At 64.6% G+C, this 219,967-nt stretch carries 223 protein-coding genes, 6 tRNA genes and 3 rRNA genes (2 of these 232 running past the window's edge); 143 read left to right on the forward strand and 89 right to left on the reverse strand.

What is annotated here, in order from left to right; translation table 11 throughout:
• Both ACZ5YA_RS32315 and ACZ5YA_RS32320 read right to left on the reverse strand, forming a co-directional pair.
• A protein-coding gene (locus ACZ5YA_RS32315; protein WP_054451079.1) for a peroxiredoxin crosses the window boundary here: on the reverse strand, nucleotides 1-161 show its beginning. The gene continues 304 nt to the left of window position 1, outside the view; the window shows 161 of its 465 coding nt (coding positions 1-161); the start codon lies at nucleotides 159-161; its stop codon lies off the left edge, out of view.
• Nucleotides 158-619: an Mth938-like domain-containing protein gene (locus ACZ5YA_RS32320; protein WP_059379176.1), complete on the reverse strand. Its 462-nt coding sequence runs from the start codon at nucleotides 617-619 to the stop codon at nucleotides 158-160. The genes ACZ5YA_RS32315 and ACZ5YA_RS32320 overlap by 4 nt, the downstream gene beginning before the upstream one ends.
• A 444-nt stretch (nucleotides 620-1,063) precedes the next feature.
• Between ACZ5YA_RS32320 and alaC the strand changes: the two genes are divergently transcribed.
• From alaC to ACZ5YA_RS32340, 4 genes are all read left to right on the forward strand, one after another.
• Nucleotides 1,064-2,251 (forward strand): alanine transaminase, encoded by a 1,188-nt coding sequence (alaC, locus tag ACZ5YA_RS32325; RefSeq protein ID WP_054451081.1) that lies wholly within the window; start codon nucleotides 1,064-1,066, stop codon nucleotides 2,249-2,251.
• Between the two features lie 171 nt (nucleotides 2,252-2,422).
• A complete protein-coding gene (locus ACZ5YA_RS32330) occupies nucleotides 2,423-3,727 on the forward strand; it encodes a homoserine dehydrogenase (protein WP_118932195.1) in 1,305 nt (434 codons plus the stop codon).
• Nucleotides 3,724-5,133: a threonine synthase gene (gene thrC / locus ACZ5YA_RS32335; protein WP_464091735.1), complete on the forward strand. Its 1,410-nt coding sequence runs from the start codon at nucleotides 3,724-3,726 to the stop codon at nucleotides 5,131-5,133. The genes ACZ5YA_RS32330 and thrC overlap by 4 nt, the downstream gene beginning before the upstream one ends.
• Before the next feature lie 179 nt (nucleotides 5,134-5,312).
• On the forward strand, nucleotides 5,313-5,534 hold the full coding sequence (locus tag ACZ5YA_RS32340; protein ID WP_059379174.1) for a YgdI/YgdR family lipoprotein: 222 nt from the start codon (nucleotides 5,313-5,315) through the stop codon (nucleotides 5,532-5,534).
• Nucleotides 5,535-5,622: 88 nt separating this feature from the next.
• Here the strand turns inward: ACZ5YA_RS32340 and ACZ5YA_RS32345 are convergent, their stop codons facing one another.
• Both ACZ5YA_RS32345 and pepN read right to left on the reverse strand, forming a co-directional pair.
• Complete coding sequence (locus ACZ5YA_RS32345; RefSeq protein ID WP_059379173.1) at nucleotides 5,623-6,645, reverse strand: class 1 fructose-bisphosphatase; 1,023 nt, start codon at nucleotides 6,643-6,645, stop codon at nucleotides 5,623-5,625.
• Between the two features lie 9 nt (nucleotides 6,646-6,654).
• A complete protein-coding gene (pepN, locus tag ACZ5YA_RS32350; RefSeq protein WP_464091736.1) occupies nucleotides 6,655-9,360 on the reverse strand; it encodes an aminopeptidase N in 2,706 nt (901 codons plus the stop codon).
• 148 nt (nucleotides 9,361-9,508) lie between these two features.
• Here pepN and ACZ5YA_RS32355 point away from each other — a divergent pair, with 148 nt between their 5' ends.
• Nucleotides 9,509-10,147 (forward strand): DUF4136 domain-containing protein, encoded by a 639-nt coding sequence (locus tag ACZ5YA_RS32355; protein WP_118932198.1) that lies wholly within the window; start codon nucleotides 9,509-9,511, stop codon nucleotides 10,145-10,147.
• Between the two features lie 88 nt (nucleotides 10,148-10,235).
• Here the strand turns inward: ACZ5YA_RS32355 and ACZ5YA_RS32360 are convergent, their stop codons facing one another.
• Nucleotides 10,236-10,622, reverse strand: coding sequence for an H-NS histone family protein (locus ACZ5YA_RS32360; RefSeq protein ID WP_118932199.1), 387 nt, complete (start codon nucleotides 10,620-10,622; stop codon nucleotides 10,236-10,238).
• A gap of 786 nt (nucleotides 10,623-11,408) precedes the next feature.
• Between ACZ5YA_RS32360 and tldD the strand changes: the two genes are divergently transcribed.
• The 6 genes from tldD (at nucleotide 11,409) to glcF (ending at nucleotide 19,785) form a co-directional block, all read left to right on the forward strand.
• Nucleotides 11,409-12,869: a metalloprotease TldD gene (tldD, locus tag ACZ5YA_RS32365; RefSeq protein ID WP_013392574.1), complete on the forward strand. Its 1,461-nt coding sequence runs from the start codon at nucleotides 11,409-11,411 to the stop codon at nucleotides 12,867-12,869.
• 252 nt (nucleotides 12,870-13,121) lie between these two features.
• A complete protein-coding gene (gene aroG / locus ACZ5YA_RS32370) occupies nucleotides 13,122-14,195 on the forward strand; it encodes a 3-deoxy-7-phosphoheptulonate synthase AroG (protein ID WP_059379168.1) in 1,074 nt (357 codons plus the stop codon).
• A 107-nt stretch (nucleotides 14,196-14,302) separates the two neighbouring features.
• Nucleotides 14,303-15,712, forward strand: a complete 1,410-nt coding sequence (locus tag ACZ5YA_RS32375; RefSeq protein ID WP_059379166.1) for an FAD-binding oxidoreductase — start codon at nucleotides 14,303-14,305, stop codon at nucleotides 15,710-15,712.
• 204 nt (nucleotides 15,713-15,916) lie between these two features.
• Nucleotides 15,917-17,416: an FAD-linked oxidase C-terminal domain-containing protein gene (locus ACZ5YA_RS32380; protein WP_059379164.1), complete on the forward strand. Its 1,500-nt coding sequence runs from the start codon at nucleotides 15,917-15,919 to the stop codon at nucleotides 17,414-17,416.
• Between the two features lie 11 nt (nucleotides 17,417-17,427).
• On the forward strand, nucleotides 17,428-18,534 hold the full coding sequence (gene glcE / locus ACZ5YA_RS32385; protein WP_118932200.1) for a glycolate oxidase subunit GlcE: 1,107 nt from the start codon (nucleotides 17,428-17,430) through the stop codon (nucleotides 18,532-18,534).
• Nucleotides 18,535-18,540: 6 nt separating this feature from the next.
• Nucleotides 18,541-19,785: a glycolate oxidase subunit GlcF gene (glcF, locus tag ACZ5YA_RS32390; protein WP_059379160.1), complete on the forward strand. Its 1,245-nt coding sequence runs from the start codon at nucleotides 18,541-18,543 to the stop codon at nucleotides 19,783-19,785.
• 36 nt (nucleotides 19,786-19,821) lie between these two features.
• On the opposite strand, the gene ACZ5YA_RS32395 is transcribed toward glcF, so the two are convergent.
• From ACZ5YA_RS32395 to ACZ5YA_RS32415, 5 genes are all read right to left on the reverse strand, one after another.
• Entirely contained in the window at nucleotides 19,822-21,261 is a 1,440-nt protein-coding gene (locus ACZ5YA_RS32395; RefSeq protein ID WP_059379158.1) for an NAD(P)(+) transhydrogenase (Re/Si-specific) subunit beta, read from the reverse strand.
• Nucleotides 21,258-21,575 (reverse strand): NAD(P) transhydrogenase subunit alpha part 2, encoded by a 318-nt coding sequence (locus ACZ5YA_RS32400; RefSeq protein WP_013392581.1) that lies wholly within the window; start codon nucleotides 21,573-21,575, stop codon nucleotides 21,258-21,260. The genes ACZ5YA_RS32395 and ACZ5YA_RS32400 overlap by 4 nt, the downstream gene beginning before the upstream one ends.
• A 4-nt stretch (nucleotides 21,576-21,579) precedes the next feature.
• Complete coding sequence (locus ACZ5YA_RS32405) at nucleotides 21,580-22,698, reverse strand: Re/Si-specific NAD(P)(+) transhydrogenase subunit alpha (protein ID WP_059379156.1); 1,119 nt, start codon at nucleotides 22,696-22,698, stop codon at nucleotides 21,580-21,582.
• A 230-nt stretch (nucleotides 22,699-22,928) separates the two neighbouring features.
• Entirely contained in the window at nucleotides 22,929-23,804 is an 876-nt protein-coding gene (locus ACZ5YA_RS32410) for an N-formylglutamate amidohydrolase (protein WP_118932202.1), read from the reverse strand.
• Nucleotides 23,805-23,872: 68 nt separating this feature from the next.
• Nucleotides 23,873-24,862, reverse strand: a complete 990-nt coding sequence (locus ACZ5YA_RS32415; RefSeq protein ID WP_059379151.1) for a Bug family tripartite tricarboxylate transporter substrate binding protein — start codon at nucleotides 24,860-24,862, stop codon at nucleotides 23,873-23,875.
• 192 nt (nucleotides 24,863-25,054) lie between these two features.
• On the opposite strand from ACZ5YA_RS32415, the gene gcvA reads away from it, so the two are divergent.
• From gcvA to ACZ5YA_RS32430, 3 genes are all read left to right on the forward strand, one after another.
• Nucleotides 25,055-25,981 (forward strand): transcriptional regulator GcvA, encoded by a 927-nt coding sequence (gcvA, locus tag ACZ5YA_RS32420; protein WP_059379149.1) that lies wholly within the window; start codon nucleotides 25,055-25,057, stop codon nucleotides 25,979-25,981.
• A 7-nt stretch (nucleotides 25,982-25,988) separates the two neighbouring features.
• Nucleotides 25,989-27,107, forward strand: a complete 1,119-nt coding sequence (gene mnmA / locus ACZ5YA_RS32425; RefSeq protein ID WP_059379148.1) for a tRNA 2-thiouridine(34) synthase MnmA — start codon at nucleotides 25,989-25,991, stop codon at nucleotides 27,105-27,107.
• A gap of 127 nt (nucleotides 27,108-27,234) precedes the next feature.
• Nucleotides 27,235-28,053, forward strand: coding sequence for a sulfite exporter TauE/SafE family protein (locus ACZ5YA_RS32430; RefSeq protein ID WP_054451099.1), 819 nt, complete (start codon nucleotides 27,235-27,237; stop codon nucleotides 28,051-28,053).
• Nucleotides 28,054-28,259: 206 nt separating this feature from the next.
• Here ACZ5YA_RS32430 and ACZ5YA_RS32435 read toward each other — a convergent pair whose 3' ends face one another.
• Nucleotides 28,260-28,868 (reverse strand): glutathione S-transferase, encoded by a 609-nt coding sequence (locus ACZ5YA_RS32435; protein ID WP_118932204.1) that lies wholly within the window; start codon nucleotides 28,866-28,868, stop codon nucleotides 28,260-28,262.
• A 161-nt stretch (nucleotides 28,869-29,029) separates the two neighbouring features.
• Here ACZ5YA_RS32435 and purB point away from each other — a divergent pair, with 161 nt between their 5' ends.
• From purB to ACZ5YA_RS32450, 3 genes are all read left to right on the forward strand, one after another.
• Nucleotides 29,030-30,406, forward strand: a complete 1,377-nt coding sequence (gene purB / locus ACZ5YA_RS32440) for an adenylosuccinate lyase (protein WP_059378553.1) — start codon at nucleotides 29,030-29,032, stop codon at nucleotides 30,404-30,406.
• Nucleotides 30,407-30,462: 56 nt separating this feature from the next.
• The gene (locus ACZ5YA_RS32445; RefSeq protein ID WP_059378551.1) at nucleotides 30,463-30,921 is read left to right on the forward strand and encodes a c-type cytochrome; all 459 of its coding nucleotides are present in this window, start codon (nucleotides 30,463-30,465) and stop codon (nucleotides 30,919-30,921) included.
• 126 nt (nucleotides 30,922-31,047) lie between these two features.
• On the forward strand, nucleotides 31,048-31,797 hold the full coding sequence (locus ACZ5YA_RS32450) for a class I SAM-dependent methyltransferase (protein ID WP_464091737.1): 750 nt from the start codon (nucleotides 31,048-31,050) through the stop codon (nucleotides 31,795-31,797).
• 36 nt (nucleotides 31,798-31,833) lie between these two features.
• Here the strand turns inward: ACZ5YA_RS32450 and ACZ5YA_RS32455 are convergent, their stop codons facing one another.
• The 3 genes from ACZ5YA_RS32455 to ACZ5YA_RS32465 all read right to left on the reverse strand — a co-directional run bounded on the left by ACZ5YA_RS32455 (nucleotide 31,834) and on the right by ACZ5YA_RS32465 (nucleotide 33,920).
• Complete coding sequence (locus ACZ5YA_RS32455; RefSeq protein ID WP_464091738.1) at nucleotides 31,834-32,526, reverse strand: cytochrome b/b6 domain-containing protein; 693 nt, start codon at nucleotides 32,524-32,526, stop codon at nucleotides 31,834-31,836.
• A gap of 84 nt (nucleotides 32,527-32,610) precedes the next feature.
• Nucleotides 32,611-32,892 (reverse strand): hypothetical protein, encoded by a 282-nt coding sequence (locus ACZ5YA_RS32460; RefSeq protein WP_054451105.1) that lies wholly within the window; start codon nucleotides 32,890-32,892, stop codon nucleotides 32,611-32,613.
• Nucleotides 32,893-33,560: 668 nt separating this feature from the next.
• Nucleotides 33,561-33,920, reverse strand: coding sequence for a hypothetical protein (locus ACZ5YA_RS32465; protein ID WP_118932207.1), 360 nt, complete (start codon nucleotides 33,918-33,920; stop codon nucleotides 33,561-33,563).
• Between the two features lie 91 nt (nucleotides 33,921-34,011).
• Between ACZ5YA_RS32465 and ACZ5YA_RS32470 the strand changes: the two genes are divergently transcribed.
• From ACZ5YA_RS32470 to ACZ5YA_RS32490, 5 genes are all read left to right on the forward strand, one after another.
• On the forward strand, nucleotides 34,012-34,527 hold the full coding sequence (locus ACZ5YA_RS32470; RefSeq protein WP_464091739.1) for a GNAT family N-acetyltransferase: 516 nt from the start codon (nucleotides 34,012-34,014) through the stop codon (nucleotides 34,525-34,527).
• Between the two features lie 155 nt (nucleotides 34,528-34,682).
• The gene (locus ACZ5YA_RS32475; RefSeq protein WP_280014720.1) at nucleotides 34,683-35,396 is read left to right on the forward strand and encodes a DUF3053 family protein; all 714 of its coding nucleotides are present in this window, start codon (nucleotides 34,683-34,685) and stop codon (nucleotides 35,394-35,396) included.
• A 54-nt stretch (nucleotides 35,397-35,450) separates the two neighbouring features.
• Nucleotides 35,451-36,542 (forward strand): AI-2E family transporter, encoded by a 1,092-nt coding sequence (locus ACZ5YA_RS32480; protein WP_059378542.1) that lies wholly within the window; start codon nucleotides 35,451-35,453, stop codon nucleotides 36,540-36,542.
• A 117-nt stretch (nucleotides 36,543-36,659) separates the two neighbouring features.
• Nucleotides 36,660-36,881, forward strand: coding sequence for a hypothetical protein (locus ACZ5YA_RS32485; RefSeq protein WP_118932210.1), 222 nt, complete (start codon nucleotides 36,660-36,662; stop codon nucleotides 36,879-36,881).
• Between the two features lie 243 nt (nucleotides 36,882-37,124).
• Nucleotides 37,125-38,699 (forward strand): GGDEF domain-containing protein, encoded by a 1,575-nt coding sequence (locus ACZ5YA_RS32490; RefSeq protein WP_464091740.1) that lies wholly within the window; start codon nucleotides 37,125-37,127, stop codon nucleotides 38,697-38,699.
• A gap of 11 nt (nucleotides 38,700-38,710) precedes the next feature.
• Here ACZ5YA_RS32490 and ACZ5YA_RS32495 read toward each other — a convergent pair whose 3' ends face one another.
• The gene (locus ACZ5YA_RS32495) at nucleotides 38,711-38,983 is read right to left on the reverse strand and encodes a 6-phosphofructokinase (protein ID WP_251877164.1); all 273 of its coding nucleotides are present in this window, start codon (nucleotides 38,981-38,983) and stop codon (nucleotides 38,711-38,713) included.
• A gap of 149 nt (nucleotides 38,984-39,132) precedes the next feature.
• Between ACZ5YA_RS32495 and yddG the strand changes: the two genes are divergently transcribed.
• The gene (yddG, locus tag ACZ5YA_RS32500; RefSeq protein WP_059378536.1) at nucleotides 39,133-40,041 is read left to right on the forward strand and encodes an aromatic amino acid DMT transporter YddG; all 909 of its coding nucleotides are present in this window, start codon (nucleotides 39,133-39,135) and stop codon (nucleotides 40,039-40,041) included.
• Nucleotides 40,042-40,070: 29 nt separating this feature from the next.
• Here yddG and ACZ5YA_RS32505 read toward each other — a convergent pair whose 3' ends face one another.
• Nucleotides 40,071-40,262: a hypothetical protein gene (locus ACZ5YA_RS32505; protein WP_054451113.1), complete on the reverse strand. Its 192-nt coding sequence runs from the start codon at nucleotides 40,260-40,262 to the stop codon at nucleotides 40,071-40,073.
• Nucleotides 40,263-40,524: 262 nt separating this feature from the next.
• Between ACZ5YA_RS32505 and ACZ5YA_RS32510 the strand changes: the two genes are divergently transcribed.
• From ACZ5YA_RS32510 to ACZ5YA_RS32520, 3 genes are all read left to right on the forward strand, one after another.
• Nucleotides 40,525-40,773: a hypothetical protein gene (locus ACZ5YA_RS32510; protein WP_059378534.1), complete on the forward strand. Its 249-nt coding sequence runs from the start codon at nucleotides 40,525-40,527 to the stop codon at nucleotides 40,771-40,773.
• Between the two features lie 127 nt (nucleotides 40,774-40,900).
• Nucleotides 40,901-41,092 (forward strand): hypothetical protein, encoded by a 192-nt coding sequence (locus tag ACZ5YA_RS32515; RefSeq protein ID WP_118932212.1) that lies wholly within the window; start codon nucleotides 40,901-40,903, stop codon nucleotides 41,090-41,092.
• A gap of 187 nt (nucleotides 41,093-41,279) precedes the next feature.
• Nucleotides 41,280-42,188 carry a hypothetical protein gene (locus tag ACZ5YA_RS32520; RefSeq protein WP_464091741.1) on the forward strand — a complete coding sequence of 303 codons (909 nt, stop codon included), beginning with the start codon at nucleotides 41,280-41,282 and terminating at the stop codon, nucleotides 42,186-42,188.
• 28 nt (nucleotides 42,189-42,216) lie between these two features.
• On the opposite strand, the gene ACZ5YA_RS32525 is transcribed toward ACZ5YA_RS32520, so the two are convergent.
• The 3 genes from ACZ5YA_RS32525 to ACZ5YA_RS32535 all read right to left on the reverse strand — a co-directional run bounded on the left by ACZ5YA_RS32525 (nucleotide 42,217) and on the right by ACZ5YA_RS32535 (nucleotide 43,876).
• Nucleotides 42,217-42,687 carry a methyltransferase domain-containing protein gene (locus tag ACZ5YA_RS32525; protein WP_464091742.1) on the reverse strand — a complete coding sequence of 157 codons (471 nt, stop codon included), beginning with the start codon at nucleotides 42,685-42,687 and terminating at the stop codon, nucleotides 42,217-42,219.
• Nucleotides 42,688-43,199: 512 nt separating this feature from the next.
• Complete coding sequence (locus ACZ5YA_RS32530; protein WP_280014726.1) at nucleotides 43,200-43,490, reverse strand: addiction module antidote protein; 291 nt, start codon at nucleotides 43,488-43,490, stop codon at nucleotides 43,200-43,202.
• Between the two features lie 77 nt (nucleotides 43,491-43,567).
• Nucleotides 43,568-43,876 (reverse strand): type II toxin-antitoxin system RelE/ParE family toxin, encoded by a 309-nt coding sequence (locus tag ACZ5YA_RS32535; RefSeq protein WP_347881381.1) that lies wholly within the window; start codon nucleotides 43,874-43,876, stop codon nucleotides 43,568-43,570.
• A 128-nt stretch (nucleotides 43,877-44,004) separates the two neighbouring features.
• Between ACZ5YA_RS32535 and lysC the strand changes: the two genes are divergently transcribed.
• The gene (lysC, locus tag ACZ5YA_RS32540; RefSeq protein WP_464091743.1) at nucleotides 44,005-44,247 is read left to right on the forward strand and encodes an Rz1-like lysis system protein LysC; all 243 of its coding nucleotides are present in this window, start codon (nucleotides 44,005-44,007) and stop codon (nucleotides 44,245-44,247) included.
• An 8-nt stretch (nucleotides 44,248-44,255) separates the two neighbouring features.
• Here lysC and ACZ5YA_RS32545 read toward each other — a convergent pair whose 3' ends face one another.
• The 8 genes from ACZ5YA_RS32545 to egtD form a co-directional block, all read right to left on the reverse strand.
• Nucleotides 44,256-45,002, reverse strand: a complete 747-nt coding sequence (locus ACZ5YA_RS32545) for a hypothetical protein (RefSeq protein WP_280014729.1) — start codon at nucleotides 45,000-45,002, stop codon at nucleotides 44,256-44,258.
• A gap of 302 nt (nucleotides 45,003-45,304) precedes the next feature.
• Nucleotides 45,305-45,802 carry a hypothetical protein gene (locus tag ACZ5YA_RS32550; RefSeq protein ID WP_280014730.1) on the reverse strand — a complete coding sequence of 166 codons (498 nt, stop codon included), beginning with the start codon at nucleotides 45,800-45,802 and terminating at the stop codon, nucleotides 45,305-45,307.
• 2 nt (nucleotides 45,803-45,804) lie between these two features.
• Entirely contained in the window at nucleotides 45,805-46,257 is a 453-nt protein-coding gene (locus ACZ5YA_RS32555; RefSeq protein WP_280014731.1) for a helix-turn-helix domain-containing protein, read from the reverse strand.
• A 24-nt stretch (nucleotides 46,258-46,281) separates the two neighbouring features.
• Complete coding sequence (locus ACZ5YA_RS32560; RefSeq protein WP_464091744.1) at nucleotides 46,282-46,713, reverse strand: hypothetical protein; 432 nt, start codon at nucleotides 46,711-46,713, stop codon at nucleotides 46,282-46,284.
• A gap of 464 nt (nucleotides 46,714-47,177) precedes the next feature.
• A complete protein-coding gene (locus ACZ5YA_RS32565; protein ID WP_280014733.1) occupies nucleotides 47,178-47,759 on the reverse strand; it encodes a hypothetical protein in 582 nt (193 codons plus the stop codon).
• A 140-nt stretch (nucleotides 47,760-47,899) separates the two neighbouring features.
• Nucleotides 47,900-47,976 (reverse strand) — tRNA-Met (locus tag ACZ5YA_RS32570).
• A 125-nt stretch (nucleotides 47,977-48,101) separates the two neighbouring features.
• Nucleotides 48,102-49,418 carry an ergothioneine biosynthesis protein EgtB gene (egtB, locus tag ACZ5YA_RS32575; protein WP_464091745.1) on the reverse strand — a complete coding sequence of 439 codons (1,317 nt, stop codon included), beginning with the start codon at nucleotides 49,416-49,418 and terminating at the stop codon, nucleotides 48,102-48,104.
• 35 nt (nucleotides 49,419-49,453) lie between these two features.
• Nucleotides 49,454-50,431 carry an L-histidine N(alpha)-methyltransferase gene (egtD, locus tag ACZ5YA_RS32580; protein ID WP_464091746.1) on the reverse strand — a complete coding sequence of 326 codons (978 nt, stop codon included), beginning with the start codon at nucleotides 50,429-50,431 and terminating at the stop codon, nucleotides 49,454-49,456.
• Between the two features lie 423 nt (nucleotides 50,432-50,854).
• Here egtD and ACZ5YA_RS32585 point away from each other — a divergent pair, with 423 nt between their 5' ends.
• Nucleotides 50,855-51,190 (forward strand): ElaB/YgaM/YqjD family protein, encoded by a 336-nt coding sequence (locus ACZ5YA_RS32585; RefSeq protein ID WP_059378525.1) that lies wholly within the window; start codon nucleotides 50,855-50,857, stop codon nucleotides 51,188-51,190.
• 68 nt (nucleotides 51,191-51,258) lie between these two features.
• Nucleotides 51,259-52,662: a phospholipase D-like domain-containing protein gene (locus tag ACZ5YA_RS32590; protein WP_464091747.1), complete on the forward strand. Its 1,404-nt coding sequence runs from the start codon at nucleotides 51,259-51,261 to the stop codon at nucleotides 52,660-52,662.
• Nucleotides 52,663-52,680: 18 nt separating this feature from the next.
• Here ACZ5YA_RS32590 and ACZ5YA_RS32595 read toward each other — a convergent pair whose 3' ends face one another.
• The 5 genes from ACZ5YA_RS32595 to ACZ5YA_RS32615 form a co-directional block, all read right to left on the reverse strand.
• Complete coding sequence (locus ACZ5YA_RS32595; protein WP_464091748.1) at nucleotides 52,681-54,351, reverse strand: FMN-binding glutamate synthase family protein; 1,671 nt, start codon at nucleotides 54,349-54,351, stop codon at nucleotides 52,681-52,683.
• A gap of 84 nt (nucleotides 54,352-54,435) precedes the next feature.
• On the reverse strand, nucleotides 54,436-55,662 hold the full coding sequence (locus ACZ5YA_RS32600) for a YeeE/YedE family protein (RefSeq protein WP_059378521.1): 1,227 nt from the start codon (nucleotides 55,660-55,662) through the stop codon (nucleotides 54,436-54,438).
• Between the two features lie 143 nt (nucleotides 55,663-55,805).
• Nucleotides 55,806-57,086: an arsenic transporter gene (locus ACZ5YA_RS32605; protein ID WP_059378560.1), complete on the reverse strand. Its 1,281-nt coding sequence runs from the start codon at nucleotides 57,084-57,086 to the stop codon at nucleotides 55,806-55,808.
• 12 nt (nucleotides 57,087-57,098) lie between these two features.
• Nucleotides 57,099-58,043, reverse strand: coding sequence for an AEC family transporter (locus ACZ5YA_RS32610; protein ID WP_251877148.1), 945 nt, complete (start codon nucleotides 58,041-58,043; stop codon nucleotides 57,099-57,101).
• Nucleotides 58,044-58,070: 27 nt separating this feature from the next.
• Nucleotides 58,071-58,964, reverse strand: coding sequence for a DMT family transporter (locus tag ACZ5YA_RS32615; protein ID WP_059378557.1), 894 nt, complete (start codon nucleotides 58,962-58,964; stop codon nucleotides 58,071-58,073).
• A 113-nt stretch (nucleotides 58,965-59,077) separates the two neighbouring features.
• On the opposite strand from ACZ5YA_RS32615, the gene ACZ5YA_RS32620 reads away from it, so the two are divergent.
• Nucleotides 59,078-59,527, forward strand: coding sequence for a GNAT family N-acetyltransferase (locus tag ACZ5YA_RS32620; protein WP_373428999.1), 450 nt, complete (start codon nucleotides 59,078-59,080; stop codon nucleotides 59,525-59,527).
• Nucleotides 59,528-59,682: 155 nt separating this feature from the next.
• Here the strand turns inward: ACZ5YA_RS32620 and ACZ5YA_RS32625 are convergent.
• Nucleotides 59,683-59,767, reverse strand: a tRNA-Leu gene (locus ACZ5YA_RS32625).
• A gap of 161 nt (nucleotides 59,768-59,928) precedes the next feature.
• On the opposite strand from ACZ5YA_RS32625, the gene ACZ5YA_RS32630 reads away from it, so the two are divergent.
• Nucleotides 59,929-60,540, forward strand: a complete 612-nt coding sequence (locus ACZ5YA_RS32630; protein WP_464091749.1) for a tRNA-uridine aminocarboxypropyltransferase — start codon at nucleotides 59,929-59,931, stop codon at nucleotides 60,538-60,540.
• Between the two features lie 111 nt (nucleotides 60,541-60,651).
• Here the strand turns inward: ACZ5YA_RS32630 and ACZ5YA_RS32635 are convergent.
• Nucleotides 60,652-60,736 (reverse strand) — tRNA-Leu (locus tag ACZ5YA_RS32635).
• Nucleotides 60,737-60,979: 243 nt separating this feature from the next.
• On the opposite strand from ACZ5YA_RS32635, the gene rnr reads away from it, so the two are divergent.
• From rnr to ACZ5YA_RS32695, 12 genes are all read left to right on the forward strand, one after another.
• On the forward strand, nucleotides 60,980-63,454 hold the full coding sequence (rnr, locus tag ACZ5YA_RS32640) for a ribonuclease R (protein WP_059378517.1): 2,475 nt from the start codon (nucleotides 60,980-60,982) through the stop codon (nucleotides 63,452-63,454).
• A gap of 130 nt (nucleotides 63,455-63,584) precedes the next feature.
• Nucleotides 63,585-64,322 (forward strand): 23S rRNA (guanosine(2251)-2'-O)-methyltransferase RlmB, encoded by a 738-nt coding sequence (rlmB, locus tag ACZ5YA_RS32645; RefSeq protein ID WP_013392619.1) that lies wholly within the window; start codon nucleotides 63,585-63,587, stop codon nucleotides 64,320-64,322.
• 52 nt (nucleotides 64,323-64,374) lie between these two features.
• A complete protein-coding gene (locus ACZ5YA_RS32650) occupies nucleotides 64,375-65,619 on the forward strand; it encodes a cystathionine gamma-synthase family protein (RefSeq protein WP_464091750.1) in 1,245 nt (414 codons plus the stop codon).
• 58 nt (nucleotides 65,620-65,677) lie between these two features.
• Complete coding sequence (locus tag ACZ5YA_RS32655) at nucleotides 65,678-66,358, forward strand: Fe2+-dependent dioxygenase (protein WP_118932220.1); 681 nt, start codon at nucleotides 65,678-65,680, stop codon at nucleotides 66,356-66,358.
• Between the two features lie 350 nt (nucleotides 66,359-66,708).
• Entirely contained in the window at nucleotides 66,709-66,981 is a 273-nt protein-coding gene (locus tag ACZ5YA_RS32660) for an HU family DNA-binding protein (protein WP_003812968.1), read from the forward strand.
• A 155-nt stretch (nucleotides 66,982-67,136) separates the two neighbouring features.
• Nucleotides 67,137-67,212, forward strand: a tRNA-Val gene (locus ACZ5YA_RS32665).
• Between the two features lie 248 nt (nucleotides 67,213-67,460).
• Nucleotides 67,461-68,267 carry an energy transducer TonB gene (locus tag ACZ5YA_RS32670; protein WP_059380458.1) on the forward strand — a complete coding sequence of 269 codons (807 nt, stop codon included), beginning with the start codon at nucleotides 67,461-67,463 and terminating at the stop codon, nucleotides 68,265-68,267.
• Between the two features lies 1 nt (nucleotide 68,268).
• Nucleotides 68,269-69,243 carry a MotA/TolQ/ExbB proton channel family protein gene (locus tag ACZ5YA_RS32675; protein ID WP_464091751.1) on the forward strand — a complete coding sequence of 325 codons (975 nt, stop codon included), beginning with the start codon at nucleotides 68,269-68,271 and terminating at the stop codon, nucleotides 69,241-69,243.
• Nucleotides 69,243-69,725, forward strand: coding sequence for an ExbD/TolR family protein (locus ACZ5YA_RS32680; protein WP_059380456.1), 483 nt, complete (start codon nucleotides 69,243-69,245; stop codon nucleotides 69,723-69,725). The genes ACZ5YA_RS32675 and ACZ5YA_RS32680 overlap by 1 nt, the downstream gene beginning before the upstream one ends.
• 65 nt (nucleotides 69,726-69,790) lie before the next feature.
• Complete coding sequence (locus ACZ5YA_RS32685; protein WP_006218435.1) at nucleotides 69,791-70,462, forward strand: response regulator transcription factor; 672 nt, start codon at nucleotides 69,791-69,793, stop codon at nucleotides 70,460-70,462.
• A 66-nt stretch (nucleotides 70,463-70,528) separates the two neighbouring features.
• The gene (locus ACZ5YA_RS32690) at nucleotides 70,529-71,644 is read left to right on the forward strand and encodes a sensor histidine kinase (protein ID WP_223283347.1); all 1,116 of its coding nucleotides are present in this window, start codon (nucleotides 70,529-70,531) and stop codon (nucleotides 71,642-71,644) included.
• Nucleotides 71,641-73,569 carry a potassium transporter Kup gene (locus ACZ5YA_RS32695; protein ID WP_118932223.1) on the forward strand — a complete coding sequence of 643 codons (1,929 nt, stop codon included), beginning with the start codon at nucleotides 71,641-71,643 and terminating at the stop codon, nucleotides 73,567-73,569. The genes ACZ5YA_RS32690 and ACZ5YA_RS32695 overlap by 4 nt, the downstream gene beginning before the upstream one ends.
• Before the next feature lie 489 nt (nucleotides 73,570-74,058).
• On the opposite strand, the gene argG is transcribed toward ACZ5YA_RS32695, so the two are convergent.
• A complete protein-coding gene (gene argG, locus ACZ5YA_RS32700; protein ID WP_013392627.1) occupies nucleotides 74,059-75,399 on the reverse strand; it encodes an argininosuccinate synthase in 1,341 nt (446 codons plus the stop codon).
• A gap of 82 nt (nucleotides 75,400-75,481) precedes the next feature.
• The gene (locus tag ACZ5YA_RS32705; RefSeq protein ID WP_118932224.1) at nucleotides 75,482-76,408 is read right to left on the reverse strand and encodes a LysR family transcriptional regulator; all 927 of its coding nucleotides are present in this window, start codon (nucleotides 76,406-76,408) and stop codon (nucleotides 75,482-75,484) included.
• A 97-nt stretch (nucleotides 76,409-76,505) separates the two neighbouring features.
• On the opposite strand from ACZ5YA_RS32705, the gene ACZ5YA_RS32710 reads away from it, so the two are divergent.
• The 4 genes from ACZ5YA_RS32710 (at nucleotide 76,506) to ACZ5YA_RS32725 (ending at nucleotide 79,504) form a co-directional block, all read left to right on the forward strand.
• Complete coding sequence (locus tag ACZ5YA_RS32710; RefSeq protein WP_464091752.1) at nucleotides 76,506-77,372, forward strand: amidohydrolase family protein; 867 nt, start codon at nucleotides 76,506-76,508, stop codon at nucleotides 77,370-77,372.
• A 70-nt stretch (nucleotides 77,373-77,442) separates the two neighbouring features.
• The gene (locus ACZ5YA_RS32715) at nucleotides 77,443-78,396 is read left to right on the forward strand and encodes a Bug family tripartite tricarboxylate transporter substrate binding protein (RefSeq protein ID WP_059380453.1); all 954 of its coding nucleotides are present in this window, start codon (nucleotides 77,443-77,445) and stop codon (nucleotides 78,394-78,396) included.
• A gap of 2 nt (nucleotides 78,397-78,398) precedes the next feature.
• A complete protein-coding gene (locus tag ACZ5YA_RS32720; RefSeq protein WP_251877129.1) occupies nucleotides 78,399-78,929 on the forward strand; it encodes a carboxymuconolactone decarboxylase family protein in 531 nt (176 codons plus the stop codon).
• Between the two features lie 11 nt (nucleotides 78,930-78,940).
• Nucleotides 78,941-79,504 (forward strand): DUF4286 family protein, encoded by a 564-nt coding sequence (locus ACZ5YA_RS32725; RefSeq protein ID WP_059380451.1) that lies wholly within the window; start codon nucleotides 78,941-78,943, stop codon nucleotides 79,502-79,504.
• 103 nt (nucleotides 79,505-79,607) lie between these two features.
• On the opposite strand, the gene argF is transcribed toward ACZ5YA_RS32725, so the two are convergent.
• Entirely contained in the window at nucleotides 79,608-80,549 is a 942-nt protein-coding gene (argF, locus tag ACZ5YA_RS32730; RefSeq protein WP_059380465.1) for an ornithine carbamoyltransferase, read from the reverse strand.
• A gap of 58 nt (nucleotides 80,550-80,607) precedes the next feature.
• A complete protein-coding gene (locus ACZ5YA_RS32735) occupies nucleotides 80,608-81,789 on the reverse strand; it encodes an acetylornithine transaminase (protein WP_464091753.1) in 1,182 nt (393 codons plus the stop codon).
• A gap of 219 nt (nucleotides 81,790-82,008) precedes the next feature.
• Between ACZ5YA_RS32735 and ACZ5YA_RS32740 the strand changes: the two genes are divergently transcribed.
• Nucleotides 82,009-82,299, forward strand: a complete 291-nt coding sequence (locus tag ACZ5YA_RS32740) for a DUF3579 domain-containing protein (RefSeq protein WP_013392635.1) — start codon at nucleotides 82,009-82,011, stop codon at nucleotides 82,297-82,299.
• 60 nt (nucleotides 82,300-82,359) lie between these two features.
• Here ACZ5YA_RS32740 and ACZ5YA_RS32745 read toward each other — a convergent pair whose 3' ends face one another.
• A complete protein-coding gene (locus ACZ5YA_RS32745) occupies nucleotides 82,360-83,079 on the reverse strand; it encodes a GntR family transcriptional regulator (protein WP_059380449.1) in 720 nt (239 codons plus the stop codon).
• A 249-nt stretch (nucleotides 83,080-83,328) separates the two neighbouring features.
• Here ACZ5YA_RS32745 and ACZ5YA_RS32750 point away from each other — a divergent pair, with 249 nt between their 5' ends.
• The 8 genes from ACZ5YA_RS32750 (at nucleotide 83,329) to ACZ5YA_RS32785 (ending at nucleotide 92,431) form a co-directional block, all read left to right on the forward strand.
• Entirely contained in the window at nucleotides 83,329-84,084 is a 756-nt protein-coding gene (locus ACZ5YA_RS32750) for an aspartate/glutamate racemase family protein (protein ID WP_251877125.1), read from the forward strand.
• A gap of 74 nt (nucleotides 84,085-84,158) precedes the next feature.
• Entirely contained in the window at nucleotides 84,159-85,736 is a 1,578-nt protein-coding gene (locus ACZ5YA_RS32755; protein ID WP_118932229.1) for an ABC transporter substrate-binding protein, read from the forward strand.
• A gap of 62 nt (nucleotides 85,737-85,798) precedes the next feature.
• The gene (locus tag ACZ5YA_RS32760) at nucleotides 85,799-86,791 is read left to right on the forward strand and encodes an ABC transporter permease (RefSeq protein WP_054451141.1); all 993 of its coding nucleotides are present in this window, start codon (nucleotides 85,799-85,801) and stop codon (nucleotides 86,789-86,791) included.
• On the forward strand, nucleotides 86,781-87,722 hold the full coding sequence (locus ACZ5YA_RS32765) for an ABC transporter permease (RefSeq protein ID WP_059380446.1): 942 nt from the start codon (nucleotides 86,781-86,783) through the stop codon (nucleotides 87,720-87,722). Before ACZ5YA_RS32760 ends, ACZ5YA_RS32765 begins: the two co-directional genes overlap by 11 nt.
• A gap of 24 nt (nucleotides 87,723-87,746) precedes the next feature.
• Nucleotides 87,747-88,940: an amidohydrolase family protein gene (locus ACZ5YA_RS32770; RefSeq protein WP_118932230.1), complete on the forward strand. Its 1,194-nt coding sequence runs from the start codon at nucleotides 87,747-87,749 to the stop codon at nucleotides 88,938-88,940.
• Nucleotides 88,940-90,427 (forward strand): amidohydrolase family protein, encoded by a 1,488-nt coding sequence (locus ACZ5YA_RS32775; RefSeq protein WP_464091754.1) that lies wholly within the window; start codon nucleotides 88,940-88,942, stop codon nucleotides 90,425-90,427. Before ACZ5YA_RS32770 ends, ACZ5YA_RS32775 begins: the two co-directional genes overlap by 1 nt.
• Nucleotides 90,424-91,458 (forward strand): ABC transporter ATP-binding protein, encoded by a 1,035-nt coding sequence (locus ACZ5YA_RS32780; RefSeq protein ID WP_118932232.1) that lies wholly within the window; start codon nucleotides 90,424-90,426, stop codon nucleotides 91,456-91,458. Before ACZ5YA_RS32775 ends, ACZ5YA_RS32780 begins: the two co-directional genes overlap by 4 nt.
• Complete coding sequence (locus ACZ5YA_RS32785; protein WP_059380442.1) at nucleotides 91,448-92,431, forward strand: ABC transporter ATP-binding protein; 984 nt, start codon at nucleotides 91,448-91,450, stop codon at nucleotides 92,429-92,431. Before ACZ5YA_RS32780 ends, ACZ5YA_RS32785 begins: the two co-directional genes overlap by 11 nt.
• Before the next feature lie 901 nt (nucleotides 92,432-93,332).
• Here ACZ5YA_RS32785 and ACZ5YA_RS32790 read toward each other — a convergent pair.
• The 3 genes from ACZ5YA_RS32790 to ACZ5YA_RS32800 form a co-directional block, all read right to left on the reverse strand.
• Nucleotides 93,333-94,610: a TRAP transporter large permease gene (locus ACZ5YA_RS32790; protein WP_118932239.1), complete on the reverse strand. Its 1,278-nt coding sequence runs from the start codon at nucleotides 94,608-94,610 to the stop codon at nucleotides 93,333-93,335.
• Between the two features lie 35 nt (nucleotides 94,611-94,645).
• On the reverse strand, nucleotides 94,646-95,146 hold the full coding sequence (locus ACZ5YA_RS32795) for a TRAP transporter small permease (RefSeq protein WP_464091755.1): 501 nt from the start codon (nucleotides 95,144-95,146) through the stop codon (nucleotides 94,646-94,648).
• A 103-nt stretch (nucleotides 95,147-95,249) separates the two neighbouring features.
• On the reverse strand, nucleotides 95,250-96,224 hold the full coding sequence (locus tag ACZ5YA_RS32800; protein WP_059380438.1) for a TRAP transporter substrate-binding protein: 975 nt from the start codon (nucleotides 96,222-96,224) through the stop codon (nucleotides 95,250-95,252).
• Nucleotides 96,225-96,327: 103 nt separating this feature from the next.
• Here ACZ5YA_RS32800 and ACZ5YA_RS32805 point away from each other — a divergent pair, with 103 nt between their 5' ends.
• From ACZ5YA_RS32805 to ACZ5YA_RS32845, 9 genes are all read left to right on the forward strand, one after another.
• Nucleotides 96,328-98,859, forward strand: a complete 2,532-nt coding sequence (locus ACZ5YA_RS32805; protein WP_118932240.1) for an ABC transporter permease — start codon at nucleotides 96,328-96,330, stop codon at nucleotides 98,857-98,859.
• On the forward strand, nucleotides 98,859-99,281 hold the full coding sequence (locus tag ACZ5YA_RS32810) for a group II truncated hemoglobin (protein WP_059380436.1): 423 nt from the start codon (nucleotides 98,859-98,861) through the stop codon (nucleotides 99,279-99,281). Before ACZ5YA_RS32805 ends, ACZ5YA_RS32810 begins: the two co-directional genes overlap by 1 nt.
• Nucleotides 99,271-100,008, forward strand: a complete 738-nt coding sequence (locus ACZ5YA_RS32815; protein ID WP_118932241.1) for a 3-deoxy-D-manno-octulosonic acid kinase — start codon at nucleotides 99,271-99,273, stop codon at nucleotides 100,006-100,008. The genes ACZ5YA_RS32810 and ACZ5YA_RS32815 overlap by 11 nt, the downstream gene beginning before the upstream one ends.
• A gap of 144 nt (nucleotides 100,009-100,152) precedes the next feature.
• Complete coding sequence (locus tag ACZ5YA_RS32820; RefSeq protein ID WP_059380435.1) at nucleotides 100,153-101,256, forward strand: polyamine ABC transporter substrate-binding protein; 1,104 nt, start codon at nucleotides 100,153-100,155, stop codon at nucleotides 101,254-101,256.
• A gap of 6 nt (nucleotides 101,257-101,262) precedes the next feature.
• Entirely contained in the window at nucleotides 101,263-102,390 is a 1,128-nt protein-coding gene (locus ACZ5YA_RS32825) for an ABC transporter ATP-binding protein (RefSeq protein WP_464091756.1), read from the forward strand.
• Entirely contained in the window at nucleotides 102,387-103,307 is a 921-nt protein-coding gene (locus ACZ5YA_RS32830; protein WP_059380433.1) for an ABC transporter permease subunit, read from the forward strand. The genes ACZ5YA_RS32825 and ACZ5YA_RS32830 overlap by 4 nt, the downstream gene beginning before the upstream one ends.
• Nucleotides 103,304-104,113, forward strand: a complete 810-nt coding sequence (locus ACZ5YA_RS32835; RefSeq protein WP_042792726.1) for an ABC transporter permease subunit — start codon at nucleotides 103,304-103,306, stop codon at nucleotides 104,111-104,113. Before ACZ5YA_RS32830 ends, ACZ5YA_RS32835 begins: the two co-directional genes overlap by 4 nt.
• Nucleotides 104,110-104,466: an arsenate reductase gene (locus ACZ5YA_RS32840; protein WP_059380432.1), complete on the forward strand. Its 357-nt coding sequence runs from the start codon at nucleotides 104,110-104,112 to the stop codon at nucleotides 104,464-104,466. Before ACZ5YA_RS32835 ends, ACZ5YA_RS32840 begins: the two co-directional genes overlap by 4 nt.
• A 13-nt stretch (nucleotides 104,467-104,479) precedes the next feature.
• Nucleotides 104,480-105,193: a DNA-3-methyladenine glycosylase gene (locus ACZ5YA_RS32845; RefSeq protein ID WP_464092885.1), complete on the forward strand. Its 714-nt coding sequence runs from the start codon at nucleotides 104,480-104,482 to the stop codon at nucleotides 105,191-105,193.
• A 40-nt stretch (nucleotides 105,194-105,233) separates the two neighbouring features.
• Here the strand turns inward: ACZ5YA_RS32845 and ACZ5YA_RS32850 are convergent, their stop codons facing one another.
• The gene (locus ACZ5YA_RS32850) at nucleotides 105,234-105,932 is read right to left on the reverse strand and encodes a PhoP regulatory network YrbL family protein (RefSeq protein ID WP_118932242.1); all 699 of its coding nucleotides are present in this window, start codon (nucleotides 105,930-105,932) and stop codon (nucleotides 105,234-105,236) included.
• A gap of 131 nt (nucleotides 105,933-106,063) precedes the next feature.
• Between ACZ5YA_RS32850 and ACZ5YA_RS32855 the strand changes: the two genes are divergently transcribed.
• From ACZ5YA_RS32855 to phoU, 5 genes are all read left to right on the forward strand, one after another.
• Nucleotides 106,064-107,443: a DNA recombination protein RmuC gene (locus ACZ5YA_RS32855; protein WP_059380430.1), complete on the forward strand. Its 1,380-nt coding sequence runs from the start codon at nucleotides 106,064-106,066 to the stop codon at nucleotides 107,441-107,443.
• 106 nt (nucleotides 107,444-107,549) lie between these two features.
• Nucleotides 107,550-109,079 (forward strand): amidase, encoded by a 1,530-nt coding sequence (locus tag ACZ5YA_RS32860; RefSeq protein ID WP_306633440.1) that lies wholly within the window; start codon nucleotides 107,550-107,552, stop codon nucleotides 109,077-109,079.
• Between the two features lie 64 nt (nucleotides 109,080-109,143).
• Nucleotides 109,144-110,805 (forward strand): isovaleryl-CoA dehydrogenase, encoded by a 1,662-nt coding sequence (locus tag ACZ5YA_RS32865; protein WP_464091757.1) that lies wholly within the window; start codon nucleotides 109,144-109,146, stop codon nucleotides 110,803-110,805.
• Between the two features lie 37 nt (nucleotides 110,806-110,842).
• Entirely contained in the window at nucleotides 110,843-111,523 is a 681-nt protein-coding gene (gene rpiA / locus ACZ5YA_RS32870; protein ID WP_059380427.1) for a ribose-5-phosphate isomerase RpiA, read from the forward strand.
• 173 nt (nucleotides 111,524-111,696) lie between these two features.
• Nucleotides 111,697-112,416, forward strand: coding sequence for a phosphate signaling complex protein PhoU (gene phoU, locus ACZ5YA_RS32875; RefSeq protein WP_054451167.1), 720 nt, complete (start codon nucleotides 111,697-111,699; stop codon nucleotides 112,414-112,416).
• Between the two features lie 36 nt (nucleotides 112,417-112,452).
• Here the strand turns inward: phoU and ACZ5YA_RS32880 are convergent, their stop codons facing one another.
• From ACZ5YA_RS32880 to argA, 3 genes are all read right to left on the reverse strand, one after another.
• Nucleotides 112,453-114,393 (reverse strand): phosphocholine-specific phospholipase C, encoded by a 1,941-nt coding sequence (locus ACZ5YA_RS32880; protein WP_464091758.1) that lies wholly within the window; start codon nucleotides 114,391-114,393, stop codon nucleotides 112,453-112,455.
• A gap of 146 nt (nucleotides 114,394-114,539) precedes the next feature.
• Nucleotides 114,540-114,812, reverse strand: a complete 273-nt coding sequence (locus tag ACZ5YA_RS32885) for an oxidative damage protection protein (protein WP_059380425.1) — start codon at nucleotides 114,810-114,812, stop codon at nucleotides 114,540-114,542.
• Between the two features lie 96 nt (nucleotides 114,813-114,908).
• Nucleotides 114,909-116,267 carry an amino-acid N-acetyltransferase gene (gene argA, locus ACZ5YA_RS32890; RefSeq protein ID WP_054451170.1) on the reverse strand — a complete coding sequence of 453 codons (1,359 nt, stop codon included), beginning with the start codon at nucleotides 116,265-116,267 and terminating at the stop codon, nucleotides 114,909-114,911.
• A gap of 216 nt (nucleotides 116,268-116,483) precedes the next feature.
• On the opposite strand from argA, the gene hrpA reads away from it, so the two are divergent.
• The 3 genes from hrpA to ACZ5YA_RS32905 all read left to right on the forward strand — a co-directional run bounded on the left by hrpA (nucleotide 116,484) and on the right by ACZ5YA_RS32905 (nucleotide 123,585).
• Entirely contained in the window at nucleotides 116,484-120,413 is a 3,930-nt protein-coding gene (hrpA, locus tag ACZ5YA_RS32895) for an ATP-dependent RNA helicase HrpA (RefSeq protein ID WP_118932246.1), read from the forward strand.
• A gap of 130 nt (nucleotides 120,414-120,543) precedes the next feature.
• Entirely contained in the window at nucleotides 120,544-122,277 is a 1,734-nt protein-coding gene (locus ACZ5YA_RS32900) for an ABC transporter permease (protein WP_059380423.1), read from the forward strand.
• A 12-nt stretch (nucleotides 122,278-122,289) separates the two neighbouring features.
• A complete protein-coding gene (locus ACZ5YA_RS32905; RefSeq protein WP_464091759.1) occupies nucleotides 122,290-123,585 on the forward strand; it encodes an ABC transporter ATP-binding protein in 1,296 nt (431 codons plus the stop codon).
• A gap of 51 nt (nucleotides 123,586-123,636) precedes the next feature.
• On the opposite strand, the gene lpxO is transcribed toward ACZ5YA_RS32905, so the two are convergent.
• Nucleotides 123,637-124,536 carry a lipid A hydroxylase LpxO gene (lpxO, locus tag ACZ5YA_RS32910; protein ID WP_059380421.1) on the reverse strand — a complete coding sequence of 300 codons (900 nt, stop codon included), beginning with the start codon at nucleotides 124,534-124,536 and terminating at the stop codon, nucleotides 123,637-123,639.
• Between the two features lie 140 nt (nucleotides 124,537-124,676).
• Here lpxO and dnaE point away from each other — a divergent pair, with 140 nt between their 5' ends.
• Genes dnaE through ACZ5YA_RS32945 form a run of 7 tightly spaced genes read left to right on the forward strand, consistent with a single transcriptional unit; the run spans nucleotide 124,677 to nucleotide 133,847 of the window.
• Complete coding sequence (dnaE, locus tag ACZ5YA_RS32915) at nucleotides 124,677-128,171, forward strand: DNA polymerase III subunit alpha (protein WP_059380420.1); 3,495 nt, start codon at nucleotides 124,677-124,679, stop codon at nucleotides 128,169-128,171.
• Nucleotides 128,171-129,274 (forward strand): glycosyltransferase family 4 protein, encoded by a 1,104-nt coding sequence (locus tag ACZ5YA_RS32920; RefSeq protein ID WP_464091760.1) that lies wholly within the window; start codon nucleotides 128,171-128,173, stop codon nucleotides 129,272-129,274. Before dnaE ends, ACZ5YA_RS32920 begins: the two co-directional genes overlap by 1 nt.
• On the forward strand, nucleotides 129,271-130,119 hold the full coding sequence (locus ACZ5YA_RS32925) for a polysaccharide deacetylase family protein (protein ID WP_464091761.1): 849 nt from the start codon (nucleotides 129,271-129,273) through the stop codon (nucleotides 130,117-130,119). Before ACZ5YA_RS32920 ends, ACZ5YA_RS32925 begins: the two co-directional genes overlap by 4 nt.
• Nucleotides 130,116-130,868 carry a glycosyltransferase family 2 protein gene (locus tag ACZ5YA_RS32930; protein WP_464091762.1) on the forward strand — a complete coding sequence of 251 codons (753 nt, stop codon included), beginning with the start codon at nucleotides 130,116-130,118 and terminating at the stop codon, nucleotides 130,866-130,868. Before ACZ5YA_RS32925 ends, ACZ5YA_RS32930 begins: the two co-directional genes overlap by 4 nt.
• Entirely contained in the window at nucleotides 130,865-131,974 is a 1,110-nt protein-coding gene (locus tag ACZ5YA_RS32935) for a glycosyltransferase family 4 protein (protein ID WP_464091763.1), read from the forward strand. Before ACZ5YA_RS32930 ends, ACZ5YA_RS32935 begins: the two co-directional genes overlap by 4 nt.
• A gap of 24 nt (nucleotides 131,975-131,998) precedes the next feature.
• The gene (locus ACZ5YA_RS32940) at nucleotides 131,999-132,724 is read left to right on the forward strand and encodes a polysaccharide deacetylase family protein (RefSeq protein ID WP_464091764.1); all 726 of its coding nucleotides are present in this window, start codon (nucleotides 131,999-132,001) and stop codon (nucleotides 132,722-132,724) included.
• Nucleotides 132,699-133,847: a glycosyltransferase family 4 protein gene (locus tag ACZ5YA_RS32945; RefSeq protein ID WP_251877105.1), complete on the forward strand. Its 1,149-nt coding sequence runs from the start codon at nucleotides 132,699-132,701 to the stop codon at nucleotides 133,845-133,847. The genes ACZ5YA_RS32940 and ACZ5YA_RS32945 overlap by 26 nt, the downstream gene beginning before the upstream one ends.
• Nucleotides 133,848-133,877: 30 nt before the next feature.
• On the opposite strand, the gene ACZ5YA_RS32950 is transcribed toward ACZ5YA_RS32945, so the two are convergent.
• From ACZ5YA_RS32950 to ACZ5YA_RS32960, 3 genes are read right to left on the reverse strand one after another with little or no spacing between them, the layout of a single operon-like run.
• Nucleotides 133,878-134,168, reverse strand: coding sequence for a YkgJ family cysteine cluster protein (locus tag ACZ5YA_RS32950; RefSeq protein WP_059380414.1), 291 nt, complete (start codon nucleotides 134,166-134,168; stop codon nucleotides 133,878-133,880).
• Nucleotides 134,159-134,923: a YdcF family protein gene (locus tag ACZ5YA_RS32955; RefSeq protein WP_059380413.1), complete on the reverse strand. Its 765-nt coding sequence runs from the start codon at nucleotides 134,921-134,923 to the stop codon at nucleotides 134,159-134,161. Before ACZ5YA_RS32955 ends, ACZ5YA_RS32950 begins: the two co-directional genes overlap by 10 nt.
• Before the next feature lie 20 nt (nucleotides 134,924-134,943).
• Nucleotides 134,944-135,912: a glycosyltransferase family 9 protein gene (locus tag ACZ5YA_RS32960; protein ID WP_118932251.1), complete on the reverse strand. Its 969-nt coding sequence runs from the start codon at nucleotides 135,910-135,912 to the stop codon at nucleotides 134,944-134,946.
• Between the two features lie 107 nt (nucleotides 135,913-136,019).
• On the opposite strand from ACZ5YA_RS32960, the gene msbA reads away from it, so the two are divergent.
• The 4 genes from msbA (at nucleotide 136,020) to ACZ5YA_RS32980 (ending at nucleotide 141,751) form a co-directional block, all read left to right on the forward strand.
• Nucleotides 136,020-137,795 (forward strand): lipid A export permease/ATP-binding protein MsbA, encoded by a 1,776-nt coding sequence (msbA, locus tag ACZ5YA_RS32965; protein ID WP_059380411.1) that lies wholly within the window; start codon nucleotides 136,020-136,022, stop codon nucleotides 137,793-137,795.
• Nucleotides 137,796-137,966: 171 nt separating this feature from the next.
• Nucleotides 137,967-139,772, forward strand: coding sequence for a monovalent cation:proton antiporter-2 (CPA2) family protein (locus ACZ5YA_RS32970; protein WP_464091765.1), 1,806 nt, complete (start codon nucleotides 137,967-137,969; stop codon nucleotides 139,770-139,772).
• A gap of 223 nt (nucleotides 139,773-139,995) precedes the next feature.
• Nucleotides 139,996-140,124 carry a hypothetical protein gene (locus tag ACZ5YA_RS32975; protein ID WP_262422092.1) on the forward strand — a complete coding sequence of 43 codons (129 nt, stop codon included), beginning with the start codon at nucleotides 139,996-139,998 and terminating at the stop codon, nucleotides 140,122-140,124.
• A 154-nt stretch (nucleotides 140,125-140,278) separates the two neighbouring features.
• Nucleotides 140,279-141,751: a GGDEF domain-containing protein gene (locus ACZ5YA_RS32980; protein ID WP_165867816.1), complete on the forward strand. Its 1,473-nt coding sequence runs from the start codon at nucleotides 140,279-140,281 to the stop codon at nucleotides 141,749-141,751.
• 67 nt (nucleotides 141,752-141,818) lie between these two features.
• On the opposite strand, the gene ACZ5YA_RS32985 is transcribed toward ACZ5YA_RS32980, so the two are convergent.
• Nucleotides 141,819-142,520 (reverse strand): DUF3053 domain-containing protein, encoded by a 702-nt coding sequence (locus ACZ5YA_RS32985; protein WP_013392682.1) that lies wholly within the window; start codon nucleotides 142,518-142,520, stop codon nucleotides 141,819-141,821.
• Between the two features lie 193 nt (nucleotides 142,521-142,713).
• Entirely contained in the window at nucleotides 142,714-143,607 is an 894-nt protein-coding gene (locus ACZ5YA_RS32990; protein WP_054451187.1) for a LysR family transcriptional regulator, read from the reverse strand.
• Nucleotides 143,608-143,826: 219 nt separating this feature from the next.
• Here ACZ5YA_RS32990 and ACZ5YA_RS32995 point away from each other — a divergent pair, with 219 nt between their 5' ends.
• From ACZ5YA_RS32995 to ACZ5YA_RS33010, 4 genes are read left to right on the forward strand one after another with little or no spacing between them, the layout of a single operon-like run.
• Nucleotides 143,827-144,366, forward strand: coding sequence for a TRAP transporter small permease (locus ACZ5YA_RS32995; protein WP_251877101.1), 540 nt, complete (start codon nucleotides 143,827-143,829; stop codon nucleotides 144,364-144,366).
• Nucleotides 144,363-145,634, forward strand: coding sequence for a TRAP transporter large permease (locus ACZ5YA_RS33000; protein ID WP_118932257.1), 1,272 nt, complete (start codon nucleotides 144,363-144,365; stop codon nucleotides 145,632-145,634). The genes ACZ5YA_RS32995 and ACZ5YA_RS33000 overlap by 4 nt, the downstream gene beginning before the upstream one ends.
• Nucleotides 145,635-145,690: 56 nt before the next feature.
• Nucleotides 145,691-146,683 (forward strand): TRAP transporter substrate-binding protein, encoded by a 993-nt coding sequence (locus tag ACZ5YA_RS33005; RefSeq protein ID WP_464091766.1) that lies wholly within the window; start codon nucleotides 145,691-145,693, stop codon nucleotides 146,681-146,683.
• A 58-nt stretch (nucleotides 146,684-146,741) separates the two neighbouring features.
• Nucleotides 146,742-147,575, forward strand: a complete 834-nt coding sequence (locus ACZ5YA_RS33010) for an NAD-dependent epimerase/dehydratase family protein (protein WP_118932259.1) — start codon at nucleotides 146,742-146,744, stop codon at nucleotides 147,573-147,575.
• A 107-nt stretch (nucleotides 147,576-147,682) separates the two neighbouring features.
• Here ACZ5YA_RS33010 and ACZ5YA_RS33015 read toward each other — a convergent pair whose 3' ends face one another.
• Genes ACZ5YA_RS33015 through ACZ5YA_RS33040 form a run of 6 tightly spaced genes read right to left on the reverse strand, consistent with a single transcriptional unit; the run spans nucleotide 147,683 to nucleotide 151,510 of the window.
• On the reverse strand, nucleotides 147,683-147,937 hold the full coding sequence (locus ACZ5YA_RS33015; protein WP_464091767.1) for a helix-turn-helix transcriptional regulator: 255 nt from the start codon (nucleotides 147,935-147,937) through the stop codon (nucleotides 147,683-147,685).
• Nucleotides 147,937-148,227: an ASCH domain-containing protein gene (locus tag ACZ5YA_RS33020; RefSeq protein ID WP_464091768.1), complete on the reverse strand. Its 291-nt coding sequence runs from the start codon at nucleotides 148,225-148,227 to the stop codon at nucleotides 147,937-147,939. Before ACZ5YA_RS33020 ends, ACZ5YA_RS33015 begins: the two co-directional genes overlap by 1 nt.
• Nucleotides 148,220-148,567: a hypothetical protein gene (locus ACZ5YA_RS33025; protein ID WP_464091769.1), complete on the reverse strand. Its 348-nt coding sequence runs from the start codon at nucleotides 148,565-148,567 to the stop codon at nucleotides 148,220-148,222. Before ACZ5YA_RS33025 ends, ACZ5YA_RS33020 begins: the two co-directional genes overlap by 8 nt.
• Entirely contained in the window at nucleotides 148,557-150,617 is a 2,061-nt protein-coding gene (locus ACZ5YA_RS33030) for a hypothetical protein (RefSeq protein ID WP_464091770.1), read from the reverse strand. Before ACZ5YA_RS33030 ends, ACZ5YA_RS33025 begins: the two co-directional genes overlap by 11 nt.
• Nucleotides 150,618-150,620: 3 nt before the next feature.
• The gene (locus tag ACZ5YA_RS33035; RefSeq protein WP_464091771.1) at nucleotides 150,621-150,845 is read right to left on the reverse strand and encodes a hypothetical protein; all 225 of its coding nucleotides are present in this window, start codon (nucleotides 150,843-150,845) and stop codon (nucleotides 150,621-150,623) included.
• A 5-nt stretch (nucleotides 150,846-150,850) separates the two neighbouring features.
• A complete protein-coding gene (locus ACZ5YA_RS33040) occupies nucleotides 150,851-151,510 on the reverse strand; it encodes a DUF551 domain-containing protein (RefSeq protein WP_464091772.1) in 660 nt (219 codons plus the stop codon).
• Between the two features lie 25 nt (nucleotides 151,511-151,535).
• On the opposite strand from ACZ5YA_RS33040, the gene ACZ5YA_RS33045 reads away from it, so the two are divergent.
• Entirely contained in the window at nucleotides 151,536-151,856 is a 321-nt protein-coding gene (locus ACZ5YA_RS33045; protein ID WP_464091773.1) for a hypothetical protein, read from the forward strand.
• A gap of 5 nt (nucleotides 151,857-151,861) precedes the next feature.
• Here the strand turns inward: ACZ5YA_RS33045 and ACZ5YA_RS33050 are convergent, their stop codons facing one another.
• The 9 genes from ACZ5YA_RS33050 to ACZ5YA_RS33090 form a co-directional block, all read right to left on the reverse strand.
• Nucleotides 151,862-152,353: a hypothetical protein gene (locus ACZ5YA_RS33050; protein ID WP_464091774.1), complete on the reverse strand. Its 492-nt coding sequence runs from the start codon at nucleotides 152,351-152,353 to the stop codon at nucleotides 151,862-151,864.
• Nucleotides 152,354-152,435: 82 nt separating this feature from the next.
• The gene (locus tag ACZ5YA_RS33055) at nucleotides 152,436-152,951 is read right to left on the reverse strand and encodes a hypothetical protein (protein ID WP_464091775.1); all 516 of its coding nucleotides are present in this window, start codon (nucleotides 152,949-152,951) and stop codon (nucleotides 152,436-152,438) included.
• Nucleotides 152,952-152,988: 37 nt separating this feature from the next.
• Entirely contained in the window at nucleotides 152,989-154,599 is a 1,611-nt protein-coding gene (locus ACZ5YA_RS33060; RefSeq protein ID WP_464091776.1) for a YqaJ viral recombinase family protein, read from the reverse strand.
• Entirely contained in the window at nucleotides 154,586-155,665 is a 1,080-nt protein-coding gene (locus ACZ5YA_RS33065) for a hypothetical protein (RefSeq protein ID WP_464091777.1), read from the reverse strand. The genes ACZ5YA_RS33060 and ACZ5YA_RS33065 overlap by 14 nt, the downstream gene beginning before the upstream one ends.
• 21 nt (nucleotides 155,666-155,686) lie before the next feature.
• The gene (locus ACZ5YA_RS33070; protein ID WP_464091778.1) at nucleotides 155,687-155,893 is read right to left on the reverse strand and encodes a hypothetical protein; all 207 of its coding nucleotides are present in this window, start codon (nucleotides 155,891-155,893) and stop codon (nucleotides 155,687-155,689) included.
• Nucleotides 155,890-156,213 carry a hypothetical protein gene (locus tag ACZ5YA_RS33075; RefSeq protein ID WP_464091779.1) on the reverse strand — a complete coding sequence of 108 codons (324 nt, stop codon included), beginning with the start codon at nucleotides 156,211-156,213 and terminating at the stop codon, nucleotides 155,890-155,892. Before ACZ5YA_RS33075 ends, ACZ5YA_RS33070 begins: the two co-directional genes overlap by 4 nt.
• Nucleotides 156,214-156,372: 159 nt before the next feature.
• Nucleotides 156,373-156,741, reverse strand: coding sequence for a hypothetical protein (locus ACZ5YA_RS33080; protein WP_464091780.1), 369 nt, complete (start codon nucleotides 156,739-156,741; stop codon nucleotides 156,373-156,375).
• Between the two features lie 3 nt (nucleotides 156,742-156,744).
• A complete protein-coding gene (locus ACZ5YA_RS33085) occupies nucleotides 156,745-157,122 on the reverse strand; it encodes a hypothetical protein (RefSeq protein ID WP_464091781.1) in 378 nt (125 codons plus the stop codon).
• Nucleotides 157,123-157,160: 38 nt separating this feature from the next.
• Nucleotides 157,161-157,631 carry an HNH endonuclease gene (locus ACZ5YA_RS33090; RefSeq protein WP_464091782.1) on the reverse strand — a complete coding sequence of 157 codons (471 nt, stop codon included), beginning with the start codon at nucleotides 157,629-157,631 and terminating at the stop codon, nucleotides 157,161-157,163.
• 266 nt (nucleotides 157,632-157,897) lie between these two features.
• Here ACZ5YA_RS33090 and ACZ5YA_RS33095 point away from each other — a divergent pair, with 266 nt between their 5' ends.
• A complete protein-coding gene (locus tag ACZ5YA_RS33095) occupies nucleotides 157,898-158,578 on the forward strand; it encodes an OB-fold protein (RefSeq protein ID WP_464091783.1) in 681 nt (226 codons plus the stop codon).
• Here the strand turns inward: ACZ5YA_RS33095 and ACZ5YA_RS33100 are convergent.
• Nucleotides 158,575-159,291: a S24 family peptidase gene (locus ACZ5YA_RS33100; RefSeq protein WP_277757517.1), complete on the reverse strand. Its 717-nt coding sequence runs from the start codon at nucleotides 159,289-159,291 to the stop codon at nucleotides 158,575-158,577. The two genes, ACZ5YA_RS33095 and ACZ5YA_RS33100, sit on opposite strands and share 4 nt — an antisense overlap.
• An 83-nt stretch (nucleotides 159,292-159,374) precedes the next feature.
• On the opposite strand from ACZ5YA_RS33100, the gene ACZ5YA_RS33105 reads away from it, so the two are divergent.
• A complete protein-coding gene (locus ACZ5YA_RS33105; protein WP_464091784.1) occupies nucleotides 159,375-159,605 on the forward strand; it encodes a helix-turn-helix domain-containing protein in 231 nt (76 codons plus the stop codon).
• A gap of 23 nt (nucleotides 159,606-159,628) precedes the next feature.
• On the opposite strand, the gene ACZ5YA_RS33110 is transcribed toward ACZ5YA_RS33105, so the two are convergent.
• Nucleotides 159,629-159,889: a hypothetical protein gene (locus ACZ5YA_RS33110; protein ID WP_464091785.1), complete on the reverse strand. Its 261-nt coding sequence runs from the start codon at nucleotides 159,887-159,889 to the stop codon at nucleotides 159,629-159,631.
• A 243-nt stretch (nucleotides 159,890-160,132) separates the two neighbouring features.
• Nucleotides 160,133-160,306 (reverse strand): hypothetical protein, encoded by a 174-nt coding sequence (locus tag ACZ5YA_RS33115; RefSeq protein WP_464091786.1) that lies wholly within the window; start codon nucleotides 160,304-160,306, stop codon nucleotides 160,133-160,135.
• Nucleotides 160,307-160,371: 65 nt separating this feature from the next.
• On the opposite strand from ACZ5YA_RS33115, the gene ACZ5YA_RS33120 reads away from it, so the two are divergent.
• From ACZ5YA_RS33120 to ACZ5YA_RS33305, 38 genes are all read left to right on the forward strand, one after another.
• Nucleotides 160,372-160,683, forward strand: coding sequence for a DNA-binding protein (locus tag ACZ5YA_RS33120; protein WP_464091787.1), 312 nt, complete (start codon nucleotides 160,372-160,374; stop codon nucleotides 160,681-160,683).
• 1 nt (nucleotide 160,684) lies between these two features.
• The gene (locus ACZ5YA_RS33125; protein ID WP_464091788.1) at nucleotides 160,685-161,140 is read left to right on the forward strand and encodes a recombination protein NinB; all 456 of its coding nucleotides are present in this window, start codon (nucleotides 160,685-160,687) and stop codon (nucleotides 161,138-161,140) included.
• Nucleotides 161,140-161,322 carry a hypothetical protein gene (locus ACZ5YA_RS33130; RefSeq protein ID WP_464091789.1) on the forward strand — a complete coding sequence of 61 codons (183 nt, stop codon included), beginning with the start codon at nucleotides 161,140-161,142 and terminating at the stop codon, nucleotides 161,320-161,322. Before ACZ5YA_RS33125 ends, ACZ5YA_RS33130 begins: the two co-directional genes overlap by 1 nt.
• Complete coding sequence (locus ACZ5YA_RS33135; protein ID WP_464091790.1) at nucleotides 161,322-161,717, forward strand: nuclease domain-containing protein; 396 nt, start codon at nucleotides 161,322-161,324, stop codon at nucleotides 161,715-161,717. The genes ACZ5YA_RS33130 and ACZ5YA_RS33135 overlap by 1 nt, the downstream gene beginning before the upstream one ends.
• The gene (locus ACZ5YA_RS33140) at nucleotides 161,714-162,559 is read left to right on the forward strand and encodes a YdaU family protein (RefSeq protein WP_464091791.1); all 846 of its coding nucleotides are present in this window, start codon (nucleotides 161,714-161,716) and stop codon (nucleotides 162,557-162,559) included. The genes ACZ5YA_RS33135 and ACZ5YA_RS33140 overlap by 4 nt, the downstream gene beginning before the upstream one ends.
• The gene (locus ACZ5YA_RS33145) at nucleotides 162,556-162,927 is read left to right on the forward strand and encodes a hypothetical protein (protein WP_464091792.1); all 372 of its coding nucleotides are present in this window, start codon (nucleotides 162,556-162,558) and stop codon (nucleotides 162,925-162,927) included. Before ACZ5YA_RS33140 ends, ACZ5YA_RS33145 begins: the two co-directional genes overlap by 4 nt.
• Nucleotides 162,924-163,865, forward strand: a complete 942-nt coding sequence (locus tag ACZ5YA_RS33150) for an AAA family ATPase (protein WP_409151179.1) — start codon at nucleotides 162,924-162,926, stop codon at nucleotides 163,863-163,865. The genes ACZ5YA_RS33145 and ACZ5YA_RS33150 overlap by 4 nt, the downstream gene beginning before the upstream one ends.
• Nucleotides 163,862-164,542 (forward strand): RusA family crossover junction endodeoxyribonuclease, encoded by a 681-nt coding sequence (locus ACZ5YA_RS33155; RefSeq protein WP_464091793.1) that lies wholly within the window; start codon nucleotides 163,862-163,864, stop codon nucleotides 164,540-164,542. Before ACZ5YA_RS33150 ends, ACZ5YA_RS33155 begins: the two co-directional genes overlap by 4 nt.
• Nucleotides 164,539-164,925, forward strand: coding sequence for a hypothetical protein (locus ACZ5YA_RS33160; protein ID WP_464091794.1), 387 nt, complete (start codon nucleotides 164,539-164,541; stop codon nucleotides 164,923-164,925). Before ACZ5YA_RS33155 ends, ACZ5YA_RS33160 begins: the two co-directional genes overlap by 4 nt.
• The gene (locus tag ACZ5YA_RS33165; RefSeq protein ID WP_174717502.1) at nucleotides 164,925-165,131 is read left to right on the forward strand and encodes a hypothetical protein; all 207 of its coding nucleotides are present in this window, start codon (nucleotides 164,925-164,927) and stop codon (nucleotides 165,129-165,131) included. Before ACZ5YA_RS33160 ends, ACZ5YA_RS33165 begins: the two co-directional genes overlap by 1 nt.
• Nucleotides 165,128-165,565: a hypothetical protein gene (locus tag ACZ5YA_RS33170; RefSeq protein WP_464091795.1), complete on the forward strand. Its 438-nt coding sequence runs from the start codon at nucleotides 165,128-165,130 to the stop codon at nucleotides 165,563-165,565. The genes ACZ5YA_RS33165 and ACZ5YA_RS33170 overlap by 4 nt, the downstream gene beginning before the upstream one ends.
• A gap of 476 nt (nucleotides 165,566-166,041) precedes the next feature.
• Complete coding sequence (locus ACZ5YA_RS33175; RefSeq protein WP_464091796.1) at nucleotides 166,042-166,695, forward strand: hypothetical protein; 654 nt, start codon at nucleotides 166,042-166,044, stop codon at nucleotides 166,693-166,695.
• Entirely contained in the window at nucleotides 166,695-168,290 is a 1,596-nt protein-coding gene (locus ACZ5YA_RS33180) for a TerL protein (protein ID WP_464091797.1), read from the forward strand. The genes ACZ5YA_RS33175 and ACZ5YA_RS33180 overlap by 1 nt, the downstream gene beginning before the upstream one ends.
• An 8-nt stretch (nucleotides 168,291-168,298) precedes the next feature.
• A complete protein-coding gene (locus ACZ5YA_RS33185; protein WP_464091798.1) occupies nucleotides 168,299-169,750 on the forward strand; it encodes a DUF1073 domain-containing protein in 1,452 nt (483 codons plus the stop codon).
• 43 nt (nucleotides 169,751-169,793) lie between these two features.
• A complete protein-coding gene (locus tag ACZ5YA_RS33190) occupies nucleotides 169,794-170,480 on the forward strand; it encodes a phage head morphogenesis protein (protein WP_464091799.1) in 687 nt (228 codons plus the stop codon).
• Nucleotides 170,435-170,965, forward strand: a complete 531-nt coding sequence (locus ACZ5YA_RS33195; RefSeq protein ID WP_277757501.1) for an HNH endonuclease signature motif containing protein — start codon at nucleotides 170,435-170,437, stop codon at nucleotides 170,963-170,965. The genes ACZ5YA_RS33190 and ACZ5YA_RS33195 overlap by 46 nt, the downstream gene beginning before the upstream one ends.
• A gap of 18 nt (nucleotides 170,966-170,983) precedes the next feature.
• The gene (locus tag ACZ5YA_RS33200; RefSeq protein ID WP_464091800.1) at nucleotides 170,984-172,270 is read left to right on the forward strand and encodes a DUF2213 domain-containing protein; all 1,287 of its coding nucleotides are present in this window, start codon (nucleotides 170,984-170,986) and stop codon (nucleotides 172,268-172,270) included.
• A gap of 12 nt (nucleotides 172,271-172,282) precedes the next feature.
• Nucleotides 172,283-172,768, forward strand: a complete 486-nt coding sequence (locus ACZ5YA_RS33205) for a structural cement protein Gp24 (RefSeq protein WP_464091801.1) — start codon at nucleotides 172,283-172,285, stop codon at nucleotides 172,766-172,768.
• Between the two features lie 61 nt (nucleotides 172,769-172,829).
• The gene (locus ACZ5YA_RS33210; RefSeq protein WP_464091802.1) at nucleotides 172,830-173,852 is read left to right on the forward strand and encodes a DUF2184 domain-containing protein; all 1,023 of its coding nucleotides are present in this window, start codon (nucleotides 172,830-172,832) and stop codon (nucleotides 173,850-173,852) included.
• A gap of 10 nt (nucleotides 173,853-173,862) precedes the next feature.
• The gene (locus tag ACZ5YA_RS33215) at nucleotides 173,863-174,261 is read left to right on the forward strand and encodes an STY1053 family phage-associated protein (RefSeq protein WP_464091803.1); all 399 of its coding nucleotides are present in this window, start codon (nucleotides 173,863-173,865) and stop codon (nucleotides 174,259-174,261) included.
• Between the two features lie 9 nt (nucleotides 174,262-174,270).
• Nucleotides 174,271-174,654: a DUF4054 domain-containing protein gene (locus ACZ5YA_RS33220; protein ID WP_464091804.1), complete on the forward strand. Its 384-nt coding sequence runs from the start codon at nucleotides 174,271-174,273 to the stop codon at nucleotides 174,652-174,654.
• Nucleotides 174,651-175,130, forward strand: coding sequence for a hypothetical protein (locus ACZ5YA_RS33225; RefSeq protein ID WP_464091805.1), 480 nt, complete (start codon nucleotides 174,651-174,653; stop codon nucleotides 175,128-175,130). Before ACZ5YA_RS33220 ends, ACZ5YA_RS33225 begins: the two co-directional genes overlap by 4 nt.
• An 8-nt stretch (nucleotides 175,131-175,138) precedes the next feature.
• Nucleotides 175,139-175,519 carry a hypothetical protein gene (locus ACZ5YA_RS33230; RefSeq protein ID WP_464091806.1) on the forward strand — a complete coding sequence of 127 codons (381 nt, stop codon included), beginning with the start codon at nucleotides 175,139-175,141 and terminating at the stop codon, nucleotides 175,517-175,519.
• Nucleotides 175,512-176,099, forward strand: a complete 588-nt coding sequence (locus ACZ5YA_RS33235) for a phage neck terminator protein (protein ID WP_464091807.1) — start codon at nucleotides 175,512-175,514, stop codon at nucleotides 176,097-176,099. Before ACZ5YA_RS33230 ends, ACZ5YA_RS33235 begins: the two co-directional genes overlap by 8 nt.
• A 62-nt stretch (nucleotides 176,100-176,161) precedes the next feature.
• Nucleotides 176,162-177,643, forward strand: a complete 1,482-nt coding sequence (locus ACZ5YA_RS33240; RefSeq protein ID WP_464091808.1) for a DUF3383 domain-containing protein — start codon at nucleotides 176,162-176,164, stop codon at nucleotides 177,641-177,643.
• A 15-nt stretch (nucleotides 177,644-177,658) separates the two neighbouring features.
• The gene (locus ACZ5YA_RS33245; protein ID WP_464091809.1) at nucleotides 177,659-178,102 is read left to right on the forward strand and encodes a tail tube family protein; all 444 of its coding nucleotides are present in this window, start codon (nucleotides 177,659-177,661) and stop codon (nucleotides 178,100-178,102) included.
• A complete protein-coding gene (locus tag ACZ5YA_RS33250; protein ID WP_464091810.1) occupies nucleotides 178,102-178,500 on the forward strand; it encodes a phage tail assembly chaperone in 399 nt (132 codons plus the stop codon). The genes ACZ5YA_RS33245 and ACZ5YA_RS33250 overlap by 1 nt, the downstream gene beginning before the upstream one ends.
• Before the next feature lie 71 nt (nucleotides 178,501-178,571).
• Nucleotides 178,572-178,694, forward strand: a complete 123-nt coding sequence (locus ACZ5YA_RS33255) for a DUF6889 family protein (RefSeq protein WP_464091811.1) — start codon at nucleotides 178,572-178,574, stop codon at nucleotides 178,692-178,694.
• Between the two features lies 1 nt (nucleotide 178,695).
• Nucleotides 178,696-180,639 (forward strand): hypothetical protein, encoded by a 1,944-nt coding sequence (locus ACZ5YA_RS33260; protein WP_464091812.1) that lies wholly within the window; start codon nucleotides 178,696-178,698, stop codon nucleotides 180,637-180,639.
• Entirely contained in the window at nucleotides 180,636-181,208 is a 573-nt protein-coding gene (locus ACZ5YA_RS33265) for a phage baseplate protein (protein WP_464091813.1), read from the forward strand. The genes ACZ5YA_RS33260 and ACZ5YA_RS33265 overlap by 4 nt, the downstream gene beginning before the upstream one ends.
• Entirely contained in the window at nucleotides 181,205-181,510 is a 306-nt protein-coding gene (locus ACZ5YA_RS33270; RefSeq protein ID WP_464091814.1) for a phage baseplate plug family protein, read from the forward strand. The genes ACZ5YA_RS33265 and ACZ5YA_RS33270 overlap by 4 nt, the downstream gene beginning before the upstream one ends.
• Nucleotides 181,511-181,513: 3 nt before the next feature.
• Nucleotides 181,514-182,437 (forward strand): phage protein, encoded by a 924-nt coding sequence (locus ACZ5YA_RS33275; RefSeq protein WP_464091815.1) that lies wholly within the window; start codon nucleotides 181,514-181,516, stop codon nucleotides 182,435-182,437.
• Entirely contained in the window at nucleotides 182,430-183,173 is a 744-nt protein-coding gene (locus tag ACZ5YA_RS33280; RefSeq protein WP_464091816.1) for a Gp138 family membrane-puncturing spike protein, read from the forward strand. Before ACZ5YA_RS33275 ends, ACZ5YA_RS33280 begins: the two co-directional genes overlap by 8 nt.
• Before the next feature lie 8 nt (nucleotides 183,174-183,181).
• Nucleotides 183,182-183,535 (forward strand): contractile injection system sheath initiator, encoded by a 354-nt coding sequence (locus ACZ5YA_RS33285; RefSeq protein WP_464091817.1) that lies wholly within the window; start codon nucleotides 183,182-183,184, stop codon nucleotides 183,533-183,535.
• On the forward strand, nucleotides 183,532-184,713 hold the full coding sequence (locus tag ACZ5YA_RS33290) for a baseplate J/gp47 family protein (protein WP_464091818.1): 1,182 nt from the start codon (nucleotides 183,532-183,534) through the stop codon (nucleotides 184,711-184,713). The genes ACZ5YA_RS33285 and ACZ5YA_RS33290 overlap by 4 nt, the downstream gene beginning before the upstream one ends.
• Nucleotide 184,714: 1 nt before the next feature.
• On the forward strand, nucleotides 184,715-186,211 hold the full coding sequence (locus ACZ5YA_RS33295; protein WP_464091819.1) for a DUF2612 domain-containing protein: 1,497 nt from the start codon (nucleotides 184,715-184,717) through the stop codon (nucleotides 186,209-186,211).
• 11 nt (nucleotides 186,212-186,222) lie between these two features.
• Nucleotides 186,223-187,185, forward strand: coding sequence for a glycine-rich domain-containing protein (locus ACZ5YA_RS33300; protein ID WP_464091820.1), 963 nt, complete (start codon nucleotides 186,223-186,225; stop codon nucleotides 187,183-187,185).
• Nucleotides 187,185-187,391: a hypothetical protein gene (locus ACZ5YA_RS33305; protein ID WP_464091821.1), complete on the forward strand. Its 207-nt coding sequence runs from the start codon at nucleotides 187,185-187,187 to the stop codon at nucleotides 187,389-187,391. The genes ACZ5YA_RS33300 and ACZ5YA_RS33305 overlap by 1 nt, the downstream gene beginning before the upstream one ends.
• A gap of 17 nt (nucleotides 187,392-187,408) precedes the next feature.
• Here ACZ5YA_RS33305 and ACZ5YA_RS33310 read toward each other — a convergent pair whose 3' ends face one another.
• Nucleotides 187,409-188,332 carry an acyltransferase family protein gene (locus ACZ5YA_RS33310; protein WP_464091822.1) on the reverse strand — a complete coding sequence of 308 codons (924 nt, stop codon included), beginning with the start codon at nucleotides 188,330-188,332 and terminating at the stop codon, nucleotides 187,409-187,411.
• Nucleotides 188,333-188,439: 107 nt separating this feature from the next.
• On the opposite strand from ACZ5YA_RS33310, the gene ACZ5YA_RS33315 reads away from it, so the two are divergent.
• Genes ACZ5YA_RS33315 through ACZ5YA_RS33335 form a run of 5 tightly spaced genes read left to right on the forward strand, consistent with a single transcriptional unit; the run spans nucleotide 188,440 to nucleotide 189,930 of the window.
• Nucleotides 188,440-188,748 (forward strand): hypothetical protein, encoded by a 309-nt coding sequence (locus ACZ5YA_RS33315; RefSeq protein ID WP_464091823.1) that lies wholly within the window; start codon nucleotides 188,440-188,442, stop codon nucleotides 188,746-188,748.
• 1 nt (nucleotide 188,749) lies between these two features.
• Nucleotides 188,750-189,028: a hypothetical protein gene (locus ACZ5YA_RS33320; RefSeq protein ID WP_464091824.1), complete on the forward strand. Its 279-nt coding sequence runs from the start codon at nucleotides 188,750-188,752 to the stop codon at nucleotides 189,026-189,028.
• Nucleotides 189,025-189,432: a M15 family metallopeptidase gene (locus ACZ5YA_RS33325; protein ID WP_464091825.1), complete on the forward strand. Its 408-nt coding sequence runs from the start codon at nucleotides 189,025-189,027 to the stop codon at nucleotides 189,430-189,432. The genes ACZ5YA_RS33320 and ACZ5YA_RS33325 overlap by 4 nt, the downstream gene beginning before the upstream one ends.
• The gene (locus ACZ5YA_RS33330) at nucleotides 189,429-189,830 is read left to right on the forward strand and encodes a hypothetical protein (protein ID WP_464091826.1); all 402 of its coding nucleotides are present in this window, start codon (nucleotides 189,429-189,431) and stop codon (nucleotides 189,828-189,830) included. The genes ACZ5YA_RS33325 and ACZ5YA_RS33330 overlap by 4 nt, the downstream gene beginning before the upstream one ends.
• Entirely contained in the window at nucleotides 189,772-189,930 is a 159-nt protein-coding gene (locus ACZ5YA_RS33335; protein WP_464091827.1) for a hypothetical protein, read from the forward strand. Before ACZ5YA_RS33330 ends, ACZ5YA_RS33335 begins: the two co-directional genes overlap by 59 nt.
• Here the strand turns inward: ACZ5YA_RS33335 and ACZ5YA_RS33340 are convergent.
• From ACZ5YA_RS33340 to rng, 4 genes are all read right to left on the reverse strand, one after another.
• Nucleotides 189,927-190,220, reverse strand: coding sequence for a hypothetical protein (locus ACZ5YA_RS33340; RefSeq protein ID WP_175163409.1), 294 nt, complete (start codon nucleotides 190,218-190,220; stop codon nucleotides 189,927-189,929). The genes ACZ5YA_RS33335 and ACZ5YA_RS33340 overlap by 4 nt on opposite strands.
• Nucleotides 190,221-190,258: 38 nt before the next feature.
• On the reverse strand, nucleotides 190,259-190,933 hold the full coding sequence (locus tag ACZ5YA_RS33345; RefSeq protein ID WP_464091828.1) for an SOS response-associated peptidase: 675 nt from the start codon (nucleotides 190,931-190,933) through the stop codon (nucleotides 190,259-190,261).
• 42 nt (nucleotides 190,934-190,975) lie between these two features.
• Entirely contained in the window at nucleotides 190,976-192,289 is a 1,314-nt protein-coding gene (locus ACZ5YA_RS33350) for a tyrosine-type recombinase/integrase (RefSeq protein ID WP_464091829.1), read from the reverse strand.
• Between the two features lie 158 nt (nucleotides 192,290-192,447).
• Nucleotides 192,448-193,911, reverse strand: a complete 1,464-nt coding sequence (rng, locus tag ACZ5YA_RS33355) for a ribonuclease G (RefSeq protein WP_059378637.1) — start codon at nucleotides 193,909-193,911, stop codon at nucleotides 192,448-192,450.
• An 832-nt stretch (nucleotides 193,912-194,743) separates the two neighbouring features.
• Between rng and ACZ5YA_RS33360 the strand changes: the two genes are divergently transcribed.
• The 5 genes from ACZ5YA_RS33360 to rrf all read left to right on the forward strand — a co-directional run bounded on the left by ACZ5YA_RS33360 (nucleotide 194,744) and on the right by rrf (nucleotide 200,066).
• A 16S ribosomal RNA gene (locus ACZ5YA_RS33360) occupies nucleotides 194,744-196,274 on the forward strand.
• Nucleotides 196,275-196,407: 133 nt separating this feature from the next.
• Nucleotides 196,408-196,484, forward strand: a tRNA-Ile gene (locus tag ACZ5YA_RS33365).
• A 23-nt stretch (nucleotides 196,485-196,507) separates the two neighbouring features.
• Nucleotides 196,508-196,583: transfer RNA gene (locus ACZ5YA_RS33370), tRNA-Ala, on the forward strand.
• 288 nt (nucleotides 196,584-196,871) lie between these two features.
• Nucleotides 196,872-199,754, forward strand: a 23S ribosomal RNA gene (locus ACZ5YA_RS33375).
• A 199-nt stretch (nucleotides 199,755-199,953) separates the two neighbouring features.
• Nucleotides 199,954-200,066, forward strand: a 5S ribosomal RNA gene (rrf, locus tag ACZ5YA_RS33380).
• Together the 16S, 23S and 5S rRNA genes with 2 tRNA genes alongside form the textbook arrangement of a ribosomal RNA operon.
• Nucleotides 200,067-200,214: 148 nt before the next feature.
• On the opposite strand, the gene ACZ5YA_RS33385 is transcribed toward rrf, so the two are convergent.
• Nucleotides 200,215-201,624: a sigma-54-dependent transcriptional regulator gene (locus tag ACZ5YA_RS33385; RefSeq protein WP_280016812.1), complete on the reverse strand. Its 1,410-nt coding sequence runs from the start codon at nucleotides 201,622-201,624 to the stop codon at nucleotides 200,215-200,217.
• Nucleotides 201,608-203,587 (reverse strand): sensor histidine kinase, encoded by a 1,980-nt coding sequence (locus ACZ5YA_RS33390; RefSeq protein ID WP_464091830.1) that lies wholly within the window; start codon nucleotides 203,585-203,587, stop codon nucleotides 201,608-201,610. The genes ACZ5YA_RS33385 and ACZ5YA_RS33390 overlap by 17 nt, the downstream gene beginning before the upstream one ends.
• A 292-nt stretch (nucleotides 203,588-203,879) precedes the next feature.
• Here ACZ5YA_RS33390 and ACZ5YA_RS33395 point away from each other — a divergent pair, with 292 nt between their 5' ends.
• Nucleotides 203,880-205,253, forward strand: a complete 1,374-nt coding sequence (locus ACZ5YA_RS33395; protein WP_251877094.1) for a dicarboxylate/amino acid:cation symporter — start codon at nucleotides 203,880-203,882, stop codon at nucleotides 205,251-205,253.
• Nucleotides 205,254-205,384: 131 nt separating this feature from the next.
• Here ACZ5YA_RS33395 and ACZ5YA_RS33400 read toward each other — a convergent pair whose 3' ends face one another.
• The 7 genes from ACZ5YA_RS33400 to ACZ5YA_RS33430 form a co-directional block, all read right to left on the reverse strand.
• Nucleotides 205,385-205,999: a Maf family protein gene (locus tag ACZ5YA_RS33400; RefSeq protein ID WP_464091831.1), complete on the reverse strand. Its 615-nt coding sequence runs from the start codon at nucleotides 205,997-205,999 to the stop codon at nucleotides 205,385-205,387.
• A 35-nt stretch (nucleotides 206,000-206,034) separates the two neighbouring features.
• Nucleotides 206,035-206,505: a 23S rRNA (pseudouridine(1915)-N(3))-methyltransferase RlmH gene (gene rlmH, locus ACZ5YA_RS33405; RefSeq protein ID WP_059378867.1), complete on the reverse strand. Its 471-nt coding sequence runs from the start codon at nucleotides 206,503-206,505 to the stop codon at nucleotides 206,035-206,037.
• Nucleotides 206,506-206,512: 7 nt separating this feature from the next.
• Nucleotides 206,513-206,914: a ribosome silencing factor gene (gene rsfS, locus ACZ5YA_RS33410; RefSeq protein WP_013392761.1), complete on the reverse strand. Its 402-nt coding sequence runs from the start codon at nucleotides 206,912-206,914 to the stop codon at nucleotides 206,513-206,515.
• A 75-nt stretch (nucleotides 206,915-206,989) separates the two neighbouring features.
• Nucleotides 206,990-207,577, reverse strand: coding sequence for a nicotinate (nicotinamide) nucleotide adenylyltransferase (nadD, locus tag ACZ5YA_RS33415; RefSeq protein WP_118933615.1), 588 nt, complete (start codon nucleotides 207,575-207,577; stop codon nucleotides 206,990-206,992).
• Nucleotides 207,574-208,485, reverse strand: a complete 912-nt coding sequence (gene hemF, locus ACZ5YA_RS33420; protein WP_059378870.1) for an oxygen-dependent coproporphyrinogen oxidase — start codon at nucleotides 208,483-208,485, stop codon at nucleotides 207,574-207,576. The genes nadD and hemF overlap by 4 nt, the downstream gene beginning before the upstream one ends.
• Nucleotides 208,486-208,497: 12 nt before the next feature.
• Nucleotides 208,498-209,805, reverse strand: a complete 1,308-nt coding sequence (purD, locus tag ACZ5YA_RS33425; protein WP_054458757.1) for a phosphoribosylamine--glycine ligase — start codon at nucleotides 209,803-209,805, stop codon at nucleotides 208,498-208,500.
• A 138-nt stretch (nucleotides 209,806-209,943) separates the two neighbouring features.
• Entirely contained in the window at nucleotides 209,944-210,675 is a 732-nt protein-coding gene (locus ACZ5YA_RS33430; protein ID WP_059378872.1) for a YebC/PmpR family DNA-binding transcriptional regulator, read from the reverse strand.
• 161 nt (nucleotides 210,676-210,836) lie between these two features.
• On the opposite strand from ACZ5YA_RS33430, the gene ACZ5YA_RS33435 reads away from it, so the two are divergent.
• From ACZ5YA_RS33435 to ACZ5YA_RS33445, 3 genes are all read left to right on the forward strand, one after another.
• A complete protein-coding gene (locus tag ACZ5YA_RS33435) occupies nucleotides 210,837-212,363 on the forward strand; it encodes a helicase HerA-like C-terminal domain-containing protein (protein ID WP_059379031.1) in 1,527 nt (508 codons plus the stop codon).
• A 152-nt stretch (nucleotides 212,364-212,515) separates the two neighbouring features.
• On the forward strand, nucleotides 212,516-213,583 hold the full coding sequence (locus ACZ5YA_RS33440) for a tartrate dehydrogenase (RefSeq protein ID WP_059379033.1): 1,068 nt from the start codon (nucleotides 212,516-212,518) through the stop codon (nucleotides 213,581-213,583).
• A 33-nt stretch (nucleotides 213,584-213,616) separates the two neighbouring features.
• On the forward strand, nucleotides 213,617-214,576 hold the full coding sequence (locus ACZ5YA_RS33445) for a hypothetical protein (protein ID WP_059378873.1): 960 nt from the start codon (nucleotides 213,617-213,619) through the stop codon (nucleotides 214,574-214,576).
• 55 nt (nucleotides 214,577-214,631) lie between these two features.
• On the opposite strand, the gene ACZ5YA_RS33450 is transcribed toward ACZ5YA_RS33445, so the two are convergent.
• The 5 genes from ACZ5YA_RS33450 to ACZ5YA_RS33470 form a co-directional block, all read right to left on the reverse strand.
• Nucleotides 214,632-216,230 (reverse strand): DHA2 family efflux MFS transporter permease subunit, encoded by a 1,599-nt coding sequence (locus ACZ5YA_RS33450; RefSeq protein ID WP_118933613.1) that lies wholly within the window; start codon nucleotides 216,228-216,230, stop codon nucleotides 214,632-214,634.
• The gene (locus ACZ5YA_RS33455) at nucleotides 216,227-217,420 is read right to left on the reverse strand and encodes an HlyD/EmrA/EmrK family protein (RefSeq protein WP_118933612.1); all 1,194 of its coding nucleotides are present in this window, start codon (nucleotides 217,418-217,420) and stop codon (nucleotides 216,227-216,229) included. The genes ACZ5YA_RS33450 and ACZ5YA_RS33455 overlap by 4 nt, the downstream gene beginning before the upstream one ends.
• 22 nt (nucleotides 217,421-217,442) lie before the next feature.
• Nucleotides 217,443-218,864 (reverse strand): efflux transporter outer membrane subunit, encoded by a 1,422-nt coding sequence (locus ACZ5YA_RS33460; RefSeq protein WP_059378877.1) that lies wholly within the window; start codon nucleotides 218,862-218,864, stop codon nucleotides 217,443-217,445.
• 96 nt (nucleotides 218,865-218,960) lie between these two features.
• The gene (locus ACZ5YA_RS33465; protein ID WP_054458746.1) at nucleotides 218,961-219,467 is read right to left on the reverse strand and encodes a MarR family winged helix-turn-helix transcriptional regulator; all 507 of its coding nucleotides are present in this window, start codon (nucleotides 219,465-219,467) and stop codon (nucleotides 218,961-218,963) included.
• Nucleotides 219,468-219,500: 33 nt separating this feature from the next.
• On the reverse strand, nucleotides 219,501-219,967 hold the 3' portion of the coding sequence (locus tag ACZ5YA_RS33470; protein WP_059378881.1) for a DMT family transporter. Its footprint extends 427 nt past the window's final position; only the last 467 of its 894 coding nucleotides appear in the window; its start codon lies beyond the right edge, outside the window — the gene reads right to left on this strand; it ends in the stop codon at nucleotides 219,501-219,503.

Raw genomic sequence — 219,967 nt, forward strand, 5'->3', positions numbered from 1 at the left:
AGGTCGCGGAAATCCTGGCTTTCGGTGGTGCAGCCAGGCGTGTTGTCCTTGGGATAGAAATACAGGATCACGGCGCGGCCCTGGCATTGCTCCAGGCTGATCGGACCTATGGTGCTTTCGGCGGTGAACAGCGGGGCGGGTTTGCCTATGGTCGGCGTCATTTCTGGGATTCTCCGTTGGGGGGGATGAGGGCCACGACCACGCGCCGGCCCTCCGCCATCAGGATGTTGTAGGTGCGCGAGGCGGCGTGCGTGTCCATGATCTCGACCCCGATGCCGATCGCCAGCAGCGGACGCAGCACGTCGGGACGCAGGAACTGCTGGCGCGCGCCCGTGCCCACCAGCAGCACTTCCGGCGCATTCGCGGGGCGGCTGGGGCTGGCTTCCGGTTCGTCCAGAAAGGCCATGGGGTCGCGGACGGGCTCGGACAATCCGGCCGCCTGGCGCAAGAGGGTGGGGGTGATGTCGGCCGGCGACTCAACGGGCCAGTGGGTCACTTCGCCTTCGGGGCCGAACGCGACCGAGGAGGAAAAACGTACCTGGTTGACCTCGATATAGCCATCACCATAGGCGGTGACGGTATTCAGAGCGGCCGTCGCAGGATCGGTATGCAGCTTCAATAAAAACTCCGGCTATATGGCCCGATAATAGCGCATCGGGATGACGCCATGTTGCAGGGTATCCACGAGAGGAGCCCCCACGCCGCACTCGCTGCGCTCGCTTGCTGCCCCCCGAGGGGGCGCGTTTTGCCTTGGGGCGGCCCAGCGGAAAAACGGACCCCCACGCCGCACTCGCTGCGCTCGCTTGCTGCCCCCGCGGGGGCGCGTTTTGCCTTGGGGCGGCCCAGCGGCAAAACGGGGCTTCCTTGTCACGCGATTTCCCTCGAGAGGACGTGAAATCGGCCCCTTTTTTTCGCCATTTGCCGCACGGGCGTCCTTGCGCTAGATTACAGGGTTTTGCTGCACTGCAATCGCATGCCGGTGCGGCGTTTCGGACCCTTTTCCCCTTCGCGCATTCGCGCCCTGGTTTTTTCGCCCTTTTTATCGCCCCTAAGGATTCCCATCATGAGGAAGTTCTCTCGCATCGAGCGTCTGCCCCCGTACGTTTTCAACATTACCGGCGAGCTCAAGATGGCGGCGCGTAGGCGTGGCGAAGACATCATCGACATGTCGATGGGCAATCCGGACGGCGCGACTCCCAAGCACATCGTCGACAAGATGGTGGAAGCGACGACGCGTCCGACCACGCACGGCTATTCCGTGTCCAAGGGCATCCCGCGCCTGCGCAAGGCGATCTGTGACTGGTACCAGCGCCGCTACGCGGTCGAGTTCGATCCGGATTCCGAAGCCATCGTCACCATCGGTTCCAAGGAAGGCCTGGCGCACCTGATGCTGGCCACGCTGGACCGCGGCGACACCGTGCTGGTGCCGAACCCCAGCTATCCGATCCATATCTACGGCGCGGTCATCGCCGGCGCCAATATCCGTTCCGTGCGCATGACGCCGGGCGTGGACTTCTTCGAGGAACTGGAACGCGCCGTGCGCGAGTCCATTCCCAAACCCAAGATGATGGTGCTGGGCTTTCCCAGCAACCCGACCGCGCAATGCGTGGACCTGTCGTTCTTCGAACGCGTGGTGGCGCTGGCCAAGGAACACGACATCCTGGTGGTGCACGACCTGGCCTACGCCGACATCACCTTCGACGGCTACGTGGCGCCGTCCATCATGCAGGTGCCTGGCGCGCGCGATGTCGCCGTCGAGTTCTTCACGATGAGCAAGAGCTACAACATGGCCGGCTGGCGCATCGGCTACATGGTCGGCAACCGCGAGCTGGTCAACGCGCTGGCGCGCATCAAGAGCTATCACGACTACGGCACGTTCACGCCGATCCAGGTGGCGTCCATCGCCGCCCTGGACGGTCCGCAAGACTGCGTGAACGAAATCGTGGCGCAGTACCAAAGCCGCCGCGACGTGCTCGTGCGCGGCTTGCATGAAGCAGGTTGGAATGTGGAAATTCCCAAGGCGTCCATGTACATCTGGGCGCAGATCCCCGAACCCTACAGGGCGATGGGCTCTTTGGAATTTGCCAAGCGTGTCCTGTCGGATGCGAAGGTGGCCGTGTCCCCCGGGATCGGCTTCGGCGAGTATGGCGACGAATACGTGCGCTTCGCCCTGATCGAAAACGAGCAGCGCACCCGGCAAGCGGTGCGAGGCATTAAAGACATGTTCCGCAAGGACGGATTGCTGCGGTAGGACCACCCCCGAAGCGCTGCGCGCTTCCCCCTCAAGGGGGCGCCGCAGCGGACCGGCAAAGCCGGCTCCGCGCGGCCCCGCGTGGCGCTGCCAAGTGTGGAGTCGCTCGTACAGCAGTTATGGAGAACTGAAATGAATTCCCCTCAACGCCCGCCCGCAGAAGGCGCCGCGATGAAACCCATGAAAGTCGGCCTGCTCGGTCTGGGCGTGGTTGGCGGAGGCACCTGGTCGGTGCTGTCGCGCAACGCGGAAGAAATTGCGCGCCGTGCCGGCCGCCGCATCGAAGTGACCCGCGCCGCGGTGCGCGACGTGGCCAAGGCGCGTGCGCGCGTGGGCGACGCGATCCAGGTCGACACCGATGTGCGCGCGCTGGTGCGCGATCCTGAAATCGACATCGTGGTCGAACTGATCGGCGGCGACACGCTGGCGCGCGAGCTGGTGCTGGAAGCCATCGCCAACGGCAAGCACGTCGTGACCGCCAACAAGGCGCTGCTGGCCAAGCACGGCAACGAGATCTTCGCCGCGGCCCATGAGCGCGGCGTGATGGTGACCTTCGAAGCGGCCGTCGCCGGCGGCATCCCCATCATCAAGGCGATCCGCGAAGGCCTGACCGCCAACCGCATCCAGTGGGTGGCCGGCATCATCAACGGCACCACCAACTTCATCCTGTCGGAAATGCGTACGCGCGGCCTGCCGTTCGCCGACGTGCTGGCCGAGGCGCAGCGCCTGGGCTACGCCGAAGCCGATCCCACGTTCGACGTGGAAGGCGTGGACGCGGCCCACAAGCTGACCCTGCTGGCTTCGCTGGCTTTCGGCGTGCCGGTCCAGTTCGACCGCGCCTACATCGAAGGCATTTCGCAGCTGGCCGCCGAGGACATCGAGCATGCCGAACGCCTGGGCTATCGCATCAAGCTGCTGGGCGTCACCAAGCGCCGCCCGGACGGCATCGAGCTGCGCGTGCATCCGGCGCTGGTGCCGGCCGAACGCCTGCTGGCCAACGTCGAAGGCGCGATGAACGCCGTGCTGGTCAAGGGCGACGCCGTCGGTCCCACGCTGTACTACGGCCAGGGCGCGGGCGAAGAGCCCACCGCCTCGGCCGTGGTGGCCGACCTGGTCGACGTGACCCGCCTGCACACCGCGGATCCGGGCAACCGCGTGCCGCACCTGGCCTTCCAGCCGGATGCCATGTCCGACACGCCGATCCTGCCGATCGAAGAGGTCAGCACCTCGTACTACCTGCGCCTGCGCGTGGACGACCAGCCGGGCGTGCTGGCCGACATCGCCCGCATCCTGGCCGACCGCTCCATCTCCATCGGTTCGATGATCCAGCAGCCGTCGCACATCGGCGGCGCCGACATCATCTTCCTGACGCATGAGGCAGTCGAAGGCAACGTCAATCAGGCGATCGAGCGCATCGAAGCCCTGCCGTTCGTGCGCTCGAAAGTGACGCGCCTGCGCGTGGAAAATTTGCTATGAAATACATCTCCACCCGCGGCGGCATGACGCCGCTGCAATTCTCGGACATCCTGCTGGAAGGCCTGGCGCCGGACGGCGGCCTGGCCGTGCCGGAGCAACTGCCCCAGGTTTCTGCGGAAACGCTGGAGTCCTGGCGCGGCCTGCCGTATGCCGACCTGGCGTTCGAAGTGCTGTCGCTGTTCGCCACCGACATTCCGGCTGATGACCTGCGCCGCCTGACGCGCGCGGCCTACAACCAGCAGACCTTCAACAGCGAGGACATCGTCCCGCTGCGTCCGCTGGACGGCGGCCTGTCGCTGCTGGGCCTGTCCGAAGGGCCGACGCTGGCCTTCAAGGACATGGCCATGCAGTTCCTGGGCCAGGTCTTCGAATACGTGCTGGCCAAGCGCGGCACCACCCTGAACATCGTGGGCGCCACCTCCGGCGACACGGGTTCGGCGGCGGAGTACGCCTTGCGCGGCAAGAAGGGCGTGGCGGTGTTCATGCTGTCGCCCCATGGCCGCATGAGCGCCTTCCAGCGCGCGCAGATGTATTCGCTGCAGGACGAGAACATCCACAACATCGCCGTGCGCGGCGTGTTCGACGAGGCCCAGGACATCGTCAAGGCCCTGGCCGGCGATCTGGAGTTCAAGAGCAAGTACCGTCTGGGCGCGGTCAACTCCATCAACTGGGCGCGCATCGCCGCCCAGGTGGTGTACTACTTCCATGGCTGGCTGCGCGCCACCAGCAGGGCTGGCGAGCAGGTGTCGTTCGCGGTGCCTTCGGGCAATTTCGGCAACATCCTGTCCGGCCACATCGCGCACAGCATGGGCCTGCCCATTCGCCGCCTGGTGCTGGCCACGAACGAGAACAACGTGCTGGAAGAGTTCTTCCGCACGGGCGTCTATCGTCCGCGTCCCGCCGAGCAGACCTACGCCACCTCCAGCCCGTCCATGGACATTTCGCGCGCTTCGAACTTCGAGCGCTTCGTGTTCGACCTGGTCGGCCGCGACGCGGCCCGCGTCAAGGAACTGTGGGCCGGCATGGCGCGCGACGGCTCTTTCGACCTGTCCGCCCTGAAGCCGCAGTTCGAGGAGCGCTATGGCTTCGTGTCGGGCGCAAGCACGCACGAAGACCGCCTGGCGACGATCCGTTCGGTCTACGATGAAACCGGCGTGCTGATCGATCCGCACACCGCCGATGGCGTCAAGGTCGCGCGCGAGTTCGTCGAGCCTGGCGTGCCCATGCTGGTCCTGGAAACCGCCTTGCCGGCGAAGTTCTCGGAAACCATCGAAGAGGCCCTGGGCCGTCCGGCCACGCCCCCGGGCAATCTGGCGGATCTGGAATCCCTGCCGCAACGCGTCGAAATCATGGATTGCGACGCGGCCGCCGTGCGTCGCTTCATCGAGGCGAACGCCAAGGTGTAAAGGCCGCTTGCGTCTTGTATGCGTGTGCAACCCCTCGCAGGCTTGGCCTGCGAGGGGTTTTTTTCATTTTGGCGGGTCAGCAGCTTTACCTTCGCATGCATTTTGACCACAACCCGTCACGAATGCGGGGACAGTGTCAGATACAGTGAATTCACGATTCACTTTCGGAGAACACGCCCATGAAACTGAAGACCATGACGCTCGCCCTGGCCGTGACCGGATTCGGAGTACTGGCGGGATGCTCGTCTCCGTCGGTCATTCAGCAGCGGGACGGCAGCTCGACCGTGACGCCGGATAAGCCCCAGTACGACAAGGATTCGGGCATGTACGAATACGACAAGGACGGCAAGAAGGTCCAGATCAACAAGGACGACGTGAAGTCCATCGAACAGGTGAAGTGATCGCCGTTCCGATATGGCTTGCCCATGAAAAAAGCCCCGGCCGCTCAAGGCGCCGGGGCTTTTTCGTTGGCGCGGGGCGCCTGCAGCGTTACTGCTTGGCTGCTTCTTCGGCGTGGTAGCGGCCGACGCGGTCGACTTCGTTCTTCGAGCCCAGGATCACGCTGACGCGCTGATGCAGCTTGTCGGGCTGGATCTCCATGATGCGCTGCGTGCCGTTGATCGCGGCGCCGCCGGCCTGTTCGACCAGGAAGCTCATGGGATTGGCTTCGTACATCAGGCGCAGTTTGCCGGCCTTGCCGGGTTCGCGGGCGTCCCAGGGATACATGAAGATGCCGCCGCGGGTCAGGATGCGATGCACATCGGCCACCATGGAGGCGATCCAGCGCATGTTGTAGTCCTTGCCCAGCGGGCCGGTCGTGCCGGCCAGGCAGTCGTCGACGTAGCGCTTGACCGGGGCAGCCCAGTGGCGCATGTTCGACATGTTGATGGCGAACTCCTTGGTGTCTTCCGGCACGCGGATGTTCTCGTGCGTCAGCACCCACGAGCCCATTTCGCGGTCCAGCGTGAAGCCCACCACGCCATTGCCGATGGTCAGCACCAGCATGGTCTGCGGACCGTAGACGGCATAGCCGGCCACGACCTGCTTGTCGCCCGGCTGCAGGAAGTCCTGCTCGCACACGGGCGCGCCCGACACGTCATGCGGCGCGTGCAGCACGGAGAAGATGGTGCCGATGGAGACGTTGACGTCGATGTTCGAGGAGCCATCGAGCGGATCGAACAGCAGCAGGTATTCGCCCTTGGGGTAGCGGTTCGGGATCAGATGGATGGTCTCCATTTCTTCCGAGGCCATGGCCGCCAGGTGGCCGCCCCATTCATTGGCTTCGAGCAGGATTTCGTTGGACAGCACGTCCAGCTTCTTCTGCACTTCGCCCTGGACGTTCTCGCTTTCCAGGCTGCCGAGAACGCCGCCGAGCGCACCCTTGCTTACCGCATGGCTGATGGCCTTGCAGGCGCGCGCGACCACCTCGATGAGCAGCCGCACTTCCGGTGCGAGGGCTTGGGCGGAGCGCTGCTGCTCCACCAGGTATTGGGTCAGTGTTTTACGTTTCAAAGGAACCTCCTATGCTGCGAATTCTAAAGCCTTGGATACGATTTCCTGCACATTGCGCGACAGGCCTTCCTGGGCGCGCACCCGCTGCAGGGCGGCCTGCATGGGCGTGCGCAGGGCGGGCACGAAGCGTGCCCAGTTGTCCAGCGCGCGCGCCAGGCGGGCGGCGATCTCGGGGTTGAGGGCGTCCAGCGCCAGCACCTGCTCGGCCCAGAAGGCGTAGCCGGTGCCGTCGGGGTGATGCATGCCGCGGGCGTTGTTCAGGCAGAACTGGAAGATCAGCGAGCGCGCGCGGTTCGGGTTGCGCAGGGTGAATGCGGGGTGCTGCATCAGCTCGCGCGCGGTCTGCACGGTGGTCGAGCGGGCCGCGGCCTGCAGGGCGAACCACTTGTCCACCACCAGGGCGTTGTCGCGCCATTTGTCGTAGAAAGCGGCAAGCGCCTTATGCGGGAAGTCGCCCTGGCCGAAATTGATCAGCGCGGACAGCGCCGCCATGCTGTCGGTCATGTTGCCGGCCTTCTCGTACTGCTGCTCGGCCAGGCGCTGGGCATCGAGTTCGCCCGCCGCCATCAGGTGGCTGAGCGCCAGGTTCTTCAAGGCGCGCTTGCCGGCCGGAACCGGCGCCGGGCTGTATTCGCCCGGCGTCTGGTTGTCGTCGAATGCCAGGCGGAACTCGGCGGCCAACTGGCGTCCCAGTTCGGCACGCAGGAAGTCGCGTGCGACCGCCAGGGCAGGCGGGTCCACCTGCTGCATGCGTTCGGCCAGGGTCTTTTCGGACGGCAGGGCCAGGGCGCGGGCGCGGTAGGCGGCGTCCAGAGCCGGATCGGTCAGCAGCGCGCGCCAGGTCTCGATGAAGGCGGCGTCGGCATGCAGGGTCTTGCCGGCTTGGCGGGCCTCGGCCAGCGCCAGGATCTGGCGGGTGGCGAATTCCTGGCCGGCCTCCCAACGCGCGAAGGGATTGCCGTCGTGCGCCGACAGCAGGGCCAGTTCTTCGTTGGTCCAGTCGTAGTCGACGATGACCGGGGCCGAGAAGTCGCGCAATAGCGACGGCACAGGACGCTCGTCGATATCCTCGAATATCCATTGCTGGCTTTGCTGCGTCAGTTCCAGCAGCGCGGTGTCCAGGACCGCGCCGGCATGGCGCAGCGGCAGTGCGCGGCCGTCGCGGTCCAGCAAGCCGATGGCGAACGGGATGTGGAAGGGGGCCTTCACGTAATCGGCGCCGGCCTTCTTTTCCACGCCGACCGGCGGGCATTCCTGGGTGAGCGTCACGGTGCAACGGCGCGTTGCGGCGTCGTGGTCGAGCTTGACGGTCACGCGCGGCGTGCCGGCCTGGCGGTACCAGCGGCGGAACACGGACAGGTCGCGGTCCGGATGCTGGCGCACGTAGACGGATTCCATGGCGGCCACGAAGTCGTCGCAGGTCACGGCCTGGCCGTCATGGCGGCGGAAGTACTCGTCCATGCCGGCGCGAAAGCCCGCCTCGCCCAGCAGGGTGTGCTGCATGCGGATGACTTCGGCGCCTTTCTCGTACACGGTCGCCGTGTAGAAGTTGCCGATCTCCTGGTAGCTTTCAGGCCGGATCGGATGGGCCATGGGGCCGGCGTCTTCCGGAAACTGGGCGGCGCGCAGCGCCACCACGTCGTCGATGCGCTTGACCGCGCGCGCGCTCGCGGCCTCGGCGGCATCCATGCCGTGGGCCATCATGTCGGCGCTGAATTCCTGGTCGCGGAAGACGGTCAGGCCTTCCTTCAGGCTCAGCTGGAACCAGTCGCGGCAGGTGACGCGGTTGCCGGTCCAGTTGTGGAAGTACTCGTGTCCGATGACGGATTCGATGCCTTCATAGTTGGCGTCCGTGGCCGTATCCGCATCCGCCAGCACGTAGGCGGCGTTGAAGATGTTCAAGCCCTTGTTTTCCATCGCGCCCATGTTGAAGTCATGGACTGCCACGATCATGAAGCGGTCCAGGTCCAACTCCAGGCCGAAGCGGCTTTCGTCCCAGCGCAGCGCGCGCACCAGCGAATCCAGCGCCCATTCGGTCTTGGATTCCGAACCTGGATCGCTGTAGACCTGCAGCAGCACGTCGCGGCCGCTGGACGTCTTGACGGTGGTTTCGCGGTGCGTGAGCTTGCCGGCCACCAGCGCGAACAGGTAGCAGGGCTTGGGGAAGGGATCTTCCCATTCGACCTCGTTGCGGCCGTCGGGCAGTTGGCGCGTGGCCAGCAGGTTGCCGTTGGAAAGCAGCACCGGATACTCCGGCTGGGCGCGCAGGGTCACGCGGTAGCGCGACATCACGTCGGGCCGGTCGGCGAACCACGTGATGCGGCGAAAGCCCTCGGCCTCGCATTGGGTGAAGAAGTTGCCGCCCGAGACGTACAGGCCCATCAGCGTGGAATTGGCCGACGGTTTGCAGCGGCTGACGATTTCCACCGTGGCGCTGGGCGGCAGGCCGTAAAGGGCCAGGCTGTGTTCGGACAGGCGATAGCGGTCGGCGGGCAGGGGCGCGCCATTCACGCCTACCGAGACGAGCTCCAGGTCTTCGCCGTCCAGGATCAGGGCGGCGTCGGCGCTGGCCCCGGCCTTGCGCTGCACTTGCATCGTGCAGCGCACTTCGGTCGCGTCCGGCGCGAGATCGAAGGCGAGGGCGACTTCGGGAATGTCGTAGGGGTAGGGCTGGTAATCCTTGCGATATACGGTTACGGGCGTGTCTGTGCGCATGGGATTGCAGTCCTGTATGAACGAAGGCTCTATTGTAGTGGCTGGGCATGACGCACCGCCCTGGGCCGTTTGGCGTACCGTAAACTTTTTGTAGCGGTCTGAGTCAAAGTCAGTATCATGGCGCCGTCGCGCGCCGCAGAGGTGTCAAATGTCGAGGTTGTCCATGTTCAATATGCGCCGCTGGGCCGGTCTGCTGGCCGTGGCGGGGGCGTTTGCCCTGACGGGTTGTGCCGCTCCCACGGTTTCCGCGAGGGTCACTTCCTTTCAGCAATGGCCCGCGGGCGTGGAGGGGCAGACCTACCAGTTCATCGCTGCCGATGCTTCGCAAAACAACAATCTTGAATATCAGTCCTATCAGGACATGGTGCGGGCCGGCATAGGCGCGACCGGCCTGGTCGAGGCCAAGCCCGGCGCAAAGGGTCGTTTCGACGTGTCGTTCAACTACGGCACCACGCAGACCCAGATAATGGTGCAGCGTCCATACGATCCATATTTCTATGGCGGCTACGGCTATGGCGGTTTCTACGGCCCGCGGCCGTGGGGAGCGGGGTATGGCTACTGGGGGCCGGAATGGGTCGACGTACCCATGGCCGTGCAACGCAATACCCTCACCCTGCATATCTATGACACGCAGCGCGGCGGCGCCGAGGTATACCGTTCCAGCGCTTTCATACTGAGCGAGCGCGACGATTTCCTGCGCACCATGCCGTACCTGGTACGCGCAATATTTGATAATTTTCCCGGGAATAATGGCGCGGAGCGCGAAATCCGCTTCCCGGTGCAATGAAATCGGGCGGCCTTTTGAGGCCTGTCTTTAAATAAAATCGGCGCACCAATATGGTGCGCCGATTTTTTTCTTACTGGCGGATAGGTTTTTATTCTTTGATAAGAAAACTGTCGCGGGTTGCGCCTGCGGCTTCTTCCGCGGCGAGCCAGCGGGGAGCCTTGCCACGGCCGCTCCACGTTTCCCCTGTTTGAGGATGGCGGTACTTGGGCGCAACGGCGCGTTTGGCGGCGTTGGCCGGACGGGCAGCGGGGCCAGCCTTGCGGCGGCCACCGGCGGCGGCGGCGCGGGCGGGCTTGCCGGCGCCATAGGCTGCGACGATCTCTTCAGGCGTGATGTCGTACTCGCGCATCGACGTGATGATCTGCGTGATCACGGGCTTGCGACGCTTGGTTTGCAGGACTTCAGCCTTCTTTTGTAGCTTGTTGATTTCCTTTTCGATCTTTGCTTGCAGTGCTGCGTAGGATTCTCGGGCCATGGTTTATTCCTGATTATGGAACTGCTGTAATCGCCGGCGAAGTTATTGTGTAATTGTTGTGCTTCGCATAATACAGAAGTTACGGCTTGACTTCCTGGTTTCTGATGCAATTACTTTGTATCAAAAGAGTCCGATACCGTTTTTCGGTCTGGGAGTGCCCGCAACGAGCCAAGTATTGGGAAGGATATTCTCGAATTTGGGACAACTTGAAACAATAGGGGTATTGGTTCACGAGGCGGACGAATAGCCGCGCATGCCCTTGCATCTGTTCGGTTTGTCTCGCAAAGCGCGCAAATACGGGGCTCCAGGCCTGACGTCCCGCATCGGACCTGCCGCGGGTGCGGCGTTTGCGGAAGTCTGATGACGCAACGGCGGGAACAAATGAATAGTCTTGCGGTCTGATATTCGCCAGGCATGGTCCGACAGGATTCTGTGCTATGCGCCCAGCGGTCTCATTGGCGTATTTCATTTTCATGTCAAGTTGTATGACGAGTTTGGTGCGCGCCTCGGGAATACCTTTGCCTGTATGCCTGCTGGTCGAAAAAGTCCTATGAGCACCCGAAAAAAGGGGCGCATCGAACATTGTTTGAGCTTGTCGGTGCAGCCCGGTATGTAATATTCCGACCCCGCCCGCACGCGTAAATAATGCCCGTGGTATTTTTCGCCCCAGCGTGTTTCCCGGCGGGGCGCGCGGCCCGACGGCCAGGCCGCGCCAGCGTTACGATATGATCTCGAGTATCACCGCGAGCGCGCGCCAGCGCGCCGCCGCCTCCTGTACAGAGCCCCATGAAAATCATCGATCCCGCCATTGCTTCCCTCGCCACCGCCAAATCCCTGCTGCTAGACCCCTGGGGCCTGACCGAGGCGGACATGGCGCGCGCGCTGGGTGAGATCTTCACTCACAAGGTCGACTACGCCGACCTGTATTTCCAGTACACGCGCAGCGAGGGCTGGAGCCTGGAAGAGGGCATCGTCAAGACCGGCAGTTTCTCGATCAGCCAGGGCGTCGGGGTACGTGCCGTGAGCGGCGAGAAAACCGCCTTTGCCTATTCGGATTCGCTGTCGCCCGAAGCGCTGTTGTCGTCTGCGCACGCGGTGCGCGGCATCGCGCGCCGCGGCGCCGGCAAGGTAAAGGTGGCGGCGCAGGTCGAAGCCGAGATCGGCCGCAGCCTGTATGCCGATATCGATCCGGTTGCCACCTTGAGCGCTCCCGAGAAGGTCGCGCTGCTGGAACGCGTGGAGCGCATGGCGCGCGCCCGCGATCCGCACGTGATTCAGGTCATGGCTGGCCTGGGCGCCGAATATGACGTGGTGTTGGTGGCCGGCAGCGACGGCCGCCTGGCCGCCGACGTGCGCCCGCTGGTACGCTTGTCGCTGACCGTCATCGCCGAGCGCAATGGCCGCCGCGAAATGGGTCACGCGGGCGGCGGCGGCCGCCTGGGCCTGGCCTATTTCACGGATGAAATGCTGCAGGGCTACGTCGAGCGCGCGGTGCACGAGGCCATGGTGAACCTGGAAGCGCGCCCCGCGCCGGCCGGTGAAATGACTGTCGTGCTGGGTTCGGGCTGGCCCGGCATCCTGTTGCACGAGGCTGTCGGCCACGGGCTGGAAGGCGACTTCAACCGCAAGGGGTCCAGCGTGTTCTCGGGCCGCATCGGCGAGCGCGTCGCCTCCAAGGGCGTGACGGTGGTCGACGACGGCACCATCCCCGATCGCCGCGGCTCGCTCAACATCGACGACGAAGGCAATGCCACCCAGCGCAACGTGCTGATCGAGGACGGCATCCTGCGCGGCTATATGCAGGACACGCTGAACGCGCGCCTCATGAAGACCGCCGCCACCGGCAACGGCCGCCGCGAATCGTTCGCGCACCTGCCGATGCCGCGCATGACCAACACCTACATGCTGGCGGGCGACAAGCCGGCCGAGGAAATCGTGTCGTCCGTCAAGCGTGGGCTGTACGCGGTCAATTTCGGCGGTGGCCAGGTCGACATCACCAACGGCAAGTTCGTGTTTTCGGCGTCCGAAGCCTACATGATCGAAAACGGCAAGGTGACCTATCCGGTCAAGGGCGCCACCCTGATCGGCAACGGTCCGGACGCCATGAACCGCGTCACCATGATAGGCAACGACCTGCAGCTGGATTCCGGCGTGGGCACGTGCGGCAAGGATGGCCAGAGCGTGCCCGTGGGCGTGGGCATGCCCACGGTCCGCATGGAAGGCCTGACCGTCGGCGGCACCGCCTGACTCAAAAACACGGATGACGGCTCGAAAAATTTGTGCTAGAGTCAATCCCCATGAAATTCGCGTCCCCCGCCTTTTATTTTTATTTTTATGGTTTTCTGAAGCCGCTGGCGGAGGAAGGGACGCGCTCAATCTGAAGTTTGGAAAGAATCCCCCCAAAAAAGCCGCCAGCGAACTGGCGGCTTTTTTTGCGCCGCCAGTTGAGGAAACCATCTCGGGAAACATCCCCGCGGCGGGCAACCCAGGAGCAGTACCGTGTCACACAATACCGACGACCTTCGCATTCGAGAAATCAAAGAGCTGAACCCGCCCGCGCACGTCATGCGCGAGTTCGCCTGCACCAAGGAGGCGTCCGATACCGTGTTCGCCGCCCGCCAGGGGATGCACCGCATCCTGCACGGCATGGATGACCGGATGATCGTCGTGATCGGTCCTTGCTCCATCCACGACACCCGCGCGGCCATCGAATATGCGAAGCGTCTGAAGCCTGTGCGCGACCGGCTGAGCGCCGACCTGGAAATCGTGATGCGCGTGTACTTCGAGAAGCCGCGCACCACCGTGGGCTGGAAGGGTTTGATCAACGATCCGGATCTGGACGGCAGCTTCGACATCAACAAGGGCGTGCGCGTCGCCCGCGAGCTGCTGCTGGACATCAACAGCATGGGACTGCCGGCGGGTTGCGAGTTCCTGGACATGATTACGCCGCAGTACATCGCGGATCTGGTCTCCTGGGGGGCGATCGGGGCTCGGACGACGGAAAGCCAGGTGCATCGCGAGCTGGCATCGGGACTGTCGTGTCCGGTGGGGTTCAAGAACGGCACCGACGGCAATGTGAAGATCGCGGTCGATGCGATCAAGGCGGCCTCCCAGCCGCACCATTTCCTGTCGGTGACCAAGGGCGGGCATTCCGCAATTGTGTCGACGGCCGGCAACGAGGACTGTCACGTCATCCTGCGCGGCGGCAAGACGCCGAACTACGACGCGGCCAGCATCGAAGCGGCCTGCCAGGACATGTCCAAGGCCGGTCTGGCGCAGCGCATCATGATCGACGCCAGCCACGCCAACAGCAGCAAGAAGCCCGAGAACCAGCCCTTGGTCATCGAAGACGTGGCGCGCCAGATGGAAGCGGGCGACAGCCGCCTGGTGGGCGTCATGGTTGAAAGCCACCTGCTGGGCGGCCGCCAGGACATGGTGCCTGGCACGCCGCTGGTCTACGGCCAGAGCATCACCGACGGCTGCATCGACTGGGACGCCTCGGTCGCCGTGCTCGAGCGTTTGGCTCATGCGGTGCGCGAACGCCGCCGGGTCGCCCTTACGACCGGCAAGTAAGTCCCTGGTAAAACTGAGGGCCACTAGCGCCTGGCGGTTTGCGGCGCGGCGCGCGCGGCGGCGTAGAATAATCGGATCAACCAATCTAACCCAGGATCACGCTGATCATGAATGCCCCCATGCATGCCGAAACGCTGCGCCGTCCGGTGCCGGCCGCTTGTCTGGATGCTTTGCGCGCGCGCTTTGGCGACCGCCTGTCCGAATCTGCCGCGATGCGCGACCATCATGGCCGCGATGAATCTCCCTATCCGGCCATGCCGCCGGACGCGGTGGTCTTCGCGCACACGACCGAGGAAGTGGCCGAGATCGCCAAGCTGTGCAACGAGCATCGCGTTCCTTTGATCCCTTATGGCGCGGGTTCTTCGCTCGAAGGCCACATCCTCGCGATCCAGGGCGGCATCAGTCTCGACCTGTCGCAGATGAACAAGATTCTTGCGATCAACGCCGAGGACCTGACCGCCACCGTGCAGGCTGGCGTGCTGCGCAAGCAGCTCAACGACGAAATCCGCGATACCGGCCTGTTCTTTCCGATAGATCCGGGCGCCGACGCCAGCCTGGGGGGCATGGCGGCCACGCGCGCTTCCGGCACCAATGCCGTGCGCTACGGCACCATGCGCGAGAACGTCATGTCGCTGACCGTGGTGACTGCGGATGGACGCATCGTCCGCACCGCGGGCCGCGCCCGCAAGTCCTCGGCCGGCTACGACCTGACGCGCATCTTCGTCGGCAGCGAAGGCACCCTGGGCATCATCACCGAAGTGACGGTGCGCCTGTATCCCCAGCCTGAAGCCGTGTCGGCCGCGGTCTGCAACTTCCCGACGCTGGATTCGGCGGTGCAGAGCGTGATCGAAATCATCCAGATGGGCGTGCAGATCGCCCGCGTTGAATTCATGGACGCCGCCAGCGTGCGCGCGGTGAACCTGCACAGCAAGCTGACGCTGCGCGAAACGCCGCTGCTGGTGTTCGAGTTCCACGGCAGCCCGGCCGGCGTGCAGGAGCAGGCCGAGATCGTGCAGGCGATCACGGCCGATCACGGCGGCATGGATTTCGAATGGGCCGAACGTCCCGAAGACCGCAGCCGCCTGTGGACCGCCCGCCACAATGCCTATTTCGCGGGCCTGCAACTGCGCCCCGGCTGCCGCGCCAGCACCACCGACGTCTGCGTGCCGATCTCGCGCCTGGCCGATTGCGTGAGCGAGACGGTCGAGGAACTGGACCGCGCCAGCTTCCCCTACACGATCGTGGGCCACGTGGGCGACGGCAACTTCCATGTGCTGATGCTGCTCGATCCGGACAGCGCCAAGGAATGGGAAGAATCCGAAACCATCAACCACAATCTGGTGCGCCGCGCGATCGCCGCCGACGGCACCTGCACGGGCGAGCACGGCGTGGGCCTGCACAAGATGCAGTTCATGGCTGAAGAGCATGGCGAGGACGCCCTGGATCTGATGCGCAGCCTGAAGCACGCGTTTGATCCGAACAACATCCTCAATCCTGGCAAGATCGTGTCCTGGTAAGCCTGCTTCGGCAGCGCAGCCGACTTCCGAAGCCGACGGCGCGCCGTCGGCTTTTTTCTTGCCATCCTCAGGCGTGAACGAGCGGGGCGGCCACGCTGCGCGGCGAGCGATTACGGCTGGTTACTTATCTGGCATGCCATAGGTGCACGGATGCGGGTAAATCCCGGTCTGCTAGTGGCGGGCGCTCGCGCTATTGTTGCGCTCATGAATTCATTGGTCGAAACTGGCCTGGCACAAGTGCAGGCGCCTTATTCTTTGCAGCAGCTCATCGAGGCGTTGTCGGCCGTGTTGCCCGCGCACTGCGTGTTGTTCCGCGAAGAAGATACGCGCCCCTACGAGTGTGATGGCCTCTCCCTATATCGCGCGCTGCCTGCGGTCGTCGCCCTGCCCGAAACGGAAGAGCAGGTACAGGCTGTCATGCGCGTCTGCAAACGCCTGAATGCGCCGATCGTCGCGCGCGGCGCCGGCACCGGCTTGTCCGGCGGCGCCATGCCGCACAGCCGCGGCGTGTTGCTCGGCTTGTCCAAGTTCAATCGCATCAAGCACATCGACCTGGCCAGCGCCACGGCCATCGTGCAGCCCGGCGTGCGCAACCTGGCGATCTCGGAGGCGGCCGCGCCCTACGGGCTGTATTACGCGCCTGATCCTTCCAGCCAGATCGCCTGTTCCATCGGCGGCAACGTGGCGGAGAACTCCGGCGGCGTGCATTGCCTGAAGTACGGGCTGACCGTGCACAACGTGCTGCGCGTGCGGGTCGTGACGATCGATGGCGATGTGGTTGAACTGGGCTCCGAAGCGCCCGATGCGCCGGGCCTGGATTTGCTGTCCGTCTTCATCGGTTCGGAAGGCATGCTGGGCGTGGTCACGGAGGTGACGGTCAAGCTCATTCCCAAGCCGGCCTGCGCGCAGGTCGTCATGGCCAGCTTTTCCAGCGTGGAAGCGGCGGGCAATGCGGTCACGCAGGTGATCGCGGCCGGCATGATACCCGCGGGTCTGGAGATGATGGACCGCCGTGCGACGCACATGGTCGAACCCTTTGTGCGCGCCGGCTACGACATGGACGCGCAGGCCATCCTGCTGTGCGAATCCGACGGCACGCCCGAAGAGGTCGAGCACGAGATTGCGCGCATGGAGGCCGTGTTCCGCGAGGCCGGAGCCACGCGCTGCCAGGTCTCGTCGTCAGAGGCCGAGCGCCTGAAGTTCTGGGCCGGCCGCAAGAATGCCTTTCCGGCCGCGGGGCGCGTATCGCCCGATTACTATTGCATGGACGGCACGATACCGCGCCGCCATCTGGCGCGCGTGCTGGGTGCCATCGAGCAGATGGAAGACGAATTCAGCCTGCGCTGCGCCAACGTCTTTCATGCAGGCGACGGCAACCTGCATCCGTTGATCCTGTTCGATTCAAACAAGCCGGACGAGGTGGAGCGCGCCGAGAAATTCGGTGCCGCCATACTCGAGCTGTGCGTGCAGGTAGGAGGGACCGTGACTGGAGAGCACGGTGTGGGTATGGAGAAAATAAATCAAATGTGCGTGCAATTCTCTCGCGAAGAACTCGACGCGTTCCTGGCGGTCAAGCGGGCCTTCGATCCGCCCTGCCTGCTCAATCCTGAAAAAGTCATCCCTACGCTGGCCCGCTGCGCCGAATACGGCAAGATGCACGTCCACGCGGGAGAGTTGCGCTTCCCCGATCTCGCCCGTTTCTAGGACCTGTCCTTATGGATTTCGTCCTGTCGGAATTGTGCGACCAGGTCATGACGGCCCGTGCCGGCCACAAACCCCTGTTCGTGATGGGCGGGGGCAGCAAGGCGTTCTATGGCAATTACCGCCCGGTGACGCCGCAGGACGGCCACTGCCTGCTGGACATGACACCCTATCGCGGCATCGTCAGCTACCACCCGTCGGAGCTGGTGGTGACGGTGCGCGCGGGTACGCCGCTGGCCGAACTCGAAGCCGCGCTGGCCGAGAACGGGCAGATGCTGGCCTTCGAGCCGCCGCATTTCTCGGCGTCCGCCACGGTCGGCGGATGCGTCGCGACGGGGCTGTCAGGCCCGCGCCGCATGAGTGCCGGCGCGCTCAAGGATTTTGTCCTGGGCGCGCAACTGCTGGATTCGGAAGGCCGCATCCTCTCGTTCGGCGGCGAGGTCATGAAGAACGTGGCGGGCTATGACGTATCGCGCCTGTTGGCCGGTTCGCACGGCATCTTCGGCGCCATACTCGAAGTGTCCTTGAAGGTCGTGCCGCGGCCGATGGAAGAGATCACCCTGGCGCTGCCGGCGACGCAGGCTCAGGCCTTGGCCAGCTTCGCCCTGTGGCGCGGCAAGCCCCTGCCGATCTCGGCCACCAGCTGGAGCGGCGGCGATGAGGGCGCCGAAGGCCAGATGGCCGTGCGCCTGTCGGGCGCGCCGCCCGCGATCGCCAGCGCCCGCCAGCTAATAGGCGGCGCGCCAATGGCGCCCGAGGCTGCGCAGGCCTGGTGGCGGTCGCTGCGCGAGCAGACGCATTCCTTCTTCACGCCGGGCCGGCCCTTGTGGCGCCTGGCGTTGCCGCCCACCGCCGCCGCGTTGGGACTGGGGCCGACCTTATTGGAATGGGGGGGAGGCCAGCGCTGGCTGTCGGGTGAGCAAGACGCCGCCACGCTGCGCGAGACCGCCGAGCGGCTGGGCGGCCACGCCACGCTGTTCCGCGCCGGGCAGGGCAAGCCGCCTGCCGACGGCGTATTCCATCCGCTGGCGCCCGGGATCGCTTCGATCACGCGCCGCCTCAAACAAGAGCTCGATCCGGCCGGCCTGTTCAACCCCGGCCGCCTGGTCCTGGATCTATAGGGCATCATGCAAACCAATCTGGCATCCTGGGCACGCGATACCGATCTGGGCAAGGAGGCCGACGCCATCCTGCGGCGTTGCGTGCACTGCGGCTTCTGCACCGCGACCTGTCCGACGTATCAGGTGCTGGGCGACGAGCTGGACAGCCCGCGCGGACGCATCTATCTGATCAAGCAGGTGCTGGAGGGCGCCGAGCCCACGCAGTCCACGCAGCAGCACCTGGACCGCTGCCTGACTTGCCGCAATTGCGAGACCACTTGCCCGTCCGGCGTCCAGTACGGCCATCTGGTGGATATCGGCCGCAAGATCGTCGAAGAGCGCGTGCCGCGCAGCTGGGCCGACAAGACCAAACGCACCTTGTTGCGCAAGACCATGCTGTCGCCGCTGTTCGCGCCCGCGATGCGGCTGGGGCAGGCGGTGCGCGGCATGCTGCCGGAGGCGCTCAAGCGCAAGGTGCCGGAGCGCCGCGCGGCGGGGCCGCTGCCGCAGGTGGCGGGCCATGCGCGCCAGGTGCTGATGCTGGCGGGCTGCGTGCAGCCAGCCATGATGCCGACCATCGATGCGGCCACCATCCGCGTGCTGGACGCGGTGGGCATAGGCGCGCGCATCGCCCCCGGCGCCGGCTGCTGCGGCGCGGCCAGTTTCCACCTGGACGCGCAGGACGATGCGCTGGCTCAGATGCGCGCCAACGTCGATGCCTGGTGGCCGCTGCTGCAGGATGGCAAGGTCGAGGCCATTGTGATGAACGCGTCCGGCTGCGGCGCCATGGTCAAGGAGTATGCGCATCACCTGCGGCACGATCCGGCCTACGCGCAAAAGGCTGCGGACATCGTGGCGCTGGTGAAGGACGTGGCCGAGATCGTCGCGCCGCATGCGGCGCAACTGCGTTCGCGGCTGCCGGCGGGCACGCGCGCGGCCTTCCATCCGCCATGCACGCTGCAGCATTGGCAAGGCCTGCGGCCGCTGTCGGAACAATTGCTGGCGGATCTGGGTTTTGCATTGCAGCCATTCGCCGACAAGCACTTGTGCTGCGGTTCGGCGGGCGCCTATTCGGTGTTGAATCCGGAGATCGCGCTGGAACTGCGCGACCGCAAGCTGGGCGCGATCGCCGCGGGCGGACCGGACGTGATCCTGTCCGCCAACATCGGCTGCATCGGCCACCTGCAAAGCGGCACCGACACGCCGGTGCGGCATTGGATCGAAGTGGTTGACGAACAGTTGCGCCAGCCTGCGGGCCAGCGCGGCGCGTAGGCGCCGGACGCCAGGCGGCATCCGGCGCCGGGCGTTTTACTCCACGGCCTTGACCATGTCTTCAAGCACCTTCTTGGCGTCGCCGAAAACCATCATCGTGCGGTCCATGTAGAAGAGCTCGTTGTCCAGGCCCGCGTAGCCCGAAGCCATGGACCGCTTGTTCACGATCACGGTGCGGGCCTTGTAGGCTTCCAGGATGGGCATGCCGGCAATGGGCGACTTCGGGTCGTTCTTGGCGGCCGGATTCACCACGTCGTTCGCGCCCAGCACCAGCACCACGTCGGTCTGGCCGAACTCGCTGTTGATGTCTTCCATTTCGAAGACCTGGTCGTAAGGCACTTCGGCCTCGGCCAGCAGCACGTTCATGTGGCCGGGCATGCGTCCCGCCACCGGGTGGATGGCGTACTTGACGGTCACGCCGCGCTCGGTGAGCTTTTCCGCCAGTTCCTTCAGCGCGTGCTGCGCGCGCGCCACCGCCAGGCCGTAGCCGGGAACGATGGTCACGCTTTCGGCGTTGGTCATCAGGAAGGCGGCGTCGTCGGGGCTGCCCGACTTGACGCTGCGCTGCTGCGCATCGCCCGCCGCGGCGCCCGCGCCGGCCTGGCCGCCGAAGCCGCCCAAGATGACGTTGAAGAACGAGCGGTTCATTGCCTTGCACATGATGTAGGACAGGATCGCGCCCGAGGACCCCACCAGCGAACCGGCGATGATCAGCATGGGGTTGTTCAGCGAGAAGCCGATGCCGGCTGCCGCCCAGCCCGAGTAGCTGTTCAGCATGGACACCACCACCGGCATGTCGGCGCCGCCGATCGGGATGATGATCAGGACGCCCAGCACGAAGGCGATGAGCGTCATGATGACGAACGGCGTCCATTCCTGTGTGAGCATGAACCAGATGCCGCATGCCAGCATCAGCAGCGCCAGCGCCAGGTTCAGCATGTGCTGGCCCGAGAACACCACCGGCGCGCCCTGGAACAGGCGGAACTTGTACTTGCCCGACAGTTTGCCGAAGGCGATGACCGAACCCGAGAACGTGATGGCGCCGACGAAGGTGCCGATGAACAGCTCGAAGCGGTTGCCGGTGGGAATCGGCACGCCGACGGGCACGATGCCGAAGGCATGCGGTTCGGCCACCACGGCCACCGCAATCGCGACCGCCGCCAGGCCGATCATGCTGTGCATGAAGGCGACCAGCTCGGGCATCTTGGTCATCTCGACGCGCTTGGCCATCAGCGTGCCGATGGAGCCGCCCACCAAGAGGCCCAACACGACCCAGCCCAGGCCGATGGTGGCGGCGCCGTCGCGCGCCAGCCCGACGATGAGCGCGGCCGTGGTCAGCACGGCGATCGCCATGCCGGCCATGCCGAACGCATTGCCCAGCCGCGACGTGGTCGGATGCGACAGGCCCTTGAGCGCCTGGATGAAGCAGACCGAGGCGATCAGGTACAGCAGGGTGACGAGGTTCAGCGAGATCATTTCGCTTCCTCCTTGCCTGCCTTGCGGTCCTTCTTTTTGAACATTTCCAGCATGCGCCGGGTCACGAGAAAACCGCCAAATACGTTGACCGCGGCCAGCGCCACGGCGAACACGCCCATGCCGCGCGCCAGCCCGCCTTCGGTCAGCGCGGCCGCCAGCATGGCGCCCACGATGATGATGGCGGAAATGGCGTTGGTGACGGCCATCAAGGGCGTGTGCAGGGCGGGGGTGACGTTCCACACGACGTGGTAGCCGACATAGATGGCCAGCACGAAGATGATGAGATTCATCAGGGTGGGGTTGATCGCTTCCATGCTGTTAGTTCCTCCGCGCCACGTTGCCGCCTTCGCACACCAGGCAGGCCGCGACGATTTCATCGTCGCGCTGGATCGCCAGCGCGCCGTCCGCATTGATGATGAGCTTCAGGAAATCCTGGATGTTGCGCGCATACAGCGCCGAAGCGTCGGTAGCGACCAGGCCGGGCAGGTTGGTCAGCCCGATGATCGTCACGCCGTGCTTTTCCACCACCAGGCCTTTCTCGGACAGCGGGCAATTGCCGCCGCGTTCGACCGCCAGGTCCACCAGCACCGAACCCGGCTTCATGGCCGCGACGGTTTCCGCGGACACTAGCGTGGGGGCGGGGCGGCCGGGAATCAGCGCCGTGGTGATGACGATGTCGGCCTGCTTGCAGCGCTCGGACACGAGCGCGGCCTGCCGCGCCATCCAGGCGGGCGGCATGGGCCGGGCGTAGCCGCCCGTGCCTTGCGCGATCTCGCGTTCTTCGTCTGTCTCGAAAGGCACGTCGATGAACTTGGCGCCCAGCGATTCCACCTGTTCGCGCGCGGCGGGGCGCACGTCCGAGGCTTCGACCACCGCGCCCAGCCGCTTGGCGGTGGCGATGGCCTGCAGCCCGGCCACGCCAGTGCCCAGCACGACGGCGCGGGCGGCCTTCAGCGTGCCCGCGGCAGTCATCATCATGGGTATGAGGCGGCCGTAGTGGTGCGCCGCCAGCAGCACGGCCTTGTAGCCGGCCAGGTTGGCCTGGGAGGACAGCACGTCCAGGCTCTGGGCTCGCGTGATGCGGGGCGCGGCTTCCAGCGCGAATCCGGTGAGTCCGGCGGCGGCGATCTGCTGGATGCCTTCGGCGTCGAAGGGGTCCAGCATGCCGACCACGACGGCCCCGGATTTCATCTGGGGCAGTTCCGCGGCAGAAGGCGCGCGCACCTTCATGACGAGTTCTGCCCCCAGCGCATCCTGGGCGGTGCCGAGCGTGGCGCCCGCTGCCTCATAGGCTTCGTCGAGATAGCGGGCGGCAGTGCCTGCCCCGCGCTCCACGATGACGGTGTGTTTCCCGCCTACGTACTTCTTGACGGTCTCCGGTGTTGCTGCGACACGAGTTTCCCCGTCTCGGGTTTCTTTTGGTATCCCGATGTGCATCTACGCCTCTCCTCATTAGTTGGCATCAGTTATACACGGGAAAGTGCAAGGAAAGGTGTCTCGCCCCTGGGAAGCGAGGGGGAAGAATGCGGGGAGCGCAGGACCGTCAATGCCCGGCGGCAAGCCAAAAAAAACCCCATGGCGAACCATGGGGCTGGGGTCTTGCAACCCAATTGCTCCGGCCGGTCTGACGTTGATGCCGGCCGGCACCTGCGCGCAAACGTCCGGCGTCAAGCCGTTTGCGCGCGAGTCCAGGTGATCAGCGCGGCGGTGAGTTCGCGCAGATCGGCCTTCAGGCGGCCGTAGTTTTCGGAAGGACGCAGCGAGACTTCGTCCATGTAGAGCTTGCGGTTGATCTCGATCTGCAGGCTGTGGCGGCCTTCTTCGGGGCGGCCGAAGGCGCGCACCAGTTCCACGCCCTTGTAGGGATCGTTGACGGTGACGTTGTAGCCGCGTTCGCGCAGCCAGGCGGCGATGAATTCGCGGAAGGCCGGGTCGCTGGTGCTGCCGTCGCGGTCGCCCAGCACGAAGTCGGGGTGCACCAGGCCCGGGCGGTCGGTGGCGTAGGCGCCGGCGATGCTGGGCATGGAGTGGCAGTTGATGTGCCAGACCTTGCCGAACTTCTTGTGGGCGGCGTCCAGCACCTGGCCCAGCGCGGCGTGGTAGGGCTTCCAGCAGGCGTCGATGCGGTGGCGCACTTCCGCGACCGTCAGCTTGCGGTTGTAGAGCGGCGTGCCGTCGTCCAGCATGCGCCAGATCAGGCCCTTGCCCAGCTTGACCTTGGGCGAGGCGTTGATGGCGTCGGGCCAGGCGGCGTCCAGCAGCAATTCGTCGATTTCGTCGGGCGAGCGGTTGGCGTCGATGTAGGCGCGCGGGAACGCGGCGGCAATCATCGGTACGCCCATTTCGATGGCGTCGCCCCACAGGTCGTCAACCCAGGTGTCCTCGGCGGTGCGCAATGCGCCAAAGTCCACCGCAGCCGCGAAATCGGGGGGGTAGGCGGTGCCGCTGTGCGGGGAGTCCAGCACGAGGGGAGCCGAGGAGTCCGAATCAGGATATTGCTGGGGGAGGTCGAGCCGGTAAGACAGGGGTTGGGTAATTCGCATAAGGGGGTGTTGCGTTCGTTAATCGGAGGTCCTCGCGCACCGGGCGGCGCGCGAGGACCGAAGACCGCTTAGTCGATCTTCACGTTGGCTTCTTTGGCGATGCGCTTGTTCTTGGCGATTTCAGCCGAGATCTGCGCCGCGAATTCGGCCGGAGTGTTGGCGGCCGGCGCCGCGCCCAGGGCTTCCAGGCGGCTCTTGACGTCGGCTTCGGCGCTGACCTTCTGCACGGCGGCGTTCAGCTTGTCCAGCACGGGCTGGGGCAGCTTGGCGGGAGCCACCAGGCCGAACCAGGACGCGTCGTTCACGGCCGGCAGGCCGGCTTCGGCGAACGTGGGCACGTCGGGCAGGGCGGCCACGCGCTTGGGCGAGGCCACGGCCATGGCGATCAGGCGGCCGGACTGCACGTGCGGCAGCGAGGAGGGCAGGTTGTCATACATGACGTCGACCTGGCCGGCCAGCGCGTCGTTCAGCGCCGGGCCCACGCCGCGGTACGGCACGTGCATCAGGTTGGTGCCCGAAGCCATCTTGAACAGCTCGCCCATCATGTGCGAAACCGAACCGTTGCCGGCCGACGCGTAGGTCAGCTTGCCCGGCTCGCTCTTGGCCAGCTTGATGAAGTCGGCGATGTTCTTGGCCTGGACCTTCGGGTTGATGGTCATGATGTTGGGCACGGCCGCCAGGTTCGAGACGGGCGTGAAGTCCTTCTCGCCATCGAACGGCAGGTTCGGGTAGATGGCCGGGTTGATGCCGTGGGTGCTCACGGTGGCGATGCCCAGGGTGTAGCCGTCCGGCGCGCTGCTGGCGACGAAGGCGCTGCCGATCGAACCGCCGGCGCCGCCGCGGTTTTCCACCACGACGGTCTGGCCCAGTTCCTTGCCGAGCTTGTCGGCGAACAGGCGGCCGACGATGTCGGTGGTGCCACCGGGCGGGAAGGGAACGATCAGGCGGATGGGCTTGGTCGGATACGCGTCTTCAGCGTGCGCGATACCCGAGGTCAGCGGCGCGGCGAGGGTCGCGGCGGCGACGCACAGGCCCAGTACTACTTTACGGCGTTGCATGGATTCCCCTAATGAATTGGAAAGCGGATGCGCAAAGGCAGACGCAAACGCAACGATTCTTTCCTGGCGGTCCGGTTTGCGCAAACGAAAGTTTCTCCGTAAGCTATGACTTTTTTTCATGCCTCTTTCTGCGGCGGCCCGGAACCGGGCTGTTTTTGCTGCGTGGCCTGAAACAATTTGCGTACCTCATCCATGCGGCGATTCTGTCCCTCACTCACGGATCTCCAGGCGTTCGAAGTCGCCGCGAGACATAGCAGCTTCACGCGCGCGGCCCAGGAATTGTGTGTCACGCAGGGCGCGGTCAGTAAGCAGGTGAAACATCTGGAGGAGTTCGTCGGCATCGAACTATTCCTGCGGATCAGGCAAGGCCTGGTCCTGACCGAGGCCGGACGCAGCTACCTGACCAAGATCCAGGCCGGGCTGGGGCAGATCGAAGCCGCCACCGTGGAACTGATCGCGCACCAGGGGCAGGGCGGCACGCTCAACCTGACCTGTATGCCGACCTTCGGCGCGCGCTGGCTGATCCCGCGCCTGACCGCCTTCATGCGCCTGCGGCCGGACATCCACGTCGAATTCCTGCCTCACCGCCAGGGCTATGACTTCTCCACCCCTGAACTGGACGCCGCCGTGCGCTTCGGCGAGGGCATCTGGCCGGGCAGCGGGGCGGACTACATCGTCGGCCGCGAAATTCTGCCGGTCTGCAGCCCGCGCCTGATCCCGGGCGGCTGTGCGGCGCCCGCGGACCTGCTGGCCTATCCGCTGCTGCACCACACCTCGGCGCTGGAAGGCTGGCGCGACTGGTTCGAGCAGGCCGGCTGCGATACCCGGCGCAGCCTGGAAGGCGCGCGCTTTGACCAGTATGCGCTGCTGTCGCAGGCCGCCGCGGCTGGCTTCGGCGTGGCGCTGATTCCGCGCTGCCTGATCGAAGACGAGCTGCGCGACGGCAAGCTGGCCGTCGCCATCCAGCTGCCGATCCGGGCGCGCATGGGGTACTACCTGTGCTACCCGGAGCAGAAGGCCAATCTTCCGACCCTGCAGGCTTTCCGCACCTGGCTGATGGAAGTGTCGCGGGCCGCCGAGCCGCAGCCGCGGGAAGATGCGCGGACCGATCTAAAATAGTCCCATCATGAGTCAAAAACTTACCAAGAAAGGCCGCGTTGTCGTCGGCATGTCCGGCGGGGTCGATTCTTCGGTCACCGCCTGGCTGCTCAAGCAGCAAGGCTACGAGGTCGTCGGCCTGTTCATGAAGAACTGGGAAGACGACGACGATTCCGAATACTGCTCCACCCGCCAAGACCTGCTGGACGCTGCCAGCGTCGCGGATCTGGTCGGGGTCGAGTTCGAGTTCGTCAATTTCGCCGCCGAATACAAGGACCGCGTGTTCGCGGAGTTCCTGCGCGAGTACTCCGCGGGCCGCACGCCGAACCCGGACGTGCTGTGCAATGCCGAGATCAAGTTCAAGGCCTTTCTGGACCACGCCATGGCGCTGGGCGCCGAGCACATCGCCACCGGCCACTACGCCCGAGTGCGCGAGGTGCCGGCCGAGGGGGGCGGCACGCAGTTTCAACTGCTCAAGGCGCTGGACGCGTCCAAGGACCAGAGCTACTTCCTGCACCGGCTGAACCAGGCGCAGTTGTCGCGCACCATGTTCCCGCTGGGTGAGATCCACAAGACCGAGGTGCGGCGCATTGCGCACGAGATCGGCCTGCATAACGCCGCCAAGAAGGATTCCACTGGCATCTGCTTCATCGGCGAGCGGCCGTTCCGCGAGTTCCTGAACCGCTATCTGCCGACCGAGCCTGGCCCGATCATGACGCCGGAAGGGCAGAAGGTCGGCCGCCACGAAGGGCTGTCGTTCTATACGCTGGGCCAGCGCAAGGGCCTGGGCGTGGGCGGGGTGAAGGGGCGCCAGCGCGAGGACGGTACGGCCGAAGCCTGGTACGTGGCGCGCAAGGATCTGGAGCGCAATGTGCTCTACGTGGTGCAGGGGCATGACCACCCCTGGCTGTTGTCGGGCGAGCTGCGGGCGCAGGACGCGAGCTGGGTCGCCGGCCACGCGCCGGCCGCGGGCGCCTATGGCGCCAAGACGCGCTACCGCCAGGCCGATGCCGCGTGCAGCCTGGAAGGCGCTGCCGGCGGCACCTTCAGCCTGAGCTTTACCGAACCGCAGTGGGCGGTCACGCCCGGACAGTCCGCCGTGCTTTACGATGGCGAGGTTTGCCTGGGCGGCGGCATCATCCTGTAGGTGTAGGCGCCGCGCCGGCATGCGCCGCGCCGGCATCCGCCGCGCGGCGTGCGCGGATTTCAATCAAAGCCCCTGGGGCGCGGCCCCTGGGGCTTTGTTCATTACCAAGAAGAAAGAGGAGAGAGTTGTGGATGTAACGATGGTGATTTGCCTGCTGGTGCTGGGGGGCGTGGTGGGTTTCGCCGCGGGCCTGCTGGGCATAGGCGGGGGCATGTTGCTGGTGCCTTTCCTGACGATGCTGTTCGCGTGGAAGGGCATGCCTGCCGACCTGGTGGTGCACGCCGCCATCGCCACGTCGATGACCTCGATCCTGTTCACCTCCATTTCCAGCGTGCGGGCGCACCAGCAGCGCGGCACGATCAAATGGAACATCGTCTGGGCGATGGCCCCGGGCATCATCATCGGCGGTCTGCTTTCGGGCGGCGCGGTCTTCGCCGCGCTGAGCACGCTGTGGCTGTCGCTGTTCTTTGCGTTGTTCGTCGGCTATTCCGGCTGGAGCATGCTGCAGAACAAGAAGCCCAAGCCCAGCCGCCAGATGCCGGGCGTGGTGGGCACCAGCGCGGCCGGGGCGGGCATCGGCTTTTTGTCCGGCCTGGTGGGCGCGGGCGGCGGCTTCCTGTCGGTGCCTTTCATGGTCTGGTGCAACGTGGCCCTGCACAACGCGGTGTCGACCTCGGCCGCGCTGGGCTTTCCCATTGCGCTGGCCAATAGCGTCGGTTATGTGGTGTCGGGCCTGAACTCGGGCGAAACGCGTCCGGGCATGCTGGGCTACATCTACTGGCCGGCCCTGATCGCGCTGGTGTGCACCAGCGTGCTGACGGCGCCCTTGGGCGCGCGCATGGCGCACCGCCTGCCGGTGCAGACGCTCAAGCGCGTGTTCGCCTGCCTGCTGTTCGCGCTGGCCGCGTACATGCTGTTCAAGGCCTGGCAGACGTTCAACGCCTGAGCCGGACAGGGCTGCGCCGATGGAAAAGCGCAGCCCACGTAGAAGCGCCGCCGATGCGGAAGCAAAGGCGGCGCGGAAGCAAAGGCAAAACAGAAGCGCAGGCGAAGCAGCAGCGCAGCCAAGCAGAAGCCGGGCCGCACGGATCCGGCTCCGCCGGTCCGTAGCGGCGCCCCCTGGGGGGAGGCGCGCAGCGCCTCGGGGGGGGGCTACACCACCGGAACGGTATCGATGAAGGACTGCCGCTGCGACAGCTTGTCGTACAGGCGGGCCAGGTTCTGGTGGTCGGCGCGCCAGTCGAGCGCGGCGAAGCGCAGGTCCAGGTAGCCCAGCGCGCAGCCGACGGCGATGTCGGCCAGGCTGTAGTTGATGCCCATGCAGTGGGCGTTGTCGCCCAGGCTCTTGTTCATCGCGTCCAGGCTGGCGTGGATCTTGGAATACTGGCGCTCGATCCATTCGGGGCTGCGCTGAGCCTCGGGGCGCTGGTTTTCCTTGACGATGGTCACGCAGGCGTCCAGGAGGCCATCGGCGATGGCTTCCCAGCACTTGACCGCGGCGCGATCACGCCCCGGCTGAGGAATCAGGCGGGCAACAGGGGACAGGGTGTCGACGTATTCGACGATGACGCGCGAATCGAAGAGGGCGCCGCCATCTTCCATGACCAGGCAAGGCACCTTGCCCAGCGGGTTGTACGTTTGGATCTGCGTGTCGGCGGACCAGACGTTTTCGAGTTCAAGCCGGTAGTCCAGCTTTTTCTCGGCCATGACGATACGCACTTTGCGCACGTAAGGACTGGTAAGCGAGCCGATCAGTTTCATGGAGTCACAAGCGGAGTCGGAAAGCGGCCGAAGTATAGCAGGCCGCATGACGGCAAGACGGCCAAGAGGCCGGAATCTTCGTCAGTTTGCCACAATGTTGCACGCTTCCGGATGATAAAATCGCCCGATTCGCTCATTCCCCGCTTTTTCTCTTCCAGACCATGCAAATCGCCGAACAGCTCAGCCAACTCAACGCCCTTTCGCCATTGGATGGCCGGTACGCTTCCCGGGGCGACGCGCTGCGCGGCCTGCTCTCCGAAGCCGGTTTCATGGCGCACCGCGTCGAGGTCGAAGTGGCCTGGCTGGTCGCGCTGTCCGACGCCGGCCTGCCGGAGCTGCCCGCCTTCTCCGAAGCCGCCCGCGCCCGCCTGCAACAATTGGTGCGCGACTTCTCGGAAGCGGATGCCGCCCGCATCAAGGACATCGAACGCGTCACCAACCATGACGTCAAGGCCGTCGAGTACTGGCTGAAGGAAAAAGTGGCCGATGACGCCGAGCTGGCCCGCGCCGCCGAGTTCATCCACTTCGCCTGCACCTCCGAGGACATCAACAACACCTCGCACGCGCTGATGCTGACGCGCGCCCGCAACGAGGTCGTGGTGCCGCGCCTGCGCGAACTGGCCGCCAAGCTGAACGACATGGCCGTGGCCCAGGCCGACCAACCCATGCTGTCGCGCACCCACGGCCAGCCCGCCAGCCCGACGACCCTGGGCAAGGAATTCGCCAACGTGGCCGCGCGCCTGAATCGCGCCATCGCCGCGGTCGAGGCCGTCGAACCGCTGGCCAAGCTGAACGGCGCCACCGGCAACTACAACGCCCACCTGTCGGCCTATCCTGAAATCGACTGGCCCGCCTTCAGCCAGCGCGTGCTGGCCGGGCTGGGCCTGACCCAGAACCGCCACACCATCCAGATCGAGCCGCATGACTGGATGTCGGCCTTGTTCGACGCCATCACGCGCGCCAACATCATCGTGCTGGACCTGGACCGCGACATCTGGGGCTACGTGGCGCTGGGCTACTTCAAGCAACGCCTGAAGGAAGGCGAGGTCGGTTCCTCCACCATGCCGCACAAGGTCAACCCGATCGACTTCGAAAACTCCGAAGGCAACCTGGGCCTGGCCAACGCTGTGCTGCGCCACCTCTCGGACAAGCTGCCGATCTCCCGCTGGCAGCGCGACCTGACCGACTCCACCGTGCTGCGCAATCTGGGCGTGGGCCTGGGCTACTGCCTGGTGGCTTGGGATGCCTGCATGCGCGGCCTGGGCAAGCTTGAGGTCAACACTGCCGCCATCGACGCCGACATCGACGCTTGCTGGGAAGTGCTGGCCGAGCCGGTGCAGACCGTCATGCGCCGCTATGGCCTGCCGCAGCCGTACGAGCAGCTCAAGGCTTTGACGCGCGGCAAGGGCATCACCGAGGAAGGCCTGCGAGAATTCATCCAGGGCCTGGCCCTGCCCGAAGAGCCCAAGGCGCGCCTGTTGGCGATGACCCCGCGCTCCTACATCGGGCTGGCCGCAGACTTGGCCCGGGCGGTATAGTCGCCTTGCCGCGCGCCCGGGGCGCGCGGCCTCTGTTGACCTTACGGGAGATTGCAATGAAGAAGTTGTCCACGCTTGCCGCGTTGGCCTGTATGACGGTTGGGCCCCTGCTGGCGACGAGCGCGTCCGCGCAGTTCGCCAAGCCGGAGGACGCGGTCAAGTACCGCCAATCGGCGCTGACGCTGATGGCTTCCCACTTTGGCCGCATGGCGCCAGTGGTCAAGGGCCAGCAGCCCTATGACGCCGCGCAGATCAAGGCCAACGTGGAAGTGCTGAAGACCTTGTCGGCCTTGCCGTGGACGGCTTTTGGCGCGGGCACCGAAGGCGGCGATGCGCGTCCGGAAATCTGGAGCGATGCTGCGGGCTTCAAGCAGAAGCAACAGGCCTTCCAGGACAATATCGTCAAGCTGTCGGCCGCTGCCGATGCCGGCGACCTGGACAAGCTGCGCGCTGCGTTTGGCGACGTCGGCGCAAGCTGCAAGGCCTGCCACGACTCGTACCGCAAGAAGAAATAAGGCGCCTGCCGTCTGCGGGCGGCATGTGGGCAAAGAGGCGCCAGCGTAACGGTTGGCGCTTTTTTTATGGCTTTGCCGGGCGTGGCTTCGCGGGACTGCGCGTCGGTCTTGCACAGGAGAGAAGCGATGAAATCCTTTGATGAGCTGGTGGCAGAGGCCGAAGCCGCCGATGTCGGCGGGTGGGGCTTCGGCTGGCTGGCGGGGCGCGCTTCCGAGCAGCGTCCGCCGTGGGGCTATGCCAGGCTGCTTGCGCAGCGCCTGACCAGTGTGCAGTCGGCGCTGGACCTGGATACGGGCGGCGGCGAAGTGCTGGGCGAGGCGCCCCGCTTTCCGCCGGTGATGTGCGCGACCGAAGCCTGGCCGCCCAATGCCAGGAAAGCGCATGAACGCCTGGCCGCTCGTGGCTTGCGGCTAGTGCAGACAGCGCCGGGCGCGGGCTTGCCGTTTGCCGATGCGTCGTTTGAACTCGTGACGTCCAGGCACCCTGTGAACGCGGACTGGGCGGAAATCCACCGCGTCCTCAAGCCGGGCGGGCATTACTTCGCCCAGCATGTGGGGCCGGCTTCGGCCTTTGAGCTGATCGAGCATTTCCTGGGGCCTTTGTCAGCGCAGCGGCGCCTGCGGGATCCGCAGGATGAGGCGGCCGCCGCGGCGGCTGCTGGACTTGCCGTGACGGACTTGCGCGCGGCCCGTTGCCAGATGGTGTTCCATGACGTGGGCGCCGTGATCTGGATCCTGCGCAAGTGCGTGTGGTGGGTGCCCGATTTTTCGGTGGCGAGGTATCGCGATGCCCTGCAGGCGCTGGATGAGCGGATGCGTCGGGGAGAGCCGTTCGTGGCTCATTCGACGCGGCACTTGATCGAGGCGCGGCGTTGAGCGGGCCGCAGCGCTGTCTTCGCGCTGCGTGAACCGTCAGGAAAAAGACATGTCGGCCGCGACTTCCAGCGACCGGATCCACAGTACCAGGACCGTGACACAGGCGCCCAGCACCAGCGCACGCAGCCAGACGGCGAAACCGTCCTGCGTGGGGGGCGTGCCGGCGGGCACGTCCTTGGCATCGACCTTGCCGGTGATGATGGCGCGCACCAGGCGCTTGCGGCGCACCAGCGCGTACCAGAGCACAGCTGCAATATGAAGGGCGACCAGGGCCAGGATGACCCATTCGTTCAGCTTGTGCCAGGACGTCATGGCGGCGGAAACGGCTTCGCTTACGTGGCCGAACAAGGGGCCCTGCGTCATGATGTCGTCGGTGGTAAACAGGCCGCTGACCGCCTGGAAGCCGATGACCAGCAGCAGCGCCAGCACCGACAGCGCACCCAGCGGGTTGTGGCCTGCGGGTGCCGCGGCGCCCTTCAGATAGCGGGCCACGGCCGCCGGGCCGCGCACGAAGTGCGTGAAGCGGGCGTAGCGCGGGCCGATGAATCCCCAGAGCAGGCGGAACAGGATCAGCCCCAACGCCGTACAGCCGAAGCGCACGTGCCAGTCCATGTACAGGCCGCCCAGCTTCACGCTGACGAACGCGCCGACGATGCAGACGACGAGCGCCCAATGAAAGAGGCGGGTGGGAAGGTCCCAGATATGGACTGCGAGACGGTTGTTCTGCATGGTGGGATCGCCAGGGCTGTATTGCCGGGGACTTTATCACGCACAAATTGCCCCGTTGCTTGCGCAACGGGGCGGGCTGCTGCTTCAGTGAGTGGCGCTGCGCACCGGTTCGATGCGATGCACGTGCTCATGGCGGAAGCGGATGCGCTGGCCGGGGGCCTTTTGCGCGGGTGCGCCGCAGGGCACGACTTCGGTCGTGTAGGTGGTCGTGCCATCGATGGGCGCGTTGTAGATGACCGTGGCGCGGATTTCCGGGCCATTTGCGGGCTTCAGGTAAACGATGTCGCCGATATGGATCGGCATGTTGTCCAGCGTGGTGTGCGCCGGGCGTCGGATCAGGTCCGAGGTCGTGAAACGAGTATTCATGGTGTTTGTTCTCTTGGTTTCTAGTTATGGGAAAAGCCGCGTCTGGCCACGTGGCGCGCAGCGTTCCTGCCGCGTGCCGCTGCCAGCCGTATTGAATCGGGCAGGCGTGTGTCGTGACACTAACGCATATATGCCGCCGTCCTTTTGCGCATTCTCATGTTTTGCGCGCACGGCCTGGCGGCGCGACGCTGTCCATCAGTCCGGGACAGCGTCGTTTCGGGTTGCGCGATGCGCGAACAAGCGCAAAGCATGCATGCGGACATGCGCGGCCCGAGAAGTCATGCAGGACGGACAGGCCCTGCTGGTTGCGGCGCGGTTATCGGTATTCGTCGCTTGCGCGTGTTGTAGGCGCCGCTGATTGTCTTGTTGCTTCTTGCCAAGCCGGACTGGCGGTTGGGTGAAGGCGTTTTGTTCCAGGCCGCAATCCGGATTTGCGGTTTTCGCAAATGGGACGGGATGCTTGGGCTTGGGTATTTTCGAGGGTCTGCTTCGGTGTCTGGGGAGGGGCTGATGTACAGGCCTCAGTGCCAGCGCCGTCGTTTATCACCGCGTTTTTTCGTATGGAATTTGGCGAAAACGGCAGAACTCAACCAATAATAATACAGGCAGTTGATGCTTTTGGCAAGCGTTTTGTGGTGGGGGGGAGACTCCTCCCCCGTTCCAGGCCTTTAATGGGTCGCCGGGCGAGCCTGGCGCTGGGCCTCGATGATGAGGCCTTCCAGGCGTGGCGACATGCGCAGCGCCACTTGCGCGCTGGTCTGGCCGTCAGGCTGGTTTTCGGTTTCCAAGGCGAGTTCGATGCGCTCGTTGTCGAAGGCTTCGGGGGCGGCCTGAATGTCCACGTAGCGGGCCAGCAAGGCATCGACCGCCTTTTGCGCATCGGCCAGCGCTTCGTTGGATAGCTGTCCCGGGCTCAGGTACTGGTTGATCACCCGCGCCAGGTCGTTCATGAAGAACAGCAGGGCGGCCGCGCCGCGGCAATCGGGATGGGCAAAGCCCCAGGTATCGGAGGTGGCGTTTTGAGTCATGTCTTGGGGCTGGGCCTGTATTGCGGGGCCGTGATGGCCGAAAACGCCATTTTATGGGATCGGACGCCGGGCCCGCATCAGGCATACTGCCATGCCTATGATCAGACTCGCACGACCTACAGACCTGGCCAGCCTGGCCGATATCGAACGCTCCGCCGCGCGGCGCTTCCTGGGCACGCATATGGCGTGGGCCGCCGGCGACGATACGGCGCCGCAGGCCGAGCTGGCGCGGGCGCAGGCGGCCGGCCTGCTGTGGGTCGCGGAAGGCGAGGGCCAGTGCGCGGGCTTTGCGCTGACGCGGCCCATGGACGGCGATCTCTATCTGGCCGAAATGGCGGTAGCGTTGCCGTGGCAGGGGCGCGGCCTGGGGCGGGCGCTCCTGGCCGCCGTATGCACGCATGCCCGCAGTGCCGGTCGCTACCGGTTCGTGCTGCTGACCACCGACCGCGAACTGCCTTGGAACAGGCCGTTTTACCTGCGGCAAGGTTTCGTCGATATCGCGGCAGGGGAGCTCCCGCCCGGGTTGCGCGAGCGCTTGAGCCATGAGGCGGCCATGGGTTTTGACCCCGCGCGCCGTTGCGCCATGGCGTATCCCCTGGAGCCATGATGCGGGCGGCGCACCCTGTGTCAACACGCTTCGATAGCAACAAAATCCGCTCGCCGGCAGCGTCGGAAAGCGCCTTCGGGATAATCTGCCGGAGGGCGGCCGCCCAGTTCGCGGGCGGCGCCGGTTTTGCGAACCCGCATGCAAGGAGGATGCGCATGGCATTGCTGCGAGCTTGCCTGCTGGGCCTGGCGATGGCGTCGATGTTGTTTCTGTCGGCCTGCGTCAACAAAGAGCCCCAGGAGCGGGCCGCGTTCATCCAGCTGCTGCAAAGCCGGATGAACAGCGCGTCGCTGCTGCCCATAGGCATCCTGAGCGAGCAGGAAAAGGAGGCCGTCGGCGGCTATGCCGATGCCTACGAGGTCATCGCCGATTTTCAGGAAATCCTGACGCAGGCGGCGGCCTCCATGCGTGACGCGTCGGAAGTCGAGACCCTGCGTTCGGTGGCCGAGATCGTGGAGCGGCGGGACCGCCTCGAGGCCGCGCGCAAGACGCTGGCCGAGCAGGCTGCCGAGGTCCAGCGGGCTCAGGCCAGGGCGGACAAGGCGCGTGCGGCGCTGACGCTGCCGGCCGATCTGGCGCCCGTCTACGACGGTGTCTATGACGAGGCAGTGACGGCGCCCGCGGCCGAGGTACTCGATGCCGCGGCCGCCATGGACGCGGTGGCGCGCGATGCGCTGGGCGTGGCGGATTTCGTGGCCGCCCATGCGCAGGACATCCTGCTGGCGGATGGGCAGGCGCGCGTCGCCACGCCCACGCTGCAGCAGGAGTTGAACCTGCGTCTGCAGGGGTTGAACGCGCAGTCGGAGGTTCTGGAGCATGCGCGCGCCGCATTGCGTCAGGCCGCCGGACAGCCGCAGGACGCCCGCTGAACGGCGCTTTGTACAATGCGGGTCTCGCGGCGCAAGCCGAGCCTGGGACGTAATATGAGCCAATCTTCCAGCGTGCACTACAGAACTTTTCTGCTCCTGCTGGTGGTGGTCACCATCGCATTCGGCTGGTTGTTGTGGCCGTTCTACGGCGCTGTTTTCTGGGGCGCGGTCCTTGCCATCATCTTTGCGCCGCTGCAGCGCCGGCTGGTGGCGCGCATCGGCGGACGGCGCAACCTGGCCGCGCTGATCACTTTGCTGCTGGTGCTGCTGCTGGTGATCCTGCCGCTCATCGTCATCAGCGGATCGCTGGTGCGCGAAGGCGCGAACCTCTATCAGAGCGTCAAGTCAGGGCAGATCAACTTCGGCGACTATTTCCAGCAGGCCATGGCGGCGCTGCCGCCGTCGGTGCATGATCTGCTGGCGCGCTTCGACCTGGCCGACATACCGAGCCTGCAGGAAAAGCTCAGCGCGGGCGCCATGCAGGCCAGCCAGTTCCTGGCGACGCAGGCCTTGAACATCGGGCAGGACACGTTCCAGTTCGTGATCAGCTTCGGCATCATGCTGTACCTGCTGTTCTTCCTGTTGCGCGACGGCCCGCAGCTATCGGCGCGGCTCAAGCGCGCCATGCCGCTGAGCGACACGCACAAGCAGCATCTGCTGCGCAAGTTCACCACCGTGGTGCGCGCCACCGTCAAGGGCAACGTCGCAGTGGCCGCGGCGCAGGGCGCGCTGGGCGGCATCATCTTCTCGATCCTGTCTATCCAGGGCGCGCTGCTGTGGGGCGTGATCATGGGTTTTCTGTCCTTGCTGCCCGCGATCGGCGCGGGGTTGATCTGGGCGCCGGTCGCGATCTACTTCCTGTTGACCGGCGCCACGATCAAGGGCGTCGTGCTGATCGCTTTCGGCGTGCTGGTCATCGGCATGGTGGACAACGTGCTGCGCCCCATTCTGGTCGGCAAGGACACCAAGATGCCGGACTATGTGGTGCTGATCTCCACGCTGGGGGGCATGGCTTTGTTCGGCCTGAACGGCTTCGTGATCGGCCCGCTGATCGCCGCGCTGTTCATGGCCAGCTGGGACTTGTTTGCGCCGCCGGTGGAGGGATACGCGGACGCCGCCGCAGACAAGCCGAGTGCCCGAAAGTAGGCGCGGCGGATCGGCCGTCAGTCCGTCCGTCCCAAGACGGGTGTATGGTGTAGCAGGCCGGCTTCCATCGGGGCCGGCCTGTCGTATCAACCTCGACTATTCGGGAGCGCGTCGGATATGGAATGGAAACTGCATCGATCGGGCTGGATCGAAGAACGCAACTTCGACATCGAATTCGCCGAGACGCCCGACGGCTATCACGCCCGGGTGCGGGTCTTCGGATTCCCGGTGCTGGAAGACACCAAGCATGTGTTTCCCAATGAGGCGCTGGCCGAAAAAGGGGCGCTGACGCTGCTCAAGACCCAGTTCACCGGCACCCCGGACCTGGAAGACCAGTAGACGAACCAGGCGCCGCGTCTCCGGAGTAAATTGGGGACGCGCCCTTTAAGCCACATCCGTCTCGACGCGGCGAGGGGATTCCCATGGCGCGGATTGTGCGATTGCGAACTTCTGCAATAATTTCTGGCGTTCGTTCGTCCTCTGCTCGTGGGCCGGGCGGAGCGTATCGGGAGGCGCATGGGTCCAGAGGTGTGGTTTCGGTCGGCAGGGCGACGTTTGCGGACGTCGCAAGGCGAGGTTCCCGTGGCTGACGGCGAGAGCCTGGCCGTCGCGCGGGCGCGTCGGCCGCGCCGTTATTCCATGCGCACGGGCCTGCTCACGCTTGTGTTCGCCTGTATTACGCCCGCGCTGGTCATGGCGTCCGTGGCGGTCTACGAAAGCTACGTCATCCAGAAAGAGCGGATCTTCCGCGACACGATATTCCTGGCGCGCAATCTCACCGCGATTCTCGACCGCGAACTCACCGGCGTCGAGGCTGGCTTGCAGATGCTGGCGTCGTCGCCGGATCTCGTCGCCGGCGACCTGGCCGGTTTTCATAGGCGGGCGCGCGAGTCCGTGCGTTTCCAGATCATCGACAGCTATGTCCTGACCGACAAGGATGGCCGTCAATTGATCAACACGTCTGTTCCGTTCGGCAACGCCTTGCCGCCGACGGGTGCCTCCGCCGAGCTGGCCCACGTTTTCCAGACACGGACTGCGGTGTTGACGGGGCTGTTCACCAGCAGGGTCAATCAAGCTCCGCTGATTGCGCTGGGCGTGCCGGTGCTGCGCAACGGCGAGGTCGCCTACAGCCTGAACGTCGGCATCTTGCCTGAGCGCATTGGCAATCTGCTGGGCAGGCGCGCCTTGCCGGACGGCTGGGTGGCCGCCGTGCTGGACGACAGAGGCACGATACTGGCGCGCACGCGCGATACCTCGAAATTCGTGGGCCAGAAGGCCGTTCCCGAACTGGCGCGGGCGGTGCAGCAGGAAAGCGAGGGTTCGCTGGAAACCATTACCAAGGAAGGCACGCCGGTCTACACCGCCTTCAGCCGCTCGTCGTTATCTGGCTGGACGGTCGCCGCCGGTGCGCCGATGAGCCTGCTGACCACGGACCTCTACCGCTCCATCGCCTGGATCGCCCTAGGCACCTTGCTGGCCTTCGGGCTGGGCTTGCTGCTGGCCTTGCGGCTGGCCCAGCGCCTGACCTCGTCCGTGCAGAGCCTGGTCGCGCCGGCGCTGGCGCTGGGCAAAGGGCATGCGGTGATGGTGCCGGGCACGCGCGTCAAGGAGGTTGCGGAAGTGGGCGGCGCCCTGGTGCAGGCCTCGCGCATGCTGACGCATGCCCAGCACCTGGCGCACTACGATCCGCTGACCGGGCTGTGCAACCGCGTGCTGTTCAACGAATTGGTGCTGCGCGAGGTGGCGGTGGCGCAGCGCAGCGGCGAATCCTTCGCCATCCTGGCGATCGATCTGGACGGCTTCAAGGCGGTCAACGACCTGCATGGCCATGCGGCCGGCGATGCGGTGCTGCAGGAAGCGGCGGAGCGCATGGCCGATGCGATCCGCGTGTCCGACGTGGCGGCGCGGCTTGGAGGCGACGAATTCGCGGTGTTGCTGCTGGGCGCGGACAAGGAAAACGCCGGGCATGTCGCGCAGGCGCTGGTCGAAAACCTGTCCCTGCCGTATCCCGACGTCAGTGTCGCCGTATCCGCCAGCGTGGGCATAGCCGTGTATCCGCAATCCGGCGTCACCGTGCGCGAATTGCTGGAGCGCGCGGACAGGGCGCTCTACAAGGCCAAGGGCCAGGGCAAGCGGCGGGTGGAGGCGGATCAGTAACTCCGCCAGCCTCAGAGGTCGGAGAGCGGCGGCGCCAGGGCGGTCAGGACTTCGCCCGATTTCAGCCTGTACCGGTTCCGGTCCAGCGGCAACACCAGCTCCCCCTCGGTGGTGCGGTGTATGTAGCGGGCCGCGTCAGGCCGGGCCGCGTTAGGCCGGGCCGCGTCAGCCTGCAACGCAGCCGCTCCCGGCTCTTCCGCCCGCAAGAACACCTCAATCCGGTAGAGCCGGCCCGATTCCGTGCTGGCCAGCACGTCGCTCAATCTGCGTGTGGAGATGGTCATACGACGCTTGCTCCTTTTTTGCATTGTTCTGGCGGGCATTCTGAATAGGGGCGCTGGCTTCATTGCATAGCGGAGTGCCGCCGCGGGGCGTTTGGGTTTTCGCTAAACTGCCCGGCTTGACGCCCCAAGACGGGCAATCGGAATCGGTAATGCAACTCTCCCTGAGCCGGAACACGGCGACTTCACTGGGCTTGCTGGCGGTGCTGCTGTGGGGCACCGTGGTTGGCCTGATCCGCAGTGTCAGCGAAAGCTTCGGGCCGGTCGGCGGCGCCGCGCTCATTTACACGGCGGGTTCGGCGTTCCTGGTGCTGCTGCTGGGCTTTCCGAAGCTGCGGACCTTTCCGCGTTCCTATCTCATCGTCGGCAGCCTGCTGTTCGTTGCCTACGAGATCTGCCTGTCGCTTTCCCTGGGATTCGCTGCCAACCGTGGCCAGGCGATCGAGCTGGGCATCGTCAACTATCTCTGGCCTTGCTTTACCGTGATTCTGGCCATGCTCATCAATGGCCAGCGCGCCAACGCGTGGGTGGTGCCCGGCATACTGCTGTCGCTTGCCGGCATCGTCTGGGTCCTGGGCGGATCCGGCGGGCTTTCCTGGGAGCGCACCCTCGCCAACGTGTCCAGCAATCCCCTCAGTTATGGGCTGGCCTTCAGCGGCGCCGTGATCTGGGCCGTCTATTGCAACGTCACGACGCGATTCGCCGATGGCAAGAATGGCGTTGCCTTGTTCTTCATGCTGACCGCGCTTGCCCTGTGGATCAAGTACCTGTCGGGCGCCGAGCCTGCGCTGGCCTTCTCCTGGCCCGCCACGCTGGAGCTGCTGGTGACCGGCGGCGCCATGGCGGCGGGCTACGCGCTGTGGAACGTAGGGATACTCAAAGGCAACCTGACCTTGCTGGCCACGGCCTCCTACTTCACGCCGGTGTTTTCGACGTTCTTTGCTGCCGTGTGGCTGTCGACCCGTCTGAACGCATCATTCTGGCAGGGCGTGGCCATGGTGACCGCCGGGTCGCTGCTGTGCTGGGCTGCAACGCGCGGCAAAGCCGCCCGGGGCGCGTAGCCCCAGGCGCATGCGTTGCAATGATGGAATTATTCGATCAGCACGGTCTGCGCGACCGCGTATCCGAGCGGAATCAACAAGAGTGAAGCGAACAAGGAACTGGTGATCGCCGCCGAGATTCTCAGCCAGGGTTCGGACCCTGCGCTTTGAACCGTTTGAATCACCAACGCGACGATACCCACAACCATCAAACAGCTGATAACCACTGCTACATAAGTCATGTTGTCTCCGTCCTCGCCTGATTAAAGGGATGCGGCTGCCGCTGAGCGGTCTAGATGTTTGTATTGATTGTGCGCCTGTATTGGCGCAACAGGCCCTAGGGTTTTCCTGACGCGACGCGCGGTTTGTGGCGTTTTTGCTGCGGGGTCTGCAGCATGAATTCATGTGCGGTCGCAGCATTCATGGCCGTGTCGCCAGCGCCGGGTTTGCGCCGGCGCGTCTTGCGCTACGATGGCGGCGTCGAGTCACGTTAAAGGCCGTCCCATGCCGCAACTGCGCCCAGGCACGCGCGCCACGTTGCAAGTCAGGCAACTGATGCCGGGAGAATTCGCCTGGATCATCACCTTGTTCGATCCCGAAACCGGCAATGTGCGCAGCACCAATTATTCGCCCAGGCGTTATGCCAGCCAGGACGAAGCCTCCGCCGCGGGCAAGGCTGCTGTCGTCGAATTTCTTGGCGGCGGCGGCCAGAAAGCCGCCGAACCGGCCAGGGACGGCAAGAGCAAATCCTGACCCTGCTGGCTGCGCATGCATGAAAGCCCTCGCGAAGAGGGCTTTTTTCGTTCAGGGGCCACAAGCCGGGAATGCGGTTTGCTGATGGGGCTGGGCGGCGCGCCAGGCGCCGCTTCAGGAGAACGCCATGTCCCAATCCATGCATCGCGAACCCGGTGGGGGCGACCCGCCCGCGCCCGACGATCCCGCCTTTCCCAATAATCCGCCGCCGGACGACCCGCCGCTCGATCCGACGCGGCCACGCAGCGATCCCGACGTCATCGATCCCGTGCAGCCGCCGCCGAATCCGCGCGCGCCCGGCACCATCGACCTGGCCTGAGCGTTGCGAGCAACGCGCAGGACATCATCCAAGGAGGCTTTATGCGTTCCATCTTGCTTTGGCTATTGGGCGTGCCCATTCCCATCATCATCCTGCTGGCGCTTTTCTGGCATTGACCCGCGAGGCTTTCCGCCGCGGCAGCGCGTATCCGCGCCGCCGCGATGAACCGTGAACAAGGAACAGATCCATGGAAAACGCAACTTCATTGAGCCAGCCCTATCCCGGCGGCGTGCCGCCGAGGGAATCTGCCATCTCCGCCGTCTCCTGGGCCGCGGTGATCGCGGGGGCGGTCATCGCCGCGGCCCTTTCGCTGGCGTTGTTTGCTGGCGGCACCGGGCTGGGCTTTCTTTCGGTTTCGCCCTGGAGCGGCGAGGGCGCGACCGCGCCCGCGATAGGCATCGGCCTCATCGTGTGGATGTTGGCCACGCAGATCGTCGCCTATGGTATCGGCGGCTACGTCGCGGGGCGGCTGCGCACCAAATGGGTCGACGTGCACTCGGACGAGGTTTACTTCCGCGACACGGCGCACGGCTTTCTGGTGTGGGCGTTGAGTGCGGTCGTAAGCGCGGTGTTGCTGGGCGCTTCCATCGCGACCTTGGCTTCGGGCGTGGCCAAGGCGGGTGCTTCTGTCGCGGCAGGGGCCGGCACGGCTGCGACGGCCGCCGCTGCCGCGGGCGGGAGCGAGGGAATGGCGCAGATGCAGGGCTACTTCTCGGACGCCTTGCTGCGCTCGGAGCGGCCCGATGCCGGCGCCGACCGTAACGGCGCGAGAGTGGAGGTGGGCCGCATCATGGCGATGAGCGCGGCGCGCGGCTCGATGACGGGCGAGGACCGCGACTATGTCGTGAAGGTCGTGGCGGCGCAGACCGGCATGGAGCCGGCGGCGGCGCAGCGCCGCGTCGAGCAGGCCGTGCAGAACATGAAGCAGGCCGCCGACGACGCCCGGCAAAAGGCCAAGGAGGCCGCAGACCAGGCGCGCAAGGCCGCGGCCGCGTTCGCGCTGTGGGGCTTCGCCTCGATGCTGATCGGCGCCTTCGTGGCCAGTCTGGCGGCGACCTGGGGCGGCCGGCGGCGCGACGCGGTGCGGCTGCCTTGACTGGAAGGCAGGCGCCGGGCCGCTCCCGTCAGGCAGTGGCCCGCGCCGGATCCGGACGCTTCTCGCCGAAGATGAACACGTGCGCGTAGCTGTCGTTCATGGCATGGCGCGCCTGCGTGACTCCCGGGATGGCCGGCGTCATGGGGGCAAACAGATTCCGCCATGCGATGTCCACCTCGAAGGGGGAGTGTTCGGGCGTATCGTTGTAGCCCAGGATCAAAAGCCCGCCAGGCTTGAGCACGCGATGGCATTGCTCCATCAGGCGTTCGAAATCGGCTCGCTCGTTGAGGCCCCAGCCGATCAAGCCATTGGCCACCACGACGTCGAACGAGGCTTCGGGGTAGAAGGCCGACATGTTGGTTGCGCTTCCGATGGTGTGCCTGCCGGCTGGGCCGTAGACGGCTTGTTCGGGATCCATGTCCAGCGAATGGAAATCCATCTTCAGCAAGCGAGGGTAGTGCCAGGTGTATTCATGCATGCCGACGAACAGGCACTGCATGGGGCTGCTGGCCTGGGCCGCCGATTGGTTCAGGTAGCCGAATATCTGCTGTTCCAGGAAACTGCGATTCGGCGCCTTCAGCCGGAAATCAAAACCGCAACGTGCGGCCAGTTCTGGCGACCAATGAAATAGCCTCTTTTTTGCTCTACGGATAAGTCGGCGCAAGGGAATTTGATCGCTCCTGGGAGGTTGCTCGGGGTGGCGGCTGTGCAATGGCAGGGTAGTGGCCAAGGCATGTCCACATGCCAGTGGTGGCGCCGCGTCGTGAGACCGGGCTTCTGAGCGCAGAGTTCCGATGCGCAAACGAAAAGGGCGCCTATTTGTGTGAGCGTGCTTTGGATTCTTGGTGGCGCTGAAATCAGCTCGCCCTGATGACGCGCTCCGCTTGAGAAAAGCCAGGGTGTCCTGCTGTTGGGGTTTCGCGTGCGCGAGTCAAAACGACCCGGCGGATTCGGGCGGCGCTGATCGACGCCAGCTTGGTACCGCCTGTCTTTCCGAGGGGGGCGAGCCATTCATGCGGGCGTTGCGTGCAGCCGCAGACCCAATGCCCGCGATACTTTCAGGATGGTAGAGAAACCGGGGGCTCGATCACCCGAAAGCGCCTTATAGGGGCTCTCGCGCGACAGGCCTGCATCCGTGGCCACCTGCGTCATGCCTTTGGCGTGCGTGATGTCGCCTAATGCCTTGGCAATGAAGGCGGCGTCACCGTCGCTCTCCTCGATGCAAGCATCTAGGTAGAGGGCCATTTCCTCTGGCGTGCGCAGCCGCTCGGCGACATCGTACTCACGTGTGTTCAGTTTCATGGTGTATGGCTCCAATGGCGCTACGCAAGTGGACATATTTGACGGCAATGTCAACCTGCCGCCGAACGCGTCCACATCTACAACTGCTCCGCCAACTCGTAGGCAAGGTCAATATGACGCTGTTGCTTGGATTTGTCACCGCCGACCAACACGATGACGATCGTGTTGTCCTCGCGCTCCTTGTAATAGACCCGATAGCCAGGGCCTATATCAATGCGCAGCTCGGACACGCCTTTCTTCAGATTTCGGTAATCACCGGGGTTCCCGTGGGCCAGGCGCTGGATGCGCGCTTGAATACCTGATTGGCGCCGCCCTGGTGGTGGCCGTCGCGCTCGGAGTGCGTTGTATGGCGCCAGCCAGCACCAGACTGGCGTAGCCAAGGCCAAAGCCGACTACGCGCTGGCCGAGCTTACCGAGTTCAAAGCCCAAACCGCGCGCCTGGGGGGGATCTCGGACACCTTGGAAGGCGCCCGGGTGGCGCTTCGCGACGCCAAGCCCACAGAGAGGTACACCCGTGTCGAAGTTCAGAGTCCTCTGCCTGCTGGCTGCCGCCTTGACGATGACCGGCTGCAGCACATCAATGAAGCTGGCCGCCTGGCCAACGCTGCCCGCCAACCTGGTGCAGCCGTGCCGGCCGGTGCCCGAGGTGACAAGCGATAGCTGGGACGACTTCGCGCGCAGTTATATTGCGATGGTGGTCCAGTATGGCGATTGCGCGGCGCGGCACCGGCCCATCGTGGAGGCTTGGCCTCGTTGACCTTGGGGCTAGTCTGCATTTGGCCACCCCGGGGTAAGAAGGCTGCGGAACCGTTTTCGGATGTCGTCGGCGCTTTTTGAGAAAAGGTCAGACTTGCCAGCGTCGATGCGCGCCTGTAGCTTCATTTTCTCTAATTCTTGAACTGGAAGCGCAGATTTCTGGTCTAGGAATGCGAGCATGCGAAGTCTAAATTGCCCAGGGTCGGGCAATTTATCGGGGTTCCGAATGGCCCAATCGTCGAAGTTCTCGTAAATGGACTTGACGCGTTGTTGCTCGTCGGAAACCGAATCGGCCGCGCTGTGCACTGCCAGTTCGACGGCTGCGCGGTCTTTTGGGCGGAGCTCTAGAAGTGCCGGAGATCCAGATAATGACGCGATTAGGCAATCTTTCACGTTCATTGCAAAATATGATTTCTCGGCAGTGACTTTGTCATCTGGATCGTCGACAGGGCTCATCAGGTGCTTGAGCAGTGGATCGCATTCGACGCTAATAGCTTGGACGAATTCGGACAATGCGTAGGCCCGCAACTGTAAATAGGCTTTGTCGATTTGCGAGGTTAGCCTTGATAGTTCCAGCTGCTGGCGAGCAACAGATTCTTCCAGCGCTGCGCTGCGATAGAGCGGTATGACGGTGAAGTAGATCGTGCAGAGAGTCACGGCAAAGAGGCCGACTTGCGCAATGTGGCTGAATCGAAGCAGCCAAACATCCAGTCGTCGATCGTTACTTGCGCGTGGGCGCCGCTGTTTCCGTACCATTAGGTCACACGCTCGTTATGTCAGAACTGAAAGTATAGCGATTGCGGTCACAGTGGATGTCCCCCCATCTGCCATTCCAGTAATTGCGCTAAGCATGATGAAAGTCATCGCGGCGCCATCCCCTTGCGCAGCTTGCCCTGGGACTCCAGCAGTTCCATGGTCATCTGGTCTTTCCCCTGCACTCGTGGCTCCTTGGCTAGGCCCGCGAGCAGGTCGTCGTAGATGTCGCTCGTTAGGCCGGCGGTGGGTGCATAGCCGAAATAAAAGCCACCCGGAGGTGGCTTTTTGGTTGCGGGAGGGCGCTATTCCGCGGCGGATTTTGTTGCTTTGACCGCCTTTCTCGCCGGCGCCTTCTTCGCGGCCTTTCGACGCGATGGAGCGTGGTCCATAAAATTAGCTCCAGGAAGATACAGGGCGCCGTTGATCATGCGAGATGTCGTGGTTAGGATCATCTCACGCAACGAACTGTAGAGAATCGAAAGACCGTTCACGACAACCAGATCTAAAGCGTCTTCCTCAGATTTATCTCCGGAATAGATAAACCCGCCCATGATTGCGGCGGTGATTGCATAGGGAGCTTTCTTCCCGTCACCATTGTTGGGCACTCTTATGCGCAGAAAGACGGGATACGCGGGGCGTCCATCCTTTTCCATGACGTCATATTTTACCGCGATATCGAATTTGACCCCCGCCCAATCGAATCCGTCTGCATCTGAATTTTCGTCTCCTTCAGGCATATACGGGACAATGGATAGTTCGCCATAGACAATGGATTGCGTCTGGATAGGACTAGATTGCATCGCTACGCGGCCTCTGCAACTCGTGCCTGATCACCGGCAGCGTAGGACCATTCGGTTGGCTCAATGTTCAGGTTCAATTCCCAGAACTTCTTAGGAGCGGGCGGTTGCGTGTGCAGGTAGCGCGAAAAGCTCTTCCATTCACGGGCATCTTGGGCTTCTTGAGACTTGCGAGCGATCTTGCCTGCGGCGGCGCGAGGCACCACCTCTACCTTGACGACACAATCCAGAGCCAAGGCATACTTGAGCATAGACTTCAGGCTAAGATTGGTCGATCCAGCCAGAATTTGAGAAATTTGAGATTGGCTCACGCCGGCGCGATCGGCGAATTCTCTTTGACTGAGATTCTCGCTCTGAAGCAGGTTCAGCAGTTGCATTGCGAACTCATGTTTTGCGGAGGCTTCCCAGTACGAGTCACGCTCGCGGGCCTTCTTGACGAGTTGAGAAAATCTGCTCATGGCAATCCTCGGTTTAGTTTTCTTTTATCTTGAGCGCATTCTGGGCGTGCGCTTCAGCGTAGGCATCTCTGCATCAAGCAAGAGCTTGCGCGTGCTTTTGGAGACTTTATCGGTTCGCTTGACTTCGGCATATGGGCAAAGCACCACCTTTCTGTCTAAGCCATAGAAGAAATAAAGGCGTAGACAGCCCTTTCGTAGACGAAAAATCCCTTCGCCTTCGATCGCTTCGTGGCAGATGCTGCTATTCCCGTTGAAAATTGCAGGTCCATTAGCCGCATGCCCGATCGCCTCTATGAGATCGATCAGGCCAGAGGCGTAGCCTTCGTACTGCTCATCCTCAAGCCAGGCCTCAAGTGAGTCTTCAACTGGGGAAGAGTCCTCTGTAGCAATTGCATAGAGACGCCAACAAGGGGCTTTGTCATCTTCAGTGTCCTCCCATAGTGGACTCAACAGCATCGATCTTAACCTATAAGTAAAGTCGTGGTGTGCACATTTCAATGTGCCTGTGGGGTCTTTTTAACACTTTGTTTCGAACTGGCGCCAGCGTTTCTGTTGATGGCGACCAGGGTATCGACCATTGCGACCGGATCCTCTGCCCAGCCTGCGTCATCCCGCAGCCTGGCGCCAGAGCAAACGAAAACGCCCCAACCCGTGAGGGGAGCTGGGGCGTAGTACCCAGGTGCTCGCCGGCGAGGGCTCACTTGGGCCGCCGAAGTTTATCGGTCAGTGCGCTAGTAAGAGTGGTACAAGAATCGCCCCTGTGCCTCTCGGGTGCACGGAACCGCTTCAGCTGCTTTTCTGCATCCTTCAGTGTCTGGTAGTGGCTGCACATGGCCCCTCCCGTAGGGAAGGGCCAGTGTAAGGGCAGCGGCCCTACTTCGGCGCTGGCAGGCTTCCTAAGGTGCCTGTCACGCAAGCTGTCAATGATTGAGCCGGAGGTAGCTCAACGTCAGCTTGTCCCATCGCCCCTTGTTATCGGTTATCCATGTGGCGGCATCAAACCACTCGCGTTCGTGTTTCTCCACTGTCGGCGGCGCTGCCGTTGTCACTTTGGATAGCTGATATTGGCTCATCACCAGATGTCGATACTTGCGTATAGGGTCTGGATCGACCATTGTGATAGGTTGCGGCATGTCGCCAAATGCGCTTGCTCTCTTTGGCATAGCCGTGTAGAACAGCTTGAGACTTCTCTCTGAGAGTTCTTTCAGAAATGCGTCGATGGCAGGATCAGAGAATAGAAATTTCGCGTGTGCGAGTGACCCGGATAGCGTCCGAGCTTCGGCCAACGTCAATGCCCCAGTGTCTGTCAGTTTAAAAAAAGCACGCACATCTTCGTAGACGCGTACACGCTTTTCAAACATGTCGAACTTGAGCTTTTTACGTGCCGTGGCGGCGCTCTGGTATGCAACGTAAACCGCGGCTATGCCAATGATCGGCGTACCAAGGGCCTGAACCCAGGCGGCTGGTTGCGACAAGGCCAGCCATTGCAGAAAGCTCTCCAAGCTAGCTCCCATCGAACAATCAATCGAACACGCGTGGGTGGTACTGTATGACCTACTGGATATTAGACGCTGTCTAATATTCCGTCCAAAACGCCGCAATGAAAAAAGCCCCCACTTACGTGGAGGCCCTTTGAATTCTTTGGTGGCGCATCCCTGATTCGAACAGGGGACCTGCGGATTATGATTCCGTCGCTCTAACCGGCTGAGCTAATGCGCCATTTCGATCAACCTCTGGGTTTGCGTCACATCTGTATCGCAATCAGTGATCAACGAAGAACGAAATTCTAGCACGAAATTTTTGACGCGTGCAAGCGATCCTCGGTCAAATTTCAAAGAAAGGCTTCAGGCGTCCCGCGCCAGCCGGATGCCAGAGAACTGCCAGCGGGCCTCGGGCGGGAAAAAATTGCGGTAACTGGGGCGGATGTGGTCCCTGGGGGTGGCGCAGGAGCCGCCCCGCAAGACGTACTGGTTGCACATGAATTTGCCGTTGTATTCGCCCACCGCGCCGCTGTCGGGCTTGAAGCCGGGGTAGGCATCGTAGGCGCTGGAGGTCCATTCCCAGGCGTCGCCGAATAGTTGCACGGGGCCGCCCGTGCCGCTGCGCGCGGGCGCCGGTCGCGTGTCCAGGTGGCCGTTCTCCAGCATGTTGGCGCGCCCGGCCAGCGCGCCTTCGGGCTGTTGGCGGGCGGCATGTTCCCATTCGGCTTCGCGCGGCAGCCGCACGCGCGCCCAGCGGGCGTAGGCGTCGGCCTCGAAATAGCTGACGTGCGTGACCGGCGCCTGCAGTTCGAGTTCCTGCATGCCGCGCAGCGTGAAGATGCGCCAATCGTCGCGCTGTCCTTCCCAGTAGAGCGGCGCGCGCCAGCCTTCGGCGCAGGCTATGTCCCAGCCCAGCGACAGCCAGAGTTCGGGCCGCTTGTAGCCGCCGTCCCGGATGAAGGCCAGGTATTCGTGCTGGGTCACCAACCGGTCGGCCAGGTGGAACGGGGCCAGCAGCACGTCATGGGCTGGCCCCTCGTTGTCGAAACCGAAGCCATTGCCGTCATGGCCGATGCGGGTGATGCCGCCGCCATAGCGGGTCCAGCTGGCCGGTGTGGAAGGTGGCAGCGCGGGTGGGCCAGGCGCGACGTAGGCGGGCTTGAGCGGATTGGCCGACAGCATGTGCTTCAGGTCGGTCAGGATCAGCTCCTGGTGTTGTTGTTCGTGATTCAGGCCCAGCTCCAGCAAAGCGTCGAAGGCGGGGTCGTTGCCGCCCAGGCGCGAGATCAGCTCGTGCATGGCGCCGTCCACATGCCGGCGGTACTGCTGTACTTCCGCCAGCGCGGGACGCGACAGCAGGCCGCGGCGCGGACGCGGGTGCTTGGCGCCGACGGCGTTGTAGTAGGAGTTGAACAGCATGCGGTACTGCGGATGGAACACCGCATAGGACGGGTGAAAGCGCGTCAGCAGAAAGGTCTCGAAGAACCAGGTGGTGTGGGCCAGATGCCATTTGACCGGGCTGCAGTCCGGCATGGATTGCACCTGGCAATCCTCGGGACTCAGCGGGGCGGCCAGGGCCGTGCTAGTGGAGCGCACCGCGTCGTAGCGGTCGTGCTGGCCCGCCTGGCCGGCAGCGTAAGGTCCGGTGGCAGGGTGAGTCAGCAGGCACGCAGGTTCCATGGCGATCCTCCAGTGGCGTTGAGGGCAGGCCCGCTTTACGCGCGGGCGCTGAAAATTGAGAACCAGCCGCGGGAATCCGACCAGTGCGCGACGTCGCGGTAGCCGGCGCTCTGCAGCAGGTCGGCGAAGGCTTGGGGAGTGAACTTGTAGGAGTTTTCAGTGTGGATGCGTTCGCCGGCGCTGAACGCGCGCGCGCCGCCCGGCCACGCCACGCGCACCGCGCGCAGCGCTTCCAGATGCATTTCGATGCGCGAGTCGGCGCTGTTGAACAGCGCCACGTGGCGCCAGTCGTCCACGTCGAAATCGGCGTCCAGCACGCTGTTCACGTGCCGCAGCAGGTTCAGGTTGAAGGCCGCGGTCAGGTGCAGCGCGTCGTCGTAGGCGGGCTCCAGCACTTGCTTGGGCTTGACGCGGTCCACCCCGACCAGCAAGCCGCCGCCCACGCATTGCTCGCGGATGCGCCGCAGCATGGCGTGCGCGTCCGCGGGGCTGAGATTGCCGATGCTGGAACCGGGATAGAAGAACAGCCGCTGTTCGGCCGGAATGCTGGCGGGCAGGGCCAACGCGTGCGTGAAATCCTGGCCGATGGCGGTGATCTGCAGGTCGGGGTAGGACAGCTGCAGGCGGCGCACCGCGGCTTGCAGGTAGTCGGCCGAAATGTCGATGGGCACGTAATGGCGCGGGCGCAGGCTGGGGAACAGGCGTTCGGCCTTGACGCAATCGCCCGCGCCCAGGTCGATCATGGAGAGCACCGGTCCGACGTGGCGCGCAATGTCGGCGCCGTGGCGCTGGAAGATCTCCGACTCGCAGCGCGTCGGGTAATACTCCGGGAGCTGTGTGATCGCGGTAAAGAGCGCCGAGCCCAGCGCGTCATAGAGGAACTTGGGATCGATGTGCGCGTGGCGCGCCAGCAAGCCTTCGTGCAGTTCAAGCTGCTCGGCGCTGGGAGGTTGCGGCGCTTGCGCGATGAATTTCGGCGCTGCGGGGGCAAACAGTGCGGAAGGCGAAACCATGCGTCCTGTTCCTTTTCTGTCGCCGAGACGGCCCGCCGCGGGTGCGCCCAGGATGGGGCGGCGGGCGGTCGGGAGGCGCGGCGTTGGGAGGCTCAGACCAGGCGGTTCTGGCGCATTGCAAAAGTCTATTGTGGCGGTCAGGGCGGGGCCGGTGTCAAGCGCCAAGCCGCTGAATGCAATGGATTTTTACGAATTTGAAAGACGGCATGCAAGCTCCGGCGCCGGCCTGCGGGGCGCGCGCTGCCGATACCTTTGCTTGCGTTGAAATATCGGTTTACGGCTGGTTGCCAAAGCTCTGGCGGCCGCGGCCGTTGATGGTCACAATGGGACTCTTCAATGCGCGGCGCGCTTCGGGTACTGAGCGTGCTGCATTGCGTCAGGCGGCCCGACTCCGCGAGGCCCAACAACTAGAAAGGAGCGACCATGAACCGAAAGCACCAACGCGCCGAAATGGCCCTGCACCGTGAGCGCGTCAGCGACAGCTTCCACGAGCTGCTCGCCGGCACGGAAGACCTGTTGCGCTCGACGGCGTCGTATACGGGGTCCGAGATCGAATCGGCGCGCGCGCGCCTGAGGCGCCAATTGGCCGACGCGCGCGAGTCCGCCGGCGATTGGGAGGGCGCGGCGCGGGAACGCGCGCGCCGCGCAACCGCCTATGCTGACGAGTACGTGCATGAACATGCCTGGAAGTCGGTGGGCGTGGCGGCGCTGGTGGGCGCCTTGCTAGGCTGCCTCCTGGCCTCGGGCGGCCGCCGCTAAGCCCTGACGCCATGAAGCCGTCCGGGGCTGCGCGCCGGTCGGGACTGCGGCGGGATTGGCGGGCGTGGATGGCCCGCGCACACCGGTTGCTGCTGCCGCTGGCGTGTGCGGTCTGGCTTGCGGCCTGCGCCAGTGTTCCTGATTCGCAGGAGCGCCGCGCGCGCGCATCGCAGGCCAGCCTGTCTTCCGACGCGGCCTCGGACAGCTATCGCCGCGGGCAGGGCATCGCCGCGGACCCGCGGACTCCCAAGGGCGACTTTCTCGCGCGTCACCTTGCCGTCGAGCGAGCAGTCAGCGGCGCGCCCCTGGTCGCCGGCAACCGTGTCCGGCTGCTGGCGGACGGCCCCAGCACCTACCGCGCCATGCTGCATTCCATCGCGCAGGCTCGCCGGTACGTGCACATGGAAACCTATATCTTCGATGACGATGCCGAGGGTTCGCGCTTTGCCGAAGCCCTGATCGCGGCGCGCAATCGCGGCGCCGAAGTGTCCTTGATGGTCGACGCGGTCGGCACGATCAAGACGCCCGATGCCTTGTTCCAGCGCCTGCGCGATGCGGGCGTACAGGTGGCGATCTTCAATCCGATCAACCCGGCGAGCGGCCGCGCGGGCTGGTCGCCGAACCAGCGCAACCATCGCAAGGTGCTGGTCGTGGACGGCAAGGTCGGCTACCTGGGCGGCATCAACGTCAGCAGCGTCTACGAGTCTTCCCCGAGCTCGGGATCGGGTAGCGGAGGCAGTGCAGGCAAGGCGGACGCGCCTGCGGCCGCCGACGCCCGGGCGGCGCCCTGGCGCGACACGCATCTGCGCATCGAAGGGCCTGCCGTGGCCCAACTGGAGCAGGTCATCCGCGCGGGTTGGGAGTCCCAGTCCGAGGAGCCGATCAAGGGGGGCAATTCGCAGGTGGCGCCGCCCGTGGGTGCAACGACGGTGCGGATACTGGCCAATCAGCCGGACCGCAGCGATGGCTACACCGTCTACCTGACGCTGATGTCGGCGTTTGAAAGCGCACAGGAATACATCCATATCACCATGGCGTACTTCGTGCCGGATCCCGCCTTCATCGAAGTCCTGACGGACGCGGCCCGGCGTGGCGTCGACGTGGCGCTGGTGCTGCCCGGCTTCAGCGACTCGTCGCTAGTGTTCCACGCGGGACGTTCGCACTATACGGACCTGCTCAAGGCCGGCGTGAAAATCTACGAGCGGCGCGATGCGCTCTTGCATGCCAAGACCGCGGTGGTGGACGGCGTGTGGTCCACGGTGGGGTCCAGCAACCTGGATTGGCGCAGCTTTGCGCTGAACTACGAAATCAATGCCGTGGTGCTGGGGCCTGAATTCGCGGCCGAAATGGAGGCGCTGTTCCAGCGCGACGTCGCCGATTCGGTGCGGATCACGCCCGAGGCCTGGCAAGCCAGGGGCGTGGGTGACCGTTCGATGGAGTTCTTCTCGCGCATGTTCGAGCGCTGGCTGTAGCGCCCGGCGGCAGCCGGATCAGACTTGCGCGGCGGCCGGCGCGGCATGGGCGGCATGCTCTTGCGCCAATGCGGTGGTGATGTCGTGGGTCGGCTGGAACGAACTGGCCTGGGCCATGGCCCAGCCCGCGCGGAATACCTGATGGCGGAATTCGCCGCGCAGCAGTTCGCCCGGCGCGAGTTCCGGGAACAGCGCCGACAGCAGCCGGATTTCACTGGAGGAGATGCGGCGTGCGATATGGTGCGGGCGCAGTTGGCCGGGGTGGGTCAGGCCGGCCGCGGCCAGCAGTTCCGCCAGCGCATGCAGCGTGTTGCGGTGGAAGTTGGCGACGCGCTGCGCCTTGTCCGGCACCACCAGCGCGCGCTGGCGCAGCGGGTCCTGCGTGGTGACGCCGGTGGGGCATTTGCCGGTGTGGCAGGCTTGCGCCTGGATGCAGCCGATGGCGAACATGAAGCCGCGCGCGGCGTTGCACCAGTCCGCGCCCATGGCCATGACGCGGGCCATGTCGAAAGCGGTGATGATCTTGCCGGATGCGCCCAGCTTGATGCGGTCGCGCAGGTTCACGCCGATCAGCGTGTTGTGGACCAGGCGCAGCGCTTCGCGCAGCGGCGTGCCGACGTGGTCGACGAACTCCACGGGCGCGGCGCCGGTGCCGCCTTCGGCCCCGTCCACCACGATGAAATCCGGCGTGATGCCGGTTTCCAGCATGGCCTTGACGATGGCGAACCACTCCCACGGGTGGCCCATGCAGAACTTGAAGCCCACTGGCTTGCCGCCGGACAGTTCGCGCAGGCGCGCCACGAACTTCATCAGGCCGATGGGCGTATCGAAGGCGGAATGGGTGGCCGGCGAATTGCAGTCCTGCCAGGCCACGACGCCACGCGCTTCGGCGATCTCCGGCGTCACCTTGCCGGCGGGCAGGATGCCGCCATGGCCGGGCTTGGCGCCCTGCGACAGCTTGATCTCGATCATCTTGACCTGCGGCGTACAGGCATTCTTGACGAAAGCCTCTTCGGAGAACGCGCCGTGTTCGTCGCGGCAACCGAAGTAGCCCGAGCCGATGTTCCAGACCAGGCTGCCGCCCGGCTGGCGGTGGTAGCGGCTGATGCCGCCTTCACCGGTGTCGTGCGCGAAGTCGCCCTGGCGCGCGCCTTCGTTCAGGGCCAGGATGGCATTGGCCGACAAGGCGCCAAAGCTCATGGCCGACACGTTGAACGCGGACATGGAGTAGGGCTGCTTGCACTCGGGGCCACCCACCGTGACGCGGAAGTCGGTGTCGGGGATTTGCGAGGGCGACATGGAATGGTTGATCCATTCGTAGCGGTCGCCGTAGACGTCTTCCTGGGTGCCGAAGGGACGCTTGTCGATCTCGCGCTTGGCGCGCTGGTAGACGATGGAGCGCTGCGCGCGCGAGAACGGCGCGGCCTGCGTGTCGTCTTCCAGGAAGTATTGGCGGATCTCGGGCCGGATGAATTCGAACAGGAAGCGCAGATTGCCCAGGACCGGATAGTTGCGGCGGATGGCGTGGCGGGTCTGCGCCAGGTCATAGACGCCCAGCGCGGCCAGCAGTGTCAGCGGCACGGCCAGCCAAAGCCAACCGGGCGAGCTGGTCGCGGCCAGGGCGGCGGTAACCGCGGCGCCGATCAGGGTCAGTAAAAAAGCCGTGTAGCGGCCGAAAATCCAGCTCATGTCCATCTCCGTATTTCGGGATGGAGCAACCATACACCAGGAGCTGTCCGGCCGTGCCAGCGGACAGCCCTGGAATACTGTTTCTCAGCAGCTGGACGCCGCCGGGGTCTTTTCGACGGCGAGGCCGAAGGCGGGGCGCAGGCGCACACCCAGGGCGCTGCCGGCGAAGGCGGCCGGCAGCCACAGCCAGGCATGCAGGCTGCCCGACAGGATGCCGCTGAAGTAGGCGCCGATATTGCAGCCGAAGGCCAGGCGCGAACCATAGCCCAGCAGCAGGCCGCCGATGACGGCGCCGGCCAGCGAGCGGGCCGGCACCTTCCAGATGGGCGCGAACTTGCCGGCGGCGCTGGCCGCGGCCAGCGCGCCCAGCATCAGGCCGATGTCCATGACGGTGGTGACGTCCTGGCGCAGCGGCGCGGCCAGCGAGGGCTGCTTGGCCCAGTAGGCCCAGGTGGCCACGTCGCCGCCCAAGGCGTCGAGGGTCTTGGCGCCCCACAGCGCGAAGGCGGACGTGATGCCCCAGGGGCGGCCAGCCAGCGCCAGCGTGGCGAAGTTCAGCACGACCAGCGCCACGCCGCCCCAGATCAGCGGCCAGGGGCCTTGCAGCAGGGAGGCAGGGCGCGCGGTGCGCGAGGCGAACGAGATCACATGGCCGTGGCGGCGCTTCTCCAGCGCCGTGGCCGCCCACGCGATCAGCGCGAACACGGCCAGGTTGATGGCCAGCGCGGGCGCCAGGCCCCAGGTCTTGATCAGCGAGGTCGGCGCCAGCGCCGGCAGGCTCGACCACCAGCCGAAGTTGGCGGTCGCAATGACCGAGCCGATGATGAAGAACAGCAGCGTGACCACCATGCGGGTGTTGCCGCCGCCGACCGCGAACAGCGTACCCGAGGCGCAGCCGCCGCCCAGTTGCATGCCGATGCCGAACAGGAAGGCGCCCAGCAGGACTGAGACTCCCGGGGGCGACACGAAGCCGCTGACGGGTTGGCCAAACAGCGTGCCGGCCGCCAGGAAGGGGAAGAACAGCAGCACGCCCGCGGCCAGCATCAGCATCTGCGCGCGCAGCCCCGCGCCGCGGCGGTCGGACACGAACACGCGCCAGGCCTGCGTGAAGCCGAAGGAGGCGTGGTACAGGGTCACGCCCAGCAGGGCGCCGACGATCCACAGCGCGCCCTGGCGCCAGCTGACGGTCTCATGCAGGTACAGAGCGCCCGCCAGCACCAGCAGCAGGGCGATCCAGAGCGGCTTGCGGTTGATCTGGATGGGCGGCAGGGCCGAGGAAGGCAGGGGGAGAGTCGAGGCGTTGGTGCTCATGGGCGAGTCCCGGAACTTGATACGTAAGAAAGCAAAACGGGCGCGCGCAGGCACCCGTGTGATGGTTGGAAGTCTAAAGCGGTGGACGGCTGGATCAAAACACCAATTAATGCCTTTTATATAGCCAAAAGCTATATAGAAGTTTACTGCAGGCGCCAAGCCAGCGCGGCCAGCGTCAGCAGCAGCACCGGCAAGGTCAGCACGATGCCGACCTTGAAGTAGTAGCCCCAGGTGATGCGCAGGCCCTTGCGCGCCAGCACGTGCAGCCACAGCAGCGTGGCCAGGCTGCCGATAGGCGTGATCTTGGGACCCAGATCGCTGCCGATGATGTTGGCGTAGATCATTGCGTCCTTCACGGCTCCCGTGGCGCTGGTGTCCGCGATCGACAGCGCGCCCACCAGCACGGTAGGCAGGTTGTTCATGATGGACGACAGGAAGGCGGTGATGAGGCCCGTGCCCATCGCCGCGCCCCAGACGCCGTATTCCGCGCAGCGGTCCAGCACTTGCGCCAGGTGCGCAGTCAGGCCGGCGTTGCGCAGGCCATACACCACCAGGTACATGCCCAGCGAGAACACCACGATGTGCCAGGGCGCCTCGCGCATGATGCGGCGCGTGCCGACGATGTGCTGCCGTCCCGCGATCAGCAGCAGGCCCAGCGCGCCGACGGCGGCGATGGCGCTGACCGGGATGCCCATGGGTTCCAGGATGAAAAAGCCCGCCAGCAGCAGGGTCAGCACGACCCAGCCGGCGCGGAAGGTGGTCAGGTCGCGGATTGCGGACGCGGGCGCGGGCAACTGGCTCACGTCGTAGCGCGGCGGAATGCTGCGGTGGAAAAACAGCAGCAGCACCCCCAGCGTGGACGCCACGGCCATCAGGTTCACCGGCAGCATTACCGATGCGTACTCGCCGAAGCCGATATTGAAGAAGTCGGCCGACACGATGTTGACCAGGTTGGATACGATCAGCGCGATGCTGCCCGTGTCCGCGATGAAGCCCGCAGCCATCACGAAGGCCAGCGATGCGCCGGGGCCGAAGCCCAGCGCCACCAGCATTTCCATGACGATGGGCGTAAGGATCAGCGCCGCGCCGTCGTTGGCGAACAGGGCGGACACGGCGGCGCCCAGCAGCACGATCAATACGAACAGCAGCCGGCCGCGGCCGCCGCCCCAGCGCGCCACGTGCAGCGCGGACCATTCGAAAAAGCCGGCCTCGTCCAGGATCAGGCTGGTGACGATGATGGCGATGAAGGTGGCGGTCGCGTTCCAGACAATGCGCCAGACATCCGCGATGTCGGCCAGGTGGACCACGCCCGTGGCCAGGGCAAGCGCCGCGCCCAGCACGGCGCTCCAGCCGATCGACAGGCCCCTGGGCTGCCAGATGACCAGCGTGATGGTGAGTACGAAGATGGCGACGGCGAGCAACATGATGAAGAGCAATCAGGAGATCGGGTGTGCGCTGATCCAGGCGACCAGCAGGCTGACGGTCAGCACCGATGCGACGGTGGAAACCAGGATGGCGCGCGAGGTCACGCGGGCGTCGCGGCCGTACATCTGGGCCAGCATGAAAGGGCCGGTGCCGATGGGCAGCGCGCTCATCAGCACGGCGGTCCAGGCCCACACTGGCGGCATGGCGAAGACGTAGAACGCCAGCACTGCCGTGACGGCGGGCTGCAGCAGCAGCTTGCCGGCGACCAGGCGCATGACGCCGGGTCCCGAGCTGGACGTCTCCGTCTGCGCCAGGAACAGGCCGATCGTGACCAGGGCGCAGGGACTGGCGGACGCGCCCAGCAAGGCTACGTAGCGGTCCACGCCCTCCGGCAGCGCGAGGCCGGTGAAAGCCCAGGCTAGGCCCAGCAGCGGCGCCGCCAGCAGCGGGTTGCGCAGCAGCGCGCGGCCGACCTTGAGGAGGGTCAAGGACAGGTTGGGCGTCTGCTGGCGGTCGAACTCGATCAAGGCGATGGCGAAGCCGAACAGCACGCTGGCGGTGAGCAGGGTGGTGAATGTGGCGGGCGCCATGCTGTCAGGGCCCAACAGCGCCAGGCACAGCGGAATGCCCATGTAGCCCGCGTTGGCATAGGACGCGGCCAGGCCCTGGATGCCACGGTCGGTCAGCGCGCGCTGCGTGCGGCGCGCGCCGAGAAACGAGGCCAGGAACGTGACGGCGATGCCACCCGCGAAGGCGCCCACGAAACCCCAGTGCGCCATGTGCGTCAGGTCCACCTGCGTCATGGCGCGGAACAGCAGCGCGGGCAGCGACAAATAGACGACATAGCGGTTCAGCGCGTCGGTGGCGCCGGCGCCCAGGATGCGCCAACGGGCGGCTAGCCAGCCGGTCAGGATCAGCGCGAAGACCGGCAGGGCGGAGGTAACGACAGCGTTCATGGGCAGGGATCTGGTGGGGCGCTCATTCTACTTGGCGGCGGTGCGCGCCGTGCGCGTCACCAGCAGGATGCCGAGCGCCGCTAGCGCCATGCCCGGCCAGGCCAGCGCGGGAATGGCTTCTCCCAGGATGATCAGCGCAATGATGGCGGTGCAAGGCGGCACCAGGAAGAACAGCGCCGACACGCGCGAAGCCTCGCCGTAGCGGATCATGGTCAGCAGCAAGGTGATCGCCACCAGTGAATTGCCCACGACCAGGTAAGCCAGCGAACCCAGCAGGGGGCCGGTCCATTCGATGTGCATTGGCTCCAGCCAGAACGCCAGCGGCGCGGTGGCGATCAGGCCGACCGCGTACTGCACCATGTTCGAGGTGACGGGATGCGTCTGCACGCCAAAACGCTTTTCGTACAGCGTGCCGCCGGTGATGCAGAGCAGGGCGCTGATGGCGAACGCCAGGCCCAGCGGAGAGATCACGTCGATCGAGGCCTTCGCGATGATCACGAGCGCCGCGCCCGATACCCCCAGCCCCAAGCCTGCCCAACGGCGCGCATCGACCTTCTCGTGCGCAATCACCGGCGCCAGCAGGCCGATCAGGATGGGTTGCAGCGACGTGATCAGCGCCAGGGCGCCGGCCGACATCCCCTGTTTGAGCGAAAGGTAGGTAAAGCAGAAGTAGCCTGCCTGCAACAGCAGCCCGACCATCGCCAGGTGGCCCCAGGCACTGGCGCCGCGCGGCAGCGGCGGGCGCAGGAACAGCATGAAGGGCGCAAGTATCAGCACCACGCAGGCGTAGCGCAGCGCCAGGAACGTCATGGGGTCGGCATAGGCCAGGCCCACTTTGAGCACGACGAAACCGCTGGACCAGAGAAGCAGGAAGAGCGCGGGCGCGGCTTTCAACCAGGCGGGGGGAGCGGCAGGCGGCATGTGGGGGAACATGGACGACGTGGGCAAGCCGCGATCGTACCCCCTTTTGGCCATTGTTCATCCCTGCCAAAATGGGGTTTAGGATTCTTTTATTCATTTGCTGCACGCGAGGGATGGACATGTCGACCAACAAACAAGCAACGGTGCGTATCGCCCTGGGAACCTGGGACCGTTTGCGCGACGACGCGTATTCGGTGCGCCACGAAGTGTTCGTCGTCGAACAGAAAGTGCCGCCCGAGGTCGAGCTGGACGACGATGACGCCGTGTCGGTGCACGCCGTGGCATACGGCCCGGACGGCACGCCGATGGGCACGGGCCGGCTTCTGCCCGATGGCCATATCGGCCGCATGGCGGTCCACAAGAAGGCCCGTGGCATGGGCGTCGGCAGTCAGTTGCTGGACGCGCTGATCGAACAGGGGCATGGCGACGGCCATCGCATGCTGGTGCTGCACGCGCAGACGCACGCGGCGGGCTTCTACCAAGCCCATGGCTTCAATGTGGAAGGCGAGGAATTCGTCGAGGCCGGTATTCCGCACGTGGTCATGACCCGCGTGCTGAAGTAAGGCGGGCCGCCCGGCTCAAAGCGTCTGCCTGTGAGCCGGGTCGGGCAATCAAACAGGCTGGATAAAGAAAAGGGCCGGACAAAGAAAAAACCCCGGACGCTTACGCGTTCGGGGTTTTTTTGGCGCATCACGCAGGTACCTCGTGATGTAATAATTGGTGCCCAGGAGAGGACTCGAACCTCCACACCTTGCGGCACATGGACCTGAACCATGCGCGTCTACCAATTCCGCCACCTGGGCGCTGATGCTTTACTTGTCGCTTCGCTTTCGCGTTGTTTCTTGTTCAGCAGCAGAGGAATGAGATTATGCACACTTTTTTTGAAGTGTGCAAGTCGTGTGGCTTTTTTTTCATATTTTTTTGCTGCCGGGCCGCTTTCGAACTTTCGATATAGTGTCGCCCCATGTCCCGTACCCTCTGCACGCGTTGCCTGCGTCCTCTATCGCACTGCCTGTGCGCGCTGATTCCCTCGCTTTCCTGCCGCACCCAAGTGGTGGTGCTGCAGCATCCGAGCGAGGCGCGCCATGCCTTGAACACCGCGAGGCTGGCTGTGCTGGGCCTGGGTGGCGCGCGCCGCGTCGTCGGCGAATATTTTTCGGAAGACGATTGGGCGTTGCCGGGCTATCTGCCGCGCCTGCTGTTTCCGGGCGAAGGCGCTGAGGTACTGACGCCGGGTTATGGGCAGGAGCTTGGCGCGCCGATCAGATTGATCGTGCCCGACGGCACCTGGGGGCATGCGCGCAAGCTGCTGCATATCAATCCCGGGCTTGCCGCGTTGCCGCGCGTGATGCTGCCTGCGGGACTTTCCACGCGCTACCGGGTTCGCCACGCCGACGTGCCAGGTGCGCTGTCGACGATAGAGGCTGTGACGCATGCCTTGAATGCGCTTGAGGCGCCGATGAATTTCGATGCGTTGTTAAAGCCTTTCGAGGCCTTGATCGACGGTCAGATCGACGGCATGGGCGCCGACCTGTATGCGCGGCATCATTTGAATCGCAAGGTGCCGTGGCGTTGAAGCGACGAGGGTGGGGCGATGCAAAGCAAAAGCCCCGGAAATCTTGCGATTTCCGGGGCTTTTTAGCTTTTGCCATCAAGACCGGCTTGCATGGTCTTGATTAAAATTCCGTGGTGCCCAGGAGAGGACTCGAACCTCCACACCTTGCGGCACATGGACCTGAACCATGCGCGTCTACCAATTCCGCCACCTGGGCACTGAGAGATACTGTCAGAAGTATGTGATACGCTGCCGCTCTAGTTGCATCGCTTCAGTTAAAACACATTAACTAAAACATGCGTCCAAAGTGCAGTTGGTTCTACAATAAGGTTTTTAAGCAACTTGCTTTTCAAACCCCGGCTGGGTTTTAAACTTCCCGGCCCTTCTGACCATTTTCTGCTTCAGTGTTCAGCCTTGGGCGAACCACAGAAGCTGCGCATTATATACGGAAATTTTAGCTTTGGCAAAACGATCGAATAACGAATCGAATAACAACAGATCAACACCCTTGCCCGAAGCGCCGCCGGACTTCGATCCTGATGTCCCGTCCCGTGAAGCCATCCTGAAAGCGCTGCGCGCCGCAGGCTCGCCGCTGTCTCCGGTGGAACTGGCCGAACGCATGGGCGTCGAGCGCGCCGCGACGATGGTGGGATTTGAGCGCCGCCTGGGCGCCATGGAGCGCGACGGCCAATTGATGCCCAACCGCAAGGGCGTGTTGCTGCTGGCCACCAAACTGGACTTCGTTGCCGGCAAGGTGCTGGGGCATCGCGACGGCTTCGGCTTCCTGCTGCGTGATGACGGCGGCCCGGACCTGTTCCTGTCGCCGCGCGAAATGCTCAAGGTGCTGCATGGCGACCGCGTACTGGTCAAGCCCACTGGCGAATACCGCGGCAAGCCGGAAGGCACCATCGTCGAAGTCATTGAGCGCCGTACCAACAAGCTGGTGGGGCGCTTCCTGCACGAGCATGGCCTGTCCATCGTCGTGCCCGAGGACCAGCGCATCAAGCATGACATCCTGATTCCGCCCAGCGACACCAACGGCGCCCAGCATGGGCAGGTGGTCGCGGTTGAAATCATGGAGCAGCCCACGCGCCATACGCAGCCGCTGGGCCGTGTGGCCGAGGTGCTGGGCGAGATCGACGATCCCGGCATGGAGATCGAGATCGCGGTGCGCAAGTTCGACGTGCCGGTCGATTTCTCCGAGGCCGCGCTCAAGCAGGCCGCCCGCCTGCCGGACGTGGTCAGGAAGACCGATCTCAAGGACCGCGTCGACCTGCGCGACGTGCCGCTCATCACCATCGACGGCGAGGACGCGCGTGACTTCGACGACGCGGTGTACTGTGAACCCGTGGAGCTGGGTACGGGTCAGCGCAAGCGTCCGGGCTGGCGCCTGCTGGTGGCCATCGCCGACGTCAGCCACTATGTGCGTCCGGGTGACGCCCTGGACGACGACGCGATCGAACGCGGCACCAGCGTGTACTTCCCGCGCCGGGTCATCCCGATGCTGCCGGAGTCCCTGTCCAACGGCTTGTGTTCGCTGAACCCGGACGTCGACCGCCTGGTGCTGGTTTGCGACATGGTCATTCCGGCCAGCGGCGCCAAGGCCGGCACCGTCACCGCCTACCAGTTCTATAACGCGGTCATGCACTCGCATGCGCGCACCACCTATACGAACATCTGGGCCGCCCTGCAGCAGCCCGGCGGTCCGGCCGCGCACGCCATGCGCAGCGTCATGCCCCAGGTCCAGCACCTGTACGAACTCTTTCAACTGCTGGCGCAAGGGCGCAAGAAGCGCGGCGCCATCGACTTCGACACGGTCGAAACCAAGATCGTCTGCAACGAACTCGGCCGCATCGAACAGATCGTGCCGTCGGTGCGCAACGATGCCCACAAGCTGATTGAAGAGTGCATGCTGGCCGCCAATACCTGCGCGGCCGACTTCATGGCCCGCAGCAAGCATCCCGGCCTGTACCGCATCCACGAAGGCCCCACGCCCGAGCGCCTGCAATCGCTGCGCGAGTTCCTGCGCACCATGGGCCTGTCGCTGGGCGGCGGCGAGACGCCCACGGCCAAGGATTACGGCGATTTCCTGGATTCGGTGCGCGGACGCCCCGACTACCAGCTATTGCAGACGATGTGCCTGCGCTCCATGCAGCAGGCGGTCTACAGCCCCGACAACATGGGCCACTTCGGCCTGTCCTATCCCGGCTACAGCCACTTCACCTCGCCCATCCGCCGCTATCCCGACCTGCTGACGCATCGTGTCATCAAGGCGTTGCTGGCCGGTCAGCGCTACGTGCCCAGCCTGGAAGACCAGCCCGTGGTGATCGGCCGCACGCAGCGCGAGCACGAACATGCCATCTGGGAGAAGATGGGCCTGGTGCTGTCTGCCAGCGAGCGCCGCGCCGACGAGGCGTCGCGCGACGTCGAGGCCTGGCTCAAGTGCTGGTTCGTCAAGGAACGCGTGGGCGAGGACTTCAGCGGCACCGTTACCGGCGTCGCCAGCTTCGGCATCTTCGTCACGCTGGATACCCTGCACGTCGAAGGGCTGGTGCATGTTTCCGAGCTGGGCGGCGAGTACTTCCAGTTCAACGACGCCCTGCACGAGTTGCGCGGCGAGCGTACCGGCATGCGTTACCGCCTGACCGACAAGGTGCAGGTGCAGGTGTCGCGCGTGGACCTCGAAGCCCGCCGCATCGAGTTCCGCCTGGTGCAGGGCACCAGCTTCGACGCCTTGCGCAAGGCCTCGGCCCGCAGTCCGGACGAGTCTTCCCGCCGCGTCAAGAAGGCAGCGTCGCCCAAGCCCGCCGCCCTGAAGGGCCAAACCGCCAAGGAGCGGCGCGCCGAGGCCAAGAAGGCCAGCAAGCCGCCGCGGGCGCCCAAGGCATCCAAGCGCGCCGCGCCGGCCAAGAAGGCCGCGCACAAGCGCCACTGACACTTCCTTATGGCGCGGCCGTCGTAGGGCGGCCGCGCCATAAGGGGTAACATTGCATCTATGGCCGGCTTGGTCCGGTGGCCCGCCCCGCTCTGGGGCGGGTATTCGTTTATCTAAAGGTATTGCATTTATGGCGTCGACCCAAGTCCTGGCCGGGTTTCACGCGGTTGTTGCGCGGCTGCGCCACGCGCCCGACTCGATCAAGGAAATCTATGTAGAGGCGTCGCGCCGCGACAAGCGGATGCAGACGTTCATCGAGCAAGCCGAAAAAGCGGGCTGCCGCCTGCATCCGGTCCCCATGGAGCGTCTGGACGGGCTATCCCGCGGCACCCGCCATCAGGGCGTGGTGGCGCTGGCCGAAGAGCGCCAGCTGGCGGTGGACGTGGATGAGGTGCTCGACGTCATCGAAGGTCCGCCGCTGCTGTTGATCCTGGATGGCGTGACCGATCCCCACAATCTGGGCGCCTGCCTGCGCACCGCGGATGCCGCCGGCGTGCACGCCGTCATCGCGCCGCGCGACCGGGCCGTCGGCCTGAACGCGACCGTGCAGCGCGTGGCGTGCGGCGCGGCCGATACGGTGCCCTATCTGATGGTGACCAACCTGGCGCGCACCATGCGCAGCCTGAAGGACCGCGGCGTGTGGCTGGTGGGCACGGACGACCAGGCCACCGACAGCATGCACCAGATCGATGCGCGCCAGCCCATGGCCTGGGTCATGGGGGCGGAAGGCGAGGGCATGCGCCGTCTGACGCGGGAAACCTGCGATCAACTGGTGAACATTCCCATGCTGGGTTCGGTGGAAAGCCTGAACGTCAGCGTGGCCAGCGCCGTCTGCCTCTATGAAACCGTGCGCCAGCGCCGTTCCTGATTCATCCGTCTTGCCTATCTTGTAGACCACACCCTCTTCGCGTCAGCCCATCATGCACCAGAACGGCTTTACCACCACGATCCTCCATTCCGACCGCAAGCAATCCGTCGAGCACGGAGCGGTGCACAAGCCCATGCATCCGTCCTCGGAGTTCGCCTACGAAGACGCGCGCGAGCTGGCCGCGGTCTTCCAGGGCAAGGCCGGCTTCACCTACGCCCGCCAAGGCACGCCCACCACCACCGCGCTGGAGGCCAAGATCAACCAGATGGAAGGCGGCAAGGGCACGGTCAGCTTCGCGACCGGCATGGCCGCGCTGGCTGCCATCTTCACCACGCTGCTGCGCCGCGGCGATCACCTGGTGTCCAGCCAGTTCGTGTTCGGCAACACCAACAGCCTGCTGGGCACGCTGCTGGAGCTGGGCGTGGAGATCACCTTCGTGGACGCAACCGATTCGGCGCAGGTGCGCGCGGCGATCCAGCCCAACACCCGCATGGTTTTCACCGAAACCATCGCCAACCCGGGCACGCAAGTTGCTGACCTGGCCGTGATCGGGGAAATCTGCCGCGAGAAGGGTCTGGTCTATGTCGTCGACAACACCTTGACCTCGCCCTGGATGTTCAGGCCGGTCTCGGTCGGGGCGTCCCTGGTGATGAACTCGCTGTCCAAATACATTGGCGGTCATGGCAATGCACTGGGTGGCGCCGTCACGGACACGGGGCTGTATGACTGGTCGAACTACTCGAACATCTACGAGGCCTATCGCAAGGGGCCGTCCACCAGTTGGGGGCTTACGCAGGTCAAGAAGAAGGGTCTGCGCGACATGGGAGGCACCTTGGCGGCCGAACCCGCGCACCGCATCGCGGTGGGTGCCGAGACCCTGGCCTTGCGCATGGCCAAGCACTGCGCCAACGCGCTGGCGCTGGCGCGCTTCCTGGAGGATCATCCGGGCGTGGCCAAGGTGCATTACCCCGGGCTTGCCAGCCACCCGCAGCATGCGCGCGCGGCGGCGCTGTTCGGCTCGCGCTTCGGCGGCCTGCTGGGCGTCGAGCTGGCGGACGGGGTGGACTGCTTCGATTTCCTGAACCGCCTGCGCATCGTGCTGATGGCGACCCACCTGGGCGATACGCGCAGCCTGGCGCTGCCTGCCGCCCACACCATCTATTACGAAATGGGCGCCGAGCGCCGTAAGCAAATGGGCATCGCGGACAGTCTCATCCGCGTGTCCGTGGGCATCGAAGACGAGGCCGATCTGCTGTTTGATTTCGATCAGGCGCTCAACGGTTGCCTGCAGGGATAATGCGGCACGCGCGCGGCCGGTGGCCGGGCGCGCTTGCAACGCAATCGGGATAGCGCCCATGCTCATACAGATCGCAGAAGTTTTCACGCCAGAAGAGGCGGCCGAGATCCGGCGCCGCCTGGATGCCGCCGATTGGGTCGACGGCAAAGTCACGGCCGGCTATCAGTCGGCCGAGGTCAAGCGCAACCGCCAACTGCCGGAGCAGCATCCTCTGGCCCAGGAGCTGGGCAATCTGATCCTGCAGCGCCTGGCGGCCAACAACCTGTTCATGTCGGCCGCGCTGCCGCGCAAGATCTTTCCGCCCTTGTTCAATCGCTACGAGGGCGGGGAAGCGTTCGGCTATCACGTGGACAACGCGGTGCGCGGCATCGCCGGCACGGCTGAGCGCGTGCGCACCGACCTGTCGGCAACGCTGTTCTTCTCCGACCCCGACTCCTACGACGGCGGCGAGCTGGTCATCGATGACACCTATGGCCCGCGCGCGGTGAAGCTGCCGGCGGGGCACATGGTGCTGTACCCGGGCACCAGCCTGCACAAGGTCAATCCGGTGACGCGCGGCGCGCGCGTGTCGTCGTTTTTCTGGATGCAAAGCCTGGTGCGCGAAGATAGTCAGCGCGCGCTGCTGCTGGACATGGACGTGGCCATACAGCGCTTGAATCAGGATGCCGCGGGGCATCCCTCGATCGTGCAACTCACCGGCATTTATCACAATTTGCTGCGTCGATGGGCCGATGTCTGACGCAAGTTAACGATCGTTTTCGAGGGTGTCGCGCAAACACCGAAATGCGTGTTTCTGTTTATTGCGAAACGGTCTAAAAGCTAGTATTGACGCGGGTTGTGGTGAGGTTTTCGCTTGACAGCCGCGCCACGCCAAGGCCTAATACACGTCTGCGTCGCTGGTGATTTGAAGGCAATTTGCCATTGAATCCAGGCGGCGCAGCAGTTTAAAAGTTGTGCTTCGCAGCGCAAGAAAAAAGTTTATCCACTGTCTGTTCGTCGTTTGTCGGTTTTGCGTCTTCAGCGGCGTCCATCATGACGGCCATGAACTGCACTCCGGCAGACTCAATACCTTGTGAGGGGTACACCTGAATGAACAAAACCGAACTCATCGATCACATCGCCAGCAAGGCCGACATCTCCAAGGCCGCCGCTGGTCGTTCGCTCGACGCCCTGATCGGTGCCGTCAAGACCACCCTGAAGAAGGGCGGTACGGTTACGTTGGTTGGCTTTGGCACGTTCGCTGTGTCGGCTCGCGCCGCTCGCACCGGCCGTAATCCGCGCACTGGCGAAACCATCAAGATCAAGAAGGCCAAGGTGCCGAAGTTCCGTCCGGGCAAGGCCCTGAAGGACGCCGTCAACTAATGGACGGCGGGCGGGTCGCAGGCATTCAGCCCTGGCGATTTGCCCACAATTGCGCGGTCCGGTATACTCCGGCCCGCGTATTGCTTTTGAGTGCCCCGGTTGGCAGTTGCTTGTACGGATTTTTCGCGAATTTCGTCTTGAGGCTGCATCAAAATGGGTGCTTAGCTCAGTTGGTAGAGCGGCGCCCTTACAAGGCGTAGGTCACAGGTTCGACCCCTGTAGCACCCACCAAAAGCTCCGATATGCGCTCCGCACAAAACCCGCACACGTCATGGTGGCGGGTTTTTTGTTTTGCGCGCGCTGCAACGCTCATGCCTGTTGATCCCGCCCGGAAATGTAAGACGGGGTCAGATGAAATAGGACGTGCGAATCATTCGCATTTAAGATATTATTGTGGGCTTGTACCGGTCAGCCGGCGTCGCCATCGCGTGTGCGTCTTTCCTGGCTGGCCGGATAAGTCAATGCACCCTGGCTGATTCATGCCTAGTTTTCAACGCGGTTGGAATTCTTCTTCGCGCTCTTCATTCGGTATACGCGCAGGCGCTGGCCTGACGGTCCTGGCGCTGCATGCGGCAGTGATCGGCGCCATCTTCATGGCACCCGAGAATCGTCCTGAACTCGAGGAACCCGAAGCCATCATGGTGAGCGTGGTGGATGCGCCCATACCCCAGATCGCCAAGGCCGAACCCACTCCCGAGGAGCCGCAGCCGGTGACGGAAACCCCACCCGAGCCGCCGCAGCCCGAAGTCGAACCCGAGCCTGAACCCGAGCTCAAGCCCGAGCCGGAGCCTGAACCCGAACCGGAGCCAGTGGTCGAAAAGCCGCCGATGCCGGCGCCCAAACCCAAGCCCAAGCCGCCTCCCAAGCCTAAACCCAAGCCCGAGCCCAAGCAGGACGTCAAGGTCGAGCCCAAGCCGGAAGCGCCGAAGACGCCGCCCAGCGGCGCGCCCGAAGGCACGCAGGCGCCGCAAGGGCCGCAGCAGGGGCCGCCGCCGGATCAGCCGGTGCTGGTGTCCAGCATTGAATTCCAAGGCGCGCGCCCGATGCCCAACTATCCGATGGCGTCGCGCCGCATGCGGGAAGAGGGCCGGGTGGTGGTGCTGGTCGAGATCAACACCCAGGGGCTGGTAGAGCGGGCAACCATCGATGCGTCCTCGGGCTTTCCGCGCCTGGACGAATCGGCGCTGGCAGCCGCCCGCAAGGGCCGATTCAAACCGTATACCCGTAACGGCGTGGCCTATCCCGCCAAAGCCAAAATTCCGTTCGATTTCGTAATGAGGAACTGAGATGTCCAACGCACTGCATAGCGCCACCCTGGTGGCGCAGGCGACCACCAGCCCGGCAGCACCGGCTGCCGCCGCCGCTGCGCCCGCCGCGGCTGCGGCCGCGCCCGCAGCTCAACAAGCCGCTTCGACCGTCGGCGCCGTGGCTCAGCAATCGGCCGATGCGCTGCAAGGCGCTGCTGTCGCGCTGCCCTCGGCGCTGCCTGCCGCGCCGGCGCCCGCCGCGGTTCCCGACATGGGCTTCCTGCACTTTGTCGCGCAGAGCGACTTCGTCGGCAAGAGCCTCTTCGTCATCCTGATCCTGATGTCGCTGGTGACCTGGTATCTGATCCTGGTCAAGGTCGCCAGCAACGTCAGCATGCGCAAGCGCTCGGCGGACTTCCTGAACAAGTTCTGGAACGCCAGCTCGCTCGAACAGGTCGAAAACGAAATCGTCACGCACGGCGCGCGCGACCCGTTCTCGCACCTGGCCAGCCACGCCATGCATGCGCAGGCGCATCACAACAAGTTCGGCGCGACCAAGCTTGAAGAGTCGGGCAGCAACTCCGATTTCGTCACGCGCACCATGCGCAAGGTCATCGACGAAGAAACCGCCAAGCTGGAAAACGGCCTGACCGTGTTGGCCTCGGTGGGTTCGACGGCGCCGTTCGTGGGCCTGTTCGGCACGGTCTGGGGCGTGTACCATGCCCTGGTCGGCATCGGCCTGTCCGACGGCGTGACCATCAACCGCATCGCCGGTCCGGTGGGCGAAGCGCTGATCATGACGGGCCTGGGCCTGGCGGTCGCCATTCCCGCGGTGCTGGCCTACAACACCTTCGTGCGCAACAACCGCGTGTTCCTGTCGCGCCTGGATGCCTTTGCGCATGATTTGTTCGCGTTCCTGACCACCGGCCAGCAGGTCGCTCTGTCCGATGGCAAGGTGCGCGCCCTGCGCCGCCAGAACGGTAACGGCGCTGCGGCTCAACGCGGGAGCGAATAATGGCCTTTGGCAGCTTCGAGGGTAAAGGATCCGGAAGCAGTACGGTTTCCGAGATCAACATGGTGCCCCTGATCGACGTGATGCTGGTGCTGCTGGTGATCTTCATCATCACCGCGCCGCTGCTGGCGCATTCGATCAAGATCAACATGCCCCAGGTGGCGGCCGAGCAGATCGAGGAAGAACCCAAGACCGTCGACCTGGCCATCGATGCCAGCGGGGCGCTGTTCTGGGACGAGAAGCCGGTCAATATCGATGACCTGCCCAACCGCTTCAAGTCGATTGCCGGCACCAAGCCGCAACCCGAGATCCGCATCCGTGCGGACCAGAATACCCGCTACGAGACCCTGGCCAAGGTCATGGCTTCGGCGCGCCGTTCGGGCATGACGCGCATCGGGTTCGTCACCACGCCTCCTTCGGGCGGCGTCGCCGGCTCCGCCGCGCCCGCGGCAGCCGGGGCCGCCCCGGCTCCGTCCGCACCTTGAACGCTTCCCGGCCCCGGGGCGCATTTCGCGCCCCGTTCCGGCCGGGATCGCGCTAGAATCGCCGCATGCGAGTTCTGGTAATCGAAGACGACACCACCCTGGGCCACGCGCTCCAGGAATTTCTGGCCGACCAAGGCTATGCGGTCGACTGGCTGACCGAGGGCGACCGGGTTCTGGGCGCCTTGGCGGGGCAGCCTTACGACCTCATGCTGCTCGACCTCAACCTTCCTGGCATGAGCGGGCTGGACGTGCTGCGGCAATTGCGGCAGGACGGCAACCAGGTCCCTGTGTTGATCCTCACCGCCCGCGATGGCATCGAGGACCGCGTCGCCGGCCTGGACGCCGGGGCGGACGATTACGTCACCAAGCCTTTTGAACTGCCCGAGCTGGCGGCGCGCGTGCGCGCCTTCGGCCGGCGCCGCGCCGGTCAGGCGCAGCCCTTGATTGAAGTCGGCCCGCTGGTGTTCGACACCGTCGGCCGCGAAGTCCGCGCCAATGGCCAACGCCTGTCGCTGTCGGTGCGCGAGCTCTCCGTGCTGGAAATGCTGATGGCCCGCGTCGGCCGCGTCGTGACCAAGCGCCAGATCGTGAACTCGCTGTCGGCCTGGGATGCCGATTTCAGCGAAAACGCCGTCGAAGTCTATGTGTACCGCCTGCGCAAGCGCCTGGAAGGCACGGGCGCCAGCATTCAAACGGTGCGCGGCTTTGGCTACATGCTGGATGTGGAAACGGCCTGACGGGCCGGCTGCGGCCGCGTCGCGCCGGCCGCGCGCATCCATACGCCTAGGCGAGGGCATTGCGTCATGATGCAGGAACGCACTCCTACCGCTACTCCGGTTTCCCGTCCCTTGCTTCCCTCCCGTTCGCTGGCGCGGCATCTGGTCATTCGCCTGATGCCGCCGATCCTGCTGCTGGTCCTCTTGGACTTGGCGGCCACCTGGGTCATCACGCACAAGATCGACATGTCGCTCTGGATGCTGGAAGATTTCTTCTGGCTGATGGTGGTGGGGCAGGTCGCGCTGATCGCGCTGTTCACGTGGGTGGTGGTGCAGGGCGTGCGCTCGGGGCTGCGCTCGGTCAATCATCTGTCCGAAGAGATCCGGCAACGCTCCATCGACGACATGCAGCCGCTGGAAGTGGCAGGCGTGCCGGTCGAAATCGAGCCCTTGGTCACGCACACCAATGATTTGCTGCTGCGCCTGGATGCCTCGCTGGCGGCGCAGCGCCGCTTCATCGGCCATGCCGCGCACCAGCTGCGCACGCCCTTGTCGGGCCTGCGCCTGGAGTCGGAGCTGATGCTGGCGCGCCCCTTGCCCGACGACGTGCGCGCGCGGGCTGAGCGCATCAAGGCGGTGAGCGACCGCATGATCCGTCTGGGGCAGCAGCTGCTGGTCCTGGCGCGGGCCGATCCCAACGCCCGGCCGCAGGACAGCTTCGTGCGCATCGACCTCTGCGAATGGGTGCGGGCGAACGGCGCCGAATGGTTTCCGCGGGTGCGCGAGGCGCACTACGAGCTGGATCTGGTGGCGCCGGACGCGCCCATCTGGATCGACGCCGACCCCTTGCTGCTGGCCGAACTGCTGGGCAACCTCATCGACAACGCGCTGCGCTACGGCAACAAGACCGGCCGCATCACGCTGATCGTCGGCGCCAATCCGCCTTCGCTGACCGTGGAGGACGATGGGCCGGGGATTTCCCCCGATGAACGCGAACGCGTGTTCGAGGCCTTCTACCGTTCTCCCACCGCGACCGCGGGCGGGTCGGGCCTGGGGCTGGCCATCGTGCGCGAAATCGCGCACGCGCACGGCGCCTGGTGGAAGCTCACCAGCCGTCCGGACTTTTCAGGAACACGGCTGTCCGTCGTGTTTCCCGGCCCTCGCAAGGGGGCCCAACTTACTCGTCAAGAACCTACATCATGAGCCAAGGTTCGGTCAGCGTTCCTTCATCGTCCAACGGGCAGGCACTCGGCGGGCACGCGCCATCGTCGCGGGCCGCCCTCATCATGGGGGCGCTGGGCGTGGTGTACGGCGACATCGGCACCAGCCCCCTGTATACCCTGCGCGCCTGTCTGACGGGCCTGAGCGTGCACACCGACCTGGAGCCTGCCCACCTGCTGGGCGTGCTGTCCATCCTGTTCTGGATGCTGATGGTGGTGGTGTCGTTCAAGTATGTGACGCTGGTGCTGCGCGCCGACAACCGTGGCGAGGGCGGCACGCTGGCCTTGCTGGAGCTGGCGGTGCGCGGGCGGGAAGGCAAGCTGCGCTGGGTGCTGATCGTGCTGGGCATTTTCGGCGCGGCGCTGTTCTATGGCGATAGCATGATCACGCCGGCCATTTCAGTGCTGTCGGCGCTGGAGGGGATAGGCATCGTGTCGCATCAGTTGGACGCCTGGGTCGTGCCGCTGTCGCTGGTGGTGCTGATCGCGCTGTTCGCGATCCAGTCGCACGGCACGGGGGCCATGGGCAAGCTGTTCGGTCCGGTGATGCTGTTGTGGTTCGGCACGCTGGCCGCGCTGGGCGGCTGGCAGATCTGGCAGACGCCGGAAGTGCTGCGGGCCTTGAATCCGATGTGGGGCCTGCGTTTCATCGTCGAGTTTCCGTGGATCAGTTTCGTGCTGCTGGGGGCGGTGGTGCTGGCCCTGACTGGCGCCGAAGCGTTGTATGCCGACATGGGCCACTTCGGCCGTCCGGCGATCCGCCGCGCCTGGTTCAGCATGGTGCTGCCGGCCCTGACGCTGTGCTATTTCGGCCAGGGCGCGCTGCTGTTGCGCGATCCGACCGCGATCCGTAATCCGTTCTTCATGATGGCGCCGGAATGGGGGCTGGCCCCGCTGGTGGCGCTGGCCACCATTGCGACCATCGTGGCGTCGCAGGCGGTGATTTCCGGCGCCTACTCGGTCACGCGCCAGGCGGTGCAGCTGGGTTTCTGGCCGCGCATGCAGATCCTGCACACCTCGGCCATCGAGAAGGGCCAGATCTATCTGCCGCAGGTCAATGCGCTGCTGCTGTGCGCGGTGCTGGTACTGGTGCTGCTGTTCCGCAATTCGGACAACCTGGCTGCCGCTTACGGGTTCGCGGTCACGGGAACGATGTTGACGACGTCGGTGCTGGCGTTCGCGGTGCTGCCGCGCGGTTCGACCGGCATCAAGCGCGTGCTGTGGCTGGTGGCGCTGGGCCTGTTGCTGCTGTTCGATGTGTTGCTGTTCTCGGCCAACGTGTTCAAGATCCACGAGGGCGGCTGGTTGCCGCTGCTGGTGGCGATCGTGGTGTTCACGCTGATGATGACATGGCGTCGCGGCCGCAGGCTGCTGTCGGAGATGCAGCAACGGGACCGCCAGCCGCTCAAGGAATTCATGGCGCAGCTCGAAGAGTATCCGCCGTCGCGGGTGCCGGGCACGGCCATCTTCATGACGATGAACTCGGGCAATGTGCCGCCGGCGCTGCTGCATAACCTGAAGCACAACAAGGTGCTGCACGACCATGTGCTGTTCCTGACGATTCTGGTGGCGGACGTGCCCTATGTCTCGCCCGAGGAGCGCTTCTCCGTGACCAAGCTGTCGGCGTCGAGCTGGCAGGCGACGATCAATTACGGCTTCAAGGAAGATCCGGACGTGCCGGAGGCGCTGCGGCTGGTGGCCGAGGCGTATCCGGAGATCGACCTGGAACCGATGCGGACTTCCTACTTCCTGTCGCGGCAGACCGTGGTGGCGGCGAAGAAGCCGGCGTTGTGGCGCTGGCGGCGGGCGGTGTTTTCGTTCATGGCGCGGAACTCTACGCGGAGTACGAAGTTCTTCAAGATTCCGGCTAATCGGGTGGTGGAGATGGGGATGCAGGTGGAGCTTTAGGCTCTTGCTTGTTTGTCTGGGGGGCGGTGTTCGGATTCTTATGACGCCTGTGGCGAGGGGGCCTGGGACGCGCGGGGCAACGATTGCGGCCCGGAGCCTTCGCTCCGGGCTTCCCCGTCGTCATCGTCGTCCTCGCCTTCGGCGACTCCTACCGATTCCCTCGGGCTTATCGACGCCCCGCGCGTCCCAGGCCCCCTCGCCACAGGCTGCGTCAGCTGAATTTGTCCGGTCGCTGGGGAGGGCGGTGTGCTTGGCGTTCTCGCCTAGGGGGGGGGATGGCGATGGATCTTGCGGAGCCCGCCCCCGGCCGGCCGCGCGGGCGGCCTTTGGGGGCTTACGCGGTGTCTTGCGGTAGGTGATGACGCTGCGCGCTGGTCGTGACTGTCTTTAGCGGACACGCTCTCGTCGAGGTTGGCGTCCGATTGCTGCGCTCCAAACAAAAAGCCCTTCGGCATGCCGAAGGGCTTTTTGGTTTTTGGCTTTGAAGAATTACTTCTTCTTGCCTTCGTCGCTCAGCTGCGGCAGCGAGCTGCCGGAGGAGGCGAGCAGGCCGGTCTTCACGTAGGTGAAGAGCTTGCCGCGGGTGTCGACGATGTCGAGGTTGCGCATGGTGAGCTGGCCGATGCGGTCCGCGGGCGTGAACGGGGCGTTTTCGACCTTTTCCATGGACAGGCGCTCGGGCGCGTAGGTCAGGTTGGGCGATTCGGTGTTCAGCAGCGAGTAGTCGTTGCCGCGGCGCAGTTCGATGGTGACTTCGCCGGTGACGGCGCGGGCGACCCAGCGTTGGGCGGCTTCGCGCAGCATGATGGCTTGCGGGTCGAACCAGCGGCCCTGGTACAGCAGGCGGCCCAGCTTGCGGCCGCTTTCGCGGTACTGCTCGATGGTGTCTTCGTTGTGGATGCCGGTGACCAGGCGCTCGTAGGCGATGAACAGCAGGGCCAGGCCCGGGGCTTCGTAGATGCCGCGGCTCTTGGCTTCGATGATGCGGTTTTCGATCTGATCGCTCATGCCCAGGCCGTGGCGGCCGCCGATGCGGTTGGCTTCGAGCATCAGCTCGACCGGGTCGCTGTATTCCACGCCGTTCAGGGCGACCGGATGGCCTTCCTCGAAGCGGACGGTGACTTCCTCGGCCTTGACGGCGACGTCGTCGCGCCAGAAGGCGACGCCCATGATGGGCTTGACGATGCGGATGCCGGAGTTCAGGTGCTCCAGGTCCTTGGCTTCATGGGTGGCGCCCAGCAGGTTGGAGTCGGTGGAGTAGGCCTTTTCAGCCGACATCTTGTAGTCGAAGCCGGCCTGGCGCATGTACTCGGACATTTCCGAACGGCCGCCGAGCTCGTCGATGAAGCGCTGGTCCAGCCAGGGCTTGTAGATCTTCAGGTCCGGATTGGTCAGCAGACCGTAGCGGTAGAAGCGCTCGATGTCGTTGCCCTTGAAGGTGCTGCCGTCGCCCCAGATGTTGACGTCGTCTTCCTTCATGGCCGCCACCAGCATCGTGCCGGTCACTGCGCGGCCGATGGGGGTGGTGTTGAAGTAGGTGATGCCGGCGGTCGAGATGTGGAACGCGCCCGATTGCAGGGCGGCGATGCCTTCGGCCACCATCTGCGCGCGGCAGTCGATCAGGCGGGCCTTTTCAGCGCCGTAGGCCATGGCCTTGCGCGGGATCTCGTCGTAGTCGGACTCGTCGGGCTGGCCCAGGTTCGCGGTGTAGGCGTAGGGGATGGCGCCGTTGTTGCGCATCCACAGGAGCGCTGCGCTGGTGTCGAGGCCGCCGGAGAAGGCGATGCCGACCTTCTGGCCGGTGGGAAGGTTCGGGAGGATAGTGGTCATTGTTTGAAGTGAGACGCCAACAGGACTTGGACAGCAGACTTTGACAGCTGCTAGCCGCCAAACAAGGGAAACGGACGCTATTTTAACTCTTTTGCCGCGGTCGGGCCGGCGGGGCGAACAGGGCCGGCAGCTCCAGCCGGCGGATCAGGAGCGCGGTGGCGGCAGCCAGCCGGGTGGCCGGGCGGTGGCGGGCGCTGGCCAGCACCAGATCATTGGTGATGGTCGGGTCGACGATGTCGCACAGCGACAGCTCATGCTCGGCGGCGGGGCCGCGCGCGGCCGAGCGCGGCAGGATGGCGTAGGCGTCGCCCTGGGCGGCCAGTTCGACGATGGTCTGGACCGCGTCGACCTCGACGGCGATGGTCAGGCGCACGCCCTGGGCGCGGCACACGCTTTCGACCAGGGTGCGGATGGCGTTGGGCAGGCTGGGCACCACCAGCGGGTAGTCGCCCAGTTGCGCCACGGCGATGCGCGGGGGCAGGGCGGGCCGGTGGCCGGCCGCGGCCACCAGAACCAGGTCTTCGCGGAACAGCGATTCGTAGGCCAGCTGGGGCGAGGGCGCGGGATCGTAGAGCAGGGCCAGGTCGACGCGGCCGGCCAGCAGCCATTCTCGCACCTGGGCGCTGAGGCCCTCGGCCACGGCGATGGAGGCCTCGGGGAAACTGCGGCGGAAGGCCTGGACCAGCGGCGGCGTGAGTACACGCGCGATGCGGGGCGGCAGACCCACCACGACCTTGCCGGTGGGCGTCTCGCGCAGGCTTTGCAGGTCTTCCTTGGCGCGTTCGGCCAGGGTCAGCAGGGCGCGGGCGTGCTCCAGGAAGCGCAACCCGGCTTCGGTGGGTTCGGCGCCGCGCCCGTTGCGGTAGAGCAGATGCTGGCCAAGCTCCAGTTCCAGCAGGCGGACCTGGCGGCTGAGCGTGGGCTGCGCCACGTCCAGCATTTCGGCCGCGCGCGAGAAGCTGCGCCGCTCCGCCACGCGCAGGAAGTATTCGATCTGCTTGAGGTCCATCGGATATTCGAAAAATCTATATCTGAAATCAAAGATATAGCATTGTTGGGCGGCGGGCAATCCGGGACCATGGCGTTTTCAACGCAGGAACCCGCCCGTGCCCGATTGCCGTCCTCCGCTAGCCGCGCCGTCCCGTCCCCGCCACGCCTTGCCGCCGGGCGCCTGCGATGCGCATTGCCACGTGTTCGGGCCGGCCGACGTGTTTCCGTACGCCGAGGGCCGCTCGTACACGCCGCCGGATGCGCCTTACCAGGCCATGGCGGCGCTGCACAACCGCCTGGGCGTGGAGCGCGCGGTGGTGGTGCAGGCCAATTGCCATGGCTCGGATCATCGCGCCCTGCTGGATGCGCTGGCCCAAAGCGGCGGCCGCTATCGCGGCGTCGCTCTGCTGGGAGCGGACGCGACCGAGGTCGGCGTCAAGCAACTGCATGAGGGCGGCGTGCGCGCCGCCCGTTTCAACTTCGTGCCGCATCTGGGCGGCGCGCCCGATCCGGCGGTCTTTGACCGCGTCGTGGCGCTGATCGCGCCGCTGGGCTGGCATCTGTGCCTGCACCTGGACGGCGCGATGCTGCCGGAGCTGCTGCCGCGCCTGGCCGCGCTGCCGCTGCCCTTCGTGGTCGACCACATGGGACGGCTGAAGGCGGGCGATGGCTTGGCGTCGCCGGCGATGCGGGCGTTGCTGGGCCTGGCGCAGGTGCCGCAGGCCTGGGTCAAGGTGTCGGGCATCGACCGCATCGCGTCGGGCAAGCGTCCGTACGCCGAAGGCCTGCCCTTTGTGCGCGCGCTGGCCGAGGCCCTGCCCGAACGCTGCCTGTGGGGTACGGACTGGCCGCATCCGAACGTGGCGGGCGACATGCCGGATGACGGCGAGCTGGTCGACCTGTTTTTCGAAGCTTGCCCCGATGCGGCCCTGCGCCAGCGCATCCTGGTGGACAACCCGGCGCGGCTGTACGGATTCGAGTAGGCGCGGCAAACGCCGCCGCCATCTGGCGGCGTGCGAACGACAAGAAAATTCCATTCAATCAGGAGACACCATGTTCAAGAAAATACTGTCCGCCGGCCTGCTGAGCCTGGCCGCCCTGGGATCCGCCCATGCCGATGGGCCGGTGCGCCTCATCATCGCCTTTCCGCCTGGCGGGCCGGTGGATCTGGTCGGCCGGGTTTTGGCCGAGCAATTGGGCAAGGAGCTCAAGCAGCAGGTCATCGTGGAGAACAAGGCCGGCGCCAACGGCAACATCGCCGCAGCCTACGTTGCCAAGGCGCCCGCTGACGGCTCGGTGCTGTTCCTGACCAGCGTGGGCGCGGTCGCGATCAGCCCGGCGCTGTACAAGGACTTGCCGTATGACCCCGTGCGCGATTTCGCGCCGGTGTCCAAGGTGGTCAACAACGCCACGGTGTTCGTGGTCAATCCGTCCAATCCGGCGGCCGACGCGGCTGACTTCGTCAAGAAGTCCCAGGCTGCCTCGCAGTCGGTGGCGATCGGCTCGTCGGGCATCGGCAGCATTCCCCACCTGACTCTGGAAATGTTCGCCGATTCCAGCAAGGCGAACGTGATGCACGTGCCTTACAAGGGCGCGGCGCCGGTCATCAATGACGTGATGGGCAACCAGGTGTCGGGCTTCTTCGGCGACGTGCCGGGCCTGATCGGCCATATCCAGGGCGGCAAGCTGAAGCCCCTGGGCATCGCCGCGCCTACCCGCCATCCGCTGCTGCCCGAGGTCAAGACCCTGGCCGAGCAGGGCATTGCCGGCGTGGAGTCCAACAATTGGTACGGCATCGTGGCGCCGGCCGCCACGCCGCCTGCCACGATCGACAAGCTCAACCAGGCCGTGCGCGCCGCGCTGAACACGGAGAGCGTGCGCGCCCGGCTGGAGAAGTTCGGGGCGCAGGCCGCGCCCGGCAGCCCGCAGGAACTGGCTGCCCTGATCGCATCCGACCGCGAGAAGTGGACCTCGCTGATCCAGCGCAAGAACATCCGTCCGGAGTGAAGATGAACGCATGCAGAGTAGGGCTGGTGACGCCGGGCAGCCGCCCGGAACTGGCCGCGATCGAGGCGCGGATATCGGCTGCGCGGGGGCGCATCTCGCCGCTGTACCAGGTGTTGCTGAACAGCCCGGCCGTGGTCCAGGGCTGGGAGGCCATGCTGACCGCGATCCGCCTGAACACGGCGGTGCCGCCGCGCCTGCGCGAACTGATCATCCTGCGCGTGGCGACCTTGAACAATGCGCCGTACGAGTTCGAGGCGCATGTGCCGCACGCGCTGGCCGCTGGCATGCCGCAGGCGCTGGTGGACGCATTGCGCGGCGGTCCAGCGCCGTCGGCGCTGCAGGGCCTGGAAGCCGGCGAGGCCGAAGTGCTGGCGCTGACGGACGCGATGACGCGCGACATCGAGGTGCCGGACGCCGTGTTCGCGCCGCTGCGCGCGCGCTACGATGACACGCAGCTGGTGGAACTGGCGGCGACCGTGGGCGCGTACAACATGGTGTCGCGCTTCCTGGTGGCCTTGCGCGTCGGACATTGAAGGAGACTGGAGTGCAGGAAACCGTATTGCTGGTATCGCTGGGCGAGCGCTTCGACACGCCGCGCGCACGTGAACTTGAACAGACCCTGACCCAAGGATTGGCAGGCTTGCGCGCCGCCGCTTATGCCGCCCTGGAAGAGGACGAAACCTACGTCTATCTGCGCGGATCGGCGGCGGCCTTGCCGGAAGCGCAGGCCCGCCTGGCCGAGAGCTTCCCGGGCGCGCGCAGCCGCGTGCTGCATCAGACGCTGGACCTGGCGGGCGCCTCGGCGGGGCAGGACGCGCCGTGGCATTACATCGTCGAGACCGACGTGTTGCCCGAGGCGGAAGCCGACCTGAACGCCTGGTACGACCAGGAGCATCTGCCGGGCCTGGCCTCGGTGCCCGGCACGGTGCGCGCCATGCGCTATGAATGCCGCGACGAGTCGCCGCGCTATCTGGCCTGCTATGACCTGCACACGCGCGAAACCTTCGGCAGCCCGCCCTGGCTGGCCGTGCGCGCCAGCGACTGGAGCAGCCGCGTGCGGCCATCCTTCCGCAATACGCGCCGGACCATGTTCAAACGGATTCTGTAATTGCGCGGCGTCCGCCGCATCGGATTTGAATTCGGGTTTGTCGTGCCCATGAAAAAAGCCTGCGCATCGCGAGATGCACAGGCTTTTCCATATGGGGGTGGTCTTACTTGATCTGGCCCAGCAGCAGGAACTCCATCAGCGCCTTCTGCACGTGCAGGCGGTTTTCGGCTTCGTCCCAGACCACGCTTTGCGGTCCGTCGATGACTTCGCCGGTGACTTCCTCGCCGCGATGGGCGGGCAGGCAGTGCATGAACACGGCCTGGGAATCGGCGGCGGCCATCATTTCGGCGTCCACGCACCAGTCGGCGAAAGCGGCGCGGCGCTCTTCGTTTTCGGCTTCATAGCCCATGCTGGTCCAGACGTCGGTGGTGACCAGGTGCGCGCCCTTGCAGGCTTCCATGGGGTCCTTGAACTGGCGCAGCACCGTGGCCGGCGGCGTGCCGATGCGCGAGGCTTCGAGTTCGTAGCCGGCCGGGGTCGACACGTGCAGCGTGAAGCCCAGCATTTCCGCGGCTTGCAGCCAGGTATAGGCCATGTTGTTGGCATCGCCCACCCAGGCCACCGTCTTGCCGGCGATGGGGCCGCGGTGCTCGATGTAGGTGAAGATGTCCGCCAGGATCTGGCAGGGGTGGAATTCGTTGGTCAGGCCGTTGATCACCGGCACGCGCGAGTGCGAGGCGAAGCGCTCGATGCGGGTCTGCTCGAACGTGCGGATCATGACGATGTCGACCATGCGCGAGATGACGCGCGCGGTGTCTTCGATGGGCTCGGAGCGGCCCAGCTGCGAATCGTTGGAGGTCAGGTTGATGACCGAACCGCCCATCTGGTACATGCCGGCCTCGAACGACACTCGGGTGCGCGTGCTGGCCTTTTCGAACACCATCGCCAGCGTGCGGTCATGCAGCGGCATGTGGGGTTCGTAGCGTTTGAACTTGTCCTTGATCAGGCGCGCGCGGTCCAGCACGTAGGCGATCTCGGCGGACGAGAAGTCCTTGAACTGCAGGAAGTGCCGCAGCGGGCCGTTTTGAGTCGTGGGAGGTGTCATGGTGATGTCGCAGGTCATGGGGCCCGGCCAGGCTCATGGCCCGGGCGGGACGTTGATTTTATGGTGTTTCGGCCAGGAATTCCTGGATGAGCGGAACCAGGATGGCGACGATGCGGTCGGCTTCGTCGCGGTTGAGGATCAGCGGCGGCAACATGCGGATCACGCGGTCGCGCGTGACGTTGATAAGCAGGCCGGCCTGCATGGCGCGCAGGGCCAGCACGCCGCAGGGGCGGGCCAGCTCGATGCCCAGCATCAGGCCGCGGCCGCGGATGTCGGTGACGCCCGCGACGCCGGTCAGCGCATCGGCCAGGGCGGTTTTCAGGTGATTGCCCACGTCGTGGGCGTTGGCGAGCAGGTTCTCGGATTCCAGCGCATCCAGCACGGCCAGCCCGGCCGCACAGACCAGCGGGCCGCCGCCGAACGTGGTGCCGTGGCTGCCGGGGGTTAACACGCCCGCGGCGGGGCCGGCGGCCAGCATGGCGCCGATGGGCACGCCGCCCGCCAGGCCCTTGGCCAGGGTCATGACGTCGGGCACGATGTCGGCCCACTGGTGGGCGAACCACTTGCCGGTGCGGCCGATGCCGGACTGGACTTCGTCGATCATGAGCAGCCAGCCGCGCTCGGTGCACAGCCGCCGCACTTCCTGCAGATAGGCGATGTCGGAGGGGCGGATGCCGCCTTCGCCCTGCAGCACTTCCAGCAGCACCGCAGCCACGCGCGGCTCGGCGTCGCCGGCGGCGCGCACCGCGTCCACGCTGTTGTAAGGCACCTGGATGAAGCCCGAGGGCAGGGGCTCGAAGCCCTTGCGCGCCTTTTCGCTGCCCGTGGCCGCCAGCGTGGCCAGCGTGCGGCCATGCCAGGACGAATCCATGGTGATGATGTGGGCGTGCTTGTTGCCGCGCTGGTAGGCGTAGTAGCGCGCCAGCTTGATCGCGGCTTCGTTGGCCTCGGAGCCGCTGTTGTTGAACGCGACTTCCCGCATGCCGGACAGCTGCGTCAGGCGAGCGGCCAGCGCGGTCTGCTGCGGCACTTCGTAGATGTTCGAGGTATGGATGACGCGGGCGGCCTGCTCGCTGATGACGGCCACCAGTTTCGGATGGGCGTGGCCCAGGCAGGACACCCCGATGCCGGCCAGCGCGTCCAGGTACTTGCGGCCTTCGGCGTCCCACAGCCAGACGCCCTGGCCGTGCGTGAACGATACCGGCAGCCGGGCGTAGATATTGGCCAGAGGCGAAGTCATCGAGGATCCTCCTGTGGATGAAGCGGATTGCGCCGGGACTCAGCCGGAGTTCCCGAGGGATGCCGCCGGGGTTGGCAGTCCGGACAGCTCGTTTTCCCAGGCGAATCGCTTTTTGAAAGAGGGCAAAGGATCAATCATATACAATTCGCGGCGCAGGGCGCATGTTTGATCACGCCGAAGATCCGGCTTTCGTGAAGGGCGCGCTGTAGTGAAGAACTCATGGCAACTCGCGTCAGACAATTCGTAATTCATGGCGTTACCGAAAGCGGTAGCCGCTTTCGCCCCAGCGATTGGGCGGAACGGCTCGCCGGCGTAATGGCACAATTCCGGCCCGCCGGCTGTGCCGGTAACCACCTCACCTATTCGCCCTATGTGCTGCCCGTCGTGATCGACGGCGTGCGCGGGATCGTGGTCGATCTGCGTTTGCGCGATCTGGAACCGCTGGCGTACAAGTTCGTGGTGGATTTCGCTCGCGACAACAACCTCAAGACGGAAGAGCGCGAAATCTAGGCTCTCCAACCAAAAAAGCGCCCTCACCGGGCGCTTTTTCGTTGGGGGCTTCGTGCGCCCCTACGTGCCGTAGCGGTCCAGGATCTTGCGGATATCGCGCACGCCCTGGCCGTCCGCGGTCAGCAGCGCGCGCGCGGTCACCGATTCCAGGTGATGCTCCAGCAGGTGCAGCACGTGCTTCTCGTCGCGCGCGCGCAGGCCCGCCACGATCTCCATGTGTTCGCTGACGGCGCATTCGCTCGAATGCGGCCGGCCATAGAGGGCCAGGATCAGCGAGCAGCGCGACACGATCTCGTTCACGTAGCGCGCATACACCGCATTGCCCGACAGCTCCGCCATCAGGATATGGAATTCGCCTGACAGCCGGATGGATTCGTTGGTGCTGTTGCGCTTGCGGGCTTCCTCTTCCTGCGCCACGTGCTGTTCCAGCCTGGTCAGTCCGGCTTCGGTGATGTGCTGCAGCAGCCGGCGCGTGACGTCGCGCTCCAGGCAGCGGCGCGCCTCGAAGATGTCGTGCGCCTCTTCCAGGCTGGGGCGGGCCACCGCGGCGCCGCGGTTCGGCCGCAAATCCACCAGCCCTTCGCTGAACAAGCGTGTCAGCACGCTGCGGACGATGGTCCGGCTGACGCCAAAACGCTCGCCGATGATGTCCTCGGGCAGCTTGTCGCCGGGCAGCAGGGCCTGCTCGATGATGGCTCTGCGCAAATTTTTGTATACGATTTCGTTGCGACTGATGTCTTTCTTGGCGGGCTCGTCGGCCGGCGGCGCGAGGGACTTCATCTTCTTGTTGGCTCCTATGCCTGCGCGCTTTTCAGGGTGTTGGAATGGTCCGGCAGGCGCTGCCGGCGCGCGTTTTTCTCTGTGCTGGGAAGCATACTACACCCGGGCCTAAGGGTTAGCGATAGCTTGCCGCCGAGATTCTGCGGAGTACATTGGCGACATAAATCGTATACAAGTTTTTATACAAAACAAACGTGATTGTTCTTTAATGATCATCTTGTTTGTATACAAGTTCACAAAGGCTGATCCATGTCCGCTGTACCCCAGGCCGTCGCACCCGAGCTGTCCCTTTCCTCGCCTTACCGCCTGCTGGTGGTCAACGGCAACACCACCTCCGAGCTGACGGCCAGCCTGGCCAGCCAGGCCGAGGCCTTTTACGGGGACAGGGTCCGCATCCATGCGGTCACCGCCGGGTTCGGCCCCGCCTACATCGCCAGCCGCGCGGAGGCGGCTGTTGCCGCCCACGCCGTGCTGGACATCGTGGAGCGGGCGGCGGGCGAGGGGCCGGACGGCGGATTCGACGCCTGCCTGCTGGCCTGCTTTGGCGAACCCGGCATCGGCGCCGTGCGCGAACGCCTGGACGTACCCGTGGTGGGCATGGCCGAGGCCTCCATCCTGAGCGCCCTGCAGCGCGGCGACCGCTACGCCATCGTGACGGTGGGACAGCGCTGGCCCGGCATGCTGCGCGAGCAGATCCGGCAGCTGGGACTGGAGTCCCGCTGCGCCGGCATCCTGGCCCTGCCGGGCAATGCCCTGGACTACGTGTCGCGTTCGGCCGAGTCGGCCTTGCAGGTCAGCCGGGCGCTGGACGCCGCGGTGGCGCAGGGCGCGGACGTGGTGATCGTGGCGGGCGCGGCGCTGGCCGGCTACCTGCCCAGCCTGCCGCGCCTGCCGGCCGTGCCCATCATCGATTCCTACCGCGCCGCCCTGGCCCAGGTGCTGGCGCTGGCGTCCCTGGAGCGCGCGCAGCGGCTGTCGCTCGTCCGCCCGGGCGCGCATTCCTAGCCATTTCGTCTTACCCACCGCGCCGGGCTCGACCCCGGCGAGTTCAGACCGATACACAAGGGAGAGTTGCAGCCATGAAGACTTTGCTCAAGTGGACCGCGGGCGCCGTGATCGCGCTGTCGGCCATCACGGGGGCCAACGCCGCCAACACGCTGAAGTGGGGCGCGGCCCGGGACCTGGATTCGCTGGATCCGTATTCCTACGGCAGCACCTTCAACCTGGCGTTCCTGAACCATGTGTACGAAGCGCTGATCCGCTATGACGACAAGTTCAACATCACGCCCGCGCTGGCGGAGTCCTGGGAGACGCCGTCGCCCACGGTGCTGCGCTTTCATTTGCGCAAAGGGGTGAAGTTCCACAATGGCGCGCCGTTCTCGGCGGACGACGTGGTGGCGTCGATGACGCGGGTCTCGGACGAAGCTTCTCCCCTGAAGGGCAATCTGCCGGCCTTCAAGGCGGTGCGCAAGGTCGATGACTACACGGTCGACATCGAAATGACGCATCCGTATCCGTTGATGCTCAACGACCTGACCAACATCTTCATCTTCAACCGCCAGTGGCTGGTGGACAACAACAGCCTGAAGCCGACGGACGCCGCCAAGAAGATCGAAGGCTATGCCACGCATAACGCCAACGGCACCGGCCCCTTCAAGGTGGAGTCGTACCGTCCGGATACGCGCACCGTGCTGGTGGTCAACCCCGGCTGGTGGGACAAGCCGCGCCACAACCTGGACCGCATCGAATTCACGCCCATCGCTTCCGCGCCCACGCGGGTGGCGGCGTTGCTGTCGGGCGATATCAATTTCACCGAGAACGCGCCGCTGCAGGACCTGGACCGGCTGCGCGCGGCGTCCAACGTCAAGGTGCTGGCCTCGACCGAGCTGCGCACGCTCTATTTCGGTTTCAACCTGGGCGACAAGCTGGTCGGCTCCAACATCACCGACAAGAATCCGCTGAAGGATCTGAAGGTGCGCCAGGCGCTGTACATGGCGCTGTCGCCGGAGCTGATCCAGAAGCGCGTGATGCGCGGCCTGTCGCGCACCACGGGCGCGCTGGTGGCGCCGTCCATCCCGGGCTACGAGACCAAGCAGGAAGAGCGCCTGCCGTTCGACGCCGCGCGCGCCAAGAAGCTGCTGGCCGAGGCAGGCTATCCGGATGGCTTCACGGTGTCGCTGCTCTGCTCGAACGACATGTTCGTCAACGAGGAGGAAATCTGCCAGGCCGCCGCCTCCATGTGGGCGCGCATCGGCGTGAAGGCCTCGCTGGCCAGCGGTCCGCGTTCGCTGCAGAACCCCAAGCGTTCGCGCGGCGAGTTCGACATCACCATCCACGGCTGGGCCAACGAGCCGCAGATCGACGCGCTGTCCATCCTGCTGCAGGTGATGCACAGCCGCAGCGGCCCGGCTGGGGTCTTCAACTGGGGCCAATGGGGTGATCCGGCGCTGGACGCCAGGATCGACGCCGCCGCGGCTGAAATGGACCGTCCCAAGCGGGTGCAGATGATGGCCGACGTGCTGCAGACGCTGCATGACGACGTGCGCTTCCTGCCGCTGCATCAGCAGCCGATGGCCTGGGCCGTGGGCAAGAACGTGGGCGAGGTGCTGCAGATGCCGGACAACAAGGCGCGCCTGTGGACCGTACGCATGCAGTGACGCCGCGGACCGCCGCCTGCCGGCGGTCCTGCGTATGACTAGGGTCTGAAGGGGAGCCGCACATGCTGGCATTCATAGTGAGACGGGTCTTCAACGCGGTCGGCGTCATGCTGGCGGTGGCGCTGATGGCCTTCGTGATTTTCCGGTTCGTCGGCGACCCCGTCGACATGATGCTCAACGAGCAGGCCTCGCAAACGCAGCGCGATGAACTGCGCGAACGCCTGGGGCTGAACGCGTCGGTGGGCATGCAGTTCGTGCACTTCGTGACCAACGCGGCGCAGGGCGAGTTCGGCATTTCCTACCGCAACCAGCAGGACGTGTTCGCGCTGGTGGCCGAACGCTTTCCGGCCACGTTTGAACTGGTGCTGATGGCGACGCTGCTGTCGCTGGTCATCGGCGTGCCGCTGGGCGTGCTGACCGCCATCTACCGCAAGTCGCGCCTGGCGCAGGCGCTGCAGTTCGTGTCCATCCTGGGCATATCGCTGCCCAGCTTCGTGGTCGGGATCATGCTGATCCTGATCTTTTCGGTGCAGCTGGGCTGGCTGCCGGGCTTCGGGCGCGGCGACACGGTGAAGATCGGCTGGTGGACCACCGGCCTGCTCACGCCCTCGGGCCGCGCCGCGCTGGTGCTGCCGTCCATCACGCTGGCGCTGTTCCAGATCACGCTCATCATGCGCCTGGTGCGGGCCGAAATGCTGGAGACGTTGCGCACCGAGTTCATCAAGTTCGCCCGCGCGCGCGGCCTGCCGGATCGCATCGTGCATTTCCGGCTGGCCCTGCGCAACTGCCTGATGCCGGTGATTACCGTGACCGGCATGCAGATCGGCAACCTGATCGCCTTCGCGCTGATTACTGAAACGGTCTTCCAGTGGCCCGGCATGGGGCTGCTGTTCATCCAATCGGTCATGTTCGTGGACATCCCCGTCATGGCCGCTTATCTGGTGATCGTGTCCTTCATCTTCGTGGCGCTGAACACGCTGGTGGACATGATGTACGGCGTGGTCGACCCGCGCCTGCGCAGCCAGCACGTCAAGGGAGGCGCCAATGCTCACTAAGCCATTTTCCGCAACGGGGCAGGGCCGGCTTGCCCGCTTCCTGCGCAGCGATCTCTGGTGGAACCTGAGGCAGGACTACGTAGCCATGGGCGCGGGCATCGTGCTGCTGGCGGTGGTGCTGCTGGCCGTATTCGCGCCCTGGATCGCGCCGCAGAACCCGTACGACCTGGCGCAGCTGGACCTGTTGAACGCGGAGCTGCCGCCCGTCTGGGAGGCAGGCTCGGATCCGCAGTTCCTGTTGGGCACGGACACGCAGGGCCGCGACGTCTGGTCCGCCATCCTGTACGGCTCGCGCATGTCGCTGGTGATCGGGCTGGCCACGGTGGTGCTGTCGCTGGCCATTGGCCTGCTGGTGGGGCTGGCGGCGGGCTATTTCGGCGGCTGGGTCGACAACGCGCTGATGCGCCTGGGCGATACGTTGCTGAGCATCCCGACGATCCTGGTCGCGATCCTGGTGACGGCGGTGTTCCGCCAGCTGTTGCCGCCCGGCATGCGCGAAACCCTGTCGGCCGTGATCCTGATCCTGGCCATCTCCATGACCAACTGGGTGCAGTACGCCCGCACGGTGCGGGCTTCGGCCCTGGTGGAGCGCGGCAAGGAGTACGTGCAGGCGGCGCGCCTGATCCGCGTGAGTTCGCTGCGCATCATGCTGACCCACATCCTGCCCAACACGCTGACGCCGGTCATGGTGACGGCCACCCTGAACCTGGGCCTGGCGATCCTGATCGAGGCTACGCTCAGCTTCCTGGGCGTGGGCATGCCGCCCACCGAACCGTCGCTGGGCACGCTGATCCGCCTGGGCAACCAGTTCCTGTTCTCGGGGCAGTGGTGGGTGGTGGTGTTTCCCGCGCTGTACCTGAGCCTGATCGTGCTGGTGGTGAACCTGCTGGGCGACTGGCTGCGCGACGCCCTGAACCCCCGCCTGCGCTGAACGCAAACCGACAAGAGTAGAACGATGGAAAACGCAACGCTGTATACCCAAGTCCGCCCGGCAGGCGGCGAGATGACTTCTGTGCTGGTGCGCGACGGCCGCATCCAGGCGCTGGGCGGACCGGCCCCCGCCGGCGTGCCGGTGGTGGAGGGGGGCGGCGCGCTGATGCTGCCGGGCCTGATCGACGCCCACGCGCACCTGGACAAGACCATGTACGGCATGCCCTGGTATCGCAATGAAGTCGGCCCGCGCCTGATCGACAAGATCGAGAACGAGCGCGCCGAGAAGAAGCGCCTGGGCATCGATCCGTACCGCCAGTCGGCGCGCCAGCTGGTGATGTCGATCGGCGACGGCACCAGCCATATCCGCAGCCATGTGGATGTGGACACGGACATCGGTCTGGCAGCGATCGAAGGCGTGATGCGCGCGCGCGAGCAGTACCGCGACCAGATCGACGTGGAGATCGTCGCCTTCCCGCAGAGCGGGCTGCTGATCCGTCCCGGCACGCTGGAACTGATGGACGAGGCCCTGCGCATGGGTGCGGAAGTCGTGGGCGGGCTGGATCCGGCCGGCATGGACCGCGATCCCAAGGGCCATCTGGACGCCATCTTCGGGCTGGCCCAACGGCACGGCAAGCCCATCGACATCCATCTGCACGAAGCGGGCGAACTCGGCGCGTTCTCGATGCAGATGACCATAGACCGGGTGCTGGCGCTGGGCATGCAGGGCAAGGTCACCTTGTCGCATTCATTCTGCCTGGGGATGCCCGACACTTACGCAGTGCAGGCATTGACCGAAGGCTTGCTGAAGGCCGGCGTGCACATCATGACCACGGGCTCGGCCTCGCGGCCGGTGCCCAACGTGGCGAAGCTGCACGCGGCCGGCGTCACGGTCTGTACCGGCAACGACGGCATGCGCGACACCTGGGGCCCCTACGGCAAGCCCGACATGCTGGAGCGGACCATGCTGGTGGGCCTGCGCAACAACTTCCGCCGCGACGACGAACTGGATCTGGCGCTGCACGTGGCCACCTACGGCAATGCGCAGGTCATGGGCTTGTCCGACTACGGTCTGGCGCCAGGCTGCCACGCCGACTTCGTGCTGGTGGACGCCGAGACGGTGGCCGAAGCCATCGTCTCGCGCCCGCCGCGCAAGCTGGTCGTCAAGGGCGGGCGCGTGGTCGCGCGCGACGGCCGGGCGCTGGCGGAGGCGCCGTGATGAGCGCGCCGCAAGGTCCCATTCTGCTGACCGCCCGTTGGGTGGTGGGCCACGAGAACGGCCGCCATTGCCTGTACGAGAACGGCGAGGTGGTGTTCGAGGGCGACCGCATCGTCTACGTCGGCCACCGCTATCCGGGGCAGGTCGCGCAGCGCCGCGATTACGGCCGGGCGTTGATCGGCCCGGGCTTCGTGGACCTGGACGCGCTGTCCGACCTGGATACGACCATCCTGGGCTTCGACAATTCGCCCGCCTGGAAGAAGGGCCGCATCTGGCCCGAGAGCTACATGAAGCGCGGGCCGTACGAGATGTACACGGCCTCCGAGCTGGCGTTCCAGAAGCGCTATGCCTTCGCCCAGCTGATACGCAACGGCATCACGACGGCGCTGCCGATCGCGTCGCTGTTCTACCGGGTGTGGGGCGAGACCCGCGACGAATTCCTGTCGGCGGCCAACGCCGCCGGCGAACTGGGTCTGCGCGTCTACCTGGGGCCGGCCTATCGCAGCGGCCACACCTATGTGGACGCTGCGGGCAAGATCCGCTGCCACTACGACGAGGCGCGCGGCATGGCGGGGCTGGCCGAGGCCCTGGCTTTCTGCGACGAGATCGAAGGCCGCCACAACGGCCGGGTGCGCACCATGCTGTCGCCCGACCGCATCGAAACCTGCACGCCTGCGCTGTTGCGCGCTTCGGCCGCCGCGGCGCGCGAGCGGAACATTCCGATCCGGCTGCATTGCTGCCAATCGCGCCTGGAGTACGACCTGGTGCTGGAGCAGCACGGCATGAGTCCGCCGGAATGGCTGCAAAGCCTGGACTTCCTGTCCGAGCGCGCCTTGCTGCCGCACGGCACCTACGTGTCGGGTTCGCGCCATATCGAGCGGCCCGGGCGCGACCTGGAAATCATCCGCGACGCCGGCGCCAGCATCGTGCATTGCCCGTTGGTATCGGGACGCCACGGCGCCACGCTGGAATCGTTCGCGCGCTACCGCAAGCTGGGCGTGAACATCGGCATGGGCACGGACACCTGGCCGCCCGACATGGTGCTGAACATGCAGGTGGGCATGATGCTGTGCCGCGTGGCCGATGGCTCGGCCGAGGCGGTCCGCTCCGAGGACTACTACGACGCGGCCACGGTGGGCGGGGCTGACGCGCTGGGCCGCCCGGACCTGGGCCGGCTGGCCGTGGGCGCCAAGGCCGACATCGTGGTGTTCGATTTTTCGCACGACCGCAACGGCCAACTGATCGATCCCATCCAGACGCTGATGGTGAGCGGCAGCGGGCGCGACGTGTCGCAGGTGGTGATCGACGGCCGCTTCGTGATGGTGGACGGGCGCATCCCCGGTTTCGATGCGCGCCTGGCGCAAGAGCAGGCGCAGACGCAGTTCGACGGGCTGGTGGCCCGCTACCCCGACCGCACCTGGGGCCATCCGCCGGCCGAACAGATTTTCTCCTCCAGCTATCCGCGTCCCGCAAGGAGTCCGTCATGATGGCCATCGTTCCCAACACCACGCAGCCGCCGGCCGCGGCCAACGTCGCGCCGACCCTGTCCGTGCGCGGCCTGTCGGTCGAATTCCCCACGCGCCACGGCGTCCTGGTCGCCACGCGCGACATCAGCTTCGATATCCAGCCCGGCGAGATCCTGGGCATGGTCGGCGAATCCGGCGCCGGCAAGTCGCTGACCGGCATGGCGGTGATCGGCTTGCTGGAGCCGCCCGGACGGCTGGGCGGCGGCGAGATCCATCTGGCGGGCAGGCGCATCGACAACCTGCCGCCCAAGGCGCGCCAACGCTTGCGCGGCAAGGAAATCGGCGCGATCTTCCAGGATCCGCTGACCAGCCTGCATCCGCTGTTCACGGTGGGCGACCAGCTGGTCGAGACAATCCGCCATCATGACAAGGTGAGCGCTCAGGCGGCGCGCCAGCGGGCGCTGGAGCTGCTGCTGGCCGTGGGCATTCCGGCGGCGGACAAGCGCATTGACCACTATCCGCACCAGTTCTCCGGCGGCATGCGCCAGCGCGTGGTGATCGCGCTGGCCCTGGCGGCGCGGCCGGCGCTCATCATCGCCGATGAACCCACCACGGCGCTGGACGTATCGGTGCAGGCGCAGATCACGGCGCTGTTGCGCCGCCTGTGCCGCGAGCAGGGCACCTCGGTGCTGCTGGTGACGCACGACATGGGCGTGATCGCCGAGACCGCCGACCGCGTGGCGGTGATGTACGCGGGCCGCATCGTCGAGATCGGACCGGTGCTGGACGTGCTGCGCCGGCCAGGCCACCCCTACACGCAAGGCCTGATGAATGCGATTCCCGGCCTGCGCCAGCGCGCGGCCCGGTTGAACCAGATTGACGGCGCCATGCCGCGCCTGCACGCCATGCCCGACGGCTGTGCTTTCCATCCGCGCTGTGCGATGGCGGGGCCGCGCTGCAGTCAGCAGCGCCCGCCGCTGGCGGCGTCCCCGGCCGGCGCCACCGTCAGCGCCTGCTGGCTGCATCAAGGAGGAGTCGCCCATGCCGCATAACGATGATGTGTTGTTGCGGGCCGAAGACCTGGCCTGCTGGTTCGACGTGTCGCCGCCCTGGCTGGAACGCACGTTGTCGCGCCAGCCCGAGCAGACCTTGAAGGCGGTGGACGGGGTGTCGTTATCCGTGCCGCGGGGTACGACGTTGAGCATCGTGGGTGAATCTGGCTGCGGCAAGTCCACGCTGGCGAAGTTGCTGGTGGGGCTGGTGGCGCCGACGCGCGGAACGCTGCGCTACGGGCGCAACCGCAAGGGCGGCGTGCTGCATCCGCAGATGATCTTCCAGGATCCGTATGCCAGCCTGAATCCGCGCTGGCGGGTGGGCAATATCGTGGCCGAACCAATCACGACGCTGGGCTTGCGGGCCACGCCGGCCGAGACGCGGCGCAGGGTCGACGAGCTGCTGGAGCTGGTGGGCCTGTCCGCCAGCGACGCCGGCCGTTTCCCGCACGAGTTCTCCGGCGGCCAACGGCAGCGCATCTCGATCGCGCGGGCGCTGGCGACGGAGGCGGAATTCCTGGTGTGCGACGAGCCGACCTCGGCGCTGGACGTGTCGGTGCAGGCGCAGATCCTGAACCTGATGGGCGATCTGCAGAAGGAGTTCGGGCTGACGTACGTGTTCATCAGCCACAACCTGTCGGTGGTGCGGCATGTGTCCGACAGCGTGGCGGTGATGTACCTGGGCCGCATCGTGGAGCAGGCGCCTGCGGATCAGCTGTTTGATTCGCCACAGCATCCGTATACGCGGATGCTGCTGGATACGATTCCGGATCTGGATGATCCGCGGCGGGATCGGGAGCCGATGGGGGGCGAGGTGCCGAATCCTATATTGCCGCCGTCAGGGTGTACGTTTCATCCACGGTGTCCGATGGCGCGGGAGCAGTGCAAGGTGGAGGCGCCGGCGGTTGTCGGGGTCGGCGGGCGGCAGTTGCGGTGTCATGCGGTGGCTTGGGATGCAGTGCGGGCGGCCTGATGGCTGTGTTCATTGGGTCCATTGAGTTCTTGAGGCGCCAGCCGCGCCGTGGGCCTGGGGCGAGCGGGGCAACGATTGCGGTCCGGAGCCTTCGCTCCGGACTGCCCCGTCGTCATCGTCGTCCTCGCCTTCGGCGACTCCTTCCGATTCCCTCGGGCTTATCGACGCCCCGCTCGCCCCAGGCCCACGGCGCGGCTGGCTCCGGCGTTTGAAACTTGACGTCAGCTGGGCGCGACCGGTGTTCTTGGCATTCTGGCCACGGACGATGGGGTATGCCGGGTCTTGCGGTGCCCGCCCCATGCCGGCCGCCCGGGCGGCCTCGTGGGGCTTACGCGGTGTCTTGCGATTTGTGATGGCGCTGCGCGTTGTTGGTGAATGATCTTGCATGCCAGCGAGCATGAGCCAACCAACATCGTCATTTCAACTCTGCCGCCGGATGGGTGGTGCGCGCGAACGGATCTTGATGCGTAAACGGCTGCTCGCCGCGCGCCACCCATCACCGCCCACCGACCAGATGCTGGTGCCATTAGCAAACAGCTCTCCGCATTCGCGCAAGCGCAGACAGCCACGACGCCCACCAACACGTATGCTGCTTGCGGCCGCCCGCGCGGCCGCAAGCAGCGGGCGACGCAAGACTCGCCACCAACCACAGCTCTAGCAGCGCAACAGGCCAAGAATCCGGTAGCTCGCCGGTGCGGGCGCCTGAGGGGCAAGTAACCTCGATGCGCCCGACGGAATCCGAAGGAGTCGCCGAAGGCGAGGACGAGGATGAGGCAGGGGCAGTCCGGAGCGAACGCTCCGGACCGCAATCGTGGGCGCTCGCCCCTCAGGCGTCCGCGCCGGCGAGCGGCCTACGAAGAAGCCCTGACGCCCGCCACTACAACAGAACCTGCAAACAGACTTACTTCGCGTAGACCAGATCCCGCAATCCCAGGGACAACCCCGGCCAATAAGTAATGATCATCAGGCAAACAATCACCACCCCCACAAACGGAATCAACGGCTTGATCAACCTCTCCAACGGCAACTTCGCCACCGCGCAAGCCGCGAAGAGATTCACCCCGAATGGCGGCGTAATCATCCCGAGCGCCAGGTTCACCACCATGATGATCCCGAAGTGCACCGGCTCCACGCCGAACTTCAGCGCCACCGGCAGCAGCAAGGGCGCCAGCACCACGATGGAGGCCGAGGTTTCGATGAACATGCCGATTATGAACAGCGCCGCGTTCACGCCCATCAGGAAGGTGAACTTGGTGTCGAAGATCTGCGCCAGCCACACGCCCAGCGCGTCTGGAATGCCCGCGCGGTTGAGCAGGAAGCTGAAGATGCCGGCGTTGGCGATCACGAACATGATCACCGCCGTCGACACCACCGACTTGTGCAGCGTGGCGGACAGCTGCTTGAAGCTCAGGCGGCGGTAGATGAACTTGCCCACCACCACGGCGTACATCACGGCCACCACCGACGCTTCGGTCGGCGTGAAGATGCCGCCGTAGATGCCGCCCAGGATGATGACCGGCATCATCAGCGCCAGCCAGGCGTTCTTGAACGCGGGCCACAGCGGCAGGCGGCCTTCGCCGTCGCGCTTGCCCAGGTTGTTGCGCTTGGCGTAGAACCAGACGTAGAACATCAGCGCCACGCCGATCAGGATGCCAGGCATGACGCCGGCGATGAACAGTTCTCCGGTCGAGGTGTCGGTGGACACCGCGAACAGGATCATCGGGATGGACGGCGGGATGATCACGCCCAGTTCCGCCGCGCTGGCCTGCAATGAGGCGGCGAAGGGCGCCGGGTAACCGTGCCGGATCATGGCGGGAATCAGGATCGCGCCCACCGCGAAGGTGGTGGCCACGCTGGAGCCGGCCACGGCGGCGAAGATCATGCAGGTCAACACGCAGGTGCAGGCCAGGCCGCCCTGGATGCCGCCCACCACGCTCTTGGCGAACTCCACCATGCGTTCGGAGATGCCGCCCGCTTCCATCAGGTTGCCGGCCAGGATGAAGAAGGGAATGGCGACCAGCGGGTACTTGTCCAGCGCGGCGAAGAGTTGCTGCGCCACCACCACCCAGGGCAGGCCGGCAGCGCCGACTCCCGCCAGGCTGGCCAGGCCGATCGACACGGCGACCGGCACGGACAGCCCGAAGAAAATCAGCATCGAGACAATCATTAATTGGGACATGGCGATATCTGCTGCGTATGTTCGATGGGGGGGGCTCAGCCTTGCGCGTCGCTGCGCACCGGCACCTCGTCTTCCTCGCCGGCGCACCAGCGGGCCAGCACGGCGATGGCGGCGAGGGTGGCGCCCACGGGGATGGCCAGGTAGATCCAGGAAATCGAAATGTCCAGGCTCGGCACGGTCTGGAAGCGCACGCGGTAGGTCATGTTGCCGCCGATCCAGGCCAGAAAGCCGAGGAATCCGGCGCAGATCAGGCCGATCACCGCTTCGAGCACGCGGCGGCGCGTGCCGCCCAGCAGGTTGCGCAGCAGTTCCACGCTGATCATGGCGCCGTGACGGAAGGCCAGGGCCACGCCCAGCAGCACGGTCCAGATCAGGAGGGCGCGGGTCAGCACCTCGCTCCAGTCGGCGGGGGAGTGCAGCACGAAGCGCGCGATGACTTGGTAGAAGGCGGCGGCTGCGGCGGCCACCAGCAGCAATTGGGCAAGGACCGAGACCAGTTTGAACAGGCCGCGGTCGAAGGCGCAGAGCAAACGCATGATGAATCCCGTTGGCGTTGTACGCAAAGGATGGGAACGAAAGCGGCGGGACCGGGATCCCGCCGCCAGGGGCGATTCGCCCCGGATCGGGGCGGGGGCCCGCTTACTTGGTGTCGCGGATCGCGTCGATCAGCTTCTTGTCGAACTTCTTGTAGTACTCGGGGTAGGCGGGCTCGACGGCGGCGGCGAAGGCGGCGCGGTCCACTTCGGACACCTGCATGCCTTCCTTCTTCAGCTGTTCGACACCCGTCTTCTCGATGTTGTCCACGTAGGCGCGCATGGCCTGGGCGGATTCCTTGCCGGCCTTGTCGAAGTTGGCCTTGTCCGCGGCCGACAGGCCCTCGTACACGTTGGCCGACATCAGCACCAGGGCCGGGCCATAGACGTGGCCGGTCAAGGACAGGTACTTCTGCATCTGCGACAGCTTGGCGGAGGTGATCACCGACAGCGGGTTTTCCTGGCCGTCGATGGTGCCTTGCTGCAGGGCGGTGGCGACTTCAGGCCAGGCCATGGGGGTCGGCAGGATGCCGATCTGGCGGAAGGCGGTGATGTGGATCGGGTTTTCCGTGGTGCGGATCTTCAGGCCCTTGGCGTCGGCCGGAGTCTTGACCGGGCGGACGTTGTTGGTCAGGTGGCGAAAGCCCTGTTCGCCCCAGGCCAGGGCGATGATGCCGCGGCTGGGGAACTTTGCCAGCATATCTTGTCCGATCTTGCTGTCGAGCACGTTGCGGGCGTGCGGCAAGTCGCGCAGCAGGAAGGGGATGTCGAAGACACCCGTTTCAGGCACGAAGTTCAGCGTGGCGCCGGTGGACACGATGGCCAGGTCGATGGTGCCGATCTGCAGGCCTTCGATCACTTCGCGTTCGCCGCCCAGCGCGCTGTTGGCGAATTGCTGTACTTTGTATTTCCCGCCGGTGGACGCTTCGATGGACTTGGCCAGCGCGTCGGCGCCAGCGCCGTAGTGCGAGGACGTGGACAGCGCGTAGGCCATCTTCAGAGTGTTCTGCGCCACGGCGGGCAGGGCGGTTGCGGCCGTGCAGGCGGCCAGAATCGTGGCGGCAAGCCAGGATTTACGCATCGTCTTCTCCAGGTTTTGAGTATCTTTATGGGTGGCTTCGCCTCCCGCCCCGGGATGATATCGGGATTCGGCCCCGATCTAGGCCGTTGGTTAACATTGTGGAATGATGGATTTCCCTGATACGTCACGGGCCAGGCGCCCAGGTTTTTGGTCCACCTTGCGCCAGGGCGCCAGGATGATGATGCGCGACGCCCGCGCCGGGGAACTGCGGCTGCTGGTGCTGGCGCTGGTCGTGGCGGTGGCCGCGGTGACCAGCGTCGGCTTCCTGGCGGACCGGGTCGGCCGGGCGCTGGAGCGCGACGCCGGGCAGATGCTGGGCGCCGACCTGGTGCTGGACGCCGACGAGCCGGTGCCTGCCGCCTTCATGGACCAGGCCCGCGAACGCGGGCTGGCCGTGTCCAGCACCTGGCAGTTCCCGTCCATGGTCGGGGCCGGCGACGGCGCCCAGCTGGCCGCGCTGAAAGCGGTGGAGCCGGGCTATCCGCTGCGCGGCGCCCTGCGCGTGGCGGGCGCGCCGTTCGAACCCGACGCGCCGACGCGCGACATTCCGCCTGAAGGGGCGGTCTGGGTGGACGCCCAATTGCTGTCCCTGCTGAACCTGAAGGTGGGCGGCACGCTCAACGTGGGCGACGCCCACCTGCGGGTGGACCGCGTCATCACCTATGAGCCGGACCGCGGCATGCAATTCGTCAACGTGGCGCCGCGGGTGCTGCTGCGCGCCAGCGATCTGCCCGCCACCGGCCTGATCGCGCCGGGCAGCCGCATCGGCTACGCCATGCTCGTTGCGGGCCAGCCCGACGCCGTGGCCGGCTACGCGACGTGGCTCAAGCAGAACCTGAAGCGCGGCCAGAAGGTTGCCACCCTGGAGTCCGGCCGGCCCGAAGTGCGCCGCACGCTGGACCGGGCGCAGCGCTTTCTGTCCCTGGTCGCGCTGCTGGCGGTGCTGATATCGGCCGTGGCCGTGGCCCTGGCCGCCGGCCGCTATATGACGCGCCACCGTGACGGCATCGCCGTTATGCGCTGCCTGGGGGCGGTGCAGTCGCAAGTGTCGCGCATGCTGACGCTGGAGTTCACCCTGGTCGGCCTGTTCTCGTCGGCCGCGGGCTGCCTGCTGGGTTATGCGGTGCACCAGGTGCTGGTGATGCTGCTGGGTTCGCTGATCGATACCAGCCTGCCCGCGCCTTCGGCCATCCCGGCCTTGCAGGGGCTGCTGACCGGCCTCTTGCTGTTGCTGGGTTTTGCCCTGCCGGCGCTGGCCCAGCTGCGCCATGTGCCGCCGGCCCGGGTGCTGCGCCGCGACGCCGACGCGCTCAGCGCGCGCAGCGCCCTGGGCTATGTGCTGGGGGCCGCGGGCTTCGCGCTGCTGATCTGGTGGTTTGCCGGCGACGCCAAGCTGGGCGGCGTGGTGGCGGGCGGCTTTTTAGGAGCCTTCGCCGTATTCGCGCTGGTGGCCTGGCTCTGCATCCTGGGCCTGGCGCGGGTGCGCCGGCTGGCTGCCGGCCTGCCGGCGCTGCGTTTCGCGCTGGCTGGTGTGGTGCGCCGGCGCGCCGCCACCATCACCCAGGTGTGCGCCCTGGCGGTGGGCCTGATGGCGCTGCTGTTGCTGACCATGACGCGCACCGATCTGATCCAGGGCTGGCAGCGGACCCTGCCGCCGGATGCGCCCAACCGTTTCCTCATCAACGTGCAGCCGGACCAGCGCCAGGCCGTGACCGACGCGCTTACCCGCGAAGGCCTGGGCCGCGTCACGCTGGCGCCGATGGTGCGCGGGCGGCTGATTGCCATCAACGGCAAGCCCGTGGGGCCGGACGACTACGAGGAGCCCCGCGCCAAGCGATTGGTGGACCGCGAGTTCAACCTGTCCTATGGCGATGAATTGCCGTCCTCCAACCGCATCGAGCAGGGCCGCTGGCTGGAACCCGGCGCGGCCGAGGTGTCGCTGGAGTCGGGCCTGGCCAAGACGCTGGGCCTGGCGCTGGGCGACAAGATGACCTTCGACGTGGCGGGCCAGCAGGTCGAAGTGGCCGTCACCAGCACCCGCCGGGTCGATTGGGATACGATGCGCGTCAATTTTTTCGCCATCCTGACGCCCGCCGCGTTGGCCGACATGCCCCAGAGCTGGATCACTTCGTTCTATCTGCCGCCCGAAAAGGCCTCGGTCCTGCCCGCGCTGGTGCGCGAGTTCCCGAACCTGACGGTGTTCGACGTGGGCGCCATCCTGCAGCAGTTGCAGTCCGTGCTGAACGAGGTGGGCAAGGCCGTGCAGCTGCTGTTCCTGTTCACCCTGGCCGCCGGCGTGCTGGTGCTGTCCGCAGCGCTGACGGCCACACGCGACGAGCGCATGCGCGAAGCCGCGGTGCTGCGTGCGCTGGGCGCAACCCGCAGCCAGCTTGCGCGCTCCCAGCGCATCGAGCTGTGGGCCGTGGGCGGCCTGGCGGGCCTGCTGGCGGCGGCGGGCGCCACCGCGATCGCTTGGGCTTTGTCAACGCAGGTATTTGATTTCACGATTACTCTCAGCCTCTGGCCCTGGCTGGCGGGCATCGCCGCGGGCATGCTGGGCGCATGGGCCGGCGGCGCCCTGGCCCTGCGCGGCGTGTTGCGCACCCCGCCCCTGGTCACCCTACGAGAAACCTGATGCCGACGCGCGTCCATACGATTACCGAACCCGTGGAAAACTCCAGCAGCATTTTTGACCTACTTGGCGGCGAGCCGGGCGTGCGCGCCCTGGTGGACCGCTTTTATGACCTCATGGACATGGAGCCCGACCTGAAGGAGCTGCGGGCCGCCCATGGCCCCAGCCTGGACCAGGCGCGCGACAAGCTGTTCTGGTTTCTTTGCGGCTACTTCGGCGGTCCGGACCACTATATAGAACGTTTCGGCCATCCGCGGCTGCGCGCCAGGCACCTGCCGTTCTCGATCGGCGAGGTCGAGCGCGACCAGTGGGTCATCTGCATCGGCCGGGCCATGGAAGACCAGGGGATCGAACCGGCCCTGGTCGAACGCCTGCTGCAGTCCTTCTACGGCGTGGCCGACTGGATGCGCAACCGTGAAGGCTGAAGGCGATTCCCGATCCGGCGAACGGCGCCTGGCCTGGTCCGGCCCCCTGGGCGGCGCCATGCTGAGCGATCCCTCGCGGCTGGCCGAGGCCGGCCCGGACCTGTTCAACCCGGCGCACTACGGCGACCGGGCGCGGCCGGTGGATGCCGGCGGGCGCCAGGCGGCGTGGTTCGTGCAGGGGGCGGGCTGGCAGGGCGTGCTGCGCCGCTACCGCCGCGGCGGAATGATCGCGCGCATCAGCCGCGACGCCTATCTCTGGAATGGCGAGGCCCGCACCCGCAGCTTCCGCGAATACCGCCTGCTGGCCGCCATGCGCGCCCAAGGCCTGGCGGTGCCCGCGCCGCTTGCCGCCGCCTACTGGCGGCAAGGCCCGATCTACCGCGCCGCCATCGTGGTCGAGCGCATCCCCGGCGTGCGGCCGCTGGCCCACATGCTGGCCGAGCCGGTCTGGCAGGCGGCGGCCGAGGCCATCGTGCGCATGCACCGGGCCGGCGTCTGGCATGCCGACCTCAATGCCTTCAACATCCTGGTGGGGGGCGACGGCCGCGTCTGGCTGATCGATTTCGATCGCGGCACGCAAGGTTCCCTGTCGGACCGCCAGCGCGAGGCCAACCTGGAACGCCTGCGCCGTTCGCTGCGCAAGGTGGCTGGGGAAGAGGGCGAGCGCTTCTGGCTGCGCCTGCGCGACAGCTACTGGACGGCCTGGGGCGTGGGAATCCAGCCCTGATCCGGGCGGCGGCGGCCAATTGCCGCCATCGGGCCCAAATCGCGCCAATTACCCGGCAAAGTTGGGCAGGTGATCGCTAAAAAGCTTTATCATTTCGCCTTTTGGTACTCCTGTCACATACGGCATAACGCAAGGGGGCTGGTGATGAAACTACGGGCGGGTATGCGCTTGGCGCTTGGAACGATGCTGGTCATGGCGGCCTCGTCGGCGGCGGTGGCGCAGAACAAGGTCGTCAACGTCTACAACTGGGCTGAATACACGGCTCCGGACACGATTCCCGGTTTTGAAAAGGAAACCGGCATCAAGGTCCGCTATGACGTCTACGACAGCAACGACACCCTGCAGGCCAAGCTGTTGGCCGGCAAGTCGGGTTACGACGTCGTTGTCCCGTCCACGCATTACGCCTCGCGCCAGATCGAAGCCGGCCTGTTCCAGAAGCTGGACAAGTCCAAGATCCCGAACTGGAAGTACCTGGATCCCGAAATCATGGCGCTGGTCGCCACCGTCGATCCCGGCAACGAATACGCCATTCCCTGGGGCTACGGCACCAACGGCCTGGGCTACAACGTCACCAAGGTCAAGCAGATCATGGGCGACGGCGTCGACCTGGCCAACTGGGACATGATCTTCAAGCCCGAGAACGCCGCCAAGCTGAAAGAGTGCGGCATCTCCATGCTGGACGAAGCCGCCCAGGTGTTCCCTGCCGTGCTCAAGTACCTGGGCAAGGACCCCAACAGCACCAACGCGGACGACTACAAGGCCGCGCTGGACGTGCTGATGAAGATCCGCCCGTACATCCGCCAGTTCAGCTCGTCGGGCTATATCGACGAGCTGGCCGTGGGCGACCTGTGCATGGTCTACGGCTTTTCCGGCGACGTGATGATCGCCCGCAAGCGCGCCCAGGACGCCAAGAAGTCCTATGAAGTGAACTACTTCATTCCGAAGGGCGGCGCGCCCGCGTGGTTCGACCTGATGGTCATCCCCAAGGATGCGCCGCATCCCGAAGAGGCGCTGGCCTTCATCAACTACATCGAAACGCCCAAGGTGCACGCGGCCATCACCAACACCATGTTCTACCCCAACGCCAACAAAGAGGCGCGGCAGTACGTGGTCAAGGACGTGGCCGACAACCCCATGATCTACCCGCCGGCGGACGTCTCCAAGACCCTGTATGTGATCAAGGCGCTGCCCTTGAACATCCAACGCCTGCAAAACCGGATGTGGTCCGAGCTGAAGTCTGGAAGATAAGTCATCATGAGCGATAGCCGTTACTCGGCGCAGCATTCGGCCGATCCGGACGAGTTCGTCCGGATCTCCGATGTCGTAAAGATCTTCGGCGATGTGGTCGCCGTCCGTTCCGTCAACCTCTCGGTCAAGCGCAACGAGATCTTCGCCCTGCTCGGCAGTTCGGGCAGCGGCAAGTCCACCTTGCTGCGCATGCTGGCGGGCTTCGAGGAAGCCACCTCGGGCCAGATCTTCCTGGATGGCGAGGACATCACGCACGTGCCGCCGTACCGCCGGCCCGTGAACATGATGTTCCAGTCCTACGCGCTGTTCCCGCACATGACGGTCGAGGCCAACGTGGCCTTCGGCCTGAAGCAGGAAGGCGTGGATCGGGCCGAGATCCACGACCGCGTGTTCGAAGCCCTGGACCTGGTCCAGATGGCCGGCTATTCGCGCCGCAAGCCCAACCAGCTGTCGGGCGGCCAGCAGCAGCGCGTGGCGCTGGCGCGCAGCCTGGTCAAGCGGCCCAAGCTGCTGCTGCTGGACGAGCCCATGTCCGCGTTGGACAAGCAGATCCGCCAGAAGACCCAGATCGAACTCGTGAAGATCCTGGAGCAGGTCGGCGTGACCTGCATCATGGTCACGCACGACCAGGAAGAAGCCATGACCATGGCCCATCGCCTGGCCGTCATGACCGAAGGCCAGATCGTCCAATGCGGCACGCCGCAGGACGTCTACGCCTTCCCGAATTCCCGCTTCGTCGCCAGCTTCATCGGTTCGACCAACATGTTCACCGGCACCATCGTGGTCGATGAACCCGACCATGTCGCCATCGAGTGCGGCGAGCTGACCCGTCCGCTCTTCGTCAACCACGGCGTGAGCGAACCGCTCGGCATGGAAGTGCACGTCTCCATCCGCCCTGAACGGTTGGTGGTGTCGCGCGAGCAGCCCGAAGCCGAGTACAACTGGGCCCACGGCATGGTCAGCCACATGGCCTGGATGGGCAGCTACGCGCTCTATCAGATCCGCCCGGATTCCGGCAAGACGGTCGAGGCCAGCGTGCCCAGCCAGCTGCTGGCCGCGATGGACGCGCCCGGCATCGACGAAGAGATCTTCGTCAGCTGGGACGCCGACAGCGCCACGGTGCTGGCGTCATGATCCGCTTTTCGCCCCGCGACTGGTTGCCGTCGGGCCGGGCGCTGGCGGTGGTGCCGCCGTTCGCCTGGCTGGTGCTGTTCCTGCTGGTGCCGTTCCTGCTGGTCCTGAAGATCAGTTTCGCCGAGCTGAAGTTCGGCATTCCGCCGTATACGTCGCTGGCGGAATTCAAGGACGAGGCGGTGCAGTTCAGCCTGCATCTGCGCGGCTACATCCTGCTGTTCACGGACAGCCTGTACTTCGCCACGTATCTGAATTCGGTGAAGATTGCCGCCATCACCACGCTCTTCTGCGTGCTGATCGGCTATCCCATCGCCTATTACATCGCGCGTTCGTCGCCGGCGGTGCGCAACCTGCTGCTCCTGGGCGTGATCCTGCCGTTCTGGACTTCGCTGCTGCTGCGCGTATACGCCTGGGTCGGCATCCTGCGCAACGACGGGCTGCTCAACAACCTGCTGCAGAGCCTGGGCATCATTTCCAGTCCGCTGGAAATCTACCGCACCGACGTCGCCGTCTACATCGGCATGGTTTACGCCTACCTGCCGTTCTTCATCCTGCCGCTGTATGCCACGCTGGTGAAGATGGACCTGCGCCTGCTCGAAGCCGCCTACGACCTGGGCGCCAAGCCCTGGCAGGCGTTCTGGCAGATCACCGTGCCGCTGTCGCGCCAGGGCGTGATCGCGGGCGCCATGCTGGTGTTCATCCCGGCGGTGGGCGAGTACGTGATCCCCGAAATGCTGGGCGGCGCCAACACGCTCATGATGGGCCGCGTGATGTGGAATGAATTCTTCAACAACGCCGACTGGCCCATGGCCTCGGCCGTGACCTGCGTGATGGTGCTGTTGCTGCTGGTGCCCCTGGTGTATTTCCAATACAACCAGGTCAAGCAGCAGGAACAGGCGAGCGGAGGCCGCAAATGAACGGGCCCAACAAGACTTTGCGCGCCGTCGTGCTGGGGCTGGGGTACTTCTTCCTGTACGTGCCCATCATCAGCCTGATGGTGTTCTCGTTCAACGAGTCGCCCACCGTCACGTCCTGGACCGGCTTCTCGTTCCGCTGGTATCACTCGCTGTTCAACGACGACGCGCTGCTGCGCGCGGCCTGGCTGTCGTTCCGCATCGCCGCCATGACCGCCACCGCCGCCGTCATCATCGGCACCTGGGCCGGCTATGTGCTGGGCCGCATGGGGCGCTTCCGCGGCTTCGCCCTGTATGTGGGCATGCTGAGCGCGCCGCTGGTCATCCCCGAAGTGGTGCTGGGCATCTCGCTCCTGCTGATGTTCGTGGAACTGCGCGGCAGCCTGGGCTGGCCCGCCGAAAACGGCATCTTCACGATCTGGGTCGGCCACGTGACCCTGTGCATGGCCTTCGTCGCGGTCGTAATCCAGACCCGCATCCGCGACCTGGACCGCTCGCTGGAAGAGGCCGCGCTGGACCTGGGCGCCACGCCCATGACCGTGTTCTTCAAGATCACGCTGCCGCTGATCGCGCCGGCGCTGGCCTCGGCCTGGCTGCTGTCCTTCACCCTGTCGCTGGACGACGTGGTGCTGGCTTCGTTCCTGTCCGGCCCCAGCTCCAGCACGCTGCCCATGGAAGTTTTCTCGCGCGTGCGCCTGGGCTTGAAACCCGAAATCAACGCGCTGGCGACGCTCTTCATCCTGGCGGTCGGCACTTGCGTGATCCTGGCCAACCGCATGCAATGGCGCAAGGAGTCCGAACCCAAATGAAGCAAACCACCCTGTACGGCCTGACGAAGTGCAGCACCTGCGTCAAGGCGCGCGACTGGCTGACCGCGCATGGCGTTGCCCATGCGTTCGTGGACTACCGCGACAATCCGGTGCCGGCCGCCACGCTGAAGTCCTGGGCTGATCAGGTCGGCGGCTGGGAAAAGCTGGTCAACCGCACGTCCATGACCTGGCGCAACCTGCCGGAAGAGCGCAAGACGGCGCACACCGATGCGCAGTGGAGCCAGTTGATCGCCGAGTATCCGGCGCTGGTGCGCCGCCCGGTTACGGTCACGCCCGATGGCGAGGTGAGCGTTGGCTTCAGCGAAAAGCGCTACGGCGAACGTTTCGCCTGAGGTCCAGGCCGGCCTGGCGTCGGGCGCGCCCGGCCGGGCCTTGCCCGACGCCTTCTTCGACCGCGACGCCGCGCAGCTGGCGCGCGAGTTGCCGGGCAAGGTGATCCGCCACCGCGTGGGCGACCTGTGGCTGTCGGCCCGCATCATCGAGACCGAGGCCTATTACCTGGAAGAGAAGGGCAGCCATGCGTCGCTGGGCTACACCCACAAGCGGCGCGCCCTGTTCATGGACGGCGGCACGGTCTACATGTATTACGCCCGCGGCGGGGATTCGCTGAACTTCAGCGCCGGCGGGCCGGGCAACGCCGTGCTGATCAAATCCGCCTATCCCTGGACGGACGCGCTGTCCGGTCCGCAGGCGCTGGCCCGCATGCTGCAGTTGAACCCGGATGCACAGGGGCGGCCGCGGCCGGTCTCGGGCCTGTGCGCCGGCCAGACGCTGCTGTGCCGGGCGTTGGGCCTGAAGGTGCCGGACTGGGATGCACGCGGTTTCGACCCGCAGGCGCTGTACGTGGAGGATGTGGGCGAGTCGCCCGAGGCCCTGATCTGCACCACGCGCCTGGGCATTCCGCTAGGGCGGGACGAACACTTGCACTACCGTTTTGTGGATCCTGCTTATGCGGCCTTCTGCACGCGCAATCCCTTGCGCCGCGGACAGCGCGCCGGCCACGACTACGTATGGGTAGACCGCCAGGGCGTGGTGTTGCCGCAGGCGCCGCAGGCGTAGCCGGCCAGCCCGCGCCCCGGCCGCGCTTGCGTAAGGCGCCTCAGAACCCGCCAGTGGCGATGCGTTCGGCCAGGGCCGCGCGCATGCGCGTGTACTTGCGGTGGATGCGCCGGCTGTTCAGGCGCTTGCTCCAGGCATAGATCGGAATCAGGGGCAGCCCGCCGAAGCCGTCGATCAGGTACAGGCCTTGTTTGCCGTCGGCATTCAGGCCACAGGCGATGTTGCTGGCGGAGATGTCGTGCAGGACCACGTGGGCATCGGCCAAGTCCTGGAAGAATTCGTCCAGCTGCGCGCTGAGGGCGTCGTCCAGCTTGCCCTGCTTGGCCAGATCCGTCACGGTGGGAGCAATATTGCCGTTGGTATCGCAGATTTTCTCGACGACCAGCCCCAAGCCCAGCGTGGTTTGGGCCACGCCGAGTATGCGCGCCATTGGCACCTGCCAGACGCCGGAGGGGCGGGTGGTGGTGGTGACGTACTCGGAAATTTCGGTCAGGTAGACGCGGTACGCGCTTTCACGCTGGTACTGCTTGTACCAGCGCTTGAACGGGCGCGATTCCAGGTACACCGCGCGGGCGCGCATATCCATGACCTTGACGAGCAAGGACGGCATGTTGGGGTGCTGGAATATGTGCCTGTCGTGTCCCGAGGCGAGCGGCGTGGCGGCGTTCAGGTCCAGCGGGCCGAAGACGGACTGGAATGAAGCCGCGGCGAGACAGGGGGTGGGATCTGGGGGGGTCAAGGGGGAGCAAACCTGTTTGAATGCCCCAAAGTTTAATCCCTTGTTTCCGTTTTACTTGCCCGGCAGTGGTCGATCCTAGCGGGATTCACCCTGAACGACGGGGGCCGCATCCTACAATCCCGGCTTTGGAGATGCATCTTTTGAACGACATACATCTGCTTTGGATCGCCGCAGGCGGCGCCGTTCTGGCCTTTCTGGCGGCGTTGCTGGCCTGGCTGCGCCCGCCCGCGCAGGACGCCCGGCTCGATGCGCTGCTGGAAAGCCTGGAACGCACCGAGCGCGCGCTGCGCTCCGACATCGCTGAAGGCCAGCGCGGCCTGCGCAGCGAGTTCGCGGACTCCACGCGCGCCCTGCGGGTGGAGCTGTCGCAGTCGCATGGCGACCTGCGCGCCGGCTTGTCGCGCGATGCCCAGGCCGCGCGCGCCGAGTCGGCGGAATCCCTGACGCGCTTTGCAGCGGGCTTCTCCGAGCAACTGCAAGGCCTCATTCAGATCAACGAGCGGCGCCTGATGGAAGTGCGCGCCACGGTGGATCAGCGGCTGCAATCGTTGCAAACCGACAACAGCGCCAAGCTCGACGAAATGCGCCGCACCGTGGATGAAAAACTCCACGCCACGCTGGAGCAGCGCCTGGGCGAGTCCTTCAAGCTGGTGTCGGACCGCCTGGAGGCCGTGCACAAGGGCCTGGGCGAAATGCAGGCGCTGGCGGCGGGCGTGGGCGACCTGAAGCGGGTGCTGACCAACGTGAAGTCGCGCGGCACCTGGGGCGAGGTGCAGCTGGCCAGGCTGATCGAGGACAACATGACGCCGGACCAGTACGCCAGCAACATCAAGCCCGTGCCGGGCAGCGATGCGGTGGTGGAGTTCGCCATCCGCCTGCCGGGGCGCGGCGATGGCGGCGAACCCGTCTGGCTGCCGATCGACGCCAAGTTCCCCAAGGAAGAGTACGAGCGCCTCATGGACGCGCAGGAAGCCGCCGACATCGAAGGCGTGAAGAACGCCGGTGCCGCGCTGGGCCGGGCCGTCGAGCTGCAGGCGCGCCTGATCGCAGGCAAGTACGTCGCGCCGCCGCACACCACCGACTTCGCCATCATGTTCCTGCCCACCGAAAGCCTGTACGCCGAGGTGCTGCGCCGCCCGGGCCTGCTGGACAAGCTGCATGACCTGCGCGTCAACGTGGCCGGTCCCAGCAACCTGGCGGCGCTGCTGAACAGCCTGCAGATGGGGTTCCGCACGCTGGCGATCGAACAGCGCTCGTCCGAGGTCTGGCAGGTGCTGCGCGCGGTCAAGACGGAGTTCGGCAAGTTCGGCGAATCCCTGGCCAGCGTCAAGAAGACGCTGGACACCGCCAGCAACAAGATCGGGCAGACGGAAGTGCGCACCCGCGCCATGCTCAAGAACCTGAAGGCCGTCGAGGCGCTCCCCGAAGCCGACGCCCGGCTGCTGCTGGGCGCGGCGGACGAGGGCGGCCCCGGGGATGACGACGAAGACCAGGCTGCGGGCCAGAACTGATCCGGCCGCGGCGGCATCGCAGGGGCGTGAGCTTGTTGCCCGCTGCGACTGCCGATATCCTGGCGCTAGCGGCAATCCGCCGTCAGCTACCTGGAGCATTGCAAGCATGAGCACCGCTGAACGCCATGATTCCTCCACCCTGGACGCGACGGCGCTGGGCGCCGATATCGCACAAGGGGCCACCACTGCGCTTGCTGCGATGCAGCAGGCGGTGGATCGGGTGGCGGCCCGCAATCCCTCGATCAACGCGGCCTGCGGCATGCAGGCGGAAATCGGCCTGCGCCTGGCGCAGTCGCTGGACGAGGAGCTGGGCGGCCTGTCGCAGGAACAGCGCTTGGCGCAATTGCAGAAGCGGCCGTTCCTGGGCGTGCCCACCTTGCTCAAGGATCTGGGCACCGCGGCGTTGGGCCTGCCCAGCGCCATGGGGTCGGTGCTGTATGGCCAGGTGGAATGGAACGTCGACGCCGAGATCGTCAAGCGCTACCGTCGTGCCGGCCTGATTCCGTTCGGCCGCACGACCAGCGCGGAACTGGGCCTGAGCCCCACCACCGAATCGCCGGTCTACGGACCGGCCACGCAGAATCCCTGGAAGGCGGGCCATAGCGCGGGCGGGTCCAGCGGCGGAGCGGGCGCCGCGCTGGCCAGCGGCATGGTGCGCATCGCCCATGGCAGCGACGGCGGCGGGTCCATCCGCATTCCCTCGTCCTGCTGCGGCGTGCTGGGCCTGAAACCTTCGCGCGGCCTGATGCCGCTGGGTCCGCTGAAGGGCGAAGGCTGGGGCGGCCTAGCCACCGAACACATGATGACCCTGTCGGTGCGCGACTGCGCCGCGTCGCTGGACATCAGCGCCGGCGCCGACGTGGGCGCGCCATATGCCGCGCCGGCGCTGCCGACGGATTCCTATCGCGCCGTGGTGGCGCGCGTGGCCGCCGATCCGCAATCGGCTGCGCGGCGCCGCATCGCCTTCGTCAACACCACCTACGAGGGCGAGGCCATCCATCCTGAAGTGGCGGCCGTCGTGGACGAGGCCGCGCGCCTCTTCGCCTCGCTGGGCCATGAGTTGGCGCCTGCCGCGCCGCCGGTGGGATCCGAGGAGGTGCTGTCGCCCATGCTGCCGCTGATCGCGAGCGCGGCGGCCAACGCCATCGATGCCTTCGTGGCCGCGCGCGGCCGCCGCCTGGCCGCCGACGAACTGCAGCCGACCACGCTGGGCGCGCGCGAGTACGCCCGCGCCATCTCCGGCGCGCAGTACGTGGCCTGCGTCGATACCTGCCACGAGATCACGCGCCGGGTCGGCCGCTTCCTGGAGCGCGACGGCACGCAAGGCTATGACCTGTTCCTCAGCCCTGTGCTGGCGCAGCCGCCGGCGGCCATTGGCCGCTACGCCATGGACAACGCCGACTACCTGGCCTACCGTTTGGGCAAGAAGGGCGTCATCGGCTATTCGCCTTTCGCGCCTTTGGCCAATCTGACGGGCATGCCCGCCATCTCCATCCCCTTCGGCATGTCGTCCGATGGCCTGCCCATCGGCATCCAGCTGATGGGGCCGCTGGGCAGCGAGGCGCTGTTGCTGGAACTGGCAGCGCAGGTCGAAGCGCTGCGGCCCTGGGCCCTGGTGGCGCCAATGGCCAGATAGGGCGGAAGGGGCAGACCGCGCCGCGGGCGGGCGGCGCATCAGTGGACCGATCCAGGGAGCAGCCATGTCATCGTTCGCGACGCATACCATATCCAACCAGGTGCCGCCCCTGGAGGACTACTCCTTGTACGAGACCGATCCGGCCTTGCGCGAGGCGGTGCGGCGCGAAGGCGCGCAAGCCTGGGAGCCGGAACTGGCGGCGCACGGCGCCTGGCTGGGCCGCGCGCAGACGCTGGAAGCCGGCGCGCAGGCCAACCGCTGCACGCCGCGCCTGGTCAGCTACGACCGCGGCGGCCATCGCATCGACCGCGTCGAGTTCCATCCGTCCTGGAATCTGTTGATGGGCGGCATCATGGCGCGCGGCCTGCACAGCCGCGCCTGGGCCCAACCCGAGCCGGGCGCGCAGGTGGCGCGGGCCGCGGCCTATGTCATGCAGGGGCAGGTCGAGGCGGGCAGCTTGTGTCCCACCACCATGACTTTTGCCGCCGTGCCGCTGTTGCAGCGCGAGCCTGCGGGCGTCGTGGACTTTGGCGGGCAGTGGCTGAACGCCTTGTATTCCCGCGAGTTCGACGGCGCCGACGCGCCGCTGGCCGCCAAGCGCTCGGCCCTGATAGGCATGGGCCTGACCGAAAAACAAGGCGGTTCTGACCTGCGCGCCGTCACCACGCGCGCCACGTCGCTGGGCGCGCCCGGCCGCGGCCGCGCTTATTTACTGGTCGGCCATAAATGGTTTTTCTCGGTGCCGCAGGCCGACGCGCATCTGGTGCTGGCGCAGACCGACGAAGGGCTCAGCTGCTTTTTCGTGCCGCGCTGGATACCGGACGGGCCGCGCAATGCCGTGCGCGTGCGCCGGCTGAAGGACAAGCTCGGCAATCGCAGCAACGCCAGCGCCGAGGTCGAATTCGAGGATGCCTGGGGCGTCATGGTGGGCGAACCGGGCCGCGGCCTGGCCGTGTTGCTGGAGATGGCCGCCACCACCCGGCTGGATTGCGTGCTGGGCAGCGCGGCGCTGCTGCGGCAGGCGCTGGTGCAGTCGGCGCATCATGCGCGCCATCGCCACGCCTTCGGCAAGCCCCTGATCGGGCAGCCGCTGATGCGCAACGTGCTGGCCGACCTGGCGCTTGAAAGCGAGGCGGCCATGATGCTGGGGCTGCGGTTGGCGCGCGCCGTGGACGAGCGCGCCGACGCCGAGGCGCGCGCCCTGGTCCGCGTGGGTACTCCCGCCGCCAAGCTTTGGGTCTGCAAGCGCGCCATCGCCGCGGTGGCCGAGTGCATGGAGGTCTGGGGCGGCAACGGCTACGTGGACGACGGCCCCATGCCCCGGCTTTACCGCGAAACGCCGGTCAACTCCATCTGGGAGGGATCCGGCAACGTCATGGCGCTGGACGTGTTGCGCGCCTTGCAGCGCGAGGCCGGGGCGCTGCCCGCGCTGGAGCGCGAGTTCGCGCAGGCGGCGGGCCAGTACCAGGATTTCGACGACGCGCTGGCGCGCTGGCGGACCCTGCTGGCCGACGGCGCCCAGGCCGAGTTCCAGGCGCGCCGCATCGCCGCCGGCCTGGCGCGGCTGTGGCAGGCTGCCTTGCTGATCCAGCATGCGCCCGCGCCGGTGGCGCAGGCTTTCGTCGCCAGCCGCCTGATCGCGGGTGGCGGCGTGTTTGGCGAACTGGCCGCGGGCGCGGATGCGCAGGCCATCCTGGCGCGGGCGTGGCCCGCCGCCGCGTGCTAAATTTCCTGGCTCGACAAACCTTCCCGCATTTCTCGCCATGCTTTCCCAGCAAGAACTCAAGCAGCAAGCCGCAGACGCGGCCCTGGAATTCGTTGAACAGGTCGCAGGACCCGACGCTATCATCGGCGTAGGCACGGGCTCCACGGCTGATCTTTTCATCGACGGCCTGGCCCGTTTCAAGGGCCGGATCGGCGGCACGGTGGCCAGTTCCGAGCGCAGCGCCGCCCGGCTTGCCGGACACGGGCTGAAGGTGCTGGACCTGAACGACATCACCAGCATGCCGATCTACGTGGACGGCGCCGACGAGATCGACGCCAACTTGCACATGATCAAGGGCGGCGGCGGCGCGCTGACGCGCGAGAAGATCGTGGCTTCGGTGGCCGAGCGCTTCATCTGCATCGCCGACGAGTCCAAGCTGGTGCAGACCATGGGCAAGTTCCCGCTGCCTGTCGAAGTCATCCCGATGGCGCGCGCATCCGTGGCGCGCGCCCTGGCGGCGCTGGGCGGCCAGCCCAAGCTGCGCGAGGGATTCGTCACCGATAACGGCAACGTCATCCTGGACGTGTCCGGCCTGTCCATCACCGACGCGCCGGGCCTGGAAGCCCGGGTCAACAATCTGGCGGGCGTGGTGACCTGCGGCCTGTTCGCGATCGCGGGCGCCGACGTGGCCCTGCTGGCCACGCAAAACGGCATCCGCCGCCTGGACCGCCGCGCCTGAGTCCGCTGCCGACGCCTCCCGGCGTCGCCCCGGCCGGCCCGCCTTGTGGCGGCCGGGGTCCGTGTTCATAATCCTGTCACACTTGGGTCATAACCTTGCGGGTTGTGCAGGCCCAACTCGTAATATCCTTTTTTCAGGGCAGTGCAATGAGACCAAACACGCAGGGAGCCCGGATGTCGGAGCATACAAACAAGCAGTTCGATGCGGACCTGGAAAGTGTCCGTTCGCAGTTCCTGCAAATGGGCGGCCTGGTGGAAGCCATGATCCAGGAGGCCATCGACGCGCTCGCCAGCGGCGACATTTCGCTGGTCGAGAAAGTCCGTGAGCGGGAAAAGGAAGTCAACCGCCACGAAGTCGAAATCGACGAGAGCATCAGCCGCATCCTGGCGCGCCACCAGCCTACCGCCATCGACCTGCGCATGCTGATGGCCGTGTCCAAGATGCTGACCGACATGGAGCGTTCGGGCGATGAGGCCGAGAAGGTCGCCACCGTCGCGCGCCGCATCCATGAAGCCGAACTGCGCCATATCCCGGTGATCGAACTGCGCCACATGGCCGCCAATGTGCGCACCATGCTGCATCAGGCGCTGGACGCGTTCGCCCGCCTTGACCCCATCCAGGCCGCCGCCGTGGTGCGCAGCGACAAGGAAGTGGACAAGGAATGGAAGGGCGCGCTGCGCCACCTGATCACTTACATGATCGAAGATCCGCGCACCATTTCGCGCGCCATCGACATGATCTTCATCGCCCGCGCGCTGGAGCGCATCGGCGACCATGCCAAGAACATGTCCGAGCGCGTGATCTACATGGTCAAGGGCGCCGACGTGCGCCACACCGGCGTGAAGAACACCGAGCGCCTGGCGCGCGGCGAAGAAGAAGACACGGAAGAGTAACTACCGGATGCCCGGCGGCCCCTCGGTCGCCAGGCCTCATTCCAGGGGCAGCGACGCCCCTGCTTCCAGCCGCGGGTCCGGCACGCCGGCTTTGCCGGCGTCGATGCGGCCCGCCAGCCTGCGGCCGAAGGCCGGCATGGCGGGCGCGCTGATCTCCAGGTCGTACCATCCCTGGCAACCGCCATAGGCAAGCTCCAGCGAGCCGTCCGCCTGCACGTGCGCCATGGCGCACCAGCCGTCGCCCATGCGCGACTCCACTTTCACTGGCTGCGGTATTCCCGCACGATTGACGAGGCGCAGGCTCAGGCCCGTCGCCGTCGCCGCCACTTGCGCTTCCAGCGTTCCGGCATCGCGCGCATCGCCGCGGAACCGCCGGTGCAGACCGTCGGGGCCCAACAGCCACAAGTCATAGGCGCCGCCTGCGTGCAGGCGCCAGCCGTCGTCCAGCCGCGCGCCCGCGCTCACGGTGTAGCGGCGCGGCGCGTGTTCCAGCGCATGGTGGTCGTAGACATGCAGCACAGCGCCCGCGGCGCCGGGGTTGCGCAGGGTCAGCCGGTAATGCCCACCGTCGGCGGCCATGCGCCCCTGCACGTCCAGCGCATAGGGCAGGGCGCAAGCCTGGCGCCGGCCTTCGGCGTGCGCACCGCGGGCGGCAGTGAAGTCGAAGGCCGAAGTCAGGTCGCCGGCGATCTCGCGCCGCCATGCGCTGATGTTGGGTTCAAGCACGCCGAAGCGCGCTTCCAGGAAACGGATCACCGAAGTGTGGTCGAACACCTGGGAATTGACCCAGCCGCCGCGGCTCCAGGGCGATACCACCAGCATCGGCACGCGCGGCCCCAAGCCGAACCCGCGGCCGTGCAGGCCGGCAGGGTCGTCAGGCGTGGCGGCGCTGGGGCCGTGGCGAGTATCGTGGTATTCGCCGTCCAGCTCGACCGTGGACAGGCCGCCCGACTGGCCGTCGGGCGCGCGGGCGGGCGGCGCGGGCGGCGGCATGTGGTCGAAGAAGCAGTCGTTCTCGTCGTACGTGACGAAGAACACGCAGCGGCTCCATACCTCCGGATTGCGCGTCAGGATCTCCAGCACGCGTTCCGTGTAGGCGCCGCCCCGCACGGGGGAGGAGACCTCGGGATGCTCGGAGTCGGCCGTGGGCGCGATGATCCACGACACCTGCGGCAGCGTGCCGCGGGCGACGTCGCGCGCCAGCTCGTCCAGCGTGCAGGTCGACAGGCCGCGGTCGCGCAAGGGCGCGTCGCCGGTGGCGTCGGCATGCTGCCGGCGGTATTGCTGGAAGCCGGCCAGCGGATTGTCGTGGTAGTTGTCCGCCATGTCCTGGTAGATGCGCCAGTCCACGCCGGCATGCTGCAGGCGTTCGGGGTAGGTGGTCCAGGCGTAGCCTTCGCCGGCCGGTCCCAGGCGGTCGTAGGTGTTGACCAGGGCCGGGCCGCCGGCCTGGCCTTGCGGATCATTGGTGCCGGTCCACAGGAACAGGCGGTTGGGATTGGTGCCTGCGTGGATCGAGCAGTGATACGCGTCGCACAGGGTGAAGGCGTTTGCCAGCGCGGTCTGGAACGGTATTTCCGCGCCGCGATAGGCGCCCATGCCGAGCCGGCTCTTGGCGGGCAGCCATTGATCCATGCGGCCGTCGTTCCAGGCGCGCTGCGCGTCGTCCCAGGTATGCGGCGTGATGTAGCCCACCCGCGCATCGCTGGCGTATTCCGCTTGCAGCGCATAGGGACGGACCCGGGCCGCGCCGTCGGCCTGCGTCAGCACGTCGCCCGCCAGCGTGGGCGCGGGATGCGGATCGGCGAACCCGCGCACGCCCGGCAAGGTGCCGAAATAATGGTCGAAGGACCGGTTTTCCTGCATCAGGATCACCACGTGCTGCACGTCCTGCAGCGTACCCGTGCGGCGGTCGGGCGCGATGCCGAGCGCGCGTTCGATGGGCGAGGAGGGGGACAGGCGCGATTCTTCTTTCATGACAGCGATGATACGGCCAGCAATACTTGAATCTTAAGGCCGGCGCCAAGGCGGACGCTGGCGCCGGAAATGAACAGCCCCTCGCGGGCGAGGGGCTGTATCGGGTCGGCCGCCATCTGGTGGCGGCCGGAAAGGGCGCGACCGGATCAGGCCGAGGGCGGAACGTAACCCTGGGCTTCGACGGCGCCGTCTTCGAACAGGAAGCGCTCCATCTGTTCTTTCAGGTACTTGCGCGCACGGGCGTCCGCCAGGTTCAGGCGGTTTTCATTGACCAGGCGCGTTTGGATGCCCTTCCATTCTTCCCAAGCTTCCTTGGAAATGCTCTGCCAGATCTTGGTGCCGAGTTCGCCGGGGTAGGGGGGGAAATCCAGCCCTTCGGCTTCACGCTTCAGTTTTACACAGTTGACGATACGGGCCATGGTTCGCTGCCGGAAGAAATGAGTAATCCCGCATTTTAACGGGCTTGGCGCCGTGACGGCGACTAAGCCCTGCGGACCCTGCGGGTAGCCCGGTTGTTACAGCTTCTTGATGAAGACCAGGCTGTTGCGTGAACGGTTGTAATTGTGCTGCTTTTCGCGCGGCAGGTCGGCGATGCCGCCCTGCACGAAACCGCGCTTCATGAACCAGTGCGAGGTCCGCGTCGTCAGCACGAACAGGCGCTTGGCGCCGACGGCGCGCGCGCGCGATTCCATGTGGCGCAGCAGGATCTCGCCTTCGCCCGAACCTTGCCATTCCGGATGCACGATCAGGCAGGCCATTTCGGCCATCTGTTCTTCGGGGAAACTGTGCAGGGCCGCGCAGCCGTAGATGACGCCGTCGTGCTCCAGCACGGTGAAGTTTTCCACGTCGCGCTCGACCACGCTGCGCGGGCGCGGCACCAGGGTGCCGTCCGCTTCCAGCGGTTCGATCAGGCTGAGGATGGCGCCCACGTCGTCGATGGTGGCGGCGCGCAGATCGTCCAGCGTGTCTTCCACCACCATGGTGCCCACGCCGTCGTGGGTGAAGATTTCCAGCAGCACGCTGCCGTCCAGGGCGAACGGCAGCAGGTGGGCGCGGGCCACGCCGCGTTTGACCGCCAGCGAGGCGTACTGCAGGAAGGCGTGGGTCTCTTCGTCGAGTTCGCCGCCGGCCAGCAGCGCGTCGGCATCCACGCGGGCCAGTTCGGTGTCCAGCGTGCCGTCGTCGTTCAGCACGCCCTGCGAGCTGGACAGGAAGATCAGTTTTTCAGCGCGCAGCGCCACGGCGACGCTGGTGGCCAGGTCTTCCATGGCCAGGTTGAAGGCGTCGCCGGTGGGCGAGAAGCCGAGCGGCGACAGCAGCACCACGGACGAGCCCTTCTCGATGGCGAACTTGAGCGCGTCGATGTCGATCTTGCGCACCTGGCCGGTGTGCTTGTAGTCCACCCCGTCCAGCACGCCGGTCGGGCGGGCGGTGACGAAGTTGCCGGAGATCACGCGGATATGGGCGTGCGACATGGGCGTGTTGGGCAGCCCCTGGCTGAAGGCGGCCTCGATGTCCAGGCGGATCTCGCCGGCGGCTTCCTTGGCGCATTCCAGCGCGGCGGCGTCGGTGGGCGACAGGCCGCGGTCGAATTGCTGGGTAAAGCCCTTCAGGCGCAGCTGCTCATTGACCTGCGGACGCGAGCCGTGCACCAGCACCAGGCGGATGCCCAGCGAGGACAGCAGCGACAGGTCTTGCACCAGCGCGTTCAGCGCGCCGGCCTGCACCAGTTCACCGCCGAACGCCACCACGAACGTCTTGCCTCGGAACGCATGCACATAAGGCGCCACTTCTCGGAACCATCGGACGAACTGGGCGGGTGCGAATTCTGGGGCTTCGAGGGCGGAGACGGTGTCTGGTTCCAGGTCGGGCATGATGGGTGGAAGGATTCCTGAGAGTAAGCAAAAACGCGGCGCAGTGCCGCGCCATAGCGCCGTCGGGCGACGGCGTGGCGAAATTATATGACCGTCGCGCCCCGGCGCAGGCGGAAAAGAGTGCCAATTTGGTGCCGGATTTTCCGGTTTGCGCCCGCGGCGCCAGCAGGAGAGCCGCGGAAATTTATAATGCCGGGCTAACCGGACTAATCGTACATGCCTGAATCCTCCAGCCCGCGTGCGCCCAAGGCCGCGGACGCGGCGGCTCCAGCGGCAGCGGCGGACGCGCAGAACGCGCGCCGCGCGCCGCGTCCCGAGCGGCCCATACCCGTGGTCACCTACCCCGAAGACCTGCCCGTCAGTGCGCGGCGCCAGGAGATCGCGCGCGCCATCGCCAGCCACCAGGTGGTGATCGTCAGCGGCGAAACCGGCTCGGGCAAGACCACCCAGCTGCCCAAGATCTGCCTGGAACTGGGCCGCGGCCGCCAGAAGATGATCGGCCACACCCAGCCGCGCCGCTTGGCCGCGACCTCGGTGGCCAAGCGCATCGCGGAAGAGCTGAACACGCCCATGGGCGAGGTGGTGGGCTACCAGGTGCGCTTCAACGACCGCACCGGCCCCAACGCGTCCATCAAGCTGATGACGGACGGCATCCTGCTGGCCGAGTCGCAGCGCGATCCGCTCTTGCGCCGCTACGACACCATCATCATCGACGAGGCGCACGAGCGCAGCCTGAACATCGATTTCCTGCTGGGCTACCTGAAGCAGCTGCTGCCGCGCCGCCCGGATCTGAAAATCATCATCACCTCGGCCACCATCGACGCCGAGCGCTTCGCCCGGCACTTTGCCGCGTCCGAGGACAAGCTGGCGCCCGTCATCGAGGTGTCCGGCCGGCTGTATCCCGTCGAGGTCCGCTACCGCCCCGTGCGCGAGGAACTGGCGGAAGACGAAGCCGCGCCGGCCAAGCCCGGCCGCGACCGCGAGCGCATGTCCGGCGACGAAGAGCGCGACCTGATCGACGCCATCGTGGACGCCGTGGACGAATGCGCGCGGCACGGCCCCGGTGATGTGCTGGTGTTCTTGCCCGGCGAGCGCGAGATCCGCGAATCCGCCGAGGCGCTGCGCAAGCGCCATCCGGCCGGCACCGAGGTCTTGCCGCTGTACGCGCGCCTGTCGCAGGCCGAGCAGGAGCAGATCTTTCATCCGCGCACCAATGCGCGGCGCATCGTGCTGGCCACCAACGTGGCGGAAACCTCGCTGACCGTGCCGGGCATCCGCTTCGTGGTCGACAGCGGGCTGGCGCGCATCAAGCGCTATTCCTGGCGCAACAAGGTCGAGCAGCTGCGCATCGAGCCGATCAGCCGCGCCTCGGCCAACCAGCGCGCCGGCCGTTGCGGCCGGGTGGGGCCGGGCGTCTGCATCCGGCTCTACGACGAGCTGGACTTCAACAACCGGGCGCCGTTCACGGATCCGGAAGTGCTGCGCTCGTCGCTGGCCTCGGTCATCCTGCGGATGAAGTCGCTGAAGCTGGACGACATCGAGCAGTTCCCCTTCGTCGAGGCGCCGCCCGGCCGCGCGGTGGCCGACGGCTACCACCTGCTGCAGGAGCTGGGCGCGATCGAACTGGCGTCGGCCTCGGACGACGACACGGATGCTTCGCGCACCGGCTCGTCCTTCGTGCTGACGCGCACGGGCCACGAACTGGCCAAGCTGCCGGTGGACCCGCGCATCGGCCGCATGATCCTGGCCGCGCGTGAACACCAGTGCCTGGCCGAGATGCTGATCATTGCCTCGGCCCTGTCGGTGCAGGACGCGCGCGACCGGCCCATGCAGGAGCGCGAGGCCGCCGAGGCGGCGCACGCCAAGTTCGCCGACGACAAGTCCGAGTTCATCTCCTTCCTGAAGCTGTGGCGCTGGTATGGCGAGCAGGTGCAGCACAAGGCCTCGCAGCGCAAGCTGGTGGCCCTGCTGCGCCAGAATTTCCTGTCGCCGATCCGGCTGCGCGAATGGCACGACGTGCACACCCAGCTGGCCGCGCTGGTCGGTGAGCAGGGCTGGCGCCTGAACCAGACCGAGGCCACCTACGAGCAGTTGCACATGGCGCTGCTGTCGGGCCTGTTGGGCAATATCGGCTTCAAGAGCGACGAAGGCGGCCACTACCAGGGCGCGCGCGAGATCCGTTTCCATATCCACCCGGGTTCGCGGCTGGTGAAAAAGGCGGGGCGCTGGATCGTGGCGGCCGAACTGGTCGAGACCACCCGCCTGTACGCGCGCTGCGTGGCGCGCATCGATCCGGTGTGGCTGGAAAAGGTCGGCGCGCATCTGATCCGCAAGAACTGGTCCGATCCGCGATGGGAAAAGAAGGCCGGGCAAGTGGTGGCCAATGAACGGGCCACGCTGTACGGGCTGACCATTTACACCGGCCGGCGCATTCAGTACGGCCGGGTCAATCCGACCCAGGCGCGCGAGCTGTTCATCCGCCAGGCTTTGGTGCCGGGCGAGATCGACACGCGGCTGGCTTTCGTGGCGCACAACCGCAAGCTGATCGCGGGCATCGAAAAGCTGGAACATCAGACCCGCCGCCCGGACATTCTGGTCGACGACGAGCTGATCCACGCCTTCTACGACCGCCAGCTGCCGGCCGACATTTCGCAGACGGCGACGCTGGAAAAGTGGGTGTCGGGGCTGGACAAGGCGGCCGCCGCCAAGCTGCTGCTGACGCGCGACGAGCTGATGCGCCACGAAGCCGCGGGCGTCACGACCGACGTCTTCCCCAAGAAGGTGGAATGGCAGGGCGTGTCGATGGCGCTGGATTACCACTTCGAACCGGGTTCGCCGCGCGACGGCGTGACCCTGTCGGTGCCGCTGTTCGCGCTCAATCAGATCGATCCGGCGCGCTGCGAATGGCTGGTGCCCGGCATGCTCAAGGAAAAGGTGCACCTGCTCTTGAAGTCGCTGCCGCAGAAGCTGCGCCGCCATTGCGTGCCGCTGCCGGATTACGCCGCGGGCTTCTACGACCGCTGGTTCGAACGCCAGGCCGATCCCCAGCAGGGGCTGGTGGAGGCGATCATCGCCGACATGTGGGACCAGGTGCAGATCCGCCCCGCCGCGGCGGACTTCAAGCTGGAGACCCTGCCAGCCCACCTGTTCATGAATTTCCGGGTAGTGGACGAGCACGGCCGCATGCTGGCGGCGGGACGCAACCTGGCGCAGCTGCGCGCCGAATTCGGCAAGCAGGCGCAGGCCACGTTCCAGCAGTTGGCGGCCAGCGACACCCAAGTGGCCCAGGCGCTGGCGCACGAGAACCTGACTGCCTGGTCTTTCGGCCCCTTGCCGGAGATCATGGAGATCAAGCGGCGCGGGCAGTCGGTGATCGGCTATCCGGCGCTGGTGGACCGCGGCGCGCATTGCGACCTGGACGTGTTCGACGATCCGGACGAAGCGCGCAAGCACCATCGCGCGGGCTTGCTCAGGCTGTTCCGGCTGGGGCTGCGCGAACAGGTGAAATTCCTGGAAAAGAACCTGGCGGACCTGACCAAGATCAGCATGCTCTACATGACGCTGGGGACGCAGGAAGAGCTGCGCGACCAGATCATCGATTGCGCGCTGGGGCAGGCCTGCCTGGCCGACCCCTGGCCGGTCAACGAGCAGCAGTTCGAAGCCCGGCGGGCCGAGGGCAAGGGCCGGCTGGGCCTCCTGGCGCAGGAAGTGGCGCGCTTGGCGGGTGCGGTGCTGACGGAGTGGGCCGCGGTGCAGCGCAAGCTGCCGCAGGCCAAGCCGCACGCTTCGGCCTATGCGGACCTGCAGGCCCAGTTGGGGGCGCTGATGCCGAAGTGGTTCATCCGCGACACCCCGTACGCCCAGCTGGCGCATTTCCCGCGCTACCTGAAGGCGGTGCTGGCGCGCATCGACAAGCTGCGCGCCGATCCGGCGCGCGACGCCAAGCTGGTGGCCGAGATGGCGCCGCTGCTGACGCAGTACCAGCGGGCCAGATCCGCGCTGAAGGGGGCGCCCGACCCCCGCCTGGACGAGTTCCGCTGGCTGCTGGAGGAACTGCGCGTGGCGCTGTTCGCGCAGGAGCTGCGCACGCCCATGCCGGTCTCGGTGAAGCGGCTGATGAAAAGCTGGGAATCCCTGAAGCGTTGACCGCGGCGGGACGGCGCGAGCCGTCCCGTATTACTGCAAGATTTCAGGTCGTTTTCCGTTCAGAGACGCGTCATCTGGTTATGCTTCAATGCGCGGGCCTTCCCTCGCCGCTCCCAGGAGCATAGCCGCCATGTTCGAGCTCTTCAGCACGCGTACCCGCCCGGGCGCGTCGTCCCGGTCGACCCCGAACCGCTGGGACTGGGCTTTGCTGCCCCTGGTGCTGGCCGTGCTGGCGCTGATGGCCTATGGCGCCTCCCAGATGAGCCGCCCCTTCGCCGTCGGGGAAGATCTCCCGATCTCGCTGGACCCGGTCTACCTGCCGTATTACCTGTTGCGCACCATCCTGCGGATGTTCACGGCGCTGGCCTTCTCGCTGCTGTTCAGCTTCGTCTTCGCCGCCATCGCCGCCAAGTACCGGGCGGCGGAGAAGGCGATGATTCCGATGCTGGACATACTGCAATCCGTCCCCATCCTGGGCTTCCAGGCCATCGCGATCGCGCCGTTCATCGCCCTGTTCCCGGGCAATCTGCTTGGGGTCGAATGCGCGGCCATCTTTGCCATCTTCACCTCCCAGGCCTGGAACATGGCGTTCAGCCTGTACCAATCCATGCGCACGGTGCCCTCCGAGTTGAGCGAGGCGGCGCGCATTTTCCGCTTGTCCGGCTGGCAGCGGTTCTGGCGGCTGGAGCTGCCATACGCCACGCCCGGCCTGCTTTGGAACATGATGATGTCGATGTCCGGCGGCTGGTTCTTCCTGGTTGCCGCCGAGGCCATTTCGGTGGCGGGGCAGGACATCAAGCTGCCCGGTATCGGCTCCTATATCGCGGTGGCGATCGACGCGGAAAACGGCCGCGCCATCGCCTGGGCCATCGGCGCCATGATGGCGGGCATCCTGCTGTACGACCAGCTGTTCTTCCGGCCGCTGCTGGCCTGGGCCGACAAGTTCCGCTTCGAGGAGTCGCAGGGCGATGCCGCCCAGCAGTCCTGGCTGCTGGACTGGACCCGCCGTAGCCGCTGGATGAAGGCGCTGTCCAACGCCTTCTGGGCGCGCATGCGGCGCGCGCTGGGCTGGTTCAGCGTGCCGTACGACGGCACCTCGATCCGCGCCCGCGCCAAGACGCCCGATCCGCGCTGGACGCGGGCCTGGGATGCGCTGCTGGCGGCCGGCGCGCTGCTGGCCACGTACAAACTGGTGCGCTTCGTCCACGAGGACGTGGGTTGGGGCGAAGTGCTGCACGTGCTCGGGCTGGGAGGCATCACCCTGGTGCGCGTCATGCTGCTGATCACGCTGGCCTCGGCGGTCTGGGTGCCGATCGCCGTCTGGATCGGGCTGCGGCCCAAATACTCGCAGCGGGTCCAGGCGGTGGCGCAGTTCCTGGCCGCCTTTCCGGTGAACCTGCTGTTTCCGGCGGTGGTGTTCGTGATGGTGGCGTTGAAGCTCAACCCCAACATCTGGCTGAGTCCGCTGATCATCTTCGGCACCCAGTGGTACATCCTGTTCAATGTGGTGGCCGGGGCCTCGACTATCCCCAACGAACTGCGGTTGGCGGCGGGCAACCTGGGGCTCAAGGGCTGGCTGCTGTGGCGCCGGGTCTACCTGCCCGCGGTCTTTCCCAGCTTCATCACGGGAGCCATCACCGCCAGCGGCGGCTCCTGGAACGCCAGCATCGTGGCCGAGTACGTGACCTGGGGCAATACCTCGCTGGTCGCGGATGGCCTGGGCAGCTACATCAAACAGATGACGGAGCTGGGCGATTTCCACCGCATCGCGCTGGGCATCGGCGTCATGAGCATTTTCGTGATGCTGTTGAACCGCTTTTTCTGGCGCAAACTGTATTTGCTGGCCGAAGACCGCGGCCGCTAGGAGTCTCTCGTCATGGATCCCATTTCCCTGATCGATCTGCATGACGTCGGCAAGTCCTTCCGGGCCGCCGACGGCACCCAGCGGCATGTGCTGGAACACGTGGACTTCACGCTGAATGAGGGCGAAATCGTCGCCCTGCTGGGCAAGTCCGGTTCGGGCAAGTCCACCCTGCTGCGCATCATGGCGGGCCTGGTCAACGCCGACCAGGGCACGGTCACCTACCGCGGCCAGCCGGTGTACGGCCCGGCCTCGGGCATCGCCATGGTGTTCCAGTCGTTCGCGCTGTTTCCCTGGCTGACCGCGCAGCAGAACGTCGAGCTGGGCCTGGAGGCGCAGGGCGTGGCGCCGGCCGAGCGCGCCAGGCGCGCGGACGCGGTACTGGACCTGATGGGCCTGGGCGGTTTCGGCGGCGCCCTGCCGCGCGAGCTTTCCGGCGGCATGCGGCAGCGGGTCGGCATCGCCCGCGCCCTGGTCATGAATCCCGACGTGCTGCTGATGGACGAGGCATTCTCGGCGCTGGACGTCCTGACCGGCGAGACGCTGCGCGACGACATGCTGGAGTTGTGGGAGGAAAGCCGCATTTCCACCAAGGGCATCCTGATCGTGTCGCACAACATCGAGGAAGCCGTGATGATGGCCGACCGCATCATCGTGTTTTCCAGCGACCCGGGACGTATCCGCAGCCAGGTCATGGTGGGCCTGCCGCGGCCGCGCGACGTGGATTCGGCGCCGGTGCGCGCGCTGATCGACGAGGTCTATGCGCTGATGACCATGCGGCCCGCGCACGACGTGCCGACGCCCTTGCAGCAAGGTCTGGGCTACCGTTTCCCGCAAACCGAAGTCGAGCGCATGGAAGGCGTGCTGGACGTGTTGGCGGAAGCGCCGTTCAACGGCCGGGCCGACCTGCCCAAGCTGGCCGAGGAGGCCGAGATCTCGGACGACGACCTGCTGCCGGCCTGCGAAGCGCTGGGCCTGTTCGGTTTAGCCCGGATCGACCGCGGCGACATCTTCCTGACGCCGCTGGGCCAGCGCTACGTGCTGGCCGAGCAGGCCCAGAAGCAAGCGATTTTCGGGCGCCAGCTGCTGGCGCACGTGCCGTTGGCCGCGCATATCCGCCACAGCCTGGAACAGGAGCCCACCGGCGCGCTGCCCGAAAAAGACTTCCTGGACTCGCTGGAAGAATTCCTCAAGCCCGACGAGGCGGAACGGGTGCTGAAGATCGCGGTGGAGTGGGGGCGCTACGGCGAGATCTATGGCTATGACTACCATACCGGGCTGCTGACGCTGCCCGCGCCCGACCCCGTCTGAGGGGCCGCCGCGCAAGAAAGCAGGGCGCCCGGGCCTGCCGGGCGCCGTTGGCTACAGGGCCAGGAATCCCGCGACGACCAGAATGATCAGGCCGTACTTGGTGGCCTTGTAGACCTTGCGGTTCCAGGCCTTGAAGGCCTTGCGCTTCTGGTCGATGACCCAGTGGGCGTGGGTCAGCTTGTTGATCGCGCCGGTCTGGTCGCCGCCGTCGTTGGGCGAACTGGCGGCGGACATCACGACGCGGCCGAACCAGCGGTTGAAGGCTTCGGCCCAGCGCCACTTCAGCGGGCGCTCCACGTCGCAGAACAGGATGATGCGGTTCTGGTCGGTGTGGTTGTAGGCTTCGTGCACGTAGGTTTCGTCGAACACCACGCTTTCGCCGTCGCGCCAGCTGTAGTGTTCGCCGTCGACGATGATGTGGCAGCCGTCATCGTTGGGGGTGACCAGGCCCAGGTGGTAGCGCAGCGACCCGGCGAACGGGTCGCGGTGGGGGTTCAGCTGGCCGCCGGGCGGGAGTTCGGCGAACATCGCGGCCTTGACCTTGGGCAGGGTCTTCAGGATGGCGACGGTCTTGGGGCAGAGTTCCTCGGCGGACGGGTGGCGCGCGTCATACCACTTCAGGTAGAAACGCTTCCAGCCGTACTTGAAGAAGGAATTGAAGCCGATGTCGTTATGGGTGTCGGCGGCCTTGATGCGGCGCAGCTCGGCCATCTGCATCGCCTCTTCGCGGATCGTCTCCCAGTTGTCGTCCAGCACCTTGAGTTCGGCGATTTCGCTGGTCGTCAGGTAGGGCGTGGTCGGAACCCGCGAGGTCAGCACCATGAAGGCGTTGACGGGGGCGAGCAGCACTGAATGGTCCAGCAATTGGCGGCCCAGCGGCAGCTTGACGCGGCCGCGGAAGTGCGCAAACAGGATGGCGCTCAGCCAGATCCCGGGAATTAGCCATTTCATAGGTGAATCTCGTGCGTAAATCTCATGTCAACAATGGAGGATGACGTGCAACGTGTATTGTTACACAGGCGCCCGCGTAGTCCTTTGCGCAACCGCATGGGCCTCGGCTTGGACCGCGTTGACTAGGTACAATTCCCTTTATGTCCGAAGAAGCCGTAACAACCCCGTCCCCATTTGTTCACCTGCGCGTACACTCCGAATTTTCGGTCGTGGACGGCATCGTGCGCATCCCCGACCTCATCAAGCGCGTGGCCAAGCTGGGCCAGCCCGCCGTCGCCTTGACGGATCTGTCGAACCTGTTCGGCCTGATCAAGTTCTACAAGGGCGCGCGCGGCGCCGGCATCAAGCCGATTGCCGGCTGCGATGTCTGGCTGTCCAACGACGACGACCCCGCCAAGCCTTTCCGCCTGCTGCTGCTGGTGCGCAACCACCAGGGCTACCTCAATCTCTGCGAACTGCTGACCAAAGCCTTCCTGACGAACCAGGGCAAGGGCCGCGCCGAGATCCGCCGCGAATGGCTGCAGGGGCAGGAGGGCCTGATCGCCCTGTCGGGCGGGCGCGGCGGCGATGTGGGCCAGGCGCTGGACGCGGGCAACGCCGTGTCGGCGCTGGCGCTGGCGCGCCAGTGGGCGCACCTGTTCCCGGGCAGCTACTACATCGAGTTGCAGCGCGCCGGCATGGACGGCGACGAAGCCTACACCCAGGCCGCCATGCGCCTGGCCAGCGAGGCCGGCTTGCCGGTGGTGGCGACGCATCCGGTGCAGTTCCTGGACGAGTTCGAATTCCAGGCGCACGAGGCCCGCGTCTGCATCGCCGAAGGCGAAATCCTGGCCAACCCGCGCCGCGTGCGCCGGTTCAGCAAGGAGCAATACCTGCTCAGCTCCGAGGAAATGGCCCGGCGCTTCGCCGACGTGCCCTCGGCGCTGGCCAACACGGTGGAAATCGCCAAGCGCTGCAACCTCAGCCTGGTGCTGGGCAAGCCGCGCCTGCCCAACTTCCCCACGCCGGACGGCGTGAGCCTGGACGACTACCTGGTCCAGCTGTCGGAAGAGGGCCTGGAAAAGCGCATGGAGTTCCTGTTCCCGGACGAGGCCGAACGCGCCTCCAAGCGCGAGCAGTACTACGAACGCCTGCGCTGGGAATGCAAGACCATCATCCAGATGGGCTTCCCCGGCTACTTCCTGATCGTGCAGGACTTCATCAACTGGGGCAAGAACAACGGCGTGCCGGTGGGGCCGGGCCGGGGTTCCGGCGCGGGCTCGCTGGTGGCCTATGCCCTGGGCATTACCGACCTGGATCCGATCCGCTACGACTTGCTGTTCGAGCGCTTCCTGAATCCCGAGCGGGTTTCCATGCCCGACTTCGATATCGACTTCTGCCAGGACAACCGCGAACGGGTCATCGACTACGTCAAGGAAAAGTACGGCCGCGCCGCCGTGAGCCAGATCGCCACCTTCGGCACGCTGGGCGCCAAGGCCGTGGTGCGCGACGCCGGCCGCGTGCTGGACATGCCCTATATGTTCTGCGACGGCCTGTCCAAGCTGATCCCGTTCAATCCGATGGATCCCTGGTCGCTCGAACGCACCCTGAAGGACGAGCCTGCCTTCAAGGACCGCTACGAACAGGAAGAGGAAGTGCGCGCGCTGGTGGACCTGGCGCAGCCGCTGGAAGGCCTGACCCGCAACATCGGCATGCACGCCGGCGGCGTGCTGATTGCGCCTGGCAAGCTGACGGACTTCTGCCCGCTGTATTGCCAACCCGGCCAGGAAAACAGCGCGGTCTCGCAGTTCGACAAGGACGACGTCGAGGCCGCCGGCCTGGTGAAGTTCGACTTCCTGGGCCTGCGCAACCTGACGATCCTGGACTGGGCCGTGCGCTACGTGCGCCAGTTCAACGAGGACAAGCGCGACTTCGACGTCATGGCCCTGGCGCTGGACGATCCGGCCGCCTACAAGATCCTGTGCGACGCCAACACGACCGCCGTGTTCCAGCTGGAATCGCGCGGCATGAAGGAACTGCTGAAGAAGCTGCGGCCCAACACCTTCGAAGACATCATCGCCATGCTGGCCCTGTACCGTCCGGGGCCGCTGGAATCGGGCATGGTGGACGACTTCGTCAACCGCAAGCACGGCCGCGCCGCGGTGGATTATTTCCACGACGACCTGGAGAACACCCTCAAGAGCACCTACGGGGTCATCGTCTACCAGGAACAGGTGATGCTGATCTCGCAGATCATCGGCGGCTATTCGCTGGGCGGCGCCGACCTGCTGCGGCGCGCCATGGGCAAGAAAAAGCCCGAGGAAATGGCCAAGCACCGGGAACTGTTCGAGCAGGGCGCCAAGGAAAAGGGCCACGATCCGGACCTGGCGGTCAAGCTGTTCGACCTGATGGAGAAGTTCGCGGGCTACGGCTTCAACAAGTCGCACTCGGCCGCGTACGCGCTGATCTCTTACCAGACGGCATGGCTCAAGGCCTACCATCCGACCGAGTTCCTGGCCGCGACCATGTCCTCGGACATGGACGACACCGATAAGGTCCAGATCTTCTGCCGCGACGCCCAGGATAACGGCGTCGAGGTGCTGCCGCCCGACGTCAATTTCTCGGGCTACCGCTTCGAGCCGGTCGCCGACAAGCACACCAAGAACGGCAAGCCGCCGCGCACCATGCGCTACGGCCTGGGGGCGGTCAAGGGCACGGGGCAGGGCGCGGTCGAGGACATCCTGCGCGCGCGCAAGGAAGGCGGCCCGTTCCAGAACCTGTTCGACTTCTGCCGCCGCGTCAGCAAGCAGGCGGTCAACCGCCGCACCATCGAAGCCCTGATCAAGGCCGGCGCCTTCGACACCATCGAGCCCAACCGGGCGGCGATGCTGGCTTCGGTGCCCACCGCCATGGAAGCCGCCGAGCAGGCGGCCCGCAGCGCCAACCAGGCCTCGCTGTTCGGCGACGACAGCGGTGACGTGGTGGCCGGCGAACTGGCCAAGGTCGCACCCTGGGATCTGCACAAGAAGCTGACCGAAGAAAAGTCCGCGCTGGGCTATTACTACAGCGGTCACCTGTTCGACGCCTGGCGCGACGAAGTGCGCCGTATCGTGCCCATGCAGCTGGTGCGGGTCGAACCGCAGCGCGACCTGCAATGGATGTGCGGCGTGCTGGCCAGCGTGCGCGTCATGATGACCCGCCGCGGCAAGATGGTCTTCGCGGTGCTGGACGACGGCACCGCGCAGGTCGAAATCTCGGTCTTCAACGAGCTCTACGAAAAGCACCGCAACCGCCTGCGCGAAGACCAGCTGGTGATCGTCCAGGGCAAGGTCAGCAATGACGACTACTCCGGCGGCATGCGCATCGTGGCCGAGCAGCTCTACGACCTGCAGCTGGCGCGCGAAGCCCGCGCCAAGTCCCTGCGCGTCAAGCTCAACGGCAGCGCCGACGCGGCGCGCCTGCGGCAGATGCTGAATCCGTTCCGGGCCGAGCCCGAGAACGGCATTCCAGGAGTGCCGGTCGATATCGTATATACCAAGAACAATTTCCTGTGCACCGTCCGCCTGGGCGAAGAGTGGCGCGTCCGCATGGCCGACACGCTGCTCGCCAACTTGAATGAATGGACCAAACCCGATGGCGTGGAGGTCACGTATTGATGCCTAGCCTGCGTATCGTTCACTCGGAAGCCGCAACCAGCTTCGGCGGCCAGGAAGGCCGGATCTTCAAAGAGATGACCGCCATGCGCGCGCGCGGCCATCACATGGAAGCCATCTGCCAACCCAAGGCGCAATTGGCCGAACGTCTGTCGGACGCCGGTTTTCCCGTGCACACCCTGGAAATGGATGGCGCGGTGAATTACCTGAAGGGCATCGCCACCATCCGCGGCATCCTGCGCGAAGGCCGCTTCGACGTGCTCAATACCCACAGCCGGCGCGATACGGTCATTGCCGCCGCCGCCGCCGGCCGGCTGGCGGGGACGCCGCTCATCGTGCGGACCCGGCACCTGTCGAACAAGGTGGGATCGCTATGGTCCTACACCTGTCTGCCGCACAGGGTCACGACGGTCAGTGATCATGTGCGACAACACCTCATCGACCGTGGCGTGCCTGCTGGCAAGGTAGCCACCGTCTATTCCCCCATCGTGCTGCCGCCGCCCGTGGAACGCTCCACGCTGCGGGCAGAACTCGGCCTGGCCGATGACGACATCGTGGTCGGCTGCGTGGCCGTCATGCGCGCCACCAAGGGCCACAAGGACCTGATCGACGCGATCGCGCCGCTGATGGCCAGTCGGCCCAAGCTGCATCTGGTGTTCGTCGGCGGCGGTTCGCCGGTGTTCGAGCAGACCCAGGCCTATGTGGCCGAACTGGGGCTGCAGGACCGCATCCACCTGATGGGCATGCGGCGCGACGTGCCCAATCTGCTGGCGGGTTTCGATCTGTTCGCCCTGGCCACGCAGCAGGAAGCGTCCGGCACCGTCTACGTCGAGGCGCAGGCCAGCGGCCTGCCCGTGGTTGGCACGGACGTCGGCGGCGTGTCCGAAATGTTCCGCGACGGCGAAACCGGCATCCTGGTGCCGCCCAAGGACCCCGAGGCGCTCACCGTCGCGCTGGTGCGCTTGATCGACGACGCCGATCTGCGGCGGCGCATGGGCGAGGCCGGCCGCAAGATGGTCTGGGACGAGGGCGTGTTCTCGCCCGCCCGCCTGGCGGAAACCACCGAAGCCGTCTATGCCAAATGGCTGGCGGAGCGCGTGGGATGAACGCGCCCAACGTTCCGGTGCTGATGTATCACCACGTCACGCCGGCTGGCGGCATGATCGCCGCCACGCCCGACGTGTTCGAGGCGCAGATATCGCGCCTGGCCCGCGCCGGCTACCAGTCCTTGTCCGCCGATCAGTTCGCGGCCTACCTGGCCGGCGGCGCCGCGCCCGAGCGCTCGGTGCTGATCACCTTCGACGATGGCTACCTGAACAACTGGGTGCATGCGCACCCGGTGCTGGCGCGCCACGGCATGCGCGCGGTGCTGTTCACCATCACCGGCTGGATCGGCGACGGGCCGGTGCGCCCGCATGCGGGCCAGGCCGGTCCCTTGCCCGCCACGCCCGACCACGACGCCTGCAAGCAGCTGGTGGCCGCAGGCCGGACCGACGAGGCCATGCTGCGCTGGAGCGAGATCGAGGCGATGCAGGCGGCGGGCACCTTTGAGTTCCATTCCCACACGCACTCCCATACCCGCTGGGACAAGGTCTGCGGCGCCGATGTCGACGCCAAGCGCGGCCATATTGCCCAGGAATTGCAGGAGTCCCGCGACACGCTGACGCGCCGCCTCGGCTCCGTCAGCGACCACCTCTGCTGGCCGCAAGGCTATTTCGACGCGGACTACGTGGCCGCGGCGCGGGCCGCCGGATTCCGGCACTTGTACACTACCGACCCTTTCGGCCAGAACACCCCCGGCGCGGATCCCGAACACATCTATCGTTTCGCGGTGCGCAACCAGGGCGGATCCTGGCTGAACCGGCGCATCTGGCTGTCGCGCGATCCCTTCTGGGGGCCGCGCTTTCATGCCTGGAAGGTCTGGAAAAAGCGTCTCAGGAATCGCGGATGAAGCTATCTGTCATCATCATTACCAAGAACGAGGTGGAGAACATCGCCGCCTGCATCAAGTCCGTGGCCTTCGCCGATGAATTCATCGTGGTGGACTCGGGCAGCACCGACGGCACCGTCGAAGTCGCGCGCGCCCTGGGCGCCCGGGTGGAAGTGACCCCGGACTGGCCCGGCTTCGGACCGCAAAAGAACCGCGCGCTGGACCTGGCGACGGGCGACTGGGTGCTGTCGATCGATGCCGACGAGCGCGTCACGCCGGAACTGGCCCAGGAAATCCAGGAAGCGCTGCGCGCGCCGCACGCCGACGCCTACGAAATCGCGCGCCTGTCGAATTTCTGCGGCCGCGACATTCGCCACAGCGGCTGGTGGCCCGATTACGTGCTGCGCCTGTTCAAGCGCGGCACGGCGCGGTTCAACGACGTGGCCGTGCATGAGCGCGTGGTGCCGGCCAATGGCAAGCCGCTGCAGATGCGCGGCTACTTCCACCACTATCCCTACGACAACCTGGACGCGCTGATCACCAAGGTCAACCGCTACTCGTCCGACGCGGCCGCCATGATGTACGCCAAGGGCCGGCGCACCTCGATCTTCGGCGCGCTGGGCCACGGCTTCTGGACCTTTGTGCGGATCTACCTGATCCGGCGCGGCTTCCTGGACGGCAAGCACGGTCTGGTGCTGGCCGTGGTCGCCTCGGCCGGCAGCTTCTTCCGCTATTCGAAGCTGATGTTCCTGGCCGAGAAGAAGAAGTGAAGATCCTCTACACCAACTTCCACGCCGGCAACGGCGGCGGGCACGTCACCTACATCATCAATCTGGCCAAGGCCCTGTCCAAGGACCACCAGATCACGATCGCGGCGCCGGCCACCAGCCGCCTGTACCGTTACGCCAAGGCGATTCCGGGCGTGGCGGTGGAGGACATGCAGTACACGACGCGGCCCTCGTCCTGGTTCAAGGACCGTGCGCAACTGCGCCGCCTGATCAAGGCCGGCAGCTTCGACATCATCCACGCCAACGGCTCGGCCGACCACAAGCAGGTCATGCTGGCGACGCTGGGCATGCGCCACCGCCCGCGCATCGTTTTCACCAAGCACAACGACCATCCGCTGGCGAGCTTCGGCCATAAGTTGCGGGTGGCGCTGGCCACCGACCATGCCATCGCGGTCAGCGACTACGTCCATGGCCTGATGCAGCAGTCGCCCTACGGCAAGCGTCCCATCACCACCATCCGTCACGGCATCGACACCAATTTCTTCGCGCCGCCGCCGCCGGAAAGCCTGGACAAGCTGCGCGCCATCTTCTTCGGACCCGACTGGCACGGCAAGCTGCTGCTGGGCAGCGCCGGCGGCACAGACTACGACAAGGGCTGGCTGGACCTGGTGGCCGCGGTCGCCGCGTTGCCGCCGGAAGACCGCAAGCGCGTGCTGCTGATGGTGGCGGGCGACCCGCCCAACGAGGCCAAGCTCGCCCGGGTGCGCGAGTTGGGCATGATCGACCAGGTCCGCTTCCCAGGCTTGCTCGATGACGTGCGGGCGGCGCTGGCGTCCTGCCATGCGGGTTTCGTGCTGTCCTACCGCGAAGCCCTGTCGTTCGCCTGCCGCGAGATCATGGGGTTGGGGCTGCCCGCCTTGGTCAGCGACGCGGGCGGGCTGCCGGAGAATGTCACCGATGGGGTCGATGGCTGGATCGTGCCCGCGCGCGACGTGCCCGCCATCACCGCCAAGCTGCGTTTCATGCTGGACCATCCCGACGCCGTGCGCGCCATGGGCGTCCAGGCACGGGCAACCAGCCTGCGGGACTTCAATCTGGAACGTTTCGCCGCCGCCACACTGGACGTATACCGACGCACGCTGGGATAGGGCCGGGCTTTATAATCTGTCCCTATGTCTATCCCCATACTCATGTACCACCAGATCGGCGAGCCCAATCCCAAGGGCACGCCGTTCCGCGGGCTGACGGTGCACCCCGACAGCTTTGCCCGGCAGATGCGCTGGATGCGCAGGCTGGGCTATCGCGGCTTGTCCATGCGCGACGTCATGCCTTACGTGCGCGGCGAACGCCAGGGCAAGGTGTTCGGCATCACGTTCGACGACGGCTACCGCAATGTGCACCATAACGCCATGCCGGTGCTGAGCGAACTGGGCTTCACCGCCACCAACTATTTCGTGGCGCACCAGTTCGATGGCGGCAATGTGTGGGACCTGGAAAAAGGCATACCCTTCTCGGCCCTGATGACCGTGAACGAGATGCGGGAATGGGCACAGGCCGGCAACGAAGTTGGTTCGCATACGCTGGACCATGTGCACTTGTCCCGGATATCGCCCGACGAAGCCCGGCGTCAGATCGTCCAATCCAAGGACGAGCTGGAGCAGGTATTGGGTGCGCCCGTGACTGCCTTCTGCTACCCCTATGGCGATCACGGCCCGGAACACCGAGTCATGGCGCGCGAGGCGGGCTACGACAACGCCACGCTGATTCAGCGCGGTCTGGCGTCGGCCTCCGACGACCCTTATGGACTTCCCCGGGTCACTGTGTCGCGCTCCACCCACATCATCCGTTTCCTGCAGAAGTGCCTGACCCGGTATGAAGACTCCCGCCGGCGCGCTTGAGCGGCGCCTGCGCATCGCGCTGCTGGTCGATCGCTTCGGCAATCGTTTCGGCGGCGCTGAAGCTTATGGCGTGGAGTTGATGCGGGTGCTGGGGCAGCGCCACGACGTCTCCGTGGTGGCGCGCGATTTCGACAGCGACCTGCCGTTCCCCTTCTTGCCCGTGCGCTTTCCAGGCTGGCTGCCCAGCTGGATGCGCGTGCTGTATTTCGCCTGGCGCGCCGACCGCCTGACCCGCGGCCGCTACGACATCGTGCATTCGCACATGAACGGCTGGGCGGGCGAGATCCAGGTCATGCACGTGACGCCGGTGCGCTACAACCGGCTGACCCGCGTCAAGCCGCTGCAACGCCTGACGGCCTGGCTCAGCCCGCGCCTGGCCACGTATCTGCTGCTGGAAAAGCTGCGCGTGCGCCCGGCGCCCGCGCGACGCGTGGTGGCGGTGTCCGGCCTCATCATGGACCAGCTGCACCGCAGCTACGGTCCGCAGCTGCCGGTGGACATCATCGCGCCCGGGGTCAAGCTGCCGACCGCGGCGCAAATGGAAGGCCGCGAGGCCACGCGCGCCAGCCTGGGGTGGGACGCCGACACCATCGGCTGCCTGCTGGTCGCTCGCAATCCCTTGCGCAAGGGATTGCCGGCGCTATTGGATGCGCTGGCGCAATTGCCGCCGCAATACCGGCTGTTGGTCGTGGGCGCGGACGAGCCGACTCGTGAACGCGTGCGCGCGGCGGGCGCCATCGCCAGCCGCGTCACGCTGATCGACCCCACGCCCGACGTCGCCCGCTACTTCAGCGCCGCCGACATCTACGCGCATCCGACGCTGAACGACAGCTACGGCATGGCGCCGCTGGAAGCCATGTCGCACGGACTGCCGGTCGTGGTGAGTTCGCCCGCTTACTGCGGCTTCGCGCAATACCTGGCGGCGGGCAAGGACGCGCTCATCCTGCAGGATCCGCGCGACGGCGCCCAATTGGCGCAGGCGCTGGAGCGGTTGGGCTCCGAACCCGCGTTGCGGGCGGCCCTGGCCGAACGGGGTCTTGAGATCGCGCGCGAGCAAAGCTGGGAAACGGTGGCGGCGCGCTACGAGGCGCTGTACGACCAGGTGCTGCAAGAACGCCGCTGAGGCAGGTCCAGGCGGCGTTGCGGCCTGGCGTCAATGGCCGGGCGCCGTCGCCCGTTCCAGTTCGCCCAGCCAGCGGATCGCATGTTCGCGGTCGGCGCCGCACATCTCGGCCTGAGGCTGCAGCCCGCCGCAGAAATCCGGGCGCGACGGCTGGCCGAAAATCGCGCAGCGCATGTCAGGCAGCAGCTGGATACAGGGCACGCCGGCGGGTTTGCCTTGCGGCATGCCGGGTATTGGCCGGGTGATCGACGGCGCGATGCAACAGGCGCCGCAGCCGGGCCGGCATTCCAGCGCGGCGGGCGCCTGCAGGTTCAGACCCATCCGCGCAGCCAGTAGATGAACAGGCCCGCGTATTCCTTGAGAATGGAGCGGCTGGCGTCATAGGCGCGCTGATTCGGGAGCCACAGGGGCACGGAGCCATCGGCGGGTTCCACGATCTGCGGCGGCGCGGGGGCGGCGATCGCCTCCACGCCCTGCTTGGAAAAGGCCGCCATCGCACGCGGCATATGCAACGCGGAAGTCACCAGCAGCACCTTGCCGATGCCGCGCGCCTTGAGCTGATCCTCGGTCAAGGCCGCGTTTTCATATGTGGTGCGGCTGGAGTTTTCCAGGATGAGCGCCGTGTCTGGCACGCCCTGCTGGCGGATGGCGTGCGCCATGCCGCGGGCTTCGCTGACGTCGCCTTCCAGCGCGCCGCCCGACAGCAGCACCTTGGGCGCGCGTCCGGCCAGATAAAGTTGCGCTGCCGTGTCGATCCGGACCACGGCGGTTTCCTTGTCATACGGCAGGAACCAGTTGGCGCGCCCGTTGGCGGTGTTGCCGCCCAGCACCACGATGGCGTCGGCGGTCGGGGATTGCGCTGGCGGCAGATGCGGATAGCGGTGTTCCAACGCGCCGCCGGCCCAGATCGACGTCGCGGGCAGAGACCAGGCCAGCGACCACAAAAGGCCGGCAACGATGAGCGAACCGCCGGTCTTGCGGAGCCGGAACAGACCCAGCACCAGTCCGACGGCAACCAGGGTCAGGCTCAAGTTGTAAGGAATGATCAGATTTGTGAGATAGCTGGACAAGGGCATCTTGAAAAAAATCCTGATTACTACGTCTCGTCCAGCAGAAGGTTGGCTTGCTGTTCAACCTCTTCGCCAGACGGCCATGCATGCTCCGAGCCTACGCAGACGGCGCGCGGCGACCACGGACCGGTGCGTCCCGGACGCGTGACGCCGAACAGCGTCAGTTCGCTGGCGTTGGCGGCTGCGGCGACGTGCGAGACACCAGAATCGTTACAAATCACCAGCGCCGCCCGTGCCGTCAACGCTGCAAATGCGCCCAGGGACAGGGGAGGCAGCAGCATCGCCGTAGGGGCATTGCGCCGCGCTTCCTCGGTTTCGGCCGGAGGAGGGCACATTACCACGGTATGACCGCGGGCCTGCAAGGCCCTGGTAAGTGTATCGAATCCCGGCCAGACCTTGATCTTGCCCTTGTGCAGACCCGTGGCCGTGGGCGCGATCAGCACGAAACGCTGGCCTGCCAGCCCGGCGGCTTCCAGCGCCAGATCGGCGGCGCTCTGGTGGGCGGACGTCAGCGGCAGGTCCAGGGTCGGACCGGGTTCGGCCGGGCCGCTGGGCAGGCCCCAGCGGGTCAGGGCTTCGCGGGTCAGGTGATGCCAGGACTGGACCGCGTGCAGCGAGTCGCCGGGTTTGGCAACGGGCCAGCGCAACAGGAAGCTGCGGCCGTCGTCGCGATAGCCGGCCGAGGGCAGTCCCGCCAGCCGGAACACCAGCGCGCTGGACAGCGAGTCCGGCAGCAGCAGTCCGCGGGCGCGGCGCCCCTGGGCGCCCAGGCTGCGGCGGTGGGCGCTGACCGCTGCCCGGTCCGGTCCGACCTTGCCGCGCATGGGGATGAAATCCTGCTTGGCCACGCCGTCCAGCAGGTCGCGGGCCCAGGGGCGGGCGCAGATCACCAGGGGCAGGCCGCTGGCGTGCAGGGCGCGCAGGCTGGGCAGGCTCATGCAAACATCGCCCACCCAATTGGGCAAGCGGACGTACAGGCAGCTGATATCGGACATGGAAGGGCGCTGGGCGCGTTAAGGCTGAAGGGGACATGGCCCGGGCGGCGACTTGTCGCGCAGCCGGTACAATTCTGGCCACAATTGTATAAAAGCGAGTGATTCCTTTGAATTCTGCCGCACGCAACGCGCCCGCGAGTTCCCAACCCGTCAAAGCCGAACTCTGGAGTCGGATCTACAGCCGCGTGGGCTCCTACTGGAAGGGATTGTTGCTTGCCGTCCTGCTGATGGCCGGCGCGGCCGCCACGCAGCCCGTCCTGGCAGTCATCATGAAGCCCTTGCTGGACGGCGGCTTTTCGGGCGCCAAGCCGTACTACGTCTGGGCGCTGCCGCTGGCAGTGGTCGGCCTGATCCTGCTGCGCGGCATCTGCAACTTCTTCAGCGATTACCTGCTGGCCTGGGTGGCCAACAACGTGCTGCTGGGCATGCGCAAGGATATGTTCGAGCGCCTCCTGGGCCTGCCCGACGCCGACTTCAAGCAGGGCGATACCGGCCGCCTGCTCAACCGCTTCACCATCGATGCCGGCAACGTCACGGGCTACGCCACCGACGTCATCACGGTGCTGGTGCGCGAAACCCTGGTCGTCGTCGCGCTGATCTGCGTGCTGCTGTACATGTCCTGGGTGCTGACGCTGATCATCCTGATCATGCTGCCGGTGTCGGTGCTGATCTCGCGCTTCTTCATCAAGCGCCTGCGCCGCATCAATCGCGAAACCGTCAACATGAATGCCGAGCTGACCCGCGTGGTCGGCGAAGGCATCGACGGCCAGCGCGTCATCAAGCTGTTCGACGGCTATGAAGTCGAACGCGGCCGCTTCGATTTCGTCAGCCGCCGCCTGCGCCGCTTCGCCATGCGCACGGCCACGGCCGATGCCGCCCTGACGCCGCTGACCCAGGTCTGCATTTCCATCTCGGTCGGCGCGGTCATCGCCGTGGCGCTCAGCCAGGCCAACCACGGCGCCCTGACCGTGGGCAGCTTCGCCTCCTTCATGGCGGCGCTGGCTCAGATTTTCGACCCCATCAAGCGCCTGACCAACGTCGCCGCCCGCATGCAGAAGATGCTGGTGTCGGCCGAAAGCGTGTTCACGCTGATCGACCAGGTACCCGAAAAGGATACCGGCACCAAGGAACTGGCCGAGCCCGTGCGCGGCAAGGTCGAATTCCGCAGCGTCTCCCATCGTTTCCCCGATGCCGACCGCGATACCGTCAACGGCATTTCCTTCACTGTGGAGCCCGGCCAGACCGTGGCCCTGGTAGGACGTTCGGGCAGCGGCAAGACCACCCTGGTCAACATGCTGCCGCGCTTTGTGCTGGCCGATAGCGGTTCCATCCTGGTGGACGACACGCCAATCGACGAGCTGACGCTGCGCAGCCTGCGCTCACATCTGTCGCTGGTGAGCCAGGACGTGGTGCTGTTCGATGACACCATCGCAGCCAACGTCGGCTACGGCGCGTTGGGCAAGTCGAGCGAGCAGAAGGTGCGCGATGCGCTGGCGGCCGCCAATCTGCTGGAATTCGTCGAGGGTCTGCCGCAGGGACTCAATACGCCGGTGGGCGAGAACGCCGCCCGCCTGTCCGGCGGCCAGCGCCAGCGCCTGGCGATCGCCCGCGCGCTGATCAAGAACGCGCCCATCCTGATCCTGGACGAAGCCACTTCCGCGCTCGATAACGAATCCGAGCGCCAGGTCCAGGCCTCGCTGGAGCGCCTGATGAAGGGCCGGACCACGCTGGTCATCGCCCACCGCCTGTCCACCGTGCAGAATGCCGACCGCATCATCGTGCTGGATGCCGGCAAGATCGTCGAGCAAGGCCCGCACGCCGAGCTGCTGGCCGCCAACGGCCTGTACGCCTCGCTCTACAAGATGCAATTCCGCGACGACTGATCGGCCAGCCGCCTGGCCTGGCGGTTGTTCGTTCCTGTCGCATTTCCGGATTGCCAAGCGTCCGGATTGCCGGAAAATGGAGCCGGGCCTGCCGGCAGGCCCGGCCCCCGTCCGCTGCGGGCGGGGCGGCGCCCCGAGGCGCTTTGGTCCGCCGTGCATCTGGAGCGCCCCATGTCCCTGCCTGCCGAAGGCAATCAGCTAGTCAATGTCGTCGTCCTGCTGGGGGCTGCGGTCGTCGCGGTTCCCCTGTTCAAGCGCCTGGGGTTGGGATCCGTCCTGGGATACCTGGCCGCCGGCCTGGTGATCGGCCCCTTTGGCCTGGGCCTGTTCTCCGATCCCAAATCCATCCTGCACGTGGCCGAACTGGGCGTGGTGATGTTCCTGTTCATCATCGGCCTGGAAATGCAGCCCTCCCGGCTGTGGAAGCTGCGCGGCGAGATCTTCGGCCTGGGCGTCGCACAGGTGCTGGCCTGCGGCGGACTGCTGACGGTGGTCGGCCTGCTGGCGGGGCTGTCGGGTCCGGCGGCTTTCATGGCCGCGATGGGTTTCGTGCTGTCGTCCACCGCCATCGTCATGCAGATACTGGGCGAACGCGGCGACACCGCCAGCGCGCAGGGCCAGCGCATCGTCTCGATCCTGCTGCTGGAAGACCTGGCCATCGTGCCGCTGCTGGCCCTGGCGACCCTGCTGGCGCCGGCTGGCAATTCCAGCCATGGCGATCCGTGGATACAGTCGGCCATCGCGGTGGCGTGCATCCTGGCATTGCTGGCCGCCGGCCGCTGGCTGCTCAACCCGCTGTTTCGCCTGCTGGCCGCCGCGCATGCGCGCGAGGTCATGACGGCAGCCGCCTTGCTGGTGGTGCTGGGCGCGGCGCTGCTGATGGAATTGGGCGGCCTGTCGATGGCGATGGGCGCCTTCCTGGCAGGCGTGCTGCTGTCCGAATCCACCTTCCGCCATCAGCTGGAGGCCGAAGTCGAGCCGTTCCGCGGCATATTGCTGGGCCTGTTCTTCCTGGGCGTGGGCATGTCGCTGGACCTGTCGGCGGTGGCCCGCGAATGGCCGCTGATCCTGGCCGCGGTGGCGGTGTTCATGCTGGTGAAATCGGTGGGCGTGTACGTGGTGGCGCGGGTGCTGCGCGCGACCCACGCCGAGGCCATGACCCGCGCGGCCCTGCTGGCGCAGGGCGGTGAATTCGCTTTCGTGCTGTACGGGGCGGCAGCCGCCGCCGGCATCTTCGATGCCCACACCGGCGCCGTGCTGACTGCAGTCGTCATCATTTCCATGGCGCTCACGCCGCTGTGCGTGCTGGCGTTGCGCTGGCTTCTGCCCAAGCCGCAGCCTTCGATGGAAGACGTGGATGTGGCCAAGGATCTGGAGGGCTGCGCCCTCATCGTGGGCTTCGGGCGTTTTGGCCAAATCGTGACCCAGGCGATGCTGGCCCGCGACCTGACGGTCTCCATCCTGGATATCGACACCGACGCGATCCGGGCAGCGGCCAAATGGGGCGTCAAGGTCTATTACGGCGACGGCACGCGCATCGACATGCTGCGCACCGCCGGCGCGGAAAATGCCTGCGCCATCCTGATCTGCATCGACGACCCCAAGGCGGTCAACCACATGGTCAAGCTGATCAAGGCCGAATTCCCGCTGGTGCGGGTGGTGGTGCGCGCATACGACCGCATCCATTCGTTGGCGCTGGCCAAGGAAGGGGTCGACTACCAGGTGCGCGAAACCCTGGAATCGGCGCTGGCCTTTGGCGAGGCCGCGCTGCGCGTGATCGGCGTGCCACCCGATGAAGCCGCCGAGGTGGTGCAGGATGTGCGCAGGCGCGACACCGAGCGTTTCGACCTGGAGGTGGCCGGCGGGCTGTTCGCCGGCCGCTCGCTGCTTTACGGCAATATGACCAGCGCCCCGGACGGCCGCAACGACCAGCCCGATCGGGAAACCGAGAGCGCCGCGCCCAGCCCGTCGGTGTAATAGACTATTTCCTGATCGTTGCATTACTTTTCGCATCATTTCACGCGCAGGCGCTGGTGGCTGAGGTAGATTTATCCGCACTGACTCGTCATCCATGACGAGCATTTGCCAGGGGGCTGCCATGCTGCAATCGGATCGGATTTCCACGACACCGCACGCTGTTGGAGTAGAACTGGCCCGGCGGCAGGCCCGGGCCTTGCGATGCGGATTTTCGGCGGGCTCCATGCGCCAGTTGGTGTCGCACACGGGCGGAACCGGTCCGGCATGGTCGATTGGCGCGCACCGCGAAACCGACAGGGCCAAGGGCGCCAAGGCCTTTCCCTTCCGCATCGCGGCGGTCGCGGCGACCTGAGGAAGCTGCGGCGCGGAAAGCGCCGCGCGGGCGGCGCTGGGGTTTTTTAGGGGCGGATCTTGCGCGGCTTGTCCGGCGGCGGCATCATCTGCGGCGTAAATCTCTGCCGGAATGATCCGCGTCCCCCGGACGTCCCCGGCGTAGGAGCGCCGTATTGAAGTCTCGCGGGTTTGTGCAACGCGCCCTGTATGCGTTGGCGGTGCTCGTCGCAATCGGCATCTGCGCGGCCGCGGTCGCGCTGCTCTGGATCGACCGCCGCGCCACCTGGGACGCCGCCCACGCTTCGGCGCGCAACATCACCGGCGTGCTGTCCGCGGACATCAGCCGCACCCTGCATGTCTACGACCTGTCGCTGCAGGGCATGGCCGAACGCCTGCGCGAACCGGGCCTGGCTCAGCTGGCGCCTGAAACCCAGCACCGCTTCCTGTTCGACCGGCCATCCACCGCCGAATACCTGGGCGCCGTCGTGGTGCTGGATAAGGACGGCAATATCCGTTACCACTCCGGGGATCTGGATGCGCCGGATGTGAGTTTCGCCGACCGGGATTTCTTCCAGGTGCATCGCGATGCCGACGACGTCGGCATGTATGTCAGCAAACCCTACCGCAGCCGCCTGCGCGGTGGCGACGAGAGCATCGCCATCAGCCGGCGCCTGTCCAATCCGGACGGCAGCTTCGCCGGCGTGGTGGGCGGTTCGCTGCGCCTGGCCTATTTCCGCGACCGCTTTGCCGCGCTGTCGATCGGCGAGCGCGACGAAATAAGCGTCTTCCGCAACGATGGCCTGGTGTTGTTGCGCGCCCCATATTCCCTGAACGACCTGGGCAGCGACATCGGCATGGCGCTGGATTTCCAGCAATTCCTGATCCGCCGCGAAGGCTCGTTCGTCGGCGCGCTGTCTCCAGACGGCGTGAACCGCTACTACACCTTCGCCAGCATCGAGGACACGCCGCTCATCATCGACGTGGCCATGGACGTGGACGAGCTGATGGAGCCCTGGGACCGCCGCGCGCTCTTCATCATCCTGGTCACTACGGCGCTGCTGCTGTCGGTCGTGGCGCTGATCGTGCTGTTCAGGCGCGAGATGATCCTGCGCAAGGCGGTCGAGACGCAGCTGGCGATACAGGCGCGCACGGATGGGCTCACCGGCCTGGCCAACCGGCGCGCGTTCGACGAAACGCTGGAGCGCGAATGGCAGAATGCGCGCCGCGAGCGCGTGCCGCTATCGCTGCTGTTCCTGGATGCCGACCATTTCAAGCGCTACAACGATCGCTACGGCCACCAGCAGGGAGACCAACTGCTGGCGACGCTGGCGCGCGTCCTCAAAAAAAAGGCCCGGCGTCCGCGCGACCTGGCGGCCCGCTATGGCGGCGAGGAATTCGTCGTGCTGCTGCCCAATACCAGCCGCCAGCGCGCCGCGGAGATCGCGGAGAGCATCCGGCGGGCGGTTGCCGGCCTGAAGGTGCCGCACGCGGACGCCGCCGCCGGCATCGTCACCATCAGCGTCGGGGTCGCGACCGCTGTGCCGCAGGGCGACGATACGGTCGCCGGCCTGGTGGAGGCGGCCGACGAGGCCGTCTACCAGGCCAAGGAGTCAGGCCGCAATCGCGTGGCAATGGCCGGGTCTTGATCCGGCGCTGAATGAAAAAGCCCCGCCGCGCTCATCGCGCGGCGGGGCTTTTTCGATCCTGCGTGGCTTAGCGGCCGACCATGACGGCCTGCATGCGCGTTTGCGCCTGTTGCACGTTCTTGGCTTGCGCGTTCAGGTCCTGCAGCAGCTTGTTCAGCTCGGCTTGCACGGCCGGATCCTGTACCTTGACGATGGGACCGGAAATGTCGATCTGCGCGGCATGCGCGGCAACGTAGTCGGCGATCTTCAGGCTGCTGTCGAAGGTTGCGTTCAGCTGCGGCAGCACGTCGCGGAAGGTGTCGGCCGGCAGGCTCACGGTCTTCTCGTAGGCCTTGTCGTACACCGCCTTCAGGTCTTCCGGCTGCTTGAGCTGAGCGCGCGCGGCGTCGGCCTTGGCCTGCTGTTCCTTCAGCGCCGCGCCCATTTCATTGAGCGAGGCTTGCACGGTCTTGAGGTCGTCGCGACGCGTCACGATATCGTTCAGCGAACGCATGGAGCCTTTCTGCATGATGCCCGACAAGGGCTTCACCGAAGCATCCATGCCCGCATTGAAGTCGGTGATCACCGCATATTGCGCGGCGTAGTCGCCGAAGGACTTCTTCTCTTCATCCGTCAACTGCGGGACGCGCACGCCGGGCTTGTCGACGATGCGGGTCTGCAGGAACTGCGTGAACGCGGCACGCTGTTCGGGTTCCTTGTTGCCGCAAGCGGCCAGCATCAACGGCAGCGCTGCGGCCAAGACGAGGAACGGACGGAATAGGGACTTCATCGCATCGAACTCCTAAAAGCGAAAGAAAGAAATTTTCAGGGTATACCCTGAAGGCGCCCGCAGCTTATCGGGTCGCCTTCCTTGCCGCCATCGCTTTCAGAATTGTTTGCAATCGAATCTTTAAGACACAAAATCCACACATAATGAAGTGAAGTCGCGCCCGCTACCTGTTACGCGTGCGCGCGTGTTCCAGTTATTCCTGGACGGCGATTTCCCGCAATGCCGCGGTCAGCAGTTCCGCCGACCGCGACAGCGAGCGGCCCGCGCGCCGCAGGATGCCGATGTGCCGATATAACGGCGGACTGCTGATGGAAACGCAACGCAGGCGGTTGGTATCGCCTTCGCGGGCAGCCAATTCAGAAAGAATGGCGACGCCCAATCCTTGCGCCGCCATCGCCAGCACGGTCGAGTTGTAGACGACCTCATAGGCCGCCGGCAGCGAGATTTTCAATTTGTCGGCCGCCGCCTCGATATGCGTGCGAATGCTGCTCTCCCGCACCGGCAATATCAACGGATGCTCGGCCAGATCCTTGAGCGTCACGGTGTCCGGCGCGGCCCAGGGATAGTCATGCGCCATGTAGGCGCAAAAGCGGTCGGTCACCAGTTGCTCCCAGACCAGCTCCTGATCGCGCTTGATCGGACTGCCGATACCAAAATCGACCTCGCCGCTGCGCGTCATGTCGTTGACGCGGGAGGCCACGGTGTCCCGCACGCAGACGGTGATCCGCGGGTAGTCGCGGTTCAGCCTGTGGATCGCCTGCGGCAAGAGGCCTGCGGCCAGGGAGGGCAGCACGGCAACGGTCACCGTGCCGCGTTCCCGGTCGCTGGTGTCGCGGGCCTGGGTCACCAGGTCTTCGATTTCAGCCACCAGTTTTTCGATCCGCGGGTAGAGCTCCTGGCCCCGCGGCGTCAGGCTGACGCTGCGGTGGTTGCGGTCGAACAGCCGCGTGCGCAGATGGGACTCGAGCTGCTGGATCTGTATGGTCAGCGCCGACTGCGAAATATTCAGTTCGTGAGCCGTCCTGGTGAAGTTGCCTAAACGCGCGATCGTGAGGAAAGCGCGTAACTGCTTGAGATCACTCAACATTATCGAAACTCCGAATCAAGACGCGAGGGCGTTGCGATCGTTTTTTTTGAAAAGAATGTTCCGTTATTTGAATTTTACGAATCGCATGCCGCTGAGTATATTTCCTATCGAACGCCTGGCTCAAAAAGGCGGCGAATAAATAAATGAGACAAAGAGGGAGGGCTCAGCATGGCCGGGTATTGTGCCTCACACCAGAGGCTTCAAACGCTGCAGCGAATAATGGATTCGATAAATGCCGCGGCTGAAAAGTGCGCCGGACTGTTTCTTATAGGAATGGTCCTGGCGATTTCAATTTCTGTATTTGTACGGCTGCTTTACACCTATACCGGCATTCCATTTTCCACGCCCTGGGCGGAAGAATTGGGCCGTTTCATGATGGTCGGCAGCGTCTTCATTGGCGGCGCGGTCGCCACCTACCGCCTGCGCCTGATCGGCGTCGATGCCTTCATCGGCATGGTGCCTGAGTCGGTCGCGCGCTGGCTGCGCGTTGTCGCCCATATCCTGACTTTGATGCTGGCCGTGCTGCTGGCCTGGAAGTCGATCAGATTGATCGAGCTTGGCATGAGGCAGACGTCGCCCGCGATGGAAATGCCCATGGCGTACATCTATGTGTTCATGTTCATCGGTTGTGTGCTGATGAGCCTGAATACCTTCGCGCATGTCATCAAGGAATTGATGAGTGTCGAAGCATCGCAGCCGGTCGGAGAGACGGAAAGAGCCGCCGCCGCCATGCAAAATAGTGAAGGAGGGGCGCTGTGATCCCGGTTCTGTTCTTATCGTTTACGGCGATCCTGATAATCGGCGCGCCCATCGTCACCGCCTTGGGCATGTCCGCCGCGTTTGCCCTGCAGGCGGGCGACCGCTCGCTGCTGATCGTGGCGCAGATGGCGTTTCAGTCGCTCGATTCGTTCAGCCTGATGGCCGTGCCATTCTTCATCCTGGCCGGGCATCTGATGTCCTCGGGCGGTGTCGCTGCCCGGCTGGTGCAACTGGCCAATGCCTTCGTCGGCTGGATCCGCGGCGGGCTGGGGGCGGTCGCGGTGCTGACCTCGCTGCTGTTTGCGACGGTTTCGGGTTCCTCGTCCGCAACTACCGCCGCGATCGGCTCCGTGCTGATCCCGGAAATGGAAAAGAAGGGCTACCCCAGGTCGTTCGCGGCTTCCATTGCCGCATCCTCCGGCGAGCTGGGGGCGATCATCCCGCCCTCGATCCCCATGATCGTGTATGCGCTGACGGCGAACGTGTCGGTCGGCTCGCTATTTCTCGCGGGCATCCTGCCGGGTCTGCTGATCACCGTGTCGCTGATCCTTACGGTCTGCCTGGTTGCCCGCTTCCAGGGCTTTGACGCAGTCACCGCGGTGAGCTTCACCGGATGGCTCAAGGGTGTCCTGGTCGCCCTGAAGGATGCGACGCTGGCGTTGATGATGCCGGTCATCATCCTGGGCGGGATCTACGGCGGGTTGTTTACCGCGACGGAAGCCTCCTGCATCGCCGTGTTGTACGGCCTCGCGCTTGGGCTGTTCGTCTACAAGGAAATAACGGTCAAGGATCTGCTCGGTATTTTCGCGCGCTCCGCGGTGATGTCCTCCATCATCCTGCTGATCGTGGCGTTCGCGGCCGTGTTCGCCTACCTGCTGACGATCAATCAGGTGCCGCAGCAGGTCGCTGCGATGCTCGGGTCGGTGACGACCAATCCGATCGTGTTCCTGCTGCTGGTGAACGTCATGCTGTTCCTGGTCGGCATGTTCATCGAGGCACTGGCGGCGATCCTCATCATCGTGCCCATCCTGGCGCCCATCAGCGTCACCTTCGGCATCGATCCCATCCACTTCGGCATGATCGTCATCACCAACCTGGCGGTCGGCATGGTGACGCCTCCGGTCGGCGTGAACCTGTTCGTGGTGTGCGAAGTCGCCCAGTTGAAAATGCACCAGTTGGCGAAGTATCTGGTCATTTTCCTCGCCGTCCTGGTGCTCGATGTCCTGATTATTTCTTACGTGCCCGCCATTAGTACCTTTTTCTTATAAAAACTAGATCGGCTGCCCGAGGACAGCGTCCTTTGGGCGGCTGGAAAACCGAGGAGATGGAAGTGAAGCTATTCAAGAAGATGTTTGGCGCCGGCGTCCTGAGCGCACTCATGTTTGCCACGCCGTCGCATGCGCTGAACATGGACGTCGGGCACACGCTCACGACCGACAGCCCGTTCCACGTAGGCGCGCAGAAATTCGCCGAAGTGCTGAAGGCGAAGTCGAACGGAAAAATCACGATTTCCGTGTTTCCGCACTCCCAGCTGGGCGGCGAACTGACCATGATCCAGGGCGCGGTGGCCGGGGCCACCGACCTGGTCATCACGGGCCAACCGACCCTGAACGGTATCGTCAAGGAATTCCTGGTCTTTGACTCGCCGTTCCTGTTCGACAGCGTCGACCAGGCCAACCAGATCCTCAACGGGCCGGCTGGCGACAAATTCATGGAAGTCCTGCCCAAGTACGGCCTGGTTGGCCTGGGCTGGTTTTCGGCGATCGAACGTAACGTTTTCGGCAACCGGCCCGTCAATTCGGCCGAAGACCTGAAAGGCATGAAGATCCGCGTCATCCAGTCGCCGGGCTATGTCGAAAGCTACAAGGCCCTGGGGGCGCAAGCCACTCCCATGGCCTATTCGGAACTGTATCTGGCCCTGCAGCAGAAGGTGCTCGATGGCGGCGAGACGACGCCGGACCAGTTCGTCTCGGATAAATTCATCGAAGTCTCCAAGTACTTCAACATGACGCACGTCAATATCCATCCAGCGCTGCTGCTCATGTCCAAGGACCGCTGGGACCGCTTCTCGCCCGCGGAACAGAAAATGATCAAGGAGTCGGCGGACGAGGCCATGGCCTATGCGCGCGACTATTACAGGAAGGTCTACGACGAGGGTATGAAAACGATGGAGCAAAAGGGCGTGTCCATCGTCTATCCCAGCAATCTCGATTCCATGGTGCAGGCCACGCGGCCGGTCGTGAAAAAGCTCGTCGGCGAAGCGCCCAATGGCCAGGCGCTTTATGACGCGCTGATCGCCGCCAAGCAGAAGCAGTAACCGGCGCAAACGGCATCGGCCCCGGCGCTTTCCTATTCAAGAGAAACTGGACAGATTGATGACACCCTTCAACCAACCCGAAAACCTGCGCGTGTTGATTACCGGAGCGGCCGGAAACATAGGCCTTTGCCTGCGCACGCATCTGCGCGGCCGGTACGCCTTGCTGCGCCTGGCGGACATCGCACCGCAGGAACCGGCGCAGGCCGGCGAGGAAATCTGCGCGATGGACGTCCGGGACATCGAGTCCCTGGAGCGCTGCATGGAGGGTATTGACTGCGTCATCCATCTGGCCGGTATCCCCGGCGCCGATGTCTGGGAAAAAATCCTGCCCATGAATATCGAGGGTTGCTACAACGTATTCGAGGCGGCCCGGCGTCAGAACGTGCGCCGGGTGGTCTTTGCCAGCTCGAATCACGCTATCGGCTATCACCGCCGGGAAAAATTCCTCGATGACACCGTGCAGCCCCGGCCCGACTCGCTGTATGGCGTCTCGAAGGTGTTCGGCGAGGCCCTGGGCCGGATGTACGCCGACAAGTACGGCATGTCAGTCGCCTGCCTGCGGATCGGGACGTTCCGTACGCCCGACCGCCCGAGCGAGGCCCGCCAGCTGTTGACCTGGATCAGCCACCGCGACATGGCGCAATTGACGGCGCGCTGCGTCGAACACGCGTCCTACCATTTCACGGTGGTCTACGGGGTGTCGAACAACCTGCGCAACCGCTGGGACAATTCCAACGCGAAATTCCTGGGCTATGCGCCGCAGGACGATTCCGAGGTGTTCGCCCCGGAAATCCTGGCTCAGAACATCCCCGAGGATCCCATCGCCGCCCAGTTCCACGGGGGCTTTTATTGCCCCTTGGAATTCGTCGGAACCACGGACAGGATTTCCTGAAATCAGACCAGGATGATGTCGTATTGTCCGGGGATAAAAGGCTAGGGCCTTTATCCGTGCGGGTTAGCGGGGCGTTCTTATTGTTGGTTCTGCCCCTGGCTACCCATTTAGCTACCCATCTGAGGGGTGCTGGCCTCGTCGGCATCCTCTGCCGGCACCATGCGGGCCAGCATAGCATTCACCGATGCCGCGGTGATGCCGACCGAGCGGGTTTTGCCGATCTTCCCCTTTACCAGCTCGCCGCGATCGCACATGCGATAGATCGTAGCGACGGACACGCCCAGGGCCTGGGTAGCTTCGTGCACGCGGTAGATCAGCTTCGGCGCCGCGGCCGGTGCTTGGTGTGTGGCTGCGTGTGCCATTACTGCTCCTTGTTGTCGGTGCGCACACCGATGGCATAGACCGTGACAGGGTTCGGGCCGAAGTGCGGGTGCGTGATGGTCTTGATGGTGTAGCCCTGCCAGGGCAGCACCAGGCGGCGATCGTGATCATCTCGGCGCGGGTAGCCGCGGGTCAGCACGATCCGTTCGTAGCTCCTATCCTCCAGCCTGTTGGCCCAATGGAGTGTGAGAAGCCGGTATTCCTCGGTCTTCGTGCCGGCCTTGATGGCGTCGAAGTATTCGCCCTTGAGGGCCAGATGCAGGTCAGCCATTTTCGCCTCCGTCCTTGTGATCGGGGTGGGCCTGGGCGCCGATTTCAGCAGCCGCTCGGACGATGACGCGGCGGGTCGTTGCATAGGGGCATGCCCCGTCTTCCCCCGGGAACTCCCTGTTGATCGGCGTAACCAGTGCAGAAACGTCCTCTTCCCAGAACGTAACGCTGATGCGCAGCTTCACCGCCAGCCTCAGCGCGTCGCCGTCGTCGGTGAGCGGATTCCAGGAAGACCCGATGCCCGAACCTTCCAAGATGCTCGGGCCTGACAGCGGCATATGCGCGATGGTCAGTCCCGCCGCCTTCGCAGCGAGGTCCAGCAATTCGCGGTCACTCTGCATCGCGGCCTCCGTTCTTCTGCGCGCCCGGTTGCGCGGACAGGGCGGCGCGGTAGAAGTCGGCACGTTCGTTGATCTTCTCCTGATAGCCGCCGTGGCACAGGACAATGGAGCAAAGCTTGTCGGCATTGCCATCGGAGGCCGTAGCCCATCGCCACCGAGCGGCATCCTCGGCATCGCGCACCGCCTCGCTGGCCTGGGGCGCGGCATAGAAGATACGAAACTGGTAACTGCTTGCGCCGTGGCTCGCTTGTTTTGTCCGGAAGACACCCTCGCTGGTATCGTTCCAGCCGTCGCTATCGGCGAGACGCCACTGGTAGATAGCGCAGCTCGATCGCGTCTGAATGAAGCTATCAACACCATCGCGAATTCTCTGTTCGAACTCATCAGCGTTGACCTCATGAGGATTGAAGCCGCCGCAACCCAGCCACGACGCCAGGGAGCGTAGAACATTCTCGGCGGCTATCAGGCGTGCCGCTTCTGCCGGGTGCCGGTATCCCGTATGGGTAACTTGCGGGCAATCCAAAAGCCCGTGCTGGTGTTCGCATTCTTCAGAGCAGAACCATTCCCCCTCTTCGGGATATTCGGATATGCAGTGCTTGGCTTGACTGGCCGGCTTGCCGCAGTTGGCGCATTGGCTTTCCGCCTCCCCGGCTACAGGGGCGCTTTCCAGGGCAGAGTAGTAGACAGGAGTGCCCACGGGCATTTCCCAAGCGCTACGGTCTTTTGCCCATTCGAGATACCGGGAAGCTTCATCGCCCGCTACGTATGCTACAGGTGCGCTTGGGATTGGATGGTCCGCCTCGGTACCTTCAGGCATAGGCCCCCATTCGGTAGCCTGATTTCGACGGTCTTGATAAGCCTGCTGTTCTTGTCTGGCTTTCTCCCGCAGAGCCTCGGCCATCTTCGCCATGGGCGATTCATCGGCTACAGGGGCGCTTGCCAAGGCGTCCAGGACGCCTAGGATGCGTGCCGGGTATTCCTCCAGCGGCACATCCTGATTATCGGCAGCGGCCAAGTCCTCATATACGCGGCGGGAAAATTCATCTCGCCAATTTCCGCCCGCCAGGGAGCCAGGCAGAGCGGAGAACTGGGCGACGCAGAAATCAAGCGCACTGATAGCTTGCTGGTGGCCCTGCGCGTTAAGAAAGCGCCCGTGCCCGTCCGCTATATTCATCGCTGCAACCTCGGCTGCCCGGCGCTTGGCGATTGCAGCGAATGCCGCCCGCTCATCGGCTACAGGGGCGCGCAGCTTGGACAGCAGGGCGTAGGCGCGGTCGAATCCGGCCTCGAAGATGCGCCGGTTGTCGTTCGTGTCCATGATCCAAGTGCGGGCCGCGAAATACTTATCGGCCGCTGTGACACGCTCGGCTTCCTGCATTGCCGCCTGGGCGGCGGTGGTGTGGTCGGTCATAGGTCCAGTTCCTTGTTGATTGATGTGCCGGCGCTGCGGGCGATGGCCAGCAGCACGTCGCGAAATTCGGGGGGGGGTAGCGTTGCGGATGCGGGTCTTATCCTTGCCGCCCACCATGGCCATCATTCCGATGCGACGGGCCTTTTCGTAGCCGTGAAGCTCAATGGCCCGGGGATGGATGCGTTGTGGTGAACGGCCCCATTTCAATTCGGGCAGGTCGGTTCCGACTGCGTAGAGCCACGTACCCTTGCGCGACAGGTGTCCGTAGTGCCCCTGCTCAACGTGACAGGTCCAGCCGCCGAGCGGGTCGGCCCGAATCCAGCGACCAGACTTTGGCGGCTTCCGCAGGCCGAACCAGGCCCAGGCGTGCGAGTCGGCTGGATGCTCGATTACCCCGCCATAGTTGCGCACTGCCGTCAGCGCCGCGGCGAAGCATCCGCCGTCTTCACCCAGGCGGAACTGGTGAGGCTTGTTCGGCGCGCCATGCCAGTATCGGCCCCACCGCTGGCAGGGTGGATGCGCCACGACTGGATGCGGACCGCTGTAGGTCCTGGCGTCCCGTGGCTCATCCCAGGGCTGAACTCCAGGCACACCGAAGTAGGCGCCATCCGTCTCCACGAATAGGGCGGCGACTTCCATGTCTCACCCCTCCTGCTGCTGAGAGGCAGGAACTGCACGGACTCCACGAACCGCATCCCGTGCGTCGTCTCGAATGTTCTCGTACGGTATTTCCAACACCTCCCGATACGAAAGCCCGATGCGCTTCTCGGCATCGCGTTCGATCTGTTTCAGCGTCATGTAGCACGTGGCAATACGCTTGAGCGCGAGCCGCATGCGTTCGTAGTCCTCGCGCTCCTTCTTGGTCATTGCCATCACACCTCCCCTTTGCCCTGCTGGGCGGCAATGGCGGCGTCAAAGGCGGCGTCCACCTGTTCAGCAGTCGGCAGAACGGTGCCATCAGGATCAAGGCCCATCGCTTCCAGGGCCGCGGTCACATTGTCCAGCCACGTAGTGTCCACGCTGGTCAAAGCTGCTCGGTGGCTTCGATAGCGTTCCGCATCCCGCGCATCGCCAGCAGCGGGAGCCGGCCGGCGCAAGATGTAATCGCGGATGAGCTGCATGCTGAAGGCGTCAGCGTCGGCGGTCGCCCCGCTGAGAACGGACGTATGCAGCGGCGTGCACATACGGTCCAGCGCGGCCATCACGTCGACGGGGACGTCCTTCGCATCGTCCTGTGCGCTGGCGGGAGGGGTTGAGCAATCAGGGCAAGGCTCAGCGTCGTAGCCGGAATGCGGCGTCAAGCCACCTACCATACCGTGACCGTTGCAGGTCTGGCACGGTGCGGCGGGGAGCGGCATCCAGTGCGACGGCTGATAGACAAACGGTGGCAGATTCCCATCCATCCGCCAATCGCCAAAGCCGTAGAACTGACCGGAGCATGGCGCGTCGAAATGTCGATTCCAAAGCAGTACGCGGCTGCCGTCCTTGGGCGCTGATTCAATCGGCTTCCAGCCAACGGGGAGGGCGGTCATGTCAGGCTCCTGATGATGCGGTACGATGGCCACCACTCAATATGGTGGAGGGTTCAACATGTCGTCGAAAACTGCTGTCACGCCCGAGGCCTATGTCAAGCACTTGCGGGCTGAGTTGAAAAAGTCTGGCTTGGAGCTGACGGACAAAACGCTGGATGTCATTTACTTGGCATCTCCTCGAACCGGGAACCCGATGGGTTTTTCGGCGGGTCAGGATGGGCCCGTTTTGGTTTGCCGCCGCCACGAATATCAGGCCGTGTTGAAAGCTCAGGTAGAAGTGGACAAAGTGATTCGTTCCGAACCTCCGTTCCTGGCAGTCGGCTACTGGCCTGAAGCTAAGGACTGAACTGGTCATGGCCTAGCGTCCATCTCTGCCAGGATCTGCGTCTGACGCAGCAGGTCGGACGCGACGGCTTGCGTCAGCCCGGCACCGATGCGGCGCAGCGAGGGGATCTCGGCGTGCAGCGCGGCCATCAGCGGCCCGTCTATCGGCATGCCCACGTCCAGCCGTTTGGCGAGCTGGCGCAGCGCCGTGGCCTTGAATTCGCGCCCGTGCCGCGTCGCCCACATGTCGAAGAAGTCCGCCATGCCTGCGATAGCCGGCGCGCTGGCGTACCACTCGCCGTCCGCGACGCAGTGGAAGATCGGCTCGCCGCGCGCGTCCACCGTCACGGTGCCGTCGCGTTCGATCTGGTCGATGATGGCTTCCAGCGGCGCCAGGGTCTGCTGGGTCTTGATGAGCATGGGCAGACGGGCAGGGCGATCAGGCCGGCGCGTGGCGCGCACGCGGGCCTGCTGCTTTTCTATCATGCGGCGCTGCTGGCGGTTCATGGCGGGGATCATGGTCGTTCTCTATGTAGGTGGCCGGCACCGGCAGCGGTGGGGGTGGCTTGAGGTAGCCCCGCCGCCGCGCCGGCCGAAAGGGTTATTCCAGGGTCAGGCCCAGGCTCTGCTGCTTTTCGACGGCGGGCGTGATGCTGATCGTGATGTCGTTGCCCAGCACTTCGTACAGCTTCTTGATCTGCTCTCCGCTGGGGTGACACTTCACGCGGAAGGTGATTACCACGCTGCCACCTTCCATGAGTTCCGCGGCGAACCCATCCACGTCGGCGGGGTCCAGATCGATATCGGATGAACCGCCCAGGCCAAAGCCGATCACGACCAATGCGCCGATGAGTTCATGCTTGAGACGGATCTTTTCGATCAGGTCGCCAAAGCGGCGCACCGTCAGCGCATCGCCCACGGGAATCTCGCCCTGGTCGGGGGATTCTTCTTGCTTGTAGAGAAACGAGCGCAGCACCGGGTGAAACTCGGACAGCACTCCGTTTCCATCAGTGAAGCTGATCTTCAGGTCTGCCGCGCCGGCAGGCTCATCGCCGTGGCGCTCGGTGCGCACGTTGATATGCGCCAGGGTTGCGGTTTGCTCGGTGATCGAGAACATGCGGGATTGCTCCGTAGGTTGTGCTGCTGGGGAAGGGTTAGGCGGCCACGGCCAGCTCGGCGCGTACCGTGGTGATGTGCTTCACCAGGGCCTCGCAGATATGGTCGAAGTCGCGTTCGTGATAGAGCATGGCGGCACGATCACGGCTGGCCGGCTCGAAACCGAGGGTGCGCAGAAAATCCGCCGTCAGCGTGAAACCCAGGCGCTCGCCGATCTGGCCCAACTTCAGGGTGGGCTGACTGATGACCGCCCCGCCGCTGGGCAGCGTCTTCGGAGTCGACGTGGCCGCTGGCGTGGGCACAGGCGCGGCTTCAGTCTTGGCCGTCTCCACAACCGTCTTCGCAGCCTCCTCGGCCTCGCGCTTCGCGTCTTCGGCCTTCTGGTGCTCCGTGATCCGGGTCCGGACGATCAGATGGAAGTCGTCAGCCGGTTTCAGCGCCAGCGAAGCCAGGTCCGCGAACAGGAACTTGTGGTCCGCCGCGTTGCCCTCGTACCAACCCAGGTTCTCGCGTACAGACTTCGCCGCAGCATCTGCCTTGATCTTGGCGTTCGCGAGCTCTGTATTCAGAGCATCGTGCAGGCTCGCCAGAGTGCGCTTGTTCTTTGCGGCGGCCAGGAAGTCGGGCCCCGGCTGGATGACAAGCCTGACCGGCTCGATTTCCTTCTCAAGAGCCTTGACGTGCTCGACGTACGCGTCCCTCGCTGTCGTGATCGCCGCTTCCTTGATCGACTTCTTCTTTGCCTCGACCAGCTTTTCCAGCGCCAGCCGCTTCGTGCGGAACTGGTCTTTCAGGAAGTCGATCGTCTTCATCAGCTCGTCGATCGAGGCCGTCTGGCCCAGGGCGGCCGAGCGCGCAGCTTCCAGCGACGTCTCGGCCTCGCCGCAAAACTTCACGGTGGCGTCCGCGTTGACGAAATCCTCATCGGTAGCCAGGTCGGTCTTGATACCTTCAATGAACGTCGTGGCGGCTTCGCGGAAGGCCGGCAGGTTACTGGTGACGACTTCGCCCCGAATCTGCACCGATAGCGCGGGCAGCCGCATGATGGCCGCCGCTGCCGGCTTCTCGGCATACTCGACTGGCGTGTAGGCGGCCAGATCCTTCTCGAACTGCGCCCAGCCCTCACGGATGCGGGTGAACCATGCCGAATCCGGGGTCACTTCCGTGTACACCAGGTTCTCCTCGGTGCCGTCGGACACGGTGAAAATCACCCGCTGCGCGCCCGTCACCATCAGCTGCTGCTGGCACTGCGGCATGTACTCGTCCGGCACTACGCCCGCGCGGACAGACTCGGCCAAAGCCTCGTTCCACTGCTTGTGCTCGAACAAGGTGTCTTCGCCCATGTTCATGCCATCGCAGGATGCCGACAGGTTTCCATCCGAGCACGTCACCGGGTACAGATCCTCGCCGATGATTTCCTCGATCAAGACACGGCCAAGCGCCTCGACTTCGTGCCCGTAGTCCAGGACATTTCGCTGCACCCATTCGGTGAACTCCTGGGCCGTGCCGGTGTGCTTCATGTGCAGCAGCTCAGTGCGCTTTACCTTAGATGAGAGCCCGAGCATCGCGGCCGCCTCGCTGGCGCCCCAATGGTGGCTTCGGAACTGGTGCCAGGAGTCCGAGCCCTGGACGAGATCATGCGTCTGCATTGTTTTCTCCGTTGGTCGATGCCCAGGACGCGATCTCCACCTTCTGGTCCTCGGTCAGGGTCATCTTGGTTTGGATCATTGCGATCAGGGCGTTGACCGGTTTCTTCCCTGATGCGATCAGCGGCCGCCATTCGGCGGATTTCTTCTCGAATTGCTCGGCCGTGCACACAGGCAACGTGCCGCCGACACCATTGCCAGCGCCGGTGCCATTCCCCTCCATGTCGGCCTTGTTTTGCATGACCGTCTGCCACGTGGCCTCACCGTCGCGAATGGCGCCGTAGATGCCGCGCAGGCTCACGATCTGGGCTGGAGAGCATTTGCCCAGGTCGTGCCCCAAGTAATCGGTCAGATCGGTAGCTTTGACGCCGATCTCTGCAAAGGCGTCGACAATCTTGCGGCGTTCGGCATCGGGGTCCTTGGCTGCCTGGTCTAGGCGGATGTGCTTGATGATTTCCTCGGCCTCATCGCACAGGTCACCGGGGATGACACGAAGACCCAGGGTTCGGATCGCCTTGGAAATCAGTGCCCCGCGCTTGTTCAGAATGTCGTCGTCCGTGCCTGGGACCGTGTAGACGTTCCTGCCGTAGCTGTTCTTGCGAACGCTGATGTACGTACCGTCACTGGCCGGCTTGCTGCGCTCGACAGTCTTGGAGACACGGACATCCAGCGGATACGTGATGTTCGCTTCCAGGTCCGTGACGGAAACCCGATGGATTTCCTTGGCGTCATCCTCGAAGATCATCGTCGTCTCGATCAGGACGTTCTTCATGCACCGCAGCGCCACTTCGACGAAGCGGATGCCCAGGCCTTCCACGCCGTCGCCGATGGGCTTGATGTAGTAGGCGCTTTTGTTGTGGGCGAACGTCGGGCGCCGGCATTCCCTCAACAGTTCCTGGCGCACGGCATCCCACTGGCGCGGGTTTCGCATAGCCATGACGTAGCGGGATTCGACCATCGCCTTTGATTGAGCCGCGATGGCCGTCGAGGCAGTCTCGACCACGGCGTAGGTCTGGGTTTGTTCATTGAATCCCTGCGCGACGGCAAGGGCTCCTTGATGTTCGGACATGATTTCCTCTTCTGGATGGAGTTACCGGTGGGTCGGCTGGCGCGCGGCCACGGCGGTCTTGCCGCAGCCTTCGCAGGTGGTGAGGGTGGGGGATTGGGCTTGCTCGTCGCGCTGCTGGCGGTCGCCGTAAGCCGCGACCATGCCGCCGACGAAGACGACGGCGCAGGCAGCACCGACCCATTCGTGACGGTCAAGCTGGCGCAGGGCGCGCAGGAGGCGGCGGATCATTGCGGCCCCGCCTTGGCCGTGAGCCACGCCTGATCAAAGGCGCGCATCGCGGCATCGGGCGTATCACCGAAGCCGCACACGCCGTCTTGCAAGTTCTGCCCATACAGCGCGCACCACTGGCTGCCGTCCATGCTGATCGCCGGGCGGAAGACAGCGGCGGGGCGCTGCAATTCGTTGACGGTTTCCTGCACAGCGCACCGGATGATGTGGTCGGAGTTGCCGAAGGCTTCGCGCAGCGCGCTTTCAACGGCTTGACCAACGTCGGCATGGCCGATTCGGCTGCGGACCGCGTCATAGATAGGCTGGTAGGTATCGCTCATTCGTCTCTCCAGAAGTGCGCCATCAGGTAGTCGCCGATCAGCGCAATTGCATAAAGGGCGGCCACGCCCCACACGGCGTAGGCGGTCATCATTTGCGCGACCTCCAGGCGTCGGCGATGGCCTGCACCAGCAGGATCAAGCCCAGGATTAGGAAGCCGATCATTTGCGGCGCGCCGGCAGTTCGAAGCGCACATCAAGCTGGCGCTCGGGGTCTTCGATGGCGTCGGCCAGCGTCTCCACGTAGTGCGCGCTGGCGCGGTCCATGAAGCTGCTGAACAGCTCGCCGATGCGGCCGAACGGATCGCCCAGGGCGTAGGCGCGGGCCACAGCGTCGAAGGCGTCCACCAGCGACTGATTGCCGATGCTGTCTTCGTAGACGGCATGCGCGGCCAGCTGGCGGTTCTCGGCGGTCGCCGTATAGCGGATGACCTCGTGCTGGCCTTCGCGCAGCGCCTGGCGAAGATCGCCGGCCAGGTCCATGCGCAGTTCCTGCTCGGGCGAGATACGGAAGTTGGGAAGGGCGCCCATGATTCAGTTCCTCGCTTCCAGATCGGCCTGCCGCGCCATGTCTTCGTAATGCGTGGCTGCAGACGAGGGGCTGTGTTCAATGGCCAGCAGATTGCTGATCTGGCTTTCGAGAAAGTTCGCCTTCGCTTCCGCCTCGGCGCGGACCTTCTTGACCTCGGCACGCAGGGAGTCGACCTTGGCGTCGATCAACTGGCGATGCTCGGGCAAATCCAGGGTGACGCTCGCCTCACCCACGAGGGTGTAGCCGCAATCAGTCATGTCCGATTCCAGTCTTGTGAAAGACAGGTATCCAAGCTGAACGCGGTCAGGGTCGGTCAACTCTTCGGGCGTCATCAAGCTATGGCTCGGCAACCAGGCCTTGACGGTTTGGGTGACTTTCATGGTGGTCTCCTAGCCCCTACCGGGGCGGGGTAGTGGGGTTAGAGAGGGTTCAACCGGGCGAACTCGCCGTGCAATTCCACGGCGGCTCGGTTGTAGGCGTGCGCGGCGATGCGCGGATCTTCGAACTGGCCCAGGTGAATGTGCTTGCCGTTGAATTTGATCTGCGCCATCCAGCGGTGGCCACGAACCTTGGAGACGCCTTTGAAGCCTGACCGGTTGTTCTTGGCGAGGTGGCAGTTCCTGGCGTTCTCAGCGCGGTTGCAAAGGCGCAGGTTGGCCTTGCGGTTGTCCAAGCCGTCGCCGTTGATGTGGTCGACAAGCTGCCCGGCGGCCGCGGCGATGATCAGGCGGTGAAGGTAGACGTGCCGGCCGTGCGACTTGCGGCGGACATAGCCATCCTGGCAGATGTGCCAGGTGTACGAGCCCAGCAGGTGCGCATCGCCTTGATCGAGCAGAGCGCGGCGCACATCGCCCTTGCGGTCTCTCAGTTCAAGCGTCAGTACATCCATGTCCTGTTTCTCCCTGGTTGCTCACGGGTTGTGAGTGCATGGGAGAAATAATAGCGGCACTAGTTATGGTGTGTCAATAGTGCCGCTAGTATTTTTATTTTGTAGGAATTTTTCTACTCGACCTTCGACGGATCGGAGTGTGGATCGAGGAAGCTATGGGCTACGATCTAAGGGACACTTCATAGGGGATAGACATGGTTGGTTCACGCCGAGCGGTACTGTTGCGATGTGCTGCGTTGATTGGTGCCCTGAGCGTGCAGCCCGCAATGGCATATCAACCCACCCCAAACATGCGTGTGATCAACAAGCTGCTGATTGAGCAGGATCTTCAATACGGTGTCAGCGGGGGGAAGTCGCAGCTAGCAACTGGACTTGGACTCATCGTATCCAGCCCGCGTGATGTGGCTATGGCTTATCTTGGCAATGAGGTCTCTGCAAACCAGAAGTACGAGGGGAGAGTGGTCGCCCTGCGTGGCGAGGCCCTATCCATTCAGGCGGGCTACGGTGAACCCTTTATAGAATTCGCCCGGAGCGGCGAATGGGGCGTGCGGGCTTACTTCATCCAAAGTGAAACGGATAAATTGGCGAAGCTACGCCGACTCGATCCCGTCAGCGTGGTTTGCAAAGGGCGAGGCGTGGTCATGGGCGTTCCCATCTTCAATGGCTGCCTTATGGCATCCACTTGGAAGAGTGCGGTTGCTTCAGATATCAGGCGGGACGTTTCCGACTTTTATGCAGGAAGAAGCTCGACGCGTGCCGCCACGCTGATTGGAGTTGCATCGGCGGCAATAGCCGAAATGGTGCGTGATGACGCCAGTTGTTCTAAGGACGAGGACGCGTGCTCTGCAGCCATGGGTGCGTTCTACGCCTTGACTGATGAACAGCAGGCAGATCGCATGCACCAAGCTATCGAGAGGCTAAAAAAAGCCGGCCTGAAAGTCGCTTAGAGTTTGCAACCCATCCAGAACGCCCTGCCGATGATTTCGATCTGTGGGTCATCGAAATCTAGGTGCAAGTCTTCGTAGCCGCCGCCTGGATTTTCGGATCGAGCGATGAAACCGCCGTTTCCTTTATAGAGCCGCTTTACGAGAAGCTCACTATCGCGTCGGAATGCGTAGACCTTGCCATTGATGATCGAGGTGGCACCTCGATTTACAAGAATTGTCGCTCCATCAGGGATCAGCGGCTCCATGCTGTCGCCTTTTACGGAAACGGACACTGTTTGTTCCGGCGTGGCGCCCGCAGATCGCAAAAAGTCTGCGCGGAAAGAAAGCCTGCTCAATTCATCTTCTGAAGTCACAAGTTCACCGTGACCTGCCGACACGCGCACATCTAGCCGCCGAATGGCGATGAACTCCGAGCCATCGGAATCGTCTTCTGGAACTGCGGCAGCGATTTCGCCGAGCTCCTTTGCCAGGCGGGGGCTGAACTCCGCAACGTCTATACCCATGGCCTTGGCAAATTTTACGGCCACCTTGACGTTCAGTGGACTTCCCGCGTTCAGGTATTGCCACACCATCCCCTGCGTACCGATTTCATTCTCTGCGCCGAAAGCTGCTTGAGAGACCTTTACGCGCTCTTTGAATAGACGTTTAAGAGCGGCCGCTTCCTCAATGTGAACGGTTTCTATCTTGGCTTTGCGAACGGTGTTGCTGGACATGGCCGCGATAGTAGCGGCTCTATTAAGCGGCGCAACGAGCGGCACTATTGACTCCAATCACTAGTGCCACTATTATTTGTGGCATGAACGCTATCTACGCCATCCGAAAGCAGTTGGGAGTGACCCAGGCCGCGCTTGCCGCCGGTATTGGTGTCACGCAGGGCAACGTTTACCTCTACGAGAAAAAGGGCCAGACAGTGCCACCCCCCGTCGCGGGGCGGCTGATCGAGTACGCCGCCACGTTCGGTGTAGAGCTGACCTTCGATCAGATATACCGGGCCGCCGACCCCGCGCCGCAGCAGGAGGCGGCGTGAACGCCCGCCACCTCCCTTACGCATCAATCCCAGCTTGCAGGGGTTGGCGGTGTCCCGTCGAGTTTTGCGCCAGCCCATGCTTTGGCTTTGATAACGATCAAGCCGTCGTCCGCGTCGATGAATTGCTTGAAGTGTTCCCGAAGAGCCGCGGTTGTCGCACCTGTGTGCTCGAAAGACCAAACGGATTCGAGCGGGCGGGTTGCGCCGAATCGCTCGAGTTCGTCGTAAAGCGGCTGGTAATTGCGCGCCTTGCGCAAGTCGTAACTCAAAAAGTAGAGGCCCATTATGAGCAAATCTCCTGATGAATCGCTGCGTTTGTGGACGCTCCCTGCTGGGAGTCTTGTGAAGGTCGGTGGCATTCCGTACGAACTCACGACGCCAATCGAAGTGCGGGGTGCCACCGAACCGACACAAGTTGTAGCACGTGGCGAAACCGCCGAAATAGTCGATGGACAGGGGCGATCCGATGCGTGATCCCGATCCGCAGGACAACCGCATCCCGATAGGGCCGACCGATGTGTAGGTCATCAATGCACCGACGCGCTTTCGCGTCCGTCAGTCGCCCACGCCGTGCGGTCTCGCTCGGCGCGCAGCTCATCAAAGATATCCAGCACGGCCTTTTCGCTCGGGTCCACGAAGGTGCGGCGGGCGATGTCTTGGGCGTGCTGCAGAAGCTTTTCGGTTTCGGTGATTTTGTCCATGCCGCCAGTTTGCGCGGCACCGTGCGCAACCGCACTCAGGCTCTTTTGTTCAAGGCTGTACTCACATGAACGCACCCATCCCCATATCCCACATGCCTCAAGCGCCCTCAATGGCGCGCTCGTTCCGTCAATACCTGACCGATCCTCGGCTCAAGCCCGCGGTCATGGAGGCGCTGGGTTGGGATGACAGCCAGGTCAGCCGCTTCTTGTCGGGCACGCAGGGCATCACCATCGACAAGCTGGACGCTGCCGTAGGCGCGCTCAGCATGGTGCCGGTGACGCGCCGCTATCTGAACGCTATCCGTGAGTTGGGCAAGACCGGCGCTGCATGTGTGTGCGCCAGCGAAGGCCGGGGCGAGTGCGGCTGGGATCGTTGATATGCGCCAGCGCCTGCACAACCCCCGCACGTTCCTGCTGATTGGCTCCAGCCAGCAGGCTGCCGCGCAGACGTTCCTGGCCAACCTGCCACTGGACGCTGACGAACCCCTTGAGGTCGTGGTCCGAGAGCGCGTCAAGCCGCGCAAGATGAGCCAGAACGCCCTGATGTGGGTTGGCCCCTTGGCTGACATCGCTGAGCAGGCCTGGGTGAACGGCAAGCGCTTCACGGCCGAGTCTTGGCATGAACACTTCAAGCGCGAATACCTGCCCGAGGAATACGACCCGGAGCTGTGCCTGGACGGCTACGTCAAATGGCAGATCACCCCACGCGGCGACCGCGCACTGGTGGGCAGCACCACCATGCTGACGGTCAAGGGCATGGCCCAGTACCTGACTCAGGTAGAGGCCGCCGGCGCAGAGCTAGGCGTTGAATTCCGCACGCGAGGGGATCGCTGATGTGGGACGACACCACCCCGCGCGCGCAGCAGATCGGCGCATGGCTCGATTCCCCGATGGATCTGGACGAGTTCTACGGCCGGCCCACGTTCGCACGTTGTGCGGTCGTCCTGGCCGTCTGGCTGTCCCTGTACCCCGTGTGCCATGTCTCGGCGCGCGCGCTGCGTGGCGGGGGGCTGTGATGCTGCGTCGCTCGCCTCTCACGCGCAAGACCCCGCTCAAGGCCACCACCGGCCTTGCGAGAACCCCATTCAAACGCAGCGCGCCCAAGAAGCGCCCGGGCTATCACGAACCCAAGTACCTGGCCGCTTGTCGCGGCGAGCCTTGCTTTCTCCAAATCCCGGGCGTTTGCCGCGGCGAACGGGAAAGCGTGGTCCCGTGTCATGCCAATTGGTCCGCCTACGGCAAGGGCATAGGCATCAAGGCCAAAGATGAATTCACCGTTCCCGGTTGCTTCAGGTGTCACCAGTGCCTGGACCAGGGCTTCAGCCTGACCGACGACCAGAAGCGGGCGACATGGGAATTCGCATATCACCGCTGGCTGCCTGTGCGCGCTAGCAAGATGGGAACGCAATGAACTACTACCCCCACCACATCGGCGACTACCTCAAGGACACGGCCCACCTGACCATGGTGGAGGACGGAGCCTATCGCCGCCTCATCGATCTGTACTACCTGCACGAAAAGCCGTTGCCTGCGGAGCGCGCGAAGGTTTACCGGCTTGCCCGCGCCCTCACGCCGTCCGATAAGGGTGCCGTGGACACCATCTTGGACGAATACTTCGAACTCACCGAGGAAGGATGGCGGCATCGCCGCTGCGATACGGAGATCGAGGCCGCCCAAGAGAAGGGTGAAGACGCGGAGGCCAAGCGCGAGAACGAAAAGGAGCGCCAGCGCCGGCACCGGCAACGTCGGTCAGACCTTTTTGCAGCGTTGCGCGAGCATGGTGAGGTACCTGCCTGGGACACATCTGTCACGGAACTCGAAACGATGCTGTCACGCGTACAGCAGATGGGACTGAACGGCATTGATAACGCACCTGTCACGCCACCTGTCACGCGTACGGCCACGGCTATCCATAAGCCAATAACCAATAACCAAAGAAAAGAAAAACAATCGTCGGCTGGAGCCGACTTGCCGGCTGGCTTCCTCGAATTCTGGAAGGAATGGCCGTCAACCGACCGCAAGACCGGCAAGGCTGAATGCCTGAAGCGCTGGCGAAGCCGCAGGCTGGAGGCCGAAGCCGAGGACATCGTTGCCCACGTCAAGGCCATGAAAACCACCCGGAAGTGGCTGGAGGGCTTCGAGCCTGCGCCGCTGACGTTCCTGAATCAGCGCCACTGGGAAGACGGTGCCCCTGGTTCGCTCAACCTGGGCGCTGCTGGCTCTGGCGACCAACCTTGGACGGGGGCCGTGTGATCGGACATCAATCCCTCTTTGACGCCCGTATGGCGGGCTTCCAGCCTGCCGACGTTTGGCTGACCTGCGTGCCAGCTGAGCAGGCATACGGCAGCTTCACCCACCCCGAGAAGCAGATCGGCCGCATGGTCAACGGGCGGTGGATCGGCTTCCCCGAAATCCACGTGCGCGACGACGAGAACGCCATGGCGCTGGACCTGCGCGTCTGCGTCGGCCTCACCGTTCACATCCTCGCGCCGAACCGTCGCCGCGCCCTGCAACTGATGCGCCAGGTGTCTGAGTGCGATCCGGCCAAGGTCATCGCATCCGGCCCGTGGGGCCTGGTCATCTGGCACCCGGCGCAAGAAACCCAGGAGTACCCCGCATGACCCAGATCATCAATTCCCAGGATTTCGACTTTCGGGCCTACATGGCGGAAACCGATCCCAAGGCCAAGGTGCTAGCAGCCGAAGCGTGGGGCGACGACCTGAAGCGATCGATCGAACATGGCGACGTATTCACCGGAGCCACGCTCCCCTGGGCGAAAACCCATGATCTGCTGCGGTTCCGCCCGGGCGAGGTCACCGTGTGGCAGGGGATCGGCGGCCACGGTAAGAGCGAGCTGCTGGGCATGGCCTGCATTGGCTTTGCCAACCAGGGCGAACGCGTGTGCATCGCCTCGTTCGAAATGAAACCCCAGGCCACGCTGAAGCGCATGCTGCGCCAGACCGCAATGAATGGTCGCCCCAGCGCGCAAGCTGTGGATCGCTTGGTCGAATGGTCCCGCGACAAGCTGTGGCTCTACGACCAGCAAGGCACGATCAGCCCGCCGATGCTGTACGCGGTCATCAGGTATTGCGCCGACCGCTTGAAGATCCGGCACATGGTCATCGACAGCCTCATGAAATGCGTGCGCGGCGAGGACGACTACAACGGCCAGAAGGACTTTGTGGACATGCTGGGCGTACTCGCCAAGGACCACGGCATGCACATCCACCTGGTGCACCACGTCCGCAAGATCGAGAACGAACACAAGGTGCCCGGCAAGCTCGACAGCAAGGGCAGCGGCTCCATCGCCGACCAGGTTGACCAATTCCTGACCGTCTGGCGCAACAAGCGCAAGGAAGCCGTGGCGGAAAAGGAACTCCGCGAGATGGGCGAACTGTCCGCCGACACCATGGACACGCCGGACACCCTGCTCATCTGTGAAAAAAACCGGCACGGCAACTGGGAGGGGCGAATCCAGCTCTGGCACCACGCCGACAGCCTGCAATACGTCGGCGATAAGACGCGCCGCCCCATTGACCTGATTGGGAGCCTTGCATGACTACACCGAACTTGACCGCCCAGGCCGACGTGGCGCTGGACCCGCTCGCTGGCACGTTGCAAACCGGCCGCATCGCCTATTCCCCTGACTTCGAGTCCAATCCGCAAGAAAGGCGAGAGCGCCTTTTGCGTTCCCTTGATGACCTTCCCCCAGTTGATCCAGCACGACTGGCTCAGATGGCTGCTGACGCTGCTGCTGTGAGGCTGACCCTGCCGTACCCGATCAGCGCGAACCGCTACTGGGCCAGCCGCACGGTCACGCCCAAGGGCAAGCCGTCGTTCACGACCACCTACGTGACGCCCGAGGCCAAGGCATACAAGGCGCAAGTGCAAAAGCTGGCGTTGGTCGCTGGCGTACGCAAGGCCATCGCCGGCCGCGTGCGCGTGGACTTCACGCTGTATCCTAACCGCCCGCTGGATTGGCAAAAGCGCATGCGCAAGGACGGCGCGGCGTGGGATGACACCGTCATGTGCCTGGATCTGGACAACGCCCAGAAGGTGGTGCTGGACAGTCTCAAGGACGTGGTGTTTCAGGATGACGCATGGGTGCGCGAGATCAATGCCCGCCGCGCAGAGCCCGACGAATTCGGCGCGCGGCTGATGGTGGTGGTCACTCCGCTGGCCGTCGCGCAGCCGCAAACCGACCTCTTTGGCACTTCGCAGGAGCGCAAAGCATGAACAAGCCCCGCATTAAGCTCATCGGCGGCGTGTGGCGCTGCCAGTCTGAGGACGTTCTTTGCACCGGCCAGACGCCCCGCCAGGCGTTCAATCGCTGGCTGGAAGCAACGATCAAGGCCGGACTCGAGCATGCCGGGCAGGCCCAGCCCCTTGTTGATCTGCCAAAGCCGAAGCGCCAGCCCGCGCAGCGCCGCCCGCAGAAGCCCAAGGCGCTGGACGGCCTGGACATCCCGGTCTTCGTCGCCGGGCCGCGCGACCACAACCTGATGCGGCGCCCAGCGCTCAGCCTTGCATCGGTCGGCCTGCGGGTGAATGGGGAGCGCGCCATGGAAGCGCAGAAGCCGACTCCGTCGCTGGCGAGTAGCCGGCGGAGTGGCAAGTGATGGCCTGGACCCGCCAAGCCGAGCGCGGCGACCCGGCCAAGCTGCTGGAACGCCGCCAAGAACCGCCGCCCGCACGCACCTGCGCCGGCTGCCGGGAAATCCGCCTGATCACGAATCCCTTCGGCGGGCGCCGCGTCCTGCGGTGCGCCTTGGGCGAAGAGATCGGCCAACGTTGTTCGAAGTACGAGGAGCGCACCGCGCCATGAGCATTCCCAACCTGCTGCTGTACCGCCTGCCGGCCGATTTCCACGAGCGCCTTGAAAACTGGGGCGACGTCATGCGCAGTCACGGAGGCTACGGCGTCTCTCCCACCTACGAAATCTGCCGCATGCTGGCCAAGCAGGCCGGCAAGTTGCCCCGCGGGGAAGAGCCGGACAAGGAACTGGACGAGGCGGACGCCGGTTTCATCGAGGCCGCCTGGCGCAACTCCGTCTACCGCATGCTGCACCAGCACCGCGAGCTGCTGCGCGCCCACTACGTCCAGCGCGCCTACTGGAAGGCGACGTGCCGCGCGCAGGGCATCAGGTTGCGGGAGTACGACGACATCTTGGTGCGCGCCGTCGGCAACTTCGAAGATTTTGTTGCACAGTACGCAATGCGGGTGCATAATCGCCGCCAAGACAACCTGACTACCGTCTAACGACGTGACCCGATGCCCATGGCGGGCATCGTGCGTCCGCAAGAAACAGAGCCCCGAGCGAAAGCCGGGGCTTTTTTCATGCCCGTTTCCAGAGAGCAGGGGCCAGAGAGAACCGTCCGCCGGGCCGCATGGGCACCGGCTGGCAAACGTCACGCTCCGGCCTCTGCTCTGTGGGAACAGCCGCCGCAATCGACCAGCCCGCAGCGTGCCAATGGCCAATGCTGCACTCGGGGATAGCCCCGCATAGCTGGCTCCGACCGGCGCCGCCCGACAACTCCACCCGCGACGGGATGTCTGCTGGGGAGGGGCCCCACATCAACCACACCCCATGAGTCGCCTCAGCAGGCCTGGCGCCCGCGCAGGGGCAAATGCGCGGGACACTTCTTGCCGGTCTTGTCGCCGGTGGCCAGCACGACGAGAACCGCGGCGCCCAGCTCGCCACGGCGGGTAGTCGGATGGGGGCAACCGAGAATTCCATGACCGAAGCAAAGAAGGCTCCCGACTGGGAGCGTATCGAAGTCGACTATCGCTCGGGCCTGCTTTCCGTGCGCGAAATTGCTGCGCGCCAGGGTATCTCCCACGTCGCCATCGCCAAGCGCGCCAAGCGTGACGGATGGGAGCGCGACCTCTCCGCGCAGATCCGCGCGAAGGCTGAAGCGCTGGTTACCAAGCAGTTGGTTACCACGGAGGTTGCCGGTAACCGCAAAGAGCAGGACGCGGTGGTCGTCAAGGAAAGCAGCGAGCAGCTGGCATCCGTGATGCTCACGCAGCGCCGCAGCGTGACGCGCGCGCACAACCTGTGCATGGCCCTTTTCACCGAATTGGAAGCGCAAACCAATGAGCCGGAGCTTTTCGGCCAGTTGGGCGAGTTCCTGCGGGAAGAGGGCGAGGATGGAGCCAGGAAGCGCGCCGCCGTCTACGACAAGGTTTTGACCTTCGGCGCACGCGTCGATGGCATGAAGAAGCTGGGCGAGACGCTGAAGGTGCTGGTCGGCCTGGAGCGTGACATCTACGGCCTGAACAACCCCGAACCGCCGCCGCCGGCCGCGCCCGCCTCTGCGCAGGGCATGACGGTGGTGTCCGATGACCCAAACGCAGCTGCTGCCGCATATCGTGCGCTGATGAACTGATGCCCCTGCCTTTCCCGTTCGATTTCCGCAACCCCGACTACAACGCGGTGTTCGAATGGCGGATAGAGAGGCTGAAGCGCATTCGCGCGGTGCCGGAGCAACTGAAGCACCTGAAGGCGTTTTACGCCCAGAACCCTGCCCAGTTCATTATCGACTGGGGCATGACGTTCGATCCTCGCAACGTTGAGCGCGGGCTACCGTCCAGCGTCCCGTTGCTGCTGTTCCCTCGGCAAGAGGAATGGGTGCATTGGTTCATGGAGCGCTGGGAGCGGCAGGAGCCGGGCATCACCGAGAAAAGCCGCGACATGGGTATGTCCTGGCTGACTGTGGCCCTGGCCGACACGGTATGCCTGTTTCGTGATGGCGTGGCCGTCGGGTTCGGATCGCGCAAGGAAGAGTACGTCGACAAGATCGGCTCGCCCAAGTCGTTGTTTTGGAAGGCGCGTGCGTTCCTGAAGCTGCTGCCTGCGGAGTTCCGGGGCGGCTGGGACGAGCGCTTGCACACGGCCCATATGCGGATCCACTTCCCGGGATCGGGGTCGGTGATCACCGGCGAGGCCGGCGACAACATCGGCCGCGGTGACCGGGCAAGCTTTTACATCGTGGACGAATCAGCATTCCTGGAGCGTCCCCAGCTCGTTGAGGCCTCTCTAGCGGCCACCACGAACTGCCGCCAGGACATCAGCACGCCGAACGGCTCAGCGAATCCATTCGCACAGCGTCGGCACAGCGGAAAGATACCGGTGTTCACCTTCCACTGGCGGGATGACCCCCGGAAGGACGACGCCTGGTATGAAAAGCAGATTCGCGACCTTGACCCGGTGACGGTGGCGCAGGAGATCGACATCAACTACGCCGCATCGGTCGAGGGGGTGTTGATCCCCTCCGCGTGGGTACAGGCTGCTGTCGGTGCGCACATCAAGCTTGGCATCACGCCATCCGGCGCACGCCGGGCTGGCCTCGACGTGGCCGACGAAGGCCGGGACAAGAATGCGTTCGCCGGCCGCCATGGCATCCTGCTGCAGCACCTGCATCAGTGGTCCGGCAAGGGCAGCGACATTTTCGATACGGTCGTCAAGGCGATGGGCTATTGCGACGAGTACGGGTACGAGCTGCTGGACTATGACGCCGATGGCCTGGGCTCCGGCGTGCGGGGTGATTCGCGCGTGGTGAACGAGCAGCGCCAAGCCGCGGCAAAGCGCCAGATCATGGTGGAGCCGTTTCGCGGATCGGGTGAGGTTCACGACCCCGACGGTGAAATGGTGCCAAAGCGATTGAACCGTGACTTCTTTGCGAATGCGAAGGCGCAGGCATGGTGGTCTTTGCGGTTGCGCTTCCAGGCAACGTATCGCGCTGTGGTGGAGGGGATGGAGTTCAGCCCGGATGACCTCGTGTCGATCGATCCTGACCTGCCTGACCGCGCCGCGCTGGTGATGGAGTTGTCACAGCCCACATACGGCAAGACGCCGGCCGGGAAGATCCTGGTCAACAAGCAACCCGACAATTCGAAGTCTCCGAACTTGGCTGACGCGGTCATGATCGCGTACCAGCCTGCCTCCCGCGCGCTCGATATCTGGGCGCGCCTCGCAGCATAAGGAAAATCATGGGCCGTCGCTCATTCGGAAAGGTCGCAGCGCGTAAAGACGCTCCGGCCACAGTCACCGCGCCGGCCCGCGATTCCTTCGCCAACATCGAAGCGCGCGTCGGCATCCAGACGAACAATCAGGCGTCCCAGGGGCGCTACACCTTCGACCTGGTCAGCCGCAACCGCATCCAGATGGAGGCGGCCTACCGCTCGTCCTGGATCTGCGGGATGGCCGTGGACGCCGTCGCGGAAGACATGACGCGGGCGGGCATTGAGCTGGCCAGCGACATCGATCCGGACGACGTCGAGCGCATCCAGTCGACCATCGAGCAGTACCAGGTGTGGGATGCACTGTGCGACACGGTGAAGTGGTCGCGGCTGTATGGCGGCGCCATCGCGGTGCTGCTGATCGATGGCCAGGACGTGAACACGCCGCTGAAGCTGGACACCATCGGCAAGGGCCAGTTCAAGGGCCTGCTGCCGCTCGACCGTTGGCTGGTGCAGCCGTCGCTGACCCACCTGGTGCGCGAGTACGGCCCCGACCTGGGAAAACCGGAGTATTACGACGTTCTGATAGCCGCGCCGGCGCTTTCTGGCCAGCGCGTGCACTACAGCCGTGTGATTCGCCTGGAAGGCCTAAAGCTTCCCTACTGGCAACGTATTGCCGAAAACCTGTGGGGCCAGTCGGTGCTTGAGCGGCTGTGGGACCGCCTTCTGGCGTTCGACAGCACTACCGAGGGTGCCGCGCAGCTGGTCTACAAGGCCCACCTGCGCACGTACAAGGTCAAGAAGCTGCGGGAAATCCTGTCCATGGGGGGACCGGCCGAAGCGGGGCTAATGAAGCAAATCGACTTCATCCGCCGCTTTCAGTCCAACGAGGGTATGACCCTCATGGACTCCGAGGATGAGTTCGAGGCCCATCAGTACACGTTCAGCGGCCTGGACAACGTCCTGCTGCAGTTCGGCCAACAGATATCCGGGGCGCTGCAGATCCCACTAGTGCGCCTCTTCGGCCAGTCCCCGGCCGGCCTGAACGCCTCCGGGGATTCGGACCTGCGTACCTATTACGACAACGTCGCAAACGGCCAGGACAAGCAGTTGCGGGCTGGTATGAGCGTGTTGCTGGACGTCGTGCATCGGTCCTCGCTCGGTCGGCCTCCGGACGACAAGTTCGGATTCGAGTTCCGTCCCTGCTGGCAGTTGACCGATACCGAGAAGGCGACGATCGCAAAGGACGTCGAGACCGCCGTCGGGGATGCCTACGACAAGGGCATCATCGGGCGCAAGACGGCGCTGTCGGAGCTGCGCAAGTCGGGACACAAAACCGGCGTCTTCACCACGATCACCGAGGAAGAAATTGATGCCGCAGATGACGATCCGCCCGATCCCGGCGAAGTCGACATACCTGGGCTCAATATCGGCGAGAACCAGGGACAAGCACCAAGGGCGCAAGCAGCCGCGCCGGCGTGATCCGGTCAATGCGCGGCGCGCGGAGGTCCAGTTTTCGGCACAGTTGAAGAAGGTCGCCCGCAACATCGGGGCGATCATCGACGGCTTCCCGGCTGGTGACCCCGCCGCCGCGCCACCCATCACCTCGATTCTGGAGTCCTACTCCCGGGCCTTGGATGAATGGGCGCGCGGCGCGTCGCTGCGCATGCTGACCGAGGTGAACCGGCGCGACCGTGACGCTTTCCTGGAGCGCAGCAAGGACATATCCCAGGCGTTGCGCGACGAGATCCGTGGCGCTGACACCGGCCGCGTCATGCAGTCCCTGATGGCCGAGCAGGTCGAATTGATCAAGTCCCTGCCGCTGGAGGCTGCCCAGCGCGTCCACAAGCTGACGATCGAAGGGTTGCAGGACAGCACACGCGCGGCCGAGATCGCCGAGGAGATCGGCCGGTCTGGAGAGGTTGCCGAGAGCCGCGCCATGCTGATCGCCCGCACTGAGGTGGCCAGGACAGCGGCGAAGCTCACCGAGGCGCGCGCACTTTCGATCGGCAGCACTCATTTTGTCTGGGAAACCACAGGCGATTCTGACGTTCGCCCAGGTCACAAAGCGCTGGCTGGAAAGGTTTTTGCCTGGAATGACCTTCCGATGGTCAACGAAGGCACGGAAAAGCGCCCGGTGTGGATGCGACATGGCCCTGGAGAAATTTGGAACTGTCGGTGCTGGGCAAGACCGATCCTACCGAGAGAATGATGATGATCGCGCATGAAGAATTGCTCAGACAGATTCATTACGACCCAGATACTGGCGTCTTCACGCGTCTGGTCAAGACGAGTGCATTTGCGAGGTTGGGCGCCACCAAGGGGAACCCTAGAGGTGTTGGCTACCGCGCGTTGTCCGTCGGCGGTAAAGAGCATTATCTCCACCGCCTCGCATGGTTCTACGTACATGGTGAATGGCCGAGGCATGTAATCGACCACATCAACGGCGACAAGACCGATAACCGAATTTCCAATCTGCGCGACGTTCCGCAGTCCCAGAATCTGCAGAACATCCATAGGGCCAAGTCCTATAGCTCGACGGGCCTGCTCGGTGCAACCCGCTGGAAAGATAAGTTCCGGGCAGATATCCGCGTGGATGGCAGGAAGCGGCATCTCGGCGTATTTGAGACGGCAGAGGCGGCGCACCAGGCGTACCTGGCGGCCAAACGGCTGTACCACCCTGCCAGCACCCTCTAATCGCTGTAAGGAATGATCATGCACACCACTGACCGAATGGCCAGCGGCTTCTACACGGTCGAGCGCCTGGGCGCGCGGCAGTCCGTCACAAACGACGGCTTCCTGCTGTGCGAGGGCGTGCCGATCGCGCGCATTGGCGAACTGCTGTACGCCGCTGGCGAAGTGCCGGTCGAGCCGGGCCGCGACGGAATCATCCGCATCGAGCGCACGCCCGAAGAGGTATTTCGGCCTGAGACCCTGGCCAGCTTCGAAGGCAAGCCGGTGACCATGGACCACCCGGCGGAGTTTGTGACGCCGGACACCTGGCGCCAGTTGGCGGTCGGCATCACCCAGAACGTGCGCCGCGGCGAAGGTCTGGACGCTGACTACATCCTGGCCGACATGTTGATTACAGACCGGGCTGCTATCGACGCAGTGCGGGCAGGTCTCAGGGAGGTGTCTTGCGGGTACGACGCCGACTACGAGCAGATTGAACCCGGGCGCGGGGTACAGCGCAACATCATCGGCAACCATTCGGCGCTGGTAGAGCGTGGCCGCTGCGGCCCGCGTTGCGCAATCGGAGATAAGGAAAGCGATATGAGCAAGAAAAAGAGTACCTGGGACCGCATCCGCGCGGCCTTCAAGTCCAAGGATGAAGCCGCGCTTGAAGAGGCGTTGGAAGACGCTGAAACGGCTGACGCGGACGGCGATGATGACGACGACAAGGACAAGGACGACGACAAGTCGGCCAAGACCGGCGACAGCGCCACCCTCGCCGCAATCAAGAAGACGCTGGATTCCATGAACAAGCGATTCACGGACATGGAAGCCGAGCTGAAGGAAATGAAGGAAAAGCAGGACGAAGACGACGGCAAGACCGGCGACACGGTGCTGGAAGCCGAAGAAGCCGAGCACAACGCCGAAGCCAAGGGTGAAACCTACACCGGCGACATGGCCACGGTTCGCTCCGGCGCCGAGATCCTGGCGCCCGGCATCAAGCTGCCCACCTTCGACAGCAAGAAGGTCAAGACGGCCGATGCTGTGTGCGCCTGCCAGCGCAAGGCCCTGGAAACGGCCTATGCGACCGACGCCGGCCGCGCCGCCATCGATCCCTTCCTGGCCGGCCGTGCGCCCGAGTTCGGCACGATGGATGCCTCCTCGGTGTCGACGATCTTCAACGGTGCGGCCGCTCTGCGCCGCCACCAGAACAACACGTCCGGCGTGCGCAGCGGTATCAGCACGCGGGATTTCGGCCGGCCCTCCACGGTCAGCAGCATCAACGAGCAGAACCGCAAGTTCTGGGACGCCCGGACGGGCAACAAATAAGGAACCACCATCATGGTCGCATATGTCTATCGCATGCCGTCCGGCATTCCGGGCGATGTCAGCCGTAAGGAAAACTCGGTCGTTGAGACCCAGATCCTGAACGCTTCCCTGCCGTTCTCGGCCTATGGCCTGGTCGGCAAGATGGCCGCGGGCAAGTTCGTGCCCTTCGCCGGCGGCGAGGCTGCCACCGACGCATACGGCGTGCTGGTCCGCCCCTTCCCGACGAACTCGGGCACCGATGGCTTGGGTACGGCGACGGCGCCCACGTCCGGGCCTGGCGATGTGCTGCGTCGCGGCTACATAACTGTGAAGCTGAACGGCGGCGCCACGGTGGCGGCCGGCGGCCAAGCGTACATTCGCGTCGCCGCTGCCGCGGCTGGCAAGCCTCTGGGTGGCTGGGAAGGCGCAGCCGACAGCACCAATACCGTCGCGATCAACGCCATCTTCATGTCGGGCGCTGACGCGGACGGCAACGTCGAAATTTCCTTCCGCAACTGATCCCCATCACGGGAACAGGCCACCTTCGGGTGGCCTTTTTTTTCGCCCCTACGGAGCAAACATGAACCTGAGCAAAACCGAAATGGCGGCCGTGATGGATGCGACCCGCCGCCTGAAGCGCGCCCGCACCACGGACAGCATGATCACCTTCGACCGTCAGACGATCGACTCGGCCGGCGCCTTCCTCATCGGCGAGCTGGAACGCCTGGACCAGACGCTGCACGCACCCCTGGCGGCTGTGACCTGGTCGCGCGACATCGACCTGCGCGAAGACGTCTCCATCGCTGACGAAACCTCGTCCTTCACCAATTCCAGTTTCGCCGCCGCTGGCGGCCCGTCGCCCACCGGTAAGAGCTGGATCGGCAAGGATGCTAACTCGATCCAAGGCCTGGCCCTGGACATCGGCAAGACGGCCAGCCCGCTGACCCTGTGGGGCATGGAACTGGGCTGGACCATTCCCGAGCTGGAGTCCGCGCAGAAGCTGGGGCGCCCCGTCGACCAGCAGAAGTACGCCGGCATGCAGCTCAAGCACAACATGGACATCGATGAGCAGGTCTACATCGGCGACTCCACGCTGGGCTTGTACGGCCTGGTGAACAGCCCGAAGGTCACGAACTCGACCAATGCGCAGACGGGCAACTGGGCCACTGCGACGCCCCAGCAGATGCTGGACGACGTGAACGAGCTGATCAACAGCACCTGGGCGGCATCGGGCTACGCGATCTGCCCCAGCAAGCTGCTGCTCCCCCCGGTTCAGTATTCCAAGCTGGTCGGTACGCTGGTGTCGAGCGCGGGCAATATCTCGGTGCTGGAGTTCCTGCGCCAGAACAGCCTGGCCAACAGCGTCAACGGCCGGCCGCTGGACATCCAGCCGCTGAAGTGGCTGTATCAGCGCGGCGCTGCCAACGCCAACCGCATGATGGTCTACACGCAGGACCAGCAGCGCGTCCGCTTCCCGCTGGTTCCGCTGCAACGCACGCCGCTGGAATACCGCAGCATCTATCAGCTGACGACCTACTTCGGCCGCCTGGGTGCCGTGGAATTCGTCTACCCGGAAACGCTGGGCTACCGCGACGGCATCTAAGGAGAACGGCATGCCGAAGATCTACGTCAACCGCGAATTTACCGTCCAGATCGGCGGTGAAAAGCGGCATTTCACGGTGGGCAACCACACCGTTGACGCGGAAGCCGCGAAGCACTGGTATGTCCAGGCCCACATCGGTGACGAGCCGGCGGTGGACCCGGACACCAGCGCCGCGGCGGAAGCGCTGCTTGCCGACCTGCATGACAAGGAAAAGGCGCTGGTGTCGCGCGGTGGTGACCTGGACGCGCGCGAGGCAGTCATTGCCGACCGCGAGCAGGCCGTCCAGGCGCGCGAAGCCGATGTGGCGACACGTGAACAGGCGCTTGCCGACCGCGAGCAGGCCGCGCAGAATGCTCCGTCCACCGCCAAGGACGATGGCAAAGCCTCAGGCAAGAGCTCCAGCAAGTAAGGACCGACCATGAATGTAGCAAAGTTCCGCCAGGACTTCCCTGAATTCGCCGACGCGACCGTCTATACGGATGCGCAGGTGTCCTTTTTCGGCACGCTGGCGGAATCCTTGCTGCCCGAATGTCGGTGGGGCAACCTTTGGCCATATGGCGTCGCCCTGTTCACCGCGCATCAGCTCGCGCTGGCCGCACGCAGTCAAAAGACCGCCGCGGCTGGTGGCGCGCCGGGCGCTGTCACGGGGCCGATGACGGCCAAGTCGGTGGACAAGGTCAGCGCGAGCTATGACGCCGGCGCGGTGACGCTTGATGACGGCGGGTTCTGGAACGCCACGACCTACGGCACCCAACTGCTGTTCTACGCGCGCATGATCGGCGCCGGTGGTGTCCAGCTATGAGCATGACCGTCACCACCGACAACCTGGCGAAGGTGCTGGCAACGATGGCGCAGTTGGTGAAAAAGGACGTGCTGGTCGGGATTCCGGACAGTGCGCCCGAGCGCGAGGAAGACACGCCGTTGTCGAACGCCCAGATCGGGTACATCCTGGACAACGGAAGCCCCAAGGCGAACATTCCGGCGCGGCCTTTTCTGGTACCCGGGGTGGAGAACGTCCAGCCGGAGATCGTCGACGAGTTTCGCAGCGGTGCCAAGGCGGCGTTGGACGGCAACGCGGCGGGCGTGGAACGCTCACTGGCGCGCGCCGGCCTGCGGGCGCAGAACTCAGTCCGGGCGAAGATCCAGGACGGCCCGTTTGAAGCTCTGGCACCGCGCACACTGGCTGACCGCAAGAAGCGGGGCCGCACTGGTGAAAAGCCACTGCTCGATACGGGGCAGCTCCGCAACTCGGTCACTTATGTGGTCCGCAAGAAATAGGTTCAGCCATGCCGTTCCTTGACGTAACCGAAGTCCTGCTTGATCCGGATTTCTTCGATTCGCTGGTGTGCACTCGCAACGTGCAGACGGTCGGGGACGACGGCCTGGCGGTGAACGTGGACACGGACACGCCATTCATCGGTGTCGTGACAAGCGACTCCGGCGATGTGCTGGTGCGCTTGGCGACCGGCTCGCGCGTGAAGGGCTCGATCCTGGTGGTGACGAAGTTCAGGTTGCTTGAGGGCGCGCCAGGCATCGATGCGGACGTTGTGACGTGGGATGGCTCGCGGTACACGGTGACAACCGTCAACAACTACTCTCGGTATGGCGCCGGCTTCGTCGAGGCCTACTGTGATCTGATCCCGCTGCAGGGGGCTGGCAATGGCTAATTCATCGGCGACCGGTGGGTACCTCGCACCCGCCGTGGTTTCGCCGCCGCTTCAGGATCTTGACCTAGACCTGGTGTTTCAGGCCTTCGTCAAGGGAATTACCGGGCTGCCTGGCGCATTGGTCCGGCCGCGCTGGCAGCCGACGGTGCCCCAGACGCCGGAGACGAACGTGGACTGGTGTGCCGTGGGTGTGACGCCGCGCACGCGCTCGCAGGACTACCCGGCCATCCAGCACGATCCGGCTGGCGATGGGCAAGACCGCCTTACCCGGCACCAGGATCTGGAAGTCCTGGCGACCTTTTACGGACCCAACGCTATGCGCTACGCCGATCTGCTGCGCGATGGCGCTTACGTGCCGCAGAACGGCGAGCAGATTGGCCAGCACGGCATTGCGTTCGTTGAGGCAGGCGATGCCATTGCCGCGCCTGAACTGGTCAACCAGCGCTGGCTGAAACGCTATGACCTGCCCATGCGATTCCGTCGCGTGATCCGCCGCGACTATGCGGTGTTGAACCTGCTTGGCGCCGAGGCAACCATCCAGTCGGACACGGGGCCTGGCGCGGAAGTCGTCGTCCCGTAACCGTCTGAACAGACCTATTTCAAGCCCGCCGCGAGCGGGCTTTTTCTTTCCCGGAGTCATCCATGAGCCAAGGGCTTTCCATCAGCCGTATCGTCAACGTCGACATCGTCATGTCGCCGCTCGCCGCCGGCACCCGTGATTTCGGCGCGCTGCTGCTTGTTGGCTCGTCGCCCGTGATCGACGTCAATGAACGCATCCGCGAATACGAGGGCATCGACGACGTGGCCAACGATTTCGGCACCACGGCGCCGGAATACCTCGCCGCCGCGCTGTTTTTCTCGCAGTCGCCGCAACCCGATCAGCTATTCATCGGTCGCTGGGCTGCGACGGCAACGTCCGGCCTACTGCGCGGAGCGGTCCTGAACCCGACTCAGCAGGCGCTGTCGAATTTCGACGACATCGCCGACGGCGCCTTCAAGATCTCTGTGGATGGTGTGGAGCAGTCCGTCACGGGGCTGGACTTCACCGCCGCGACCAACCTGAACGGCGTGGCGTCCGAAATCAACAGCGTGCTGACGGGGGCCGAGATCGCCTGGGACGGCGTGAACAGCCGGTTTGTCGTCACCAGCGACACCACCGGTGCGACCTCCGTTCTGGGCTGGGCTATTGCGCCCACGGCCGGCACGGACGTCAGCGCACTGCTGGGTCTGACGCAGGCGCAAACGGCCGTGCCCGTGCCTGGTATCGCGGCCGAAACCTATCTCGCCGCCGTGCAGAAGATGGGCGACATGTCCAACGACTGGTACGGCCTCCAGGCTGCCGCCGAAGGCATCACGGACGACAGCTACATGGAAGTGGCTGCCTACATCGAGGCGGCCTCTCCGTCCCGAATTCAGGGTATTACGACGCAATCCACGGCGGTGCTAGATGCAACGGTTACGAGCGATCTCCCCAGCCGGCTGAAGGCGGCCCAGTTCAAGCGCACGTTCTGCCAATACTCGTCGTCCAGTCCGTATGCCTCGGCGTCGCTGTATGGCCGCGCGTTCACGGTCAACTTCCTGGGCAACAAGACGACGATCACCCTCAAATTCAAGCAGGAACCGGGGGTGACCGCTGAAACGCTCACGACGACGCAGGCGAACGCCTTGGAGGGGAAGAACTGCAATGTGTTCGTGAACTACGACAACGACACCGCCATCATCGAGCAGGGCGTTATGGCGAACGGTTACTTCTTCGACGAAGTTCACGGCACCGACTGGTTTCAGAACTACCTGCAAACGGCTCTGTACAACCGGCTCTACACCAGCACCACCAAGATCCCGCAGACCGATGCAGGGGTCAATGACCTGTTGACCACGGCAGCCGCTGCGGCCGACCAAGCGGTGACCAATGGGCTGGTGGCGCCGGGGGTATGGAACGCGGACGGGTTCGGGAATCTGAACCGTGGTGACACGTTGTCCAGCGGGTATTACCTGTATGCGCCGCCCGTGGCCACGCAATCGCAGGCGGATCGCGAGGCGCGCAAAGCGCCCGTGATCCAGGGTGCATTCAAGCTGGCGGGCGCTATCCATAGCGTCGACGTCATCGCCAATTTCAACCGGTAATCGGAGCTCGCCAACATGGCTACCTATTCGTTCATCGACGTACAGGCCACGCTGGCCGGCCCGACCGGTGTGGTCAACATGGGGTACGGCGCCGCTACGGCGGAAGAAGGCATCACGATCGCGGCAGCGGCCGACAAGAACACCATGACCATCGGTTCGGATGGTGAAGGCATGCACAGCTTGCACGCCGACAAGTCCGGCCAGATCACGGTGCGCCTCTTGAAGACCAGCCCGATCAACCAGGCACTGATGATCCAGTACGACGCGCAGACGCTCTCCAGCACGCTGCACGGCAAGAACGTGATCACCGTGCGCAACTCGGTGTCCGGCGACATTGCGATCGCGCGTGGCGTGGCGTTCAAGCGCGCGCCCGACCTGACCTACGCCAAGGATGGCGGCATCGTCGAGTGGCAATTTGACGCGATCAAGATTGATCGCAACCTGGGGACTTACAACTGATGGAAATTACTCTCAAAGGCCAAAACTACCGGTCCGGCCGGTTGAGCGCCATGCAGCAGTTCCACGTCGCCCGCCGGGTGGCGCCAGCCCTCACCGGCCTGGTGTCCGCCCTGGGCGGTGCGGCCCCTTCCAAAGAAGATTTTGCGAAGTCGTTGGCCCCGCTGGCCGACGCCGTCGCGCAGATGCCGGACGCGGACGCGGAGTATGTGCTCGGCACTTGCCTGGGGATCGTCAGCCGACAAACGGAACCGAACACCTGGGCGCCTGTGTGGCGTGCGGGGCAGTTGGCATTTGACGACATTGACCTGGGCATGATGTTGCAACTGGCCGCCAAGGTGATCCAGGACAACCTGGGAAATATTTTCGGCGCACTCCCCGCGAGTCTTCCCGCCAAATAGCGGGTTCGGGAGTGCGCTGGGAATCGCTTCCAGGGGGTGAGGATTGGTTGCTGCGCCCCGTGATAAAGGGCATGTGCCAGTTCGAAAGCCTGAAATCGGGCGAGATCGATCTTGCCGATATCGCGCTGATGAACGATGCGCTGGACGTGATGGAAGAGAACCGGGCCCACGCGCGGCAAATGGAAGAGACCTAATATGGCAGCCAGTGCAGATGTGATCAAGGAGTTCCTGGTCGGCCTCGGATTCAAGATCGACGAGAAGGGCCAGAAGCGCTTTGTCGACACGATTGGCGCGGCCACGGTGCAAGCCGTGGCCCTGGGAGCGGCGACAACCGCCGCAGCGACAGCCGTGGTCGCCGGCGTGGCCAGGATCTCGGACAGCCTGGAACAGCTGTATTTCGTCTCCCAACGAAACAAGGCGTCCGTCGAGACGATCCAAGCCCTGGACTTCGCAGCGCGACAGTTCGGCGCTGGCGCGCGCGAGGCGGTGGAGTCTCTGGGGCGCTTCATGCGCTCGTCGCCCGGCGCAGCCTCGTTTCTGCACGGTTTGGGTGTTCAGACTCAGTCAGCCAACGGCAAGCTGCGTGACACCGGCGATATCCTGAACGATCTTGGGACGCGGCTCAAGGAGATGCCCTACTACCGGGCCAAGGCTTACGCCGACTTCCTTGGAATCGACGAGCGCACCCTGATGGCACTGCAGCAGGGCCTGGGTGAATTCAGCTCCCAGTATCGGGATATGCTGCGAGCGGCTGGGCTGGATTCGGACAGGGCTGCGAAGGCGGCGCACGGCTTCATGGTGGAGTTGCGCACGCTCGGCGCGGCAGCTGACATCCTGTTCAAGAAGGCGGGATCGGAGCTCGCGGGTGGCCTGTCGGACGAGATCCGCCGATTTCGTCAGTGGATCGTCTCGAATTTCGACGACATCAGCGGCGGTATCGTCAAGGTAGTGCAGGTACTGGTTAAGGCAGGAGAAATCCTGCTGACCATTGTTCGTCGGCTTTGGGATGCCGGCCGCGCTGTCGTGGAGTGGTTTCAGAGCGCCGACCAGTCTTCCAAGGATCTGCTCAAAACCATCGGGCTGATCGCCGTCGCCTGGCGTGCGCTCAGCCTTGTCATTTCCGCGTCTCCGATCGGCCGCATCCTGGCCCTTGCTGGTGCGCTGGCGCTGCTCTTTGACGACTATCAGGTATGGAAGAACGGCGGTAAGTCCCTGATTGACTGGGGCAATTGGACGTCCGAGATCGACAAGGCAGTGTTTGCGATCAACCGCCTTTCCGAGTCGCTGGAGAAGCTGGCCAAGTTCTTGGGCTTTAGCGATGCCAAGAAGTACATCGACGGCTCTATTCAGGAAGCCAGAGACCTAGGGGATATGGCTGATGCCGCCATGCGCGGCGACTGGGACGGCATAAAAAAGGTGTGGGCTGATCGTAAGGCTCGGCAACGCGAAACAGGGTTGTCAGTTGATCCAGAAGAGGTGAGAGACAGCAGGTTCGGGCCATTCTTTAGGTCTGGAGATACTGGGAACAGAAAGCCTGGGTCTGCCGTTGAGCCACCGGAGATCCGAAACAATAGATCAGGTTCGCCGGATAAGCCGCGGGGAATCAGGAATAACAATCCAGGAAATTTGAACTTTGTTGGCCAGCGCGGCGCCACGCGCGAAGGTGGCGATAACGGGCGCTTTGCGACTTGGCAGACAGCACACGAAGGTCTTCAGGCGCTTGCCAATCAGCTCCGGCTCTACAGTGATCGCGGTCTGGATTCGATCCGCAAGGTGATCAACACCTACGCCCCGTCATCGGAAAACGACACCAGTGCCTACATCAATCAGCTGGCCATGTTCATGGGCATTGACCCCGACGAGACCTTCGACGTCAAGTCGGACCCGGCCGCTCTGGCTATGCTCATGCAGGGAATTATCAAGCATGAGAACGGATACAACCCGTACAGCCGCGACCAGATCAATGAGGCCATCGGATCGTCAGAGCTTGTAGGACGCGGTGGTGCCCAGGTCAGCCAAAAGACGGACATCCATATCCATGGGGTGTCTGATCCGCAGGCGGCGGGCCAAGCTGTGTCGCGGGAACAAGGCTCTGTGAACGAGCGCTTGGTACGCAACCTCAGAGGGGCGGTGCAGTGATAGGCGACATTCTTTCCGACATCTTCTTGCGAACGAACAGGGCATTGGGGGAGGTCATTCCACAGGTGTCTCTTGAGGAGGTCCACCGTGATGAGGTCGCCATTACCGACCATCCTGTCGAACAGGGTGCGGCGATCTCGGACCACTCTTTCAAGATGCCGGCGGAATTGGTCATTCGGTATGGGTGGTCCAGATCGCGCGACATCTTGGACGTCATCCGAGACGGTGGCCTGGTGAGTGTTGACGAGGTCTACCGGCGACTGCTGGAAATGCAGGAACAGCGGCAGCCGTTCGACGTGATCACCAAGCGCCGCGCTTACAAGAACATGCTGATCCGGTCGCTGCAGGTAACCACGGACCAGCAGACCAACGACATTTTGGTGGTCCAGGCGCAGCTGCGGCAAGTAATCATCGTGCAGGTGACAACGGTGAAAGTGCCTCCCAAGGTTGCGCAGGCGTATCCCGTTGACACGGCTCCACCTGTGGATGCCGGCGTGAAGCAGCCCAAGGAAGTCAACGAGAGCATTTTGTACAAGGCCGGATCGATCGGCGCTGCGATTGGACTATGACTGCTTACGAAATCCCGCTATCTGCCGACTCGCAGCGGTTCGCCATCACGCTTGCGAGGGTGGTCTACAACCTAGCACTGACTTGGCGCAGTGGCACGGGCTGGGTGCTGGACATCGCTGATGCGAACTCGGTGCCCCTCGTGTCTGGCATTCCCCTGGTGACTGGCGCTGACCTGCTGGGGCAGTTTCGTTACCTGGATATCGGCGGTCGGCTAATCGTCCTGGTGGAGGGCGACATCGCGGCAGTGCCCGACTATTCCGATCTCGGAACAGAGGGAAAGCTGTATTTCTTATCGGAGTAGCCAATGACCGACCAGTGGCTGCGCCAGGCATCCCTGATCCTGGCAGATGACGCCGGCAATGGCTTGGACATTTCGGAGCTCCGTCTGCGCTTCGCGGTCATCCGTGGGGATATCCGCACACCGCACCGCGCGAGCATTCGGGTAAATAACCTGTCCAGTCAGACGGCACAGAAGGTCAGGGATGAATTCACGCGCGTGCAGTTGCAAGCAGGCTACCCGGGCACCCTGAGCACGATTTTCACAGGCGAGATCGTTCAAAAGCGGCTCGGGCGCGAGGATACGCTCAACACCTATCTGGACCTGGCGGCGGTGGACGGTGACAAAGCCTACAACTTCGGCGTCATTAACACGACGCTGGCGGCGGGCTGGACGTTTCAGGACATGTATGAAGCGATCCTGAAGGTGCTGAAGCCCTACGGTATAAGCGCCGGCTTCGCGCCGGAGTTTCCAAGTACTGCGGGCCCTCGCGGCAAACCGATGTTCGGGATGGTTCGCGACCACTTGCAGATGCTGGCGCAGGCCTTGAACAGCAGTTGGTATGTTCAGGACGGAAAGTTGAACATCGTTCCGTTGTATGGCTACGTCGATGGCGAGGCTATTGTGCTGACGTCCAAGACAGGGATGGTCGGCATGCCGCAGAAGAACCTGAACGGGGGAATCAGCGTTCGGTGCCTGTTGAATCCAGCAATTGCACCCGGGCGCCTGATCCAGTTGGACAACGCGTCGATCCAGGATGCCGTGATTTCGGTGGACTATACGGCAGTCAATTTCGTTCCCCAGACCGATGCTGATGGTTTCTACCGCGTGCTGGCGGTGAACCACGTAGGGGATACCAGGGGGCAGGAATGGTATTCGGAGATCGTCTGCCTCGCGCGCGACGATCCGGGGCCGCCTAACGGCGCACTATTGGGGTTTGTGAATGGATAGCCGAGAGCGGTATGACAACCCCGAGGAAGCGCTGCGGACTGCCTTCCGGGGCATGCGCGCAGGCATGTGGACGTCGCTTCCTGGCATTGTTCAAGGCTTCGACGCTGGCGCCGGCACGGTCACTGTTCAGCCGGCAATCCAAGGAGTGCAGCAGGCGTCGGACGGTAGCGTCTCGGCCGTGGAATACCCACTGTTGGTAGATGTACCGGTCTACTTCCCACGGGGAGGCGGCTGCACGTTGACCTTCCCAATTGCCGCCGGTGACGAGTGCATCGTGGTGTTCTCTGCACGCGCCATTGACGCTTGGTGGCAGTCCGGCCAGGTGCAGGCACCTACGGAGCCGCGCATGCACGACATGGCCGACGGGTTCGCCTTAGTGGGGCCGTTCTCACAGGCCAGGATGATCAGCGGCGTCAGCACTGCGGCGACTCAGTTGCGCAGTGATGACGGGTCGACCTTCTTCGAACTGGATCCGACAACGCAGAAGATCCGTATCGTCGCGCCTGGCGGCCTGGATGTTGTGTCGCCGTTGTCCACTTTTTCGGCCGCTGTAACGATCAACGGCCTGTTGAGCTGGACAGCTGGGATGGCTGGTTCGATCGCGAGCGGCGTCGCTTCCATCATCACCGGGGCGGTGCAGTTCATAGGAACTATCACTTCGAACGGTCACGCCATAGACAGCACGCACCAGCACACCGATTCCGGTGGGACCGGGCTGGGCGGGCCGCCGGCCTAAGGACAACCATGCGATATCGAAAACTGACGACCGACGGGGACTACTCCTTCGGCCAGCAGCAGGCCGATTTTTACCGGGATTCCCCGGAGGCGGTCGGTCAGGCTGTGTTGACGCGTCTTGAGTTGTTTACCGGGCAATGGTTCCTGGACAACACCGAGGGAACGCCCTGGCGCATCGACGTGCTGGGCAAGTACACGCAGGACAACTATGACAGTGTCATCCAGGCGCGGATTCTGGATACCCAAGGGGTCACCCAGATCGACGCCTATTCAAGCACTCGAGACGCCGATACGCGCAAGCTATCCGTCGCAGTGACCATAAGCACGGTCTACGGCCAAACAACCATTACGACGACACTATGATCACCAGCACCGCCGCGATCATTTCCGCCACCGGCATTACGGCGCCGTCATATCAGGAGATTCTGGATTTCCTGAAGGCGCAGTATCAAGCTATCTTTGGCGCCGACGTCTATCTGGAAGCGGACAGCCAAGACGGTCAGTTCCTGTCGATTATCGCGATGGCGATCAACGACACGAACAACGCGGCGATCCAGGTTTTCACCTCGTTCAGCCCTTCCAGCGCGCAGGGCGCTGCGCTTTCCAGCAACGTCAAAATCAACGGTATCGCGCGTGCCGCCGCTTCGTTCTCGTCCTGCGACGTGGTCATCGTTGGCCAAGCGGGGACCATCATCACCGAAGGCGTGGTGCAGGATGAGCAGCTGCAAAACCGGTGGAACTTGCCCGCATTGGTGACCATTCCGCTGACTGGACAGATCACGGTCACTGCAACGTGCGTGGCCATTGGGGCCATCAGTGCGCCGTCGGGATCGCTTACGAAGATCGCCACGCCCACGCGAGGGTGGCAGACGGTCACCAACCTAGCGGCCGCAACGCCGGGCCAGCCGGTTGAGGCGGATGGTGCCCTGCGTCAACGACAGGCGGTCTCTGTCGCGCTACCCTCGCGCACTGTGTTGGAAGGCACCGTCGGCGCCGTGGCTGCCGTGGATGGTGTTGTTCGATACCGGGCATACGAAAACGACACGAACGTTACGGACTCTAACGGCATCCCATCGCACAGCATTTCTATGGTGGTGGACGGTGGGGACGCCCAGCAGATCGCCGCAGCTATCGCGGCGAAAAAGACACCGGGCACAGGCACTTATGGCACGACCACCGAGATCGTCACCGACATCTACGGCATCGCGCATCCGATCAATTTCTTCCGGCCTTCGAACGCGGCCATCACCGCCGCGGTGACGATAAAAGCCTTGACCGGATACACAACGACGGTCGGTGAAGCGATCAAACAGGCGATTGCTGATTATGTGAACGGACTGGAGATCGGCGGCGGCGCAAGCGGCTCTGTCGAGTGGGGCGATGCGATCAGCGCAGCGAACGCCGTTGGCGGTGGCTCGGTGTTCAAACTTGCGGCGCTCGCCCTCAGTGGGCCGGGCGGCGCGGGTTCTCCTGATGTTCCGCTCGTGTTCAACGAGGCGGCCAGCATGACCGCCGCGAATGTGACGCTCACGGTGACCTGACATGGCAGACGTCGAAAAATACCTGGACCTGATCACCGCATTCCACCGGGGGAGGCCGAAATTTTCGGCCATGGTGGAAGCTGTGTCGAAGTGCTTCGTGGGCGCGCAGGACAGCTATTGGCAGATGGTGCCGGCGTACGACCTAGATGCCGCAGTTGGCGTGCAGTTGGACGCCGTCGGGGAGTGGGTGGGGATTTCGCGCAACGTGCGCACGCCGCTGGAAGGTGTCTATTTCTCATTCGACGTCGCCGGGCTGGGGTTCGATCAGGGGGCATGGCAAGGCCCGTTTGATCCGGACACTGGCATCACGTCTCTGGACGACGACACCTATCGGATCCTGATCCGAGCCAAGATCGGGGCGAACCGCTGGGACGGCACACTGGAATCGTCCGCCGCCATTTTGAACAGCATTTTCTCGGCCGGCACCAGCCCCGTTCCGGTGAACGCAAACGCGGAGCCGTTTGGTACCGGCGATGGAGCAACGACGCAGTTCCAGCTCAAGTACCAGGGGCGCCCCGTCTTTCAGGTGGGAAGCGCTGCGATATTCAGGAACGACTGGCAGGGCAACCAGCGGCTGTACCCGACGTCGCGTACTAATTCCGCCTTTTACAGCTTTGCCAAATTGCCCGGCTGGAATGGAGTAAACAGCTATACCTTGACTCCGGGGTTTGGTATCGCACCAGATGGGTCGAACGAAAGCGGCTTCTTGTCTACAGCCGGGACTGGGACGACCCCTGGTTGTTATCCAGGCACCGCAACGTCGGTCAACTACGTTGCTGGTACTCGATATGTCGGCTCTATCTGGTTCAAGGCTAACCCTTCTTCTCCGAGCAAGCGCGTTCGCTTGCTTTTGAATTCGAGCGGTTTTGGCCTCAATAAAGCTGTCTATTTCGACGTGTCGACGGGCGCAGTCTCCGTAATTGGCGGCAGCTCATTGCCAGAGTCATACGGATCGAAATCCTATCCGAACGGCTGGACGCGTGTGTGGTTGTCGCAGACGGCGACAGTTACCGGAGCCGCTCACCCTCCTATCCCATGGTTTTTTGACTCTATATCCGCCGGTGAGGGAGTCGAGTTCTGGGGCGAGCAAATAGAGGTTGGAACGGAGCCAACCAGCTATATCCGAACCGATGGAGCGGGCGCCACCGTCACCGATTACGCCGCATCATCCACCGGCCTGATCACCATGGGCCAGGTGCCGGCCATTGGCGCGGCGCTCACCTGGACCGGCGACGGCCAGATCTACCCAGCCGGCACCTACGTATTCATCCAAGACAACGGCGACATGTCGATCGACATTGGCATCGCTGGTGATCGACCGTCTGCGGTGTTCTTGGCGTTGCTCACGGGCGGCTATATCCCGATCAAGCCCGAGGGCGTGCGGGTCAACTATTTCATCGTGTCTGACGTCGATGGGCCGCTCTTCGGCTTCGACGTCAGCAACCAATACATTTCAGGCCTTGATGTTGGAGCTTGGGGTGATCTTTATTCAAGCTGAAAGGAGTTTCCGTGGCTACAAATGACTTTCTCCCTTTTGGAACCGGCGCTGGGGCCAATGTTCTCACGCAGGCCGGCTACTTGGCGTTGGCAAGTCGGCTCAGCGGTTTTCAGGCTGGTGTCGCCAAATCTATCGAGCTCAACAAGGTATGGCGGCAGTCGTCCGTCATGGCGTCGGTTCTGGCCCAATTCATCGCCGACACTACGGGCCAGGACGTGCTGGACGACGGTGACGGGGCGGCGTTGCTCGCGCAGCTTGAGACAGCTTTGCTTGCAGCATCTCCGGGCCGTCTTCTCCGCACTTCGGTGTACCGCATCAACGGAGGGACCCAGCAAGTCAGCATCGACGGCGGGGCATTTACCACTACGGGAGCGACGACGTTTACATCCCTAGCCGGCACTCAGGTGCAGGAAGTGCTTGTCGTCGGCGGCGGTGGCGGCGGCGGCGGCACTGAATCAAATGGGGGTACGGCAGCGAGCTCTGGCTCTGGCGGCGGCGGCGGCGGTGAAGCATCATCCATCATTTCCGGCGCTCAAACGTCCATTGCAATCACGGTCGGCGCAGGTGGCACTGCGGGCACAGGCTCAGGTGGAGGCGGTGCAGGCGGCACGTCGTCTTTTGGCTCGGCTATTACTGCGACGGGTGGCGCGGGTGGTGCGCGCGGTTTGACGACTACCAGCTTCCCAATCCTTGGTTACGGCGGGCAGGGCGGCTTAGGATCCCTAGGCAACGTTGCCAACAGTAAGGGCAAGTCAGGCGGGGTCGGTTTCAATCTTGCCCTTCTCCATCGAGTAAGCGGTGGTGGTGGCGGCTCTTCCTTTGGCGGTGGCGCGCCATCCGCTGCTGTCACGACTGGTACTGACGCAATAAGCCCGGGCGCGGGCGGCGGTGGAGCCGCAGCAGGTCCGAGCACCGGGCCTTTTAACGGTGGCGCTGGAGCATCCGGCCTTGTTTTGATAAAGGAGTATTCGTAATGCAAACGTACGCGCGTGTAGAGCAAGGCGTATTGGTTGAAATTATCAAACCGCTGCTTTACGACGATGGAACGGAAATTCCTATTACGGCCCGGTTCCCGGATTTCTTCCTGGAAACCCTAGTGAATATCACGAACGAAGATCCGATGCCTGGCGAAATGTGGAGCTATAACGGCGAAACGTTCACACCGCCCGATTGGGTCTGAATCGCAAGTTTGCCATCCTATGCAAGGGCAACGCCTGCGCTTTTTGGTTTCAGGGCCAGCGCAGGCTTCTCTATTGCATACCAGCTAAACAGGCAAAAAGGGATCAGCATCGCCGCAATCATTGCCGGGGCGCCCAATTGGGATGTGTTCTCCAGTCGATAAACGACGAAAGCCATGATGGGGAAATGGTAGATATAGGCGCCATAACTCAAGTCAGGAAACCTGAACGGAACTAGCTTGGCTCCCGCGATACCAACCCAGACAATCGCCAATGTTTGGAACACCGCGGGCGGGAGCAATGAATATTCTCGGATGAGCGGCCGAGAAAGCAAGACGCAGATCAGGAAGAACCAGGGCACCCATGCGTTTACCTGCATGAGCCTACGCCGGTAGAGGTACATTAAATTTCCGCAGAAGAACGAGGCCGGCAGGAAAGACAGGGTTTGCACATATGCACTGAACTGCGCGCAGTAAATAACGTTGCCTAATGATATAAGCAGCAGTACCCATATCCACAATGGGCGCTTATAGGCACCACAAAGCCACAGGATGGCGAGCGCCGCATAGGCGATTTCCTCCCAGAGAAGAGACCAAAGAGGAAGGTTCGATCCGCCGGGCAACGCAACGATGCCGCCGGTTAGCCATGTCACGATTGAATTGACGGTGAAGGTTGGCCCCATCAAGAAAATCGTCAGAATGAACGATGCGATAAGCGCGGGGAAAATTCGCAGCAGTCGCTTTTTCGCGAATGTGATCCAAGATCCACTTTCCGAAAAACTCTTGAGAACTAGAAAACCACTAATACCCAGGAATGCGGGTACGGCAACTACCCATGGGTTCCATGAGAAGTTGCGGTCAACCTCGTTCCATACATGCGCAACCACGACCTCCAGGGCCAGCAATAAACGAAGGAGATCAAAATTTGGGTATCTATATTGCATGCTGAGTCTAGTTCGCGAATTTGGATCGCCCGGCAGTGATTCAGGGCTCGACAGCATTAAACACCAAACCCGCTTCGGCGGGTTTTTTTCGTCTATAGGGGACGCGATTGAACATCCAAGACTTCGATGCCTTCGCGGCAAAGTTCGCCGGCATCCTCGGCGCCGCGGTGTCCATGCGGTATTTGCAAGGGTCGTGGCCGGCGCGCCTCAGCATGGCGGCCAGTGGTTCGTTGGTGGCCTATTACGCATCGCCGTATTTGTCGATGCTGCTGGGGATCCCGGAAGGGCTGGCGGGTTTCCTGACCGGCATGTTCGGCATGGCCATCGTTTCGCGCGCCTGGGAGGCGGTGCAGGTCGCACCTATCGCGGCGCTGTGGCAAGCACTCATTGACCGCGTACGCGGCAAAGGGGCGTGACATGGACAGCACCATCTATCTCACCTTGTGGGCGGTATTGGCGTTCGTCTGCTGGCTCATCGTGGCCGGCGGCGCAGCTCTGGCCGTCTTTGCGCGCGGCATCAAGGACACAACTCTGGAGCGAATCGGCCTGTCGGCGGTCTGCCTGACGGCCACCGGCGCGGCCTGCCGCATCTTCGTGGCGGGCTGGGCGAGCGCTGGAGATGCCGCGCTCGCGGCTTCTGCCGCCTTCTACGTCGCTGCAGTGACTGTCAAACACATTCGGAGCCCAAAGCAATGAGCCAATTTCAGCTTTCGCAGCGCAGCCTGACGCGTCTGGTTGGCGTGCATCCTGACCTGGTCGCCGTTGTGAGGCTGGCCATCCAGCGCACGGCGGCGGACTTCACCGTGGTGGAGGGAGTCAGAACCGTTGCGCAGCAGCGCGAGTACGTCGCCCGAGGAACCAGCAAGACCATGAACAGCTTTCACCTGCTTCAAGCGGACGGGCTCGGCCATGCGGTAGACCTGGCGCCGCTGGTGAGTGGGTCGATCCCATGGAACAACTGGCAGGCGTTTGCCGACCTGGCCGTGGTGGTCAAGGCCTGCGCCGCCGAACTTGGCGTGCCAGTGGAGTGGGGCGGCGACTGGAAGATGCGCGACGGCCCGCACTTCCAGATCCCGCGCGACTGGAAGGGGCGGGCATGAATCCGTTGCTGCGCGCTGCGGCGCCGTACCTGATCGGGGCCGCGCTGCTGGCTGTCGCGATTGCCGGCATGCGCTGGTACGGCGCCAGCCAATACCAGGCCGGGGTCGACAAGGCCAACGCCGATCACACTCTGGCCGAGCTCACTGAGTTCAAGAGCCAGACCGCGCGCCTGGGCGGGATCTCCGGCACCCTGGAGGGCGCCCTGGTGGCATTACGCGATGCCAAGCCCAAGACCATCGAGAGGTACACCCGTGTCGAAGTCCAGAGTCCTCTGCCTGCTGGCTGCCGTATTGATGCTGAGCGGCTGCAGCACATCAACGAAGCCGGCCGCTTGGCCAATGCTACCCGCCAACCTGGTGCTGGCGTGCCCACCGGTGCCCGAGGTGACCAGCGATAGCTGGGATGACTTTGCCCGCAGCTATATGGCGCTGGCCCTGCAATATGGGGAGTGCGCCGCCCGGCACCAGAGTGTGGTGGACGCCTGGACCAAGCCCTAGCGCGGCGCCATCCCCTTTCGCAGCTTGCGCGGCGATTCCAGCAGCTCGGCTGTCATCTGGTCGCGCTCCAGCACGCAGGGCTCCTTGGCCAGGCCCGCCAGCAGATCGTCGTAGATGTCGCCCGTCAGGCCGGCCGGCCGCTTCAGTTCAAACGAAACCTGGTGCAGGCGCAATATGGCCGCGCGCAGGCGCTTCACCTCCCACAGCAGGGTGAGGACATCGGGATTCCAGGGCTGACGCTCCCGGATGGCCCGGAGGTCGGCGAAGGTGAGCGGGTCTTTGAACGGCATGGCGGAAAACACTGGTCAGGCATCCAGTATATTCCGCCTTAAATGGGGTCGATTGCGTCCGGCATCTGGTACTTGGAATTCCCGACCTCCTGCCGCACGGGGTGCCAGGTGAAGGCGGTTTCTGGTAGTCCACGCTCAAGCAGTGCCAGGGCGTCGCCGGTTGCGCAGTCCGGATCCATCCATTGCAGGGCGAGGTCGGGCGGCAATGCCACCGGCCGGCGGTCGTGCACGTCGATCATGCCGCCCGCGGCGTCATTCGTGACAATGGCAAAGCCGTGAGCTTCGTCCGGCTCGGCGCCGGGCCGCCAGTTGCTCAGGCCGGCGAAGAACAGTGGGGCATTGTCCGCAGCGTGGATGTAGTAGGGCTGCTTGGGCGGTTTCGGCCCCGTGCCCAGCGGCTTCCATTCATACCAGCCATCCGCTGGCACCAGGATGCGGCCGCGCGCGGTTAGCATCTTCCAGGGCCACGCCCCGGCCAGGATCTTATCCAGCCGGGCATTCGACATGAGGTACTTGGAATTGGTCGGCCGCCACCCCCAGGGTAGCCGGCCAAGCTCGAATTCACCGGCCAGCCTGTGCATCGCCAGTGGCCGTGTGCCAGGCGGGATGTTGTAGCGTGGCCCGGCCGAGTCGGTGAAGATCTGATGCTGGTTCGGGAAGATCCGTTCCACGTAGTCCATGGGTCCGGACTTCTGCACGATACGGCCGCACATACGCACCTCCAGCAGGAAGGGGAAGGGCCAGTATAGGGCCGCCTACCTGAGGAAGCGCAGCCTCGTGTGAGCATCCCTCGCCTGGCCGAGCGCGCCGCCGTCGACGCCCTGGCATTTCACCAAATGGTCAGCCCAGAGGGCCAGCGCCTCGGCCCGCTCCTTCCAGTAGCTGTACTGGTCGTAAATGCCCTCCACGCTTTTGAGCTTGTGGTTCAGGCACATCTCGGAGATATCGCGGCCGACGCCGAGGGCGCGCATGTGCGATTTCGCGGTGGAGCGCAGATCGTGCGGGGTGAAGCGCCGGACCTTGGGCTGGTAGTTCTGGATCCAGTAGTTGATGGCACCCCACACCCCGTCTTTCTGAATGGGCGCATCCCCGCCGTGTTTTTTTAGCCTTGCCACCGACCGCGCCGGCACGATGTACCTGGAATCCAGCGCCAGGCTATCCAGCTCGCGGAACCACCCCACCACCTGCGGCGCCAGTGGGATGTCCATGGCCGCCCCGGTTTTCGATTCCGGCACGTGCCACAAGCCGGCGCCTAGGCGCTTTACGGTCAGTTCGTCTGTCTTGATGTGCTGCCGCTGGGCGTTGGTGAACTCGGACACGCGCACGCAGGTCGCGGCGATGATCCACACGCTCAGCTGATTCTGGCGATTCATCTTGGCCTGCATGAACTCGGCGATCTCGTCATCGGTGAGCATGAGTCGCGCCTTGGCTTTCGGCCGCTTCCCGATGATTGCCTCCAAGCTGATGCCCACGCCGGGATTGATCACCACGATGCGCTGGCCGGCGGCATGCTTGAAAATCTCCCGGATGACAATGTAGAGGGTCTCCGTCTCGCGCCAGCCAGACTTGAGCGTTTTGTAGCCTGACTTCGTCTTGCTGATCAGCTCGATGACGTCAGTGTGGGTGATTTCTTCCACAGGCCGAGATCGCCATTCATCCTCTATCCGGACGAGCTGGCGTTTGTAGCTCCGATTCGTTGAGCCTGACAGGTGCTTGAGGACCTTCTCCTTATAGTCATCCACCAGCCACCCTATATTCTTGGCGGCTCTGGCTTTCTGCTTGGCGTCCCTTTTCTCGGCGGCCGGGTCTTTGCCAGCGTCGATCATGGCGCGCAGCCGGCTGGCCTCCTTGCGGGCCTCGGCCAGGCTGATGTCGGGGTAGTTGCCGATCGTGGCCTCGGCCCGGCGTCCGGGCATGCGGTACCGCAGCACCCAGGCGGCCGTCCCAGATTTCGACAGTGTGAAGGTCAGCCCCCCGCCGTCCGACTTGGCCACCGGCTCGCCGGCGCGGATCCAGTTCTTTATATGGATGTCGGCCAGCAGGCCCTGCAATACGCGCTTTGTCGCCATGACTCCCTCGATTTGGGTAGCTGGAGCGTCTAGCTACCCACCTAGCTACCCATTTTGTGCGAGATGGGAGGATAGCCTGTGAGAAGTCCAGAAAGAAAGCCGCGAGGTTTGGCGCGGCTTCCCGGGGGATTCTGATAAGTAGTGAGAAGCCGGGAACATCAGACAAGAATTATGTCGTACTGTTCTTGAGAGTACGCGCCTTCCACTTCCAGCGAAATGCGCTTGCCCACGAAGTCGCCCAGCATCGCCAGATGCTGGCTTTCTTCTTCGAGGAACAGGTCGACCACCTCTTGCGAGGCGAGGATGCGGAATTCCTTGGGATTGAATTGCCGCGCCTCGCGCAGGATTTCGCGCAGGATTTCATAGCAGACGGTGCGCGGCGTGCGCACGTTGCCCCGCGCCTCGCACATGGGGCAGGGCTCGCACAACTGATGCGCCAGCGAGTCGCGGGTGCGCTTGCGCGTCATTTCCACCAGGCCCAGCTGCGTAAAGCCGTTGACGGTCATGCGGGTGCGGTCGCGCGACAGCGCCTTCTTCAGTTCGGCCAGCACCGTTTCGCGGTGTTCCTGTTCCTCCATGTCGATGAAGTCCAGGATGACGATGCCGCCCAGGTTGCGCAGCCGCAGCTGGCGCGCGATGGCCTGGGCCGCTTCCAGGTTGGTCTTGAAGATGGTGTCGTCGAAATTGCGGCCGCCCACGAAACCGCCGGTATTGACGTCGACCGTGGTCAGCGCCTCGGTCTGGTCGATGATCAGATAGCCGCCCGACTTCAGGTCCACCCGTCGAGATAGCGCCCGGGCAATCTCATCGTCCACGTTGGCGGTGTCGAACAGGGGGCGCTCCCCGCTGTAGTGCTGGATGCGGCCCACGACCGAGGGCGTATAGATGCGCGCCCATTCCAGCATCGCGGCGCTGGTCGTGCGGGAATCCACAAGAATGGTGCCGGTGTTCGGGCCCACCATGTCGCGCAGCACGCGCTGCGCCAGGGTCAGATCCTGGTGCAGCAGGGCGGGGGCGGGCTGGGTGCGAGCCGCCGCCTGGACGCTGGTCCACAGTTTGCGCAGATACTCCAGGTCGGCAGTCAGTTCCTCGTCGTTGGCGCCTTCGGCCTGTGTGCGGACGATGAAGCCGCCTTTTTCCTCTGCCGGCATTAAGGCCTGCAGGCGTTCGCGCAGCTGGATGCGCTCGGATTCGTCGTCGATCTTCTGTGAAATGCCGATATGCGGATCGTGGGGCAGGTAAACCAGCATCCGGCCGGCCATGCTGATCTGGGTGGAAAGCCGTGCGCCCTTGGTGCCCAGGGGATCCTTGACCACCTGAACCATGATGGTCTGTCCCTCGAATAGCAGCTTTTCGATCGGAGTGGGAGTCAGTCCTTGGCTTCTTTCACCGCGGTTCTCGCGCAGGTCGGCAATGTGAATGAAAGCGGCACGCTCCAGTCCGATATCGATGAAGGCGCTCTGCATGCCCGGCAGTACGCGGACCACCCGCCCCAGATAAATATTACCGACATGGCCCCGCTGGATGCTGCGTTCCACGTGCAGCTCCTGTACCGAACCTTGTTCCACCAGCGCAACGCGGGTTTCGAAGGGGGTGACATTGATCAGGATATCTTCGCTCAGGGCGATGGCTGGGGGCATAGCGTGTTCGTCTCCAGTAAGGTGCGGCGTACAGGCGAATAGTAAACGTAGGGCAAGGTGGACGAGACAACTATCTATATGGGGCAACCGCGGGAATCACCACTATATATAGGGGAGAGGCGGCGATGGCAGCGGTGCAGGTCCACGGGTTCGCCGTTTTGCGCCACGCGAAAAAACTGTGCTATAGTCTCGCTCCTTCGCAGTTCGGGCAGTTCTGAAACGCGAAGCCAAGCAAGCACAACAGGTCGGGCAAGAAGATTCGAGCCAGGCCTGCCGCAAAGCAGTCAGAAATGAACGCCGCGCGGTTATTGCAAGGATTGCAGCAAGTTAGGCAAAAGCCAGTTGCACAATCTGCAAAAATCGTGTTATAGTCTTGGGCTTGGCAGTTGCCGAAAACTTAGGGTTAACCCTGATATTTCGATAGCTGCTAAGAGAAGCAGGCCTGAAGAGGTCGCAAGCAAGAAAGCGAAACGCAGTATGTGACGCTGACTTGACAAGCGAAAAAAACTTCTTCATAATCTCGTTTCTCTGCTGCAAACAACGCGGCGCCAGCGAAAGCGGCGTAGCGAAGTGAGCAGGCGGTAAGTAGTACAGAATTTAGCAGTACCGCTCTTTAACAATTAAACAACCGATAAGTGTGGGCGCTTGATGCGAGTGCAATGTGACTTCGGTCGCAAGCACAATGAAATCAAGTGCTCACTAGAAGTGAAGTACCTTAGATGTCAAGTTTAAGAACATACCTCACTTCCTTTGAGTAGCGACGTATGACTCGACCCTTTCGGGGGTTAAGAAATACGAAACAAATACAGAGATTAAACTGAAGAGTTTGATCCTGGCTCAGATTGAACGCTAGCGGGATGCCTTACACATGCAAGTCGAACGGCAGCACGGACTTCGGTCTGGTGGCGAGTGGCGAACGGGTGAGTAATGTATCGGAACGTGCCCAGTAGCGGGGGATAACTACGCGAAAGCGTAGCTAATACCGCATACGCCCTACGGGGGAAAGCAGGGGATCGCAAGACCTTGCACTATTGGAGCGGCCGATATCGGATTAGCTAGTTGGTGGGGTAACGGCTCACCAAGGCGACGATCCGTAGCTGGTTTGAGAGGACGACCAGCCACACTGGGACTGAGACACGGCCCAGACTCCTACGGGAGGCAGCAGTGGGGAATTTTGGACAATGGGGGAAACCCTGATCCAGCCATCCCGCGTGTGCGATGAAGGCCTTCGGGTTGTAAAGCACTTTTGGCAGGAAAGAAACGTCATGGGTTAATACCCCGTGAAACTGACGGTACCTGCAGAATAAGCACCGGCTAACTACGTGCCAGCAGCCGCGGTAATACGTAGGGTGCAAGCGTTAATCGGAATTACTGGGCGTAAAGCGTGCGCAGGCGGTTCGGAAAGAAAGATGTGAAATCCCAGAGCTTAACTTTGGAACTGCATTTTTAACTACCGGGCTAGAGTGTGTCAGAGGGAGGTGGAATTCCGCGTGTAGCAGTGAAATGCGTAGATATGCGGAGGAACACCGATGGCGAAGGCAGCCTCCTGGGATAACACTGACGCTCATGCACGAAAGCGTGGGGAGCAAACAGGATTAGATACCCTGGTAGTCCACGCCCTAAACGATGTCAACTAGCTGTTGGGGCCTTCGGGCCTTGGTAGCGCAGCTAACGCGTGAAGTTGACCGCCTGGGGAGTACGGTCGCAAGATTAAAACTCAAAGGAATTGACGGGGACCCGCACAAGCGGTGGATGATGTGGATTAATTCGATGCAACGCGAAAAACCTTACCTACCCTTGACATGTCTGGAATTCCGAAGAGATTTGGAAGTGCTCGCAAGAGAACCGGAACACAGGTGCTGCATGGCTGTCGTCAGCTCGTGTCGTGAGATGTTGGGTTAAGTCCCGCAACGAGCGCAACCCTTGTCATTAGTTGCTACGAAAGGGCACTCTAATGAGACTGCCGGTGACAAACCGGAGGAAGGTGGGGATGACGTCAAGTCCTCATGGCCCTTATGGGTAGGGCTTCACACGTCATACAATGGTCGGGACAGAGGGTCGCCAACCCGCGAGGGGGAGCCAATCCCAGAAACCCGATCGTAGTCCGGATCGCAGTCTGCAACTCGACTGCGTGAAGTCGGAATCGCTAGTAATCGCGGATCAGCATGTCGCGGTGAATACGTTCCCGGGTCTTGTACACACCGCCCGTCACACCATGGGAGTGGGTTTTACCAGAAGTAGTTAGCCTAACCGCAAGGGGGGCGATTACCACGGTAGGATTCATGACTGGGGTGAAGTCGTAACAAGGTAGCCGTATCGGAAGGTGCGGCTGGATCACCTCCTTTCAGAGCTTAGTGCTCGTGTTAAGCGTCCACTCTTATCGGTTGTTTGATATAGCTGGGATCAGTTGCAGGCTTGGGTCGAGGGAATCTTCCCTGGGTCTACAGCTTTCCTGACTGCTGATCCGAAAAGGTTTTTGGGTCTGTAGCTCAGTCGGTTAGAGCACCGTCTTGATAAGGCGGGGGTCGTTGGTTCGAATCCAACCAGACCCACCAAGTATTCTGCGCATGCGGGATATGGGGGTGTAGCTCAGCTGGGAGAGCGCCTGCTTTGCAAGCAGGATGTCATCGGTTCGATCCCGTTCACCTCCACCAAGTACTTGATGCCTGGTGATGTAGAGGCTAACTCATAGCGTCGTTGAAACGGCCTTATGAGTTAGGTTTTACCTGACAGCTATATTCGTTCTTTAACAATCTGGAAGAAGCACAACGAAAATGTACTTATCAAGTACTCGGCGCAAGCTGATGAAGATAAGTACGGGTTGTGATTGCATTAATTTTGTTCCAAGTTCTCAAGACTGGGGTGAATAACCTCAGACTGCTTTGAAACTTATGAACGGCACAAACGCTAATACTCAGGTCCTATAGCCTACAGCGTTATAGGATCAAGCGACTAAGTGCATATGGTGGATGCCTTGGCGATCACAGGCGATGAAGGACGTAGTAGCCTGCGAAAAGCTACGGGGAGCTGGCAAACAAGCTTTGATCCGTAGATGTCCGAATGGGGAAACCCACCGCAGTAATGCGGTATCCCTGGCTGAATACATAGGCCAGTGGAAGCGAACCGGGTGAACTGAAACATCTCAGTAGCTCGAGGAAAAGAAATCAACCGAGATTCCGAAAGTAGTGGCGAGCGAAATCGGAAGAGCCTTTACGTTTTAGCACGCAAGATAGTCGAACGGAATGGAAAGTCCGGCCGTAGCAGGTGATAGCCCTGTAGGCGAAATCTTGTGTGTGGAACTAAGCGTAAGAAAAGTAGGGCGGGACACGTGAAATCCTGTTTGAAGATGGGGGGACCATCCTCCAAGGCTAAATACTCGTGATCGACCGATAGTGAACCAGTACCGTGAGGGAAAGGCGAAAAGAACCCCGGAAGGGGAGTGAAATAGATCCTGAAACCGTATGCATACAAACAGTAGGAGCCTCCTTGTGGGGTGACTGCGTACCTTTTGTATAATGGGTCAGCGACTTACATTCAGTGGCAAGGTTAACCGAATAGGGAAGCCGTAGCGAAAGCGAGTCCGAATAGGGCGATTCAGTCGCTGGGTGTAGACCCGAAACCAGATGATCTATCCATGGCCAGGTTGAAGGCACGGTAACACGTGCTGGAGGACCGAACCCACTAATGTTGAAAAATTAGGGGATGAGCTGTGGATAGGGGTGAAAGGCTAAACAAATCTGGAAATAGCTGGTTCTCTCCGAAAACTATTTAGGTAGTGCCTCAAGTATTACTGCGGGGGGTAGAGCACTGTTATAGCTAGGGGGTCATGGCGACTTACCAAACTATGGCAAACTCCGAATACCCGCAAGTACAGCTTGGGAGACAGAGCACCGGGTGCTAACGTCCGGACTCAAGAGGGAAACAACCCAGACCGCCAGCTAAGGTCCCAAATTATCGCTAAGTGGGAAACGAAGTGGGAAGGCATAGACAGTCAGGAGGTTGGCTTAGAAGCAGCCATCCTTTAAAGAAAGCGTAATAGCTCACTGATCGAGTCGTCCTGCGCGGAAGATGTAACGGGGCTAAGCGATAAACCGAAGCTGCGGGTGTGCACTTTGTGCACGCGGTAGGAGAGCGTTCTGTAAGCCTGCGAAGGTGGCTTGTAAAGGCTGCTGGAGGTATCAGAAGTGCGAATGCTGACATGAGTAGCGATAAAGGGGGTGAAAAGCCCCCTCGCCGTAAGTCCAAGGTTTCCTGCGCAACGTTCATCGGCGCAGGGTGAGTCGGCCCCTAAGGCGAGGCAGAGATGCGTAGCTGATGGGAAGCTGGTTAATATTCCAGCACCGTCGTACAGTGCGATGGGGGGACGGATCGCGGAAGATCATCAGGGTGTTGGATGTCCCTGTTGCTGTATCGAAGATGGCGCTTAGGCAAATCCGGGCGCGTAAATCAAGGGTATGGCACGAGCGAGCATTGCTTGCGAAGTGATTGGAAGTGGTTCCAAGAAAAGCCTCTAAGCTTCAGCTGTACGAGACCGTACCGCAAACCGACACAGGTGGACGGGATGAATATTCCAAGGCGCTTGAGAGAACTCAGGAGAAGGAACTCGGCAAATTGATACCGTAACTTCGGGAGAAGGTATACCCCGGTAGTGTGAAGCGCCTGCGCGCTTAGCATGATGGGGTCGCAGAGAATCGGTGGCTGCGACTGTTTATTAAAAACACAGCACTCTGCAAAGACGAAAGTCGACGTATAGGGTGTGACGCCTGCCCGGTGCCGGAAGGTTAAGTGATGGGGTGCAAGCTCTTGATCGAAGCCCCGGTAAACGGCGGCCGTAACTATAACGGTCCTAAGGTAGCGAAATTCCTTGTCGGGTAAGTTCCGACCTGCACGAATGGCGTAACGATGGCCACACTGTCTCCTCCTGAGACTCAGCGAAGTTGAAGTGTTTGTGATGATGCAATCTACCCGCGGCTAGACGGAAAGACCCCATGAACCTTTACTGTAGCTTTGCATTGATCTGTGAACCGGCCTGTGTAGGATAGGTGGGAGGCTTTGAAGCGTAGTCGCTAGATTACGTGGAGCCATCCTTGAAATACCACCCTGGTTTGTTTGCGGTTCTAACCTTGGTCCGTTATCCGGATCGGGGACAGTGCATGGTGGGCAGTTTGACTGGGGCGGTCTCCTCCCAAAGTGTAACGGAGGAGTTCGAAGGTACGCTAGGTACGGTCGGAAATCGTGCTGATAGTGCAATGGCATAAGCGTGCTTGACTGTGAGACTGACAAGTCGAACAGGTGCGAAAGCAGGACATAGTGATCCGGTGGTTCTGAATGGAAGGGCCATCGCTCAACGGATAAAAGGTACTCTGGGGATAACAGGCTGATACCGCCCAAGAGTTCATATCGACGGCGGTGTTTGGCACCTCGATGTCGGCTCATCTCATCCTGGGGCTGTAGCCGGTCCCAAGGGTATGGCTGTTCGCCATTTAAAGAGGTACGTGAGCTGGGTTTAAAACGTCGTGAGACAGTTTGGTCCCTATCTGCCGTGGGCGTTGGATACTTGACGGAGCCTGCTCCTAGTACGAGAGGACCGGAGTGGACGTACCTCTGGTGTACCGGTTGTCATGCCAATGGCATTGCCGGGTAGCTAAGTACGGAAGAGATAACCGCTGAAGGCATCTAAGCGGGAAACTCGTCTGAAGATAAGGTATCCCGGGGACTTGATCCCCCTGAAGGGTCGTTCGAGACCAGGACGTTGATAGGTCGGGTGTGGAAGCGCAGTAATGCGTTAAGCTAACCGATACTAATTGCCCGTGAGGCTTGATCCTATAACACTGATGGTTATGACCTGGTGATATAGCGTTCCAAGTGTCGTTCAATACAAAATCTGGCTGCACCGTCGGCAGCCAGCCAACACCAATTACACCCCACCGTGCGCGATCATCGAGTCCGACTCTGATCGCCACGCGTTGTGTTTCTTCCAAGATTGGAGCAGTTGCCTCAACCGCAACCGCTCAACCAGTTACGCTTGACGACCATAGCGAGTTGGTCCCACTCCTTCCCATCCCGAACAGGACAGTGAAACGACTTTGCGCCGATGATAGTGGACGGACGTCTGTGAAAGTAGGTCATCGTCAAGCTTTTATTCCGCAGAACCCCACAGGTAACCCCTGTGGGGTTTTGTCTTTGTGGCGCCGCGTCGATGATTAGACTCGTGCGGTCCGCAGCCTCCAATGAAAAAGCCCTCGCAGGATGCTCCTGCGAGGGGCAATGCGGACGCCGCGCAGCCTACTGTTGCGTGTATTGCTGGCGGTCGATGCCGTGGCGCTGCAGCTTGTCGTAGAAGGTCTTGCGCGGAATGCCCAGCGACTCCAGGGTGGCCTTGATGTCGCCCTGGTGCGCCTGGAGTGCCTCGCGGATGAGCTGCGCTTCGAAGCGCTCCATCCGGTCCGGCAGGCTCGCCGCGGCGTCCTGGGCCATGGCGGTTGGCTGGGCAGAGGTATTCAGCACGCCAAGAACGACGCGTTCGGCGAAATGCGCGAGTTCACGCACGTTGCCGGGCCAATCGTGCGTCATGACATGTTGCTTGATGGACGCCGGCATTTCCGGGATGTCGCGCTGGAAGCGGCGCGATGCGTGGCCGAGGTAGTGGGCAAACAGCAGCGGAATGTCCTCGCGGCGCTCGCGCAGCGGCGGAATCCGGATGGTGACGACATTGAGGCGGTAGAACAGGTCCTCGCGAAACTTGGCGCGTATGGCCGGACTGCCCAGGTCTTCCTTGGTGGCGGCGACCACGCGCAGGTCCAGATTGCGCACTTCGTTGCTGCCCAGGGGAGTGATCTGGCGGGATTCAAGCACGCGTAGCAGCTTGACCTGCACTGCCAGCGGCATGCTTTCGATCTCGTCCAGGAACAGCGTGCCGCCGCTGGCGTGCTCGATGCGGCCGATACGCTTCTTTTGGGCGCCGGTGAAAGCGCCGGGCTCGTGGCCGAACAGTTCGCTTTCGATGACGCTTTCGGGCAGGGCGCCGCAATTGATCGCGACGAGAGCGCGGTGCCTGCGGCGGCTCAGGCGATGCAAGGCGGTGGCAACGACTTCCTTGCCGGTTCCGGTCTCGCCTTCGACCAGGACGTCCACGTCCGCATCCGCGATATGCCGCAGCGTTTGCTTGATGCGCTGCATGGCGGGCGTGGCGCCGATGAAAGGCACTTCGTCGGCCTCGACGGCGAACGCGGCCTCGCGCAGCCGGCGGTTTTCCAGCACAAGGTGGCGCTTTTCCGCAGCGTGCATGATGGCGGTGATCAGCCTGTCGGCGGCATAGGGTTTCGCCAGGAAGTCGTATGCGCCGTCTCGCATGCATTGCACGGCGGTGGCGATGTCGCCATGGCCGGTGATCAGGATGACGGGAATGTCGGGGTCGATGTCCCGCAAGCGCTGGAAGAGCTGCAAGCCGTCCATGTCGGGCATACGAATGTCGCTGACGACCACGCCGTCGAAATCGCGCGTCAGCGCGGGCAGCGCAGAGCGCGCGCTGGCATGCGCGTCCACGGCGATGCCATGCAGTTTCAGCGTCTGCGCATTGGCGCGCAGCAGTTCGTCGTCGTCGTCGATGAACACGGCGCGCGGCGAGAACGGCTGGCGCAGGCTGTCGTCGATGGATGCCGGTGCGGCGGGAGGAAATTCAGGAGCGCGGTTCATGGTGTAGCTCGGTAGCGTTTTGCCGGCCAGGCGCCTTGCGCAACGTCAGGATGAACATGGCTCCGCGGCCCGGGGCATGCGGAGCCGGAAAGACGGGATCGGCCGGGCCGGCGGCGATCAAGTCGCCACCGAATTCGGTGACGATGTCGCGGCAGATGACCAGCCCCAGCCCGAGTCCTTCGGCCTTGGTCGTGTAGAAGGGAGTGAACAGGTGCGCCCGCGCCTCGGCCGACAGGCCGGGGCCGTTGTCGCTGACGTAGACTTGCACGGTCGCACCCAGGTCTTGCAGCGCGACGACGATGCGGCCGTCTGGCCGGCCTTCCAGGGCTTCCATCCCGTTTTGAAGCAGATTCACCAGCACCTGTTCCAGCCGTATGCGATTGGCCAGCACCTGGTAATTCTGATCCGCGGGCGGACGTTGCAGAACGATGCCCTGGCGCCGCGCCCGCGGGGCAACCAGCAGTAGCGCGCCCTCCAGGCAATCCTTCAGGCTGGCGGGTCCGATGGATGTGTCAGCCTTGCGCGAAAAGGCGCGCAGTTCCCCCGTGATGTGGCCGATCCGTTCCGTCAACGCGGCGATGGTGCCCAGGTTCTCCTGCGCCGAGCCTTCGTCTTGCCGGCGCAGGAATTCGGCGGCGTTGTCCGCATAGGCGCGTATGGCCGCGACAGGCTGGTTGATCTCGTGCGCCACGCCGGCAGCCACCTGTCCCAGCAGCGCGAGCTTGCTGGCCTGGACCAACTCCTCTTGCATGGTGTGCAGGCGGGCGGCGGTGCGCTGGCGCTCGTCCATCTCATCGACTAGTTGTTCGTTGACTTGCAGCAATTGAGCCGTGCGTTCGTCGACCAGGGAGGCCAGCTGTTCGTGGACGGCGGCCTGCTGTTCGGCGCGCTCGCGGTTGCGGTGGCGGCGGAAGAGAATGATGCCTACCAAGGCGGCCAACGCGCACTGCGCCAGCAGCGCGCCCAGCTGGGCGTTGGCGGTAGCCTGGTTGATGGCCGCCTGCACGGGTGATAACAGATGCAGCGTCCAACCTGGGGACTCGACGATGGGCAGCGTCGTGTGCACCATTGGCGTTCCTGCCGGGATCTGCGGCAGGGTTACGTCGGCGCGTATGAGCTGGCCGTGACTGATGGGCTGCAGCTGCGGCCGCAAGGGCAGCGGCAGGAAGGGCGCGTCGCCGAATTGCAGGCTGGTGCGCAAGGTCCGGGCCAAGTCTGGGGTGAGCGGAGCCAGCACGTCGAAACGCCAGTCGGAAATACTGCCCAACAGCACCACGCCATGCTCGTCGGTGACGAAAGTGGGCGAGACCGACTGGCGCCAGTCGGCCTCCAGGTCCCGGAAATCCACTTTCAACACGACTACGCCCAGCAGGGCGCCGTTGACGTCGTCCACGCGCCGCGACAAGTACAGCCCGGCCTCGTGGCTGATCGTGCCCAGGGCGAAATGTTCGGCCGAGCCATGGGCTACCGATCCCTGGAAATAGGGGCGGAACTGGTAGTCCACGCCGACAAACGTGGCGGGTTCGCGCCAGTTGCTCGCAGCGATCGCAAGGCCTTTCTTGTCCAGCACGTAAATGGCGGATGCGCCTACGCCGCGGCTTAGCGTATCGAGCTTCTCATCCAGGGATTCGATCTGTCCGTGCGAACCTTCCTGCAGCGCCGCGCGCACGTCGACATCGCGCGTCAGGACAAAGGGCAGCGCCCTGAACTTGTCCAGGTTGTTTCGCAGCAATGCCGCGTTGAGCTGGGCTGCCACGCGTGCCTGTTCCCCGGCATTCTTCAGCGCGCCGTCGCGCGCCCAGAGGGTGGCGGCGTGCAGCACCCCGTAGACGATGGCGACGACCAACAAGATGGCGATGGCCTTCCAGGGCCAAGGCCAGACGGGCGTATGCCGTGGGCGGCGCGGCTGGCTGGCCTGGTCCGGACCGGGCCAGGCATCGCGGGGGGAGGAGCGGGTCGACATGGGATGTGCGGTTTTTCGCACATTCTATATCTATTCTGTGTGAAATTCCGCCAAAAATCGTCGGGCCAGTGCGCTGGGGAAGAAGAAAATTCGTTTCTGATCAAGGGTTTGGAGCCCAGGCGCGGGGCTGGTCGATGCTGGCATGCCTCTTGCATTAGTAAAGCCAAGCCTGGTGGAGTCGTCTGCCGGGTGAAATCGGCTTGCGGCGAGACGCGCTGGCCAGAAAACAGATAACGCCCCGTCGCCCGCGCTGAATCGCCCGGAGCAAGGGGCCTTGGTGGGGACAATCCCAATGATCGACGTGGATCAAGTCGCGCCCGCGCGCAAGCTCAAGTTCTATCAAATCCTTTATGTGCAGGTGATTTTCGCCATCGTGGTGGGCGTGCTGCTGGGCGCGTTCAAGCCCGAGCTTGGCCAGCAGATGCAACCGCTGGGCGACGCCTTCATCAAGCTGGTGAAGATGATCATCGCGCCGGTGATCTTTTTGACCGTAGCCACCGGCATCGCCGCGATGAGCGACCTGAAGAAGGTCGGTCGCGTGGCGGGCAAGGCCATGCTGTACTTCCTGGTGTTCTCGACGCTTGCGCTGATCGTAGGCATGATCGTCAGCCACATCGTCCAGCCGGGCGCCGGCATGCACATCGACCCCAAGACGCTGGACGAGAAGGCAGTGTCGGGCTACGTGGCCAAGGCGCATGACTCGACGATCACGGGCTTCCTGATGAACGTGATTCCGACCACGATCTTCAGCCCGTTTGTCGGCGGCGACATCCTCCAGGTGCTGTTCGTGGCGGTGTTGTTCGGCATTTCGCTGGCCATGGTGGGCGAACGCGGACAGCCGATACTGAACTTCATGACCGCCCTGGCGCAGCCCGTCTTCAGGCTGGTCGCCATCCTGATGAAGGCCGCGCCCATCGGCGCCTTTGGCGCGATGGCCTTCACCATCGGCAAGTACGGCATCAAGTCCGTCATCAATCTGGCGATGCTGGTGGGTACGTTTTACGCAACCTCGGTGCTGTTCGTGGTCGTGGTGCTGGGCCTGGTGGCGCGCTACAACGGCTTTTCGATCCTGAAGCTGGTGCGCTACATCCGCGAAGAACTGCTGCTGGTGCTGGGCACCAGTTCGTCCGAAGCCGCGTTGCCCACGCTGATGCAGAAGATGGAACGGGCCGGCTGCTCGAAGTCGGTGGTCGGGCTGGTCGTGCCCACCGGCTACTCGTTCAACCTGGACGGCACCAACATCTACATGACGATGGCGGCGCTGTTCATCGCGCAGGCTTGCGACATTCCGCTGTCGTTGGGCGACCAGATCCTGCTGCTGCTGGTGGCGATGCTGAGCTCCAAGGGCGCGGCGGGCGTGACCGGGGCGGGCTTCATCACCTTGGCCGCGACCCTCTCGGTGGTGCCTTCCGTGCCGGTCGCCGGCATGGCGCTGATTCTGGGCGTGGACCGCTTCATGTCGGAATGCCGCGCGCTGACCAACCTGGTCGGCAACGCGACTGCCGCCGTGGTCGTGGCGCGCTGGGAAGGGGAACTGGATAAGGAACAGCTGCATGCCGCGCTTGAGGGCGAGCTGCAGCCGGTGCCCGTGCCTGCCCCGGCTCCGGTTCAGGAAGCGCCGAGGACTGGCGGCCTGCCCATGGGCCAGCCGATGCAGCACGGCTGAAGCGGTGTAGATCCGCAGTCGCCTGCGCGCGGCCGCGTCTGTTGATGCGGCGATGCTGCCCGGCGGTAAAAAGAAAATCCCCCGGACCTTGACGGTCTCGGGGGATTTTTTCCGGCAGGACGCCGCAGCTTTCAGGGCACCTGTATACCTGCCGCGCGCAACAGGTTCGCGGTTTCGAACAAGGGCAGGCCCATCACGCCGGTGTAGCTGCCGGCGATATGTGAAATGAACGTGCCTGCCAGACCCTGGATGCCATAGGCGCCGGCCTTGCCGTAGGGTTCGCCGCTGTCGCAGTAGCGGCCGATTTCCTCATCCGTCAGCGCGCGCATGCGGACTTCGGTGATGGACACGGCCTCCAGCAACTGGTTTCCAGTCCAGACGGCGACAGCGGTATGCACTTCGTGGGTGGAGCCGGACAGGGCCCGCAAAATGCGTATGGCGTCGTCGCGGTCGGCCGGCTTGCCCAGTACCGCGCCCGCCAGGATGACGGTGGTGTCGGCGGCCAGCAGCGGCAGTTGCGGCAGGTCCTGGCTGAGCATCCAATCGCGTCCGCGCAAGGCCTTGTCGCGCGCAGTGCGTTGGACGTAGTTGGCGGCGCTTTCGCCAGGGTGCTGGGGTTCGTCCTCGCCCGGCGGGGCGGGTACGAGCAGGACTTCGTGGGCCAGGCCGACCTGGGTCAGCAGCTCGCGCCGCCGGGGACTGGCGGAGGCAAGGTAGAGGCGCGCGGAGGTTGCGGTGTCGGTCATGCGTCAGCGGGATGGGCGCCGGCCCGGCCAGAGGGTCAGGCGCGGTGGTAGGGATGGTTCGTCATGATGGCCCAGGCCCGGTAGAGCTGTTCGGCCAGCACCACGCGCACCATGGGGTGCGGCAGCGTCAGCGAGGACAGGCGCAATTGGCCGGAACAGGATGCCTTCAGGTCGGCATCCAGCCCGTCCGGGCCGCCGACGAGAAAAGCGACATCCTGGCCGCCTGCGCGCCATTGTTCCAGCTTTTGCGACAACGCCATGGTGGTGAGGTCGCGTCCGCGTTCGTCCAGCGCCAGGCGCAACGCACTGGCGGGCAGGGCGGCTTCGATCCGCTTGGCTTCCGCCGCCATCATCTGGGCAGGGGTTTTACCGGTGGTGCGGGGTTCGGGTTTGATTTCGCGCAGTTCCAGCGCGCAGTCGGCCGGCAGGCGCTTGGCGTAGTCGTCCCAGGCGGTTTGCACCCAGTCCGGCATGCGTGTGCCCACGGCCACGACGATCAGCTTCACGGCGCGCTCAGTACTCGGCGTCGTGCGCGCCGTCGTTGGCGACCGGCGCGGGGCGGGTGGACTCGGGCAGGAGCTTCACGCGCACCGGCTTGCCGCCCCAGATTTCTTCCAGGTTGTAGTACTGGCGGATGGCGGGTTGCATGATGTGCACGACTACGTCGCCCAGGTCGACCACGACCCATTCGCCGGTGTCTTCGCCTTCGATGGTGATGCCGGAGAGGTCGAGCGCGCGGCCGCGGTCCGCGACGCTGGAAGCGAGGGCGCGGGTCTGGCGGTTGGAGGTGGCGCTTGCAATCACGACGCGATCGAACAGGCTGGTCAGATGCGTGGTGTTGTAGACCTTGATGTCTTGCGCCTTGACGTCTTCGAGGGCGTCGATGACGGCGCGTTGGAGTTTTTGTATATCCATAGTCAGTAAATATAACCCGCGGGCGGACAGCGGATGCTGGCCCCGTGGCGCTTTCAGCGCACCGCGGGTGTAGGTTTATCGGTAAAGATGGTGCGCCGCAATATACGCGGCCACCGGTGCGGCAAGCAGGCCCTCGGTCGATTCGCCTTGCGCCAGGCGCTGGCGGATCTGCGAGGCCGAAACCGGCATGGGAGCAAAAGGCAGCTCCTGCAGTTCGCGACCCTGGCGGCGCAGGTGTTCGGCCAGCGCCGGCGGGGCGGTGAGCGCCGTGCCCGGGCGGGTGGCGACGGCCAGGTCCACCAGGCTGGCGATGTCCTGCCAGTCGCGCCAAGTGCAGAAATTCGCCAACTGGTCGGTACCCAGCAACCAGACATAGCGCGCGTCCTGGGGGAGGGCGCGCAGCGTGTCTATCGTGTAGGTCGCGCCGCCGCGTTCGATTTCAATGGGATTGACGATCAGGTGCGCATGGCCGGCGATGGCCAGTTGGAGCATGTCGCGGCGTTGTTCGGCCGTGGCGTGCAACGCTGCACGCTGCCAGGGATTGGCCGCGGGGATGAGCTGCACCTCGGCCAGGCCCAGCGTCTGCAAGGCATTTTGCGCCAGGGCGATGTGCGCGACGTGGACGGGGTCGAAACTGCCACCCAGCAGGCCGATGCGCTTCAAACCCAGTCCCGCGGTTTGAGGTAGGCGGCCAATTCGGCCTCGGGCGTACCCGCTTCGGGCTGCCAGTCGTAGCGCCACTGCGCCAGCGGCGGCATGGACAGCAGGATCGACTCGGTGCGTCCGCCGGACTGCAGGCCGAACAGCGTGCCGCGGTCGAAGACCAGGTTGAACTCCACATAGCGTCCACGGCGGTAGGCCTGGAAATCGCGCTCGCGTTCGCCGTAGGATTGGTCGCGGCGGCGTTCCACGATCGGCATGTAGGCCGGCAGGAAGGCGTCGCCCACCGAACGGGTCAGCGCGAACGAGGCGTCAAAGCCGGGAGCGTTCAGGTCGTCGTAGAAGATGCCGCCCACGCCGCGCGTTTCATTGCGGTGCTTGAGGAAGAAATACTCGTCGCACCAGCGCTTGTAGCGCGGGTAGTAGTCGGCGCCATGGCCAGCCAGCGCATCGCGGCAGGTGGCGTGGAAATGGCGGGCGTCTTCCTCGTAGGGATAGTAGGGCGTCAGGTCGATGCCGCCGCCGAACCAGAAGACGTCGGCCTCGTCGTGGCCAGGCCGCGCGGCGGCCAGGAACATGCGCACGTTCATGTGCGTGGTGGGCACATAGGGATTGCGCGGATGCAGCACCATGGACACGCCCATGGCTTCCCAGGAACGGCCGGCCAGTTCCGGGCGGTGCGCGCTGGCCGAGGGCGGCAGCTTGCTGCCCTGGACGTGGCTGAACAGCACGCCGGCCCGTTCGAACAGCGAGCCGCCTTCCAGCAGGCGCGACAGCCCGCCGCCGCCCTCGGGGCGGACCCATTCGTCGGTACGGAAGGCTGCGCCCTCGGCGGCTTCCAGGGCGCCGACGATGCGGGCCTGCAAGCCGGTGAGGTAGTCCCGGACGGAAGAGACGGGCAAGGCGTTCATTGACGGTTCCGGCTAGGCGTTGGGCTTGGACTTCTGCTGCGAGGGCTTGAGCGCTCGCCAGCCGATGTCGCTGCGGTACTGGCGGCCGTCGAAGTGGATGCCGTCGATCGCTTCGTAGACGCGGTCGCGGGCCATCTTGACGGAGTCGCCCAGCGCCGTGACGCACAGCACGCGGCCGCCGGTGGTCTTGACTTCGTCGCCGTCGAGCTTGGTGGCGGCGTGGAACACCATGCAGTCTTCGGCGTCGGCGGGCAGGCCGCGGATGACATCGCCGGTGCGCGGCGTGTTGGGGTAGTTGTGCGCGGCCAGCACGGCGCCCAGGGCAGTACGGCGGTCCCAGGTGATGTCGGCCTGGTCGAGCGTGCCGTCGACGGCATGCTCCAGGGCGTCCAGCAGGTCGCTCTTGACGCGCATCATGATGGGTTGCGTTTCAGGATCGCCCATGCGGCAGTTGAATTCCAGGGTCTTGATCTCGCGGTCGGGGTCGTCGCCCGGGGCGATCATCAGGCCGGCGTACAGGAAGCCCGTGTACGGGATGCCGTCGCGCGTCATGCCCTGCACGGTCGGCAGGATGATTTCGCGCATGATGCGGTGGTGCAGTTCCGGGGTGACGATGGGCGCGGGCGAATACGCGCCCATGCCGCCGGTGTTGGGGCCCTGGTCGCCGTCCTGCAGGCGCTTGTGGTCCTGGCTGGTGGCCAGGGCCAGCACGTTGCGGCCGTCGCACATGACGATGAAGCTGGCTTCTTCGCCCACCAGGCATTCCTCGATGACGACGCGCGCGCCGGCGGCGCCCATGGAGCCGTCGCCCAGCATGGCGTCCACGGCGGCATGCGCTTCTTCCAGCGTGGCGGCGACCACGACGCCCTTGCCCGCGGCCAGGCCGTCGGCCTTGATGACGATGGGAGCGCCTTCCTGGTCGATGTAGGCATGCGCCTTGGCCGGATCGGTGAAGGTTTCGTAGCGGGCGGTCGGGATGTTGTGCCGGACCATGAAGGCCTTGGCGTAGTCCTTCGAGCTTTCCAACTGAGCGGCGGCCTTGGTGGGGCCGAAGATCTTCAGGCCGCGGGCGCGGAACACGTCGACGACGCCGGCGGCCAGGGGGGCTTCAGGGCCGACGACGGTCAGGGCGACGCCTTCGCGTTGCACGAAATCAGCCAATTCCTCGGCATTGGTGAACGGGACGTTCTCGATCTGTTCGGCGCGTTGCGTGCCGCCGTTGCCGGGAGCGACGTATACCTTGTGGACGCGCGGGGAGCGGGCCAGCCGCCAGGCGAGGGCGTGTTCTCGGCCGCCAGAGCCAATTACCAGGAGTTTCATGTTGCGTGGTTCTTAAGGTTGCCAGTCGAGCGCCGCAAGGCGCCAGCCCGTGGAGTAGGCCAGGATCCAGGCGGACCCGGATCCGGTGACAGCGTGGCGCCGGACAGGCAAGGCCCGCCCGGCGCCAGGGTAATGGGTTTACTGCGCTTCGTCGAAAACGACGTTCGTATAGACTTCCTGCACGTCGTCCAAGCCTTCCAGGGCGTCGAGCAGTTTTTGCATCTTGATGGCGTCTTCGCCGGCGAGTTCGGTCTCGTTGAGGGCCTTCATGACGATGCCGTCCACTTCGGCCTTCAGGCCGGCGGCGTCGAAGGCGCCGCGCACGGCGGCGTAGTCAGCCGGGGCGCAGACCACTTCGATCACGCCTTCCTCGTCGGTCGTCACGTCTTCGGCGCCGGCTTCGAGGGCGGCTTCCATGACCTTGTCTTCCGAGGTTCCGGGGGCGAACACGAATTGGCCGCAATGCTTGAACATGAAGGCGACCGAGCCTTCCTGGCCCAGGTTGCCGCCGTTCTTGGCGAAGGCGTGGCGCACTTCGGCGACGGTGCGGGTGCGGTTGTCGGTCATGCAGTCGACGATCACGGCTGCGCCGCCGATGCCGTAGCCTTCGTAGCGGACTTCTTCGTAGGCCTCGCCGTCGGCGCCGCCCGCGCCGCGCTGGATGGCGCGCTGGATGTTGTCCTTGGGCATGTTGGCGTCGGTGGCCTTGTCCCAGGCCATGCGCAGACGCGGGTTGCTGTCCGGGTCAGGGCCGCCGGCACGCGCCGCCACGGTGATTTCACGAATGATCTTGGTCCAGAGCTTTCCGCGCTTGGCGTCTTGGCGCCCTTTGCGGTGCTGAATATTGGCCCATTTGCTGTGTCCGGCCATGGCTTCCCAGGGTAATTTGTCTGCAAAAATGGCATTTTACCGTGCCAGCGCCCAGCGCGCCCGGGGGCGGACCGCATGTGTCCATATTGCCACGCGCACAAGCGGCGCAGCAGGCTCTACACTTGGGCATCCATCTGATTCCCTGGTCCGGAGAGCTGCACATGCCCAACCCCATCGTCATCGCCAAGAATGCACAGACCGAATTGGCGCTGCTGCCCGCCCTGGCGAACCGCCACGGCTGCATCACGGGGGCCACGGGCACCGGCAAGACCGTCACCCTGCAGGTTCTGGCGGAATCCTTCTCGCGTATCGGTACGCCGGTGTTCATGGCCGACGTCAAGGGCGACCTGACCGGCATTTCCCAGGCCGGCGCGGCGACTCCCAAGCTGCTGGAACGCCTGAAGAACCTGGGCCTGAGCGAACCGGCCTGGGCGGCCAGCCCCGTCACCTTGTGGGACGTGTTCGGCGAGCAGGGGCTGCCGGTGCGGGCCACCGTGTCGGACATGGGGCCGCTGCTGCTGTCCCGCATCCTGGAATTGAACGATACGCAGGAAGGCGTGCTGACGCTGGTCTTCAAGGTCGCGGATGACGAAGGCCAGTTGCTGCTGGACCTGAAGGACCTGCGCGCCATGCTGCAGAACGTCGCCGACCGCGCTTCGGAACTGAAGACGCGTTACGGCAATGTGTCTTCCGCCAGCATCGGCGCGATCCAGCGCGGCTTGCTGGCCCTGGAATCGCAGGGCGCGGAGAAATTCTTCGGCGAACCCATGCTGGACGTGGCCGACCTGATGCGCACGGACGCGCAGGGGCGCGGCATGGTCAACGTGCTGGCCGCGGACAAGCTGATGCAGGCGCCACGCCTGTATGCCATCTTCCTGTTGTGGCTGCTGGCGGACTTGTACGAGAAGCTGCCCGAAGTCGGCGACATGGACCAGCCCAAGCTGGTGTTTTTCTTCGACGAAGCCCACCTGCTGTTCAATGACGCGCCCGCCGCGCTGCTGAACAAGATCGAGCAGGTGGTGCGCCTGGTCCGCTCCAAGGGAGTGGGCGTCTATTTCGTGACGCAGAATCCGCTGGACATCCCCGACACCGTGCTGGGGCAATTGGGCAACCGCGTCCAGCACGCCTTGCGGGCGTTCACGCCGCGCGACCAGAAGGCGGTGAAGACGGCGGCCCAGACGATGCGGCCCAATCCGGGGCTGGACATCGAGGCCGCCATCACCGAGCTGGGCGTGGGCGAGGCGCTGATTTCCTTGCTGGACCCCAAGGGGCGGCCGATGCCGACCGAACGCGCCTACATCGTGCCGCCGGCCAGCCGGATCGGCCCGGCGACCGACGCGGAGCGGCAAGCGCTGCGCCAGGGCAGCCCGCTGGCGTCGAAGTACGAGAAATCGATAGACCGCGAGTCCGCCTATGAAGTACTGGCCGGGCGCGCGGCCAAGCCGGCGGACCAGGCCGGCGCGGCCAGGAACGGTTCCGCGCAGCCCGAAGGCAAGGGCGCCGCGGAAGAATCGGGCGGCGGTCTGATGGACAGTTTGAACGAGGTTCTGTTCGGGTCGACGGGCCCGCGCGGCGGCAAGCGCGACGGTGTGGTGCAGACCATGGCCAAGAGCACGGTCCGGTCGATCGCGCGTGAATTGACCCGGGGCATTTTGGGTTCCTTGCTGGGCTCGAAAGGCCGGCGTTGAATCCCTCGTCCGGCGAGCCTGCCGGACGTCGTTGGTACGCCCGATTTGGGGCCGTATCGAGTAACATTCCCGTGCAATGACAAGGAGGTCGCGCGTGGCCGCTCAGACCCGTGGCACGCGCGATGCATCCAAAGAAAACAAAGGAAGACGTGGTGGCAAAGAAACACAAGATAGCGGTGATTCCCGGAGACGGCATCGGCAAGGAAGTCGTGCCCGAAGGCTTGAAAGTGCTGGATGCGGTCGCAACGCGATTTGGCATCGATTTTCAGTGGGACCATTTCGACTGGAGCTGCGACTACTACGCCAAGCACGGCAAGATGATGCCGGACGACTGGCAGGCGCAGATCGGCCAGCATGAAGCGATTTTCTTCGGCTCGATAGGCTGGCCCGCCACGGTGCCTGACCACGAAGCGCTGTGGGGCTCGCTGTTCAAGTTCCGCCGCGAGTTCGACCAGTACATCAACCTGCGCCCGGTGCGCCTGATGCCCGGCGTGCCTTCGCCGCTGAAGGACCGCCAGCCCGGCGAGATCGACTTCTTCATCGTGCGCGAGAACACCGAAGGCGAATACTCCAACAGCGGCGGCCGCCTGTTCGCGGGCACCGAGCGTGAAGTGGTCATTCAGGAAAGCGTCTTCACGCGCATCGGCGCCGATCGCGTGCTCAAGTTCGCTTTTGAACTGGCCCAGAAGCGCGGCAAGCATCTGACCGCGGCTACCAAGTCCAACGGCATTTCCATTTCGATGCCCTGGTGGGACGAGCGCGTGGCCGAGATGGGCGAAAAGTACCCGGACGTGCGCTGGGACAAGTACCACATCGACATCCTGTGCGCGCATTTCGTGCAGCATCCCGATTGGTTTGACGTGGTGGTGGCTTCCAACTTGTTTGGCGACATCCTGTCCGACCTGGGGCCGGCCTGCACGGGCACCATCGGCATCGCGCCTTCGGCCAACCTGAACCCTGAACGCAAGTTCCCGTCCCTGTTCGAACCGGTGCACGGTTCGGCGCCGGACATCTACGGCAAGGGCATCGCCAACCCGATCGGCCAGATCTGGAGCGGCGCGCTGATGCTGGATTTCCTGGGTTATCCAGACGCGTCGGCGGCGGTCGTCAAGGCCATCGAGACCGTCCTGGCGGAAGGTCCGCGCACCCGGGACATGAAAGGCACCGCCTCCACCGCCGACGTCGGCAGCGCGATTGCCGCGCTGGTCGCGGCGGGCTGAGGCAAGCCGCTGGCTAGGCTCACAGACTAGTCCATGGACGATTCCGTTTTTTCCCCTTCCTCCGCCCCCGTGGGCGGCGGAAGGGCCGACCGGTTTGCGCGCAAGCTGTTCCGCGTACTCCGGTCGCGCACGCAGCGGCACAATCAACATCTGTGGCCGTTCGTGCGCATCTGGAGGGATCGATCGGGCGTTATTTGCGGCTTTCGCGCCTTTGGCCGGTCGCAGCCAGTCACGCCGCTAGCCCAAGGCTACGATGCTGCCGACGAGGAAATTCATCTGATCCTGAGCGGACCGTCGGTCACTCAGATACCCTACGACCGGCTGAATATCCGTACGGCGATGGGCGTGAACGGCGCCATCATGCTGGCGCGCAAGTTCGATCTGCCGTTCAAGTATTACTGCATCATCGACCAGAACTTCGTGCGCCAGCGTATCGATCTGGTGCGCGAGATCGTGTCGCGCGACCTGACCCTGTACGTCTTGCCCGAGGTCCTGCGCTACATCATGCAGGGGCTGCCGCAGGAGTCGATCCGCTGCCGCATCTGCATCATCGAACTGATCGCCGAACGCGCCTACCAACGCATTTCCGCGCCGGCCGTGCTGCAGCGCATGGCGGCAGCCTCGCCCGACGTGCAACTGCTGGACGCGAAAAGGGGCATGGGATTCAGCTTCAATGTGGAACTGGGCGTGTTCGACGCCGATACCGTGGCCTATGCCGCCTTGCAGGTGCTGGTATCCAGCGGCGCACGCAAGGTCTACACGCATGGGCTGGATCTGACGCTGCAGAACGGCTTGCGCTTCTACAATGAGGGGCAGACGCCCCAGTCCAGCAGGCTGGCGCGCAAGTTCGCGCAACTTATCGAGCCATCGTTCCGCTTCGCGGCAGCGCAATGGCGCGCGCGCGGCATCTCGGTGTTCAACCTGTCGCCCATCAGCGCCTTGCCGGCCGACGTCATCGAGCGCGCCGACTGGCAGGTCTTGTTGAAGGAATAGGGGAAGGTATCGCCTGGTCCTGGACGCAACGCGATCCGGGACCAGGCGCTGCGCCCTAGTGGGCGCCTGCGGCCGCTTCGGCCGCGCCGCCGCCGCCCGCCTTGGCCGACCGGGGACGGGCAAACCACACCAGGCCGGTCAGGGCCAGGAAGATGATCGCGGAGGCATAGAACACGTCCACCGCCGACATGGTGAAGGCTTGCGCATTGATCAGCCCGTCCACCATCGTCAGCGCTTGCTGATGCGTCACGCCCAGCCCGTTCTGCAGCGTCGCCATGGTCTGGTCGAACGCCTGCTGGCCGGGCTTGGCGACTTCGGTGAGCTGCGCGTGATGCATGGTTGCGCGGTTTTCCCACAGCGTGGTGGCGATGGATGTGCCGAACGCGCCCGCGGTCAGGCGCAGGAAGTTCGACAGGCCCGAGGCCGCGGGGATGCGCCACGGCTCGATGCTGGACAGCGTGATCGAGGTAAGCGGCACGAAGAACGTCGCCATGGCCGCGCCCTGGATGATGGTCGGCACCATCAGCGTGCGGACATCGGTCTGGGTGTTGAATCCGGAACGCATGAAGCACACCAGCGCGAAGATCAGGAACGCCACCGTTGCGATTTGCCGCGGATCGCGCGTGGCCAGCATCTTGCCGACGATGGGCGTCAGCAGGATCGCCAGCAGGCCCACCGGCGCGGTCACCAACCCCGCGTAAGTCGCGGTGTAGCCCATGTTGCTTTGCAGCCAGAGCGGCAGCAGCACCACGTTGCCGAAGAAGACGCCATAGGCCACCGCCAGCGTCAGCGCGCCGACCGTGAAATTGCGGATCTTGAACAGGCGCAGATCCACCACGGGGTGGGCGTCGGTCAGTTCCCAGATCAGGAAGAAGACGAAGGCGACGAAGGCGGTCGCGGCCAGCGCGATGATGGTGCCGCTGGCGAACCAGTCCAGCTCCTTGCCCTTGTCCAGCATGATCTGCAGCGCGCCTACCCACAACACCAGCAGCGCCAGGCCGACCTTGTCGATCGGCAGCTTGCGCGTGACCGATTCGCGGTCGCCATAGATGCGCCAGCTGATCCAGGCGGCCAGCAGGCCCACCGGCACGTTGATGTAGAAGATCCACGGCCAGGTGTAGTTGTCGGAGATCCAGCCGCCCAGCAGCGGCCCGGCGACGGGCGCGACCAGCGTGGTCATGGACCAGACCGCCAGCGCCATGCCCGCCTTGGACTTGGGGAAGCTCGCCAGCATCAACGCTTGCGACAGCGGAATCATGGGCCCGGCGACCGCGCCTTGCAGCACGCGGAACGCGATCAGCGCTTCCAGCGAGGGCGCAAAGCCGCACAGCCACGACGCCAGCACGAACAGCAGCGTGGAAACCAGAAACAGCCGCACCTGTCCGAAGCGTTGCGTGAGCCAGCCCGTCAGCGGCACCGTGATCGCGTTGGCCACGGCAAACGAAGTGATGACCCAGGTGCCCTGGCTGGTGCTGACGCCCAGGTCGCCCGAGATGGTGGGGATGGACACATTCGCGATCGAGGTGTCCAGCACGTTCATGAACACCGCCGTGGACAGCGCGATGGACCCGATGATGCGGGTCGCGCCTTCCAGCGGCGGGTGGGAGCCTGGCGGGGGCGCCGGCGCGGCGGCAGGCTGCTTGGCGGCGCTCATGATGCGAGGTTGGCCTCGATGATCTTGCTGATCATGGCGTCGACTTCATCATGGGCCGGCTCGAAGGCGCGCGTCGACCAGGCCGGTTCCTTGCGTTCGGCCTGCGTCAGCGGTTCGCCTTCCTGCTTGCCCACGTCGACTTCCACGTCCATAGACAGACCCACGCGCAGCGGGTGCTTCTTCAGGTCCTCGGGGTCCAGCGCGATGCGCACCGGCACGCGCTGCACCACCTTGATCCAGTTGCCGGTGGCGTTCTGGGCGGGCAGCAGCGCGAAGGCGCTGCCCGTGCCGGCGTCCAGGCCCGCGATGGTGCCGTGGTAGGTGACCGCGCTGCCGTACAGGTCGGCCACCATCTTGGCCGGCTGGCCGATGCGCATCTTGCGCAGCTGGCCTTCCTTGAAGTTGGCTTCGACCCACACCTGGTCCAGCGGCACCACCGTCATCAGGGCCGAGCCGGGCGCGACGCGCTGGCCGACCTGCACACTGCGCCGGGCCACCACGCCGCCCACCGGAGCGGGCAGTACGGTGCGCGACTGCGCCAGCCAGGCGTTGCGCAGGCCGGCGGCGGCCTGCTGCACGTCGGGGTGGTTGGCGACCGTGGTGCCCTGGGTCAGGGCCTGGTTGGTGGCCAGCTTGGCGCGGGAAGCTGCCAGCGCCGCGCGCGCTTGCGCCAGGCCGGACTGGGCGGACTTCAGCGCGGCTTCGGCGTGCAGGATCTCTTCGCCGCTGACGCCGCCGGACTTGGCCAGCTGCTGGCGGCGGTTGACGTCGCTTTGCGCGCGGGTCAGCTCGGCCTGGGCGCGCAGGATGTCGGCGTTGCGCAGGTCGACGTCGGCGGCCAGGGCGTCGTTCTGGACGTAGATGGTGCGCACCTGGCGCACCGTTTGCGCCAGCTTGGCCTGGGCCTGCTGCAAGGCCACGTCGGTGTCGGCCGGATCCAGGCGCACCAGCGGCTGGCCTGCGGCCACGGTTTCGGTGTCGTCGGCCTCGATGGCCACGACCGTGCCGGGCACTTGCGGCGTGATCTGCACCAGGTTGCCGTGCACGTAGGCGTCGTCGGTGCTCTCGAAGTGGGCGCCGAACAGCGCCCACCAGATGCCGTAGGCGATCGCGATGAGTATGAAGGCCCCGGTGGCCAGCAGCAGCAGGCGTTTGCGGGCGGGGTTGGCGGCGGGTGTGGCTGCGGTCATGACGTCTGAGTCCGGGGAACGTTCAATGGGTGGAGTTCGTGGCGGGGGCCGGCTCGGCCGCGGGGGCGTAGCCGCCGCCCAGCGCGTTGGCGAGACTGGCGTCCAGCTGATAGGCGCGGATACGCAGATCGGTGTCCAGCCGCGCCTGGGTCAGCACGCCGGTCTGCGCGATGAGCACGGAGATGTAGTTGCCCATGCCGGCCTTGTAGCGCTTGACGGCCAGGTCGTAGGCGGCGTCGATGGCTTCGCGGGCCTGGCGCTGCTGGGCCTTTTCCTGGTCCAGCAGGCGCAGGCCGTCGAGCGCGTCGGCCACCTGGTGCACGGCGTCCAGCACGGTCTGGTTGTAGTCCGACACCGCGAGGTCGGCGTCGGCGCGCCGGCCCGCCAGGTTGGCGTTCAATTCGCCGCCGTGGAAGATCGGCAGCGTGACCGCCGGGCCGAAACCGGCCATGCGGGCATCCGCGCCCAGCAGGTTGCCGGTGCCCATGGCCTGGAAGCCGACGAACGCCGCCAGGTTCACATTGGGGTAGAACTCGGCGCGGGCGCTGTCGATGGCGTGGCGGGCGGCTTCGGCGCGCCATTTCGCGGCGGTGACGTCGGGGCGGTGGCCCAGCAGGTCCAGCGGCACGTTGGCGGGCACGCCGCCGGCGGGCGCCGTCAGCGCCACCGGCTGCAAGGATTGCCCGCGTTGCGGACCGGCCCCGGCCAGCGCGGCGACCTGATTGCGCAGCTGCGCCAGCGTGGTGTCGGTCTGGGTCAGTTCGACCTTGCCGGCGGCCAGCGACGATTCCGCCTGTTTGACTTCCACCTGGGTGTCCAGTCCGGCCGTGTAGCGGCCCTGGGTCAGCGACAGCACCTCGGCGCGCTGGGCCAGCACGCGGTTGAGCACGTCGCGCTGGGCAAAGGCGTTCTGCAGGTTCAGGTAGGCGCGGACCAGGGCGCCGGCCAGCAGATTGCGCGCCGCCTGCGCGTCGGCCGCGGCGGCGGCCTGCTGTGACACGGCCGCTTGCAGGCGCGAGCGGTTCTTGCCCCAGAAGTCCAGCTCATAGCTGAAGTCCAGCGCCAGGCGGTTGTCGCTCACGACCGAGCCGCCCATGGGAGCGGGGTAGATGTAATCCTTGGACAGGTGTTCGCGGGTCAGCGTGTAGTTGGCGTCCACCCGGGGCAGCAGCGGGGCGCGTGCGATGCCGACCGCGGCATTGGCCTTGGCCAGGCGGGCTTGCGCCGCGCTCATCGAGGGGTTGTTGGCCAAGCCCTCGTCCAGCAAGGCATTGAGCTGCGGATCGCCGTAGCGCTGCCACCATTGGGTTTCAGGCCAGACGGTGTCCTGGCTGGTGAGCCCCAGCTTGGCGCCGTCCAGCGCGGCCACGGGCTCGGAGCCGGATTCCATCAATGCGCAACCGCTCAGGGCCAGCACCAATACGGTAGTAAGAAGGCGTTTCATCCTGACTGTTTGCTGAAAGTAATTGATTGATCTGTATTTGCCTAGGCAATCATTATGCCAAATAAAACCCCGAAAGCCGGGGTTCGCTGGCGGCCCTTAGCGGTTTGGAGGTGCTGACGAGGCAGAGCCGTTGGCGATCATCCGGCGCAGCAGGTGCTTGAGCTGCGCGACTTCGTCGCTGGAAAACCCGCGCAGGTGGTAATTCAGGACTCGCGCGATATTGGGCGGGATCGCGCGCGCCTTGGCCTCGCCGATCTCGGTGAGTTCGATCTTGACGACCCGGCGGTCCGTCTGGCATCGGTTGCGGCGCAGCAGGCCCTTGGCTTCCAGCCGGTCCAATGCGCGGGTCATGGCGCCCGTGTCCATGCCGGTGAGCCTGGCGAGTTCCGCGGGCGTATCGGCGCGGCCCTGGAATACCAGCAGCACGGGACGCCATTGCATCGCGGTGAGCTCCAGCGGGGCCATTTCCTGGTCCAGCATCCGGTTCAGGGAATTGGAGACCAGCTTGATCAGGAAGCCGGCGTTTTCATCCATCACGCAGCTGGCGTCTGCACGGTAATGGACGGGGCCGTCGGACGGGGAAGGGGGAGGCGCAGCAGTCATATGCGCCGAATTTTACTGCCTAGTCAGTTATTGTCAAGGCTGTGTTTTCACCGCAGGGTCCGGCTGTGCGGCGGGCGCCTGCTTGCGCAGGCCCGACCAGACGATGGCGGCCACGATCAGGGCGGCGCCCGCCATCATGCGCGGCGTCGGTTCCTGGCTGAACAGCGCCCAGGCGAACGCGATCGCGTAGACGGGCTCCAGCGCGATGACCAGTCCGGCGCTGCGCGCGTTCAGCCGCGTCAGGCTGGAGACGAACAGATAGTGGGATAAGCCCGTGCAGAAGACGCCCAGCAGCGCCAGCCAGAACCAGTCCAGCGCAGGCAGCGCGGGCAACTGGGACACGGCGAAGGGCAGCATTACCAGCGCCACGATCAGGTTCTGCCAGCAGGCTACCTGCATCGGGTCCATGCCCGAGGCCGAACGGCGGTTGCTCAACGCCAGCAGGGCGAAGCTCAGGCCCGACAACAGGCCCCAGGCCAGGCCGATGGTGCCCTGGTCGG

This window comes from Achromobacter sp. JCM 18799, assembly GCF_055395645.1.

Coding starts and splice junctions, on each gene's coding strand:
- alaC (WP_054451081.1), top strand. CDS start 1,064: ATGAGGAAGTTCTCTCGCATCGAGCGTCTGCCCCCGTACGTTTTCAAC.
- ACZ5YA_RS32330 (WP_118932195.1), top strand. CDS start 2,423: ATGAAACCCATGAAAGTCGGCCTGCTCGGTCTGGGCGTGGTTGGCGGA.
- thrC (WP_464091735.1), top strand. CDS start 3,724: ATGAAATACATCTCCACCCGCGGCGGCATGACGCCGCTGCAATTCTCG.
- ACZ5YA_RS32340 (WP_059379174.1), top strand. CDS start 5,313: ATGAAACTGAAGACCATGACGCTCGCCCTGGCCGTGACCGGATTCGGA.
- pepN (WP_464091736.1), bottom strand. CDS start 9,360: ATGCGCACAGACACGCCCGTAACCGTATATCGCAAGGATTACCAGCCC.
- ACZ5YA_RS32355 (WP_118932198.1), top strand. CDS start 9,509: ATGTCGAGGTTGTCCATGTTCAATATGCGCCGCTGGGCCGGTCTGCTG.
- ACZ5YA_RS32360 (WP_118932199.1), bottom strand. CDS start 10,622: ATGGCCCGAGAATCCTACGCAGCACTGCAAGCAAAGATCGAAAAGGAA.
- tldD (WP_013392574.1), top strand. CDS start 11,409: ATGAAAATCATCGATCCCGCCATTGCTTCCCTCGCCACCGCCAAATCC.
- ACZ5YA_RS32375 (WP_059379166.1), top strand. CDS start 14,303: ATGAATGCCCCCATGCATGCCGAAACGCTGCGCCGTCCGGTGCCGGCC.
- ACZ5YA_RS32380 (WP_059379164.1), top strand. CDS start 15,917: ATGAATTCATTGGTCGAAACTGGCCTGGCACAAGTGCAGGCGCCTTAT.
- glcE (WP_118932200.1), top strand. CDS start 17,428: ATGGATTTCGTCCTGTCGGAATTGTGCGACCAGGTCATGACGGCCCGT.
- glcF (WP_059379160.1), top strand. CDS start 18,541: ATGCAAACCAATCTGGCATCCTGGGCACGCGATACCGATCTGGGCAAG.
- ACZ5YA_RS32395 (WP_059379158.1), bottom strand. CDS start 21,261: ATGATCTCGCTGAACCTCGTCACCCTGCTGTACCTGATCGCCTCGGTC.
- ACZ5YA_RS32400 (WP_013392581.1), bottom strand. CDS start 21,575: ATGGAAGCGATCAACCCCACCCTGATGAATCTCATCATCTTCGTGCTG.
- ACZ5YA_RS32405 (WP_059379156.1), bottom strand. CDS start 22,698: ATGCACATCGGGATACCAAAAGAAACCCGAGACGGGGAAACTCGTGTC.
- ACZ5YA_RS32410 (WP_118932202.1), bottom strand. CDS start 23,804: ATGCGAATTACCCAACCCCTGTCTTACCGGCTCGACCTCCCCCAGCAA.
- ACZ5YA_RS32415 (WP_059379151.1), bottom strand. CDS start 24,862: ATGCAACGCCGTAAAGTAGTACTGGGCCTGTGCGTCGCCGCCGCGACC.
- gcvA (WP_059379149.1), top strand. CDS start 25,055: ATGCGGCGATTCTGTCCCTCACTCACGGATCTCCAGGCGTTCGAAGTC.
- mnmA (WP_059379148.1), top strand. CDS start 25,989: ATGAGTCAAAAACTTACCAAGAAAGGCCGCGTTGTCGTCGGCATGTCC.
- ACZ5YA_RS32435 (WP_118932204.1), bottom strand. CDS start 28,868: ATGAAACTGATCGGCTCGCTTACCAGTCCTTACGTGCGCAAAGTGCGT.
- purB (WP_059378553.1), top strand. CDS start 29,030: ATGCAAATCGCCGAACAGCTCAGCCAACTCAACGCCCTTTCGCCATTG.
- ACZ5YA_RS32445 (WP_059378551.1), top strand. CDS start 30,463: ATGAAGAAGTTGTCCACGCTTGCCGCGTTGGCCTGTATGACGGTTGGG.
- ACZ5YA_RS32450 (WP_464091737.1), top strand. CDS start 31,048: ATGAAATCCTTTGATGAGCTGGTGGCAGAGGCCGAAGCCGCCGATGTC.
- ACZ5YA_RS32455 (WP_464091738.1), bottom strand. CDS start 32,526: ATGCAGAACAACCGTCTCGCAGTCCATATCTGGGACCTTCCCACCCGC.
- ACZ5YA_RS32460 (WP_054451105.1), bottom strand. CDS start 32,892: ATGAATACTCGTTTCACGACCTCGGACCTGATCCGACGCCCGGCGCAC.
- ACZ5YA_RS32465 (WP_118932207.1), bottom strand. CDS start 33,920: ATGACTCAAAACGCCACCTCCGATACCTGGGGCTTTGCCCATCCCGAT.
- ACZ5YA_RS32470 (WP_464091739.1), top strand. CDS start 34,012: ATGCCTATGATCAGACTCGCACGACCTACAGACCTGGCCAGCCTGGCC.
- ACZ5YA_RS32475 (WP_280014720.1), top strand. CDS start 34,683: ATGGCATTGCTGCGAGCTTGCCTGCTGGGCCTGGCGATGGCGTCGATG.
- ACZ5YA_RS32480 (WP_059378542.1), top strand. CDS start 35,451: ATGAGCCAATCTTCCAGCGTGCACTACAGAACTTTTCTGCTCCTGCTG.
- ACZ5YA_RS32485 (WP_118932210.1), top strand. CDS start 36,660: ATGGAATGGAAACTGCATCGATCGGGCTGGATCGAAGAACGCAACTTC.
- ACZ5YA_RS32495 (WP_251877164.1), bottom strand. CDS start 38,983: ATGACCATCTCCACACGCAGATTGAGCGACGTGCTGGCCAGCACGGAA.
- yddG (WP_059378536.1), top strand. CDS start 39,133: ATGCAACTCTCCCTGAGCCGGAACACGGCGACTTCACTGGGCTTGCTG.
- ACZ5YA_RS32505 (WP_054451113.1), bottom strand. CDS start 40,262: ATGACTTATGTAGCAGTGGTTATCAGCTGTTTGATGGTTGTGGGTATC.
- ACZ5YA_RS32510 (WP_059378534.1), top strand. CDS start 40,525: ATGCCGCAACTGCGCCCAGGCACGCGCGCCACGTTGCAAGTCAGGCAA.
- ACZ5YA_RS32515 (WP_118932212.1), top strand. CDS start 40,901: ATGTCCCAATCCATGCATCGCGAACCCGGTGGGGGCGACCCGCCCGCG.
- ACZ5YA_RS32520 (WP_464091741.1), top strand. CDS start 41,280: ATGGAAAACGCAACTTCATTGAGCCAGCCCTATCCCGGCGGCGTGCCG.
- ACZ5YA_RS32525 (WP_464091742.1), bottom strand. CDS start 42,687: ATGCAGTGCCTGTTCGTCGGCATGCATGAATACACCTGGCACTACCCT.
- ACZ5YA_RS32530 (WP_280014726.1), bottom strand. CDS start 43,490: ATGAAACTGAACACACGTGAGTACGATGTCGCCGAGCGGCTGCGCACG.
- ACZ5YA_RS32545 (WP_280014729.1), bottom strand. CDS start 45,002: ATGGTACGGAAACAGCGGCGCCCACGCGCAAGTAACGATCGACGACTG.
- ACZ5YA_RS32550 (WP_280014730.1), bottom strand. CDS start 45,802: ATGCAATCTAGTCCTATCCAGACGCAATCCATTGTCTATGGCGAACTA.
- ACZ5YA_RS32555 (WP_280014731.1), bottom strand. CDS start 46,257: ATGAGCAGATTTTCTCAACTCGTCAAGAAGGCCCGCGAGCGTGACTCG.
- ACZ5YA_RS32560 (WP_464091744.1), bottom strand. CDS start 46,713: ATGCTGTTGAGTCCACTATGGGAGGACACTGAAGATGACAAAGCCCCT.
- egtB (WP_464091745.1), bottom strand. CDS start 49,418: ATGGAACCTGCGTGCCTGCTGACTCACCCTGCCACCGGACCTTACGCT.
- egtD (WP_464091746.1), bottom strand. CDS start 50,431: ATGGTTTCGCCTTCCGCACTGTTTGCCCCCGCAGCGCCGAAATTCATC.
- ACZ5YA_RS32585 (WP_059378525.1), top strand. CDS start 50,855: ATGAACCGAAAGCACCAACGCGCCGAAATGGCCCTGCACCGTGAGCGC.
- ACZ5YA_RS32590 (WP_464091747.1), top strand. CDS start 51,259: ATGGCCCGCGCACACCGGTTGCTGCTGCCGCTGGCGTGTGCGGTCTGG.
- ACZ5YA_RS32595 (WP_464091748.1), bottom strand. CDS start 54,351: ATGAGCTGGATTTTCGGCCGCTACACGGCTTTTTTACTGACCCTGATC.
- ACZ5YA_RS32600 (WP_059378521.1), bottom strand. CDS start 55,662: ATGAGCACCAACGCCTCGACTCTCCCCCTGCCTTCCTCGGCCCTGCCG.
- ACZ5YA_RS32605 (WP_059378560.1), bottom strand. CDS start 57,086: ATGTTGCTCGCCGTCGCCATCTTCGTACTCACCATCACGCTGGTCATC.
- ACZ5YA_RS32610 (WP_251877148.1), bottom strand. CDS start 58,043: ATGAACGCTGTCGTTACCTCCGCCCTGCCGGTCTTCGCGCTGATCCTG.
- ACZ5YA_RS32615 (WP_059378557.1), bottom strand. CDS start 58,964: ATGCCGCCTGCCGCTCCCCCCGCCTGGTTGAAAGCCGCGCCCGCGCTC.
- ACZ5YA_RS32620 (WP_373428999.1), top strand. CDS start 59,078: ATGGACATGTCGACCAACAAACAAGCAACGGTGCGTATCGCCCTGGGA.
- ACZ5YA_RS32630 (WP_464091749.1), top strand. CDS start 59,929: ATGTCCCGTACCCTCTGCACGCGTTGCCTGCGTCCTCTATCGCACTGC.
- rlmB (WP_013392619.1), top strand. CDS start 63,585: ATGGCGTCGACCCAAGTCCTGGCCGGGTTTCACGCGGTTGTTGCGCGG.
- ACZ5YA_RS32650 (WP_464091750.1), top strand. CDS start 64,375: ATGCACCAGAACGGCTTTACCACCACGATCCTCCATTCCGACCGCAAG.
- ACZ5YA_RS32655 (WP_118932220.1), top strand. CDS start 65,678: ATGCTCATACAGATCGCAGAAGTTTTCACGCCAGAAGAGGCGGCCGAG.
- ACZ5YA_RS32660 (WP_003812968.1), top strand. CDS start 66,709: ATGAACAAAACCGAACTCATCGATCACATCGCCAGCAAGGCCGACATC.
- ACZ5YA_RS32670 (WP_059380458.1), top strand. CDS start 67,461: ATGCCTAGTTTTCAACGCGGTTGGAATTCTTCTTCGCGCTCTTCATTC.
- ACZ5YA_RS32675 (WP_464091751.1), top strand. CDS start 68,269: ATGTCCAACGCACTGCATAGCGCCACCCTGGTGGCGCAGGCGACCACC.
- ACZ5YA_RS32680 (WP_059380456.1), top strand. CDS start 69,243: ATGGCCTTTGGCAGCTTCGAGGGTAAAGGATCCGGAAGCAGTACGGTT.
- ACZ5YA_RS32685 (WP_006218435.1), top strand. CDS start 69,791: ATGCGAGTTCTGGTAATCGAAGACGACACCACCCTGGGCCACGCGCTC.
- ACZ5YA_RS32690 (WP_223283347.1), top strand. CDS start 70,529: ATGATGCAGGAACGCACTCCTACCGCTACTCCGGTTTCCCGTCCCTTG.
- ACZ5YA_RS32695 (WP_118932223.1), top strand. CDS start 71,641: ATGAGCCAAGGTTCGGTCAGCGTTCCTTCATCGTCCAACGGGCAGGCA.
- argG (WP_013392627.1), bottom strand. CDS start 75,399: ATGACCACTATCCTCCCGAACCTTCCCACCGGCCAGAAGGTCGGCATC.
- ACZ5YA_RS32705 (WP_118932224.1), bottom strand. CDS start 76,408: ATGGACCTCAAGCAGATCGAATACTTCCTGCGCGTGGCGGAGCGGCGC.
- ACZ5YA_RS32715 (WP_059380453.1), top strand. CDS start 77,443: ATGTTCAAGAAAATACTGTCCGCCGGCCTGCTGAGCCTGGCCGCCCTG.
- ACZ5YA_RS32720 (WP_251877129.1), top strand. CDS start 78,399: ATGAACGCATGCAGAGTAGGGCTGGTGACGCCGGGCAGCCGCCCGGAA.
- argF (WP_059380465.1), bottom strand. CDS start 80,549: ATGACACCTCCCACGACTCAAAACGGCCCGCTGCGGCACTTCCTGCAG.
- ACZ5YA_RS32735 (WP_464091753.1), bottom strand. CDS start 81,789: ATGACTTCGCCTCTGGCCAATATCTACGCCCGGCTGCCGGTATCGTTC.
- ACZ5YA_RS32740 (WP_013392635.1), top strand. CDS start 82,009: ATGGCAACTCGCGTCAGACAATTCGTAATTCATGGCGTTACCGAAAGC.
- ACZ5YA_RS32745 (WP_059380449.1), bottom strand. CDS start 83,079: ATGAAGTCCCTCGCGCCGCCGGCCGACGAGCCCGCCAAGAAAGACATC.
- ACZ5YA_RS32750 (WP_251877125.1), top strand. CDS start 83,329: ATGTCCGCTGTACCCCAGGCCGTCGCACCCGAGCTGTCCCTTTCCTCG.
- ACZ5YA_RS32755 (WP_118932229.1), top strand. CDS start 84,159: ATGAAGACTTTGCTCAAGTGGACCGCGGGCGCCGTGATCGCGCTGTCG.
- ACZ5YA_RS32760 (WP_054451141.1), top strand. CDS start 85,799: ATGCTGGCATTCATAGTGAGACGGGTCTTCAACGCGGTCGGCGTCATG.
- ACZ5YA_RS32765 (WP_059380446.1), top strand. CDS start 86,781: ATGCTCACTAAGCCATTTTCCGCAACGGGGCAGGGCCGGCTTGCCCGC.
- ACZ5YA_RS32770 (WP_118932230.1), top strand. CDS start 87,747: ATGGAAAACGCAACGCTGTATACCCAAGTCCGCCCGGCAGGCGGCGAG.
- ACZ5YA_RS32775 (WP_464091754.1), top strand. CDS start 88,940: ATGAGCGCGCCGCAAGGTCCCATTCTGCTGACCGCCCGTTGGGTGGTG.
- ACZ5YA_RS32780 (WP_118932232.1), top strand. CDS start 90,424: ATGATGGCCATCGTTCCCAACACCACGCAGCCGCCGGCCGCGGCCAAC.
- ACZ5YA_RS32785 (WP_059380442.1), top strand. CDS start 91,448: ATGCCGCATAACGATGATGTGTTGTTGCGGGCCGAAGACCTGGCCTGC.
- ACZ5YA_RS32790 (WP_118932239.1), bottom strand. CDS start 94,610: ATGTCCCAATTAATGATTGTCTCGATGCTGATTTTCTTCGGGCTGTCC.
- ACZ5YA_RS32795 (WP_464091755.1), bottom strand. CDS start 95,146: ATGCGTTTGCTCTGCGCCTTCGACCGCGGCCTGTTCAAACTGGTCTCG.
- ACZ5YA_RS32800 (WP_059380438.1), bottom strand. CDS start 96,224: ATGCGTAAATCCTGGCTTGCCGCCACGATTCTGGCCGCCTGCACGGCC.
- ACZ5YA_RS32805 (WP_118932240.1), top strand. CDS start 96,328: ATGATGGATTTCCCTGATACGTCACGGGCCAGGCGCCCAGGTTTTTGG.
- ACZ5YA_RS32810 (WP_059380436.1), top strand. CDS start 98,859: ATGCCGACGCGCGTCCATACGATTACCGAACCCGTGGAAAACTCCAGC.
- ACZ5YA_RS32820 (WP_059380435.1), top strand. CDS start 100,153: ATGAAACTACGGGCGGGTATGCGCTTGGCGCTTGGAACGATGCTGGTC.
- ACZ5YA_RS32825 (WP_464091756.1), top strand. CDS start 101,263: ATGAGCGATAGCCGTTACTCGGCGCAGCATTCGGCCGATCCGGACGAG.
- ACZ5YA_RS32830 (WP_059380433.1), top strand. CDS start 102,387: ATGATCCGCTTTTCGCCCCGCGACTGGTTGCCGTCGGGCCGGGCGCTG.
- ACZ5YA_RS32835 (WP_042792726.1), top strand. CDS start 103,304: ATGAACGGGCCCAACAAGACTTTGCGCGCCGTCGTGCTGGGGCTGGGG.
- ACZ5YA_RS32840 (WP_059380432.1), top strand. CDS start 104,110: ATGAAGCAAACCACCCTGTACGGCCTGACGAAGTGCAGCACCTGCGTC.
- ACZ5YA_RS32855 (WP_059380430.1), top strand. CDS start 106,064: ATGCATCTTTTGAACGACATACATCTGCTTTGGATCGCCGCAGGCGGC.
- ACZ5YA_RS32860 (WP_306633440.1), top strand. CDS start 107,550: ATGAGCACCGCTGAACGCCATGATTCCTCCACCCTGGACGCGACGGCG.
- ACZ5YA_RS32865 (WP_464091757.1), top strand. CDS start 109,144: ATGTCATCGTTCGCGACGCATACCATATCCAACCAGGTGCCGCCCCTG.
- rpiA (WP_059380427.1), top strand. CDS start 110,843: ATGCTTTCCCAGCAAGAACTCAAGCAGCAAGCCGCAGACGCGGCCCTG.
- phoU (WP_054451167.1), top strand. CDS start 111,697: ATGTCGGAGCATACAAACAAGCAGTTCGATGCGGACCTGGAAAGTGTC.
- ACZ5YA_RS32880 (WP_464091758.1), bottom strand. CDS start 114,393: ATGAAAGAAGAATCGCGCCTGTCCCCCTCCTCGCCCATCGAACGCGCG.
- ACZ5YA_RS32885 (WP_059380425.1), bottom strand. CDS start 114,812: ATGGCCCGTATCGTCAACTGTGTAAAACTGAAGCGTGAAGCCGAAGGG.
- argA (WP_054451170.1), bottom strand. CDS start 116,267: ATGCCCGACCTGGAACCAGACACCGTCTCCGCCCTCGAAGCCCCAGAA.
- hrpA (WP_118932246.1), top strand. CDS start 116,484: ATGCCTGAATCCTCCAGCCCGCGTGCGCCCAAGGCCGCGGACGCGGCG.
- ACZ5YA_RS32900 (WP_059380423.1), top strand. CDS start 120,544: ATGTTCGAGCTCTTCAGCACGCGTACCCGCCCGGGCGCGTCGTCCCGG.
- ACZ5YA_RS32905 (WP_464091759.1), top strand. CDS start 122,290: ATGGATCCCATTTCCCTGATCGATCTGCATGACGTCGGCAAGTCCTTC.
- lpxO (WP_059380421.1), bottom strand. CDS start 124,536: ATGAAATGGCTAATTCCCGGGATCTGGCTGAGCGCCATCCTGTTTGCG.
- dnaE (WP_059380420.1), top strand. CDS start 124,677: ATGTCCGAAGAAGCCGTAACAACCCCGTCCCCATTTGTTCACCTGCGC.
- ACZ5YA_RS32920 (WP_464091760.1), top strand. CDS start 128,171: ATGCCTAGCCTGCGTATCGTTCACTCGGAAGCCGCAACCAGCTTCGGC.
- ACZ5YA_RS32925 (WP_464091761.1), top strand. CDS start 129,271: ATGAACGCGCCCAACGTTCCGGTGCTGATGTATCACCACGTCACGCCG.
- ACZ5YA_RS32930 (WP_464091762.1), top strand. CDS start 130,116: ATGAAGCTATCTGTCATCATCATTACCAAGAACGAGGTGGAGAACATC.
- ACZ5YA_RS32940 (WP_464091764.1), top strand. CDS start 131,999: ATGTCTATCCCCATACTCATGTACCACCAGATCGGCGAGCCCAATCCC.
- ACZ5YA_RS32945 (WP_251877105.1), top strand. CDS start 132,699: ATGAAGACTCCCGCCGGCGCGCTTGAGCGGCGCCTGCGCATCGCGCTG.
- ACZ5YA_RS32950 (WP_059380414.1), bottom strand. CDS start 134,168: ATGGGTCTGAACCTGCAGGCGCCCGCCGCGCTGGAATGCCGGCCCGGC.
- ACZ5YA_RS32955 (WP_059380413.1), bottom strand. CDS start 134,923: ATGCCCTTGTCCAGCTATCTCACAAATCTGATCATTCCTTACAACTTG.
- ACZ5YA_RS32960 (WP_118932251.1), bottom strand. CDS start 135,912: ATGTCCGATATCAGCTGCCTGTACGTCCGCTTGCCCAATTGGGTGGGC.
- ACZ5YA_RS32970 (WP_464091765.1), top strand. CDS start 137,967: ATGTCCCTGCCTGCCGAAGGCAATCAGCTAGTCAATGTCGTCGTCCTG.
- ACZ5YA_RS32975 (WP_262422092.1), top strand. CDS start 139,996: ATGCGCCAGTTGGTGTCGCACACGGGCGGAACCGGTCCGGCATGGTCG.
- ACZ5YA_RS32985 (WP_013392682.1), bottom strand. CDS start 142,520: ATGAAGTCCCTATTCCGTCCGTTCCTCGTCTTGGCCGCAGCGCTGCCG.
- ACZ5YA_RS32990 (WP_054451187.1), bottom strand. CDS start 143,607: ATGTTGAGTGATCTCAAGCAGTTACGCGCTTTCCTCACGATCGCGCGT.
- ACZ5YA_RS32995 (WP_251877101.1), top strand. CDS start 143,827: ATGGATTCGATAAATGCCGCGGCTGAAAAGTGCGCCGGACTGTTTCTT.
- ACZ5YA_RS33005 (WP_464091766.1), top strand. CDS start 145,691: ATGGAAGTGAAGCTATTCAAGAAGATGTTTGGCGCCGGCGTCCTGAGC.
- ACZ5YA_RS33010 (WP_118932259.1), top strand. CDS start 146,742: ATGACACCCTTCAACCAACCCGAAAACCTGCGCGTGTTGATTACCGGA.
- ACZ5YA_RS33015 (WP_464091767.1), bottom strand. CDS start 147,937: ATGGCACACGCAGCCACACACCAAGCACCGGCCGCGGCGCCGAAGCTG.
- ACZ5YA_RS33020 (WP_464091768.1), bottom strand. CDS start 148,227: ATGGCTGACCTGCATCTGGCCCTCAAGGGCGAATACTTCGACGCCATC.
- ACZ5YA_RS33025 (WP_464091769.1), bottom strand. CDS start 148,567: ATGCAGAGTGACCGCGAATTGCTGGACCTCGCTGCGAAGGCGGCGGGA.
- ACZ5YA_RS33030 (WP_464091770.1), bottom strand. CDS start 150,617: ATGGAAGTCGCCGCCCTATTCGTGGAGACGGATGGCGCCTACTTCGGT.
- ACZ5YA_RS33035 (WP_464091771.1), bottom strand. CDS start 150,845: ATGACCAAGAAGGAGCGCGAGGACTACGAACGCATGCGGCTCGCGCTC.
- ACZ5YA_RS33040 (WP_464091772.1), bottom strand. CDS start 151,510: ATGACCGCCCTCCCCGTTGGCTGGAAGCCGATTGAATCAGCGCCCAAG.
- ACZ5YA_RS33045 (WP_464091773.1), top strand. CDS start 151,536: ATGGCCACCACTCAATATGGTGGAGGGTTCAACATGTCGTCGAAAACT.
- ACZ5YA_RS33050 (WP_464091774.1), bottom strand. CDS start 152,353: ATGATCCCCGCCATGAACCGCCAGCAGCGCCGCATGATAGAAAAGCAG.
- ACZ5YA_RS33055 (WP_464091775.1), bottom strand. CDS start 152,951: ATGTTCTCGATCACCGAGCAAACCGCAACCCTGGCGCATATCAACGTG.
- ACZ5YA_RS33060 (WP_464091776.1), bottom strand. CDS start 154,599: ATGCAGACGCATGATCTCGTCCAGGGCTCGGACTCCTGGCACCAGTTC.
- ACZ5YA_RS33065 (WP_464091777.1), bottom strand. CDS start 155,665: ATGTCCGAACATCAAGGAGCCCTTGCCGTCGCGCAGGGATTCAATGAA.
- ACZ5YA_RS33070 (WP_464091778.1), bottom strand. CDS start 155,893: ATGATCCGCCGCCTCCTGCGCGCCCTGCGCCAGCTTGACCGTCACGAA.
- ACZ5YA_RS33075 (WP_464091779.1), bottom strand. CDS start 156,213: ATGAGCGATACCTACCAGCCTATCTATGACGCGGTCCGCAGCCGAATC.
- ACZ5YA_RS33080 (WP_464091780.1), bottom strand. CDS start 156,741: ATGGGCGCCCTTCCCAACTTCCGTATCTCGCCCGAGCAGGAACTGCGC.
- ACZ5YA_RS33085 (WP_464091781.1), bottom strand. CDS start 157,122: ATGAAAGTCACCCAAACCGTCAAGGCCTGGTTGCCGAGCCATAGCTTG.
- ACZ5YA_RS33090 (WP_464091782.1), bottom strand. CDS start 157,631: ATGGATGTACTGACGCTTGAACTGAGAGACCGCAAGGGCGATGTGCGC.
- ACZ5YA_RS33095 (WP_464091783.1), top strand. CDS start 157,898: ATGGCATATCAACCCACCCCAAACATGCGTGTGATCAACAAGCTGCTG.
- ACZ5YA_RS33100 (WP_277757517.1), bottom strand. CDS start 159,291: ATGTCCAGCAACACCGTTCGCAAAGCCAAGATAGAAACCGTTCACATT.
- ACZ5YA_RS33105 (WP_464091784.1), top strand. CDS start 159,375: ATGAACGCTATCTACGCCATCCGAAAGCAGTTGGGAGTGACCCAGGCC.
- ACZ5YA_RS33110 (WP_464091785.1), bottom strand. CDS start 159,889: ATGGGCCTCTACTTTTTGAGTTACGACTTGCGCAAGGCGCGCAATTAC.
- ACZ5YA_RS33115 (WP_464091786.1), bottom strand. CDS start 160,306: ATGGACAAAATCACCGAAACCGAAAAGCTTCTGCAGCACGCCCAAGAC.
- ACZ5YA_RS33120 (WP_464091787.1), top strand. CDS start 160,372: ATGAACGCACCCATCCCCATATCCCACATGCCTCAAGCGCCCTCAATG.
- ACZ5YA_RS33125 (WP_464091788.1), top strand. CDS start 160,685: ATGCGCCAGCGCCTGCACAACCCCCGCACGTTCCTGCTGATTGGCTCC.
- ACZ5YA_RS33130 (WP_464091789.1), top strand. CDS start 161,140: ATGTGGGACGACACCACCCCGCGCGCGCAGCAGATCGGCGCATGGCTC.
- ACZ5YA_RS33135 (WP_464091790.1), top strand. CDS start 161,322: ATGCTGCGTCGCTCGCCTCTCACGCGCAAGACCCCGCTCAAGGCCACC.
- ACZ5YA_RS33140 (WP_464091791.1), top strand. CDS start 161,714: ATGAACTACTACCCCCACCACATCGGCGACTACCTCAAGGACACGGCC.
- ACZ5YA_RS33150 (WP_409151179.1), top strand. CDS start 162,924: ATGACCCAGATCATCAATTCCCAGGATTTCGACTTTCGGGCCTACATG.
- ACZ5YA_RS33155 (WP_464091793.1), top strand. CDS start 163,862: ATGACTACACCGAACTTGACCGCCCAGGCCGACGTGGCGCTGGACCCG.
- ACZ5YA_RS33160 (WP_464091794.1), top strand. CDS start 164,539: ATGAACAAGCCCCGCATTAAGCTCATCGGCGGCGTGTGGCGCTGCCAG.
- ACZ5YA_RS33165 (WP_174717502.1), top strand. CDS start 164,925: ATGGCCTGGACCCGCCAAGCCGAGCGCGGCGACCCGGCCAAGCTGCTG.
- ACZ5YA_RS33170 (WP_464091795.1), top strand. CDS start 165,128: ATGAGCATTCCCAACCTGCTGCTGTACCGCCTGCCGGCCGATTTCCAC.
- ACZ5YA_RS33175 (WP_464091796.1), top strand. CDS start 166,042: ATGACCGAAGCAAAGAAGGCTCCCGACTGGGAGCGTATCGAAGTCGAC.
- ACZ5YA_RS33180 (WP_464091797.1), top strand. CDS start 166,695: ATGCCCCTGCCTTTCCCGTTCGATTTCCGCAACCCCGACTACAACGCG.
- ACZ5YA_RS33185 (WP_464091798.1), top strand. CDS start 168,299: ATGGGCCGTCGCTCATTCGGAAAGGTCGCAGCGCGTAAAGACGCTCCG.
- ACZ5YA_RS33200 (WP_464091800.1), top strand. CDS start 170,984: ATGCACACCACTGACCGAATGGCCAGCGGCTTCTACACGGTCGAGCGC.
- ACZ5YA_RS33205 (WP_464091801.1), top strand. CDS start 172,283: ATGGTCGCATATGTCTATCGCATGCCGTCCGGCATTCCGGGCGATGTC.
- ACZ5YA_RS33210 (WP_464091802.1), top strand. CDS start 172,830: ATGAACCTGAGCAAAACCGAAATGGCGGCCGTGATGGATGCGACCCGC.
- ACZ5YA_RS33215 (WP_464091803.1), top strand. CDS start 173,863: ATGCCGAAGATCTACGTCAACCGCGAATTTACCGTCCAGATCGGCGGT.
- ACZ5YA_RS33220 (WP_464091804.1), top strand. CDS start 174,271: ATGAATGTAGCAAAGTTCCGCCAGGACTTCCCTGAATTCGCCGACGCG.
- ACZ5YA_RS33225 (WP_464091805.1), top strand. CDS start 174,651: ATGAGCATGACCGTCACCACCGACAACCTGGCGAAGGTGCTGGCAACG.
- ACZ5YA_RS33230 (WP_464091806.1), top strand. CDS start 175,139: ATGCCGTTCCTTGACGTAACCGAAGTCCTGCTTGATCCGGATTTCTTC.
- ACZ5YA_RS33235 (WP_464091807.1), top strand. CDS start 175,512: ATGGCTAATTCATCGGCGACCGGTGGGTACCTCGCACCCGCCGTGGTT.
- ACZ5YA_RS33240 (WP_464091808.1), top strand. CDS start 176,162: ATGAGCCAAGGGCTTTCCATCAGCCGTATCGTCAACGTCGACATCGTC.
- ACZ5YA_RS33245 (WP_464091809.1), top strand. CDS start 177,659: ATGGCTACCTATTCGTTCATCGACGTACAGGCCACGCTGGCCGGCCCG.
- ACZ5YA_RS33250 (WP_464091810.1), top strand. CDS start 178,102: ATGGAAATTACTCTCAAAGGCCAAAACTACCGGTCCGGCCGGTTGAGC.
- ACZ5YA_RS33255 (WP_464091811.1), top strand. CDS start 178,572: ATGTGCCAGTTCGAAAGCCTGAAATCGGGCGAGATCGATCTTGCCGAT.
- ACZ5YA_RS33260 (WP_464091812.1), top strand. CDS start 178,696: ATGGCAGCCAGTGCAGATGTGATCAAGGAGTTCCTGGTCGGCCTCGGA.
- ACZ5YA_RS33270 (WP_464091814.1), top strand. CDS start 181,205: ATGACTGCTTACGAAATCCCGCTATCTGCCGACTCGCAGCGGTTCGCC.
- ACZ5YA_RS33275 (WP_464091815.1), top strand. CDS start 181,514: ATGACCGACCAGTGGCTGCGCCAGGCATCCCTGATCCTGGCAGATGAC.
- ACZ5YA_RS33280 (WP_464091816.1), top strand. CDS start 182,430: ATGGATAGCCGAGAGCGGTATGACAACCCCGAGGAAGCGCTGCGGACT.
- ACZ5YA_RS33285 (WP_464091817.1), top strand. CDS start 183,182: ATGCGATATCGAAAACTGACGACCGACGGGGACTACTCCTTCGGCCAG.
- ACZ5YA_RS33290 (WP_464091818.1), top strand. CDS start 183,532: ATGATCACCAGCACCGCCGCGATCATTTCCGCCACCGGCATTACGGCG.
- ACZ5YA_RS33295 (WP_464091819.1), top strand. CDS start 184,715: ATGGCAGACGTCGAAAAATACCTGGACCTGATCACCGCATTCCACCGG.
- ACZ5YA_RS33305 (WP_464091821.1), top strand. CDS start 187,185: ATGCAAACGTACGCGCGTGTAGAGCAAGGCGTATTGGTTGAAATTATC.
- ACZ5YA_RS33310 (WP_464091822.1), bottom strand. CDS start 188,332: ATGCAATATAGATACCCAAATTTTGATCTCCTTCGTTTATTGCTGGCC.
- ACZ5YA_RS33320 (WP_464091824.1), top strand. CDS start 188,750: ATGGACAGCACCATCTATCTCACCTTGTGGGCGGTATTGGCGTTCGTC.
- ACZ5YA_RS33325 (WP_464091825.1), top strand. CDS start 189,025: ATGAGCCAATTTCAGCTTTCGCAGCGCAGCCTGACGCGTCTGGTTGGC.
- ACZ5YA_RS33330 (WP_464091826.1), top strand. CDS start 189,429: ATGAATCCGTTGCTGCGCGCTGCGGCGCCGTACCTGATCGGGGCCGCG.
- ACZ5YA_RS33335 (WP_464091827.1), top strand. CDS start 189,772: ATGCTACCCGCCAACCTGGTGCTGGCGTGCCCACCGGTGCCCGAGGTG.
- ACZ5YA_RS33340 (WP_175163409.1), bottom strand. CDS start 190,220: ATGCCGTTCAAAGACCCGCTCACCTTCGCCGACCTCCGGGCCATCCGG.
- ACZ5YA_RS33345 (WP_464091828.1), bottom strand. CDS start 190,933: ATGTGCGGCCGTATCGTGCAGAAGTCCGGACCCATGGACTACGTGGAA.
- ACZ5YA_RS33350 (WP_464091829.1), bottom strand. CDS start 192,289: ATGGCGACAAAGCGCGTATTGCAGGGCCTGCTGGCCGACATCCATATA.
- ACZ5YA_RS33385 (WP_280016812.1), bottom strand. CDS start 201,624: ATGAACCGCGCTCCTGAATTTCCTCCCGCCGCACCGGCATCCATCGAC.
- ACZ5YA_RS33390 (WP_464091830.1), bottom strand. CDS start 203,587: ATGTCGACCCGCTCCTCCCCCCGCGATGCCTGGCCCGGTCCGGACCAG.
- ACZ5YA_RS33395 (WP_251877094.1), top strand. CDS start 203,880: ATGATCGACGTGGATCAAGTCGCGCCCGCGCGCAAGCTCAAGTTCTAT.
- ACZ5YA_RS33400 (WP_464091831.1), bottom strand. CDS start 205,999: ATGACCGACACCGCAACCTCCGCGCGCCTCTACCTTGCCTCCGCCAGT.
- rsfS (WP_013392761.1), bottom strand. CDS start 206,914: ATGGATATACAAAAACTCCAACGCGCCGTCATCGACGCCCTCGAAGAC.
- hemF (WP_059378870.1), bottom strand. CDS start 208,485: ATGAACGCCTTGCCCGTCTCTTCCGTCCGGGACTACCTCACCGGCTTG.
- purD (WP_054458757.1), bottom strand. CDS start 209,805: ATGAAACTCCTGGTAATTGGCTCTGGCGGCCGAGAACACGCCCTCGCC.
- ACZ5YA_RS33430 (WP_059378872.1), bottom strand. CDS start 210,675: ATGGCCGGACACAGCAAATGGGCCAATATTCAGCACCGCAAAGGGCGC.
- ACZ5YA_RS33435 (WP_059379031.1), top strand. CDS start 210,837: ATGCCCAACCCCATCGTCATCGCCAAGAATGCACAGACCGAATTGGCG.
- ACZ5YA_RS33445 (WP_059378873.1), top strand. CDS start 213,617: ATGGACGATTCCGTTTTTTCCCCTTCCTCCGCCCCCGTGGGCGGCGGA.
- ACZ5YA_RS33450 (WP_118933613.1), bottom strand. CDS start 216,230: ATGAGCGCCGCCAAGCAGCCTGCCGCCGCGCCGGCGCCCCCGCCAGGC.
- ACZ5YA_RS33455 (WP_118933612.1), bottom strand. CDS start 217,420: ATGACCGCAGCCACACCCGCCGCCAACCCCGCCCGCAAACGCCTGCTG.
- ACZ5YA_RS33460 (WP_059378877.1), bottom strand. CDS start 218,864: ATGAAACGCCTTCTTACTACCGTATTGGTGCTGGCCCTGAGCGGTTGC.
- ACZ5YA_RS33465 (WP_054458746.1), bottom strand. CDS start 219,467: ATGACTGCTGCGCCTCCCCCTTCCCCGTCCGACGGCCCCGTCCATTAC.